This window comes from Vibrio gigantis (genome assembly GCF_024347515.1).
GTDB classification, from domain to species: Bacteria; Pseudomonadota; Gammaproteobacteria; order Enterobacterales; family Vibrionaceae; genus Vibrio; species Vibrio gigantis.
The window spans coordinates 980,411-1,211,096 of the sequence record NZ_AP025493.1 but is presented as its reverse complement, the minus strand read 5'-3'; the positions used below and the strand labels follow the sequence as shown (position 1 = coordinate 1,211,096).

General features: G+C 44.8%; 193 protein-coding genes (2 of these 193 cut by a window edge). 106 read left to right on the top strand and 87 right to left on the bottom strand.

Translation table 11 applies throughout. The features are described 5' to 3' along the window. The 4 genes from uhpB to OCV56_RS21460 all read left to right on the top strand — a co-directional run. A protein-coding gene (uhpB, locus tag OCV56_RS21475; protein WP_228761164.1) for a signal transduction histidine-protein kinase/phosphatase UhpB crosses the window boundary here: on the top strand, nt 1–450 show its final stretch. It extends 1,008 nt beyond the left edge of the window; 450 of the gene's 1,458 nt are visible here — the last part of the coding sequence; its start codon lies beyond the left edge, outside the window; its stop codon occupies nt 448–450. A gap of 8 nt (nt 451–458) precedes the next feature. Continuing rightward, nucleotides 459–1,799 (top strand): MFS transporter, encoded by a 1,341-nt coding sequence (gene uhpC, locus OCV56_RS21470; RefSeq protein WP_086714559.1) that lies wholly within the window; start codon nt 459–461, stop codon nt 1,797–1,799. Nucleotides 1,800–2,094: 295 nt separating this feature from the next. Further along, a complete protein-coding gene (gene manA, locus OCV56_RS21465; RefSeq protein ID WP_086714558.1) occupies nt 2,095–3,300 on the top strand; it encodes a mannose-6-phosphate isomerase, class I in 1,206 nt (401 codons plus the stop codon). Nucleotides 3,301–3,503: 203 nt separating this feature from the next. Further along, on the top strand, nt 3,504–6,419 hold the full coding sequence (locus OCV56_RS21460) for an alkaline phosphatase family protein (protein WP_086714557.1): 2,916 nt from the start codon (nt 3,504–3,506) through the stop codon (nt 6,417–6,419). Between the two features lie 27 nt (nt 6,420–6,446). Here OCV56_RS21460 and OCV56_RS21455 read toward each other — a convergent pair whose 3' ends face one another. The 7 genes from OCV56_RS21455 to OCV56_RS21425 all read right to left on the bottom strand — a co-directional run bounded on the left by OCV56_RS21455 (nt 6,447) and on the right by OCV56_RS21425 (nt 13,867). Continuing rightward, a complete protein-coding gene (locus tag OCV56_RS21455; protein ID WP_086714556.1) occupies nt 6,447–6,917 on the bottom strand; it encodes a GNAT family N-acetyltransferase in 471 nt (156 codons plus the stop codon). 140 nt (nt 6,918–7,057) lie between these two features. Continuing rightward, nucleotides 7,058–7,315 (bottom strand): YdcH family protein, encoded by a 258-nt coding sequence (locus tag OCV56_RS21450; protein WP_009846137.1) that lies wholly within the window; start codon nt 7,313–7,315, stop codon nt 7,058–7,060. 173 nt (nt 7,316–7,488) lie between these two features. Continuing rightward, on the bottom strand, nt 7,489–8,478 hold the full coding sequence (gene trhO / locus OCV56_RS21445; RefSeq protein ID WP_086714555.1) for an oxygen-dependent tRNA uridine(34) hydroxylase TrhO: 990 nt from the start codon (nt 8,476–8,478) through the stop codon (nt 7,489–7,491). 741 nt (nt 8,479–9,219) lie between these two features. Next, nucleotides 9,220–11,094, bottom strand: coding sequence for an alkyl sulfatase dimerization domain-containing protein (locus tag OCV56_RS21440; RefSeq protein ID WP_086714554.1), 1,875 nt, complete (start codon nt 11,092–11,094; stop codon nt 9,220–9,222). Between the two features lie 105 nt (nt 11,095–11,199). Then, complete coding sequence (locus OCV56_RS21435) at nt 11,200–12,111, bottom strand: LysR family transcriptional regulator (RefSeq protein ID WP_086714553.1); 912 nt, start codon at nt 12,109–12,111, stop codon at nt 11,200–11,202. Nucleotides 12,112–12,275: 164 nt separating this feature from the next. Then, entirely contained in the window at nt 12,276–12,611 is a 336-nt protein-coding gene (locus OCV56_RS21430; protein WP_086714552.1) for a 5-carboxymethyl-2-hydroxymuconate Delta-isomerase, read from the bottom strand. A gap of 107 nt (nt 12,612–12,718) precedes the next feature. Further along, nucleotides 12,719–13,867, bottom strand: coding sequence for an aminotransferase-like domain-containing protein (locus OCV56_RS21425; RefSeq protein ID WP_086714551.1), 1,149 nt, complete (start codon nt 13,865–13,867; stop codon nt 12,719–12,721). Nucleotides 13,868–13,982: 115 nt separating this feature from the next. On the opposite strand from OCV56_RS21425, the gene OCV56_RS21420 reads away from it, so the two are divergent. Together OCV56_RS21420 and OCV56_RS21415 are read left to right on the top strand one after the other, a co-directional pair. Further along, entirely contained in the window at nt 13,983–14,852 is an 870-nt protein-coding gene (locus tag OCV56_RS21420) for an AraC family transcriptional regulator (RefSeq protein ID WP_086714550.1), read from the top strand. A 24-nt stretch (nt 14,853–14,876) separates the two neighbouring features. Then, nucleotides 14,877–15,119 carry a hypothetical protein gene (locus OCV56_RS21415; RefSeq protein WP_086714549.1) on the top strand — a complete coding sequence of 81 codons (243 nt, stop codon included), beginning with the start codon at nt 14,877–14,879 and terminating at the stop codon, nt 15,117–15,119. Between the two features lie 149 nt (nt 15,120–15,268). Here the strand turns inward: OCV56_RS21415 and OCV56_RS21410 are convergent, their stop codons facing one another. The 3 genes from OCV56_RS21410 to OCV56_RS21400 form a co-directional block, all read right to left on the bottom strand. After that, on the bottom strand, nt 15,269–18,124 hold the full coding sequence (locus tag OCV56_RS21410; protein WP_086714548.1) for an FAD-binding and (Fe-S)-binding domain-containing protein: 2,856 nt from the start codon (nt 18,122–18,124) through the stop codon (nt 15,269–15,271). A gap of 455 nt (nt 18,125–18,579) precedes the next feature. Beyond that, on the bottom strand, nt 18,580–19,719 hold the full coding sequence (lldD, locus tag OCV56_RS21405; protein WP_050620158.1) for an FMN-dependent L-lactate dehydrogenase LldD: 1,140 nt from the start codon (nt 19,717–19,719) through the stop codon (nt 18,580–18,582). 249 nt (nt 19,720–19,968) lie between these two features. After that, nucleotides 19,969–21,663, bottom strand: coding sequence for an L-lactate permease (locus OCV56_RS21400; protein WP_086714547.1), 1,695 nt, complete (start codon nt 21,661–21,663; stop codon nt 19,969–19,971). Nucleotides 21,664–21,896: 233 nt separating this feature from the next. Here OCV56_RS21400 and OCV56_RS21395 point away from each other — a divergent pair, with 233 nt between their 5' ends. The 10 genes from OCV56_RS21395 to OCV56_RS21350 all read left to right on the top strand — a co-directional run bounded on the left by OCV56_RS21395 (nt 21,897) and on the right by OCV56_RS21350 (nt 36,346). After that, entirely contained in the window at nt 21,897–22,814 is a 918-nt protein-coding gene (locus tag OCV56_RS21395; protein ID WP_086714546.1) for a LysR family transcriptional regulator, read from the top strand. 11 nt (nt 22,815–22,825) lie between these two features. Next, nucleotides 22,826–24,880 carry a prolyl oligopeptidase family serine peptidase gene (locus tag OCV56_RS21390; protein ID WP_086714545.1) on the top strand — a complete coding sequence of 685 codons (2,055 nt, stop codon included), beginning with the start codon at nt 22,826–22,828 and terminating at the stop codon, nt 24,878–24,880. A 361-nt stretch (nt 24,881–25,241) separates the two neighbouring features. After that, nucleotides 25,242–26,564 carry a carbohydrate porin gene (locus OCV56_RS21385; protein ID WP_086714544.1) on the top strand — a complete coding sequence of 441 codons (1,323 nt, stop codon included), beginning with the start codon at nt 25,242–25,244 and terminating at the stop codon, nt 26,562–26,564. A 575-nt stretch (nt 26,565–27,139) separates the two neighbouring features. Then, nucleotides 27,140–28,147 (top strand): LacI family DNA-binding transcriptional regulator, encoded by a 1,008-nt coding sequence (locus OCV56_RS21380; RefSeq protein WP_086714543.1) that lies wholly within the window; start codon nt 27,140–27,142, stop codon nt 28,145–28,147. A gap of 20 nt (nt 28,148–28,167) precedes the next feature. Further along, nucleotides 28,168–29,415 (top strand): ABC transporter substrate-binding protein, encoded by a 1,248-nt coding sequence (locus tag OCV56_RS21375; protein WP_086714542.1) that lies wholly within the window; start codon nt 28,168–28,170, stop codon nt 29,413–29,415. A 68-nt stretch (nt 29,416–29,483) separates the two neighbouring features. Continuing rightward, a complete protein-coding gene (locus OCV56_RS21370; protein ID WP_086714541.1) occupies nt 29,484–30,470 on the top strand; it encodes a carbohydrate ABC transporter permease in 987 nt (328 codons plus the stop codon). 46 nt (nt 30,471–30,516) lie between these two features. Then, on the top strand, nt 30,517–31,365 hold the full coding sequence (locus OCV56_RS21365; protein WP_190960446.1) for a carbohydrate ABC transporter permease: 849 nt from the start codon (nt 30,517–30,519) through the stop codon (nt 31,363–31,365). 17 nt (nt 31,366–31,382) lie between these two features. Continuing rightward, entirely contained in the window at nt 31,383–32,732 is a 1,350-nt protein-coding gene (locus OCV56_RS21360; RefSeq protein ID WP_086714539.1) for a GH1 family beta-glucosidase, read from the top strand. Next, nucleotides 32,732–33,823 carry an ABC transporter ATP-binding protein gene (locus tag OCV56_RS21355; RefSeq protein WP_086714538.1) on the top strand — a complete coding sequence of 364 codons (1,092 nt, stop codon included), beginning with the start codon at nt 32,732–32,734 and terminating at the stop codon, nt 33,821–33,823. Before OCV56_RS21360 ends, OCV56_RS21355 begins: the two co-directional genes overlap by 1 nt. Before the next feature lie 108 nt (nt 33,824–33,931). Then, nucleotides 33,932–36,346: a GH36-type glycosyl hydrolase domain-containing protein gene (locus OCV56_RS21350; RefSeq protein ID WP_086714537.1), complete on the top strand. Its 2,415-nt coding sequence runs from the start codon at nt 33,932–33,934 to the stop codon at nt 36,344–36,346. Between the two features lie 128 nt (nt 36,347–36,474). On the opposite strand, the gene OCV56_RS21345 is transcribed toward OCV56_RS21350, so the two are convergent. Continuing rightward, nucleotides 36,475–37,422 carry an aldose 1-epimerase gene (locus OCV56_RS21345; protein WP_086714896.1) on the bottom strand — a complete coding sequence of 316 codons (948 nt, stop codon included), beginning with the start codon at nt 37,420–37,422 and terminating at the stop codon, nt 36,475–36,477. Between the two features lie 64 nt (nt 37,423–37,486). On the opposite strand from OCV56_RS21345, the gene OCV56_RS21340 reads away from it, so the two are divergent. Continuing rightward, nucleotides 37,487–40,561: a GH116 family glycosyl hydrolase gene (locus OCV56_RS21340; RefSeq protein WP_086714536.1), complete on the top strand. Its 3,075-nt coding sequence runs from the start codon at nt 37,487–37,489 to the stop codon at nt 40,559–40,561. 94 nt (nt 40,562–40,655) lie between these two features. Next, on the top strand, nt 40,656–41,669 hold the full coding sequence (locus OCV56_RS21335) for a LacI family DNA-binding transcriptional regulator (RefSeq protein ID WP_086714535.1): 1,014 nt from the start codon (nt 40,656–40,658) through the stop codon (nt 41,667–41,669). A 315-nt stretch (nt 41,670–41,984) separates the two neighbouring features. Here OCV56_RS21335 and OCV56_RS21330 read toward each other — a convergent pair whose 3' ends face one another. Next, nucleotides 41,985–43,613: an ABC transporter ATP-binding protein gene (locus OCV56_RS21330; RefSeq protein ID WP_086714534.1), complete on the bottom strand. Its 1,629-nt coding sequence runs from the start codon at nt 43,611–43,613 to the stop codon at nt 41,985–41,987. Between the two features lie 12 nt (nt 43,614–43,625). Continuing rightward, nucleotides 43,626–44,120, bottom strand: a complete 495-nt coding sequence (locus tag OCV56_RS21325) for a hypothetical protein (RefSeq protein WP_029235272.1) — start codon at nt 44,118–44,120, stop codon at nt 43,626–43,628. Nucleotides 44,121–44,360: 240 nt separating this feature from the next. On the opposite strand from OCV56_RS21325, the gene OCV56_RS21320 reads away from it, so the two are divergent. After that, a complete protein-coding gene (locus tag OCV56_RS21320; RefSeq protein WP_086714533.1) occupies nt 44,361–46,721 on the top strand; it encodes a Lon protease family protein in 2,361 nt (786 codons plus the stop codon). A gap of 174 nt (nt 46,722–46,895) precedes the next feature. Here OCV56_RS21320 and OCV56_RS21315 read toward each other — a convergent pair whose 3' ends face one another. Continuing rightward, complete coding sequence (locus tag OCV56_RS21315; protein WP_086714532.1) at nt 46,896–47,642, bottom strand: flagellar brake protein; 747 nt, start codon at nt 47,640–47,642, stop codon at nt 46,896–46,898. A 273-nt stretch (nt 47,643–47,915) separates the two neighbouring features. Between OCV56_RS21315 and OCV56_RS21310 the strand changes: the two genes are divergently transcribed. The 3 genes from OCV56_RS21310 to OCV56_RS21300 are packed head-to-tail and all read left to right on the top strand — an operon-like array spanning nt 47,916 to nt 50,516. Further along, nucleotides 47,916–48,200 (top strand): GNAT family N-acetyltransferase, encoded by a 285-nt coding sequence (locus OCV56_RS21310; protein ID WP_086714531.1) that lies wholly within the window; start codon nt 47,916–47,918, stop codon nt 48,198–48,200. Nucleotides 48,201–48,211: 11 nt separating this feature from the next. Continuing rightward, nucleotides 48,212–49,345, top strand: coding sequence for a phosphotransferase (locus tag OCV56_RS21305; RefSeq protein WP_086714529.1), 1,134 nt, complete (start codon nt 48,212–48,214; stop codon nt 49,343–49,345). Continuing rightward, a complete protein-coding gene (locus OCV56_RS21300; protein ID WP_086714527.1) occupies nt 49,335–50,516 on the top strand; it encodes an MFS transporter in 1,182 nt (393 codons plus the stop codon). Before OCV56_RS21305 ends, OCV56_RS21300 begins: the two co-directional genes overlap by 11 nt. 98 nt (nt 50,517–50,614) lie before the next feature. On the opposite strand, the gene OCV56_RS21295 is transcribed toward OCV56_RS21300, so the two are convergent. The 3 genes from OCV56_RS21295 to OCV56_RS21285 all read right to left on the bottom strand — a co-directional run bounded on the left by OCV56_RS21295 (nt 50,615) and on the right by OCV56_RS21285 (nt 54,084). Beyond that, a complete protein-coding gene (locus tag OCV56_RS21295; RefSeq protein WP_086714526.1) occupies nt 50,615–51,961 on the bottom strand; it encodes an MATE family efflux transporter in 1,347 nt (448 codons plus the stop codon). Nucleotides 51,962–52,061: 100 nt separating this feature from the next. After that, nucleotides 52,062–52,904, bottom strand: coding sequence for a helix-turn-helix domain-containing protein (locus tag OCV56_RS21290; protein WP_086714524.1), 843 nt, complete (start codon nt 52,902–52,904; stop codon nt 52,062–52,064). A gap of 262 nt (nt 52,905–53,166) precedes the next feature. Continuing rightward, on the bottom strand, nt 53,167–54,084 hold the full coding sequence (locus OCV56_RS21285; protein ID WP_086714523.1) for a DMT family transporter: 918 nt from the start codon (nt 54,082–54,084) through the stop codon (nt 53,167–53,169). A 469-nt stretch (nt 54,085–54,553) separates the two neighbouring features. On the opposite strand from OCV56_RS21285, the gene OCV56_RS21280 reads away from it, so the two are divergent. Next, nucleotides 54,554–55,465, top strand: a complete 912-nt coding sequence (locus OCV56_RS21280; RefSeq protein WP_086714521.1) for a LysR family transcriptional regulator — start codon at nt 54,554–54,556, stop codon at nt 55,463–55,465. Between the two features lie 98 nt (nt 55,466–55,563). On the opposite strand, the gene OCV56_RS21275 is transcribed toward OCV56_RS21280, so the two are convergent. The 5 genes from OCV56_RS21275 to OCV56_RS21255 form a co-directional block, all read right to left on the bottom strand. Then, nucleotides 55,564–57,084 carry a DUF1254 domain-containing protein gene (locus tag OCV56_RS21275; protein WP_086714520.1) on the bottom strand — a complete coding sequence of 507 codons (1,521 nt, stop codon included), beginning with the start codon at nt 57,082–57,084 and terminating at the stop codon, nt 55,564–55,566. Between the two features lie 209 nt (nt 57,085–57,293). Next, nucleotides 57,294–57,947, bottom strand: coding sequence for a hypothetical protein (locus OCV56_RS21270; protein ID WP_086714518.1), 654 nt, complete (start codon nt 57,945–57,947; stop codon nt 57,294–57,296). A 72-nt stretch (nt 57,948–58,019) separates the two neighbouring features. Further along, entirely contained in the window at nt 58,020–59,138 is a 1,119-nt protein-coding gene (locus tag OCV56_RS21265; protein ID WP_086714516.1) for a hypothetical protein, read from the bottom strand. 171 nt (nt 59,139–59,309) lie between these two features. Then, nucleotides 59,310–60,233, bottom strand: coding sequence for a LysR family transcriptional regulator (locus tag OCV56_RS21260; protein ID WP_086714515.1), 924 nt, complete (start codon nt 60,231–60,233; stop codon nt 59,310–59,312). 135 nt (nt 60,234–60,368) lie between these two features. Further along, nucleotides 60,369–61,262, bottom strand: coding sequence for a DMT family transporter (locus OCV56_RS21255; RefSeq protein ID WP_086714513.1), 894 nt, complete (start codon nt 61,260–61,262; stop codon nt 60,369–60,371). A gap of 123 nt (nt 61,263–61,385) precedes the next feature. Between OCV56_RS21255 and OCV56_RS21250 the strand changes: the two genes are divergently transcribed. Both OCV56_RS21250 and OCV56_RS21245 read left to right on the top strand, forming a co-directional pair. After that, complete coding sequence (locus OCV56_RS21250) at nt 61,386–61,868, top strand: MarR family winged helix-turn-helix transcriptional regulator (protein WP_017054932.1); 483 nt, start codon at nt 61,386–61,388, stop codon at nt 61,866–61,868. A 261-nt stretch (nt 61,869–62,129) separates the two neighbouring features. Next, nucleotides 62,130–62,432: a hypothetical protein gene (locus tag OCV56_RS21245; RefSeq protein ID WP_086714512.1), complete on the top strand. Its 303-nt coding sequence runs from the start codon at nt 62,130–62,132 to the stop codon at nt 62,430–62,432. 29 nt (nt 62,433–62,461) lie between these two features. Here OCV56_RS21245 and OCV56_RS21240 read toward each other — a convergent pair whose 3' ends face one another. Beyond that, nucleotides 62,462–63,367 (bottom strand): LysR family transcriptional regulator, encoded by a 906-nt coding sequence (locus tag OCV56_RS21240; RefSeq protein ID WP_086714510.1) that lies wholly within the window; start codon nt 63,365–63,367, stop codon nt 62,462–62,464. Nucleotides 63,368–63,572: 205 nt separating this feature from the next. Here OCV56_RS21240 and OCV56_RS21235 point away from each other — a divergent pair, with 205 nt between their 5' ends. Then, nucleotides 63,573–64,010, top strand: a complete 438-nt coding sequence (locus tag OCV56_RS21235; RefSeq protein WP_086714508.1) for a DoxX family protein — start codon at nt 63,573–63,575, stop codon at nt 64,008–64,010. Nucleotides 64,011–64,133: 123 nt separating this feature from the next. On the opposite strand, the gene OCV56_RS21230 is transcribed toward OCV56_RS21235, so the two are convergent. Beyond that, a complete protein-coding gene (locus OCV56_RS21230; RefSeq protein ID WP_060980973.1) occupies nt 64,134–64,574 on the bottom strand; it encodes a GlcG/HbpS family heme-binding protein in 441 nt (146 codons plus the stop codon). A gap of 103 nt (nt 64,575–64,677) precedes the next feature. Beyond that, on the bottom strand, nt 64,678–66,303 hold the full coding sequence (gene aceB, locus OCV56_RS21225; protein WP_086714507.1) for a malate synthase A: 1,626 nt from the start codon (nt 66,301–66,303) through the stop codon (nt 64,678–64,680). A 313-nt stretch (nt 66,304–66,616) separates the two neighbouring features. On the opposite strand from aceB, the gene gcl reads away from it, so the two are divergent. From gcl to OCV56_RS21200, 5 genes are all read left to right on the top strand, one after another. Further along, nucleotides 66,617–68,389 (top strand): glyoxylate carboligase, encoded by a 1,773-nt coding sequence (gene gcl / locus OCV56_RS21220; protein ID WP_086714505.1) that lies wholly within the window; start codon nt 66,617–66,619, stop codon nt 68,387–68,389. A 171-nt stretch (nt 68,390–68,560) separates the two neighbouring features. Continuing rightward, nucleotides 68,561–69,337: a hydroxypyruvate isomerase gene (gene hyi / locus OCV56_RS21215; protein ID WP_086714503.1), complete on the top strand. Its 777-nt coding sequence runs from the start codon at nt 68,561–68,563 to the stop codon at nt 69,335–69,337. 37 nt (nt 69,338–69,374) lie between these two features. Continuing rightward, on the top strand, nt 69,375–70,271 hold the full coding sequence (locus OCV56_RS21210; protein WP_086714501.1) for a 2-hydroxy-3-oxopropionate reductase: 897 nt from the start codon (nt 69,375–69,377) through the stop codon (nt 70,269–70,271). Nucleotides 70,272–70,612: 341 nt separating this feature from the next. Further along, nucleotides 70,613–71,923, top strand: a complete 1,311-nt coding sequence (locus OCV56_RS21205) for a glycerate kinase type-2 family protein (protein ID WP_086714499.1) — start codon at nt 70,613–70,615, stop codon at nt 71,921–71,923. A gap of 208 nt (nt 71,924–72,131) precedes the next feature. Continuing rightward, complete coding sequence (locus OCV56_RS21200) at nt 72,132–72,746, top strand: TetR/AcrR family transcriptional regulator (protein ID WP_086714498.1); 615 nt, start codon at nt 72,132–72,134, stop codon at nt 72,744–72,746. Nucleotides 72,747–72,810: 64 nt separating this feature from the next. On the opposite strand, the gene OCV56_RS21195 is transcribed toward OCV56_RS21200, so the two are convergent. Further along, a complete protein-coding gene (locus OCV56_RS21195) occupies nt 72,811–74,061 on the bottom strand; it encodes a sensor histidine kinase (RefSeq protein WP_086714895.1) in 1,251 nt (416 codons plus the stop codon). A gap of 50 nt (nt 74,062–74,111) precedes the next feature. After that, on the bottom strand, nt 74,112–74,816 hold the full coding sequence (locus tag OCV56_RS21190; protein WP_086714496.1) for a response regulator transcription factor: 705 nt from the start codon (nt 74,814–74,816) through the stop codon (nt 74,112–74,114). Nucleotides 74,817–75,013: 197 nt separating this feature from the next. Between OCV56_RS21190 and OCV56_RS21185 the strand changes: the two genes are divergently transcribed. The 3 genes from OCV56_RS21185 to OCV56_RS21175 all read left to right on the top strand — a co-directional run bounded on the left by OCV56_RS21185 (nt 75,014) and on the right by OCV56_RS21175 (nt 80,576). After that, nucleotides 75,014–75,847: an efflux RND transporter periplasmic adaptor subunit gene (locus OCV56_RS21185; RefSeq protein ID WP_086714494.1), complete on the top strand. Its 834-nt coding sequence runs from the start codon at nt 75,014–75,016 to the stop codon at nt 75,845–75,847. Nucleotides 75,848–75,849: 2 nt separating this feature from the next. Further along, nucleotides 75,850–78,894: an efflux RND transporter permease subunit gene (locus OCV56_RS21180; RefSeq protein WP_086714492.1), complete on the top strand. Its 3,045-nt coding sequence runs from the start codon at nt 75,850–75,852 to the stop codon at nt 78,892–78,894. A gap of 245 nt (nt 78,895–79,139) precedes the next feature. Beyond that, entirely contained in the window at nt 79,140–80,576 is a 1,437-nt protein-coding gene (locus tag OCV56_RS21175; RefSeq protein ID WP_086714490.1) for an amidohydrolase, read from the top strand. Between the two features lie 91 nt (nt 80,577–80,667). Here the strand turns inward: OCV56_RS21175 and OCV56_RS21170 are convergent, their stop codons facing one another. The 4 genes from OCV56_RS21170 to uraH all read right to left on the bottom strand — a co-directional run bounded on the left by OCV56_RS21170 (nt 80,668) and on the right by uraH (nt 85,841). Further along, nucleotides 80,668–82,029: an 8-oxoguanine deaminase gene (locus OCV56_RS21170; protein WP_086714488.1), complete on the bottom strand. Its 1,362-nt coding sequence runs from the start codon at nt 82,027–82,029 to the stop codon at nt 80,668–80,670. Nucleotides 82,030–82,209: 180 nt separating this feature from the next. Beyond that, nucleotides 82,210–83,661, bottom strand: a complete 1,452-nt coding sequence (locus OCV56_RS21165; protein ID WP_086714486.1) for a nucleobase:cation symporter-2 family protein — start codon at nt 83,659–83,661, stop codon at nt 82,210–82,212. Nucleotides 83,662–83,883: 222 nt separating this feature from the next. Continuing rightward, on the bottom strand, nt 83,884–85,227 hold the full coding sequence (locus tag OCV56_RS21160; RefSeq protein ID WP_086714484.1) for an NCS2 family permease: 1,344 nt from the start codon (nt 85,225–85,227) through the stop codon (nt 83,884–83,886). A 260-nt stretch (nt 85,228–85,487) separates the two neighbouring features. Next, nucleotides 85,488–85,841, bottom strand: a complete 354-nt coding sequence (gene uraH / locus OCV56_RS21155) for a hydroxyisourate hydrolase (protein ID WP_055319165.1) — start codon at nt 85,839–85,841, stop codon at nt 85,488–85,490. 411 nt (nt 85,842–86,252) lie between these two features. On the opposite strand from uraH, the gene puuE reads away from it, so the two are divergent. The 10 genes from puuE (at nt 86,253) to OCV56_RS21105 (ending at nt 95,327) form a co-directional block, all read left to right on the top strand. Then, complete coding sequence (puuE, locus tag OCV56_RS21150) at nt 86,253–87,188, top strand: allantoinase PuuE (RefSeq protein WP_086714482.1); 936 nt, start codon at nt 86,253–86,255, stop codon at nt 87,186–87,188. A gap of 26 nt (nt 87,189–87,214) precedes the next feature. Further along, nucleotides 87,215–87,730: a 2-oxo-4-hydroxy-4-carboxy-5-ureidoimidazoline decarboxylase gene (gene uraD, locus OCV56_RS21145; protein ID WP_061015669.1), complete on the top strand. Its 516-nt coding sequence runs from the start codon at nt 87,215–87,217 to the stop codon at nt 87,728–87,730. Between the two features lie 123 nt (nt 87,731–87,853). Then, on the top strand, nt 87,854–88,840 hold the full coding sequence (alc, locus tag OCV56_RS21140) for an allantoicase (RefSeq protein ID WP_086714480.1): 987 nt from the start codon (nt 87,854–87,856) through the stop codon (nt 88,838–88,840). Nucleotides 88,841–88,854: 14 nt separating this feature from the next. Continuing rightward, entirely contained in the window at nt 88,855–89,415 is a 561-nt protein-coding gene (locus OCV56_RS21135; protein ID WP_061015664.1) for an ureidoglycolate lyase, read from the top strand. Between the two features lie 14 nt (nt 89,416–89,429). Beyond that, the gene (locus tag OCV56_RS21130) at nt 89,430–90,749 is read left to right on the top strand and encodes a urate hydroxylase PuuD (protein WP_086714478.1); all 1,320 of its coding nucleotides are present in this window, start codon (nt 89,430–89,432) and stop codon (nt 90,747–90,749) included. Nucleotides 90,750–91,277: 528 nt separating this feature from the next. After that, entirely contained in the window at nt 91,278–93,095 is a 1,818-nt protein-coding gene (locus OCV56_RS21125) for a hypothetical protein (RefSeq protein WP_086714476.1), read from the top strand. 166 nt (nt 93,096–93,261) lie between these two features. Next, the gene (locus tag OCV56_RS21120) at nt 93,262–93,513 is read left to right on the top strand and encodes a hypothetical protein (RefSeq protein ID WP_086714474.1); all 252 of its coding nucleotides are present in this window, start codon (nt 93,262–93,264) and stop codon (nt 93,511–93,513) included. An 18-nt stretch (nt 93,514–93,531) separates the two neighbouring features. Then, nucleotides 93,532–94,005, top strand: coding sequence for a GrpB family protein (locus tag OCV56_RS21115; RefSeq protein ID WP_086714472.1), 474 nt, complete (start codon nt 93,532–93,534; stop codon nt 94,003–94,005). Nucleotides 94,006–94,087: 82 nt separating this feature from the next. Further along, entirely contained in the window at nt 94,088–94,558 is a 471-nt protein-coding gene (locus OCV56_RS21110) for a GNAT family N-acetyltransferase (protein ID WP_086714471.1), read from the top strand. A gap of 247 nt (nt 94,559–94,805) precedes the next feature. Then, complete coding sequence (locus OCV56_RS21105; protein ID WP_086714470.1) at nt 94,806–95,327, top strand: hypothetical protein; 522 nt, start codon at nt 94,806–94,808, stop codon at nt 95,325–95,327. Between the two features lie 68 nt (nt 95,328–95,395). Here the strand turns inward: OCV56_RS21105 and OCV56_RS21100 are convergent, their stop codons facing one another. Further along, nucleotides 95,396–96,379, bottom strand: coding sequence for a zinc-binding dehydrogenase (locus tag OCV56_RS21100; protein ID WP_086714468.1), 984 nt, complete (start codon nt 96,377–96,379; stop codon nt 95,396–95,398). 119 nt (nt 96,380–96,498) lie between these two features. Between OCV56_RS21100 and OCV56_RS21095 the strand changes: the two genes are divergently transcribed. The 5 genes from OCV56_RS21095 to OCV56_RS21075 all read left to right on the top strand — a co-directional run bounded on the left by OCV56_RS21095 (nt 96,499) and on the right by OCV56_RS21075 (nt 99,566). Beyond that, the gene (locus OCV56_RS21095) at nt 96,499–97,365 is read left to right on the top strand and encodes a LysR family transcriptional regulator (RefSeq protein WP_086714467.1); all 867 of its coding nucleotides are present in this window, start codon (nt 96,499–96,501) and stop codon (nt 97,363–97,365) included. 130 nt (nt 97,366–97,495) lie between these two features. Next, the gene (locus OCV56_RS21090) at nt 97,496–97,891 is read left to right on the top strand and encodes a RidA family protein (RefSeq protein WP_086714465.1); all 396 of its coding nucleotides are present in this window, start codon (nt 97,496–97,498) and stop codon (nt 97,889–97,891) included. Nucleotides 97,892–97,995: 104 nt separating this feature from the next. After that, nucleotides 97,996–98,538: an MAPEG family protein gene (locus OCV56_RS21085; protein ID WP_228761165.1), complete on the top strand. Its 543-nt coding sequence runs from the start codon at nt 97,996–97,998 to the stop codon at nt 98,536–98,538. A gap of 123 nt (nt 98,539–98,661) precedes the next feature. Further along, nucleotides 98,662–98,970 (top strand): hypothetical protein, encoded by a 309-nt coding sequence (locus OCV56_RS21080; protein WP_086714462.1) that lies wholly within the window; start codon nt 98,662–98,664, stop codon nt 98,968–98,970. A gap of 176 nt (nt 98,971–99,146) precedes the next feature. Further along, nucleotides 99,147–99,566, top strand: coding sequence for a nuclear transport factor 2 family protein (locus OCV56_RS21075; RefSeq protein WP_086714460.1), 420 nt, complete (start codon nt 99,147–99,149; stop codon nt 99,564–99,566). A gap of 17 nt (nt 99,567–99,583) precedes the next feature. Here the strand turns inward: OCV56_RS21075 and OCV56_RS21070 are convergent, their stop codons facing one another. The 10 genes from OCV56_RS21070 to OCV56_RS21025 all read right to left on the bottom strand — a co-directional run bounded on the left by OCV56_RS21070 (nt 99,584) and on the right by OCV56_RS21025 (nt 111,083). Next, nucleotides 99,584–100,465, bottom strand: a complete 882-nt coding sequence (locus OCV56_RS21070) for an AEC family transporter (protein WP_086714458.1) — start codon at nt 100,463–100,465, stop codon at nt 99,584–99,586. 287 nt (nt 100,466–100,752) lie between these two features. Next, nucleotides 100,753–102,087, bottom strand: a complete 1,335-nt coding sequence (gene guaD / locus OCV56_RS21065; protein ID WP_086714456.1) for a guanine deaminase — start codon at nt 102,085–102,087, stop codon at nt 100,753–100,755. A 59-nt stretch (nt 102,088–102,146) separates the two neighbouring features. Then, complete coding sequence (gene xdhC / locus OCV56_RS21060; protein ID WP_017630713.1) at nt 102,147–103,028, bottom strand: xanthine dehydrogenase accessory protein XdhC; 882 nt, start codon at nt 103,026–103,028, stop codon at nt 102,147–102,149. 65 nt (nt 103,029–103,093) lie between these two features. Continuing rightward, nucleotides 103,094–105,484 carry a xanthine dehydrogenase molybdopterin binding subunit gene (gene xdhB / locus OCV56_RS21055; protein ID WP_086714455.1) on the bottom strand — a complete coding sequence of 797 codons (2,391 nt, stop codon included), beginning with the start codon at nt 105,482–105,484 and terminating at the stop codon, nt 103,094–103,096. Beyond that, a complete protein-coding gene (gene xdhA / locus OCV56_RS21050) occupies nt 105,477–106,865 on the bottom strand; it encodes a xanthine dehydrogenase small subunit (protein WP_017630711.1) in 1,389 nt (462 codons plus the stop codon). Before xdhA ends, xdhB begins: the two co-directional genes overlap by 8 nt. 502 nt (nt 106,866–107,367) lie before the next feature. Then, on the bottom strand, nt 107,368–108,102 hold the full coding sequence (locus OCV56_RS21045; RefSeq protein WP_086714451.1) for a GntR family transcriptional regulator: 735 nt from the start codon (nt 108,100–108,102) through the stop codon (nt 107,368–107,370). Nucleotides 108,103–108,296: 194 nt separating this feature from the next. Then, nucleotides 108,297–108,983, bottom strand: coding sequence for a DNA-3-methyladenine glycosylase I (locus OCV56_RS21040; protein ID WP_086714450.1), 687 nt, complete (start codon nt 108,981–108,983; stop codon nt 108,297–108,299). A gap of 80 nt (nt 108,984–109,063) precedes the next feature. Further along, complete coding sequence (locus OCV56_RS21035; RefSeq protein ID WP_086714448.1) at nt 109,064–109,561, bottom strand: GNAT family N-acetyltransferase; 498 nt, start codon at nt 109,559–109,561, stop codon at nt 109,064–109,066. 39 nt (nt 109,562–109,600) lie between these two features. Beyond that, entirely contained in the window at nt 109,601–110,227 is a 627-nt protein-coding gene (locus tag OCV56_RS21030) for an HD domain-containing protein (protein WP_086714447.1), read from the bottom strand. A 196-nt stretch (nt 110,228–110,423) separates the two neighbouring features. Continuing rightward, complete coding sequence (locus OCV56_RS21025) at nt 110,424–111,083, bottom strand: HAD family hydrolase (protein WP_086714445.1); 660 nt, start codon at nt 111,081–111,083, stop codon at nt 110,424–110,426. A gap of 411 nt (nt 111,084–111,494) precedes the next feature. On the opposite strand from OCV56_RS21025, the gene OCV56_RS21020 reads away from it, so the two are divergent. After that, nucleotides 111,495–112,823, top strand: a complete 1,329-nt coding sequence (locus OCV56_RS21020) for an anaerobic C4-dicarboxylate transporter (protein WP_086714443.1) — start codon at nt 111,495–111,497, stop codon at nt 112,821–112,823. Between the two features lie 135 nt (nt 112,824–112,958). Here the strand turns inward: OCV56_RS21020 and OCV56_RS21015 are convergent, their stop codons facing one another. After that, on the bottom strand, nt 112,959–113,864 hold the full coding sequence (locus OCV56_RS21015) for a LysR family transcriptional regulator (RefSeq protein WP_086714441.1): 906 nt from the start codon (nt 113,862–113,864) through the stop codon (nt 112,959–112,961). 102 nt (nt 113,865–113,966) lie between these two features. Between OCV56_RS21015 and OCV56_RS21010 the strand changes: the two genes are divergently transcribed. The 3 genes from OCV56_RS21010 (at nt 113,967) to OCV56_RS21000 (ending at nt 118,264) form a co-directional block, all read left to right on the top strand. Beyond that, nucleotides 113,967–115,457 carry an aldehyde dehydrogenase gene (locus OCV56_RS21010; protein WP_086714439.1) on the top strand — a complete coding sequence of 497 codons (1,491 nt, stop codon included), beginning with the start codon at nt 113,967–113,969 and terminating at the stop codon, nt 115,455–115,457. Between the two features lie 91 nt (nt 115,458–115,548). After that, nucleotides 115,549–116,688 carry an epoxide hydrolase family protein gene (locus OCV56_RS21005; protein ID WP_086714438.1) on the top strand — a complete coding sequence of 380 codons (1,140 nt, stop codon included), beginning with the start codon at nt 115,549–115,551 and terminating at the stop codon, nt 116,686–116,688. A 178-nt stretch (nt 116,689–116,866) separates the two neighbouring features. Next, nucleotides 116,867–118,264, top strand: a complete 1,398-nt coding sequence (locus OCV56_RS21000; RefSeq protein WP_086714436.1) for a sodium/glutamate symporter — start codon at nt 116,867–116,869, stop codon at nt 118,262–118,264. 109 nt (nt 118,265–118,373) lie between these two features. On the opposite strand, the gene OCV56_RS20995 is transcribed toward OCV56_RS21000, so the two are convergent. Further along, nucleotides 118,374–118,697: a DUF4144 domain-containing protein gene (locus OCV56_RS20995; RefSeq protein ID WP_086714435.1), complete on the bottom strand. Its 324-nt coding sequence runs from the start codon at nt 118,695–118,697 to the stop codon at nt 118,374–118,376. 90 nt (nt 118,698–118,787) lie between these two features. Next, entirely contained in the window at nt 118,788–119,579 is a 792-nt protein-coding gene (locus tag OCV56_RS20990) for a CLCA_X family protein (protein ID WP_086714433.1), read from the bottom strand. A gap of 369 nt (nt 119,580–119,948) precedes the next feature. On the opposite strand from OCV56_RS20990, the gene OCV56_RS20985 reads away from it, so the two are divergent. Beyond that, nucleotides 119,949–120,356 (top strand): hypothetical protein, encoded by a 408-nt coding sequence (locus tag OCV56_RS20985; protein ID WP_076651018.1) that lies wholly within the window; start codon nt 119,949–119,951, stop codon nt 120,354–120,356. Between the two features lie 69 nt (nt 120,357–120,425). Here OCV56_RS20985 and OCV56_RS20980 read toward each other — a convergent pair whose 3' ends face one another. Further along, a complete protein-coding gene (locus tag OCV56_RS20980; RefSeq protein WP_086714431.1) occupies nt 120,426–121,868 on the bottom strand; it encodes an AGE family epimerase/isomerase in 1,443 nt (480 codons plus the stop codon). Between the two features lie 287 nt (nt 121,869–122,155). Here OCV56_RS20980 and OCV56_RS20975 point away from each other — a divergent pair, with 287 nt between their 5' ends. The 5 genes from OCV56_RS20975 (at nt 122,156) to OCV56_RS20955 (ending at nt 127,185) form a co-directional block, all read left to right on the top strand. Further along, nucleotides 122,156–123,634 carry a DUF1214 domain-containing protein gene (locus tag OCV56_RS20975; protein ID WP_086714894.1) on the top strand — a complete coding sequence of 493 codons (1,479 nt, stop codon included), beginning with the start codon at nt 122,156–122,158 and terminating at the stop codon, nt 123,632–123,634. Nucleotides 123,635–123,750: 116 nt separating this feature from the next. After that, a complete protein-coding gene (locus tag OCV56_RS20970) occupies nt 123,751–125,247 on the top strand; it encodes a DUF1254 domain-containing protein (protein WP_228761166.1) in 1,497 nt (498 codons plus the stop codon). Between the two features lie 119 nt (nt 125,248–125,366). Continuing rightward, nucleotides 125,367–126,305, top strand: a complete 939-nt coding sequence (locus tag OCV56_RS20965) for a LysR family transcriptional regulator (RefSeq protein ID WP_086714429.1) — start codon at nt 125,367–125,369, stop codon at nt 126,303–126,305. 87 nt (nt 126,306–126,392) lie between these two features. Next, on the top strand, nt 126,393–126,941 hold the full coding sequence (locus tag OCV56_RS20960; RefSeq protein ID WP_086714427.1) for a DUF2975 domain-containing protein: 549 nt from the start codon (nt 126,393–126,395) through the stop codon (nt 126,939–126,941). A gap of 10 nt (nt 126,942–126,951) precedes the next feature. Next, on the top strand, nt 126,952–127,185 hold the full coding sequence (locus tag OCV56_RS20955; protein WP_086714425.1) for a helix-turn-helix domain-containing protein: 234 nt from the start codon (nt 126,952–126,954) through the stop codon (nt 127,183–127,185). Between the two features lie 71 nt (nt 127,186–127,256). On the opposite strand, the gene OCV56_RS20950 is transcribed toward OCV56_RS20955, so the two are convergent. Further along, nucleotides 127,257–127,904: a glutathione S-transferase family protein gene (locus OCV56_RS20950; protein WP_086714423.1), complete on the bottom strand. Its 648-nt coding sequence runs from the start codon at nt 127,902–127,904 to the stop codon at nt 127,257–127,259. 98 nt (nt 127,905–128,002) lie between these two features. On the opposite strand from OCV56_RS20950, the gene OCV56_RS20945 reads away from it, so the two are divergent. Continuing rightward, nucleotides 128,003–128,854: a LysR family transcriptional regulator gene (locus tag OCV56_RS20945; protein ID WP_086714421.1), complete on the top strand. Its 852-nt coding sequence runs from the start codon at nt 128,003–128,005 to the stop codon at nt 128,852–128,854. Nucleotides 128,855–128,956: 102 nt separating this feature from the next. On the opposite strand, the gene OCV56_RS20940 is transcribed toward OCV56_RS20945, so the two are convergent. Together OCV56_RS20940 and OCV56_RS20935 are read right to left on the bottom strand one after the other, a co-directional pair. Beyond that, on the bottom strand, nt 128,957–131,071 hold the full coding sequence (locus OCV56_RS20940; RefSeq protein WP_086714420.1) for a methyl-accepting chemotaxis protein: 2,115 nt from the start codon (nt 131,069–131,071) through the stop codon (nt 128,957–128,959). Between the two features lie 403 nt (nt 131,072–131,474). Next, nucleotides 131,475–133,265, bottom strand: coding sequence for a sigma-54-dependent Fis family transcriptional regulator (locus OCV56_RS20935; RefSeq protein ID WP_086714418.1), 1,791 nt, complete (start codon nt 133,263–133,265; stop codon nt 131,475–131,477). A gap of 339 nt (nt 133,266–133,604) precedes the next feature. Here OCV56_RS20935 and exaC point away from each other — a divergent pair, with 339 nt between their 5' ends. Then, complete coding sequence (exaC, locus tag OCV56_RS20930) at nt 133,605–135,125, top strand: acetaldehyde dehydrogenase ExaC (protein WP_086714416.1); 1,521 nt, start codon at nt 133,605–133,607, stop codon at nt 135,123–135,125. Nucleotides 135,126–135,199: 74 nt separating this feature from the next. Here exaC and OCV56_RS20925 read toward each other — a convergent pair whose 3' ends face one another. After that, the gene (locus OCV56_RS20925) at nt 135,200–136,111 is read right to left on the bottom strand and encodes a LysR family transcriptional regulator (RefSeq protein WP_086714414.1); all 912 of its coding nucleotides are present in this window, start codon (nt 136,109–136,111) and stop codon (nt 135,200–135,202) included. A gap of 117 nt (nt 136,112–136,228) precedes the next feature. Here OCV56_RS20925 and rhtB point away from each other — a divergent pair, with 117 nt between their 5' ends. Further along, nucleotides 136,229–136,852, top strand: coding sequence for a homoserine/homoserine lactone efflux protein (rhtB, locus tag OCV56_RS20920; protein WP_086714413.1), 624 nt, complete (start codon nt 136,229–136,231; stop codon nt 136,850–136,852). A gap of 143 nt (nt 136,853–136,995) precedes the next feature. On the opposite strand, the gene OCV56_RS20915 is transcribed toward rhtB, so the two are convergent. Beyond that, complete coding sequence (locus OCV56_RS20915; RefSeq protein WP_086714411.1) at nt 136,996–137,742, bottom strand: FadR/GntR family transcriptional regulator; 747 nt, start codon at nt 137,740–137,742, stop codon at nt 136,996–136,998. 237 nt (nt 137,743–137,979) lie between these two features. Here OCV56_RS20915 and OCV56_RS20910 point away from each other — a divergent pair, with 237 nt between their 5' ends. The 3 genes from OCV56_RS20910 (at nt 137,980) to OCV56_RS20900 (ending at nt 141,468) form a co-directional block, all read left to right on the top strand. Beyond that, nucleotides 137,980–139,233 carry a M20 family metallo-hydrolase gene (locus OCV56_RS20910; RefSeq protein ID WP_086714409.1) on the top strand — a complete coding sequence of 418 codons (1,254 nt, stop codon included), beginning with the start codon at nt 137,980–137,982 and terminating at the stop codon, nt 139,231–139,233. Nucleotides 139,234–139,353: 120 nt separating this feature from the next. Continuing rightward, entirely contained in the window at nt 139,354–140,745 is a 1,392-nt protein-coding gene (locus tag OCV56_RS20905) for a YfcC family protein (protein ID WP_086714408.1), read from the top strand. Between the two features lie 21 nt (nt 140,746–140,766). Then, nucleotides 140,767–141,468, top strand: a complete 702-nt coding sequence (locus OCV56_RS20900; RefSeq protein WP_086714407.1) for a DUF1028 domain-containing protein — start codon at nt 140,767–140,769, stop codon at nt 141,466–141,468. A gap of 85 nt (nt 141,469–141,553) precedes the next feature. Here the strand turns inward: OCV56_RS20900 and OCV56_RS20895 are convergent, their stop codons facing one another. From OCV56_RS20895 to OCV56_RS20875, 5 genes are all read right to left on the bottom strand, one after another. Next, on the bottom strand, nt 141,554–142,291 hold the full coding sequence (locus tag OCV56_RS20895) for an NUDIX hydrolase (protein WP_086714406.1): 738 nt from the start codon (nt 142,289–142,291) through the stop codon (nt 141,554–141,556). A 222-nt stretch (nt 142,292–142,513) separates the two neighbouring features. Beyond that, nucleotides 142,514–142,915, bottom strand: a complete 402-nt coding sequence (locus OCV56_RS20890; RefSeq protein WP_086714404.1) for a hypothetical protein — start codon at nt 142,913–142,915, stop codon at nt 142,514–142,516. A 186-nt stretch (nt 142,916–143,101) separates the two neighbouring features. Continuing rightward, nucleotides 143,102–143,434 (bottom strand): DMT family transporter, encoded by a 333-nt coding sequence (locus tag OCV56_RS20885; RefSeq protein WP_086714402.1) that lies wholly within the window; start codon nt 143,432–143,434, stop codon nt 143,102–143,104. Between the two features lie 149 nt (nt 143,435–143,583). Then, nucleotides 143,584–144,423: an S-formylglutathione hydrolase gene (fghA, locus tag OCV56_RS20880; protein ID WP_086714400.1), complete on the bottom strand. Its 840-nt coding sequence runs from the start codon at nt 144,421–144,423 to the stop codon at nt 143,584–143,586. Between the two features lie 181 nt (nt 144,424–144,604). Further along, the gene (locus OCV56_RS20875; protein ID WP_086714399.1) at nt 144,605–145,753 is read right to left on the bottom strand and encodes an S-(hydroxymethyl)glutathione dehydrogenase/class III alcohol dehydrogenase; all 1,149 of its coding nucleotides are present in this window, start codon (nt 145,751–145,753) and stop codon (nt 144,605–144,607) included. Nucleotides 145,754–146,122: 369 nt separating this feature from the next. Here OCV56_RS20875 and OCV56_RS20870 point away from each other — a divergent pair, with 369 nt between their 5' ends. Continuing rightward, complete coding sequence (locus tag OCV56_RS20870) at nt 146,123–146,686, top strand: outer membrane beta-barrel protein (RefSeq protein ID WP_086714398.1); 564 nt, start codon at nt 146,123–146,125, stop codon at nt 146,684–146,686. An 86-nt stretch (nt 146,687–146,772) separates the two neighbouring features. On the opposite strand, the gene OCV56_RS20865 is transcribed toward OCV56_RS20870, so the two are convergent. Together OCV56_RS20865 and OCV56_RS20860 are read right to left on the bottom strand one after the other, a co-directional pair. Then, entirely contained in the window at nt 146,773–147,795 is a 1,023-nt protein-coding gene (locus tag OCV56_RS20865; RefSeq protein ID WP_061015592.1) for a GGDEF domain-containing protein, read from the bottom strand. 143 nt (nt 147,796–147,938) lie between these two features. After that, the gene (locus OCV56_RS20860; protein WP_086714397.1) at nt 147,939–148,553 is read right to left on the bottom strand and encodes a hypothetical protein; all 615 of its coding nucleotides are present in this window, start codon (nt 148,551–148,553) and stop codon (nt 147,939–147,941) included. Nucleotides 148,554–148,948: 395 nt separating this feature from the next. On the opposite strand from OCV56_RS20860, the gene OCV56_RS20855 reads away from it, so the two are divergent. The 4 genes from OCV56_RS20855 (at nt 148,949) to OCV56_RS20840 (ending at nt 152,766) form a co-directional block, all read left to right on the top strand. Beyond that, nucleotides 148,949–149,656, top strand: a complete 708-nt coding sequence (locus OCV56_RS20855) for a response regulator transcription factor (RefSeq protein WP_086714395.1) — start codon at nt 148,949–148,951, stop codon at nt 149,654–149,656. Beyond that, nucleotides 149,649–150,998: an ATP-binding protein gene (locus OCV56_RS20850; RefSeq protein WP_086714393.1), complete on the top strand. Its 1,350-nt coding sequence runs from the start codon at nt 149,649–149,651 to the stop codon at nt 150,996–150,998. Before OCV56_RS20855 ends, OCV56_RS20850 begins: the two co-directional genes overlap by 8 nt. Nucleotides 150,999–151,140: 142 nt before the next feature. Continuing rightward, entirely contained in the window at nt 151,141–151,485 is a 345-nt protein-coding gene (locus tag OCV56_RS20845) for a DMT family transporter (protein WP_086714392.1), read from the top strand. A 192-nt stretch (nt 151,486–151,677) separates the two neighbouring features. Beyond that, nucleotides 151,678–152,766 carry a DUF4238 domain-containing protein gene (locus tag OCV56_RS20840; RefSeq protein WP_086714390.1) on the top strand — a complete coding sequence of 363 codons (1,089 nt, stop codon included), beginning with the start codon at nt 151,678–151,680 and terminating at the stop codon, nt 152,764–152,766. Between the two features lie 84 nt (nt 152,767–152,850). Here the strand turns inward: OCV56_RS20840 and mpaA are convergent, their stop codons facing one another. After that, a complete protein-coding gene (mpaA, locus tag OCV56_RS20835; RefSeq protein WP_150330727.1) occupies nt 152,851–153,555 on the bottom strand; it encodes a murein tripeptide amidase MpaA in 705 nt (234 codons plus the stop codon). A 143-nt stretch (nt 153,556–153,698) separates the two neighbouring features. Here mpaA and OCV56_RS20830 point away from each other — a divergent pair, with 143 nt between their 5' ends. The 8 genes from OCV56_RS20830 (at nt 153,699) to OCV56_RS20795 (ending at nt 163,098) form a co-directional block, all read left to right on the top strand. Beyond that, the gene (locus OCV56_RS20830; protein ID WP_086714387.1) at nt 153,699–155,324 is read left to right on the top strand and encodes an ABC transporter substrate-binding protein; all 1,626 of its coding nucleotides are present in this window, start codon (nt 153,699–153,701) and stop codon (nt 155,322–155,324) included. Nucleotides 155,325–155,484: 160 nt separating this feature from the next. Further along, on the top strand, nt 155,485–156,387 hold the full coding sequence (locus tag OCV56_RS20825) for a LysR substrate-binding domain-containing protein (RefSeq protein ID WP_086714386.1): 903 nt from the start codon (nt 155,485–155,487) through the stop codon (nt 156,385–156,387). A gap of 84 nt (nt 156,388–156,471) precedes the next feature. Beyond that, nucleotides 156,472–157,356 carry a carbohydrate ABC transporter permease gene (locus OCV56_RS20820; protein ID WP_063521772.1) on the top strand — a complete coding sequence of 295 codons (885 nt, stop codon included), beginning with the start codon at nt 156,472–156,474 and terminating at the stop codon, nt 157,354–157,356. 23 nt (nt 157,357–157,379) lie between these two features. Continuing rightward, nucleotides 157,380–158,327 (top strand): carbohydrate ABC transporter permease, encoded by a 948-nt coding sequence (locus OCV56_RS20815; RefSeq protein ID WP_086714384.1) that lies wholly within the window; start codon nt 157,380–157,382, stop codon nt 158,325–158,327. Between the two features lie 6 nt (nt 158,328–158,333). Next, complete coding sequence (locus OCV56_RS20810; RefSeq protein ID WP_086714382.1) at nt 158,334–159,614, top strand: extracellular solute-binding protein; 1,281 nt, start codon at nt 158,334–158,336, stop codon at nt 159,612–159,614. Between the two features lie 103 nt (nt 159,615–159,717). Further along, a complete protein-coding gene (locus OCV56_RS20805; RefSeq protein WP_086714380.1) occupies nt 159,718–161,187 on the top strand; it encodes a CehA/McbA family metallohydrolase in 1,470 nt (489 codons plus the stop codon). Continuing rightward, nucleotides 161,177–161,911 (top strand): HAD family hydrolase, encoded by a 735-nt coding sequence (locus tag OCV56_RS20800; RefSeq protein WP_086714378.1) that lies wholly within the window; start codon nt 161,177–161,179, stop codon nt 161,909–161,911. The genes OCV56_RS20805 and OCV56_RS20800 overlap by 11 nt, the downstream gene beginning before the upstream one ends. Before the next feature lie 56 nt (nt 161,912–161,967). Further along, a complete protein-coding gene (locus tag OCV56_RS20795; RefSeq protein WP_086714376.1) occupies nt 161,968–163,098 on the top strand; it encodes an ABC transporter ATP-binding protein in 1,131 nt (376 codons plus the stop codon). Between the two features lie 145 nt (nt 163,099–163,243). Here the strand turns inward: OCV56_RS20795 and OCV56_RS20790 are convergent, their stop codons facing one another. After that, entirely contained in the window at nt 163,244–163,984 is a 741-nt protein-coding gene (locus OCV56_RS20790; protein WP_086714892.1) for an amino acid ABC transporter permease, read from the bottom strand. Nucleotides 163,985–164,108: 124 nt separating this feature from the next. Here OCV56_RS20790 and OCV56_RS20785 point away from each other — a divergent pair, with 124 nt between their 5' ends. Beyond that, nucleotides 164,109–164,885, top strand: a complete 777-nt coding sequence (locus OCV56_RS20785; RefSeq protein ID WP_050651339.1) for a transporter substrate-binding domain-containing protein — start codon at nt 164,109–164,111, stop codon at nt 164,883–164,885. Nucleotides 164,886–164,960: 75 nt separating this feature from the next. Here OCV56_RS20785 and OCV56_RS20780 read toward each other — a convergent pair whose 3' ends face one another. From OCV56_RS20780 to OCV56_RS20765, 4 genes are all read right to left on the bottom strand, one after another. Continuing rightward, nucleotides 164,961–166,388, bottom strand: coding sequence for a fructose-specific PTS transporter subunit EIIC (locus OCV56_RS20780; RefSeq protein ID WP_086714374.1), 1,428 nt, complete (start codon nt 166,386–166,388; stop codon nt 164,961–164,963). 13 nt (nt 166,389–166,401) lie between these two features. After that, complete coding sequence (locus OCV56_RS20775; RefSeq protein WP_086714373.1) at nt 166,402–166,842, bottom strand: PTS sugar transporter subunit IIA; 441 nt, start codon at nt 166,840–166,842, stop codon at nt 166,402–166,404. 299 nt (nt 166,843–167,141) lie between these two features. Next, nucleotides 167,142–168,359: a mannose-6-phosphate isomerase, class I gene (gene manA, locus OCV56_RS20770; RefSeq protein ID WP_086714371.1), complete on the bottom strand. Its 1,218-nt coding sequence runs from the start codon at nt 168,357–168,359 to the stop codon at nt 167,142–167,144. Nucleotides 168,360–168,453: 94 nt separating this feature from the next. Continuing rightward, the gene (locus OCV56_RS20765) at nt 168,454–170,358 is read right to left on the bottom strand and encodes a PTS fructose transporter subunit IIABC (protein WP_086714369.1); all 1,905 of its coding nucleotides are present in this window, start codon (nt 170,356–170,358) and stop codon (nt 168,454–168,456) included. Between the two features lie 379 nt (nt 170,359–170,737). On the opposite strand from OCV56_RS20765, the gene OCV56_RS20760 reads away from it, so the two are divergent. Next, nucleotides 170,738–171,577, top strand: a complete 840-nt coding sequence (locus tag OCV56_RS20760; protein ID WP_008216642.1) for a helix-turn-helix transcriptional regulator — start codon at nt 170,738–170,740, stop codon at nt 171,575–171,577. 17 nt (nt 171,578–171,594) lie between these two features. Here the strand turns inward: OCV56_RS20760 and OCV56_RS20755 are convergent, their stop codons facing one another. Beyond that, nucleotides 171,595–172,368 (bottom strand): PTS sugar transporter subunit IIA, encoded by a 774-nt coding sequence (locus OCV56_RS20755; protein WP_086714368.1) that lies wholly within the window; start codon nt 172,366–172,368, stop codon nt 171,595–171,597. 7 nt (nt 172,369–172,375) lie between these two features. Continuing rightward, nucleotides 172,376–172,678, bottom strand: a complete 303-nt coding sequence (locus tag OCV56_RS20750) for a PTS fructose transporter subunit IIB (RefSeq protein WP_086714366.1) — start codon at nt 172,676–172,678, stop codon at nt 172,376–172,378. A 305-nt stretch (nt 172,679–172,983) separates the two neighbouring features. On the opposite strand from OCV56_RS20750, the gene OCV56_RS20745 reads away from it, so the two are divergent. Continuing rightward, nucleotides 172,984–174,849, top strand: coding sequence for a fructose-specific PTS transporter subunit EIIC (locus OCV56_RS20745; RefSeq protein ID WP_086714365.1), 1,866 nt, complete (start codon nt 172,984–172,986; stop codon nt 174,847–174,849). 115 nt (nt 174,850–174,964) lie between these two features. Here OCV56_RS20745 and OCV56_RS20740 read toward each other — a convergent pair whose 3' ends face one another. Both OCV56_RS20740 and OCV56_RS20735 read right to left on the bottom strand, forming a co-directional pair. Further along, on the bottom strand, nt 174,965–175,549 hold the full coding sequence (locus OCV56_RS20740) for a TetR/AcrR family transcriptional regulator (protein WP_086714363.1): 585 nt from the start codon (nt 175,547–175,549) through the stop codon (nt 174,965–174,967). A 168-nt stretch (nt 175,550–175,717) separates the two neighbouring features. Then, nucleotides 175,718–176,263: a TetR/AcrR family transcriptional regulator gene (locus OCV56_RS20735; protein WP_086714362.1), complete on the bottom strand. Its 546-nt coding sequence runs from the start codon at nt 176,261–176,263 to the stop codon at nt 175,718–175,720. A 202-nt stretch (nt 176,264–176,465) separates the two neighbouring features. On the opposite strand from OCV56_RS20735, the gene OCV56_RS20730 reads away from it, so the two are divergent. Next, nucleotides 176,466–177,065 carry a hypothetical protein gene (locus tag OCV56_RS20730; RefSeq protein ID WP_086714360.1) on the top strand — a complete coding sequence of 200 codons (600 nt, stop codon included), beginning with the start codon at nt 176,466–176,468 and terminating at the stop codon, nt 177,063–177,065. Between the two features lie 72 nt (nt 177,066–177,137). Here the strand turns inward: OCV56_RS20730 and OCV56_RS20725 are convergent, their stop codons facing one another. Beyond that, nucleotides 177,138–177,311 (bottom strand): hypothetical protein, encoded by a 174-nt coding sequence (locus OCV56_RS20725; RefSeq protein WP_086714358.1) that lies wholly within the window; start codon nt 177,309–177,311, stop codon nt 177,138–177,140. Nucleotides 177,312–177,706: 395 nt separating this feature from the next. Here OCV56_RS20725 and OCV56_RS20720 point away from each other — a divergent pair, with 395 nt between their 5' ends. Beyond that, the gene (locus OCV56_RS20720; protein WP_086714355.1) at nt 177,707–179,686 is read left to right on the top strand and encodes a methyl-accepting chemotaxis protein; all 1,980 of its coding nucleotides are present in this window, start codon (nt 177,707–177,709) and stop codon (nt 179,684–179,686) included. Nucleotides 179,687–179,777: 91 nt separating this feature from the next. Here the strand turns inward: OCV56_RS20720 and OCV56_RS20715 are convergent, their stop codons facing one another. The 7 genes from OCV56_RS20715 to OCV56_RS20685 all read right to left on the bottom strand — a co-directional run bounded on the left by OCV56_RS20715 (nt 179,778) and on the right by OCV56_RS20685 (nt 188,101). Then, complete coding sequence (locus OCV56_RS20715; protein WP_086714354.1) at nt 179,778–180,521, bottom strand: GntR family transcriptional regulator; 744 nt, start codon at nt 180,519–180,521, stop codon at nt 179,778–179,780. A 120-nt stretch (nt 180,522–180,641) separates the two neighbouring features. Next, a complete protein-coding gene (locus OCV56_RS20710) occupies nt 180,642–181,928 on the bottom strand; it encodes an L-lactate MFS transporter (protein WP_228761167.1) in 1,287 nt (428 codons plus the stop codon). A 91-nt stretch (nt 181,929–182,019) separates the two neighbouring features. Beyond that, nucleotides 182,020–182,973 (bottom strand): PfkB family carbohydrate kinase, encoded by a 954-nt coding sequence (locus tag OCV56_RS20705; protein WP_086714351.1) that lies wholly within the window; start codon nt 182,971–182,973, stop codon nt 182,020–182,022. Then, a complete protein-coding gene (locus OCV56_RS20700; RefSeq protein WP_086714349.1) occupies nt 182,963–183,985 on the bottom strand; it encodes an ADP-ribosylglycohydrolase family protein in 1,023 nt (340 codons plus the stop codon). Before OCV56_RS20700 ends, OCV56_RS20705 begins: the two co-directional genes overlap by 11 nt. A gap of 75 nt (nt 183,986–184,060) precedes the next feature. Next, nucleotides 184,061–185,359 carry a nucleoside permease gene (locus OCV56_RS20695; RefSeq protein ID WP_086714348.1) on the bottom strand — a complete coding sequence of 433 codons (1,299 nt, stop codon included), beginning with the start codon at nt 185,357–185,359 and terminating at the stop codon, nt 184,061–184,063. A gap of 343 nt (nt 185,360–185,702) precedes the next feature. Then, nucleotides 185,703–186,866, bottom strand: coding sequence for an amino acid permease (locus tag OCV56_RS20690; protein ID WP_086714347.1), 1,164 nt, complete (start codon nt 186,864–186,866; stop codon nt 185,703–185,705). 296 nt (nt 186,867–187,162) lie between these two features. After that, nucleotides 187,163–188,101 (bottom strand): LysR substrate-binding domain-containing protein, encoded by a 939-nt coding sequence (locus tag OCV56_RS20685; RefSeq protein WP_167373187.1) that lies wholly within the window; start codon nt 188,099–188,101, stop codon nt 187,163–187,165. A 153-nt stretch (nt 188,102–188,254) separates the two neighbouring features. Here OCV56_RS20685 and OCV56_RS20680 point away from each other — a divergent pair, with 153 nt between their 5' ends. The 8 genes from OCV56_RS20680 (at nt 188,255) to OCV56_RS20645 (ending at nt 197,112) form a co-directional block, all read left to right on the top strand. Further along, a complete protein-coding gene (locus OCV56_RS20680; RefSeq protein ID WP_086714343.1) occupies nt 188,255–189,691 on the top strand; it encodes a Mur ligase family protein in 1,437 nt (478 codons plus the stop codon). Nucleotides 189,692–189,753: 62 nt separating this feature from the next. Continuing rightward, nucleotides 189,754–190,959: a D-alanyl-D-alanine carboxypeptidase family protein gene (locus OCV56_RS20675; RefSeq protein ID WP_086714891.1), complete on the top strand. Its 1,206-nt coding sequence runs from the start codon at nt 189,754–189,756 to the stop codon at nt 190,957–190,959. After that, nucleotides 190,956–192,179 carry an MFS transporter gene (locus OCV56_RS20670; protein WP_086714341.1) on the top strand — a complete coding sequence of 408 codons (1,224 nt, stop codon included), beginning with the start codon at nt 190,956–190,958 and terminating at the stop codon, nt 192,177–192,179. The genes OCV56_RS20675 and OCV56_RS20670 overlap by 4 nt, the downstream gene beginning before the upstream one ends. 84 nt (nt 192,180–192,263) lie before the next feature. Further along, entirely contained in the window at nt 192,264–193,475 is a 1,212-nt protein-coding gene (locus tag OCV56_RS20665) for an MFS transporter (RefSeq protein ID WP_086714339.1), read from the top strand. Beyond that, nucleotides 193,450–194,436: an HTH-type transcriptional regulator YidZ gene (yidZ, locus tag OCV56_RS20660; RefSeq protein ID WP_086714337.1), complete on the top strand. Its 987-nt coding sequence runs from the start codon at nt 193,450–193,452 to the stop codon at nt 194,434–194,436. Before OCV56_RS20665 ends, yidZ begins: the two co-directional genes overlap by 26 nt. Before the next feature lie 64 nt (nt 194,437–194,500). Next, nucleotides 194,501–195,721: a MerR family transcriptional regulator gene (locus tag OCV56_RS20655; RefSeq protein ID WP_086714336.1), complete on the top strand. Its 1,221-nt coding sequence runs from the start codon at nt 194,501–194,503 to the stop codon at nt 195,719–195,721. Then, nucleotides 195,722–196,285, top strand: a complete 564-nt coding sequence (locus OCV56_RS20650) for a GNAT family N-acetyltransferase (RefSeq protein WP_086714335.1) — start codon at nt 195,722–195,724, stop codon at nt 196,283–196,285. A gap of 278 nt (nt 196,286–196,563) precedes the next feature. Then, the gene (locus OCV56_RS20645) at nt 196,564–197,112 is read left to right on the top strand and encodes a carboxymuconolactone decarboxylase family protein (RefSeq protein WP_086714333.1); all 549 of its coding nucleotides are present in this window, start codon (nt 196,564–196,566) and stop codon (nt 197,110–197,112) included. Between the two features lie 87 nt (nt 197,113–197,199). Here the strand turns inward: OCV56_RS20645 and OCV56_RS20640 are convergent, their stop codons facing one another. From OCV56_RS20640 to OCV56_RS20625, 4 genes are all read right to left on the bottom strand, one after another. After that, the gene (locus tag OCV56_RS20640; protein ID WP_150330728.1) at nt 197,200–198,375 is read right to left on the bottom strand and encodes a MalY/PatB family protein; all 1,176 of its coding nucleotides are present in this window, start codon (nt 198,373–198,375) and stop codon (nt 197,200–197,202) included. Nucleotides 198,376–198,387: 12 nt separating this feature from the next. Further along, nucleotides 198,388–199,851, bottom strand: coding sequence for a Na+/H+ antiporter NhaC (gene nhaC / locus OCV56_RS20635; RefSeq protein ID WP_086714330.1), 1,464 nt, complete (start codon nt 199,849–199,851; stop codon nt 198,388–198,390). 145 nt (nt 199,852–199,996) lie between these two features. Continuing rightward, on the bottom strand, nt 199,997–201,001 hold the full coding sequence (locus tag OCV56_RS20630) for a LacI family DNA-binding transcriptional regulator (RefSeq protein ID WP_086714890.1): 1,005 nt from the start codon (nt 200,999–201,001) through the stop codon (nt 199,997–199,999). 114 nt (nt 201,002–201,115) lie between these two features. Then, nucleotides 201,116–202,543 (bottom strand): aminotransferase-like domain-containing protein, encoded by a 1,428-nt coding sequence (locus OCV56_RS20625; RefSeq protein WP_086714328.1) that lies wholly within the window; start codon nt 202,541–202,543, stop codon nt 201,116–201,118. Between the two features lie 124 nt (nt 202,544–202,667). Here OCV56_RS20625 and OCV56_RS20620 point away from each other — a divergent pair, with 124 nt between their 5' ends. Next, a complete protein-coding gene (locus OCV56_RS20620) occupies nt 202,668–203,567 on the top strand; it encodes a DMT family transporter (protein WP_086714327.1) in 900 nt (299 codons plus the stop codon). Nucleotides 203,568–203,673: 106 nt separating this feature from the next. Here the strand turns inward: OCV56_RS20620 and OCV56_RS20615 are convergent, their stop codons facing one another. Both OCV56_RS20615 and OCV56_RS20610 read right to left on the bottom strand, forming a co-directional pair. Further along, complete coding sequence (locus tag OCV56_RS20615) at nt 203,674–205,449, bottom strand: EAL domain-containing protein (RefSeq protein ID WP_086714325.1); 1,776 nt, start codon at nt 205,447–205,449, stop codon at nt 203,674–203,676. 17 nt (nt 205,450–205,466) lie between these two features. Continuing rightward, complete coding sequence (locus OCV56_RS20610) at nt 205,467–209,027, bottom strand: ATP-binding protein (protein WP_086714324.1); 3,561 nt, start codon at nt 209,025–209,027, stop codon at nt 205,467–205,469. A gap of 314 nt (nt 209,028–209,341) precedes the next feature. Between OCV56_RS20610 and OCV56_RS20605 the strand changes: the two genes are divergently transcribed. Together OCV56_RS20605 and OCV56_RS20600 are read left to right on the top strand one after the other, a co-directional pair. Beyond that, entirely contained in the window at nt 209,342–212,182 is a 2,841-nt protein-coding gene (locus tag OCV56_RS20605; protein WP_086714322.1) for an Ig-like domain-containing protein, read from the top strand. A gap of 325 nt (nt 212,183–212,507) precedes the next feature. Next, a complete protein-coding gene (locus OCV56_RS20600) occupies nt 212,508–214,130 on the top strand; it encodes a methyl-accepting chemotaxis protein (RefSeq protein WP_086714321.1) in 1,623 nt (540 codons plus the stop codon). A gap of 104 nt (nt 214,131–214,234) precedes the next feature. Here the strand turns inward: OCV56_RS20600 and OCV56_RS20595 are convergent, their stop codons facing one another. Beyond that, nucleotides 214,235–214,660: a DUF3010 family protein gene (locus tag OCV56_RS20595; protein WP_086714320.1), complete on the bottom strand. Its 426-nt coding sequence runs from the start codon at nt 214,658–214,660 to the stop codon at nt 214,235–214,237. 260 nt (nt 214,661–214,920) lie between these two features. Here OCV56_RS20595 and OCV56_RS20590 point away from each other — a divergent pair, with 260 nt between their 5' ends. Next, the gene (locus OCV56_RS20590; protein ID WP_086714889.1) at nt 214,921–216,558 is read left to right on the top strand and encodes a methyl-accepting chemotaxis protein; all 1,638 of its coding nucleotides are present in this window, start codon (nt 214,921–214,923) and stop codon (nt 216,556–216,558) included. A 140-nt stretch (nt 216,559–216,698) separates the two neighbouring features. Here OCV56_RS20590 and OCV56_RS20585 read toward each other — a convergent pair whose 3' ends face one another. Continuing rightward, nucleotides 216,699–217,046, bottom strand: coding sequence for a DUF3316 domain-containing protein (locus OCV56_RS20585; RefSeq protein WP_048613063.1), 348 nt, complete (start codon nt 217,044–217,046; stop codon nt 216,699–216,701). Nucleotides 217,047–217,308: 262 nt separating this feature from the next. Between OCV56_RS20585 and OCV56_RS20580 the strand changes: the two genes are divergently transcribed. Then, the gene (locus tag OCV56_RS20580; RefSeq protein WP_086714319.1) at nt 217,309–218,178 is read left to right on the top strand and encodes a LysR family transcriptional regulator; all 870 of its coding nucleotides are present in this window, start codon (nt 217,309–217,311) and stop codon (nt 218,176–218,178) included. A 4-nt stretch (nt 218,179–218,182) separates the two neighbouring features. Then, nucleotides 218,183–218,854 carry an endonuclease III domain-containing protein gene (locus tag OCV56_RS20575; protein WP_086714318.1) on the top strand — a complete coding sequence of 224 codons (672 nt, stop codon included), beginning with the start codon at nt 218,183–218,185 and terminating at the stop codon, nt 218,852–218,854. Nucleotides 218,855–218,986: 132 nt separating this feature from the next. Here the strand turns inward: OCV56_RS20575 and OCV56_RS20570 are convergent, their stop codons facing one another. Continuing rightward, nucleotides 218,987–220,648 (bottom strand): methyl-accepting chemotaxis protein, encoded by a 1,662-nt coding sequence (locus OCV56_RS20570; RefSeq protein ID WP_086714317.1) that lies wholly within the window; start codon nt 220,646–220,648, stop codon nt 218,987–218,989. Nucleotides 220,649–220,923: 275 nt separating this feature from the next. Here OCV56_RS20570 and OCV56_RS20565 point away from each other — a divergent pair, with 275 nt between their 5' ends. Beyond that, nucleotides 220,924–221,436, top strand: a complete 513-nt coding sequence (locus tag OCV56_RS20565) for an RNA methyltransferase (protein ID WP_086714316.1) — start codon at nt 220,924–220,926, stop codon at nt 221,434–221,436. Nucleotides 221,437–221,522: 86 nt separating this feature from the next. Then, complete coding sequence (locus OCV56_RS20560; RefSeq protein ID WP_086714315.1) at nt 221,523–222,362, top strand: SGNH/GDSL hydrolase family protein; 840 nt, start codon at nt 221,523–221,525, stop codon at nt 222,360–222,362. 80 nt (nt 222,363–222,442) lie between these two features. Here OCV56_RS20560 and OCV56_RS20555 read toward each other — a convergent pair whose 3' ends face one another. Together OCV56_RS20555 and OCV56_RS20550 are read right to left on the bottom strand one after the other, a co-directional pair. Then, complete coding sequence (locus OCV56_RS20555) at nt 222,443–223,207, bottom strand: DeoR/GlpR family DNA-binding transcription regulator (protein ID WP_086714314.1); 765 nt, start codon at nt 223,205–223,207, stop codon at nt 222,443–222,445. Nucleotides 223,208–223,221: 14 nt separating this feature from the next. Next, nucleotides 223,222–224,109: a sugar kinase gene (locus OCV56_RS20550; protein ID WP_086714313.1), complete on the bottom strand. Its 888-nt coding sequence runs from the start codon at nt 224,107–224,109 to the stop codon at nt 223,222–223,224. 207 nt (nt 224,110–224,316) lie between these two features. On the opposite strand from OCV56_RS20550, the gene yihU reads away from it, so the two are divergent. The 7 genes from yihU to OCV56_RS20515 all read left to right on the top strand — a co-directional run. Beyond that, nucleotides 224,317–225,213 (top strand): sulfolactaldehyde 3-reductase, encoded by an 897-nt coding sequence (gene yihU, locus OCV56_RS20545; RefSeq protein WP_060981074.1) that lies wholly within the window; start codon nt 224,317–224,319, stop codon nt 225,211–225,213. A gap of 19 nt (nt 225,214–225,232) precedes the next feature. Further along, nucleotides 225,233–226,291: an aldose epimerase family protein gene (locus tag OCV56_RS20540; RefSeq protein WP_086714312.1), complete on the top strand. Its 1,059-nt coding sequence runs from the start codon at nt 225,233–225,235 to the stop codon at nt 226,289–226,291. 57 nt (nt 226,292–226,348) lie between these two features. Then, the gene (locus OCV56_RS20535; RefSeq protein ID WP_086714311.1) at nt 226,349–227,089 is read left to right on the top strand and encodes a sulfite exporter TauE/SafE family protein; all 741 of its coding nucleotides are present in this window, start codon (nt 226,349–226,351) and stop codon (nt 227,087–227,089) included. 95 nt (nt 227,090–227,184) lie between these two features. After that, entirely contained in the window at nt 227,185–228,435 is a 1,251-nt protein-coding gene (locus OCV56_RS20530; RefSeq protein WP_086714310.1) for an AGE family epimerase/isomerase, read from the top strand. A gap of 255 nt (nt 228,436–228,690) precedes the next feature. Continuing rightward, nucleotides 228,691–229,551: a class II fructose-bisphosphate aldolase gene (locus tag OCV56_RS20525; protein WP_060981078.1), complete on the top strand. Its 861-nt coding sequence runs from the start codon at nt 228,691–228,693 to the stop codon at nt 229,549–229,551. 158 nt (nt 229,552–229,709) lie between these two features. Continuing rightward, on the top strand, nt 229,710–230,321 hold the full coding sequence (locus OCV56_RS20520) for a TRAP transporter small permease (RefSeq protein ID WP_060981079.1): 612 nt from the start codon (nt 229,710–229,712) through the stop codon (nt 230,319–230,321). Between the two features lie 10 nt (nt 230,322–230,331). Then, on the top strand, nt 230,332–230,686 hold the 5' end (the start) of the coding sequence (locus OCV56_RS20515) for a TRAP transporter large permease (RefSeq protein WP_060981080.1). It continues 935 nt past the right edge of the window; only the first 355 of its 1,290 coding nucleotides appear in the window; the start codon lies at nt 230,332–230,334; its stop codon lies beyond the right edge, outside the window.

Here is a 230,686-nt window from a genome sequence, read left to right as displayed (position 1 = left end):
TTGAATGTTTATGACACCACCAAACGCCTACTCACAAAACTCAGGCCTAAAATGTTGGACGACCTTGACCTAAAGGACTCTGTTGAGCAACTCATACGGGAAATGGAGTTTTCAGATCACGGCGTTGATATTCAGCTAAATTGGCAAGGTGATTACTCATGTTTGAGTGACACGCTCAAGGTCACTCTCTTCCGGCTGTGCCAAGAGTCATTAAACAACGCTCATAAATATGCCCAAGCAAGCGAAATTAGAATAGAACTGATTTTAGACGATCAAGCTTACCTTCGGATCACAGACAATGGAGTTGGTTTTACAGCGCAGGATCTTCTCAAAGGAATGGGTGTTCGTGGTATGCAAGAGCGTGTTCAGGCGCTCGGCGGCAAGATGACAATCAACGCTAATGGATCATCTTCGGGTTCGGATATCAGCGTTACATTACCTAAAGTGTGAGAACGAATATGTTTGGATTTCTGCGCTCAACAACGTCAAAAAGTCATACTCTAAGCGATGATGAGGTCAATCAGAGTTATCGCTACTGGCGTCTTCACATCATGATAGGAATGTATGTCGGCTATGCTGGTTTTTACTTTACTCGTAAAACCTTTAATTATGCCGCCCCCGCAATGATCACCGACCTTGGCTTGGACAAAGGCGACATCGGTCTAATTGGCACACTCTTCTATCTTTCTTATGGTTTATCGAAATTTATCTCAGGCACAATCTCGGACCGTTCAAATCCGCGTTATTTTATGGGACTTGGCCTAATCGCGACAGGCTTGATCAATATTGCGTTTGGGTTTTCTAGTTCGTTAGTCGCTTTTATTTCGCTTTGGGTACTGAATGCGTGGTTCCAAGGTTGGGGCTGGCCGTCATGCTCTAAGTTATTGACGACTTGGTATTCTCGCTCCGAAAGAGGCTTTCGCTGGGCAATCTGGAATACAGCACATAACGTTGGTGGGGCGCTTATTCCTATTCTTGTGGGCTATCTAACGCTGCAATTCAGTTGGCGAGCTGGGTTTATCTGGCCGGGTGTGATTGGTGTTTTTATTGGTCTTATCGTCTGTTGGCGTTTACGTGACAAGCCTACCACCATGGGGCTGCCGACGGTAGGGAAGTGGCGCAATGACCATTTAGAATTGGCGCAGGAGAGCCATGGACAAGGGTTGAGCTATCGAGAAATCTTGAAAACCTACGTATTTAGCAATAAGTACATTTGGCTGCTCGCCTTTAGTTATGTGTTGGTTTACATCGTAAGAACGGCGGTTAACGACTGGGGGAATTTATATCTAACGGAAGAGCACCATTACAGCTTAATAAATGCGAACGCAGCTTTATCTCTGTTCGAAATTGGTGGTTTTGTTGGTTCACTTGTTGCTGGATGGGGATCCGATAGATTGTTTGGTGGCAACCGTGGCCCAATGAATATTCTGTTCGCGATAGGTATATTCCTCTCGGTATCGGCTTTATGGCTTATGCCTTTAACCAACTTTGTGTTTCAAGCTGCTGGCCTATTTTGTGTTGGTTTTTTTGTCTTCGGCCCTCAAATGCTTATTGGCATGGCAGCCGCGGAATGCTCGCATAAAGACTCTGCCGGGGCCGCGACAGGCTTTGTTGGACTGTTTGCTTACATGGGTGCGGCGCTTTCTGGTTACCCATTAGCGCTCGTTTTAGAAACTTACGGTTGGAGTGGCTTTTTCATTACCATCTCTACGTGCGCTGCTGTTATTGGGTTACTGCTACTGCCTTTCTTACAAGCTCAATCACCTCAGAAAAGTGCAGAGGCGCGCTCTGGCTTTTAACGAGCCTTCTAGATAACAAGATAGTCGCTAGTGTTTGTGTTGCAGATGCTTGTATCGCTGCTGTAACCAGCGTGATGCAAGCAGCTATCTGATCCAGTGCTTCTGCTCGTGACATTCAAATGTGACTCTTTTCACGCTTTTCATCTGTCTCACCCGTTTCTAAGAATTTTTCCTATTGCGTCTAAGACCTCATCTCATGTGGGTTTTAGGCGCGCTCTGTAGTCTTTCTAATTATTTACGTTATTAGAAATCAGCTCTCTGAATTGTGTTCAAAGGGCTCACTACGGAAAAAGTCATGTCACTCAGCCACTTCTCAGAACACTCATTTTTCCCTATGGAAAACACCATCCAAAATTATGCATGGGGAAGTATTTCTTCGATACGTGAACTGTTTGGCTTTAAGAATGAGTCACAAGAGCCACAAGCGGAAGTTTGGATGGGAGCACACCCGAAAGGTTGCTCAATGGTTAATCTGGGCCAACATTTAGTGCCCCTATCTGACCTGATTAACAAGAATAAACCAGCCTATCTATCAAGCGAGATTGCGCAGGAGTTTGGTGAATTGCCATTCTTGTTTAAGATCTTAGCGGCAGAAAAGGCGCTATCTGTTCAAGTTCACCCAAACAAGCATCAAGCTGAAATTGGTTTTGCGAGAGAGGAACAAGCAGGGATTCCTCTAACTGCAGGGCACCGCAATTACAAAGACTCTAACCACAAACCTGAATTGGTTTACGCGATCACTGAATATCAAGCGATGAATGGCTTTCGAGAATTCGATAAAATATTAGTTTTGTTCAGACAACTGGGCTCTATCGAACTTGCTGATTTGGTCGATGAGTTTGGTAACAATCTTGACTCTCTAGGTTTAGAAACGTTTTTCCGTGACCTTTTAACTCTAGATGACCAACGTAAACGCCAAGCATTAGAGCAACTTCTGACTTACGCAGCCGCTCACCAAGATCAAGCTGAGTTTGCTTTGGTTGTTGAGCTTAGCCATCAGTACCCGAACGACATCGGTCTGTTTTGTGTTCTGCTTCTTAATTTGATCACATTGAAGCCGGGTGAAGCGATGTATTTGAATGCGAATACTCCGCACGCTTACATTAAGGGGACTGGGCTCGAGATTATGGCGAATTCAGACAACGTGTTACGTGCTGGTTTAACGCCAAAGCACATTGATGTCTCCGAGTTGGTTGCCTGCACAGAGTTCAAACCGATCCCGTTTGAACGCTTGTTATTAGCGCCCTCAACATTAGGTCAATGTGATAGCTATGATATCCCGGTCAGTGATTTTGATTTCAATATCTTTCATCGCCCTCAGCAAGAAGAAGTGATCACAAGCGGTGCTGAGATTTTAATGGCAATAGATGATGATTTAACGCTAGTGAGCCAAAGAGGTGAGCACTTAACCCTTACGAAAGGGCAATCGGTATTTATCCCAGCTTACATTGGTCATTACGAATTGAGCAGTAATGGCCGTGTTGCAAGAGCGTTTAATTGAAGAAGTCGCTTGTCGTATAACTTTAGAAAGTTCTCGGGCGTTGGATATGGGGTAAAGCCGTGGAGATATTAGTGATACTAAATATTTAATAACAATAAGAGTTCATTGAACTTAAAAACAAGCGTTCTCATAGGTTGACTAATCAATGCAAGCTGAAACAATAAGCTTAATTTATAGAAGTGTGTTGATCTAAAGGAAATTTGATGAGCTCTTATTCTCACGTCCGCAGTTACGCAAGTTTATTTAGTGCCCTATCGTTGGCGGTTGCTTCTGCCCCGAGTGCCGCTGATATATCAACGACACCTGTCATTGGTGGCGTGTTTAGTTCCAGTGAAGTGCTGAAAAACCAGGTGCTTTCAAGCCTGAGCTACTCGGCCAAACTCACTCGTGATGCGGCACTTTTTACGATTGGTGGTGTTACATTAGATGCCTATATTCTCGCGTTACCACTTGATGCTAAAACGAAAGCTAGGGTGATTGCGCAATTATCAAATCCTACTTACTCAATTCCTTTGGGCTATTTTCTCTATAGTTATTACGACCGCTATTCAGGTCTGGGAAGTGAAGATGTATTCAAAGCGTATCTGTCTACAGTCTATGATGAGAAGGCTCTAAAAGGCTTTGAACATAGCCTCTATTACGTCGGTGATGAGCCAATCTTAGCGCATCACGAGCCAGATACGTCAACCGAAGCAACGGGCCATCATGAAGGTATTCGTATTGATGAGCAATTCATTGCCAATATGGTTGTTATCTACGACGCGCTATTTGAAATCGGTGTTTGGCAAGATATGGATACGCTGCCGGAGAGCTATACCTACTTAACCAATAGCTCTGAAGATTTAGCGATCATCAATCAGATTCAACCGATCATTGTCGAGTTGATAGGTAAAGCAGCATCCGGGATGGACGAAGGCGACATGAAATCAGCAATGCTTGCGATTGCTGAGGATGATAAACCCGAAAATGCCAGTAAGCCAAACAACAAAGCACAAGCGCTTACGATTACGCTTATTGATTTTGTGCGCTTGAATTTACTTAAAGCCTATCGTCAATTTGTTTATAAAGAAGAACGCGCAGAAGCGCTCGATGATTGGATGCAACAGGTATTTTCTGAACAGCCTGATACGCTCATTCAGTTTCTAGAATCCCAACAGAACAAGCGTTTTGCGGTTCAAGTGACCGTCGATGGTTTACAGCAAGGCTTGATTGAGGGCTTGGTCAATGAAGATGCGCCTTTCATTTCGGTTGCTTACCAGAACCATAAAGACCGAGCACAATATAAACCTCAGATAGAAAAGGTGATCGAACCTGAGCATCAGCAACAAGTAAGGTTCATGGAAGTCCTGTCTGAACAAACCTATCGTGACCCACATTACCTGCCTTTCTTTAAAAAGCTATATCAAGAGCATAGAGACAACATAAGCCGAGTCGGTATCTCTTCTACTCCTACAATTAGTGTTCGTAATCTGCCTATCATTAAAACGGGCGCTAAAGTTTCTGGCGAAGGCGGTACAGGAGTGCCTAACTTCCACTTTGTTGACCGAGATATCGACAGAGCTTATTACTTCTTTGGAAATGATGCTCTGCAGCTGGATGTACTAATGGCAGACAACAAGGTACAGACGATGTTTGATCGTCTCGGTTATCTTAAGACTCTGAATTGTAACGCTCAATACGATTGGAATGCCCATACAACTTACGATGGTCTTGTAAACTTAGGTTTGGGGGAGTCGTTACGTGATTATGGTGAGAAGCGCTGTGTTAAGGAGCTTCAAGAGCGTTCTGAAGTAGAAGTGGTTTTGCGAGAAAAGCGTCAAGCTTTGATTGAAGACATTGAAGCGTATCAGTCTATCTCGGGTTTTGATTTGTTCACTAAGTTTTCTAAGAAGGCCCAGGTTAAACAATCAATCACTCAGTTTGCTGAGTTAGATGGAAAAGGGATGCCAGACTACACCTTGGTTTATAACCCATGGCCGGATCACTTTGCGCACTTTACGGGGCCTTTTAGTGACGAAATTCTGATGCCGACTGGAGAGCTTAACCGACTGGACTATTGGATACGTCAAATTGAAGCGACCTACCGTAGTGCTGGCGTTTACGATAAAACGCTATGGGGGATGGCTGGGGATCATGGTTTAACGCCGGTGTTCTATGCTCTTAATCCCGAAAAGCAGGTATTTGAAGGTTTGCAAGCAGAGCTAGAGTATCCCATTGTGGTTAAAAAGATATCTTCAGACGAGGGTGAAGGGCCTAAAATTACCAATGCGTTGAACTATCCAAGCTCTAAGCATGTTGATGTAGTGGTTGCTTCAACCGCAGGTGGTAATTTTATGATGGATTTCTTTAATTCAAAGCAGGGCTGGCAGATACAGCCTGTTTATCAAGATTTGATACAGTGGACACCCATTGCCGCGCCCGAAGATGACAGCATTAATGTTATTGATGAGATAGCAAAACGTTTACCTGAGAGTCTCGATTATATGGTCGTCAGAGAAAGCACGTGTGATGAACAAGGTTGTGCTGTTCGTGTTATTGGTAACCGGGATTTAGAACGGGTCGATGAATTGATCACACGCGAAGGTGACAAGCTTTTCTATGAGTCGCTAGAGGGCAACCGAGCGCCGATTTTACTTAATACCCAAAGGCTCAATCCATATCTTGCATCGCCAAGCGAAGTTGATTTTGCGCGGTATTCTCGATTGGTCGAGAAGTGTATTAACCGAGCGATTAAGGCGGATGTGACAACATGGTGCAGCAGTGCAGAATGGACCGCATTAACGCAGCCAACGCCTCGACCAGACTCTGTGAACCAGCTGGCCAATATCTACCTTGAGGATAGAGCCGGTACCATTAATTTGTTCCCTAAGGCTGGTATTGGGTACAACACCAAGGTACCGGGGCGTCATGCTGGTGAAGACTATTTAGAGAAAGATGCATTCATCGGATTCTGGGGCTCTCCAATTGGTGAGAACTCATTACCATTAAAGATTGAAGCCAATGGATCGTTAGCACCGACTCTCTACGAGTACTTGACCGGAGAACCTGTGGTTGCAGGCGAGAATGGTTGGGGCTTCCCTTCATTGCTGGATAAATTGGATATTTCTTCGGGTCACTAATGTTTTACTCTCTCCCTAATTAACCGTTTATAAATGGTTATTTAGGGAGAGAGCCATTCCGACAAAATCCGTATCACGATCATCAACAACCTGATAGCCAAGCGCCTCATAAAACCTAATGGCATGAGTGTTACATCTAAAGCTCGATAGAGTGATCTGGCTTCGTTGCTCTTCTATGGCTCTCTTATGTATGAGAGTCATCGCTTCCTTACCAAGCGAATGACCTTGGTGTTGAGGGAAAATGATTAGCAGATGAATATGGTATGCGTTGTCATAAAGCTTAAAACAAACTAGCCCTGCTCTTTCACTTTCACGATATATCCAATGAAACCAAGAGGGATGGTAATCGTTTAACAATCGTTGGCGTTGGAAGTCGTCATCCCAGCCGAAAACACTATTTACGTGTATGAAAATACCTTGTTTAACACACGCAAATAGTTCTTCAAATTCAGAATTTGAAACAAGCTGGAGTTGTATGTTTTCTTCTTTCATTGCCACTTTGCTTCCTTATCAATTACCTTAGAATAAGCAAACGGTAACATAATTAATGAAGCCGAATCGGCTTAGATTTACGATGTTTTGAAACCAAAAAGCCATGCGTAGTACATGGCTTAAAATAGAGTTTTGGACTGATTTTTCTAGACGATCTTAAGTGCGTGGTGGCGAGTGAGCTGCTTGTGTAGCGAGTCTTTTAGCTCCATGCGTTCTACTTTGAGATTGTGCATGCTGTCGTCATCGATAGGGCTGCCAGAGATTTCTAGCTGGCGGATGTCGTAGTCAAGTTGGTGGTATTTCTGCATGTCTGCTTTGAATTTTTCGTCGTCGTGGTTGAGCTGAACAATGTCTAATTTAAGATCTGGGAAATCTAAGATAAAGGCATGGTTTTCATTGAGCATTGGCACTTCCTCGTTCATCAAATTAACTTCAGTATAGAAGTAATTTTTCGAAAGAAATGTGGTTCAAAACACAAAGCCGTAAAGCGATCAAAAAAGGGCACAAACTCGTAGGATAGTCCTCGAACTTGCGCCCTTTATAATGTTCATAGCGATATATTTATACAGCAGTTAGCTTACTTTGCTTTCTTGCCTGAGCGCTGCTGCTCTTTGTGGGCAAGCTTCTCTTTTTTGCGTTGCTCGATAAGGTGAGCAGCTTCGCCACCTACGTGTGTTTCGCCACGCGCATTTGATAGCTGAACTTGCTTTTCACGTTCACGGAAACGCGCTTTTTGCTCGTCGCTGTGCTTATCAACACACTTAGGGCAGCTTACGCCTTTCTCGAAGTGCTCAGAAGCTTTGTCTTCGTCAGTGATTGGCAAGCGACAAGCGTTACACACATCGTAGCCGCTCTTTTCTAGCTGGTGGTTAACAGCAACACGACCGTCAAATACGTAGCAATCGCCTTCCCACATGCTTTCTTCTTCTGGTACTTCTTCTAAGTACTTAAGAATGCCGCCTTCAAGGTGGTAAACCTCATCAAAGCCTTGTTCTTTCATGTAGGCTGTTGATTTTTCGCAACGAATACCGCCAGTACAGAACATTGCAACTTTCTTGTGCTTCTTAGGATCAAGGTTGTCTTCAACGTATTGAGGGAATTCACGGAAGGTTTCCGTATTTGGGTTTACGGCATTTTTGAATGTGCCGATGTCCACTTCGTAGTCGTTACGAGTATCAACTAGAATCACATCAGGATCAGAAATTAATGCGTTCCACTCGTTTGGCTTAATGTAAGTACCCACAACATGGCGTGGGTCGATGCCTTCAACACCCATGGTTACGATCTCTTTCTTAAGCTTAACCTTGGTGCGGTTGAATGGTTGTTCTTCGTTGAACGATTCTTTGTAAACAACATCAGCTAAGCGAGAGTCTTGTTTGAACCATTGAAGAAGAGCGTCGATAGATTCACGCTTACCCGCAACGGTGCCGTTGATGCCTTCACTCGCAAGTAGCAAAGTACCGCGAATTTTGTGGGCTTCTAGAAGCTCTGTCAGTGGTTGGCGAATTTCTTGGTAATCATCAAGTGCTACGAATTTATACAGAGCACATACAACATATTGAGACATGGTTTTTCCTTTCTGCGAGCTGGAACGTAAATCCAGAGCGGTTGCCTGTTTTGATCAAAACTTAGTATTTAACTCAGTTTTATCTTGCTGGCTTATTAAAATCAGGCGCAGTATAACCAAGGCAGTGCGGGACAAAAACCAACCAAACGTAGGGCTATTTATCACTTCAATGAGTATGGTTTAGGTTTCAAGAACGTCGATTTTATCTTTGGATTTGAATATCAATGTAGAGATTACAAATGAGTCGACAGGGTTAATTCTTGATGTTTTGTTGCGTTCGGCTGAGCTTTGTTCAACCGCATGGGTGTAACAGGCATACCATAGAAGTCGAACTTGCTTCCGACAATTTCGCCCACCCCGTATTCTCCCGAGCGTGCCAACCACCACTTTTGGTCGATGTTGGTAGATAGAGGAATGTGGTGCTGCGGGATATTTTACTCATCTGTAAAGGTATCTTGGAGCTGTGAATCAATCTCTGTGGGATACAAGGGCGTGCACTCTTCGACCTGTATTCTGGCATTATTGTGAGTCGCGTTTTTACGAAAGGCACTCAGTCTCAGTGCTCGCAACCCATTAATTATGTTTTTCGTATCTTCTGAGTTCATCAAGTTCAACAGTTGAGCCAACTCATTATTGGCAGTGTTTTCATGTTTCTTTTCTCGTGAAGGTTTATTTAGCGCTAAAAAAAGCGGCTCCCACAGGAGCCGCTTTGTCTATCGATTAATAATGTTAATGTGGCAGTTAATTAGGTAAAACTAGGTTGATGTCATTCGCTTTGTTATGGTCAAACAAGCTGAAGAACGTATCTACAGATTTACTGTCGCCTTTGATGGTTGCGTTACTTACGTCACCTGAATTGAAGTAACCCAGCACTTCTAATTTTTTACCGCTCAACGTTGCATCTGCGTTCGGATCTTGCTGTAGAGAGAAGACGGCAATTTCGTTACGTACCGTGTAGTTAGCTACTTCTCCGGTATCAGATACGTTGATGTTGATAGATAATTCTTTTCCTTTTGCACGTTCTGCATTGAGGTTTACACGTTCTGTTTCTAGGACTTTGGTTGTTGGTAGAACCTTAACGATGGCTGGATTAGCAAAGTCCCAAGCGACAGAGCGATCTAATGTGCCGTCGAGTTCTGCTGCGTTAGAAATTGCATAACCTCTCCAGTAGATGTTGGTTTGAGCATATCCCCATTCACGAAGTGCTTGTGCTTTTAAGTCACGAGCTTCCATGTTGTCAGGATCGGCATTATTTACATGAGTAAGCACTTCAGCTGCCCAGCCGTAGTTTTTCTCCGCATAGGCATCGCGAGCAATCTCCACAACCTTATCTTCACCACCCATAGCATCAATATAGTCTTGAGCCATTTCCTTTACGCCGGGGCGAGCGAGTTTCGTTGCATCGCCATCCCACCAACCGAGGTAGCCGTTGTAAATGTTGCGAACTGAATGCGCAACGGTTCCATAATATTCGCCTAACCATGGGTCGTTGGCGAGATTCTCTGGCAGTATCACTTTTTCTGCGAGTTCATCACGCTTAATACCGCGATTGATATTGTAGATTGCTTGGTCGTGAACAAATTGAATCGCATCGCGATAGTTGGTTATGCGTTGGTTGATAAAGTCGTGGCCAACCCACGCTCTCATGTGAGACCCACTGTAGGTGTTCGATTTTTCTGCGTATTCTGATAACTTGTCGATACCTTGATACCATTGCTGAACGTCACGATATTTGGTACCACGAAGCGTGTACAAGTTCGGGAATGTTTCACCTTGAATCGTTTCGCTGCCGTGTACGTGTTTATATTGCGGGAAGTAGATATCGATTTCGTCATCTCCAGCATCGCCGTAAGCACCAAAAATTTCCATATCGATACCCGACACGTTGATTTTCAATGGTTCGTCATTGCTGACTAATACATTTGGCATGAAGAAAGATACGGGGCCAGCTGTGAACGTTGGACCTAATCCGAAATGAGCTGGGCGACCTTTTTCTCCTCCTGGTAGGTAAACACTCGCGTAAGCCGTTCGTTGAGTCAGGATTTTTCCTGTCACACCAACATCGTTTACTAAGTTAGGGATAAAGTTATCGGATGCGATGATTTTTACTTCGCCTGATTTAACTTGCTCTTCTGTTACGCCCCAACCAGCGGCACCAAAGGCATGGTCTGGGTGGCGGTGGGTATAAATTACGGCTTTTACCGGAAGTTTTGAGAACTGGCTGAATGCATCCATTGACTCTTTAGCAGCAGTATCATTTTCGCCTGGGTCTACAATAATAAGACCATCATCTCCCACAGCAACAAGCGTAGAGGCCAGTTGAAAACCTGAAATCGAGTACAGTTTCCCTGGAGAAATTTCTTGAATCTTTGGCGCCATCTGCTTTGCAAACTCAGTCATAGCGACTGGCATGTATTCGGAACTTTCGGTAAACGCTTTGTTGTGTTCAGCGTCTTCCCACACCACTTTTGCTAAGTGGCTTTGTACAGAGTCATTAGTAAAGAACGTTGGGTCTGAACTGCGGACTAAATTTTGGTCCATCGCGAACGCTGAACTAGCCGTGGTTGTGAGGAGGGCAATGCATATAGATTGGGTTAAAAAACTAGAAGCTTTCATGTCTGAATCTCTCTAAATTTGCGGACTCGACCATTCGGCCCGTCGATGAGAGAGATATTAAGAGTTGGCAGTTAATCAATCGATAGGGTAAAACTTAAACATCAATTAACTTTTGCTTAATTGACGGCGCTCGATGGAAGCTTGTAGTGCATCTCTTAGCCATTTATGGCCTGTGTCATTGTTCTGAGAGTGGTGCCAAGTCATGTAAATAGGGACGGACTCAGCCTGAAAGGGCAAGTTAAAAATCTGATATTTACCGGTCTTGGTTACTTTGTCTGCTAACGAACGAGCATTAACGCACAGCCAGTCAGTACTTTGAGCAAGTATTAAACCTGTTAGTCCAGAGCCCGTTTTGTAGGCCACTTTTCTTGGTGGAAGTCGCTCACAAGCAACGGAGTTGAGCGTGTAGTTATCCATTCTTTGCGTTTCCCACAAAATATGATGCTCAAAGAAAAATTGTTCAACGGAGATACTGCCTTGTATACGTGGGTGATCGATGCTCAGTGCGACGATAAGTTCTTCTTCAAACAGCTTCAGGTTGTGATAGCCATGCTCTTCCAGAGGAACAGTTGATAAGATCACGTCTACCTTTCTTTGCCTTAAATCAGCTTGTCGAGCTTGTTCGTCGATATGTTCAATATCGGCTTGTATGGTTGTGTTTGGGGCGTGCTGCTCTCGGTATTTGGTTAGGCAAGGGAACACTAAGATATCAATGTCTTTGTGGCTGGAGATTCTGAAAGTACGTCGACTTGTTTGAGCATTAAAATGCTGTCGTGATTTAGCGCCGTTAATTAACAGGCTTAAAGGCTCTTGAACTTCCGCATGGAGTTCGACTGCAAAGTTGGTTGGGGAGATGCCTCTACCTTCTCGTACGAACAAGGGATCTTTGTACTGATCTCTTAATCGGTTGAGTGACTGACTAACGGCTGGTGCTGAAATTCCCAATGCTTCTGCTGCAATATTGACGCTACGGGCTTTCATCACAGCATCGAATGTTTTTAATAGGTTTAGATCCATGTCTTTCGATCTCTAAAAGCTAACTGTTAAGTAACACTTAGCAGTTTAATTAATAAATCGAAAGTAAATCTTATCAAAAGTAATGATGGGATATTTGATATGCGGCTGCCATGACTTTGAGCAACGCGCGAATAGAGGCACCTAAATTATTCGAACAATAATACTCAAACTAATACTTTTGAATAGCTCGCTCGATCGATATCAATGATCTCGACGGTGAGTGAAGCACTCGATAATGACAGGGTAAGTAATTGATTTAAAATGGACTCTGACAGCCTAACTTTATCACTCTCCTGACGACCTGATAAAATACGTACTGAGACATGAACGAAGTCCTCTTTTTCCTCGCCTGTTTGATAGTGTTGGTAAGCAAGGCTGCGCACCTTGATGTCTTCTCCCGTTGGCGAAAATAATTGAGACTCCATCGCACCAAGAAAAACGCTTTGATTGAGGTGTTGGGCATCAATAGTTTGTGAGTGCTCGATAATACAATGAGGCAAAGTGGCTTCCTTGTGAGAATGTTGGAGGCGGTTTGTAATAAAGGCCAGAGCTGAGTAACAACACTGGCCTTAAGATAACAATTATAAGTAAGCGGCGCTTACTGTGATTAACGTTCGTTAAGCACAGTCGCTAAGCGTTTCACCGCTTCGGTTAGTTCTTCTGGATTGGCGTTGGTGAAGTTTAAGCGTAGGGCGGCTTTGGCTTCGTCGGCCTTTGGATAGAAAACTGGGCTTGGTACAACCGCTACACCATTCGAAAGTAGAGTTTTAGCCAGTTCGAAGGTGTCGCACTCTGGAATTTCAACCCAAATGAACATCCCGCCATCTACGGATTTTAATACACAGTCAGTAGGCAGTTGTTTTTCTAGTTCTGAAAACAGCACTTCATAACGAGACTTGTACAGTGTGCGAATGTTTTCCATATGCAGGTTGAAATCTTCATGTTTTAGAAGACCGACAAGCAGCGCTTGCATTGGTACACTTGAGTGTAAATCCGCGCCTTGCTTCACTTTGATCAGTGGCTCAAGGTAGCTGCGTTTACCTGTTACCGCGCCAATACGTAGACCTGGCGATGCAATCTTAGAGAATGAACGAAGAACGATAGAGTTATCAGGGCAGAACGAAGAAACCAACGGCAGTTCAGTACCAGTGAAACGTAGCTCACGGTAAGGCGCATCTTCAATGAAGGCCACGTTGTATTTGATACACAGCTCAGCCACTTTTTGACGAGTTTCTGTTGCCCAGCATACACCTGTTGGGTTGTGGAAATCTGGCACGGCATAGAACATTTTTGGCGCTTGTTCTGCAAAGCACGTTTCCAGTTCATCTAGGTTCGGGCCAAATTCTGTTTGAGACACGGTTGCAATGTTTGCTTGAACTAAGCCAAACACCTGCATCGCACCTAGATAGCTTGGCGCTTCCATCACAACTACATCACCCGGGTCAACATAGGCACGAGCAATCAAATCCAAACCTTGCTGAGAACCTGTACAGATCATGGCCGTGTGAGATTCTGGCAATTGATAGCTTTGTGTTAGGTGATCAAGCAACGGGCCATAACCTGCGGTCGAACCGTATTGGAAAACTTCAGGCATGTTCGCTAGGTTTTCTAGCGTAGGCTTCATTAAATCGATAGGGAATGTTTTCGCATCGGGTAAACCACCGGCCAACGAAATAACATTTGGATCGCTTGCGGCTGCGAGGATCTCTCGAATGTATGAAGATTGAATCTGTTGTAATGACTGTGCGATTTCCATGTGTTGTGTCTCGTCGTTTATCGTTTTTATTCTATTGCTTGATATTACACGGCAATTGTAAAAACTGGCGTGTCCGTTTATGCTCTTAAACATGTCCATTTATGCTATTTAAACGATGTCGCGTCAACATATATCCCGAATCAATGATGTTTTGTTCCATATTCACCAAGACATCAGCCAGCCTTTGTCGGCAAAAGCGCTCTCTGAGATCGCTGCGTATTCTGAGCAACACTTTCATCGCACTTTTAAGAGTGTGGTTGGGGAGTCATTGCATCAGTACATTCGACGCACTCGAATGGAGTATGCAGCTAATCAATTGATGTTCGATACCAGCTCGTCGGTGGTAGAGATTGCCAGTAAGTGTGGTTTTAGTTCTGTGTCTTCGTTTAGCCGAGCGTTCAAGGCAACCTTTAACATGTCACCCGGAGAGTGGCGCAAGCATGATTTACAGGTTGCAGAAAAACCTTACCTGAAAGATCCCGAAGTGGCGGCGGGCTATCAAAATGTCGCGCAGCGGGAATTGCCGGAACCTAAGATTGTTGAAGTGTCAGATCGAATGGCAGCCTATGTTCGACATACTGGCTATAACCGATCTATTCGTAATGCGTGGTTGATATTGAAAGCGTGGGCGAACTCTGAACAGCGTGATTTTTCGAGTCAATTTGGCTTGCATCACTCCAATCCCGCTTGGGTCGAAATGGATCAGTGTCGCTATGTAGCGTGCATCGCGATTGATGAACCGATTAAGTATCGAAGTGTCGTCAATCAGATGGTGATTCCCGGCGGTTTGCATGCTGTGTTTCGACTTAATGGCCGCTACGGTGAGTTGCTACCACAGATCAGTATGGTATTAGAAAAATGGTTACCGGCCTCTGGTTTCAAACAGCGCTCGACTCCCGCGTATGTGCATTATCATCGGAACCATTTTCTCAATAGTGATGAAGTGTTTGAGCTTGATTTCTATCTGCCAGTGAGTTTTTATTAGTAACCCCATTTTTGAGGAAAAATTATGTATCTCGTTTTGTATTGTCACAATATCGGCATGACCGATTTCTCTTTTTTTGAAACAGAAGATTTTGACAAAGAAGATGGCTATATCGTGAGAGGTAAGTGGCCGAACGAGAAAGCGTTTCGTGATTACTTAGTTAAAGAGTTCGGTGATATGAGTGAGTTTCAAGTGATCGACTTAATCGTCAAAGGCGCAGAAGCAGAGCACTACTCGGCAGAAGAGTTGATGCGCTTAGCTGTCTAGCCGTTAGCTCTGTAATCACTAGCTTCGTAATATCTAGCTCAGTAACATCCGTCAAATAACCGAATAAAGAAATGGCAGCCTGATTGGGCTGCCATTTTTCGTTTTAGGTTTAAGCTATTTGCTCGACCCCTTAAGTAGTGAAATTGGGGCTATTGCGCCACTTCGTCAACCAAGTACAAGATTGACTGATATGGAATGCCGCTGTGGTGCGATAAACCGATCTCACAGGTTCGGCTGTTGCTGAATCCGCGAGTACAGTTGCTCGGAACTTGTTCCTTGAGTGGATGCACTGCCGCCTCATTCAGCTCTGGCGTGGTAAAGCCTTTATCACCCGCCCAGCCACAACATTGAATATGCTCTGGAACTATAACTTCTTCGGTACACGCTTTAGCAAGGCTCAACATCGCGCCCTCTAAGCCCATACGACGAGAACTACAGGTGACATGCAACATCACGGTTTCTTGCAGTGGCTTAAGTTTCAGGTGTTCAAGCAAATATTGATTCACAAACCCTGTTGGCTCTAGCACTTCTAATGGCTTGGTAAATTGTTCAATGCTGCGCTTGGCGCACGGGCTGGTGTCCATCAGTACCGGGTATTCACCCTGACGACTGGCTTGCCATAAGACTTCTTCGAGTTGTTGTGCTTTCGATTGAGCTAGGTCGGTCATTCCTTTGCTGTCGTAAGGCATGCCACAGCATTGGTCATCTAGCTTCTTCGGCAGGATTACCTCGAATCCAGCTTTGTTGAGCAAAGACATGGTCACTTCGGTCAGTGGGCGTTGGTCGCCCGCATCACTTTGTTGTCCCATGGTTCGGCTAGCACACGAAGGCAGGTAAACCACCTTTTTATGATTGCTTGAATTTTCTGCGGTCATTGGGGAGGAGGTCAGTGCATGACTGTTGGATTGCGGCATCTCTGGTATCCAAACGGGTGTCGCGCCTTTGGTCATTGAGCGTAAGCCATTGGTAAGCTTACCGACCGTGTTTGCGCCTAGTACTTTGCTCGCGATTTGGTTGGTTTTGAGGCCTGCTTTGGTCAGCTTAGTAGTCGTCGAGAAATGATCCGCTGTCCACTTAGCGATTGGTGTGAATTTCTGATACTTAGCGATACGAAGCTTCTTCACCAAGTCGCCAGTATTAATGCCAACCGGGCAACGCTCAGCACACAAGCCCGTTGCTGCACAGGTATCAATGCCTTGGTATTCGAAGGTTTTCTCTAGTTCACTGGCTTCGATCTCTTCACCCGCAGCGCGGCGGCGTTGTAGCTCGCGGTACAGCACAATACGCTGGCGTGGCGAAAGGGTTAATGTACGAGATGGGCAGACAGGCTCACAGAACCCACATTCAATACAGCGGTCGACAAGGTCGTCGGCAGCGGGCATTGGCTTTAAGTCTGTGATGTGAGAGTTTGGATTGTCGTTGATGATAACGCCAGGGTTGAGCAGCTTTTCTGGATCGAACAGCGCTTTGATCTGTTGCATCAAGGTGTAGCCATCTTTGCCCCATTCCAACTCTACGTAAGGTGCCATGTTGCGGCCAGTGCCGTGTTCCGCTTTCAGAGAGCCTTGATATTTCACGGCGACAAGCTCGGCAACGTCATCCATGAAACCACCGTAACGGTCGATCTCTTCTTGGCTATCAAAGCCTTGGGTAAACACAAAGTGTAGGTTGCCTTCTAGGGCGTGACCAAAAATGATCGCTTCACTGTAGTCGTATTTATCGAACAGCTCTTGCAGCTCTCGAATGCCATTTGCAAGGTTCTCTACTGGGAAAGCAACATCTTCAATGATGACGGTAGTACCGACTTCACGCACTGCTCCAACGGCAGGGAACATGCCTTTTCGGATACCCCATAGCGTCGCGACGGTCTTTGGATCGGACGTGAAAGGAACCGATTCTACAATCGTGTAATCAGCCAAGGCATCCAAAATTGATTTACATTGTAAATCTAAGTCCTGCTGGGAGCTGGCGTGTGATTCAACCAAAATAGCTGCAGCTTCTAGATCTAGGCTCGGCATAAATGCAGGCATGCCCGGCTTATCCGCGACAGAACGCAGCGCTCTGCCGTCCATCAACTCAACGGCTGCAACCGGAGTTTTGGACAGCGTAGTCACGGCTTTACTAGCTTGCTCGATGTCGGCAAACACCAGCAGAGCAGAAGCTTTATTCGGGTGTTCAATCACAGTGTTGTAAGTGATCTCGGCGATGAAGCCTAGCGTGCCCTCAGAACCAATCATTAGGTGTTTGATGATTTCAATTGGGTCGTGGTAATCGACCAGTGCATTGAGTGCGTAGCCAGTGGTGTTTTTTAGGCGGTACTTGTGGCGTATTCTGTCTGCGAGTTCTTGGTTTGAAGCTGTCTGTTGATGTAATTCGACAATGCCTTCAAACAGTTCTTTGTGTGATTGCTTGAAAGCTTCAACACTTGCGTTGTCAGCCGTATCAAGTAGGGAACCATCGCTCAATACGATTTTCATGCTCTCGACGGTGCGATACGAGTTTTGCGCAGTACCGCAACACATGCCACTGGCGTTATTGGCTGCGATACCACCGATTTTACAGGTATTGATAGAGGCTGGGTCTGGGCCGATTTTACGTTGGAAAGGAGCGAGGTATTTGTTTGCATCAGCGCCAATTACACCCGGTTGAAGGATGATTTGATTACCGTTGTCTACGATCTCGTGGCCACGCCAGTCATCGGTGAGTGTGATGAGTACCGAGTCTGAAACGGCTTGTCCTGAAAGGCTGGTGCCAGCGGCGCGAAAGGTAAAATGAATGCCGAGTTCGCGACAGCTTTGAATGGTGAATATCACTTCGTCTAAGTTCTTGAGCCTTAGAACCATTTTCGGCACCAAGCGATAAAAACTCGCATCGGTGCCGTAAGCCAAGCGCTTTGCCTCTTGAGTGACAATGCGTTCTGTTTCTATTTTTTGAACCAGTATTGATTCAAGCTGCTGATAAGCTTGTGCGTCTACTACTCGCTCATGGGATGTGGTTGTCTCCATTTTTGCTTCCTTGTGCTTTTTATTTGGCACTGATTAGGGCGTGTTGACCTTTCGTGGTTAAATTTTGTTCGAATGGGGACGCCTAGTCAAAAGCATTTTAATCGCGGCGAGGGGGAAGTAGCCTAGTCACTCTAAGCAAGTCCCCCTCAACAAAGAGTAAAACGCTTTTTGCGGGGGCGCCCAGCTCGAACCCTTCGGGCAGCGTTTGCTGGCCATTTCTACTACGTTATCGGCTTCTCATGTAGGCTAGCTACACATCGACGCCTCTGCCTTGTATAAATACCCAGCAACTCACTGCAAAAATCAGCTCGAAAGATCAACACGCCCTAGTTTTTATATTATTTTCCAGTGCTTAAACGGTGTCACAACGGCTGTGGAATTGCTGTGACACCGATTGAACTTCAGTCTAAGTAGACCAAAGCATTAGTCTGAATCTATAGCTAAAACGGTGAGGCTTAATCTAGCCCCACCAAAGATTCACGAGTTAAGTCTTTGATTGTCTTAGCGCCAGTGAGCGTCATGGCAACGCGCATCTCTTTGTCGTAAAGATCAAGTAGGTTTTCAACGCCTGCTTGCCCTTGTGCCGCTAACGCGTAGACGAATGAGCGACCAAGCAAAGTACAGTCCGCACCCATCGCCATCATGCGTACTACATCTAAGCCAGTACGAATACCAGAATCGACCAGAATCTTGGTGTCGCCTTTTACTGCGTCTGCGATCGCAGGCAAGGCTTTAGCACTCGATAGAACACCATCGAGCTGACGACCGCCGTGGTTTGAAACCACGATACCGTCAGCACCAAATCTCACCGCGTCTTTTGCATCTTCTTCGTCAAGAATGCCTTTGATGACCATAGGGCCGTCCCAGAAATCACGGATCCACTCTAGGTCTTTCCATGAGATCGATGGGTCGAAGTTGTCGCCCAACCAACCGATGTAGTCTTCCAGTTTGGTTGGAGAACCTCGGTAAGTAGAGATGTTGCCCAGATCGTGCGGTTTACCCAGCAAGCCAACATCAACAGCCCAGCTAGGATGACGCATCGATTGGAATACACGGCGCATTGCTGCGTTTGGACCACTCATTCCGGAATGCATATCACGGTAACGTGCTCCGGGTACTGGCATATCAACGGTGAAGACCAGTGTTGTCACACCTGCGGCTTTTGCGCGCTCAAGAACGTTCTTCATGAAGCCGCGATCTTTTAACACATAAAGCTGGAACCACATTGGGCGTTCAATCTTAGGCGCGACTTCTTCAATCGGGCATACCGATACAGTCGACATCGTAAAAGGAATGCCTTTGTTGTCCGCTGCTTTTGCGGCTTGTACTTCGCCACGTCGTGCGTACATGCCCGTTAAACCAACCGGAGCCAATGCAATCGGCATCGCAAGCTTTTCGCCGAATAACTCGGTTTCTAAATTTAGGTCCGACATGTCATTGAGTACACGCTGCTTGAGCGCGATCTCTGCAAGATCGGCGGTGTTGCGGCGAAGGGTATGTTCTCCGTAAGAACCACCATCAATGTAGTGGAAAAGAAACGGTGGCAATTTCGATTTTGCTGCCGCGCGGTAATCAGTCGATGCGGATATGATCATAATTTCAGTCCTAAATTCTTGGGATGTTGCCCTTCTATGAGAGCTTGGTTTGGGCTGCTTTAATTCTTGAAAAGTAAGTGTTTGTTCTTTCTTAAACGGTGAAACAGAGAAGCAATAAAATGGCGTTAATACCCGAGGGTGTTGATGTGTTTTAGTATCCATTCCGAAACTCATCAACGGTCTTATTAGACGGTGTTGCAGTCGGGGAATTGGGTATTAACGCCAAGTGCTTTTGTAACGACTTATGGTTTACATAAGTGCGTCTGTCATTTTGAATCCGTAGATAACCACTAGGCCGATGATGCCTGTCATCACCAAGTAGTAGAACGTTGGGATAATCGTTTTACGTAGCGTTGCCCCTTCGCGTCCTAGTAAACCTACCGTTGCCGATGCAGCTACCACGTTGTGAATCGCAATCATGTTACCTGCTGCTGCACCTACAGCTTGTAGAGCAACGACTACCGCACTAGAGATAGTCAGAGTTTGTGCAACTTCGAATTGGAATTGGCTGAACATCATGTTTGATACTGTGTTCGAACCTGCAATGAAAGCACCTAATGCACCAACCGTTGCGCTCAACGCTGGGAATGCGCTGCCCACTAGGTCAGCGGCAAAGTTTGCTGTTGTTACTGGCATACTTGCTAAATCAGCGGCGTTAACACCAGAGTTAATGAAGATACGTACCATAGGGATGGTGAACACCAGTACGAAACCTGCACCAATCAGTGTTTTACTTGATTCACCAAAAGCTTTAGCCAGTGGCGCTGCGCTGCGAGATTGCATTAGAACCGCAACTAGCGCGACGAAGACTAAGATGCCACCAGGTAGATACAAAGGTTGAATCGCAGTGCTCACACCGGTTTCACCAAGGATGTTGCTGAACGATAAGCTAACGCTTTTCAATAGACCTTTGAACTCAGGGCTTACTCGGCTCGCAACCAAAGTCACAGCTAGCAGCACGTAAGGTGCCCATGCCATCGCCATGCTCATTTTCTTTTGGCTATGGTTGTTGTCGTCAAGGTCGATCTTCAGAGAACCTAGCCATTCTGCAGGCCACTTGTCTTCAGATTCAAAGTCCCATTTTGATTTTGGAACTAGGAAGCCACGTTTCGCTGCAGTTACCACAATCGCTAGGCCAACTAAACCACCGATCAGTGATGGAAACTCAGGGCCTAGGAAAACACCGGTTAATGCATAAGGGATAGTGAATGCAGCACCTGCGAATAGCGCGAAAGGTAGGATATCTAAACCTTCAGTCCAGCTTTTGTTCTTACCGAAGAAGCGAGTCAGCATCATCGCCATTAGTACCGGCATCATCACACCAACAGAAGCATGAATCAGTGCCACACTTGAGGTGATTTGTTGCAGGTAAGCGTCCCAAGTCGAACCGTGAGCAATCAGGCTTTCACCGATATTGTGCGTGTCCAAACCTTTGTTCACACCGACGATGATAGGCGTACCAACCGCGCCGAATGATACCGGCGTAGATTGGATCATCATGCCCATCAGTACCGCAGCAAGCGCAGGGAAGCCGATTGCAACCAGTAGCGGTGCTGCAATAGCTGCAGGTGTGCCGAAGCCAGATGCGCCCTCAATGAATGAACCGAAACACCAGGCGATAATGATCGCCTGAACACGACGGTCCGCGGATATATCTGTGAAGCCGTTGCGGATGGTGGTGATAGCTCCGGTGTGCTTCAAAGTGTTTAATAAGAAGATAGCGCCGAACACAATCCAGAGAACCGACACGGTAATCCCGAAACCTTGGAATACAGAGGCCAACACGCGAGTGCCAGACATATCCCAAGCAAATAGGGCAATTGCAACGGTTAATGCAAATGCCACTGGCATCGCTTTTTTCGCAGGCCAGTTCAGGCCGACCAGCAGAATCGCTGCAACAACTATTGGTGAAAAGGCCAATAGAGCTAGTAGAGTTTCACTCATGGGTACTTCCTCGTACTGTTTTCAAACGTTCATGTTTGAAGTAAAGATCACGTTATGGTTTGTCATTATTTGAATCGCTTTGGCCTCTAAACGGGAACCTTCTTTGCGCGACTCTTGTAATTGGAATGACTCTTTTGTAATTGTTTTGTTAATTTGGCGTGAATTTACCCCTTTATTTTTTATTGATATAGGGAAATAATGAAAATAATTAATTCCAAAATTGGCATAATCGGATGCGAGCAGATGATTTGATCCTGTTTTCACAGGTAGTAGAACTAGGAAGTTTTAGTAAGGTGGCAGAGCAAAATAACCTTACAAATTCGGTAGTTAGCAAAAGAATTGCGCGCCTAGAGGAAGAGATTGGCGTGCAGCTATTATATCGAACGACGCGTAAATTGACCCTGACCGAGGCGGGCAAGGCAATCTTGCACGGAGCCAAAAATGTGAAGCAGGCGGCTCAAGAGGCTATGGACGCAGTTTCAGGCTTTGGTGAAAATGTTAGTGGTCATATCAAAATGTCGGTGCCTACTATCTCCGGAGATCTGATTCTCGCAGACGCTGTTGCCGAGTTTTGTAATATGCACCCAGGTTTAACGGTCGATATGTCTCTTAACAATCGATTTGTTGATTTGGTTGAAGATGGTTTGGACTTGGTGATTCGTACCGGTTACTTAGAAGATTCCAGCTTGATTGCGCGACACATATTGGATTCTCAATGGGTGGTGTGTGCCTCGCCCTCGTATATCGCCAAGAATGGCAAACCACTGCAGCCCAAAGACTTAGTTGAGCACAACTGCTTGCAATACGCTTATCAAACCACAGGCGCTAGTGAGTGGCAGTTTCTGCATAGCAAAGACGGTTGTACCGACAACGACAAATACATCGTGCGTGTTTCGGGCTCTTTTTCGACTGACAACGCGACTGCGCTAAGAAAGGCCGCATTAGGCGGGCATGGTGTGGCGTATGTGCCGCGTTGTCTGGTTTATCACGATATTCGCAACGGTCAGCTGGTGGATATATTCCCTGACTTAGTGGGCAAGAAGCTGGGTATTTATGCGGTGTACCCTTTTACTCGTCAGCCGCCCAACAAGATTAAGTTATTGATTGAACACATCAGAACGCGTTACCTGACGATTTCACACTATTTTTAATAAGGATCACGATGAGCTATTTAAAAGAGTATCAATATCCAGTCACCAACAAACAGATCGTCAGCGATGACTACTTCGGTCAGATAATCGAAGACCCTTATCGCTGGCTAGAAGACGACAGAAGTGACGAAACCGCGCAGTGGGTAGCGAGCCAAAATGCAGTCACGTTTGATTACCTCGCTCAAATTCCCTACCGCGCAGAACTGCGAGAGCGTTTAGCAAATGCGCAAGACTACAAAAAGAGCTCTCAGCCGTTTGTTCGAGGCGATTACACCTACTTCTACAAGAATGATGGCTTGCAGAACCACAGTATTCTCTATCGTCAGAAAGAGGGGCAGTCGGTTGAAGTATTCCTAGACCCGAATACCTTCTCGGAAGATGGCACCACATCATTGGGCTCTGTTTCGTTCTCAAAAGACTACAGCTTGGTGGCGTACAGCATTTCTGAAGGCGGTAGCGACTGGCGCAAGATCTTCGTGATTGATACCGAGACCAAACAACAGCTCGAAACGGAAATCACCGACGCCAAATTTACGGGCATCTCTTGGTTAGGCAATCGCGGCTTCTATTATTCCAGCTACGACAAACCAGATGGCAGTGAGCTTTCTGCTCGCACTGAGCAACACAAGCTGTACTTCCATGAATTAGGTACAGAGCAAGCCAGCGACAAGGTGATCTTTGGCGAAAATAACGATGAGCAGCACCGCTATGTGTCCGGCTACACCACTGAAGACGATCGATACTTGATAATCCTCGGCAAAGAATCGACATCAGGTAACCGACTGTTCTATATCGACTTAAAATCATCAGAGCAGTCCTTGAACACACTGATTGATCATGTAGATAGCGACACGTATCTCATCGATAACCAAGATGAGATCTTTATTCTATACACCAATCTTGATGCGCCGAACGGCAAGGTTGTGAGCTTTGATAGCGGCACTGAGCAGTGGCGAGATATCATCTCAGAAAAGCCACAGCCATTAGACATCAGTACTGGCGGCGGATACTTGTTTGCCCACTACATGGTGGATGTGGTGTCTAAAATTGATCAGCTTGATTACCAAGGTAACTTAGTTCGAGAGCTCCACATGCCTGGGCTGGGAACGGTCAGTGGCTTGGGTGGTAAAAAAGAGCAAACTCAGCTTTATTACACCTTTACCAACTATGTTACGCCGCCAACAATTTTCTCTTTTGATGTTGAATCTGGCCGCTCGGAAATCTATCAGCGCTCTGAGTCTCCGTTTGAATCGGATAAGTTTGAATCTAAACAGGTCTTCTATACCTCGAAAGATGGTACTCAGGTTCCGATGCTTATCTCTTATAAGAAGGGATTAAAACTGGACGCTAATAACCCAACCATGTTGTACGCCTATGGTGGTTTCAACGTCAGCCTAACACCCTCTTACTCGGGTACGGTGGGAAGTTGGCTGGAACTGGGGGGCGTGTATGCTGTGCCAAACCTGCGAGGTGGTGGTGAGTACGGTAAGGCGTGGCACAAAGCCGGTACTCAGCAGCAAAAGCAGAATGTGTTTGATGATTTCATCGCCGCTGCAGAGTTCTTAATCGCAGAAAACTACACCAGCAGCGACAAGTTGGCGATTCGTGGTGGTTCTAATGGTGGGCTGCTGGTGGGTGCCTGTATGACTCAAAGGCCAGAGCTATTCCAAGTGGCCCTGCCTGCGGTTGGGGTGCTAGACATGCTGCGTTATCACACCTTCACGTCTGGCGAAGGCTGGGCGTACGACTACGGCACCTCCGCGCAAAGCAAAGAGATGTTCGAATATCTGCTTGGTTATTCTCCTGTTCATAATGTGGTTCGTGGTGTCGACTATCCAGCAACGTTGGTCACGACGGCTGACCATGATGACCGTGTGGTACCTGCCCACTCTTATAAGTTCATCGCTGAGCTGCAAGACAAGCATGAAGGTGGTGTGCCTGTGATGATTCGTATTGATGTTAATGCTGGGCATGGCGCCGGAATGCCACTCAGCAAAGCGATCGATTTAACTGCCGATATCTATGCCTTTACCTTGTTTAATATGGGCATTGAAACGTTGAGCTAATTTTCCCAAGTTTAGACATTATCCTTCCAATAAAACCTCAAAATCTAGCGCAGATTTTGAGGTTTTTCATATATATGAAAACACATCAAAACCGTCCATGAACTGTCGTGTTTTTCAGGTCTGGTTTCCGTGATAGACCCCAACAATACCCATGAAATGAAAGCGATTTCAAGCGTGATTTTTGTACGGAATTTATTCTATCTATCTGAATGCTAAGGATTGATTTTTGTGGTTTTGATTCTAAAAGTTTCATGGCTATAGCGCTCATTTATCGGTGTGAACAGCAACTAATTTTTCAACGCTTTCATTGCTTAATATTTCCCTGTTCGATGAAAACTCAAAAAAATAATAGGGAATTACAATGCAAAAATTTAAGCTTTTGCCAATAACGGTCGCAGTGGCGGCTTCGCTTGCTTCACTCTCTTCTTTTGCTGCCGAAACGGATATTGAAGCTCTGGAAAAACGAATCCAAGAACTCGAGTCTAAGGTTGTTGATATCGATTATGTGGATGATCAGCAACAAGCGGTACTAACGCCAGAAACACCTGTTACTGATGGAATTATCTTCTCTGGTTATGCTCGTTACGGCGCTCACTACTCAAGCGGCGACAACCGTTACGTTGAGGTAGGTAGTTCTGGTCGTTCTCTAGGTCGTTTAGGTAACGAGAATAACGGTGGTGAAGTTCAGTTAGCTAAAATTTTCCAAGCTGATAGTGGTGCTAAGTGGGACTTGGTATTCATGGTTGATGATTGGAACTACGATCAATGGGGTTCTGCTGGTGGTGTAAACCTGAAAAAAATGTACGCGGGTGTGACCAATATTTTTGAAAGCCAGCCTGATCTTTATATTTGGGGTGGCCGTGATTTCCATCAACGTCCGCAACAAGGTTTGAACGATTACTTCTGGATGTCTCATGATGGCCAAGGCGCTGGTTTTAATAATCTCAACCTAGGTGATACTGCAATGTTCGATATGGCATTCGTTGGCCAAGTTGATACTGACGATGGTGCGTTAGGTAATGATAATGGCCGCTACGCGATTACATCGAAACTTCACACAATTAATGCTGGTATTGGCCAACTAGACCTATACGCAAACTACGGTTTTGCCTCCGATGAAGCTGACAAAGACAACGCAATCGGTGACCCAAGTGTGAGTGATGAAACTGCATGGCAAGTCGGTGCAACGTTAGGCTTGGGTGAGTCTAATAAGTTGGTAATGAAGTACGCAGATGGTGCTGATGACTCGGTATTTGACCTTGCCGGTGATAAGAACGTGTTTTATGCGAGTATCGAAGGTAACTACGAGGTGACCTCTCAGTTCATTATTGATTATTTAGTTTCGTACAAAGATCTCTCTGGTGATGATGTGGTCGATACGGACACTGGCCGCAATTTAGACCGCAGCGAATACGCAGGTATTGTTCGTCCTCAATACCAATGGGATGACGTGCACTCTACGTGGTTAGAAGCAGGTTACGCGACGGAAGATTACGATGATGGTGGCGAGAAAAATGGTTGGAAAGTCACGCTTTCTCAAAACGTATCTTTAGGTGGAATGCCGGGTAGTCGTCCTATGGTTCGTTTCTACTCAACAGTGGGTGATGTCGAAACGAAGAACATGACTGAACGCACTAAAGCAGACACGGTTACCGTCGGCGCAATGTTTGAAGCGTGGTGGTAATCAAACGAGCGATAACTTAGTAGGAACTGCTGTCCATTTTATGTCCTAAAGGCAGATTTATAGGACAATATTCAAAACTCTTAACTCTTTTGGGGCACATTCAATGTGCCCTTTTTTTCGTTTGAATTTCCCTATCGTTGAATGATTGAGTCTGTCGTTATTCGGCTCATTTCGCTGGTTTTCACTTCTCCGTTATCAGGTTGCGTCATCAAGCCTTAACGCGTTGTCACTATTCTTTCTTCACCTGACTTTTCAGTGTGATTTTCACAGTTCTAATGTTGATGAGTAATACCTTTCAGCGACTCATTTTCAGTGCGGATGCTATGTCAAATGCTGATTTATATGGATTCAAACCTTACCCAGCTAAACGGTGTTAACAAAAACGTCGAGAGTACGTGATGCGATTCCATGAAACGGTTTCATGGCTATATGACTTTTTGTAAGCGCTTTCAAGATTTGCCGATCCTCCCTTTTCTATTCCAGATGTAGTGTGATGACACTCACTTCTACTGATGCTCATTTCTTGAATAATCGTTTTGTAAGCGGTTACAAACCAATGAAGTATCGAGGTTCGAGTGGCAACAATTAAACACGTATCAGAGCATGCAGGTGTGTCTCAAGCGACAGTGTCTAGAGTGATTAATGGCACCAGTAGGGTCAGTCATGACAAGAAGTTGAAGGTAGAAAAAGCGATCAAAGAATTGGGTTATCGCCCGAACTCTATCGCTCAGGCTTTGGCGTCAAGTCGCACTGGCAGTGTGGGTGTTGTTGTTCCTGAACTGGGTGGTTCATTTTATTCAGGCATTTTGCATTGTATAGAAGAGAACCTGCGCCGCTTTGGTTATCACGCTGTTGTCACGGCGGGCTCGAACACTGAGCAAGGACAACGTGAGTCGGTGGAGTTTCTATTGGGGCGTCGAGTTGATGCTTTGATTCTTCATACACAGCAGCTAAGTGATGACTATTTAATTGAATTGGAAGAACAGGGGACCCCTGTGGTTTTAATTAACCGCTTCATCCCAGAAATGGCGATGAGTTGCATTGATATTGATAACGAAGTCGGGGGGCTACTCGCTACTCAATATTTATTGCAAAAGGGACACACAGAGATCGCGTGTATTACCGGCCCATTAGATAAAGCAGATGCACGGGGGCGTTTGCAGGGGTATCGAAAGGCGCTGGAACAAGCAGGTGTGCCATACGATGAAGCACTCGTTTCGGAAGCCGGATTCACTGAAGAGACTGGAATCAGCGCAATGAAGAAGCTGATTAACCGTCAGTGTCGATTTACGGCGGTCTTTGCTTCGAACGATCACATGGCATTTGGTGCATTCGAAGTGCTGCATAAGGAAGGTTTATCTGTACCGAAAGACGTTTCTCTTGTGGGCTTTGATAACACTATTTTCGCGCGGTATCTGACCCCTAGTTTGACCACCATTAATTTCCCAATTGAAGAGATGAGCATTGAAGCAGTGCAGCTCACTCTGCAAAAGCTAAACAAGATTAAACATGACGTGAATTTTAAATTGTTGCCGACTCTGGTCACTAGAAACTCGGTATCGGATTTACTAGTTACCCTATAAAAAATAATTAAGGATAGAACATGAAATTTAAGACCTTGGCGCTCTCTGGCGCGGTTGCTTTAGGACTAGGAGCAACAGCTGTTAATGCTGCTGACAAAGAAATTCGTTTTGACGGTTTCCCTGACTTTGATAGCAGCTTAAAGGTATTGCTACCTGATTTCGAAAAGGAAACAGGCATCAAAGTGGATTACCTAATGAATAACCATGGCGACCACCACACGAAGCTAACAACAAACCTTGCTACAGGCTCTGGTGCGGGTGACGTGATTGTTGTTGATGTGGAAAAAATTGGCCCGTTTGTTGGTTCTGGCGGCTTAGTTAACCTATCTGAAAATTATGGCGCAGACCAATATCAAGAGTTGTTCGCACCTTATGCTTGGGCGCAAGGCCAAGGTGCAGATGGTGACGTTTATGGTATTCCAGTCGATCTAGGTCCAGGTCTTATGTACTACCGAACCGACGTATTCGAAAAAGCAGGCATTGATGTTAATGACGCAATCAAAGATTGGGATTCATACATTGCCGCTGGTGAAGAGTTGAAGAAGCAAAACGTGCAGTTGATAGCGTCCGCAGCCGATGTAGCACAAGCGATCATCTTTACAACCGTTCCTGAGGGTGAAGGCCTTTATTTTGATGCAGACGGCAACCCAGTTGTCACGTCTGAGCGTTTTGTTCATGCCTTTACCGTCGCAAAAGAGATTCGTGATAGAGGGTTAGATTCTCGCAATCTGGCTTGGTCAAACGAATGGTATGAAGGCTTCCGTAATGGCACGTTCGCGACTCAACTTTCAGGCGCATGGCTACTTGGCCACTTGAGCAACTGGATTGCACCTGAAACTAGCGGTAAATGGGCGGTAGCTAACCTTCCAGATGGTATTTACGGCAGCTGGGGTGGTTCTTTCCTTTCTATCCCAACGCAATCTGACAATCCGGATGAGGCGTGGGAACTGATTAAATACATGACAACGAAACGTGATGTACAACTTAAGCACTTTGAAACAATCGCGGCCTTTCCTGCGAACGTGACCACTTACGATGACGCTCTTTTTGAAGAAGAGATGGAGTTCTTAGGTGGTCAGCAAGCGCGACTTATCTTTGCTGATGTAGCGAAAAACATTAAGCCTGTTTCACCCGCTCAAGGAGACCACGTTGCACGTTCGATCATCTTAGAGAATGCTCTGATGGAAGTGCTTGATGAAGGTAAAGATATCGAGACTGCGCTGAAAGAAGCGGAACGTCTAATTAAGCGTCGTACGCGTAATCTTTAATCTGTTATTACATTAAGTAAGTGAGGAAGCGTGGTTAGCGCGCTTCCTTTTACTAAGAGGTCGTTACTATGAATCATACAGCGAGCACAACGATAGAACCTTCGGAGCAAAGCTTTTTTTCTCGTCTAAATTTGAAAGCGCTTACACCGTATGGATTTCTTCTGCCGTTTCTGATCATTTTTTCTGTATTTGGGGTCTTCCCGCTGTTGTTCTCTGTTTACCTGTCGTTTCATGAGTGGAACCCGGTAAAGGGTATGGATGCAATGGAGTTCGTTGGTTTTGAGAACTATTACATTGCGTTGACCGACCCGTGGCTATGGCGTTCATTGAAGAACACGCTTTGGTTAGCAATCACCTCGGGTGTGGCGCAGCATTTAGTGGCCATTCCTGTCGCTTATATGCTGGTTTCAATGGGTGATCGTATGCGTCACTGGCTTACATCGGCGTACTTTTTACCGTTCATCACATCAACGGTCGCAGCGTCACTGATTTTCTTCAACATGTACTCTCCTAACTCAGGAATCATTAACCAAACGCTGATGGCTCTGGCTGATAGCACGCTGTTTGGTTGGGCATTTGCTTGGGTTAACGATTTCCAACCTATCCGTTGGTTAGACGATGCCACTATGGTTAAGCCGTCAATCGCGATCATGGTTTTCTGGAAATACACAGGTTTTAACATCGTTCTTTACACCACAGGTTTAATGACGATTCCTAAAGATATTTTAGAAGCGGCTCGCATGGATGGTGCAAATGCCTTCCACCGTTTCTGGAACATTTCACTACCAATGATTCGTCCGTTCATTTTCTTTGCTATCACGATGACCATCATCGGTAATCTGCAAATGTTTGAAGAACCGTTTGTTCTAACGCGTGGCACAGGTGGTACGGGTCAATCAGGTCTAACTATCTCCATGTACCTCTACAAAGTAGGTTGGGAATGGTTAGAAATGGGCACTGCATCAGCAATTTCATGGCTACTGTTTGCACTCATCGCAACTTGTACTTTGGTTCAATTTGTATTCTTCGGTAAGAAAGGCTTAGGGGAACATTAAGATGTCGACATCAATCAAGACAAATACCTCACCACTAAGTGGCCTAATGCCAAGCGAACGCAGCATGTACATTCTGACTAAGATCTTGATGGTCATGTTAGGCATTTTACTGGTTGTTTCAGCGCTAATTACAGTATTTCCATTTGTATGGTCTGCACTGTTATCGACTCGTGATCGTTCGGAGATTTTTGGCTCTGGTATCAGCTTCGCTATTGGCGATAGCTTGGCCATTAACTACGCAAAACTGCTAGAAATCATGCCGTTTTGGAAAGCGATGTTTAACTCGATATACGTGGCTTTCTTAGGCACCACCATCTCGCTGCTGTTTTGTAGCATGGGTGGTTACGCATTTTCTGTGTTTAAGTTCCGCGGTAAGAACGTGCTGTTTGGCATGTTGGTTGGCTCAATGGCGATTCCGCCAGTGCTTAGCTTGATCCCTTACTTCATGATCGTGAAATTCTTAGGCTTGCTGGATAACCACATGGCGGTATGGCTACCGTTCACAACCACGCCATTTGGTATCTTCTTGATGCGTCAGCACGTGATCGCATCGATTCCGAAAGAGCTATTAGAAGCTGCGAAATTAGATGGCGCAGGTGAGTTCAGAACGTACTGGAGTGTGGTACTGCCACTGATGAAACCGGCACTAGCAACACTCGCTATCGTGCAGTTCGTCTTCTTCTGGAACATGTTTATGCAGCCTCTTGTGGTGCTGAACAACCCTGACAACTACGTCATCACACAAGCACTGCGAAGTGTTCAAGGTATTCCGAATACGCCATGGGGCGCGGTAATGCTAGGTACCACCATTTCTATTTTACCACTCGTGATTACATACCTGTTCGCATCGAAACAGATGATCAGTGGTTTAACGTCCGGCGCAGTTAAAGGTTAGGTTTAAGGGTTATAACAATGAATAAATTTCAACTTCCAAGTGATTCAAAGTTACGCAGTAAGGAATTTGTATTCGGTGTCGCGACATCTTCATACCAAATTGAAGGCGGCGTTGAAGAGGGCGGTCGTACACCGTCTATCTGGGACACGTTTTGTAAGACGCCAGGTAAGGTAGATAACGGCGACAGTGGTGATGTGGCGTGTGACCACTACCACTTGTGGCAACAAGATATTGAGATGATTCAAGGCTTAGGTGTAGATGCTTACCGTCTGTCAATTGCATGGCCACGTATCTTGCCGCAAGACGGTGTGGTGAACCAGCAAGGTCTAGAGTTTTACGAGCAGATCATCGATGAATGTCATGCTCGAGGAATGAAGGTGTTCGTGACACTTTATCACTGGGATCTACCGCAATACCTAGAAGACAAAGGCGGCTGGTTAAACCGTGAAACGTCTTACAAGTTTGCAGAATATGCCGAAGTCGTGAGTAACTACTTTGGCGACAAGATTGATGTTTACACCACATTGAACGAGCCGTTTGTATCTGCGTTCCTAGGCTACCGTTGGGGCGAGCATGCTCCGGGTATCAAGGGCGAGAAAGAAGGTTTCTTGGCTTCTCACCATTTAATGCTAGGTCATGGTTTGGCGATGCCGATTCTTCGTAAGAACGCGCCTCATGCTAAGCATGGCGTGGTATTTAACGCGACTCCGGCTTACCCACTGACACCGCAAGACCAAGGCGCTGCAGACTACTGTGAAGCAGAGAACTACCACTGGTTCATCGACCCTGTACTGAAAGGTGAATACCCACAGCCGGTAGTCGACCGTCAAGCGATGAACATGCCGATGATTTTAGAAGGCGATCTAGACATCATCAGTGCACCGGTGGATTACATCGGTATCAACTACTACACGCGCAATGTCGCTCGCTTCAATGAGAATGGCGACATTGAATCAGTAAAACAGACTGACGCAGAACACACTTACATCGGTTGGGAAATCAACCCACAAGGTTTAACCGATTTATTAGTAAGACTGGATGCTCGCTACGAAAACATGCCGCCTATCTACATCACAGAGAATGGTGCAGCAGGTAACGACGAGCGTGTTAACGGACAAGTGATGGATGACCAACGTGTTCGTTACTTCCAAGGCCACATCGAAGCGGTGCACAACGCAGTTGAAGCCGGTGTGAAAGTTGATGGCTACTTTGCGTGGAGTCTAATGGATAACTTTGAGTGGGCATTCGGCTACTGCCAACGCTTTGGCATCGTCCATGTTGATTACACCACCCAAGAAAGAACATTGAAACAGAGCGCAATTGCGTACCGAAACATGCTTCAAGAGCGCGCTGAGGAGAACAGATAATGGCTAAAGTAGAATTCAAAAACATCAAGAAATCATTCGGTGATGTTGAAGTGGTTAAAGAGTTTGATTTTACGGTTGAAGACGGTGAGTTCGTGGTTTTCCTTGGCCCATCTGGCTGTGGTAAGTCGACAACACTACGCATGCTTGCAGGCCTAGAGAGCATTAGCTCTGGTGACATCGTCGTTGGTGGCAAAGTGATGAACAAGGTTGACGCCAAAGACCGTGACCTAGCAATGGTATTCCAAAGTTACGCACTGTACCCACACATGACGGTTTACGAGAACATCGCTTTCGCTCTAAAGCTGAAGGGGATGCCAAAGGCTGAGATTGACGTAGAAGTGCGCAAAGCTGCAAAAATGCTAGAGCTTGATCCACTACTAAACCGTAAGCCAAAAGAGCTTTCCGGTGGTCAGCGTCAGCGTGTAGCCATGGGCCGCGCGATGGTTCGTACTCCGAAAGTGTTCTTGTTTGATGAGCCGCTATCTAACCTAGATGCAAAACTTCGTGGCGTGATGCGCGAAGAGATTAAGCACCTACACCGCGAGCTGAAAACAACCACGATCTACGTTACACACGACCAGATCGAAGCAATGACGCTAGCAGACCGCATCGTGATTCTGAAAGACGGTTATGTTGCTCAAGTGGGTACACCAACTGAGGTGTTCCAGCGTCCAGCTAACAAGTTTGTCGCGCAATTCATTGGTAACCCGTCAATGAATATGTTGGAAGCTAAGCTGATTGAAAAAGAGGGTGAATACTTCGTTGAACTTGGTGATGTTCATATCCCACTGCCGGATCGCTTTAAGTCTTTGGCGTCTAAAAATCTAGCGCTTCACTTTGGTGTTCGTCCAACAGATATCCACCTACGTGCTGAGCAAGTTGACCATGACCGTGTGCTGCCATTCCCTGTGAAAATCAAAGACAAGGAACTACTAGGCGCGAGCATTCTTCTGAAAACAGAAATTGGCGGCCAACCGCTGATGGTTGAGACCCAAGCTGCTGAAGTGGATGTGAAAGAGCAGACGCTTTACTTGGATTTGGATGCTTTCCACCTGTTTGACGCACTGAGCGAGAATTCGCTAGCGAGCTAGTCAATTACGAGCTAGCCAGTCAACTTAAGTCAGCCATTGAGCTGATACCAATCTACTTACGACAAATTGTTTTGGCTCCTCCTAATTTGGGAGGGGCTAGGGATAGTGATGATGAAATTCGGATATTTTGACGATAAAAACAAAGAATACGTAGCAACCACACCATGCACACCGATCAAATGGTGTAACTATGTGGGCACATTAGATTTTGGCGGCATTGTCGATAGCAACGGCGGCGTTCTGTTGTGTAAAGGCGACCCGGCACTCAACCGTATCACCAAGTACATTGCACAACTGCCTAACTCAGATTTCAAAGGCTCAACCATGTACCTCAAGGTGCGTGATGAAGCGGATAACGTAGAGGTGTTCTCACCTTTCTACACGCCGACCCTGAAGCCGCTTGATAAGTTTGAAAACCACACAGGTCTGTCTTACACCACCATCATTGCAGAAGCGTTTGGTGTGCGTTGTGAAGCGACGTTCTTCGTACCAAAAGCTGACCAAGTATTGCTGCAAGACATCAAAGTCACCAACATTTCAGACAAAGCGCTGCACGTTGATGTAGTGCCTGTCTACGAATTTACACACTTCGATGCACTTAAGCAGCTACTGAATGCCGATTGGGTTCCACAAACCATGACGCTTAAAGCGCACCAACAAGAATCGGGTCATACCGTGCTTGAGCAGTACGCCTTTATGAAGCGCGATTATGCGGTGAACTTGATGACCGCGGATCGCCCTGCGACGTCGTTTGATGGTGACCGCCAATCATTCCTAGGTCAGTTTGGTTATGGAACTTGGGCTGCGCCGCAAGCGTTAGAAAACGACGAGCTTGGCAACACCGAGTGTCTGCGTGGCGATAACATTGGTGCACTTAACCTGCGTCTGGGTTGGCTATCTCCAGAGCAGACAGAGCGTACGGTTGTACAAATTGCACAAGAACAGAGTCTAGAAGCTGCACTTCCTCTGCTGGCTAAATATCGTGACCATCAAGTGGTCGATTCTGCTTTCGCTGAACTGGCTGAGCACTGGGACTCTTACCTACAAGCAGTTCAGGTTGAAACGCCAGACCCTGCTATGAACTCGATGCTTAACGTACACAACCCACGCCAATGCCACACCACTAAAAACTGGTCTCGTTACCTGTCTCTTTATCAGCTTGGCTATGGCGCTCGTGGTATTGGTTTCCGTGACTCTTCTCAAGATACATTGGGCGTTATTACTCATATGCCAGAAGAGGCTCGTGAGTTTATTGAGCGTCTACTATCGGTACAAAATACCAATGGTTCTGCGATGCACCAGTTCTTCCCATCGACCATGGAAGCGAACGCGGGTGACTCGCGTGAAGAAGAAGATCGCCCTGACTATTACGGCGATGATCACCTGTGGATCATCTACGCGGTCACTCAATATGTGAAAGAAACGGGCAATGCAGACTTCTTGAATAAAGAGATCCCGTTCTATCAAAAAGACAAAGCGGGCAACCCAGTTGAAACGGGAACGGTTTGGAACCACCTGTGCCGCGCGATTGAGTTCACTTACACCAATACGGGGGAGCACGGCCTTCCGTTATTAGGTTTCGCTGACTGGAATGACACGGTGAACCTGCCAACGGGTGCTGAGTCGATGATGGTGGCGAACATGTACGGCAAAGCACTGCTTGATATGCTGGACTTGTGTGAGCTGCGTGGTGAAGCGCAACTGACAGCTAAGTTTAAAGATCAGTATCAACAGATGCAGAGCACAGTCAATGAATGCGGCTGGGATGGCGAATGGTTTGTTCGTTACTTTGATGAGCAAGGCTTGCCTATCGGTTCTCATAAAAATGAGCAAGGGCAGATCTACACAAATGGTCAAAGCTGGCCTGTGATCTCTGGTTTCGCGACACAGGAACGTGCTACTCAGGCGCTAGATTCGGTTTACAACAAGCTGAACACAACCAATGGCATCAAGCTTTCAACTCCGGGTTACAACGGTTTTGATCCACAGCTAGGTGGTGTTTCGACGTACCCACCGGGTGCGAAAGAGAACGGCGGTATCTTCCTACATTCAAACCCATGGGTGATGATCGCAGAAGCGAAAATGGGCAATGGCGAGCGTGCTTACGAGTACTACCGTCAAATTAACCCGGCTTCGAAGAACGACGACATTGATACCTTCGAATCTGAGCCATACTGCTACCCGCAAAACATCTTGGGCGACGAACATAAACAGTTCGGCCTAGGTCGTAATGCATGGTTGTCTGGTACTTCATCTTGGACATACGTTGCAGGTACGCAGTGGATTCTGGGTGTTCGACCTGAAATTGATGGTTTGCTGGTGGATCCTTGTATTCCGGCCGAGTGGCCTGAGTTCAAAGTCCGTCGTCAGTTCCGTGGTGCGACTTATCATATTCATGTCACTAACCCGAATAATGTGTGTAAAGGTGTGGTTGAGATGAAGGTCAATGGTGACCTTATTTCAGGCAACAAAGCACCGGTGTTTACCTCTGGCGAGCACACGGTAGAAGTGGTTTTAGGCTAACAAAGAGAAGGGCGCTTTATGCGCCCTTTATTGCTCTTTCGATTAGCTTCTTTCGTTTGTTTTTCGTTAGCAATGCGTTCTCTGGGGGGCTGGTTTTACGTTCAGCAGTTGCTTTAGGTTCGTTCGCTTTATTGTGGTTGATAGGTGGCTTGGCATTGCCAAGTGAAGGTTTGAGACTGGTTCGGGCTAAGCGTCAATAAGCCAATTTGGTTATTGAAAGCATCGGCAGGGCAAGTCATTGGTTCTATTGCAATACTTTGCTCACTTGTTGGGGTGTACAGCTGAACAAATGGGTAGCTTGCGTCTTGTTGATAGTGAATTGCGGCTGATGAATCTGAGCGTGTCAAAGTCAGTTGGTTGGTCGCAGTCGCTTCAAATTCAAAGCAGTGATTTAGGCTTTGATTAATCAGGTCTTCACTTAGAGACGAACGGTCAAAAGCGCGCTTTTCACCATTGGGTAGGTCGTTCTCGTGTACGACCTCAGCGCAAGGTGACATGGTCAGTTCACACTGTTCTAGGTCATTGCCGAGCGAGAAGTAAGGGTGCCAAGCATCACCGAATGGGAACGCATAATCACCACAATTAGAGACGGTTGTTGAGCAAGAGAGCTTACCCGTTGTGTCGATTGTGAATGTGGTTTCAAGGTTAAAAGCAAACGGAAAACCTGGATGTAAAGACGACGTTTGATACTGAAGCGTCACACTGGCTGACTGATCATTGGCCACGCTGTTTGTGATTGAAAAAGGTTGGTTGTAGAGCAGGCCATGTACGGCGTGATCAGACCAAGGAAAGTTAGCTGGGAGTTGATGGTTTTGGTTGTCGAAACTGTAGCGACCTAAGTTTAAACGGTTTGGAAAAGGAAATAATTTAGCACTGCGGGAAAAGAACGGATGTTGGTTGATCAGTTCATCATAATTCTGATAGCCACAAATAAAAGAGAATGGACTGCTATTTACAATGTATTTATTTATAACAGCACCAAACCCATTGATTATTTTAAGTTCTATACCATGCTGCTGATTTATTAATGTGACAGAGTCAATATTTCCAAATTTTTCATTTATAATTTTAAACATGTTGATGTCTCCATTTTTGAAAGATATTAACAAGAAGAAAAAAATATTCAATGGCGGTTTTAACATGAATAATAAAATTCCATATTCAAGCTATTCAGGAAATTCAGAACACTTGTGTAAAAAGGGCGATGCAGTTGAATTTATTCAACCTTGGTACACGCCAATTTCTACGACACCAGAAAATACAGGTATGGCGATCGGTGGTATCGGTAATACCTTTACACTGACGCCAAATGGTAACACGCCAAACTTCAGTTTTATTCCAGGAATATTTGTCGATTGTTCAGAGCAAGTTGTTAATTTTAATGATTTTTATGCGTCAGTGATGGATGTGCCGACCATTGAAACGCTTCAGGTTCTTAACGAGCAAGAGCTTAGCGTTCATCTGAATTTTTACCCAGCGCTATTCGATGGAAAGAAGATAGATAAAGAAAATATTTCGAATGCGATTAACCTCATTCGTGCCGCATTAGGAAATGGTAATTTCTATAAAGAAAATAAAGATAACTTTATAAAGTGGAATGTAGAGTTTTCTAATAAGACTCAATTATTAATTGAATCCGATTCATCGTCGATTGATTGTCAATTATATGTAGCCTTAGATTTCTTTAATGGTTTATTAATAAATGATACAACGAGACAGCTATCACTAACTGCGGGAAATAATAGTGATATAGAAAGTGTTAATGGTAGCGATATAGAATATAAGGCTTTATATCCATTAGCTGAATATAAATATAATAGTTTTGATGGTATTAATATAAAGCGAAAGGTAGTCTCGCCGATCGTTAAAGAGGATAAACGCCTCTGTTCTTTGCCGATGCACTGGAACCACTTCCAGATTACTAATGAATCACAGCAAACACGCGTGATTACGCTTGCTCAACCTCTACAAAACCTGATTGGCTCAACCTACCGAAAAGGTCGTGATGGGATTCAAGATTCGGCGTGTACCTTGTCTCAAAACCCAATCGCCCAGCAGCATCAAGCGGTTAACGTAAACGGCGAAAGCGACAGTTTTATCGGTGTCCAGCTCACTAGCCAATCCCCTTATCAAAGTGACATTGAAGGTGAGGTGGTGTTTGGAGTACAAGCAGAAAACCATTTGACGGAATCTGGCAAGGTGTCGGTGTCTGTTAAGCCAACGCTTTATACTTCGAAAGTTACCCAGCAAACAGAGTTCGCATTGAAAACTGGCCGTACTAACGCTGAATTCCAAACGGGGATCTACACTGGGCGCGAAGCATTGAGCGCATTAGTTGTGGTTCAGGTTGAGTTGGAGCCGGGCGAATCTGTTGACCTTCGTTTTGCACAGGTGATGGCACACAGTAAAGTTATGCTTAATGGCTGGCACTCGGACAAGGCTTACACTCAATTCTACCCTCAAGCGAAACCTGCCTTACCGATGTTAGAAGATGTCTTGCCAAAACTAGAGGTGATTGAGCAGAAGATCGTTGAGCAACAGACCGCTTTCCTAGAGCAAGCTCAAAGCAAGATATCACAGCCTGAATCAGCACTGCGCTATGCGACAATGGCGATGAACTCACTATCATTCCTCGCTGAATCAACAGTATGGGATAAAGAAGACAAGTTCCTGGTGAAAGAGTGTGTCGATTACCCATTCTTTAATTCACTGGATGTGTATTTCTACGGTTCATTTTCATTGCTCTATTTGCTGCCTGAACTTGATGGCTGCGTGATGAAAGAGTTCTCAAAAGCGATTTTGGCTGAAGACTTTACTCAGCGCCGCTACTGGGAATATGAAGCGACACCAAATGCTGAATTGATTGATGAAAAGTACCAAGGTGTGCGCGCAATTCGAGGTGCTGTAATCCACGATTTGGGTAGCCCGTTCGACATTCAGCCTGACGCGTATAGCTGGCATAATGTTAAGGAATGGAAGGACTTAGCGCCGAAATACATTCTGATGGTGTACCGTCACTACCAAAACACACAAGATACGTCAGTGGTTAAAGAGTGCTGGCAAGCCGTAACAGAGAGTATCGATTTCTTGTCGAACTTGATTGCAGACGGCGATGATTTACCACTCACTCGAGGTACTGACGACACCTTTGATAACCTTGCGTCTCACGGTATCTCTATTTACTGTGCGAGCCTCTGGGTTGCAGGCCTTCAAGCCGCAAGTGAGCTTGCAAAATTGATGGGCGAACACGATCTAGGCGCGGGTTTCCTTACACGTTCGAAAAAAGCGTTTGCCACAGTTGAGCAGAGCTTGTGGGATGAGAAAGAGGGTTATTACCACTTCTTCGTGACGCCAGTCCAAGCTAAGCACCTTACCGGTGAAGGTTACCAAGCTTTGGAAAATCTGGGGTTGGTCTTAACGGGTGATGCGATTGTCGATAAGAATATGCTTAACGATTATCTAAACCAAACCGATACTTCAATAAATATCGGTAAGGTAGCTCAACGTGTTTCCAAGAAACGTTTGTTGAGTGAAACGGCACCTCAAGCTTTCACACAAGAATATCTAGATTTGGTACCCGATTCAGACAATAGCTTTGGTGATGCATTGCTTGCCGATAGCTATCTCAAACTGATTGGCCTAGAGGGTATTTTCCCGCAACAGCGCATTCAGCGTGCATTGGACTATGTTTATAAACATAACTTCGAGATTAACAGCCCTAAACTTGGGGTGGCGAATATGACGCTCGCCGATGGCTCGCCGCATGAAGCATTCCAAGCGCAAGACGTGTGGATTGGTGTGCAGTTTAGCGTTGCGACTGCGCTGAGTTTAGCGGGTAAATCTCAGCAAGCGGAAAGATTGATGGATACCGTGTATACCGCGCTTTATGACTATTCAAAAATTCCATTTGCAGCGCCAGAAGGATTCAATTGCTCCGTCTCATTTGATGAGGAAGATCTTTCAGAATCTTTTAAATTGTCACAAAGTGATGCGAAAAAGTGGCTTACTGCGCTTAAATTACAAAAGTGTGTGCTATCTGACGGGCGAGTTAGCCCTCGTTTGACCAAAGACAGTGATAAATTTGTTAATATGGTTAAAGGTGAAATTTCAGCGGAGCAAGCTACGGTTCTTCATAAGTGGCTTCTGAGCACAGGTTTGAAATATACCGCAGGTCGCTATTTCCGACCGGGGATGATTTTCGCCTACTTATATTAATTAAATAGTATGAGTTTCAACTTGAGCAATGTTGAGTTGAAACTGATGGGGAGCTTTAGGGCTCCCCTAAATGTCACTGGGTTAGGGTATCGAGATGCGCACTAAAACTAAAAAAACCACCGTATACGATGTAGCGAGGCTCGCCGGCGTTTCGCCAAGCACGGTTTCTCGTTTTCTTAATCGAACAACCTATGTGTCGGATGATAAAAGCCAGAATATCGAACAGGCGATCAAAGACACCGGCTACAAACCGAATTTTCAAATGCAGGAGAACATCAATCGCCGTTCACTGACGATCGGTGTGTTGGTGCAACACCCTGACAGCCCTTATACCAGTCGTATCCTCAACGACATGGAGAAAACTCTGATAGCTCAAGGCTATTCGTTAGTGATAGCAACTGGGCACTGGCAAAAAAAGCTCGAAATACATGCTTTGGAGTATCTGGCTAAAAGCAATGTCGATGGCATGATTATCGTGACGGGTAGCATCACCAAAGAAGACATCGCCAAATACACACAAGACATTCCGGTTGTCGCGGTGGGTTATGACATGGTTGGAGACAATGTTCGCTCAATCAATATCGACAATGTATTGGGCGGCTACATGGCGACCCTTCACTTGCTTCAACAGGGGCATGTTAATATCGCTCATATCAAAGGGCTTTCAAGCCAGCCTGACGCAGGTAATCGTTTTGAAGGCTATAAAAAAGCGCTTCAAGAGGCGGGTATCAAGGCGATGCCAAAGCTCGTCAAGCAAGGCGATTTTAGTAGTGAATCGGGCTATGAGAAAACCGTTGAATTAATCGAGTCGAAGATTCACTTTTCTGCTCTGTTCGCAGCCAATGATCAAACGGCTTATGGCGCGATTAAGGCGCTACATGACCACGGTTATAAAGTACCAGAAGATGTGTCGGTGATTGGTTTTGATGATTTACCAACGTCGAAGTATTTCACGCCAGCGTTAACGACTTTGAGACAACCAATTGAAGAGATTGGTGAGGTGTGTGCTCAATCTATTTTGAACTTGTTGTCCGGCGAGAGGCATGAGGCTCGATTACCACCGATTGATTTACTTGTCAGAGAATCGACCAAGTCTCTCTATCGTTAGTTTGTAATGAAGTGATTTAATTGCAGGGAATAAGATTTAGAGAGAAATTATTTCCCTTCAGAAACGAAAAATGTCGCATCCATGCGACATTTCTCTTTTGGCGGCCAAACCAGTTTTGCTATATCCATTCTAGAGTGCAATCCATTCATTTGGAGCCGCAGCGTTGTAACTGCCTAAGTTCCCCCTAATCACATAGAGCCCCTATGCTCATAGGGCTGAACTTATTTGTTGCCTAGCTGCAACTCCAACTATTTTGAGTAGCGATACATATTCAGAATGTACTTATAAGACGCTGTTAATCTTAATTAGTTCCTTCTATGCGGCATTTTTTTTCGATTTATTTTCTAAGTCGAATGACGCCTCAATCAGTTTCTTGGTGTAGTCGTTTTTCGGCGCATTAAAAATCTCTTCTGCTGAACCTTCTTCCATCACTTCGCCCTTCTGCATCACCAACACTCGGTCTGAAAGCGCTTTTACTACTGAAAGGTCGTGGCTGATGAACAGGAAGCCGATGTTGTGTTTGGCTTGAATGTCTTTTAGCAGATCTATCACGGTAAGTTGTACCGAGCGGTCGAGTGCTGAAGTTGGTTCATCTAACAAAATGAAAGAGGGCTCAAGAATCAGTGCACGAGCAATCGCGATACGCTGTCTTTGCCCGCCAGAGAACTCATGCGGATAACGGTTAATTGAATTCGGCTCTAAGCGAACCTCAATCAACGCTTTGCGAGCTCTTTCTAATCTCTCTTTTTTGGATAGATGAGGTTGATGCACCGTTAAGCCTTCGGTGATGATTTCCCCAACCGTCATACGTGGTGATAAAGAACCATAAGGGTCTTGGAACACCATCTGTACATCCTTCTTGAGAGTGTGACGTTGTTTGTCGTTCAACAAGCTAATGTCTTGGCCTTTGTAAACGATACGTCCGCTACTTGGCAGTAAGCCGATTAATGCACGTCCAAGGGTTGATTTACCTGAACCTGATTCACCCACGATGCCTAAGGTTTCGCCTTGTTTAAGGTTCAACGAAATGCCTTTTACTGCTTCGAAGTACTGGTTCTTACTTTGGATAAAGTGAGATTTGATCAAGAACTTCACGCGAATATCTTCTGCACAAAGCAGTTCTGGCGCGGATGCTTCAACAGGAGCCTTAGCACCTTTTGGAATGGAGTTAATCAGCATGCGTGTGTAGTCGTGTCTTGGATTTTCGAATAAGGTTTGAGTCTGCCCTTCTTCGACTAATTCCCCTTTACACATTACCAGTACACGGTCGGCAAAGTGTTTCACTACGCCTAGGTCATGGGTGATGAACAAAATCGCCATGCCCATTTTTCCTTGAATCTCTTTGATAAGAGACAGTACTTCCGCTTGAACGGTCACATCGAGTGCTGTGGTGGGTTCATCGGCAATCAGAATGTCTGGTTCATTGATCAGTGCCATTGCGATCATGATACGCTGTAACTGACCCCCCGAAAACTCATGCGGGTATTTGGTGTAAGCCTGCTCAGGCATTGGTAAATGCACAAGGTTAAATAACTCTAACACGCGCTGTTTCGCTTGGGCTTTCGATACCTTGCGATGACACATAATGGCTTCTGCCACTTGAATGCCAACACGCAGATATGGGTTCAAAGAGGTCATTGGCTCTTGAAAGATCATGCCGATTCTATCGCCACGAATCGACTGCATTTCTCGCTCGGTTTTTCCTAGAATCGATTGTCCCTCAAACTCGATTTCTGTTTGTTGATCGATAATCGCGTTATCAGGAAGCAAACGCATAAGCGCGTTGGAAGATACTGATTTACCTGAGCCTGATTCACCAACAATGGCCAAGGTTTCGCTTGAATTCAGGGTAAAGTTAACCTTTTTTACCGCGTCAACGATTCCATCGTTGGTTGTGAAGCTCACGGAGAGGTTATTGACTTTAAGTATGGCCTGGTCCGACATGATATATCCTTATCAATTTAAGACATTAGGTGAAGATTGAACTTCTGACGTTGTTTTAAGTTGCCCAAAATGGTGATGAGCACGTTGTATTTGTTCTAGTTCGAGCATCCAATGCGAACTGCGCTGAGCGCTGCAAAAAGCGATTAGGTGATTGAGTAAATCTTCGCTCTGCTTCTCCAGTAACCCAAAAGTACGTTGAATCAGCTCAGTGTTCTCAAGAGAGATAAATTGCATCAGCGCGTAAGATTGATTCAAGGTATCGAAGGCTTGTTGATGCTGACCTAAACGGTTGAGTATCTCGGATTGAGCGACACTTGCGTCCCTCAACCCAGCAAGCAGGCATGCAAATTGGCAGGGTTTGATGTCGCTTTGGTATGCAGCATCTTGGATGTGATGAGGAAGAGAGGTTAGAACATCACCATAGAGGCGCTGTGCTTCGGGCCAGTGGCCTTGTTCCATTAACTGTTCAGCTTTTAGGTAGTGCATCCAGCATCGTTCAATTTCCATATCCACATCCTCAATTTATAATATCTGAAAATGTTAATGATATTTATTATCAATTGCAAATTAAAATCATTCACATGTTAAGTTGGTGAATTAAATGACGGGCTATTCCTAAATATGGCTTAAATTGTGTGTTATTTGTTCGGTTGAACAGCTGTGTAGCGTAAGTCACTAAATTTGTGGGAAATTACATCTACACTGATTTTATCTACACCCAAGTAATGAAGGACTAAGGAGGCGGCGATGGCGATGCAAAGGCTCAATACAGAACAACTGTATCAGGTAGCGGAATTAGACAAGCTACCATGTAAGTCGACCAAAGAACTGGCTCCAATTGACGAAATCGTCGGACAGGAACGGGCACAAAAAGCCGTTGAGTTCGCGATGTCAATTAAGGAAAAGGGTTACAACATTTATGCGATAGGGCGAAATGGTCTGGGTAAACGCACCATGATCTTGCGCTATCTAAACCGTCATCCTCAAGAAGTGCAGGAGCTTTTTGATTGGTGTTATATCGCGAACTTCGAAGATATTCGTACACCTAAGGTACTGAAATTACCTCGTGGCGTAGGCAGCAGCTTAAAGCAAGATATTGAAAAATTGATGCGTAAGTTGCTAAAAGGTATGCCTCTAGCGTTCGATAATGAGATGTACTTTAGCCGTGCAGACAGGCTTAAAAACCAATTAGCGGCTAAGCAACAAGCCGCGTTAGAAAGTATTAGCCAAGAAGCGAAAGATAAAGGCATTAATCTGACGATCACCACTCAGGGTGATTACCAGTTCGTGGCAATGAATGGTGATGAGCTTCATACCGAAGAGAGCTTCGATCTACTTTCGCCGGAAGAGCAAGATCAATTTGATAAAACCATTGATGGATTGGAAGTCGGACTGCGAACCATTTCCCGTGAATTGACTGAGCTTGAAGAGACGTACACAGAGAAAATTCAAAAGCTGAATGATGATACAGCAAGGGATGTAATTACCCACTTTATCAAGCAGTTGAAGCAAGATTACAACCAATATCCAGAGATCAAAAAGTACCTCACGGCACTGCGTAAGGATATTGTTGATAACGCCGATATTTTCCTAGAAGAGAGCACAGAGCAAGCCGAAGTTGCAACTGCCTCTTTGGATAAGAAAATGCCGCGTCGCTACAAAGTCAATGTGATTGTGAGCCAGAAGGAGGAAGCGATGCCGATCGTGGTAGAGGAGAATCCGAATTACCACTCTCTGTTTGGTCATGTAGAAACCGCGACCTTTAAAGGCACCGTATTTACTGATTTTTCATTGATTCGCGCAGGTAGCTTGCACAGAGCAAACGGCGGCGTGTTGTTGATGGATGCGGTGAAGGTACTTGAGCAGCCGTATGTTTGGGAAGGCTTGAAGCGAGCGTTACGTTCACGTCAATTGAGCTTCACCTCACTAGAGAAGGAAGTGACCTTAACGGGGGCAGTATCGCTTGATCCGGAGCCTATCCCATTGGACGTTAAGATCATTCTGTTTGGTGATTACCGCACATACCAGCTTCTGCAACACTACGATGCGGAGTTTGGTGAACTGTTCCGTGTGACAGCCGATTTTGAAGATGAGATGAAGCGTACTCCCGACTCTGAAATGCATTACGCGCGCTTCATTTCGAGTATCGTGCATGACAACAACATGCTGCATTGTGACCGTAAAGCGATTGCTCGTATTATTGAGCACAGCTCTCGTCAGGCGGGTGACCAAGGCAAGCTTTCCCTGCACTCAGCACACATTGCTAACCTGCTTCGTGAGTCAAACTACGTGGCTAGAGGATCAAAATCGAACCTGATTCGTGCAACACACGTCGACCAAGCGCTATCGAACCAACAGATGCGTGTCGGACGACTGCAAGACAGTGTGATGGAAACCTTCACTAATGGTACAACGCTAATCCACGTGGATGGTGAAGCGGTTGGACAAGTCAATGCTCTGTCTGTGTTAAGTACAACTGACCATATGTTTGGCGCACCGAACCGAATCACGGCTACCACGGCTTACGGTGACGGCGAAGTGATAGATATCGAAAGAAACGTCGATCTAGGTGGCAGTATTCACTCGAAAGGGGTGATGATCTTGTCGGCTTATCTTTCTTCTGTGTTTGGTAAGACAGCGAAAGTACCGCTCACTACTAACATCACTTTCGAGCAATCGTATGGTGGCGTTGATGGTGACAGTGCGAGTATGGCCGAGTTCTGTGCGGTAGTATCGGCGTTTTCTAAGCAGCCAAACCGTCAAGACATCGCGATTACTGGCTCGATGAACCAGTTTGGTGAGTCTCAGCCAATTGGTGGTGTGAACGAGAAGATTGAAGGCTTCTTTGATGTGTGTGAAATCAAAGGACGTTCAAACGAACAAGGGGTGATCATCCCACGTTCGAATGTTCATAACTTAATGCTGCGCAGCGACATCGTCAAAGCGGTTGAAAAGGGTGAGTTTAATATCTGGGCGATTGACCATGTAACGGAAGCGATTGAGCTGTTCACAGGCAAACCGGCAGGTGAAGCGAGCGATGAGGGGAGCTATCCAATTGATACTATCTTTGGTATTGCTCAAGCTAAATTGAACGCACTGCGTAAATAACCGTATAGCTAATTAGTTTAATGCCTAGATAAACAGCTAAACAAATAGCTAAAACACAAAAGCCATCGATTTTATCGTCGATGGCTTTTTTATTTGGTTGCGATTTGGTTCGTTAGTCAGCTATGTATTTTTGGCCTGCTTACCGTATTCATGAACGTCGCATGTTAAATGGTGTTACCCGTTTCGTAAGCAGAGCTTGGTACCATCGAACTTCAATTTTGCTAATAAGTGTTTGGCGTTAGCTCGGCCAATATCATCAAATTCCACACCGTATCGAGCGTAGTGTGTCGATTTTTGCAGATTACAGACGATGCCTCTCAATGGCGGAATCAGCGGGCCATTGTAGTTTTCAGGTGTTATTTCAATAGACACGCGATCGGCAATCTGAATAGTACGAGAGGTTGGTGAGGTGACGAAACGACAACCACTTTTCGATAAATCTCTTATCTCACAGTCTGCTCGTTGGTCGTTGAAGATGATTCTTGAAGCCAGGTTCACTTCATAGCGTGTTTCTTTACGCAGCTGTGTCACTTGCATTGTGCTTGGTGTAGAAAGCACAAGAATAGGGAAGGGTTCACCAATCTTATGGTGAATTTGACTTCTAAAGTGGATAAGTGCACCTTCACCTCGAAGAGAATACGCGCGAGCGGTCATCCAAAAACCTTCTTGAAAGAAAAAGTTAAGATCTTCATTGGATACCTCGGGAACCTCAACCACAATGCAGTTATCACTGTGAGTACCAATAAATTTGGTCGTGGCAAGGAACTTAGTGCCAACTGGAGTCGAGACATTTAATGTTAGCTCACTGCCGTGCTCAATCATGGCCAGCGCATCAGTGCTATTGATGGTGGAAACGGTGCGATTACGAGGGTCTTGAAGTGCCTGATTATGCTCCAAAGGCTTCTTCAGAGGTGCGTTCATTATATGTTCTCCATGCGCCAACATGCGTCTGTTAGTTATATTGGTAACTTGCTAACAAGGGGTTATTACGTGCTAGATTTAGTAGATGTACTCACATGAGTTTATAGAGTGCCTTTTATCATTTCTGATTTTATATTAAGCGATAGCACTGAATTATTTACTGTGTTTGCAAGTACTTAGTTTTATTTATATGCACTTGCGTTAGTCTATTACAAGGAACTCATACTTCAAACTTTTATTGTTTGTCGTATTAATTATTTGCAGGAGTTGAGAATGCAGGCAGTAAAATGGGAACAAGAAGTGAACCAGATCACGGTTGAGCTAGAACCGAACCAGTTCGCGGTCGTTAAGTATCAAAAGGACGGAGATGTACTGCATATCACGTCGACACGCATTCCTGACGAACTGCAAGGTAAGGGCTTTGGTAAGGTGATGATGGAGTCTGTATTACCTGAAATTGAACAGGCTGGCTTTAAAGTTGTTCCAGTGTGTAGCTACGTGGTGCACTACATGAACAGGCAAAAACAGTGGTCACATCTTCTATCTGATAAAGCATAGTAACGAGTTATATGTCTCAACCAATATCCTCAAACAGCCTTGCTCAACAACAAGCGAGTTCAAGTCAAAATCAACCTGAGCTTTATCAAAAAATAGCGACCTCACTGGGTTTTGACCATGGGTTTGATGTCCAAGTCATTCAACGCTTGTGGGGCGGATACGGCGAGTTAGTTCGCTTAGTCTTTGCTAAAGAGAGTAGCGCTTCGATGAACAGCGTTATTGTTAAACATGTCGCGTTGCCAGATAAAGCAGAACACCCCAAAGGTTGGAATACTAAATTATCTCACCAACGAAAAGTGCACTCTTACCAAGTTGAGACCGCATGGTATCAATCCTTCACCCAACAATGGGATGAGCGCTGCCCTGTGCCTGTTGGGTTAGAATGTGAATTAGCAGAGAACGAATGGCTTATCGTGATGCAAGACTTAGCAGATATCGGCTTCCCACTAACCTCTCAATTCGATGTGCTCACCGTTTCTGATGAATCAGCTGGCGGCGAGCAGTATAATGCTTATACCTCTGTTGACGTTAAACAGCGCAATGCTTGCTTAAAATGGTTGGCTAACTTTCACGCAAAGCACATCAATATCAATCAACAACAGTCGTCATCATTGTGGCCCGTCGGTACTTATTGGCATCTAGACACACGTCCAGATGAACTCAATGCCTTAGCTGACTTACCTTTGAAATATCAAGCGCAACGCATCGATCGTTTATTGAGAGAGTGCCCGTATCCAACCTTAGTACACGGCGATGCCAAGCTCGCAAATTTTTGTTTTGATTCAGAAAGCGACCGCGCCGCAGCCGTCGACTTCCAATATGTCGGTCATGGTTGTGCGATGAAAGACGTGGCCTTGTTCATGAGCAGCGCAGTTAGGCCGCAAGATTGTGCCGAGCTTGAACCCCAGATATTAGAGAATTACTTCCAATACTTGAAACAGGCACTCGCGCATTATCAGCCACAACTTTCTTTCGACGATGTCGAAGCCGCATGGCGACCAATGTTTTACGTGGCATGGGCTGATTTCCAACGATTCGTAAAAGGCTGGAGCCCAAAACACTGGAAGATTAACCCGTATACTGAGCGGTTGACCTTACAAGTGATCACTCAATTAGACGAACAGGAGTCCGTCAATGTTCGATAGAACCGCGAGCTGGAAAACGCCGCATAACTTCTTATTACTGATTTCGATTGTTGTACCTATCGCGTTTTCGAGCTGGATGGCTCTGCTTAATAACTTCGTGATTGAGAAAGCGAACTTTGATGGTGCGGATATTGGCTTATTACAAAGTGTTCGTGAGATCCCAGGCTTTCTGGCGTTTACAGTGGTGTTTGTGTTGGCTTTCATTCGTGAGCAACGCTTCATGTTGATATCGCTAGCGATGCTGACCGTGGGCACGGCGATTACCGGCTTATTCCCTTCACTGACAGGCCTGTTGCTCACCACTATTTTGATGTCGACGGGTTTCCATTATTTTGAAACGCTGAAGCAATCTTTGTCACTGCAATGGCTAAGTAAAGAAGAAGCGCCAGAGATGCTAGGCAAAATGATCTCGGTGGGTGCGCTTGCGTCTCTACTCACCTATGGCTCTATTTGGGTGATGCTAGAACAGCTAAAATTCGATTTCGCTTGGGTATACGGAATTACCGGAGGCATCGGTTTCATTTTAGTATTGGTGATGACCTTTGGTTTCCCTGAGTTTCAAACCAAGACCCAACAGAATAAGAAGTTAGTGCTAAGAAAGCGTTACTGGCTGTACTACGCACTGACGTTTATGAGTGGCGCGAGAAGACAGATCTTCACCGTGTTTGCGGGCTTCTTGATGGTAGAAAAGTTCGGTTACTCCGCTGCCGATGTCACACTACTGTTCTTAGTGAACTACCTGTTTAACTTCTTGTTTGCAAAGCGCATTGGACGATTTATCGGTGTGGTTGGTGAGCGCAAAGCGCTTATCTTCGAGTATGTGGGTTTGATTGGTGTGTTTGTTGGTTATGGCTTGGTGCAAAGTGCAGAATGGGCGGCGGCACTCTACGTTGTCGATCACCTGTTTTTTGCATTGGCATTGGCTATCAAAACCTACTTCCAGAAAATCGCAGACCCTGCTGACATGGCTTCCACCGCAGGTGTCTCTTTCACCATAAACCATATTGCAGCGGTCGTTATTCCAGTTGTGTTCGGTGTGATTTGGTTGTCGTCCCCTGCCACGGTGTTCTACATTGGTGCAGCAATGGCAGCGGTTTCTTTAGCGCTCTCTTTAAACATTCCTAAGACACCTGAAGAAGGTAATGAAGTGCGAATGTTTAGCTGGCGTTAACTCTAGGTTGAGGCAAATAAAAAGCTCCAATAGCGACATTGGAGCTTTTTTGTATGTGTGATTTGAGGTCAAGCAGCGACCCTAAACGGATTGTTATCCTATGCCACTTGCTTTTCTAAAGCGCCTGTAAAGCGCTTCTTGTAGCTGCGTAACATGCTGAGACTGACTATCGCGGTTAGGGTCTCGGCGAACAGAATACTTGCCCAAATACCTTGTTCTGGGAATAGTTTAGGTAAAATGACGATACCCAATGCGACGAAGACGAAGCCACGACCAAGAGATATCAGTGTTGCTTGCTTAGGTTTCGCCGTTGCTTGAAACAGGTTGGCGATCACCAAGTTGACTCCCATCAGTGGTACTGCAAAGAAGAAGAACGTTAATGCCGTGGCGGAAAGTCCAATCAAATCACTTGAAGCACCTAGATAAAGGGCGGCGATTTGAGGCGCAAACAGATACACAATACCCATAAACACCAAGCCGCTACCAATTGCACTTTTTAAACCTAAGAGAAAAATCGCTTCGATGCGGTTTGGTTGGTTGGCTCCATGATTAAAGCTGATGATTGGCTGGCAGGCTTGAGCGATTCCGACCATCACAAACAGGGCGAATACCCCGACGTTTGCCGTTAAGCCATAGGCGATAATATGATTCTCACCAAACTGATGCAGCAACACGTAGTTGAACAATAAGATTGTCATCGCTGCAGTTACTTCAATGAAGAATGTCGGCGTACCTATTTTTAGGATGCTTGGCAGTTTGCTCAAACCAATCCCTTTTAAGCTCATTTCCAAGGTGCCTTGTCTACGTACAAAGTGGCTTAATAGAATACAAGCGATAACACCTTGGGCAATGGCTGTGCCGTAAGCAGCCCCTTTCATTCCCCAGCCCCACTCTAGTACGAAGAAATAATCCAACACGAGATTGACTATGGCACCTATCGACATCGCGTAAGTCGCCAGTTTTGGGTTGGTATCGTTACGAACAAAGCACGACATGACCCAAGCTAATGAGTACAACACAAAGAATGGCAGCATCACAGACAGGTAATCGTGAGTCAGTTCAGCCATGTAACCAGAAGCGCCCATTAACGCAATCATGTCGTCTAGAAAATACAGAGCAATGCTGACTGAAATGGTGCTAAGCACAGCGGTACTGAGCATGGATTGGCTAAACAGGGTTTGACCTGACGTTGTGTTCCCTTTGCCGACTTCGATAGACATAAGAGCCGCACCACCAATGCCCACCATCATCGCGATGGCGGTGAATATTGAAAAAGCAGGGATGGTTAAAGCAATGGCACCAAGTCCATCAGGGCCAACTCCGCGCCCGACGAACCATGCATCTCCCATGATGAAAAGGGATTTGATCACCATGCCAGTGAGCGCTGGCCAAAGATATTGATAAAAGGATTTGGATATAGGATCGGTTTTAAGGTTGATGGCCATTTGAACAAGCTCCCAACAAATTGGATGTACCAAATTGGATGAAATAAAGAGGGAGCATTATCGGAACTTAGTTAGATTCTAAAAAGGGATGATCTGCGTGTTATGTTGCACTATCTGCACATCGAGTTCGAAACTGTGCTGGTGACTCTTTCATTTGTCCGCGATAAAAACGGCTGAAATAGGCCGGGTCTTCGAAGCCGAGTTCAAAAGCGATGGTCTTGATGGTCTTGGTTGAGAAGATCAGCTCGCGATTCGCTTCTAAAATGATCCGATCGTGGATCAATTGAGTGACGGTTTTACCTTTCTCAGCCTTTACGATTTCGTTGATACGTTTGTTGGTTATCGACAGAGCTTGCGCATAAAAATCGCAATGTTTATGGGTGGTGTAGTGCTGCTCAATCAAATCAACCACCTTGTTTACTCGACTGTCGCGTACTTCGCCTTTCAATGAGGATTGGCTGGCAAAGCGTAATATGTAACGCAAGAAGCTATTCATGAGCGATTCTACTAGGTCCCAGTCGCTCTCTTCTCGCGCGCACTCTTCTTTCAGCATGTTGAAAATAGGCAGCAGGTAGCGATTGCCTTCCTCACTGCAATCCAAATAGGGAGGACGGCTTTGGTGCATGGCAAAAACTGTGTCGACCAGCTGAGTGTTGCGGTGATTGGTTTTTACAAAGCCAGGGGTAAATACCAGTAAACGAGCATTTTCTCCGACTAGCTCCGATCGGTGTACTTGGCCCGGAGCAATGGTGAAAATACGACCGACCTTGTTGTCGTAGTCAACGAAATCAATGCTCTGACTGCCATGGTTATCCACGCACCATACTAACTCCCAGTATTCATGCCTGTGCGGTTCTAAGAACGCATCGTCACTGTTAGTCAGTTCTGTCACGCGACAAGGTTGACCTTTGACAAGGCGTATGTGTTTGATGGGATTACTCATGACATTCCTTTGTGGAGAGATAACTAAGGGTACTAACCAGAGCTGGAAATAATGGCTGAGTCTAATGTAGTTGATCGGGACGTTTAAGTCATTCGCTTGGTGAGCGATTCAATACGAGAAGGGGCTGATTGTAAAGGAATCGTAGATGGTGAAGGAGTGCTTGGGCTAAACAAAACCCCAGAAGCGGATTGTGAGCTTCTGGGGTAGTTTGAATACGGCTTATCTTAGTTCTTAATGTTTAGCTGTTTAGCTGTTTAGCTGCTTAGTTACTGCTTGCCGTTTTAAGCGTTGAACGCAGCTTGAAGATGCTCTTTGGTGCTTTAGTTAGCAAGATGCCACAAAGCAGAGGGATCATCATAAGCAGAGACTGTTCTGATAGAACTTCACCATTGATGTAGCAAGAGATCAGCAGCGCAACCACTGGGAAGATAAGGAAACAAATGGATGCTTGGAACGGCGTCGAAACCTGACCTAGTTTGAAGTAAGCCACAATACCTCCGACACTCGCTACAAAACCTAGGTACACGACCGCTGAGATAGAATCCCAAGTGAAAGATTCTACGTTCACGTTCTCACCAACTGCCGATACAGCAAACAAGAAAATCGCAGCAATGAAACTTGGTACAGCGTTGTAAGTCAGTACCTCGATGCCTTTACAGTGCTTTTGAACCAATACGTACATTACCGCGTGAATCGCAACCGCAAGACCCAGGCAAACCGTACCGATAAAGTAGTCATCACCGCCCATTTGCATTTCGTTACCAAGAATTAAGCACAGGCTTATAACCGCAGTAACTAGGCCGAATATTTGATGCTTCGCTAAGCGTAGACCAAGGAATAAACCTGACATCAGCATCACAGCAACAGGCATGTTAGCGAAGATGATCGAAGCCAAACCAGAAGAGATGTATTGCTCACCATAGATCATCAAAGTGAACGGAATCGCAAAATACATCAGTGCCACAATAAGCAGCCATTGACGCTTGCCCTTAGGGAACAGCAAAGGTTGATTGAAGGCTTTTGCTAATACTGCAAGCAGAGGGGCTGCAAGTAAAAAGCGCAGTCCAGTAGCAAAAATTGGTGGGATAGAATGCAATGCCACTTCCATAGCGAACCAAGTGGTTCCCCAAATTAAGCAAACAGAGACAAAAAGCAAGATAGTTAGCGACTTCGAATTCATGGTGACTACTCATTAATAATTATTTTAAATCATAGGCTTGTAGCGCCTTAATGACGTGGCACAGTATAAGGATGTCGTCGGAGAAAAAATTTGTCTTTTTGTCTCTAATTTAAATGAAATGTAGAAAGTAAATCTCCAATGTGGATATTGAAAAGCAAATATTTTCACTAATTGATATTTTTATAAAGTCATTATTCTTTGTGAGGTTTAATTTTAGTTTAAAAAACGACCAGTTAAGTGAAGAAGGGTGATTTGGCTGAAATCAATCCAGCCGTTTGCAACTGCTCACGGGATCCTCAGTTTGGGTCAAGTGGGGCTGACGAGTACGCTTATTTGCTCTGCTCCCGAATGTCCTCTTTTAGATAAAACCGTTATTAGCAGCAAAGTTATCGTATTAAGTGTTTAAAGTTTATTTGGTTCACGTTCATACTGAATAAAGACGGCATAGCATGGAAATGAGGTAGGGCATTTGAAAAACACAATCGACTTAAATCTATATCGATTTTTGGACCTGCTTTATGAGCAACAATCTCAGGCGAAGGTATGCCATATTCTGGATATCAGCCGCGCAACGTTTAATCGTCATCTTTCTGATTGTCGAGACTTGTTTGCTAATGAGTTATTCATTGCGACCAAAGGTGTTTATACGCCGACCTTGTTCACCACTCAATTGATGCTAATGGTGAAAGAACCGCTGGAAAAGCTAGAGCAAGCGCAGCAAATATCGCAGTCGTTTATCGGTAACGATTCGAACATCGAATATGTTTTTCACGCAGCTAACCCACTGAGCACACTGTTTACGGTTCCTCTGTTGCAGGGGCTTACTAATGAGGAATCTAAGCCCAAAATCTCAATGATGGACTGGTCTTTGGATGGCGTTGAATTCCCCAAAGCAGGGACCTTAGCGATTGGTGTGTCGGGTTATCCTAATGAACTCAACGACCGCATTGTTGAGCGCAAAGTGGGTTCGTTGGAATTGTTTGCTTATGTGGCAGATGCACATCCTTTAGCCCCAAATGAAACCATCGACCTCACACAACTAGAAACCTATGATACGGTTCGTGTGTCTATGGGGTCATTGGACGGTAATTCATATTACGAGCGTTTGAAAAAACGCACAGGCTTGGTATTGGAGCAGAAACTGACTGTTGCATCGGTATCCTCCGCATTGGAATGTGTTCAAGTCAGCCAGTATGTCTACGTTGGCTTTGATATGGATTTGGCTTCAATCCCAAGTGGACTGAGCAAACGACCTGTTTTATTCAACGGAGAAGCGGTGACTTTTGATGTAGGTATTCAGTATCACCGTGCTTGTTATCAGCATCCTATAGTGAAGCGTATTGAACAGATCTTAAGTGAGAGCCTAGAAAACGGTCGATGAGCTGAAGGATGATGCAAAGAATGATAGAAACAAAAAACGCGCCGATGAAGGCGCGTTTTAGTTACTGTCTGCAGGTGCCTAATTGAACCTACAGAGTGTTACAGGTTAACTTCTTCAATGTCACTTGGCTTCCATGTTTGGTCATACCATGCTTCTTGTGGGCCATAGAGTCTTAGCACGGTAAACCAACCTTTGCCCGGAACGGTTTCTATCCAGTTAGCTTCTTTTCCTTTTGGAGCGGTAGGGCCAAAGTACAAATCCACTGAGCCATCTTCATTTTCAATAAAATCATCACGCTGGTTATTCTTACTTGGCAGCGGTTGACTGGTTTGCAGCTCTGAACGTGTTTGCGTGTCGTAAGCCACAACTGACCAGAAGTTTTTTGCTGGTACATTCGCTGGAATATTCAACTTATAGTGCTTACCACCATCGAAGTATTCACCGCCTTTCTCTTGGTCGATCAGCGCATATTGAGAGCCTTTTTCGATAAGCTTGAGGGCCATTGCTGGCGTATTCACCGTTGCAACATAGAAGAAATAAGAGCGTGCATCTAGGTTGCGTCCGCCTTCACCTTTATCCACTAGCCATTGGTAATCATTACCGATAAACGCTGTCTTCCATAGGCGATCTTCATAAATGTAAGCCTTCTTGTCTCTTGGTTGGAAGTACAGTGATCTTGCTGTTGCGTTACCGATTGCGACACCATCTTTCATTAGCTTTTGCATGCGCTCATCGGGTGCAAAAGGTTTGTTTTTTTGAATACCAATACTCGACATTAATCCGCGAAGTTCTGGGTCGATAAACGAGATTGGCTCTTTATCCAATACGGTTTTGATCTCTTTGTAGAAATGCTCGTCGTTCGCATGAATGGTATTGAACGGTTTGCCACTACCGGAGATGAACTCCATTTTCGGCTGATCATCTTTCTTCGCTAGTGGGTAGATCTTAAGCTTCTCTTTATATGCTTTCACTGCAGCATCGGTTTTACCATCTTTCAGGAATCCGCGAGCGATGAACCAGTTGGTGTAGCTGGTGGATTGCGAAACGAAGTAGCCTTCGGGCACTTCACCTTTATAGCCTGGAGGTAGAATCAGGTACTTACCCCCTTTACCTTTGTCAGGTCCGACAATGCCTAAGTCGGTTACAAAGCGAAAGAATGCATCATTGACAGTTGTCGGCCCCATACCTTCAGGCACTTCAATGACGGTTGGGCCATCTTTCTCAAGGTCTAGGAAAACCGAAGCATAAACGGTATCGGTGTTGCCCGTTAAAAACAGAGGATTCGAATCCATCAGGTTATCGAAAACCACCACTTGGTTTGATGATGTTGAACCAATCTCAGTATGTCCAATACGAAGTGCTTCAATTGAAGCCATTGGAATTGCATTGAGGAAAACTTCTGTTGAACGAAGCGTGTCTAGGTTGTCATACAGCTTTTGGGCGGTTTCAGGAGTTGGTGCACCATCTTTAAAGTTCAATTCACCGATGCTCGTTTGCACCGTATCTGGAGTCATGATGCTTAGTGGAATATCGGTATTGTAGTTTTCAGTCGCCAGTACTTGGTGTGAGATAAATATACTGCTCGCTAACGCTATTGCTTTCAGCTTCGACTTAATCATGATGTCACCTTTCAGTTTTGTTTCGATGTGCTTACTTTATGTTAGTCGAAAAAACATATCTGATACGCGGTAGGCTCAAAAATGAGAGTGTGTAGTTATTTATTGTGAAACCGTGGAGAGGAAAATCGATGGATGGTTATCCAGAGCAAAAAGCCCCTTTACTCAAACAGATCGTAAAGGGGAGAGAGCTACCACACGAAACGGTAAACTTAAAAACGCAGATTGAAACCTAGTTCGACACTGCCATCTGAACGAAATACATCTCCCGGACTAACGCGCTTTTGACCGAAGGTATATTTCACATAAGGCTCAACCCACTTAGGCTTCAGGGTAAACGTGACGTCTTGGCTGTTGTAATAACCTTTTGAACCCGTTAGTTGACGATCATGGCTGAATGAATAGGAAAAGTTCATAAATTCTGTGGGGGAGTAACTGGTACCAATCGTGTTTTTCCATTCGCGATTGGCATTATGAAGGTCAGTAAGTGAGAATTTTCGCCATTCATGTGATGTGTTCGCAAACACCATAATATTGTTCGTGATGGCGGTGCCGCCAAATAAACCGATGTCGTAGATATCGATTAAATCTGCTCGGCCATAACTTACGAAAGCTTCGGTGTAAAAGCTACCTAACATCAAACCATAACCAGTCCCTATTTCTAGGTAACCTTCAGAGTCAACTTCAGCACTGATGTTGATTTCCTCAGTTGCTTGAATAACTCCAGATACTGTTCCTATCCAGTTGTCTCCTGCCTTCGCAGTTTGAAAGCTTAAGCTGGGTTCGTGATAACTTAATGCTTGTAATTGATGGTCGTTTGCACATACAGCAAAGGGCATCAATAAAGTGATTAATATTCGTTTCATCGTGCTCTCAATTCTCAAATAAAAAGGAGCCGCTAATAAGCGGCTCCTTTGCTTTTATATTTATTATTTTTATTAGCTACGGCTAGCGCGGTCTTTTACAGCTTGCTTAATTTGCTGACGTTGTTCTTGAGATAAGCTTTGAACTTTTTCACGAAGTTCACGTGGATCCTTGTCTAAACCAAAGCCTGGGTCAACATTTTCGAAACCAGGGTCTATAATGCCTAGTGCGCCTTTAACATTGTCTTTTAAGTCTTGATTTGCTGAGCCCCAGATGATCTTTCCATCTTTATCAGTAACTAGGACTAGTTCACCACCATTGAATCCCTCAATAGTAATAACCACGCTATTTTTCATTTCTTCACGGTGTACATTTTTAACCAGTGAGCCATTGTCAAAACCTGGGTCCGTGTAAATTGGATTCTCTGGATCAGCTTCTACAGGGTGATCGATTTCCGGTTGAATTGGGTGCCCAATGCTAGGGGAATCCCAATTGATACGTTCAATTACGCCATCTGTAATTGTGACATCAACAGATTTACTGCCGTCAATAGAAGTGATTTGTACGTAGCCACCGTAGTTGATAACGTCAACCATAATAAGTTGGTCATTAACTCTGATTTGATATAAACCGCTACCGTCAGCATTCACATCGACAGGACGAGCTTCAGCTACTTCTTCGCCATTGAACTTGATGGTTCCATCTTCACTTACAAACCAAACATCCTTTGGGGTCACACCGTAATCTGGGTCAATTTCAATCGGGTGCTCTGGAAGCATAGGAATTCCGAAGCCTGGATCGATTGGCGTTTTGATTTCGGATGCAATCAGACGGCCATTTTCAACAGTGAGTACGACTTCGCCGCCGTGGTTACCGTGAAAGACGATCGTGTCACCTTCTTTCTGAATGTGACCAACAGTGTCACCATTTGCATTTTTAACTTCGTCGCCATCGGTGACGAAGATCATATCGTCAATAACAATAAGCGTGTTGCCATTGACCCCTTGAATCAATCTAGCTTGATGATTGCCCTCATCACCTTCAACCAATGCGATGTTGAAGTGCTCTCCTTGAATATGTTGAACATCCGCAATGCCGTCTTGGGCTGCTGGTGGATTGTCACTTGAACCAGAAGAAGAACAACCAGCTAGGAAAGAGGCTGCGATAAGTGTGCTTAATAGTTTTAGTTTCATGGTTTACTCTCAAATAATTGTTTAGGAACTTAAGTTGCTTCTTGCAGTGTTGTGTGGCGTTCCTAGCCGATGAGAGAAGTATATGGATTGAACAAAAAAGCCTCTAATCCCTTGATGGAATAGAGGCCTTTACTTTTGGTTATTAATGACACTGGATAAACAGTCCGATAACTACAGGTTATTATTGAGGATAGAGTCGAGAACTTTTTTAAGCCATAGGGTTGTAGGGCTATTACGGTTTTTATGGTGAAAATAGGCACACACTGTTGGCTGAATATCCGCGCTATCAAAGCGAATTTGAATTGCTCTGAGTGTGGTTTTTTGTTCAATTTCAAGAAACTTAGAAGCGGGAAACATCATATCGGAGTTCTTTACAACATCAATAACAGCTGATGGTAACTCTGAACGAAAGCCTATGTTTGCTTCTAGCCCTTTAATTTTTAGTATCTTTTCAGCAAGTGTGCGGTGGGAGTTCCAATCGATAGCAATTATAGTGGCTAGTTCGAAGTTTACGCCATCTTTCACTTCAATAAAATCACCGCTGTAAGGGTGGTCGTGTCTGACATAACCTTTAAAGCTGTCTTGCGTAATAGGTTGTTGAAGTAGCTCTTTCGGGGCGTGGGATATTTCGTAATTAAACCCTATGTGGACTTCATCATTGATAATTTCTGTCATGGTCGTTTTAGACCAGTTTAATAAATGAACCTCAACATTTGGCGCTTGGGTCCGGATCGCTTGGAACAATTTGCTGGAAATTGAGCTGAGAAGAAATGGCGATAGCGCAAGCTTGATTGGGCCTTGAAGCTGTTTTGGATCGAACTCATTACTGTTATTGAGTGCTGACGAGAGCTCATTCAAGATAGGTGAAATACTTTCGGCTAGCATGTTGGCATGTTCTGTTGCGCGCAACCCGTGGTGCGTTTTGACAAATAGTTCGTCGTCGAAATGGTCACGCAATCGTTGGAGGGCTTTACTTATCGCTGGTTGAGATACGAATAGGCGCTCGGAAGCTTTCCGCATATTTCGTTCTTGATGCAGGATAATAAAAGTTCGTAGTAGATTTAAATCCAAACTAGAAAATAGGTCTTTTGCCATATTGAGAACCCAAGTTTTATCGTTATTTAATAATAAGATGGTGTTCGGTCTAGAACAAATAGATATTTCGCATAGGTGTGACGCCAATAAAACAAAGCCCGCACTTGGCGGGCATATGAGTCGTAATCTAGATTTTTACTGCGTAACCGGATTGACTGTCTTGGACTGTCGGATTGCAAGAATCAGTTGTGGTAGCAGTGACATCACGATCATACCTGTCATTAGTGAATACTGCACAGGAGTAAACGATTCGCCCATCAACACCATACCTGTAACGATACCTGCCACTGGGTTCGCGATGCCACCGAAAGTGAAATCAACCACAGACATACGTTGTAATAACCACACATACATGCCGTAACCTAGAGCAGTGTTTAGCCCAATCACCCACATTAGCCCGATCGCATTACGAGTATCGAAATGAGTCACGGCATTAACATAAGGCTGCGGGTCGATAAAGGCATGAACGCCAGAAGCGACAGACAAAATCGTACCACCCAGAATTAGCTGCCATGTTAATACCTTCCACCAGTGCATGCGATTACCCAATGATTTGGTAATGCTACTGCCGATAACGATACACATGATAGCGGCGAACATTGCGCCCAACCCGATTGGGTTCAAAGCGATTTGGCTTGGGTTGAACAAGATCCACGCTAAGGTGATCAAGCCGATACCAGACAGGGCTTGAATCAAATGTGGGCGCTGTTTCTTCACTACCCAATGGAAGATCATTGCGAACACAGGTACAGAGATCATACCCACGCCCGAAATCGCTGAAGGCAGTGTCAGTGCCATCACGAAGATCAAACCAAAGAAAGTCGCGATGTTGATCAGGCCTAAAGTGAAAATGATTTGCCACTCGCCTTTTTTCGGCAGTGTTGGTTTTACCGCTAGCAATAACAAACCAGCAGGTAATGCACGCAAAGCACCTAGTAATAGTGGTGGCCACTCCTGTAGCGTAAATTGCGTCACTGCATAGGTTGTTCCCCAAAAGAATGCGGGGATCATTGCTAATAATATGTTCATCTGAAATATCTTTACGTTAAGATAACTATTGTGTGAACTGTATACTGAGAACTAGTGGTTGTAAAGTATCTTTATGTTAAACTAGTTTAAAGTAATCAGACTAATAACGGAGCTAGATTGCAAATGGATGCTATCGACCGCGTAGTAGAGCAATGGGCAAAGGAAAAGCCCGAATTAGAAACTGAGCCTATGGCAATGATGGGCCGGATTATGCGTATTGCCAAGTATATGGAGACACAAGTTGCCGAGCTTCATAAAAAATACGACATGAAACTAGGCGAATTTGATGTGCTAGCCACCTTGCGACGTTCTGGAAAGCCTTATCGTCTTACGCCCTCAGAGTTGATAGGTTCGATGATGCTGACATCAGGTGCGATGACCAATCGCCTTGATAAGCTAGAAGCCAAAGGGCTGATCAGTCGTGAGCACAGTAAAGAAGACAGACGTAGCGTGAGCGTTCAGCTAACCAAAGATGGTCTGATTCTGATTGACCAGATGATGACTGAGCATGTCGAAATGCAGAAAAAGCTGGTTAAATCTCTGTCTGCGAGCCAGAAGAAGAACACCAACCAACTACTAAAAACATGGTTGAGTGCTTACGAGTAATCTGCTTGCTGAACTTAGTGAATTGAACGAGCTTAATTTGGTTTGAAAACCGAAGTGATTGTGCTTCGGTTTTTTGTGTCTTCAATTTGGTGCCGTGCTATTTAGTATCGGTTAATTTGGGAACGGCACTGAGCCAGAAACCGAATAAGTTCCATCAATGTAATTCCATATTTTAGGACATCCTATTTAATACTTCCCGTTATCAATAGATGCCACCCATCAGTATATTTTTCGTATTCCCACAATACAGAGATTACTGAAATGAAACTTAAAATAGCCCTTAGCGCAGCACTACTAGTGACGTCATTTGCATCTCATGCAGAATTGAAAATGTCGATCAACGAACAAACCAATGGCGTCGTCGTCACGGTTTATCAAGATGGAGAACGCGTTCCTAATGCTCAGGTCACCACCAATATTCGCGGGCAACAAGTGACAGAAACATCAGACAGAGGACAAGCATTTTTCTACAAGGGAAATATCCCGAGGGTGTACCGATTTGAAGCAACCACACCTCAAGGAGAGAGTGTCCAACAAAGTCGATTTATCGGACGAGATAAATAGACTTCTCGGAGTGCCTAGCTAGGAGCAAGCTAGTGAGTTTGAGCCGATGCTCTCCAGCACTTCTCTAATTTTTTCAAAGCGAGTGTTTTTGCTTTCCCCATATTGCCTATTTGCCACGCGAGCACGATATCAACGGTTCTTGCGTGGCCAATTTCCACTAAACTTCCTGCTTCTAACTCGGCGGTTATAAGCTGTTTAGGCAGAGTTCCGATACCAAGGTTACGTTGAATTGCCGTTAACTTACTACTCATTGAGCTGACCGTACTGGTTTTTTGGTTTAGTAAGATGTTTTTGGTGATTTTAGGCGCTGACTTAGCGGTATCGGCAACCGCGATGATTGTGTGTTCACGTCGTGTGGATTCACTGAGTGGATTTGGCTCGTTTAAGATGGAGGCACTTTTCGCAGCCACCCAGATCATTTCTACACTGCCGATGGTTTTACTGTTTACGGTATTCGGTAGCTCGATATTGGGCATCGATGAGATGAGGATATCCGCTTTTCCTGAGATTAATGCCTCCCAACCGCCCGACAATATATCCTCTTGGACGTACAGTTGCGTGCTGCACTCCGTTGCCATATCAGCGATTAATGACAACGCAATGTCTTGTCCGATAATGCCGTCATAAGAAACAAACAGTTCGCTTTCCCAACCACTGGAGAAACGTTGTACTTGGTTTATGAGTTCATCTGATCCCGCTAGCAGCTGTCGGCCATTTTCCACCAACATTTGTCCTACCTGGGTAAACACGGCTCTGTGTCCTGATCGATCTAAGATCAAGATGCCGAGTTCGTCTTCCAACTTTTGAATTTGATAGCTCAATGCAGAAACGGATCGATTGAGGTGCGCAGAGGCTGACGAGTAAGTCCCTTCACGTTGTAGAACATCCAATATTTGTAAGGTGTCGAGCGGCAGTGTCTTCTTCAGAGTCTTCATAAAATCAATAAAATGGGGCAAGTGTTTCAATGAATTTAAGCTAATGGTAACAGCATTGAGGTTGTTGAATCTTCGGATTTAGTCAGTAATTTGTATGCGAGTATGTCTATTAAAATTTCAAACAAGTTGTTCTATTTTTCTCGTTATCATCTTAATGCTAAGTCGAATAACCTATCGGCAATGAAACTTATCAAGGCTTAGAACTATGAACACCAGATGGAACGATACACTGACTTTTTTCGCTCGTATTTTATTGGCTTACTTGTTTATTCAAGCGGGTTGGGGAAAGCTATTTAGCTATGAAGGAACGGCGGGATACATGGCTTCTCAAGGAGTCAGCGCTCACTTGTTGCCTTTGGTTATTTTGCTTGAACTCGGTGGTGGACTTGCGATTTTAGCTGGGTTTATGACTCGCTTTACTGCGCTGTCGATTGCGTTTTTCTCTTTAGTCTCTGGTGTTATGTTTCACTTCGACCCAAGTTCGTCGGGTCAAATGATTCATTTCTACAAAAACGTCTCTGTTGCTGGTGGGTACCTGGCTTTAGCGGTACTTGGTGCAGGATCGTTTAGTGTTGATTACTGGCTGTCTAACAAGTTGAAGCAAGACACGAAATGGGCGCGATTAGTGGCTTTTGTTCGTTAATGTCATTGATGCAGATTGATTCCCTACTAATAATAAAAACCGAAGCTCACAGGCTTCGGTTTTTGTCGTTTAAGAACTTAAGAACTTAAGAACTTAAGAACTTAAGAACGGCTAACTGGTGAATTAAGCTTGCAGCATTTCATCACTGAACAGTTCCGCGCACCCAATACCATTGATGGCGCAGCTTTCGTCTATATCTGAAATGTCACCGCTTACCCCAATAGCACCGAGTACCGTTTTATCCTTGTCTCGAATCAATAAGCCCCCTGGTACTGGCACCATATTACCGTGTGCGAGTACGTTTACGGCGGAGATAAATGCTGGTCTGGTGTCAGCATCTTGGGCGAGTTTTCTTGAGGAACAACCCAGTGCGAGTGCTCCCCATGCTTTAGCGATAGCGATGTCTGGTCGCATCATGCTAGAGCCGTCTTGACGTTGCAAAGAAATCAACTTGCCACCACTGTCTAAGACGGCGACCGTCAAAGGCTCGGTGTGGATCTTGTTTCCTGCTTTTAAGGTTCCATCTATGATGGTTAACGCTTGTTGTAGAGTCAAACTTCCCATGTTATCTCCTAGTTTTTCAAGGGGCATATGTACCAAGATCAGTCAGCCAATTGCTACTCATGTTCATGAATACCATTGACGGATTCAACTTGGTACAAGAGTCCTAACTGGACTCTTGTAGTAGCCCATAGCTGGGTAAAGTTAGGAAGGCAGCGAACTCATCGGCTGTAGAAAGTTGATAGAAAAGATCGGCTGTCTCTTCAAATCGACCAGCTGCATAACGCGAGTCTCCGACTTCATGTTTTATCGTGTCTAGCTCTTGGTAAAGCCAAGAGTGGAACAGTTGTTTGGTAAAAGTTTGGCCGTCATCAAGTGTGACTCCGTGGTGGATCCATTGCCAGATGTTGGCTCTTGAGATCTCAGCGGTTGCGGCATCTTCCATCAAACCGTAGATAGGCACACAACCGTAGCCTTGGATCCAAGCCTCAATGTAATAAAGCGCGATGCGTATGTTTTTGCGCACGCCCGCTTCGTCACGGCTTCCTTCACAAGGTTTCAATAGCGTATCTGCGTTGATCACATGCTCAGGGCTTTGGAAATCCATTTGGTTTACTTTGCCATCAAGGTGTTTATCAAAGATCGACATTGCTAAATCAACCAATGCTGGATGCGCTACCCACGTGCCATCGTGACCATTTTGAGATTCTCTTTGCTTGTCTTCGATAACCTTGGCGGTGACACGCGCCATCTCTTGAGGATCTTTTGCTGGAATGAAGGCTGACATACCACCCATTGCCAGTGCACCGCGTGCGTGACAAGTGCGAACCAACAGTTGGCTATACGCGTTAAGGAACTCTTGATCCATCCCGATCCCATGACGGTCAGGCAGGATGCGGTCTTTATGGTTCTTCAGCGTTTTGATGTAGCTGAAGATGTAGTCCCAGCGGCCGCAGTTCATCGCTACGATATGATCACGCATGGCATACAAAATCTCTTCCATCTGGAATACAGCAGGAAGCGTTTCAATCAAAACGGTCGCGCGAATGGTGCCTTTTGGTACGTGGAAATAGTTTTCGGTGAAGCTAAAAATATCGTCCCACCATTGTGCTTCTTCCATGTTTTCAAGTTTTGGAATGTAGTAATAAACTCCTAAACCTTGTTGTGCGCGTGATTGATAGTTATGGAAAAAGTACAAAGCGAAGTCCATCAAGCAACCACCGATAGGCTGATTGTTAAATTGGATGGACTGCTCTGGTAAATGAATGCCACGTGGACGAGCAATTAGTAGCGCTGGATCGTTATTTAACTGGTAATTCTTTTGCTTCTTTTCATCGAAGTAGCTAATGGTACCGAGGTTGGCGTCTCTAAGGTTGATTTGCCCTTCGACCATATTGGCCCAAGTTGGGGAAGACGCATCCTCAAAGCAACACATGAAGACCTTCGCGCCTGAGTTTAATGCGTTGATCACCATCTTTCTTTCGATTGGGCCGGTGATCTCTACGCGGCGATCCAGTAGCTCCGGTGGTGGTGGTGCTACTTTCCATTCTTTGTTTTGGCGAATGGAGATAGTGTCTTTTCTGAAATTGGGTAACTCACCCTCGTCGTATTGAGCCTGTTTTGTGTCGCGGTCACTTAGCAGGGCATGACGGCGATCTCCAAACTTATTCACGAGAGCTTCTAAGAATTTTAATGCATCTTTAGACAAGATCTCTTTGTACTCGGAGTTGTCCATATTCCCGAGTACCTGCATACACTGTACTTCTTCTCTCTCTTTTACGTCATTCATCATTGCTGTCTCCTTTAAACAATACGATGCTATTTTGTATACAAAATGCTCTTTTTAAGGATATTTATATTGCATAAATTGTAAACAAGCAAAGGGTATTTAACATTTATTTATCATTTGATCTTTTTGTAATTTATTTTTACGTAAAGATATTTTATGTAAAGCAATGAATTGTAAGCTTTTCAGGCTTATTTGCTGTTCAAGAGGATAGGTTGATGTAACAAAAATGTTTCAATCTGGGGTTGATAAATGCTGAGGATGATTCATAGTGTACAAAAGTTAGTTTAATTGTATACAATCTGAACTGGAGGTTCGAATGGCAATTATGAAAGCGATTGAAGCAGCGGTAGAAGTGCTTAAACGTGAAGGCGTAGACATCGCATTTGGTGTTCCCGGCGCAGCAATAAACCCTATGTATGCGGCTATGAAAAAGCTCGGAGGAATCGACCACGTCTTAGCTCGTCACGTAGAGGGTGCATCCCATATGGCTGAAGGGTACACGCGTACCAATCAAGGTAATATTGGTGTGTGTATTGGTACCTCTGGTCCTGCGGGCACGGATATGATCACGGGTCTGTATTCTGCATCTGCAGATTCGATTCCAATTCTATGTATCACAGGCCAAGCGCCACGTGCTCGTCTTCATAAAGAAGATTTTCAAGCGGTCGACATTGAATCTATCGCTAAGCCAGTAACAAAGTGGGCAACAACGGTGCTGGAACCTGCACAAGTGCCACGCGCATTCCAAAAAGCGTTTCATTTAATGCGTTCGGGTCGTCCTGGTCCAATCCTGATTGACCTGCCTATCGATGTTCAGCTGGCTGAAATTGAGTTTGATATCGATACCTATGAACCGCTAGAACCATATAAGCCACAAGCAACACGTGCGCAGGTTGAGAAAGCACTAACCATGATGTCTCAATCTGAGAAGCCGCTGATTGTATCTGGTGGTGGCGTAATTAACGCTGGCGCATCTGAGTTGCTGCAGCAGTTTGCAGAAATCACGGGTGTACCAGTTATCCCAACTTTGATGGGCTGGGGTTCTATCCCTGATGATCATGAATTGATGGCCGGCATGGTGGGGCTACAAACCTCTCACCGTTACGGTAACGAAACCATGCTCAACTCTGATTTTGTATTTGGTGTAGGTAACCGCTGGGCAAACCGTCATACCGGCTCTGTCGATGTTTACACCGAAGGACGCAAGTTTGTGCACGTTGATATTGAACCGACCCAAATCGGTCGAGTGTTCTGTCCCGACTTAGGTATTGTTTCTGATGCGAAAGCAGCACTTGAACTAATGGTTGAAGTTGCTCAAGAGTGGCGTGATGCAGGCAAGCTACCAAACCGAAATGCTTGGGCAAGTGAGTGTCAGGAACGCAAGTCGACCATGCTGCGTAAAACCAATTTCGATGAAGCTCCAATGAAACCAATGCGTGTTTATGAAGAGATGAACAAGGCATTTGGTCGTGACACTTGCTATGTGAGCACCATTGGTTTGTCGCAAATTGCTGCTGCTCAATTCCTGCATGTTTATAAGCCACGTAACTGGATCAACTGTGGTCAGGCTGGCCCTCTAGGTTGGACAACACCTGCGGCATTGGGTGTACGTGCGGCTGATCCGGATCGCGATATTGTCGCTATCTCTGGTGATTATGATTTCCAGTTCATGATCGAAGAACTGGCGGTAGGTGCTCAATTCAACCTGCCATACATTCATGTGTTGGTGAACAACTCATACCTAGGTTTGATTCGTCAAGCACAGCGCCAATTTGATATCGATTATTGTGTACAACTGGCGTTTGATAACCAGAATGCGCCTGAGCTTGAAGGCTACGGAGTTGACCATGTCGCGGTTGTGGAAGGCTTAGGTTGTAAAGCGATTCGAGTTCGTGAGCCTGAGCAAATTGCCGCTGCGTTTGAGCAAGCAAAAGAGCTGATGAATAAGCATAAAGTCCCGGTTGTTGTTGAGCTAATTCTTGAGCGAGTAACCAACATAGCAATGGGTGTCGAGATCAATGCCATCAATGAATTCGAACCGCTTGCCGAAAGCCGCGGCGATGCCCCTACAGCGCTTGCATACAAGTAGCTTTGTTGTACGTGTACCCGTTGAGCCAAAGCTTGGCTCAACGGAGAAGCTCCAAGAAATCGGAGCTTCATTAAGCAACCGTAGCCTCACTAAGCAGTCATAGTTTCAATATATAACGGTTTCTTTACCTAATAACCAGAGCTTCACCAAATAAAGAGTAAGGACAGAGTCATGGCAAAATTTGCAGCAAACTTGTCAATGTTATTCACGGAAGTTGATTTTATGGATCGCTTTGAAGCCGCAGCAGAAGCGGGCTTTCAGGGCGTGGAGTACCTTTTCCCGTATGCCTTTGAGGCAGACAAAATTAAAGAAAAGCTTGTCGCTAATAATTTAGAACAAGTGTTATTTAACCTACCAGCAGGGGATTGGGACGCCGGTGACCGTGGTATCGCGGTCGACCCAGCACGAGTCGAAGAGTTTCAAGCGGGTGTAGCTAAGGCGATTGCTTACGCTAAAGCGCTCGGTTGTACTCAAGTGAATTGTTTGGCAGGGATAGTTCCGCAAGGTGTGACCCAACAAGACGCGCAATCGGCGTTTGTGATTAACCTGCATTACGCAGCAAACGCGCTAGCTGCAGAAGGGATCAGCCTAGTGATTGAAGCGATCAACACGCGTGATATTCCGGGCTTCTTCTTAAATACCACTGAGCAAGCCAAAGCGATCATTAAAGAGGTAGGGAGCGATAACCTTTCTATCCAATACGATATTTATCACATGCAAATTATGGAAGGCGACTTAACGCCGACCATGCAACAAAACATTGGCCAAATCGCGCACGTTCAACTGGCTGATAATCCAGGTCGACACGAACCGGGGACGGGAGAAATCAATTACCCATTCGTGCTCAATTATCTTGATGAGCTTGGCTATCAAGGCTGGGTTGGCTGCGAGTATAAGCCAAAAACAACGACTACAGAAGGCCTTGGTTGGCTACACCAGTACCGTTAATTCCGTCTGGTAATCCTCAAACGTTAAGGAGAACAACATGTCTAAAATTGCATTTATCGGTACTGGCATCATGGGTAAACCTATGGCGAGTAATCTACAAAAAGCGGGCCACGATATCTTTCTATCAGACCACTTCAATGAAGCTCCTGCTGATCTGGTCGCAGCGGGCGCAACAGTCTGTCACTCACCCGCGGAAGCGGCAGAGGCAGCGGATGTCATTATCCTAATGGTGCCAAACACACCTCAAGTTGAAGATGTACTGTTTGGTAACAACGGAGTAGAGCAAGGCCTAGCAGCGGGCGGTGCGACTGGAAAACTGGTTATCGATATGAGTTCAATCTCGCCTATCGCGACTAAAGCCATTGCAGCGCGTATCAACGAAGGTGGCGCTTCTTACCTAGATGCACCGGTATCGGGTGGTGAAGTCGGTGCTATTAATGCCGCACTGACCATTATGGTGGGTGGCGAGCAAGACGCCTTTGACAAAGCTCGTCCGCTATTCGAAATCATGGGTAAGAACATCACGCTGGTGGGTGATAACGGTGCTGGCCAAACGTGTAAGGTTGCTAACCAGATCATCGTTGCACTGAATATTGAAGCGGTATCCGAAGCCTTGGTATTTGCCTCAAAAGCGGGTGCTGATCCAGCTCGTGTACGTCAGGCACTACTGGGTGGTTTTGCTAACTCTAAGATCCTGGAAGTTCATGGCGAACGTATGGTTGAAGGCACATTTGACCCAGGTTTTAGAATCTCGCTTCACCAGAAAGACCTGAACCTTGCGCTAACGGGCGCACAAGAGTTAGGTGTCGCACTACCGAATACGGCTAACGCTCAAGAGTTGTTTGGAGAGTGTGCCGAAATGGGCGGTGAAGGTTGGGATCACTCTGCGCTGATTCAAGCGATAGAGAAGCGTTCTGACCACTCAATTCGCTAATATCCGTAACGATTAATCCGTCTCAATTCATTGGCTTTTGTCGCTGTAGTAGCTTTGTTGCAAAGCTTTGTCGCTTCAGTAGGGGCTAAGGCCAATGAATCTGGGCTGCCATTACATGTAATGTCGAATTGTGAATCTACTTTGCGCCTTGACAGAGCTGCGATGTGCGAGCCCACAAGTTTCAAACAGTTTGTTTATAAATCGCGTAGTTTCGTCTCCTTTTATACGCGTTCCTGATACGAGGCAGAGGTTGAAGTTGTTCCTTTCCAACTTAATCTTAGCAGGCACCCTTTCGCCTTGTATCGGGGTTCTTTTTTTCTCCGTCAACTAAGGAGTGGCTGATGGACATTGATGCTAAGCAGTTTCTGCAAACCCTTTTCTCAAGTGCTGTAAATGAGGCACTACCAAAAAATCACATCGAACCTTTTCTACCTCAAGATATTTTTTATCGTTCTGCTAATCAAGCTGGGCGCACTGTCGTGATCGGAGCGGGAAAAGCTGCAGCGTCAATGGCGGCGGAGCTTGAAGCCGTATGGCAAACAAAGAAGCAACAAGATCTTGCACTGCGTGACCTTGAAGGTTTGGTCGTGACTCGCTATGAGCACACGGCCCCTTGCGAACACATTGAGGTGATTGAAGCGGCGCACCCAGTTCCAGACGCGATGGGTTTAGAAGTGAGTCAACGTATGTTGCAACTCGTCAATGATCTTAGCTCCGATGACACGGTGATCTGCTTGTTGTCGGGTGGAGGCTCTGCGCTATTGAGTCTACCGGGTGGCGATATCAGTTTGGCAGAGAAGCAACAAATCAATAAAGCGCTGCTTAAGTCGGGTGCAGCCATTGATGAGATGAATTGCGTTCGTAAGCATTTATCTTCAATCAAAGGTGGTCGACTTGCCAAAGCCGCCTACCCAGCAAGAGTTGTGTCTTTGGCAATATCTGATGTGCCGGGAGACGATATTAGTGTGATTGCCTCTGGCCCAACCGTACCTGACACCACCACTCGTTTTGATGCAATGGCAATCTTAGAACGCTACCAAATTGAAACACCACACTCGGCATTTGAATGGCTCAATAACCCTGAGTCAGAGACCGTTAAGCCGGATGATGTGTGTTGGAAGAATGCAGAGCATCATATTATCGCTACTCCAATGTCAGCATTAGAATCTGCCGCTGCAGAAGCTGAAGGTTTGGGGATCCCCGCTTACGTATTGAGTGACTGTATTGAAGGAGAAGCGCGAGAAGTGGCGAAGGTTCATGCTGCTTTGGCCAAACAAGTTGCTAATAATAAACATCCATTCGAGACGCCTTGCGTGCTGCTTTCAGGTGGTGAGACCACGGTGACGGTTAAAGGAAATGGTTGTGGCGGGCGAAATTGTGAATTCCTTTTAAGCTTGTATAACGAACTTAAAGGCCAAGACAATATATTTGCTCTGGCTGCCGATACTGATGGTATAGATGGTGTCGAAGACAATGCAGGGGCGTGGATAACACCTCAAACATGGCAGCAAGGTTCGAGCCAGTCTCTTAAAGCGCAAGACTACCTTGACGCGAACAACAGCTACGACTTCTTCAAACAAGTTGATGTGCTTCTTACGACAGGCCCAACGCTAACCAATGTCAATGATTTCAGGGCTATATTGATTTTGTAGTCTGAAAACTCGTTTGTTGTGAGTTGATCTCAGAGTGTTCAAATGGTCGCCGGTGTGCTGACATCAAGGCGGCCATTTTGATTTTATCGACGCTGTCAGTGTTTCGTCAGATGAGATAAGCGCTGGGGTTGAGTTATGGCATTATCTTCTGGACTAATGAAGCACGTTGATTACTATGGCTTAAGTAATGAGTTGTAAAGGATGCAATATGTCTAGGATCAGACAAAAGAATCAAGATTTAATCATCGAAGTCGCGTGCGAACAATTTGCGACCCATGGTTATGCTGCGACAAAAATGGCAGATATCGCTAAAGCTGCTGACATTCCCAAACCAAACGTATTCTATTACTTCAGTTCCAAAGATAAGCTCTACAATGCCGTGCTTGAAACTGTCACTCAGCCATTATTGGAAGCGTCTCGCCCAATTGAAGATCTCTGCGATCCTGTTGAAGCTTTATCTCAGTATATTCAGACTAAGCTCATCATTTCTCGCGACCATCCACACGCCTCTAAGGTATTTGCCAATGAAGTGATGTCGGGCGCTAAGGTGTTGCCAAAAGAGATCGGTGATGAGCTGTATAAGCAATCGCAGATGATCCTTGATAAATTCTCGACCTGGTCTGCACAAGGCTTGATGGATGAAGTTCCCGCACACCACCTCATGTTTACCATCTGGGCTGCAACCCAAACCTACGCTGACTTTGGCTGGCAGATTTGCAGCGTGATGCAGAAAGAGCAGCTTGATGACAAAGACTACGAAGAAGCCGCTGAGTTCATCACCCAGTTAGTGATTAAAGGTTGCGGTGTGAAAGGAAAGTCTTAGTTTTTTGCTTTTAGTTTATTGGGAAAGGACATCATTCGATGTCCTTTTTTGTATCTGGTGGTTATTAATGCGCTTGCTTTGCAAAGATTGCAGTGCAGCCCGCGGGATGTAGGCTCGTGTCCGACTGGGCGTTATCTATCAGTGTGGATGTCCAGCCGTAACTGTCTCCGATGCGTTTTACAATGATTAGGCCAAGGCCGTGTTCCGTTTTTGTATCATCATTCAGCCCTGAGCCAGTATCTGAAACCGAAATCGTGTTGGAGTTGATGGTCACTACAATCTTACCTTGTGTGGTAAATCGAATCGCATTTTCAATGTAGTTCTTTAATACCATATTCACCAAAGGGAGCGGCATGTTGAGCGTGGTGTTTGGCTCAACATTCAGAACTAACTCCACGCCTGCAGCTAGCATGCCGCGGTATTTCGATACATCGATAGATTCTTGGTTAATCGCTGTAAGTGTTTTATCTGTTGAAGAGTTCTCTTGCTTAACAATATTTAGTAGCACTTCAACAGTAGTACTCATGCCATTGGCGGCTCCAAGAATACGTTCTCGTTGCTTAGCTTGAAATACAGGATCATCGGGTTTCATGGCTTGCAATTCTGCTGCGCCAATAACAATTGAGATCGGTGTTTTCAATTCATGGCTAGCGTATTTCGCAAACATCATCTCTTGCTTGGCAAGTCTGTCTTTCATTGTCGAGTAACTGTTGAGGTGCGAGGTGAGCATCTGCAGCTCATCAACCGTGTGGTCAGGTACTTTGAAGTTGTCAGATTCATGTTTAGTGAGTTGAGTACTGAGGTCTGAAATGGGCACCATCAGTTGGTCAAATACTCGTTTTAACGTAAACCGCAATACAATGATCAGGCCGATCATCAACAGCGTAGAGATTGCCATCAATACGCCCCAACTGTCGTCCCACAGGTCCATATCAAAAGAGCTGATGGTGATGTAAGTCGGGATGGTTTCTCCTTGGTCTTCAAAAGCAAAGTGGTAGACGATAACCCCGGGAATAATAATATCTTCTTCGGAAAGCCTGATCTCAAAATGCTGTCGATCGACCGTTTCCAATGCCATTGGTGGAAGCCTTTTTAATTGGTCAGTAAAATCGGCTTCACCATAGTAGGCCGTTACGTTTTCCGACAGCTTGAGGCTGCCTTCTGGAGAAAGAAGGTGGTAAAACTGCTGTGCCACCCCCTTATATGATTTTAGGTGATTCTCGATTTGCGCCTCTTCTTGCCACACTAAACGTAGCGAGAAAACGAAAAAGACAATGCATGAAGAGACAAGTGCGATGACCGAAAACGTTCGCATAGTGCGGATTCTGACATCCTCAATTGAGTTGCCTAGCTTTGTGCGAATTTTCATGCGGATTGAGGCTCATTGTTAGACACGATTAATTGAAAACCGTGTTTAGGAATGGTCTTGAGCATAGGAAAATCGAAGGGTTTATCAAGCGCGTTTCGTAATAGGTAGATATGGCTGCGGAGCACATCTTTGTCTGGAATGTCATCCCCCCACAGCATATAGATCAAACTATCGCGAGTGACGACTCCACCTTGAGCTTTGACTAGCTCTCTCAAAATTTGAAACATGATAGGGGTTAGGTTGAGTGATTGACCACTTCTTGATGCGGTATGTGTTTTTTCATCGATGATCACTTCACCAAAGCTCAACGACTTTTTGGCGACCAAGCCTTTATTGCGTTTTATCAGTGCTGACAGGCGAGCTTCTAATTCAGGAAACTTGAACGGTTTGGTTACGAAGTCGTCGGCACCTGAATCAAAGCTACTTAATAGGTCTTCTTGGCCATTCAATGCTGTTAGCATCAATATTGGGGTGGTTACACCATTTTGACGTAACTTAGACGCCACTTGCATCCCGTCAAGTTTGGGCAGCATTACATCGAGAACGATAGCGTCGAAGTCGTTTTCCTTCGCAAGTTTGAAGCCTTGCTCACCATCAGAAGCGAAGTCTGCAACGGCCTCTTTTACTTCTAAGAAGTCGGCAATAATGCCTTGTAGTTCGATATTGTCTTCAACAACCAAAATACGACTGCGTTCAAGCATTGCTCTGCTCCCACCTCAAATATACGGTCAGTAAAAATGTAGCCTATCCAAAATTATGTCGAATTTATGTCTAATTGATAGTGTTGCGCACAAAAATACAACGCCGTCAGATTATTTTTCATTGTCGAACCGACTTCGACTTTAATTCGACAAAGCGAATTCAACAATAGTTCACATCAATAGGTGAGGGTTGAATTATGAACACTAAAATTATCGCGCTTGCAGTTCTTCTGGGAGTCTCCACAACTCAAATATCAATAACTCAAGCAACGGAGTTAATCGGACATGTTCAAGGTTTAAATAAACACAGTGTCGTGGCAGAGGTGCCCGGTGTGGTTGAGATGAATAACCTTGAAGTGGGTGATGCGGTAAACCAACAACAGATACTGGCTCAGATAAAAGCCGATGATTTTAAGTTTAGCGTGAACAAAGCCAAAGCAAACCTAGCTCTGGCTGAGGCGGATCTCGCATTGCGCAAAGCGACCTACAACCGTTATCAAGCACTCATCAAGAAGAACAGCCTCTCATTAGGAGAGTTAGACACTGCGCGCGCAGAGTTTCTTAGCGCCAAAGCCGCGGTTTCCGTCGCTAAAATTGAATACCAACAATCGCAAGTGGATCTTGAAAACACTCAGATTGAATCCTTAATTTCGGGTTACATCTCCAATAAACCTGCGCAATCAGGCGCTTGGGTTAGCGAGGGGGATTTACTTTATGAAGTGGTCAATATCGATAAGGTGACTCTGTCATTCATGGCGAGTGAGTATGACTTAAAGCATTTTACCGTTGGTCAGGAAGTGGTGGTGTGGTCTGAAACTAACCCTGAAATCAAGATGGAAGCGAACGTGCAGCGCATTGGCGTCGAGATGCAAAACTCAACCTATCCGGTACTCGTAGAAATCACCAACCAAGGCCATCAGTTCAAACCGGGCATGTCGGTTTATGCCTCGACCGACCTTTCTATGCAAAGCATGATAACCGCTCAAACAAAATCGAATCAAATTGCATCAAATGAAGGAAAAGGGCTGTAACAATGAACTTTCTAGCATACTTCGCCAAACGTCAGTTCTTGGCTCGTATCATCACGGTTATGGTGCTGTTAACCGGTGCTATGTCGTTAATGCAGCTCAATTTACAAGAGTACCCAGATGTTGCGATGGACACCGCAGAAATTGAAACAATCTATCCCGGTGCAACGGCTCAAGACATCGAATTAAACATTACTAACCCAATAGAGAAAGAGCTTCGCTCAGTGGATGGTATTGCGTATTTTTCGTCTGAATCTTCAGAAGGGCGGTCTTTCATTGAGGTTGAATATCTGCCCGGTGAAGATGCCGCAGTGATCTTACGAGACATTCAACAAGCGGTCGATCGAGTGGGTAATCTGCCGAAAGATATTGATTCGCCGCCAGTAGTGACTCAACAGAAAACCTCTTCTTTGGATGTGTACCATTTTGGTGTCAGCCTAGCGGGTAACAATATAGATTCGGCGTCTTTGCAGCACTACGCCTATCAGTTAGAAAAGAAAATCAACAACCTTGGCGGTGTTGGTTCTATCACTATGTCTGGCTTTAATGAGCGAGAGTTTTGGGTTGAGGTCGATCCTGAAAAAGCGCGTCGTTATCAAGTTGCTTTCGACGATATCAGCACCGCGATAGAGCAGCACAACCTGTCGCAATCGGGCGGCTTTGTTGAGTCGTGGAGTCAAGAACAGAAGATCGTCACCATGACCAAAGTGGAGTCGACGGATGATGTGTCTAACATCGTGATTAAGGCATTGGATTCTGGTCAAGTTGTGCGAGTTTCTGATGTCGCGACAGTGATTGATACCTTTGCTCGAGCAACGCAAGATCCAGTCATGAGCGGCAAGCCTGCAGTCATTTTCTCTATCACCAATAGCGGCAGTGCCGATGTGATCGCAACTATCGATAGCATCAAGGCGTTGTTGGACAAAGAGAGCGAGCGCATTGGTGACCAATTCATTTTCCAGACAAGCCTAGATCTTGGTAAAGACATGGGCGAGAAGTTCTCTATCGTGGCAACCAACGGTGCAATAGGGTTAGTGTTAGTTCTACTGATCTTGAGCATGATCTTGCAGCGTCGCGTGGCTTTCTGGGTATCAGTCTCTATCCCATTTTGTGTGTTTGGCGTGATGATGGTTCTGCCAATCATGGGGCTGAATTTAGACAGCATTACATTGGCTGCGTTGTTGTTGGTGATCGGTATTATCGTCGACGACTCAGTGATCATTGCTGAGAGTATTTTCCAAGAGAAAGAAGCCGGTAAAAAAGGCGTCGATGCTGCGGTGTCGGGGACTTTAAAAGTGATTAAGCCATTGATGGCAAGTTTAGTGACGACCGCCTTGGTGTTTATTCCTATGATGTTCATTCCAGGAACCATGGGCAAAGCTGTCGCAGTGATTCCAATTACGGTTATTGCAGCATTAGTGTTCTCATTTATCGAATGTACGTTAACTCTACCTGCTCACTTATCTTCTGCAAAAGAGAACAGCAAAAAAGTCGAAGAAAAAGATCGTTTTGAATGGGTTTCTAACCAATATCGTTCATTGCTGAATGTGGCACTCAACTACAAAAAATCGGTTATCGCATTGGCCATCGTTGGTTTCGTCGCTTCAGGTTATTTAGTCTCTTCGTTAAAAGTGGATATCTTCCCGACAGAAGCAGGTAAATACATTGATGTGTATACCGAAGTAAAGGCCGGAACTCCGCTATCCCAAGTGCGAGAGGCTCATCAAGTTATTGAACAAGCGATTGAATCTCTGCCTGAAACCGAGCTAGTCAGCTATGAACTGACTTACTCGTCGCCAGTATCACAAGGTATCATCAATCTAACGAACTTTGACCAACGTAGCCGTTCTGCTGAACAGATTATTGCTTCACTGAATGAAGAGTTGGCGTCGTTGTCTGATGAGATGTTTATTAAGTTCTCAATTGATGCTGGTGGTCCGCCTCCGGGTGACCCAGTTGAAGTCCGCGTGCTTGGCGGAACGGAGAGCGAGCGCAACCAAACGGTTGATTTGGTGATGGCTTGGTTAGAAGACTACCAAGGGGTAACCAACATTAATCACAGTGAAGCTCTGAAAGATCCCCAGCTTAATATTGTTCCTCAGTATCACTGGTTGGCGAAATACAACCTAACGGTGACTGATCTATCGAATGCTCTGCGTGTCGGGTTTGATGGTAACAGCGTGACATCCACCTGGCTTGGTGACCAAGAAGTCGATATTCGAGTGGTATTGGACGAGCAGTTCCGCGATATAGAGAAACTGAAAACCACTAAAATTTACACGACAGACGGACAACAAGTGCCACTGAGCCGCTTGGCCATGGTTGAGCAGATTGAAATCCCACGTCTTATCAAACACTACAATGGTGAGCGCGAGGTGACAGTTTCTGCGGGGTTGTCTGACGAGAATATCAGCTCTGTCGCGCTAGCCGATGAGTTAGTTACTGAACTCGCGGGACAATACCCAGCAAGTGTGACCATTAATGTTGGTGGCGAGGCGGAAAGCACCAATGAAACCATGAGCGGTTTTATGGTGGTGTTCCCTGCGGCGATGGTGGCGATCTACTTTGTATTGGCGGTGATGTTCAACTCACTACTGCAACCATTACTTATTATGGCAGTTATCCCGTTTGCGATCATGGCTTCACTGATGGCGTTAGTCGTACACATGCAGCCGATGTCTCTGTTTGGACTGATTGGCGTACTTGGAATGACTGGAGTTGTGGTCAATAACTCTTTGGTTCTGATTAACAGGATCAACGAGCTAAGAATCGAAGGATTGAACGCGATAGACGCCGTGACGCAAGCTGCCGTCAGCCGCCTACGTCCAATTGTCATGACCTCTCTGACCACAGTAGCTGGCTTGCTACCGCTCGCTTATGGGCTAGGCGGAACGGATGTGTTTATGGGGCCAATGTCGCTCACATTAGGCTATGGTTTGTTGTTCTCGTTGCCAGTTGTACTCTTGGTGATTCCTGCGATGTATGCGTTATTCTTTGCAAAAGGAACGCCTTCGCCAGTTAAGGATAATGTGCACGCAGAAGCCACCTAGTACGCTAACATCAACGAGTCTTGAAGCTCGGATTTGTGACCTGTTGTGCAATTACATATTTATCTTGAATCTGGCTCGATTAGGTATGCCATTTCATTTAAATAACAGGTTATAGTGTCGCGAAAATTAGCGGCACTTATTCTTCTGAAAAGCGAAAAGCGAAAAGCGAAAAGCGAAAAGCGAAAAGCTGAAAACTTAAAGTGAAGCTCCTAACAATATTACACGCACAACATATAGGTTTAGCAATGACGCTTAAAAGCTTGGCATGCACCATTAGCGCAGTTTTACTGGCTGGCTGTGGTTCGACAGTGGCAACTCAAACATACAACGCCGATCTGATTATCACTAATGGACAAGTCCTGACTATCAACTCTGAAATGGATGTGATTGAAGATGGTGTTGTCGTCGTTAAAAACGACCAGATCATCGCAGTAGGTAATGAGGGTTTGATTACTCAATATCGCGCTGAAAAGGTGATTGATGCTCAAGACGGTATTGTTATGCCAGGCATGGTCAATGCTCACAACCACCTTCCTATGATTGCGTTTCGCGGTTTAGGCGAAGAGGGTATTTCCAACCGATTGTTCGCTTACTTTTTCCCGCTTGAAGCCGAAAAGCTAAGCCGTGAACTGATTTATAACGCGACTAAGCTTGGTTCTATCGAGCTGGCACAAAGCGGTGTCACGACTTATGCCGATATGTATTACCACATGGATGAAATGGCAAAAGCGACCAAAGAAGTTGGCCTGCGTGCCGTGTTGGGTGAAACCGTGATTAAGTTCCCAGTGGTTGATGCGAAAGAACCTTATGGTGGCATCGATTATGCCAAAGGCTTCATTGAGCAGTACCAAAATGATGAGCTGATTACGCCTGCTTATGCACCACATGCTGTGTACACGGTGAGCAAAGACAAGCTGCAAGAGATCAACAAGCTGTCTGCTCAATACGATGTGCCAGTGTTAATTCACGTTGCTGAGTTTCCGAACGAAGAGAAGCGCATCAAAGATGAAACTAAAGCAACATCCCCAGTCGAATACATGGATGAAATTGGTGTGCTGGACGAGCGCGTAGTCATTGCTCACGGTATCCACCTTTCAGAGAACGATCAAAAGCTTCTAAAACAAGCTGACGCAGGGATCTCATACAACCCAATGGCGAACGCTAAAGGCGCAACCGGAATCGCACCGGCATGGGATATGTACCGTGCTGACATGCGAGTAGGCTTGGGAACAGATGGCCCAATGAGCTCAAACCAAGTCGATATCATGCGCACCCTAAGCTATGCAGCGAACATGCAACGCTTGAAGCACTCTGATCGCACTATCATGATCCCTGAACAGGTTATTGAGATGGCAACCTTAGGTGGCGCTAAAGCTCTACACATGGAAGACCAAATTGGCTCTCTGGAAGTAGGTAAAAAAGCGGACATCGTGATTGTCGAAACACAATCAGCGAACATGATGCCAAGCTATGACCCATACGCGACCTTGGTTTATCAAGCGAACCCGAGCAACATCGACACGACGATTGTTAACGGCCAAATCGTAATGGAAAACCGCGTAATGCAAACTGTTCAACTGGATGACATTCGCCAGAGTGTCGTTGAGTTTGAAGCCGACATTACCGAGTTTGCGAAAGAGCTTTCTAAGAAGGCGATTAAGTCTAAAAGTTTGATGGATTAGGACGCAAACCTGATTCTAAAAATCGAATAAAAATAACAAGGCCGACATTACGTCGGCCTTTTTGTTTTCGTGTTACTTAGATAACACATACCTAGTTATTCATCGCTAGCTTACCTAACTTCATGGCTGCCGCATGGTGGCGGTGCATGAGTTGCTCCATGTCTACGCCAATCACAGCGCCATCCTTAACTCGCCACTTACCTGCAACCATCACTTTATCTGCTTGTTGAGCACCACAAAGCAATAGTGCGGCGAGTGGGTCGTGGCTGCCAGAGAAGCGAATGTCATCAAGCTTGAACATCGCGATGTCGGCTTGTTTACCGACCTCTAGCGTACCAATATCAGTTCGTCCCATAGCGGCAGCAGAGCCTGAGGTTGCCCAGCGTAGGGCATCGAAATGGGAGACGTTAGCCGAACCATATTGCAGGCGTTGTAGATACATCGCCATGCGCACTTCGGCAATCATATTGGAGCCATCGTTTGAGGCGGAACCGTCCACACCAAGCCCCACTTTTACGCCAGCGGCTTCAAGGTCGTTGTTCTTACAAATACCGGAAGCCAACATCATATTGGAGGTAGGGCAGTGGCTAATACCGATTCCCGCTTTACCTAAACGTTTGATCTCTTCTGGATTGAAGTGAATGCCATGAGCAAGCCAAGTGCGTTCGTTTAACCAACCCACATCCTCTAGGTAATCCACAGGGCGCAGGCCAAACTTCTCAATACAGAAGTCCTCTTCATCCAGTGTTTCACATAAGTGCGTGTGCATCATTACGTTCTCACGCTCACTGATCTTGGCGGTTTCTTTCATCAGATCTGTGGTGACTGAGAACGGCGAACAAGGCGCGAGTGCGATTTGAATCATCGCCCCGTCATCACGCTGGTGGTAATCGCGAATCAAGCGTTGGCTGTCATCAATGATGGTTTGTTCGGTTTGAATGGTGTGTCGTGGAGGTAGTCCACCTTCATCTTCCCCAAGGCTCATGGATCCGCGAGTAAATATCGCTCTTACACCCAGCTTCTCGGCCGCCTCGACTTGTAAATCAATAGCGTGCTCAAGCCCGTTTGGTAATAAGTAATGGTGATCGGATGCGGTGGTGCAGCCCGACATCATCAGCTCAACCAGAGCCAGTTCTGTGGCTAGGCTCATCATTTCAGAATCGAGGTTTGCCCAAACTGGGTAGAGGCTTTGCAGCCAGTGGAAGAGCTCTTTATTCAGTGCGCCGGGGTAGGCACGCGTCAGAGTTTGATAGAAGTGGTGGTGTGCATTGATAAGCCCAGGAGTTACAACATGACGAGAGGCATCGACGCTGTAATCTACGGGTAAGGTTGGTTCTTTGTGTTTACCAACCAGTTCAATGATTTTATTACCTTTTATGACAATACCGCCTTCTGCATCAGCGTGTGAGCCAGTGTAGATTGCGAGAGGATTCTTAATCCAGATGGTTTCCATTCATAGTAGTCCTTAGCCATCTCAGCCTTTTCAGGGAAGAGGGTCTTTATTTGGTATTTGTTGTTGAAAGATAAATTCGAATCAGGAACGTTAAAATTTTCAATGTTCTAATTTGCCCCTGATTCTGTGGAAATCGGTTTTACTTTAGTCAGTGAATTAGCTAGCTCGAGACTTAGCTAGTTAGTTCGCTTTCGGTTCAGGGTTTTCTGATGCCGCTTGAACATCAATCTCAGTACTGGCTTGTTGAATCTCTAATTGCTCGTCTGACACTAGTGCTTCTTCAGCTTGCTCTTTCATTTCTAGTTCTACTTGTGCCTGGCTTTCGGCTAGTGCTTCTTGTTCTTCTGCTCGTGAAGATTTCGGTAACACAAGGTTCAGTAGCACGGTCATGATAGTACCGGTCGTGATGCCAGAGTGAAGAAAGTTCGCTAGATCATGCGGTAAATGTTGAAGTAATCTCGGTTCGAAGGTAACAGCTAAACCAGACGCCAACCCCACACAGATTACCAAGGCATTTCGCTTGGTGTCTGCGGCTTTGATCAACATGCGAATACCTGCGTAGGCAATCATTCCGAACATCACAAAACCCACACCACCCAAAACAGGTTTAGGAATGGTGACGGCAATAGCGGCTAATTTCGGGAATAAACCGCCTAAAATTAGCAAACCACCTGTTGCTGCTACGACATAGCGACTTGCAACACCTGTGATACCGACAATACCAACGTTTTGGCTGAATGATGCCAATGGCATCGCCGTTAGAATTGAAGAGAGCGTACTACCAAGGCCATCACCTAGTAATCCACGTTTTAGATCTTTACCACTAACTTTGGTTTGGCAGTTGTTGCCCAGTGCCATGAAGTCGCCCGTTGCTTCAGCGATAACCACTATGTATACCAAGCTCATGCTGATGATGGCGCTGGCAGAAAAGGTAAAGCCATATTTGAATGGTTCTGGGCCACCAACCCAAGCGGCAGAGCTGATTTGTTCAAGGTCTACCATGCCGAGCGATAGCGCCACAATGTAGCCTCCCGCTAAACCAATCACGATAGCAGAGGCAGCAACCGCGCCTTTACAGTAAACCGATACACCAACCACAATGCCCAGTGAGACAAGGGCTAGGAACAGTTTAGGTAGCGTGGCGAATTGTTCTGAATTGGCAGGAGAGTCTCCGACCCAGTTCATGGCAACCGGTAAAATGGTTAAGCCGATTAGGGTAACCACCACACCACTTACCACGGTTGGGAACAGCTTTCGAACCTTGTCCATATAGAAGCTGGCAGCAATGACCACGAACGAGCCGATCAGCGCCGATCCCATGATAGCGGCGACACCACCTTCGTTACCGATTGAGATCGCCACACCTAAAAAGGCGAAGCTCGAACCCATAACCACGGGCAGTCGAATGCCGACAGGGCCAAAGCCAAGACATTGAGCAACGGTCACAATACCGGATGCCAACAGTGCCGCATTGATCAGTGAAACGATCTCTGTGTTAGGTAGGCCGATAGAAGCGCCGACAATGAGGGGAACAGCGACGATGCCACCTATCGAGGCGAGCATATGCTGTAAAGCGAGTAAAAAGGTTAAGCCGTGAGGCGGTCTTTCATTTAGGGTGTACAGAAGTTTCATTTGATATTCCTCTGCCTGCGTTTCCATTTACAGGCGACTGGCGGTCAAATAATGACTTCTACAAACTGCGTAGGGTCATAAAAAAGGTGCATTAAAGGGACGGAATGTATCTGCGTTCCGCGTATTAATACAATTAGCTTTCTTAGCAATTTTGTCGGTAGATTGTGTGTTAGTAGCTTGGCTCATGAATGAGCCAAGCAATAAATCATGTTGCTGTATTGATTATCCGATGAACACCAGCTTGGCAACGAAGATAGCCGCTAGGAAGTACATCGAAATTGATACGTCTTTTGTTTTACCTGTCGCCAGCTTAAGTACTGTGTAGGTAATGAAGCCCAGTGCGATACCATTCGCGATAGAGAACGTCAGTGGCATCATCAAAGCGGTAATCGCTGCGGGTGCACCGTTGGTGAAATCTTTCCAATCAACGTGCTGCATGCTGCTCATCATCACAAACGCTACGTAAATTAACGCGCCAGAGGTGGCGTAAGCCGGGATCATGCCAGCAAGCGGTGATAGGAAAATCGCCGCTAAGAACAAAGCGCCAACTACAATAGCAGATAGGCCTGTTCGAGCACCGGCTGCAACACCTGCAGCACTTTCTACGTAACTGGTGACAGGTGGACAACCCACACACGCACCTGCAACACTTGAGATACTATCGGCTTTCAGTGCTTTGCTCAGACCTTCAATTTTGCCCGTTTCAGGGTTAGTTAGGTTTGCACGCTCAGCCACGCCCATCAAAGTACCCGCGGTATCGAACATGTTTACAAAAAGGAAAGCCAAGATAACGCTGATCATCGAAACATCAAGCGCACCCATAATATCCATCTTTAGGAACGTAGGAGCTAAACTTGGTGGGGCTGCGAAGAAACCGTTGTAGTGAACGAGGCCAAGCATCATGCCGACCAGAGTTACACTCAAAATACCGATTAACACTGCGCCAAATACCTTGCGTTCACTCAGAACTGCGATGATAAGGAATGCGATAGCTGCAAGTAGAGCTTCAGGTTTGGTGAAGTCACCTAATGAAACCAAAGTTGCTGGGTTTTCAACGACGATACCTGCTGTTTTCAGGCCAATCAGGCCCAGAAATAAACCAACACCCGCTGTCATGGAATAACGCAGACTCACTGGGATACTTTCAATTATCCATTGGCGGACTTTGTAGAAGCTCATTCCGACGAACAAGATACCGGAGATGAACACTGCACCCAGTGCCACTTCCCAGCTGTAGCCCATTTCGCTTACTACAGTGAACGAGAAGAAGGCATTCAGACCCATACCCGGCGCAAGGCCGACAGGCCAGTTCGCAAATAACCCCATTAGCAAACAACCGATCGCAGCACCAATACAGGTAGCGACGAATACGGCCCCCGCGTCCATACCTGATGCGGCCATAATTTGTGGGTTAACGAAGATAATGTATGCCATGGTGGCGAAGGTCGTGACACCCCCGACCAACTCATTTTTCACACTGCTCCCGTGTGCCTTAATTTTAAAGAGTTTCTCTAAAATTCCGTTATTCGCATCTTGGTTGAGTATTTCTGTTTTACTCTCACTCATGTCAGCAAGTCCTTTTATGTTGTGATCCATTTATTGAATACAGCGAGATTTCAATATTAAGTTTTAAGGTTTTTTCCTAGCCGCTATTTCTTTAGTTATCAGTTTCTAACTATCTGTTTTATAGCTATTAACCTCTAACTATTAACGTTGTTAGTATTTTTATATGAGCGTGTTTAATGAGCGCGCATTATTTTGGATGCACGCACTAATCTGTTTAATATTTGTCGGTTGAGCCTAGTTCGAAGTTCTAGGTCACGGGACTAACTGCCCCGATAGGTTGAGAAACTGTAAGGCGAGACGAGAAGAGGGACATGATAATGCGCTTCTGGGTCATCTAAGCCGAAACGAATCACCACATCATCTAAGAAGGGCACACCATCCAATTCTACACCTTTGCTTTTGTAGTAATCCGCAACGTAGAACACCAATTGATATTTCCCTGGTCGGAAATCATTCCCTGCCAGAATCGGCGCATCGGTTCGGCCATCGGAGTTGGTGAGTACCGTCGCCAGCTTTTCTGTTGAGTCTTCATTGACCTTATAAAGCTCTACCTTGATCTCTGCACCTGGTAAGCCGTGAGTAGTGTCTAATACGTGTGTTGTTAGTCTTCCCATAGTCCCTTAATAGCGCTTTTAGCGCTCCTCTGTTCCGTGGTTTATCTGTCTGTTTCGACCTTGCAAAGAATGCAACTGGTCACTTTGTTATCACTAACTATGTACGAACTGTACACAATTAGTAAAGCTAATTGTTGGAAAAATGTTAACCATTGTGTCGTTTTTTCTGACTTTATAGATCTTAATTATCGTTTTTTAGTGAGTTTGCACTTTGTTAAGTTTTTGTTTTTAAATGATTAAAGAGCTTAAATTTAACTTGAATAACAAAATCTTTACATTAAGATAAATAATTGTATACAATAAATGTACAGGGGTAAGGTTGCTCTGTTTATCGAGAATCCATTTGATTGAAACATTTGGTGACTCACTTAAAGAGCGGCTAAGCCAACCACTTATGTTAGGAGTACTTGGATGAATAAGGATTATTCAAGAAATTTGATCGGTTACGGAACTAACCCTCCAAACCCTCAATGGCCAGGTAATGCGCGCGTCGCGGTTTCTTTTGTATTGAACTATGAAGAGGGCGGTGAGCGTTGTTTGTTACATGGAGACGACGAGTCTGAAGCCTTTCTTTCAGAGATCCCGTCAGCGCAACCGATCAAAGGCGAACGTCACATCAGTATGGAATCCATCTATGAATATGGCAGCCGTGCGGGTGTATGGCGTGTTCTTCGCTTGTTCGATGAATATGAAATCCCACTGACCGTATTTGCCGTTGCGATGGCGATCGAGCGTCACCCAGATGTTGCCAAAGCCATGGTCGAAGCGGGACACGAAATCTGTAGCCACGGCTACCGCTGGATAGACTATCAATACATTGATGAGTCTGAAGAGCGTGATCACATGACCAAAGCGATTGAGATCATCCAGGAAGTGACGGGCCAACGCCCACAAGGCTGGTACACAGGTCGAACGGGCCCAAATACTCGTCGCTTGGTTGCGGAAGAAGGTGGCTTTCTTTATGACTCAGATGCCTACGATGATGACCTGCCTTATTGGCATACCGAAACGGGTCACCCTCAATTGGTGATCCCTTACACACTCGATGTGAACGACATGCGTTTTTCTACCGCGCAAGGTTTCAACTCAGGTGAACAGTTCTTCCAGTATCTAAAAGACACTTTTGACACCCTTTATATGGAAGGCGAAACCGCACCGAAAATGATGTCGGTTGGGTTGCACTGTCGGCTGATTGGTCGCCCCGGTCGTATTGCTGCGTTAAGACGTTTCCTAGATTACGTCAAACAGCACGATAGTGTGTGGCTATGTCGTCGAATCGATATTGCCAATCACTGGCACCAACATCATCCATACCAACAACAAGCTAATCATCAACAGAAAAAATAACGAAGCGAGAAGCAAGGAGGCTATACGTGACTGAATTTCGATCATGCCAACCAACAACCATGGAACGCGATACCTTTGTCGCTCATTTCGCTGATGTTTACGAACATAGCCCATGGGTTGCAGAAGTGGTGTATGACCAAGGTTTGAATGCCGAAGATGACCATATCGAGAATCTTCATCTGAAAATGGCAACAACCTTGTTAAATGCAGACCAAGGCAAACAGTTGGCTTTGATCAACGCTCACCCGGATTTAGCCGGCCGAGCAGCAGTAAACGGCGAACTCACAGAGTCGTCGACTAAAGAACAAGCGGGGGCGGGCATTGACCAGTGCAGCGCCGAAGAATTTGAAAAATTCACTTCTTATAACAACAGCTACAAAAGTCGCTTCAATTTCCCTTTTATCATGGCGGTGAAGGGAGCCAATCGTTACCAAATTCTTGAGTCGTTCGAGATGCGATTAGGAAATGATAGTGAAACTGAGTTTGCTACGGCGATTCAAGAGATCAACAAGATCGCGATGTTTCGTCTCTGGGATATGTAAGTTAACGGAGTTAACAGCTATCTCAGCCCAGTCTTAGTGCGCTAAGAGCCCGCTTTATAAGCGAATAAGCCACTAAGTTCTCATTTTATTATTACTTGATTAATTGGATAGGATTACACGGACATGACCCAAACATTTGAACAATACATAAACCTTGCAGACGAAAAACTCGGTGCAGAAGCTATCTTCGCAACAGACGATTTTTTCGCGGATAAAAGTCGTCTACTCAGCCACGCAGCGCCAGAGTGGAAAGACGACTTATACGACGATAACGGCAAGTGGATGGACGGTTGGGAAAGCAGACGTAAACGTGGCGAAGGTTATGACCACTGTGTCGTTCGCCTTGGTCTAGCTGGCACCATTGCTGGCGTTGATATTGATACCTCTTTCTTCACAGGTAACTTCCCACCTTCGGCATCAATTGACGCGTGCTATTCACCACAAGGTGAACCGACGGACTCAACAGAGTGGCAAGAAATTCTGCCTTCAATGGCACTACAGGGTGATCACCATCATCTTGAAGAGATCGAAAGCGACCAAGTATTTACTCACCTACGTTTGAATATTTACCCAGACGGCGGTGTTGCACGTCTACGTGTTTACGGTCGACCAAGCGTGGATTGGGACGCAATAGATTCTCAGCAACAAGTTGACTTAGCAGCCGTTGAACACGGCGGTCGAGCACTCGCATGTAGCGATGAGCACTATGGCAACAAAGCCAATATCTTAGGCCCAGGCCGCGGTGAAAACATGGGTGACGGTTGGGAAACAGCACGTCGTCGTACACCGGGTAACGACTGGGTTATCGTGGCACTAGGCCATCCAGGTAACATTGAACGTATCGTTGTGGATACTGCCCACTTCAAAGGTAACTACCCAGACAGCTGTTCGATTCAAGCGGCTTACGTGAAAGGCGGTACCGACGACCAAGTTGCAACACAAAGCCTATTCTGGCGTGAACTATTGCCTGCTCAAAAGCTGCAAGCACATGAGATTCACGAATTCATTTCTGAGGTTAATGACCTTGGTGCGATTACCCACGTACGTGCAAACATATTCCCAGATGGTGGTATCAGCCGTTTGCGTCTATTTGGTACGAAAGCGAAATAGGTAAGGAAATGAGTATGAGTAATGGAATACGTCGTTTATCAATCGAACCGTTAACCAAGCAGGCTTTTGCAGAGTTTGGCGATGTTATCGAGTCCGATAATAGTGATTTCTTCATGATCAACAGTGGATCAACACGTCGCTACCACAAGTTAGCGACAACGGATGTGCAAGACCAAGGCGGAGAAGCCATCATCAGCATCTTCCAAGCCACACCGTTGAGCTACCCACTGACCATCAAAATGTTAGAGCGTCATCCACTTGGCTCTCAGGCATTCATTCCATTACTTGGTCAACCCTATTTAATTGTTGTTGCGCCAAAAGGCGATGATCCAACATTGGCCAATAGCCGAGCTTTCTTGAGCAACGGCCGTCAAGGAGTGAACTATCACAAAGGGGTGTGGCACCACCCAGTTCTCGCCCTCACCGATCAAGACCAGTTCTTGATCGTCGATAGAGGCGGCGAAGGACACAACTGTGATGAAGTTTATTTCGACAACGACCTAGTGGCATTGCATTTGGACGATCTGCCAACGGACGACAATAAGGAAGAACAACGTTTAGCTAAAGCGTTGTGATACAGGAGTTTATTATGGATCCGCATATTACAGAGTGGTTGAACTTAGCAATACGCTGGGCTCACATGATTGTTGGTGTTGCGTGGATAGGCGCATCATTTTACTTTGTTTGGTTAGAGAACAACCTTAATCGAGTAAACCCTAAAACGGGCCTTTCAGGCGACTTATGGGCAATTCACGGTGGTGGTATTTATCACCTAGAAAAATACAAATTGGCACCACCAGAGATGCCAGAGCACCTGCACTGGTTCAAATGGGAAGCTTACTTCACGTGGATCACCGGTGTGTGTCTACTAGGTGTGGTTTACTACCTTAACGCTGAGATTTACCTGATTGCACCGGGCTCTGGTCTTGATTCAACCACCGCAATCGCGATTGGTATTGGTTCATTCGTTGCCGGTTGGTTTATCTACGACCTACTGTGTGACTCACCATTAGGTAAAACTCCAGTGTTGCTTGGCGTTGTGCTGTTTGTGCTGCTCGTCGCTGCGACATATGGCCTAACTCAAGTGTTCAGTGGCCGTGGTGCTTACATTCATGTGGGTGCAATCATTGGTACCATCATGGTGGGTAACGTATTCCGAGTTATCATGCCTGCACAACGTAATTTAGTGAAAGCGATTGAAGAGAAGCGCGAACCGGATCCGGCATTGCCAGCGAAAGGTCTACTGCGTTCTCGTCACAATAACTATATGACACTGCCAGTGCTGTTCATCATGATCAGTAACCACTTCCCAAGCACTTATGGCTCAGAATACAACTGGCTGATTCTTGCTGGCCTAGCGATCTTCAGTATCTTGGTGCGTCACTATTTCAACACCCGTCACGGTAGTCAGAAATTTGCATGGACAGTACCAGTCGCGGCATTGGGTATGATCACTCTTGCGTTTGTGACTTCACCTTACGCGAAAAAACAGATGACCCCAGTTGTACAGGCGCCAGTCGTTCAAGAAGTGCAAGTAAGCGCGACTGAATCGACGGTAGAAGAGGCTGCTTCAAGCGATACTGCTTCAACTACAGCTGATGCTCCAGCTTTACCAGCAGACCATACCGCTCAAACCGCTAGCGCAGGAGTCAGCTTTGAAACCATCAACAAGGTCATTCAAGAGCGCTGTTCTGTCTGTCATTCATCAACCCCTAGTCACGCCGCTTTTGCTGCTGCGCCAGCGGGTGTCATGCTTGATACGCCAGAAGAGATTAAAGCCAACGTACCAAGGATTGTTGCTCAAACCGTAACAACCCAAGTTATGCCGCTTGGTAACATGACTCAAATGACCGACGAAGAGCGAGCACTCATCGGCACTTGGGTAGAGCAAGGCGCTACGCTTCAATAATGATGTGAAATCCTTTACCTAAGAGCATGAGTCTTAGGGAGAGTTTGGTTTACGGGCACGCACCAAACTCCTCCCACCCTGTTTCCCCGGTTCCTATAACCGGGGCTTTTTGTTTTGTATATTTCTATTACACCTTATCTTTAGTGTTAAATTTGACACTAATTAAGCGATTTTCTGTGTTGATACTCACCAATATGAATAATTTTCCACTTATCTCACTAATACCATGCAATAAATAAGGTGTTTATAAATTATAGTTTACAGTCAATCATTTATTTTGATTATGTTAATTGCTGGGGGGAGGTTCTTGGTATTCGGTTGGGCATCTCTATAGAAAGTTGCGATGAACAAAATTGATATCGTATTCACACCCTCCCTTCAAATTGACTCGCGTTACTTTTTTCTAACGAATAATGTCACTCTATCTAACACGAATTTGAGTTTTATTGACTCCCACCCCAAATATGGTTTTAGGTGTCATTGAAAGGAGTGTCCAAAAGTTTATTTATCTTACTGTCGGGAGGCAAGATGGAAACTCATACTATAGGGCTCGAAAAGCATAATGTGGCTCCTTATCTGTCTATCTTATTAGGTGCAAAGTCCATAAAAGAAGAGGTGTGCTCTGTTCATGAGACCATCGGTAAATTGCTAATTGAAGATTCTTCTGATGAACTGAAACTGGGCTCTACAATTGTAGATGAAATTGGGGAGTTGGGAACGGTAAAAATCACACCGTATACGATAACTAAATCCCCAAGTTGGGCCAAAGATCTAGACTTAAAAGATCTAGAGCACCATGTTTATATAAGCTTTAATGTAAGGGATCATCTAGCTTTTTATTTCTCAGAAAAGGGCAAAAAAGACTCTATCAGGGAGTACTTTGGTAAAAAAAGGTTACCTAACCTTCTTGCTATCCCAATTAGTAAATTAAATGGAAACTTCATAAATGAAGATGAAATTAAAATGCTTTGGCTATCCGGGATACATGGCAGAGATAATTTTAAAGCTGACTCTAAAGTTCTGGGAGGGAAAAGTGTAGCGGATACTCTAGACCCGTTAATAGACCAATCCTATATGATGTCTGCTGTGCGTACAGAAGTATGGGATACACAATCAAAGACTTCTGTCGGGATAAACCCTTTTAAATCGTCGATCTGGCGTGGACCTTGTAAAGACTGGCAAACTTTTGAAAATAGAGTTGTAGCTATTCTTGACCGTTTATCTATTAATAGCTGTGAGTCAGAGAGCCCTATTGGAATACTTTCTTATCCGATATCGAAACTAGATGATTTAAAGGTTCCGTTTGACTTTTCACTTGTCGACTATGATTTTCTTCCTGAAGAGGATGGTCAAAACAGAAAAGACTTATTAAAAAAGCTTCAATATGATTATCACGCAGAGTTAACTCAGAGTTTTATTGAAAGTGATATTTCTCTTGATGTTTATTTTTCGAATAAAATTGTGGGGCATATTTGCGTAGAAGTTGTCGTTGATGACTACAAAGTTAACTTCAAAATAAAAAACGAAACTGCAGTTGTTAAAAAGTATTTTGACCAATATAAACGTGTATTCAAATATCCTGACTTGATTAAATGCTGGTTTGAATCCGGCCATGCGGTTGTAAATGGAATGGTGTTCAGAGCTGGGTACCAAGATGTTGAATATGGAAAGTTCGTGTGGGCTGACTTTGAGAAATTCGATATCACAAAAGAGAAGCCAGGAAGTAACCCTCAGAAGCCAGTCTTAAAAGATATCGGAAAGGAGAAGTCGCTATTTTGTTGGGTTCAAAAATGTTGGAGCGGTAACTGGTTTAATTCTAGTGACTTCAATACAACAGAGAAACCTACTGGTTGGCTGTACTGTGACGATGGAGCCGGAGAGAAAGCGGACTTTATTCACTATGTCAAACATGGTTCGTTGCATCTGATATCATTAATACATGTAAAAGCTTCCAAATCTAGTGAATCAACGCGCAGAATATCTGTTGGTGCGCATGACGTTGTACTAAATCAAGCAGTTAAAAATCTACGTTATACCTCTAGAAAAACTTTAGTTGAAGACTTAAAAACTCGGCATGATACAGCAACTCATAAAAGTTGTTGGAATAATGGTCAGCCAGCGAAACCAGAAGATTTTTTCAATGAATTATTAGCTTTGAAAGATAATAAATATGTTAAGACGCGTGTTGTTGTAGTTCAACCTCATACTCAGAAAAGCGTTTATGAAGTCAATTCTGGGAATAAAATCAAAACTCAACTTGATGTTCTTTTGGTTAGCGCAGAAAATGCCATTCGTTCGTCCGGAGCTGATTTCCATATCATTGGCTTTGACGATAATAAGGTATGACGGTAATAGCACCAAGGTTTTAATTTTGGTGCTATTTTCAAGTTTCAACATATTGTGAATTTCGAGTTAACCTGAATTTATAAACTAGAAACCTAGATAAGAAACTTGATATGAATTTCTACCCGTGGCATTTTCTGTTCCAAATTGACTTTAATTAGGGCACAGAATGGAAGAGGTGATAGTCACGTATTTTAGGGCATTAAGTGCATTCTTCAGATATATGTTTCAGTCGCTAGTGATCGAATTTATTGGTTACGGTTCTGGTTGGATAGTCTGTAAGGTATTCACATTAGGACGCTTCCCTTCATTAACTCCAACTGAAAAAGATCGAACCAGAATCTCTTATATCGGGGCGATTAGCATTGCGCTATTTCTGTTAGCTATCGGTATGTTTAATAGCTTTAATGCTCAGAGCTAACCATAGAAGCGAGTCAGTATGAAATTCTACCTAGCTGAACAATACCAAGCTGCTTGCCATAAGATGTTTGCTCGATATGAGCGTGACATCAATAAGCTGAAACCTAATGCGAGAGTCGAACATGTAGGCGCATCTTCGATTCCATCTGCAATATCTAAAGGTGACTTAGATATATACGTTGGTATTGAATCGAGTGAATTTGAGTGTACCGTTGAGCAACTCACCACACTTGGCTTCAATGAGAAACTCGATACCTTAAGAACGCCTGAATTGTGTATGTTGGAGTCTACATCTGAGGACGATGTGGCGTTGCAAGTTGTCGCTAATGGTTCTGAGTTTGAATGCTTTCTAACGTTTCGTGACAAGCTACGTGCGGCCCCTGCCTTAGTCGAGCAATACAATGCCCTTAAAATGTCTTGTGAAGGTTGGTCGCAGGAAGAGTACCGTGAAAAGAAGTCTGACTTTATCGAGCATGTATTGGAGCTGAAATAGCCAGTCGCTTTGTGATAAATTGAGTGAGGTTAGTGCCACAGCTATGGCTTTCCATTTTCCAACAATTCCTAGAGGTAGGCTTATGATTACCATTAGAAAAGCGGTTGAGTCTGACGCTCAGGATATTTTCGATATTCGAAGCCGTGCCATTGTCGAAAAGTGTTCCGCTTATTACTCGGAAGAACAGCTTTCAATATGGACGCAGGGTGGGATGTCTGATGGATTCATCAGTGATGTAGTTGAAACCTTTCATGTTTCAGAAGTCGATGACCGAGTGATTGGCAGCGGTAAAATCAACATCGAAACCGGTATGATTGATGCTATTTTTGTGGACCCAGATTTTTCCGGAAAAGGCGCAGCGAAGCAGATGTTGCAGTTCCTAGAAGAACTAGCGATTAAACACAACTTGCCGTTAATGAAGCTAGAATCGACCCTGAATGCTGCGGAATTTTATCGTTCGTGTGGCTTTATCGGTGATGAACTTTCCACTTATCACTCGCCTAGAGGTATTAGCCTCGACTGTATCCCGATGGAAAAGCCGCTAATTGCTTAAATAAACAGCGCTAACTCCAATTGTTGGTGCTGTTTTACTTTCCCCTTACACTCTTTTCTAATATCGCTCTTAGTATCAAATCACTCCTTGTTTTAACGGCAAGTAACTCATTATGAAGAACTTCTTTGATAGCGAACTCATGCTCTCTAGCTCCTTGAATTTCGTTTTGCTATCGCTTGGCCTAACGCTCCTTTTACACCTTCCCATTTGGTGTGGGTTCAACTTGAGCCGACGTAAATGGAAATTGATGGACTATTTGTGGCCACTATTAGCAGGGATCGGGATGCTCGGTGCAGTCTCTGAGATTCGTGCGAAAGTGGCGGGTGATTGGGTTGAAACAGAACAAACCAGAGCGGTGGTGATTCTAGAATCGGTTCAGCAGTTTTCTTTGGATAAGCTGAGAAGTGATATCTGCACAGGTCAACCATCTTTAGATAACCAGGCTCAGCATCATGAAGCGTGTTTGTGGTATTTGAACACCGCAATGACGTTCAAAGATGTTGATTTCACCTTGTTACCCAACGCATCGGATTTTACGGTTCCTGCGCCTAGTGTATCGCTGGTTGAAAGTGATGCGGTGTGGGTGGATGGTATGCTGAGTCAGTATGAGAAGCAGAAAAACCAATACATAAAAACCAGAGAAGCGCAGGTGAAGCAACCGTTAGAAAGCATCTTTTGGTATGTGAGTCCTTACTTAGTCTGCTTTGCAATAGCGCTGCGCCTTACTAAAGTGACGGCAGAGCTTAAACTGGATAAGTGCGTAAAGTGAGGTAAGGATATTGGTCACTACATCGATATGCAGTGACCATGTTGTTGGTTTATGGGTATCGATAGGCATTAATCCATTTCAACAACGAGTTTACCGTTAGCTTGGTTGGCGTCCATTAGCGAGTGAGCCTTTTTGGTATCTTCATATTTAAATACCTGAGAAATAATTGATGGCATTTTTCCGTCGAGTATTTGGTCCGCAACCCAGTCAAGCGGTGACTCTTCTAGTGGTAGTTCGTTACCTAGCATTCCACTTTGGAAAAAGCTTAGTTTTACTGAGCTTGGTAAGTCTGACATTAAACCAAAGTTCTCAATCACAGGTGCGCCGCCAAGAAGGCCGACTACAGTGACTTCACCCCATGGTCTAATCGCTTTCATTGTATCAACAACGGTTGATGCACCAACAACTTCCAGCGCTTTATCGACACCTTCAGGAAGAATAGCTCGTACTTTGTCGCCTACATGACCATCATCGATAAGAACGTTATCTGCCCCCATGGACTTCAATAACTCAACCTTATCTTCACTGCGTGTTGTTGCGAAGATGGTTAAGCCTTTTGCTTTAGCATAAGTGACGGCTGCTAAGCCAACTGCTGACGTAGCCCCTCTAACTAATAACGTTTCACCTGATTGAATGTTTAGCGTTTTGTCCAATGCACCCCATACCGTTGAGTAAAGTTCTGGTAATGAAGCGAGAGTGGTAAAATCAATATCACTATTGATTTTTTTCACGTTGGTTTTGTTTACAGCGATGATTTCTGCATAACCACCGTGGCGAGCAAACATCATTCCGCCCATTGCTGTGACAACCTTGTCCCCTTTCTGATACGTACCTGATGGGTCGAAGATAACTTCGCCAGCAGCTTCAATACCCAGTGCCAATTCAGGGTTTAGTTGGCCAAAGTGGCCTGCTCGGTAATAAGTTTCTGCTTTATTTAGGCCAAATGCTTTTACTTTAATTTTGACTTCATTTTCTTGTGTTTCTGGTTCATTAGTATCAATCAAAGTAAGAACTTCTGGAGAACCTGCTTGTGCTGCGATAATAGCTTTCATAATTTTATTCCTATGTTTTTTCGTTAAATCTCGTGTTGAGAACTGCAGTATCAAGCAAACCAAAAAGAACAACAATATGGTAAAATCACAATAGACTATCCCATATTTGGAATTATTGTATGAAAGATCTAAGTCTTAATGGAGCGCGGATTTTCGTTGCGGTTGTGGACAAAGGCTCTTTTACCGCGGCAGCTAAAGAGCTCAATGTTCCACTCACTACAGTAAGTAGAAAAGTCTCAGAGTTGGAAGAAGAACTAGGCATTCGTTTATTGGAAAGGACAACGAGAAAACAGAGAACAACAGAAGCTGGCGACATCTTATATAACTCTTTTGTTCGTGCATTCAATGAGATTAATAACGGCCTTGAGACTTTATCTGATAATGAACAAGCCATAAGAGGGCGGATTAAAATATCCATTCCTCCCTCTTTTCATATTGTGTGGCCATTGTTACAAGCTTTCAAAGAGGCTTATCCAAACATTGAAATTGATACGGTAGTGACGACAGAAAAGTTAGATTTAATCTCAAATGGGATTGATGTTGCCTTTCGTGTTGGGAGCATTAATAACTTATCGCATGTAGTTCGTCGTTTAACTTCTTATCGTCATAAGCTGGTTTCTTCTCCTGAGATGGATCCAATCGCTAAGCCATCGGAGCTTTATCATCAACCTTGTATTGCATGGGGCTATCCGGGAGAGAGTATTCTCTGGAGCTTAGGAGATGAGAAAATAAAAATTGAGCCGAAAGAGGTGTGTAATGACTATTCTCAACTTAAGTATAGTGTTTTAAATGGTCAGTACGTTACGGAACTGCCGCCATTCTTATGTGAAGGCGAGATTAAAAGAGGGGAGTTAATCGAGGTTTTACCTGACTTTCCGATGCCTTTATTCGAAATCAGTTTGCTTTACCCTTCCAGAAAGCAGCTTCCGCGTTTAACTCGGTTGTTCATTGATCATAGTGTTCAGTATTTTAACGAAAAAGCCTGACTATAGAGAATTCAATTGAGAGGTGATGGCGTTAACATCAGAGCATTGGCACCTGCCATAAGCTAGAGAGCCCTGTGGCTAGTAGACATGCTCAGAAGTTACAACTACGGTTTTAACTAAGAGGTGATTTATGACAAGACAATTGATTGCAAGCACAAGTCCTTACGCTCCGGTTATCGGTTTTTCTCGGGCAGTGAGAGTGGGTAACCATATTTCAGTTGGTGGCACTGCGCCTATCGATGAGCACGGGATGACGGTAGGTGTTGGAGACCCCGCAGCACAAACTCAACAGTGTATTGAGACCATTAAAGCGGCGCTTGAAAGTGCAGGTAGCGGCTTAGGTGATGTGGTAAGAACTCGGATAATGTTGACCAACATTAACGATTGGTCAGAGGTGGCGAAAGTGAGAGGCCGTTATTTCAGAGATATCTTGCCTGTTGATACCGTGGTTGAAGTCAGCCGCTTCATCAACCCTGAATGGCTTCTTGAAATCGAAGCTGAGGCGATTGTGAGTCAAGACAAGTAACTAGAGGATTCAATAACGGTTCTTTGTATGGAATACACCTAGAGGTCACAGCTTAAACGCCCTAGTTACCGTATTTTTAAATGGTGTGAATTTGGTTTGAGGGAATGATGAAATTATCGAATAAACAAAGTGGTGTTTTAAAAGGAATGGTCTCAGCAATGCTGACTTCAATCGTTGTCATCGCAGTTGCGGTTGTATTCGACCCCTTCAATTACTCAGAAATTAGTCAAGTATCAGAACGACTTACTGTTTTAGCACTGTCCTTACTATTTCCGGTTCTATTTTTGATTGCATCAATTGGTCGGCTCGCCAAGTTCCGTTTTTTTAGCCCGGAAGACATTGATGGCAGTGGTTTAACGTCTGGCACAAACGAAGCGATGATTTTACAGAGCTTACTCCAAAACACATTAGAACAATTTGTGATTGCGCTTGGTGTGTATACGGCTTGGAGTTTATTAATGCCAGCTTCATGGTTATCGGTCGTACCGTTATGCTCGATGTTGTTTGCCATTGGGCGAATTTTCTTTTTTAAGGGGTACAAACAAGGTGCTCCAGCCAGAGCGTTCGGTTTTGCTCTGACATTTTATTCCACCGTATTAATGTTCTTAGTGCTCATCGCCTATCAACTTCTAGCGCTCATAAGTTAGTTTTCAGGCTTGGTCGTTATCATGCAAGATAGGCGATGTTATGCCGTTTAATTAAAAACACTGTTCAATAGTTCAAGTGTTAGATATCATTCTGCTCAATTTTATAAACAGTAGGGTGTGAGTATGATAAAGCTAGGGGTACCTTTACTCGTTTTGTTCTCAGGCGGTGTATTTGGCGCGAATGAATCTGTGTTTTTAGGGCACGGAAAACAACATGAGATACCGACACCGAGTTTTTCTGAAAGGCAATGTGGAAGTATCATTTGTAAAGAGAGAGCTGCGATACAAACCGTACCGTCAATCGGTGACATACCTGAAAGAGAGCCGAATGATACTTTGGATACGATTGGTAGTGCTATCTACTTTATTGGTGAGCTTGGGTTTGCAGAGAACCTCAACGAACCTAACTATCGCGTTTACCCTTCAAACTAAGTTTAAAACACCTTCTCTCTAGTGGCGGTTAAGTCCGTCATTTTTGTTTTCCCTTCCGGCTCTCTTCGTGAAAACTCCTCTTTTTTGATGATATTACAGTGTAAGTAACAGCCTTGATTTGGATCGAATCGTTTTAAAGCGTTGGTCTACACTTCATGGTAACCAAGGAGTGCACCATGAAAGATCTCGATGACATTATGGCTACGTTAAATAATTACGCAGACGCGTATTGTGCAAAAGATATTGAAGCACTGATGCGTGTATTTGATGTGAATGGCCACATTTCAGTGATAGGGACGGGTGAAGATGAGTTGTGTTCAGGTGCAGAATCAGTAAAGCAGCTATTTCTAAGAAATTTTGCTGAAGCCACAGCGATGAGGTTTGAATGGGGTTGGTCAGATACTGTGATATCGGGTGATCATGCTGTGGTTTCACAGTGTTTAACGATCCATTTGAATGCGGGTGGATCGTTTTTGTCTATCCCTGTTCGTTGGAGCGTGATACTCAAGAAAACGGACCGTTGGGTGTGGCTGCACAGGCACGCTTCATCGGCCGCGACTTCTCAGGGGGAAGGGCAGGCTTATCCGACTCGATAGTAAAAGGTTTACGGCCTTCAGGTCGACAAAGACAACGCAAATGATAGCAATATCGGCAGCGTTACCACGCTCAGGAAGTTGCCGAATAACACCATAGACGCGACCTTGGGTGGCTCTACATTGAAGCGTTCTGCGAACAGGTAGTTCATTACGGCGGGTGGCAGCATGGTGAACAGCACCATCATTTGTAGGTGCAGCGTAGGTAGCGGGATAAATAAATAGATGATGGTAAAGGCGATGGCGCCAGTAAACAGGGATTGAACGGTGCACAACAAGCCGACTTTTAATCCGCTCAGCCTTAAGTTGACCATTTGCGAACCCAGCGATAGCAGCATGATAGGCACGGCAGCTTGCCCAAGCAGCGATGTGGCTTCGTAGATTGGATTCCACACTGCAATGCCAGATAGGTTCAACGTCATCGCTAATGCGGCGGCTAAGAATATCGGCATCTTGAGGATCTGTTTGATCGGATTACCTTCGCTTAGTAGCGCTAAACCAACACTAATGTGCACACACGCCGACACCACAAACAGTAATACCGCAGGGGCTAATACACTCTCGCCAAAAGTATAAGTGAACAAGGGAATGGCGAGGTTACCACTGTTACGAAACATGTGTGGTGGAGCCCAGGCTTTGAAATTGAGCTTAAAGATTTTACAGATCGGAATCATCAATAAAGCTGGCACTAGCACCGCCACCAAAGACGCAGAGATCAGTGGCAGTTGCTCGGTGTCGAGGGACATGGTGGTCAGCGATGCAAACACCAAAGCAGGAATACAAACATCCATGTTGATGCGATTGATCGGCTTGAAATCGGGCTTGAGCCAGCGACCGACCGCAAAGCCAGCACTGGCTAAAGCAAAAACGGGAAACAGAATACTGACGACCTGTTCGAACATAGAATTCCTTTCTAGATTGAGTGCTTCCATTTAGCTGAGAAACGAATGTTTTAGAGAGACGCTAAAGTGAAGTATGAAGTCGATATGTATAAACATTAACCTATCAATATAATGACTTGGCGTCACCGAAGATCGTTGTTTGTGAACGGTTAATTTATATTTCTTTGAATGAAGCACAAAAAAGACCAGTGGCATCAGCAACTGGTCTTTCGAGGCTAGATAAATCTGGACGGATTTTTAATTAACGACGGCTGTCGCTGTCTAGCGATTGTTACTCGGTTTTCAGTCTAGCTAACGAGCTTCTTGTAGTCTTTGAAATTCACATCGTAGGCTTTCTCACCGTATATGTAAGTCTCGCTGACGGTTCTGTCGTCACCTAAGCTCATCAGTACAAATAGTTTTTCTTCAAGCTTGGTTGCTTGTTCCATTCTAAAGCGCATCAATTGTGTGGCGTGCAAGTCGAGCACCACGAAATCTGCTTCTTTTCCTACTTCCAAGTTACCGATCTTGTCTTCTAAATGCAGAGAACGTGCGCCGCCTAATGTTGCCAAGAACAGGGATTTCGCTGGGTGCAGCTTCTTATGTTGAAGCTGCATGATCTTGTAGGCTTCACTCATGGTCTGCAGGATTGAGAAGCTAGTGCCTGCACCGACATCAGTACCCATACCAACACGAATGCCGTGTTCTTCCATTTCGGGTAATCGGAATAAACCGGAGCCTAAGAACAGGTTAGAGGTCGGACAGAAAGCGATGGCGGATTCGGTGTCCGCTAGGCGCTTACATTCGCAGTCAGACAGGTGAATACCATGGGCGAATACCGAACGTTTGTGCAGCAAACCATAGTAGTCATAAACATCTAAATAGCTGTCGCGGTCTGGGAATAGTGCTTTTACCCATTCAATCTCTTTCTCGTTTTCAGAAAGGTGCGTGTGCATGTACACATCTGGGTATTCTTCAAGAAGTTTACCAACGGTAGCCAATTGCTCTGGTGTGCTGGTTGGCGCAAAACGAGGTGTCACCGCGTAAAGCAAGCGGCTGCGATTGTGCCATTTCTCGATGAGTTCTTTGGAGTCAGCGTAGCCAGATTCTGGCGTGTCGGTGAGGTAGTCTGGCGCGTTGCGATCCATTAGCACCTTACCTGCAATCATACGTAGATTACGTTTCTCTGCTTCTTCAAAGAATACGTTAACCGACTCTTTGTGTACCGTGCCAAAAACCAGTGCAGTAGTAGTACCGTTGCTTGCTAATTCGTCTAGGAATAGCTTTGCTACTTTGTGTGCGTAAACTGGGTTTTTGAAGCGTTTCTCTTCTGGGAAGGTATAGTTCTCTAACCAATCGAGTAGCTGCTCACCGTAAGACGCGATCATGCCTGTTTGAGGGTAGTGGATGTGCGTATCAATAAAGCCAGAGGTGATCAGCTTGTCTTTGTATTCTTTTACTTCGAGTGTTTTAGGCTGGCGAGCCAATACTTCATCGGCATTGCCTAAGTCGACGATGTGGCCGTTCTCAACCACTAAAACACCGTCTTCAAAATAGTCGTAAGACTCATCGATACCGACGTCTTTTGGGTCGGCTACGCTGTGTAAAATACTGGCGCGATAAGCTTTGCGTTGCGTTGTCATGTTTACTTCCTTTTAATGACTTCAGCGACGTTATGGCCACTGAAGCTTTGCGACTTGTATTAGGCGATCTTCTCTTCCAATGGTGGTTCGCCTACATCGCTTGGTTGACTGTGTTGATCGGTCAAATCCTGATTTCGATATTGTTTGGTTGGGCGCTTTTGTTCAAGCGCTTGGCCTTGATAGTGTGCGATCAGTTCACCCGCAACCGATACCGCAATTTCAGCCGGATGTTTGCCATTCACGGCGCTAATGCCAATCGGGCAAATCATGGTTTCGATTTGTTCTTGGCTGTAGCCACGTTGCTCTAAGCGGAAGTCGAACTTCTTACGCTTAGTAAGCGAGCCGATCATGCCGAAGTAACGGCTGTCTTCACGGTCGATAATGGCTTTCGTTAAATCGAAATCGAGCTGGTGGTTGTGCGTCATCACAAGGTAATAGCTGTTCGGCGGCATGTGTTTCACTTCTCCGACAGGGTCGTCTGAGACAAGTTTTTTCACACCGTGTGGCAGCGTTTCAGGAAATACTTCTTCACGTTCATCAATCCAGGTCACACGGAAGGGCAGAGTTGCGACAATGTGCAGTAGCGCTTTGGCAACATGGCCAGCGCCGAACAACACAAGGTGATTCTGCTGAGTGCCAATCGGTTCAAAGCTTAACGTTGCCATTCCGCCACAACATTGGCCTAAACGAGCACCGAGGTTGAAGCGCTCGACTTTGAGCGATTTTTCGCTGGCAATCAGCATCTCGCGAGCCATTTTAGTGGCCACATGTTCAAGGTGACCACCACCAATCGTAGCGATGATTCGGTCACGAGTGACAAGCATCTTGGTACCCGCATCACGCGGCACTGAGCCTCTGTCTTCAAGCACTGTCACCATCACACATGGCTCGTAGTTCTCTTCCAGTTTTGCCAGTTCGTGAATCCAATTATCCTTAAACATATGTCCTCCTAAATCCCTTCTTTGCTTCCCTAGCTGCCTATTGGTGTCTTAGATACCTATCAGCCCTAAGCCGTTTCTGATTGAGCATCGACCGAAGTCGGAGCCGTTTCAGTGACTTCCTGTATCGCCATCAGAATGCGTTCTGGCGTTGCAGGTGTGTTGAGCTTAGGAATCGCACCATCGACAGCGACATAGCTAATCGCATCTTTCAGTGCACTCCATACCGACATACCCAACATGAAAGGTGGTTCACCCACGGCTTTCGAGTTGAAGACTGTGTCTTCTGGGTTGCTGCGGTTTTCCAAAAGGTGCGTTCTGAAATCAATCGGCATATCAGCAATCGCAGGGATCTTGTAACTCGCCGGGCCGTTGGTCATTAATCGGCCTTGCTGGTTCCAAACCAACTCTTCCGTTGTTAACCAACCGACACCTTGCACAAAGCCGCCTTCGACTTGTCCTATATCAATCGCTGGGTTCAATGAAGCGCCCACGTCATGCAGGATATCGACTCGCAGAATCTTGTTCTCGCCGGTTAGGGTATCGATGATGACTTCTGAACAAGAGGCACCATACGCGTAGTAGTAGAACGGGCGACCGCGCGCTTTCTCGTGATCGTAATAGATCTTTGGAGTGCGGTAGAAGCCAGTGCTCGATAGCGAAATTTGATTAAACCAAGCCAGTTCAACAAATGAGTTGAAGGTCATGATCTCATCGCGGATCTGCACCATGCCGTTCTTGAACACCACCTCTTCAGGCCACACTTTGAAGTGCGAAGAAGCGAAGTCGATCAGGCGCTGCTTAATGGTTATTGCGGCGTTTTGCGCGGCCTTACCGTTGAGGTCGGCGCCCGATGAGGCTGCGGTTGGTGATGTGTTCGGAACTTTGTCTGTGTTTGTAGCGGTGATCTGGATACGTTCGACATCGACTTGGAACTCCTGTGCAACGATTTGTGCCACTTTGATGTTCAAGCCTTGCCCCATTTCAGTACCACCGTGATTCAAATGAATACTGCCATCGGTGTAGATATGGATGAGCGCACCTGCTTGGTTCAAGAAAGTCGCAGTAAACGAGATGCCGAATTTCACGGGTGTGATCGCTAAGCCTTTCTTCAAGATAGGGCTTTGCTTGTTGAACTCAGCAATTTCTTTACGACGTGCGTGATAGTCACTGCTGCGTTCAAGCTGTTCGGTTATCTCAGGTAAAAAGTTGTCTTCAACGGTTTGGTAGTAATGGGTTACGTTACGGCCTTCTTCGCCGTAGTAGTTCGCCTTACGTACTTCCAAAGGATCTTTTTTCAGGTAACGAGCAATCTCATCCATGATGTGTTCGATAGTCATCATGCCTTGTGGGCCACCAAAGCCACGATACGCAGTGTTCGATGCTGTGTTGGTTTTGCATCGATGACCAACCACAGTTGCATCGCCTAAGTAGTAAGCGTTGTCTGAGTGGAACATTGCACGGTCGACGATAGAGCTTGATAAGTCTGGCGAGTAACCACAGTTACCTGCAACGGTAATATCAGCACCTTGAATCACACCATTGTCGTCGAAGCCGACGGTGTATTGGTTGTAAAACGGGTGTCGCTTACCGGTTTGTTGCATGTCTTCATTACGCAGCAGGCGCATTTTGGTAGGTCGGCCTGTTAGGTGGGCAATCACAGCTGCCATACACGCTGGAGAGGCTGCTTGGGTCTCTTTACCACCGAAACCACCACCCATACGACGCATATCAATCACGACTTTGTGCATCGGTACGCCAATCACTTCCGCAACCAGTTTTTGAACTTCGGTCGGGTTTTGTGTTGAGGTGTAGACGATCATGCCGCCGTCTTCGGTTGGCATCACGCTACTGATTTGGGTTTCTAGGTAGAAGTGCTCTTGGCCGCCGATCTCTAGATCGCCAGAGATCACGTGCTTCGCTTTTGCCAATGCAGCTTTCGAATCACCACGCTGTTGAGTGTGGCTTTCTGTTACGAAGTGCTCTTTTGCCAACGCTTCTTTTACATCAAGAATGGCAGGTAGCTCTTCGTATTCAACAATGGCTGCGTGCGCGGCTTTGCGTGCGGTTTCTAGATCGTTAGCTGCTACCGCAATTACCGGTTGGCCGTAGTATTCAACCTTGCCGTCAGCAAGCAGTGGGTCACCTGGAAGTATCGCACCGATATCCAGTTCACCCGGAACGTCTTTGGCTTGAATGGCAATCGCCACGCCTTCAAATTCGTAACACGGTGATAAATCTATATTGGTGATGTTCGCGTGTGCCTGAGTGCTCAGGCGTGCGTATACGTGCAGCTGATTTGGGAACTCTAGGCGGTCGTCAATGTACACCGCTTCGCCCGTGACTTGCTTGGCTGCACTGTCGTGTTTAACGCTTTTACCTACGCCAGTTTTTAGGTCTTGTTTTGCAATGGTAACCATCTCTTCGTGGGTCATCGCATGCTTGTTCGAATTAGACATAAGACGTTACCCTTGTTTCGATTTGGTTGTTTTTGTTCTGCTGTTCAATGAAGTAGCGACGCAACATATTGGCTGCCGACAATGAACGGTATTCTTGGCTTGCACGGAAATCGGATAGCGGCTCAAAGTCGTTATACAGTTCCTGCATCGCTAACTTAATATTAGTGTCTGTCCACGGTTTGCCTAATAACGTGTTTTCACAACGCGCCGCGCGCTTAGGCGTTGCAGCCATACCACCAAAGGCAATACGAGCGTAAGAAACCTTGCCATCTTCAATTTGAATATCGAACGCACCACACACCGCAGAGATGTCATCGTCTAAACGTTTAGATAGTTTGTAAGCTCGGAAGCTGTCGTTAGTTGGTTTAGGAATGATGATCTGTTCAATGAATTCACTCTCTTTTTGCGCTGTCACTTTGTAGCTGATGAAGTAATCTTCGATCGGCATGGTGCGTGACTCGTCACCGCAACGAAGTTTGATCTTCGCGTTAAGGGCAATTAGTAGAGGAGGGGTGTCACCGATAGGTGAAGCATTGGCAACATTACCGCCAATGGTGCCTTGGTTACGTACTTGCAGGGAAGCAAAGCGGTGCAGTAGCTCACCAAAATCTGGGTAGTGTTTTTTCAGTAGTGCGTAAGAGTCACTGATTGGAAGGTTGGCACCAATGATTAAGTCAGTGTCGGTCTCTTCGCACACCTTCATGTCTTCAACAAGGTTTACGCTGATAAGTGTTTCTATCTCGCGATGGAACTGCGTCACTTCCAATGCTAAATCCGTGCCGCCAGCAACCAGCTTAGCGTTCGGATGCGCTTGAAAAAGCTTGGCCAGCTCATCGGTGCTTTTCGGGGAAAAAGCGGTGAGGTGACCAAGGCGTAAGTTGGCTTCGGTGTCTTGAATATCTTCTAGCTTCTTGATGGTGTTGCGTTCAAGCTCAGCGAATTGGTCGATCAAAGGTTGATCTGTTGAAAGCGACATCGCAGCATCAACAATTGGGCGGTAGCCCGTACAACGACACAGGTTACCCGCCAATGATTCCATAACATCTTCTTTGCTCGCATCGGGTTTGTTTTTGCCTAGCGCAAACATCGACATGATGAAGCCCGGCGTGCAGTAACCACATTGTGAACCGTGAAAATCAACCACCGCTTTCTGTACAGGGTGCAATGACTTATCTCGGTTTTGTAGATCTTCTACTGTGATTAGCTGTTTTCCGTGCAGCGCTGAAACGAACGTAAGGCAAGAGTTCACCGAGCGGTATTGCAGCTGTCCATCCACCACTTCACCTAAAACGACGGTACATGCGCCACAGTCACCAGACCCACAACCTTCTTTGGTACCGGTTTTATTAACCTTGGTACGAAGGTAATTGAGCACTGTCATATTCGGCGACAGATTGTCTTCACGTCTTATTTCCTGATTGAGCAAAAAAGTAATCAAGAGACCTCCTTGTAAATCGACATTTTTCCATGTGTATTCTTTTTGACTTCTAGGTCAATAATTATCCATCCTGACCCTGTGGTCAACTATTTATTTACAAAAATGCAACAACATTGTGATTTGGTGGATTGTATACAATTTAATTTTATCTTTAGTTGCTTGTTTTATTGGGATTTAAATTGGAAGTGCTGAGTTTTGTGTTGTGAATGAATTAATGACTATGTATACAAAATAAAGACAAGAATTTTGGCATTTAGGAGCAAATGCTATAGAGGATAAGAGCACTATTCTGCTCAGAATTAAGAGTGTTTTGAGGTGAAATGCGCCGATCTTCGCGTCTATCATTATAGGGAGGGCATAAAAAAGAGAAGTAAACGCAAAGGCTTACTTCTCTCCCGTCTTGTTAACAAAAAGTTGTTAGAGCTGAATTGGAATGGTCAACTCGTTATGACTTGTTCTTAAGCAGATCTGAGAACACAACATGCAGGTCGCTCGATGCGGTGCTGCTGTCTAAATTGAGCTTTGAACGGATGTGGCTTAAGTGTTCTTGCATCAACTCTACCGCTTGCTCTTCATTGCCTGATTCAATCGCATCAAGTAACCCAGAGTGCTCATCTAAAGAACAGTTTGAATGATTACCTGTTTCGTATTGAGCGATCAGCAGTGAAGTTTGTGACACTAAACTGCGTTGGAAGGCGAGAAGTGGTGCGTTTTCTGCCATTTCAGCCAGTTTGATGTGGAACTCACCAGACAGTCGTAAGCCAGAGCCGTAATCACCTTGGTCAAAGGCGCAATTCTCTTTCGCTACTAATTTTCTACATTCTTCGATTTGAGCTTTGGTCGCATTTTTCACTGCAAGTTCGGTGATAGCGATTTCCATCACTTCACGCGCTTTAAATATCTGTTTGGCTTCGTCTACCGTTGGCGCAGCAATCATTGCCCCTCGGTTTGGACGGATCACCACAACTTGTTCTAAAGATAGACGTAGCAAGGCACGACGGATGATTGTACGGCTAACACCAAAGATTTCTGCTAGGGCTTCTTCACTTAATTTAGTGGCTGGTGGTAGCCTTTGTTCTAGTATTGCGTCGAAGATATGGCAGTAAACAACATCGTCTTGAGTCTGGCCTGATACTTTTGTATTTACACCTTTGGAGACAGAGTTTTTGAGAGCTGTCATAGAGATAAGGACCCTTGTTTAGTCGAGTTGGTCTGGTCGAGAGTAATTCATGAGTATTACTCTATATTGTATACATTTATCTATACAATGCCACCGCATGAAAGTGTAATACACGCTTATTTGTTAATGACTTATAACATTTAGTTTGCAGGATACTGTGTGCAATATTGAGCTTTAAGCAATTCTAGCGATAACTAGACTCGATTATCGCCGCAGCTGTATGCAACGATCTGGCTGATTTCGCTTAGGCTACGCCCAGATTGTTGCTGCCACTCATTAAAGGCTTTACCTGCCGCCAGTTGTGCTCGCTTGGTGTTACGACCGCTATCGATAACATCTGTACTACGCAGGTGCGCTTCCACATCAGAAGACAAGATAAAGGTGTCTTTGCCCATTTGACGTAAGGTGTAGGCGCCCGTGTTACCGCCTAAACGCTTACCGTGTTTTTTCAGGTAATCCCAAAGTTCAGTAATGCGTTCTGATGGCCAATCTGCAACCATTTGTGAGAATGAATCAGCTTCACGCTTGGAATTGTGGATCATGGTGGCGTTAGCAGGAATGGTCATCACCTTAGTGAGGTGGCGAATAATACGCGGGTCTTGTGCTTTCTGTTCCCACATCTCATTCGGCAGCATCAGCATTTTTTCGATATTGAATTCAAAGAACACTTCTTCAAATTGCGGCCATTTCTTTCTCACTACATTCCATGAAATACCACATTGGAATACTTTTTCAGTAAAGGCTGCCAACCAGCGGTCGTCTGTGATTTGTGATAGCTCAGCTTTTGAAAGAGGCGCGCGAACAATCTTTTCGAGTTCGGCTACGCCGCCTTTACGGTGAGCTGCTCGTTGGTAAATGGTGTCGAATTTTTCTTGGGTCATTGAAGGTTCCAAACTAATGCCAGTTTCTAAGATATGGGGTCAAATCTGGTAATTAAAACCAGCCTGACAGTTAAAACGAACTAGCCGAGCTGTAATTCCATTTGATACAAGGGCCACGTTTTACCATTGAACTCTTTAATGCTTGGTTCTTTGTCGACAACCTGAAACCCCGCTTTGTCGTAGCAGCGCTTTGCCCCTTGGTTTTGCTTGAATACGGCCAAGGTGATGGTGGTGACATCCGGTATTTCTTTCGCCGCTTCGAGGGCCGTTTCTAGCATCGATTGTCCTAACCCTTTGCCTCGGAGATTTGGGTGTATGGCGACACGGCAAAAGCGAAGCTCACTGTCTGACATGCGTTGAAATTCCATAAAGCCAAGCAATTCACCGGTGCTAGAGCCTGTGCTAGGTTGAGAAAATGTATACAGCTTAACATGTGGTTCTTGAGATCGTTCAATGATAGAAGTCGCTTTTAACGGCCAACCAAAGGTGCGCCCGCCCCATAGCACGTACTCTTCGAGTGATGTGAACCAAGTGACGATCTCGTCGGCGTCGGATTCTTTAAAGCGATTAATTTCCATATCCTTTTCTCCTTGTCGAGTGTCTCTTTTTCTAAGCCACTAAACTTCCGCGCCTAACTGTTCAAGAAAGCCGCGCATGTAGTCAGTGCGCTTGTTAGCTTCTAACTTGGCGGATTCTGTATTCATGGTTTCAGCGAGCTTAAATAGCTTCACGTAGAAGTGATCGACGCTGTAATGCTTATCATCTAAGTCTCGACGTTCAGCGAACGGGTCTTGATGGTTATAGAGCTCAGCGTTGAAGCTCTGACCCACGTACAGGCAGCGAGCAATACCAATTGCACCGAGAGAATCAAGGCGATCCGCATCTTGCACGATTTGTGCTTCTAAGGTTTCTGGTGTGATGTTGGCGCTGTAGCTGTGCGTGACAATGGCATGATGGATCTCATCAAGATAGGACACGGGGTAGTCGATAGTTTTGAGGAAAGAGATCGCCTTGTCTGCTGCCATTCTTGAGCTTTGGGCTCTGTCTGGATGGTTCTTAGGAAAGGTGAAGCAATCATGAAGATAAGCAGCGGGAAGAACGACTTCAAGTATAGCCTGTTCTTGAGTACACAAAGCTTTGGCAGTTTTGACGACACGCTTAATGTGGCTGATGTCGTGCGCTGCATCTTGTGTCATTTCTCGCTGTGCAAAATCAAGCAGTTGGCCTTCAAATTTCTCAATCACGTGTCTCTTTCTCCACCTTTAGGCGTTAGCAATCTTGTTCATCATTTGGCATATGTTTCACATCGACTTTAACAGTTTCAAGCGCGAGTTTTTATCTTTTATAAAAGCTATACCGACAAAAAAACCGACTCTGTGAGTCGGCTTAATAGAGAGGCTTGTCTATGTTGATAAAAGCATTATCAACGGCAGTTAGAGCTTAAGCTGCAGCTTGTTGAAGCTGTGCTAATACATCATGCAGAGAAGGGCTGATGGTGTGACCAAGCGCTTTTACTTCGTCACATGGCTCTACTAAATCAGGGATTTGAAAGCTGATCATGTTGGCTGCCATAGAAGCGCGAATGCCGTTGTTTGAATCTTCAAACGCGAGACAAGTTTCAGGTGCAACCCCTAGGCGTTCAGCTGCAAGTAAGTAAATCTCTGGGTGAGGCTTACCATTAGTCACTTCGCAACCTGTGCTTAATGAGGTGAAATAAGAATCTAAGCCAGCCAGTTCCAGCTTTTTCTTCGCGATATCAAGCTGCGTCGATGTTGCCACCGCGATAGGAATATTGTTCGACTTTAGCCACTCTAAAAGCTCAATCACGCCGTCTTTTACTGGAATAGCTTGGTTCTTCACTATCGCGCTATAGCGGGTGCGCCATTCGTTATTTAGAGCCGGATAATCGAGATCTTCACCATAACCATTTCGAAAGATCTGTTCGATGGTTTTTGCGTTGCAGCCAATGATGCCTAGGTAAACGTCCTTTAAAAATGGGACACCCTGCGCGTGACATGCTTCTTCAAAAATCTGCATACAAAGTCGCTCGGTGTCGAGCAGCAGTCCATCCATATCAAAAATAGCAGCTTGAAAATTCATATCAGTGGTTCTTTATGTGTTGTCGTCGTGAGGGCAGGTATTTTGACATAGTGTCTAGGGATAGGCGAGCCAGTGTTGTGTGGGAATACGTCTAATTGGTTCGGAAATATGCTTATGAGTGACTTTGATTGTGATTGGTTGTAGCTGAAATAATACCGTTAAGTTATGAGACTAGTGTTTTATAGGCTATACGGGTCTAATAGACACAATAATGGTTATCATAGATAACAAATCTAGGTCGAGAATCTAGTTTACTATTACAATTCATAAACTTACAGACTTGGTAGCGTGACCACAATCTTATAAAAAACAATTTGCGGAAGCCTGCAATGAGAGTGTGACCAAGCAACAAGTAAATGGCTGAATTTGCGGACAAAATATAATTAGTCCACATTTTTAGCAGGGTTGCTTATGTTGTATTTTGAGTTTCTATTTTTACTTGTCGTTCTCTATATCGGTTCTCGGTATGGCGGTATTGGTTTAGGGGTTGTTTCTGGTATTGGTTTGGTTATCGAGGTGTTTGTCTTCAAGATGCCACCAACGTCTCCACCTGTCACCGTAATGCTGATTATCCTCGCCGTTGTTACCTGTGCCTCGATCCTCGAAGCCGCAGGTGGCTTGAAATACATGCTGCAAGTTGCGGAAAGGGTGCTCAGAAAGAACCCGAAACGTGTCACCTTGATAGCCCCGTTCGTGACTTATTCGATGACGTTCCTATTGGGTACTGGCCACGCGGTTTACTCAATCATGCCAATCATCGGTGATGTAGCATTGAAAAATGGCATTCGTCCTGAACGCCCGATGGCGGCAGCTTCAGTCGCGTCTCAACTTGCGATCACAGCATCGCCAATCTCGGCAGCCGTAGTTTATTACTTAGCGCAGTTGTCTGATATTCAACACTCTATCACTTTGCTTTCAATTCTATTAGTGACGGTGCCTGCAACGCTATTCGGTACGTTGTTACTTTCTCTGTATAGCTTGAAGCGCGGCAAAGAATTGAACGACGATCCTGATTATCAAGCTCGTTTAAAAGATCCTGAGTGGAAAAAGCGTATTGAAAACACCACTGCGACGTCTTTGGATGAAGTGCTTCCAAGCTCGGCACGTAATGCAGTATTGATTTTCCTACTGTCGATAGTTGTGATTGTTATTGTGGCGATGGTGCCAGAAATCAGAACCATCGTAGACGGTGACAAGCCAATCAAGATGTCGGTCATCATCCAAATGATGATGCTCTGCTTCGGCGGTATCATCTTGCTGGCAACTAAAACTGACCCACGTGATGTGCCAAATGGCGTGGTATTTAAATCGGGCATGGTGGCGGCAATTGCTATCTTCGGTATCGCCTGGATGTCGGATACTTACTTCCAATACGCAATGCCTCAGTTCAAATCGGGCATCGTTGAAATGGTAACCAATTACCCATGGACGTTTGCACTAGCGCTCTTCATCGTATCGGTTGTGGTGAACTCACAAGCCGCAACTGCACGTATGATGCTACCTGTAGGTCTTGGCCTAGGGTTAGATCCAGCACTGCTTATCGGCTTGATGCCAGCGGTTTACGGCTACTTCTTTATTCCTAACTACCCATCTGATATCGCAACAGTAAACTTCGATGTCTCTGGCACCACCAAGATTGGTAAGTGGTACTTCAACCACTCATTCATGTCGGTGGGTTTAATTGGTGTAGTAGGCGCGTGTTGTTTGGGTTATGCACTCGCTCAGATTTTTATCGCTTAATGTAATTAGCTAAGTAAGAAACGAAAAACAGCGCCTGAATTGGCGCTGTTTTGTATTGGAAACCCTTGTAGTTCGCTCCGCTGTTAATTAACTTTGGCTAACTGAAAGTGTACAACTAAACAATAGTAGCTGATGCTAATTCTTTAGGCTTTTGCTATACGCTTTAGCAAAGTCGAAGAAGATCTTTTTGATCGGACTCTGAGCTGGGTTAAATGTAATCAACTCTGTGCTGATGGTGTCGAGATGATCGTTGATATCGATGATCTTGACGCCTTTTCTATAGTAATTCTTGACCGTTCCTGCATGCAGACTAATGCCAAAACCTGAGCTCACTAAGCCGAGAATAGCCTCTGTATCATAAGCTTCTTCCACTATGTTTGGCATGAAGCCAGCATTTCGACAAACCCTCTGAATAATTTTAAAAAAATGAGTCCAGTGATTGGCATTCCCAAGAATGAAAGACTCATGTCTTAGGTCTGTCAGATCTATAGATTGTTTATGCGAGAGTGGATGAGAGTCGGGGACAATAGCCACTAATGGATCTTGCTGAAAAGGAAATGAGGTCATACCTTTATAGATTAATGGTCCAGTAATAAAGCCAAAATCTAAACGTTCTTTTTCTAGAGACTCTATTTGATCCGCCGAAAACTGATGAATAAGTTCTAGCCGAATCAAAGGGTAAGAATCTTTAAATGCCTTCAGAAGTTGAGGTAATTGACCTGTAATTGCAAAATTCGTATAGCCAATTCTCAATGATCCTTCTTCCCCTATCTTCACGCGCATCGCACTCTTTTCTGCGTCGATTAACGATAGAAACGCTTGGTGTGCTCCCACATGAAATGCCTTCCCCGCGTCGGTCAATTCTACGAGGCGAGTGGTTCGAATAAAAAGAATTACTCCCAGGTCAGATTCGAGTTTCTGTAATGATCTCGACAACGCTGGCTGAGCAATGTTGAGCTTCTCTGCAGCTCTTCGAAAATTCAATTCCTCCGCCAATGCAAAGAAGTGTTTTAGATGACGGATTTCATAATTCAAACTCATACTCATTCCTAAAAGGTATCAAGATATATCTTTCTGATGCTTTACGGGAATCTATCAAATTATTAACATTCTGGAAACATTAGATTAAAAAGAGAATGATTAATGAACAATGTACTAGTCGCAGCAGATATTTTTTCTTTGGCCGAACAGGGTGAATTATGGGCAGGTCATTTGATTCCTGACCACTCTGTAAATCGTGAGTTGTCTTTTCCTACTATTGCTCCACATAACAAGTCTGTGATTGGTGCAATTGAATCTGGTAGTCCAGAAATCGTTAATCTAGCTGTGAATGCAGCTCGTGAAGGATTCAATAACGGCGAGTGGTCTAAATTGAACCCAGCGGAACGTAAGGACGTGATGTACAAGTGGGTTGCGCTGCTTGAAAAGCATGCCGAAGAGTTAGCAGCACTCGATTGTGTTGAAGCAGGTAAACCTATCGCTGAGTGTCTTGAAACTGATATTCCAGAAACTATTTCACTTATTAAGTGGTACGCAGAAGCGGTAGATAAGCAGTTCGGTAAGGTTTCACCAACTAATGGTGATGCGATGGGACTCATCGTCAAAGAGCCGATTGGTGTTGTAGGGGCGGTACTACCTTGGAACTTCCCCGCGTTAATGTTCGCATTCAAAGCTGGCCCAGCATTAGCTACGGGTAACTCTGTGATTGTAAAACCTGCAGAACAAACCTCATTGAGCACGTATCGCATGGTTGAATTAGCGCACCAAGCAGGTATCCCCGAATCGGCGCTTCTTATGGTCACTGGTCATGGTGAAGACACAGGCCAACCGTTAGGTTTGCACCATGATATCGACATGATTTCATTTACTGGGTCAACTGAAGTTGGTCGCAAGTTCTTAGAATATTCAGCACAAAGTAATCTAAAAGAGATCGTTTTGGAGTGCGGTGGTAAGTCTCCTCAAATCGTTTTCTCAGACATCCATGATATGGATGCTTTCATCGATGACATGCTAAACGCTGCATTTTGGAACATGGGTGAAAACTGCAGCTGTGGTTCTCGCTTGATTGTTGAACGCTCAATTCGTGATCAGATCATCGAGAAAATGATCACGAAAATGCGTGATTGGAAGATGGGCGACCCAACTCAGGCTGACACAGTTGTTGGCCCAATGATTGAGCAAAAACATTTCGATAAAGTGAAAAGCTATCTAGATAAGGCTAAAAGTGAAGGCGCGCAATTGGTTTACGGAGGTACAGCTTCTGATGACGTAGGTCTGTTTGTTCAGCCAACGATATTTAGCGAGGTTACTTCGGATATGAGCATCTTTAAGGAAGAAATCTTCGGTCCGATTCTAGCGGTAACGACCTTTGATACCGAAGAAGAAGCACTCAAGCTTGCCAATGATACTGATTACGGTTTAGCTGCCTCGATTTACACCTCTGACATCTACCGTGCTCAACGTGCAGCGGCGGCTGTGAATGCTGGCACTATCTCGATTAATGGTTTTTCTGAAGGGGATATCAGCACACCTTTCGGTGGTTTTAAGCAGTCTGGGTTTGGCGGTAAAGACAATGGCGTTGAAGCATTTGACCAATACCAACAGACGAAAACTATCTGGTATGTAAATAAATAGCCGTTAATAAAAAGTATAGCAACTGATGCATATGTCGTTATATCGAGGATGATAGCGACATATCGCAGCCATAAATGAAAGGGACGATTTTATGATTAAACCATTTGAGGTTAACTTGAGTGATGATATTTTGTTCAACATTAGAAAAAATGTTGCCGAATACCAATGGGGTTATATGCCTGACGACGGTGGTTGGGATTACGGTACGAATATCAAATACCTTAAGGAGCTGTGTGACTACTGGGTGAACGAGTTTGATTGGCGTGAGCAAGAACGAAAAATGAATAAGTTCTCGCAATTTACAGCTTCAGTTGACGGGATGAATATTCACTATATCCATATTCGCGGCAGCTCTGTAGAGCCTCGCCCTCTACTTATTAGCCACGGCTGGCCCGGTTCTGTTGCTGAGTTTCTTGATTTGCTTGAACCTCTTGCTTTCCCTGAGTTGTTTGGCGGAAAAGCAGAAGATGCGTTTGATCTTATTGTTCCTTCGCTGCCCGGTTTTGGTTTCTCTGACCGACCAGAAAGACCAATGGGACCTAGAGCGATGGCTAAGGTACTCAACAGCTTAATGACTGATGTACTTGGTTACGATGATTATCTGGCACAAGGTGGGGACTGGGGAAGCGCGATTTGTAGTTGGCTCGGTCATGATTATGCCGATCATTGTAAAGCGATCCATATCAACTTCCCGACGATGCGCCATATTGATGGCCCTCAAGATGAAGAAGAGCAAGCATGGTCAGATCGTGTTGATAGAGAATCAGTAATGGAAGACGGCTATCGAACTTTGCAAGCAACACGGCCACAGACACTGAGTTACGCTATGCAAGATAACCCAGTTGCAATTGCAGCTTGGATAGTTGAGAAGTTTTACTCATGGTCCGATCTAGACGATGGGGACATTGAAAGCGTTCACAGTAAAGATGAGATGTTAACCAACATCATGATCTATGTGGCGACAGGGACTTTCAACTCTTCCACTTGGATCTACTACGGACGCCGTGAAGAAGGCGGTCGTATATTAGGTGAAAACGGTAGTCGTGTAGAGGTACCGACAGGAGCTGCACTGTTTCCGAAAGAGACATTGGCGTGGCCACCGAGGAAATACTCAGAACGTATGTATAACATCAAGAGCTGGACGGTTATGGAACGCGGCGGTCATTTCGCTGCAATGGAGCAACCTAAAGCGTTGATGGCAGATATTCAGCAATTCTTCCGTGGCATGTAACACCAGTTGACTTGCAAACTTTGAGTTGTCTGTAAATTTTGGACTGTATTTGGGCGGTGAACTTTCCACTTTTAGCTGAACGATATTGTGGAGAGTTCTCGCTTTGAAACTGATAGGAACACGTATTTGCGTGAGTGAGTAGTAGTAAAAACGTGTTAGATCAATAAAGGATTATTTTATGTCATCATTATTTTTTCCATACGTAGGAGCCTTTTTTTGGGTCGGTGTATTGCTGTCTTTTGCAGCTTTCCTACGCTCAAGAGTTACCTTCTTTCAAAAGAATCTGATTCCTTCAGCTCTGATTGGTGGTGTGATTGGCTTTGTTCTTATGAACTTCGGTTTAATAGGTATGCCAACTCAAGAAGGCTGGAAAGAGATACCAACGAGCGCGTTTGGTGTGTTGGTTTCTCATTTGTTCGTGTTTGGTTTTATCGGTATTGGTTTAATCCAACAAGATGAACCTGAAGCTGACAAAGCTAACTCTAGCTGGGTAAGAAGTGGGGCACTTTGGCTTGCTCTGATTTACTGCCTTATCTACGCGATACAAGGGATCACTGGGCGTACTGTTTTTGAACTTTATTCGTACCTTACCTCGGGCGAAATCTTTACTGGTTACGGCTACCTAGTAAGCGTTGGGTTTTCACAAAACCCTGGGGCAGCTCAAGCTATTGGAGGTATTTGGGAAAATGAATACGGGGTACAAAGCGCAAGTACAGTTGGGTTAGCCTTTGGTGCCGCGGGTTTTCTGTTTGCTGTACTCATCGGTATTCCATTTGCCAATCAAGCGATTAAGAAAGGCTGGTTATCTGAAAAGCATTTATCCAGTATGCCGAAGCCGTTATTAACCGGCATCATGGGTAAAGGTAACTCTGAGCCTTGTGCACAATCTACGACTCATAGCGCGAATATCGACACTTTTGCTTTCCATTTTGCTGTGATGTTTGTGCTGTACGGTGCGGGTTATGTTTTCGCTTTGGCATGGGCGACATTCAGTTGGCCTGAATCAATTGAGAAGGTTAGAGGCCTTGGTTTCGGTATGCTTTATGTTTGGGGCATGTTAGCTGGCGTTATCACGCGAAAAACATTAAGAAAGGTCAAATCGTGTCATGTGTTAGATAACTCTACGACGCGCCGCATAACGGGTACAACCGTTGATTTCATGATTTGTGCAGTGTTCTTAGCGATTGGTATCAACGATATCCAGCAGATCATTGTCCCATTCTTAACGACGACGATTTGTGCTTCAGTGGTCAGTTTCTTCGTAATTGTGTGGTTTGCTCGTCGTATGCCTAAATACGGGTTCGAACGTGGCTTAGCGGCATTTGGTTGTTATACCGGTACAGTTGCTTCAGGTTTATTACTGCTGCGTATTGTTGATCCTGAGTTCAAATCACCTGCAGCGTTTGAGTTGGCAATCATGAACATATTTATTTTGCCAATTGTGCAGATTATTTACATTAACCTGCCATTTGTTCCATCAAGTAACTCGATCATGTTGCCTGTATTGACGGTCTATGTAGTGACGATGATTGCGTCTTTGTTCCTACTTGGTTTTGTTAAAAAGCGAGCTTGGTAGAATCAACGATTTAAGTTCATTCGGACATAAACTAATAATAAAACAGCGCTCATTCGCGCTGTTTTTGTATCCACTGTTTAACGAGCCTGAACTGTATCAGCAACCAATCTTAACGTGGCTCAAAAGCCAAAGACTGAATCGCTTCTGCAATAGTTGGGAAGTGAATTTTCATTAGGCACACTTCGGCTTTCTGGAACTCATGATTGCGAATCAGTTTAGTTACGCTTTCAAGCGAATATTGCTCAGGTCGTTTCGCTAGGTTCAGTTGGTCTGAGCTGGATTGAAGTGAATAGCTGTTACCTTCAGAATCAATGAGGTAATCATCTTTGCCCAAGATCATGTCTGAGCATTCTGCCTGAAAGTCACTGTCTGATGCGACGTAAATCAGTTCATCATCGCCGTCGAGTTTTACTAAAGATGGCCAACTGATCATTACTACCTCTATATCATGGGTGTTGAAGTTTGTGTCGACTATAAACAGTTTTCAAGATTGGGTCATCTATTGTCCTAGCTGCTTAAAACGCTACTTACTTAAAGATCGCCCCAACGGTGCAAAATAGCCTTGTATCGCGTTGTAGATTTCCTTTCTATGCGCGAGGTCTGGATAGAGAGGGAACATATCAGGTTTTGTTGTGCCATCGACTAGGTACGAGTTTTCGATATCTGAGCAGGATTCAATCGCAGACTCAAAAGCGCGCGCCATCATCTCTGTTGGTAACGAGAAGTAACGAGCAGACGTCGCTTTGTCGGCTATGACACTTCGGGCAACGTAATCGTGTTTATCCAAGTTATTCTCGCTGAGTAGCGTGGCATCGAACAGCGACATCAGACTCTCGTTTAATGGATGAGGTCGCACCTTTCTATCGTGTAGCCAACAATCGCTGGCAAACAAGATGTGTTTACGAGGCCCTGAGGTATCGCCAATCTCAAACGCCTTTTCAGCGATGTAGTGGTCAAATGCATGCCAAAACTCGTGGGCGAGCGCACCGGCACCTGCGTTTTTAGCTAGAGCTAATTCACGCTGGTTGGGCGCGTAATGCGCTTGCACGCCTTTTCTTCCGCCACTGCCAAATGCCAGCCCAAGTGTGCCACGCAAGCCTATCGCTTCAGGTGGCAGAGCCAAAATATAAGCCAGGTCTGCTAATGAATCGAATATCAAGTTCGCAGCTAAGTCCTTCTCTTCTTTGGTTACCCAAGCGCCCACACGAATGCTGCCCATACCGAAGGTCTGTTTAATGTCCATGAAAGACGCCTGATCGCCGTGTCGGTAGTCTGGGCCTTTGCGGGTTTTGTATTTAAAGTGAGTTAACTTCAAAGGGTTCCTCGGTAACGGACGTTAGGTAAAGTGGTGGACTCTTATCGGGCGCATTGTTTTGATTAGTCGCTTGCTGAGCCTCATCTTGTTTATGGAAAGAAAGTTAGCACTTTTGTGAGTAAATTACCGAACAAAATGAGTTAGGTTGAGTTCGAAAGTCTCTATGACGTTGGGTTACCTTTACGAATTATGAAAAGTGAAGGCTTATTATGTCTGGTTAACTCATGGTAAGAGTGGGCAAATACAGAGCCTGAAAAGTACTGGTGATTGAGTTGTAGTCTATAGATCCAAAGTTACTCAATTTGTTATTGCAGCCGTTTGCTATTGAGCGATACCATATAGGGCTATTTCTTTGGAAAAGATTTGATTATGTCAGATGAAAAACTCGCACTAGAGTGGATGCGCCAACAGGCACATAAAGTAGACCCATACGTTATCAATCCATCGTTTGATGAGTGCGTTGAGCTGCTTGATCCTGCTTTTAAGAAGGGCAAGAGTGTTGCGCAGTTAAAGTATCTGTTATCAGAAGCGGATCGTAGAGCTGGTGCCGCCGAGCGTAAACATGCTGCTTTAAAGTATGCCAAAGAGAAAAGCCCAAATGCTGGTCAAATTTTGCGTCTGCAAAGCAAGCTTCAACAAGTTCAGTTGGCTCTCAAACTTGCTACTGGCGACAACAACATGACCATATCTCAGTTCTGTTCTGAGTATGATGTGACTAAACGCGACGGTAACACGGCATGGAATGAAAAGTTGGTAGAACAGGGTAAAAGAAAGTAGTCATTAAAAAGCCTGAAAATTGCTTTTCAGGCTTTGTCGTTAATTCGTTTATCCAGAGCTAACCCCAGGCTAAGGTCGAATATTATTGAAGCTGACCTTCTGCATTCCGCCCTCAAGCTTCTCCAACTTAACCAAATCTCCTTGATAGTAATACGGTGCCATTGGCATTGTGCTGTTGGTTGGCCTTGCGTAGTGCAATACCGCGGGTTGCCCTTCAACTTGCTGCGCGTACAAATAACCAATCAACGCGTGCTCAAACTGATGGTAGCCGTTTCCCCAATGGAAAGCCTTGGTGCGTTTGGGTTCAAGCCCTACGCCGCCGTACTTGTGGTCGACCCACACATCATGAAACGTCGGCAGCGTGTATTGCAGGACTTCTTTCATTGAACCATCGACTAGCGATACCGTCATTGCAGCTTGGTCGAGCTCAGCCCACTCCCATGAGGAAGCCCAATTTGTGTTTGGTCTGCTTTGCCAGCCAGTAATCTCTCGTCCTTGCCATGCCTTCTGAAGTTTGCCGCCAAAGTATTGGGATACATCGGTGAAGTCTTTCTGGTACTGCGCTTGGGCTAAAGTGTGCTTCATCCCTTTCATACCGAACTCTTTCCATTCGGAGTTATCCAGTGTTTGTCCGGTAAGGTAAGTCATCCAATACGCTTTGATCGTGTGCCCAAAATCATTGTGATTGGCGTTTGGCATCATGGCTGCTTTGCTGTGAATGGCACCGTAGAAGCGTTGTTCATCTTGAGAGTGATAGTGGTCAATCATGGCTTGCGTCAGCCAATCCAAATCATCAAGCCATTTTGATTTTGTCGGCTCTGACAGGAGTGGCGCAATCAACAACATATAGCCGTTAATTTGATCAAGTTGCGCGACCAGCTCACGTTGCTTGGCACTGCCATCTTCACCATCAGCAAGAACCCAAGCAAGGCCGCTGTTATCGCTAAGTCGATATTTGTCGAAGATAAAAGCTTGTTGGGCAATGAGCGCTTGCTCAACTTTTTTGTCTTGGGTCAGGTAGTAGTACATCGCCAATCCAACTAATGCATAAGCTTGATCTTGAGAAGTTCGTTGTTGCCACTCAAGTCCCGCTTTACCGTCTTTGGTGAAGCTTATGAAGCCACCATTTTGCTCATCTTTTAAGTGTTCAACGAGGTAGTACGCTCCTTTCTTGGTAAGCGCTAATGCCTGTTTGTCTCCGGTTAGGTGGTAGAGCACGCCATAGGCATAGGTTTGGCGTGACTTCATTCGTGTGAACTCTTTGCCAAAGTGCGGCGTGATCCAGCCTCGGTCTAACTCAGGACAAACATTGGTCACATCAAGTAATGTCCCATCATCACAGCGAAAAGTCGGGAAGTTGCCTATCGGCTCTCCTTGAGCACTCGGCATCAACCAGTAAGGTGCTAATCCTTCGCTAGCATGATTAATCCAGTCTTCTCCAGTAGGAAGGGCAATATTGGCCGATACAGCGAAGCTCGTGACACTGAGTAATGCGATAGAGGCTCGTAACATGATGTTTATCTTAATAATTTGAGTTTGCTTGAATATAAACAATCAGCTCTGCACATTGTGGTTAGGTGATCACAATCAACCACATTATCAACGATGCTGAGTAAGTTTTTCAAAGTTCTGAGCCTTACTGGGTCAGCAAATTACTATTGAGTATTATCCTAAAAATGAATAATTAATAATGATTGTAAGTCATTGGATGAATTTTGGTCTCATTCGTATACTTGGTTCAAACAAAGGATGTTTTTTAAACAATTGATGTTTCAACTTTACGAAGAGATATGCTCAACATGAAAAAACTTCTACTCGCTTCGCTACTCACTATCAGTACATTGCCGGTCTACTCTCAATCATTTGATGATACTGATGACATCCTTAACCGCGCATCGCAGATCGAAAACCTCGAATACAAAATGATGGTACAACGTGCCACGCAAACCGCTATTCATTACATGCCAGCAGTCACCCAGATTGATTTTTTGAAAGCGACTCGTCGTGACTTGAATGGTGATTTCAATGACGTGGTTTACGTTAACGAACCTTTTGGCTCAGAAAAAGGCTTCCTCACGGCTAACGACACCACGGCTTATGCTTGGGCAACCACAACCTCTAAAAATGGCCCTGTTGTTATTGAAGTTCCGGCTGCAACAGACAAGGTGAATTACTTTGGCTCGATTGTGAACCAATGGGAGGTGCCGATTACAGATGTGGGGTACAAAGGTGCTGATGAAGGTAAGGGAGGAAAGTATCTATTCTTACCACCAGGTTACGAGAATGAACTTGGTACTAAGCAAGCGTTAGAAAGCCAAGGTTATTTGGTGTTTGAAACCGACACGTATTTGTATGGCTTTTCGTTCAGACCGTCGTTGACCAATGGAGCAACAGATTTAGATGCGGGTAATTACGCGAAGAAAATCAAAATCTACAATCTTGCTGAGGCCAAAAATCCACCAAAGACAGACTACTTAGACGCAACGGATGTCGCGTATGACAGCCTTCCGTATTACAACGAGACGTTCTTCCAAGATATTAATGATGTCATTCAAGAGAATCCTGTTAGAACACAAGATAAGGCGATGGTTTCGTTACTCAAAGATCTTGGTATCGAGAAAGGCAAAAAATTCGACCCGTCAGAAGAGCAGAAAAAAGCGATTCGTGAGGGAGTACTGATGGCGTATGCGCACATGCAGTCGAAATTCGTAGAGCCTGATCAAACGGTTAGCGCGCTATGGAAAGATGAAAATGGCAAACCACTTTCACAATGGTCCTTCTGGAACTTTGGCCCTCAGGCTCAGCTTGGCTTCCCATTTGTGGATGAAAATGAGGTGTTAGTCGATAAGCGTGCAGCGTCGTACTTTTATGTGACTTATTTACCGAAACAACTGGGTGGTTCAACCTTCTACCTAACGGGGCTGCGTGATTCAAAAGGTGAAATGTTAGATGGAAAAGCGACGTATAAGCTCAACGTGCCAGCCGATACGCCAGTTGAAGATTTCTGGTCTGCCATTGTTTACAACATGGAAACCAAGAACTTTGTTAAAGGTGTCGACCGAGTAGGACTATCTTCTCGAAACGCTGACACGATGAAAAAGAACCCAGACGGCTCTTACGACCTGTACTTCGGCCCAGAAGCACCAAAAGGGCAAGAGAATAACTGGGTGCCTACGGGCGGAGAAGATTACTTCTTGTTATTCCGACTTTACCGACCAACCTCGAAAACGTTCTTTAAGAACTGGATGCTAGAAGACATGGAGAAAATCAGTGACTAGCCAGCAATAGAGACTCAACCGTCTCTGGAAATAAATAGCCTATGGCGTGGATAGCCAAATGAAGATTACAAACTAGACAGCCTAGGCTACGTGAATCACATTAGATAAGAGAAATTATGATGAAAAAATCCATTATTGCTACGTTACTGATTACTTTAGGTTGTTCATCTTTTGCACTCGCTGAGCCTAAATATAGTGCCCAAGTACCAGAGAGTATTATCACCCCAAATAAGGTTGAGTCAGCCTATCTAGGAGAGCTGAACTATACCGATGGCGCACCTACTGAAGAAACGCACACTAAGGTGCAAGACTTTGTTCAAGTCTCCAATGCGGTTCGTGTGTTTCTGTCCGGTATTCCTGTTGCTTCGATACAAGGACTGCTACTGGGGCACGAAAGTATTGGCATGAAGCCGAACCAAACCATTGCGATTTCTGAAGACAACTTAGACGCCAATAGCTTGTGGTTAACCGCGAATACAACCACACCGTATATCACTTCTGAAATTGATGTGAAAAATGGCCCGGTTGTTCTGGAAATCCCCACTCCAGTACTTGGTTTACTCGACAATGCCGCGTTTAAATATGTAGACCGAATTGGTGTTACCCACCCAGACAATATCGCAAAGTCAGGCAAGTACTTTATCCGCCATTCCTCATGGGAAGGTGAAGTGCCAGAGGGATACATTGAAATCGTCAGTGAAGGTTATCAGCACTGGTTGTTATTGCGTCTTGTAAGCTCGCCAGATGAAATGCAAGAGAGTATTGCGACGCTGAAAAAGACCACTAAGCTTTACCCGTATGGAGCGAAAGACAACACAGAGTTCATGAATATTTCAGGTGTCGACTACAACACTATTCATGCAATGGATGCGACATTTTACGATGAGGTGAATGCACTCATTCAATACGAACCTACGGCTATTTTTGATGCTGAATGGTTGTCGTTAACCAAAGATATCGGAATCGAAAAAGGGCAGGAATTTGCTCCCAATAAGCGCATGCAGCAAATCCTGTCGGAAGCGGCAAAAATAGCAACGGCTGAAGCGCGCTCTACTTATTTTCATCCTAAGGAAGAGATGTTTCGCTACGAAGATAGACAATGGTTTACTCCGTTAGTCTCAGGGCATGAATTTAAAGACGCAAATGGGGTTATTGACTCTGATATGCGAGCAACATTTCACTTCATGGCAACGGGAATTACCCCTGATATGGTGACGAAAACCGTCGGCAAAGGTTCGGATTACTTATTGGCAACGCGTGATGCCAATCAGGAAGTGCTAGATGGTAGCCAGCACTACACGGTAACACTGCCGCCGAATGCGCCTGTAGAGAAGTTCTGGTCATTTATGATCTACGATAACCAGACGCGTTCCATGTTAGAAACCGACCAAAAATCTGCGGGTATAGATGGTTTGAGTGAAGACATTAGGAAAAACAGTGATGGTTCTATCACCATACACTTTGCACCTGATGCGCCAAAAGGAATGGAAAACAACTGGGTGCAAACGACGGAAGGGAAAGGTTTTAATATCATCTTCCGTATGTATTCACCGACAGAAAAATGGTTTGATAATTCATGGAAGCCAGGTGACTTTATTAAAGTAAACGAGTAATTCTATCAAAGTAAAGTAGCAGGCTAATCAAGATTGGATACACCTTTAAGTGGGTGTATCTTTTCGTGTTATGGTTAGTTCGTCTAAACAATGTCGTTGTTCAATATCGCAGAGGGATTATGCAAAAAGATATTTCATATCAATTGAATCGAGTCGACCTGAATTTGCTGGTGGCCTTTGACACATTACTTAGAGAACGCAATGTAACCAATGCTGCAAAGGTGTTATTTGTCTCGCAGTCGGCGATGAGTCGCAGCTTAAAACGGTTGAGAGAAACCTTCGATGATCCCCTTTTTATCCGAACCTCTACTGGCCTGACACCGACATCAAAGTCGCTAGAGTTAGGTCAAGAGCTGCAACACATTCTTCCGCAGTTGGGTGCGTTGTTTCAACGTAGTCAATTTGATCCTCGAGAATGTAATGATACGTTTTCGATCTCTTTGCCTACCTTTCTAGGAAGTACCATTCTTCCCAATCTAGCCTTAGGGTTATTTGAAGAAGCTCCTGACGTCAACTTGATAGAAATGGCCGCGAAAAGTAACCCTTACGACTTACTCGACAAAGGGAAGTTAGACTTTGCTATTCATTATTCAAGCTCGCTAGATCAAAAATACCAAGCGACAAAAATAGGAACAATCTATCCCAAACTGTTTGTTCGTAAAGACCACCCGCTGGTTGGAAAAGACACTACGTTAGACGAAATCATGCGATACCCTATAGTCGCTATGAACGTAGAAGAAGACCACAAGCAAGCATTCAACACGCCTCTTCAACAAGTTCTATTACAGTTGGAAAGTGACAAACGCCCAAAACTTCGAAGCACCCAAACTCATGTGTTGATGGAGATCGCGTCTCGTTCAGATGCGGTGATCTTTGGTATGAATGCGTTGAATGCACTGCCGGGTTTCGATAGCCAGTTTGTCGATATTTACGATTTTGTAGCCAGTAAGCAATATCACGTCGACCTATATTTACTGCAACATCAGCGTACATTTACATCAGCTTCGCATCAGTGGATAGCGTCGAAGTTCAGTGAGTTATTGAAGAGCATACTTTAAAAAGTTATCGTTTATCGATAATTTTTTATTGATCATCGTTTGTTTTGATCTTAGTATCCTCCTGTCAACTCAACAGGAACAATAACTATGTCTAACATTCAAAAACAAAGCCGACGTGTTCGCATGCTACTGCAATGTCTTTTTGCACTTGTACCAATCATGGTGTGTTACTTTTGGCTAGCCGTTCAAACTCCCTATGACTTCCTTACTAATATGGGTATTGTTCAGTTTTCTTACGAAATTGAATCTCTTACGACATTGCCATTAACTTTGACCACAAGAGTCATTGCGATGTTCACAAGTTTGGCCGTGTGGAGCATTGTTTTGTATGCGTTAATGGTTCTGATACGTTTATTCCGGAATTATGAACGCGGAGAAATCTTCTCACTAGAAAATGCAATGTCTTATCAGAAGCTTGGTTACTGCTTGTTTTACTGGGTATTTGGGTCGGTGATCTACGGTGCAGCGATGTCTGTAGTATTGTCGTTCAATAATCCTCCTGGCGAACGAATATTGGCAATTAGTTTTGTCGGCATGGATTTTTTAACCCTGATATTGGGTATGATTATCTTGATCATCTCATGGGTGATGAAAGAGGGTTATATTTTGGCCGACGAACACAGCCACACGATTTAAAGGACTTGTCATGACTATCTGCATTAATTTAGACATTATGATGGCCAAGCGGAAAATGCGATTGAAGACATTGGCAAAAGAAGTAGGGATTACAGAAGCCAACTTGTCGGTGTTAAAGAATGGCAAGGCCAAAGCGGTAAGGCTATCTACACTAGACAAGTTGTGTGAAGTGTTAGAGTGCCAACCGGGTGACATATTGGAATTTGAAGCGAACGTTCACCAAGAGAGCGCTACTGCTGAATAGCGAGTCAGTAGATCGTATTCCCTTATGAAAACAATGAGTCTCGAACTTATTCGAGACTCATTCGCTCCAGACTAAACAGGTTCTCCCGCCTCGTCTTCTTCAACGATATCCTTTTCTAAACTCGCCTCCGCCAACCATTTTTTTATCGACGGGCTATTCAACACACGTTGTTGATACTGTTGGGCCTTGTCCGAAAGCTTGATGCCATAGGTTTCGGCTCGCAGCGCTACAGGTGCAAACATCGCATCAGCAATCGACCACTCACCAAATAGCCAGCCTTCTGGATACTGTTCCATTTGCGCTGACCATATTGCATCGATACGAGCGATATCTTTCTGGGCACCCTCACTCAAAACCAGTTTTCTTTTGGCTCGGCAGTTCATTGGTAATTCATTTCTGATGTTGAAAAAACCAGAATGCATTTCTGCCGAGATAGCTCGGGCCAAGGCGCGTTCAGCGACGGAAGAAGGCCACGCAACACCGTCTAAATAGGCATCGTTTACGTATTCGAGAATAGCCAGTGAATCCCACACTGCAACGTCACCATCAACCAGAGTCGGCACTTTTGCAGTGGGTGTAACTTTCGCTAACGTGTCATAGAAATCTGGGGTGAACAGCTTAAGTTTAATGACGTCTGCGTTGAGGTTGTAGTGATCGAATATTAGCCATGCGCGCAGTGACCAAGTGGAGTAGTTCTGATTAGCGATATAAAGCTGCATAAATGCTTCCTTGCGTGTGGTGGGTATGCATTTGAGCTTAAGGGATTGTATTACGGCGCACTAACGGATAATTTTGATGCAATACATTAATAAAAACGATGGGTGGTGATTTCAATATGGATATTGATGCGTTGCGAGGCTTTCTCGCGTTTGTGGAAACCAGTAGCTTCACGCGTGCTGCGAAACAGATCAATCGCACCCAATCGGCATTTAGCGCGCAGATGCGTAAGTTGGAAGAGGAACTCAACGTCACCCTGTTTCAAAAAGAGGGGCGTAACTTAGTTTTAACTGAGGCGGGCTTAGCACTGCGTTCTCATGCGGAGCAGCTCGTCGCGCTCCACAATACGGCATTAAAACAAGTAAAGCGTTATGAGGATAAACAGCCTTTGCGATTAGGTTGCCCTGAAGACTATAACGACAGCATCTTGCCGAAAGTGATTAAGCTGTTGCGGAACGCAGAACCCACCTGTTCCATTCAAGTATTTAGTTTGCCGAGCATTACGCTTCGAGAGTGGCTTGATGATGGTAGGCTTGATGCTGCGATTGTCACTCGTGCTCCCGATAGCGAAGAGGGATATTGGCTAACCAATGATGTGGGCGTTTGGATAAGCAGCCCTGATTTTTTGTTTGATGATTCTAAACCTGTCCCGCTCGCCCTGTTCCAGACGGATTGTAAATACCATGCTGCGGCAGTGAATGGTTTAACCAAACAAGACACGCCTTATCAGCTTTTGGCGTGTAGTAATACGGCTTCAGCGCAGCGTGCAATCGTCAAAGCTGGGTTGGCAATTGGTGCGATGGGCAAGCTCAGTGTCACACCTGATTTGAAGATTCTCGATGATATGCCGCCGTTACCAGCGGTAGACATCGTACTGTTGCTCGCGAGTAAGCATCATCCGGTGTTGGATAAAGAGGTGCTCAATCTGCTGATTGAGTTAGATTCCAATTAGATTTGTGGCTTGGTGAGAGGCATTGATGCTGAGAGCAGTCCATAAAAACAAGGCCGAGAACATTGCGTTTCTCGGCCTTGTTTTTATGGAAGAGAGCGCGAATTAAGAGAGCTTAAATTTACTCAACTCCCCGTGTAAATCTCCGGCTTTTACTGTCAGCTCATTACTGATTTCTACCGACGATGTCATGGTGTCCATCACTTCCACTGCGGTGTCGTTAATGATGACCACATTACGGTTAATCTCTTCAGATACTGAACTTTGCTCTTCAGCCGCGGAAGCGATTTGATTGTTCATGTCGTTGATGACTTCAATAGCTTGGTTAATCTCAGACAGCGCTAAATGAGCTGCTTGAGTTTCGCCTTTGGTATCATTCGCTTGCTGTTGGCTTTGCTCCATCAACACCACGATAGATTGGGTCTCTTGCTCTAAGCGCGCCAGCATTGAGCGGATCTCTTCGGTCGAACCTTGAGTACGGTTTGCTAGGTTACGTACTTCATCGGCCACCACGGCAAAGCCTCGTCCTGCTTCGCCTGCGCGGGCTGCTTCAATGGCAGCATTCAGTGCAAGCAAGTTAGTTTGTTCTGCAATACCACCAATCTCGCTTAAAATGCCTTGAATAGCAGTGCTCGAATCGACCAAGTTTTGCGTTTGTTGCTGCGCATCATTTACTTGAACCGCTAAGCTATCAACCGCGCTGGCAGCATTGTCCATGCGTGTCATACCGTTAAGGCTATTACTTTGGACTTGGCTCGCTGCGGCAGCGGCTTGCACGGCTGAGTTCGCTACTTCTTGCGCAGTTGCACTCATCTCATTGATTGCAGTGGCCAGTGAATTCACTTCGTTTACTTGAGCGTTCAACTGGTCACGGGAAACTTCTGCACGCGCTTGACCTTCAGTCGCGTTCTTATCGACTTGGTCTGCTGTCGCCATTACAGTAAGTAGCATCTCTTGTATACGAGATAGGAAGGTATTGAACCAGTGAGCCAGTTGCGCGGTCTCATCTTTTCCTTTTACTTCTATGCGGTAGGTTAAATCGCCTTCGCCTTGTGCGGCATCTTTGAATCGCTCGACCAAGTTATTGAGAACTTTGCCCAGTGAGTTGGCGATCAATGCCATAGATATTATGCCTAGAAGAACGGCGACGATCCCCGCCCACACACCTTTCTCAAGCGCTTTCGAATTCTGCTCATCACTCCACTGGGTGTATTCGTCGACACTTTTTGCAAGGTGACTACTGGGAACCGACACCATGACTACCCACGGTGCGTCGCTAGTCTCGATAGCAGTAATGGCGTACTCATCTCCGCCAAATGTAACCAACCCAGCCCCAGACTGTTTAGCGATAGACTGAACACGCGACCACTCTTTTTCTAGCTCTGGTGAGACTTTCTTACCAACCATGTTTCCAGCACTGCTGTTGGCCAGTGTAATGCCTTTCCAGGAAGTGATGAGGATCTTGCCTTTGCCATCAAACAGGTCACGCGCAAACAATTCACTCTGGCTTTGAAGCTCGAACAAAGACAAATCAAAGCCAATTGAGCCAATGATTTTCCCGTCTTGTTTGATTGGTTGGCTGATGGTGGTGATGAGCTCTTGCTTACCTCGAACCGGGTAGAAATACGGTTCCATTACGAACGTTTTGCCGGTTTGGTAAGGCATTAAGTGCCAGTCGTCTTTGCGTTCACCATTGCTGTTGAGTTCAGTATTGCTGAAGCTCTCCATCGCGACTGCATCAAAGCTGTTTTGGTCATTGGGAGAGAAGAAAGGGGCAAGGTAGCCCTGACTGTTGAAACCTAATTCGCTGTTCAAGCTAATCTCGCCATTCAGATCGGTTTGTTGTGGCCATGTTTTGTTTTCCCACACCATGTAGCCAGCAAATACGGCTTTATTTTGTGCTTCTAGCGCGGCAGTAAACTGTTTAACGATAAGGTTTGCGCTAGCGTCCGTTTCTGAACTCAACTCTATGATTGAACGTGCTTGTGTTAAGTTGGCTAGCACCGGGTTAAGTTGGTTGGAAATGTTCAACCCTTGCTGAAGTGCCGTATTTTGTAAATCGCTTGTCGTAGCGTCGGTTAACTGTAGTTTTACTTTCTCTGTGACTTGTTTGTTCACATCAGTAAAAGCGCTAGTGGTCATGCCCATTGCGATCAACAGGGTGAAAGCCATCGCCCCGCCTGCACTCACCGCAATTCGCGTTCGTATACTGTTAAACATATGATCTCTCTAGCTAAATAGTGGTAGTTTTGGAGAGATTTTAAACAAGATAAATGAATGAAAAATTCAAGATAATGAACAGATAAAGAATGGGAAGATCAAATTTATAAACAGGATTGTGTTGGGCTTATCTTTATATTTGATGCATGGGTTCTGAAAGAGAAATAAATGTTTGTTTAAGGTTAAGTAACCAATTGTATTTATTGATCTTTAAACCTTATTGATAAAGTGGTCTTTTATTGGGCGAGAGTAGTGTTGTTTTCGCTTGTTACTGAATGTGGATTATTCATTATATGACAATGGTCACACTTAATTTTACTTAAAATCATTCATTCCTCCTATTTATGCGAGTTTCTATGTTTGTTTTATAAATCCATGCAAGACAAAGCTTGGTTCATTCTCTTCATTGAAGAATCCCCAAACTCTTTAGCTTTCGATAAATTGTATTACGACTGATCCCAAGGATCCGCGATGTCTTACTGATGTTCCCTTGGTTAGCCTGATAGGTTTGTAGCAAGGTTTCTTCAACGGTACTTCTTAAATCTGCATTTGGCTTACCTTCGATGATACGAGAAGCAGTAATCTGGTGATGACTATCTTGAGCTAAAGAGGTGAGGTGCTGAGCAAGGTGGCTAGGCACATGCTCGAGTGTGAGTTGTGGTTCGTCACTCGCCAGTAAAGTGGCGACTTTGATTAGGTTGTCTAACTCGCGGATATTACCCGGCCATGAATAGGCGCATAGCAACCCCATCAAATGTGGGCAGATTGTCTGCTCACCTTCGGCGTATTTACTGTGAATGTGCTCGATTAAAGCATGCTTATCTTGTCGGTGTTGCAAGCTTGGCAAGGTAAAGGCTAAGCCATTGAGTCTGTAATACAGGTCTTGCCTAAACTCTCCTGCTGCGACTAACTGTTCTAGGTTTTTATGTGTGGCAGCGATGATCTGGCAATCGACTTGGTAGCTTTGATTGGAACCAACTGGCACCACGGATTTGTCTTGCAGAACATGCAGTAGTCGGCACTGAGCTTCTAAAGGCATATCGGCTATCTCATCGAGAAATAGAATTCCTTTATCTGCTTGGCGGATCTTGCCTTGGAAGCCCTTGTGGCTTGCTCCCGTAAAGGCGCCCGGCGCGTAACCAAACAATTCAGATTCGATAAGATCTTTAGGCAACGCGCCACAATTGACTGCTACTAAGGGTGATGATTTACGCTGGCTTTGCTTGTGTAACGCTTTAACAAACTCGCCCTTACCGACACCTGTTTCACCTAGAATTAATAGGCTAATGCCTTTGTCGATAACCTTATTGGCCTGCTGCCAAGCGTGTTCTATCTGTTGTTCACCATGGTGCAAATCACACGATGCTGAAATAGAGCGTGTGCGCTTGGTTACTGGTCGTTTGAGGTGCTGTTTTTCAAACACAAAGGGCGCATCTATTGAAGTTCGGTTGAAGAGGGTATCGATACTCTCACCGACGATCGAGATTTGATCTAAAAGTTGAGAGGCGACCTGATTGTGCGCGACCACCTCTCCAGCTTCATTGGCTATTACAATCCCTTGCCAACCACTGTGAAGTAGCGATTTATCGCACGCGAGATCAATACGAGTCGTGCCTTGTGGGATATGGCTCAATAGCTGATTCTCAATAAGCTGAACCATATTTTGAACGAGTAGCTGCACCGAACTGTCGTGTTGTTGCTGCTCACTGGTAATGTCCAATACGCCAACCATCTGGCCTTGATGATCAAACACAGGGCTTGCTGAACAACTTATAAACCGATGCTGGTGGATGAAGTGCTGTTCACCAATGATAGTCACTGGTTTGGCTTCCACAATGGCGGTGCCAATCGCGTTGGTACCCTTGAGTTGTTCCTGCCAACAGGCACCAGAGCTGAGTGCAATCGAAGTCAGTTTTTCTTTAAATCTCTCTTGTCCCCAACTAGCCAGAATCACCCCTTCAATGTCGGTCAAGATCAAACGACTGTCGGTACGTGCAAACATCTGGTTGAACAGAGGCAGTGCATTGCGCTCGACGATTTGAATCAAGCTCGATGATTGATGACGTCGCTGCTTAAGAATCGATTGTGGCAGACGAATATCTTCGGGAAGTCGTCTTTGTTTTAGCCCCGCTTCTGTGCTGCGGTGCCAAGAGGACGAAAGCCAATCTGAGTTTTGTGTGTGTTGAAGTTGCATGACTGTTCCATGTCGTAACAGTGAGGGTGTACCAAATTGGAACAGTTGAACACTGGAGTGGTTTCCACACGTCCGTTCAATGCCAACTCACTTTGGGTTGTAAACGTTTGGTAATCATAGTTTTACAATTTATTAACAACAAGTTTTGAAGTTCTGGCGTGTGATTTGCGTTGTTACTATGGTGAAGAAAACACGAAGTATCAGTGTTTTAAACAGAAAGAATAAACATGGCGGGTTTTGTTTACGTGTTCTTTTCTTTCGGGAAGACGCCATGCTAGCTCGACAACATAAGCTCAACAACGAATGAGCAACGACTAAAAATCAAAGAAGGATCTAACTATGATTTACGCACAGCCGGGTAGTGATAACGCAGTGGTGAACTTTAAAGCTCAATACGATAATTTTATCGGTGGTGAGTGGGTGAAGCCTGTCAGCGGCGAGTATTTTGATAACACTTCCCCAGTGAATGGTCAGGTGTATTGCCAAGTGGCACGTTCAACCGAAGCAGATATTAGCTTAGCACTCGATGCAGCGCATGCAGCTCGTGCGAGTTGGGCAGCAACCAGTGTAACTGAGCGCTCTAATATCCTACTTAAAATTGCTGACCGTATTGAAGCAAATCTAGAAGAGATCGCGGTTGCTGAGACGTGGGAAAACGGCAAACCTGTGCGTGAAACTCTGGCGGCAGATATTCCGTTGGTTGTCGATCACTTCCGCTACTTTGCGGGGTGTATTCGAGCGCAAGAAGGCAGCGCAGCTGAGCTAGATTCAAACACCGCTAGCTACCACTTCCCAGAACCAATTGGTGTGGTTGGGCAGATCATTCCTTGGAACTTCCCGATTCTAATGGCGGCTTGGAAACTGGCTCCTGCTTTAGCAGCAGGCTGTTGTGTCGTGATGAAGCCTGCCGAGCAAACTCCGACTTCTATTTTGGTTATGATGGAGAAAATTGCAGATCTCCTGCCTGCTGGCGTGGTCAACATCGTCAATGGTTTTGGTAGTGAAGCGGGTCAGGCTCTCGCGACCAGTAATCGCATTGCTAAGTTAGCATTTACGGGTTCAACTGAAGTTGGTCATCATATTCTGAAGTGTGCTGCTGAAAGCTTGATTCCATCAACGGTAGAGCTTGGCGGTAAGTCTCCAAACATCTACTTCCCAGATATCTTTAACCATGAAGATGAATACCTAGATAAGTGTGTCGAAGGTATGTTGCTGGCGTTCTTTAACCAAGGTGAGGTGTGTACCTGTCCTTCGCGTGTGTTGATCCATGAATCGGTATACGACAAGTTCATTGCGAAAGTGGTCGAGCGTGCCCAAACTATCAAACAAGGTAACCCATTAGATACCGAAACTCAGGTTGGCGCACAAGCCTCTCAAGAGCAGTTCGATAAGATTCTTAGCTATCTTGAGATTGGCCGCCAAGAAGGCGCGAAAGTGCTGACAGGTGGCGAAATCGCGCAGCAACCAGATGATTTAGGTAATGGTTACTACATCCAGCCAACCATGCTCGAAGGACACAACAAAATGCGTGTTTTCCAAGAAGAGATCTTTGGCCCTGTTATCGCTGTCACTACCTTCAAAGATGAAGCGGAAGCTCTAGAGATTGCCAACGATACCGAGTATGGCTTGGGCGCAGGTGTATGGACGCGTGATGCTAACCTTGCTTATCGCATGGGTCGTAATATCGAAGCGGGTCGTATTTGGGTTAACTGTTACCATGCTTACCCAGCACATGCGGCGTTTGGAGGTTACAAGAAATCTGGCATTGGCCGTGAGACACATAAGATGATGCTCGACCACTATCAAAATACCAAGAACCTACTGATCAGCTACGATACCAATCCATTAGGTTTTTTCTAATTAAACAAAAAATGGATTCAGGGTAGTATTTGAACTCAATACAAAGCGCCGTATCAACGGCGCTTTTTCCCATTTTATTGCCCCGATCCTTGATGGTTTGACTCATTTTTTTGCAGTGTAATCGAGTCGAGTTCACCTAAGTGTTTTACAAACAACTCGAGTAGTTTGGGCTGTCTAGGGTGGTATGCACTCAGTAGTACCATCTTCCGGTTGTATTTCTTGTTGGCTATTGGTGTGATGGTGATGTGTTCATCAAAGAGCTCCAAGCCAGGCCAGACTGGAACTATTGATACTCCAACGTCTTCCATCACAAGCTGAACAATCGCCTCAAGGGAATCTAGGTCGAAAATGGTATTTTTAGTCATGCCCGTGTCGTTCATGAATCGTTCCGACATTTGCCCGCCCCAACAGGTAGGGTCATACCTAATGTAAGCGTTGTTGTCGAGTATACTTGCAATTGACCCTTGAATCGTTTTGTTATGAATTAATGCAAGAGGCTCGTTTCTCAATTCCCTACATCGCAATGTTTTCGGAATGACTGAGGGAGGGGCAACGACAATAGCTGCATCAAGGTCGCCATTGATAAGGCTCCGATTTAAGTCGATAGAATTCCCAGGAATGATATGAAATTTTGCCTGTGGCGCAACTTTGCGTATGGACTTGAGAGTCGATGGGATAAACGCGGTTAATGACGTTGAGTTAGCCCCCACTCTTAACGTTCCATCTAATCCCGACCCTTGCGCAACTTCAATAAGATCACGAGTCTCTCTGATGATCGATTTTGCTTTAGGGACAACCGCCAAACAGGCATATGTAGCCTGAACAGTACTTCCTGCTCGTCTAAACAACTTACAATTAAACTCGCCCTCTAACGCTTGAATCCTTTGACTGATCGCTGCTGGTGTTATGCCTTGCGCACGAGCTGCAGCGGCTATTGACCCTTCCTCTGCGACTGCGACAAGGCTTTCAAGAAATCGAATGTCCATAGGTTTCCTTACGAATGAATATATAAAAACTTAGTTTTTCTACTTTTATGTGATGAGTAAACTAGCTACAACTACGGCTTAAGTCTAGAGCCGATGTCACTTTAAAAGGAAGCTTAAATGAATTTTGATTTGTGGTTTGCGTTTTTGATGGCGTGCATTGTTTTAGCTGTTTCTCCTGGTGCAGGAGCCGTGAATATGATGTCAATAACAATGAAATACGGCTTTCGCCGAAGCTTGATTTCAAACCTTGGGTTACAAGTTGGAAATATGTTCAATATTGTGATGGTTGGTGTTGGACTTGGCGCTGTTCTTGCCCAATCAGAAGTTGCGTTTATCGCTATAAAGTGGGTTGGGGCATTCTACCTAATTTATTTGGGCATCAAGAAGTTTACAGAGACGGTGGATAATACACATTACAAAGGACACCAGCAGAAAGTCAGTGGCTTGAAAATGTTTTGTCAGTCGGTGATTGTCAACGTTACCAATCCTAAAAGTATTGTTTTCCTTGTAGCTCTTTTGCCCCAGTTTATTGTGTCAAGCAGTCCCCATGTAGAGCAGATACTAGTGCTAGGCAGTACTTTACTTACAGTCGATATGCTTGTGATGTGTGGTTATGCACTGTTAGCCAGTCGTTTGACCGGATTAGTGCAGAATCGCCGCCATATGATTGTGCAAAACCGTATTTTCGGTAGTGTATTTATTGGTACAGGCAGTTTATTGGCAATGGCTGGACGAAGCTAATGCGAGTTTGGTGGTTACAAGGAGTCAGGCATTGGTCGTGAGACACAAAATGGTGCTCGATCATTACCAAAACGCCAAGTTCTTATGAGCTTGGCGTTTTTAGTGTGTGCGAGATGTGCTAGGTAAGTTGAACGTGCTCGGACTTATTCTTCGGCGATAAAGCTGTTAGCGATTTGCGCTTCTTGCTTAATCATAAGCTGGTGCGCTGTCAGCATATGTTGCTGCATGATTTGCTTCGCTTTTATTGCGTCACTTTTGCTCAGCGCTTGCACAAGGTCGCGCTGGCTTTGTACGCCGGTACGCCACAGTTTGTGGTTTCCTGGTTCGTAAAGCTTGTGATAAATCGTCAGCTCAGTAAGCATTTGCGCGGAAAAACGTACTACAAACTTTAATAGTTCATTATCTGAATAGCTTGCCAGTAAGCTGTGGAACTCTAGCGATGCGATGTGGTGTTCGCGCTCTTGATAGATATCTTCCGGTGGCGTTTGATACTTGTCGATTTGGTCGCTCAGTGCCTGCAGTTGCGACTCGCTTAGTCTCCCCGCGAGGGAAGCCGCAATCTCCGGCTCAAGCGACAAACGCATTTGGTATAAATCTGATATCGAAGTGTTCTTAAAAAACAGGTAGTTACTTAAGAGTGACTGCGCTTTGTTTTCGCTCATCTCACTAACGAACACACCGCCATTCGGGCCGGTTTTGGTCGACAAAATGCCTTGCGCTTCCAAGATTCGCATACTTTCACGAACCGTTCCTTTTGAAGCGTCAAACTTCTCCATAACCTCAAGCTCGTTAGGTAAACGATCCCCAGGTTGCAGTGCTTGCTCGACGATCCAGTTCTTGATCGATTCTGCTAATTCTTGTGTTCTACGTCTCTTCGCGCTTTTTGCCACATTATCCTCGCTGGGGTGTTATCCGTACCTATTGAATTCTGACGGAATTCCTCTGAATGTCACCTGTTTTCTTGCCCTAAAAACCCCGGAAAAATCGGAGTGTTGAGTTATGAAACACTCCGATTATTGATCGAATCTTAGTCACAAAATATTTATTTATCATGATAAATAGCTTTTATTTGATATTTATCATGATAAATTGCCTGGGTGTACATGATCAGAATGGAATGATTTTAGATGGGTAAATTCGAAGAAACCGCCAGCTTAACGTGGGAATGGCTAGAGTCTATTGCTCAATGCAGCCAAACATCCGATCCCGATAACGAAGGGGTTACGCGTTTATGTGCGTCTAAAGAGCATGAAGAGGCAAACCGTAAACTGCATAACTGGATGACAATGTCTGGTATGGAAGTTCGAATGGACAACGCGGCAAACTTAATTGGTCGTTACCCAAGTGCTAACCCAGATGCCAAAACACTGATCTTTGGATCACACCAAGACACGGTGCCTAATGGGGGCAAATATGATGGGATCCTTGGCGTAATACTGCCAATCGCACTGGTTAATTACTTTCACAACAACCAGTTAGAGTTCCCGTTTCATATTGATGTGATTGCTTTTAGTGACGAAGAGGGCACGCGCTTTCAATCGACACTTTTAGGCTCAAAAGCGATTTCAGGCATATTCGACCCTGCGATGTTGACAGCAGAGGATGCAAACGGCGTAAGCATGCGAGATGCTTTGGTGTCTTTTGGTTGTAACCCAGACCTCATTAGTGAAGACGCTTATGAGAAAGAAAATGTGCTTGGTTTTGTTGAACTGCACATTGAGCAAGGCCCGCAGTTAGAGCAAGCCAACCTGCCTGTTGGGGTAGTGACGGCAATGACTGGGATTGAGCGCCATACCTTGTCGATCATTGGCAAAGCGAGCCATGCGGGCACAGTACCGATGAACCTACGCCAAGATGCGTTGGTAGGTGCAGCTCAAGTGATCCACATGTTTGATCAGCTTTGTAAGCGAGAAGAAGACCTAGTCGGTGTTGTAGGCAAAATTGCTAACTATCCGAATGGCGTCAACGTTATCCCTCAACAAACAGACATTACCATTGAACTTCGTTCGCCAAATGACGCTTCTCGTGTTAAAGCGCGAGATGAAATGTTGGCAGATATCGACAGCCTGATGACTCAATACAACTTGGCTTACCGTCATGAACAGACTTATGAGCAATCAGCTGTGACCTGTGCCGACTCTTTATCGTCAGTTTTAAGTAACGCGGTAAGTTTGTCGGGTATTACACCGAAACATCTATATAGCGGTGCAGGCCATGACGGCTTGGCAGTGAGTAAGCTCACCGACATTGCCATGCTGTTTATGCGTTGTACTGATGGCATTAGCCACCACCCAGACGAAGCCATTCTTCAGCAAGATTTGGTTGCCACAGTCGAAGTGTTAAACCACTTCTGTCTATTGATGAAAGCAGAGCAAAAATAAACGATTCGAGATTTTGGTAGCAGTCTTTAACGGTATCTGAACAAAGTTCTGGTTATCGCCTGCTACAAATACTACAGAGCGCAGCTCTCAGGCGCTCCCTATACTAAGGAGAGATTGGTTATGGATATGACAGAGAAAATGGAAACAGCAGAGAAGAAGGCGTGGTACAAAAACGTACCAGACCCGATGGTTCTTATCTTTTTTATACTGGTTGCCACTTACCTTCTTACTTTTATAGTGCCAGCCGGTGAGTTTGAACGCGTTGTCGTTGATGGCAGAACAACGGTTGTTGCTGATTCCTTTACTTATATTGAAGGCATTCCGTCAGTACATTTCTTCGATATTTTTGTGTCTATTCCTAAAGGTTTGATTAGCGCGGCACCTTACCTGTTTATTGTGTTTATCGCGGGCGGTCTATTCCATATTTTGCAACGCACTGGTGCATTAGAAAATGCCATCGGTGTTGCGGTAAATAAGGCTGGAATTAAAAACCGTAATCTAATCATTACGATAGGTACGTTCATCTATGGTTTCTTTGGTGTAGCGGTCGGCTTCGAAAACAACATCGCCTTAGTGCCAGTTGCGGTACTGATCTCTGCTGCGGTTGGATATTCGAGCTTAGTTGGCACGGTGATGGCGGTAGGTGGTATCGGTGTGGGTTTCGCTCTGTCACCGATTAACCCGTACACGGTTGGTGTTGCACAAGGCATTGCGGAGCTTCCAATCTTCTCTGGTGCTTGGTTGCGTACCGTTATGGTGCTTTCTTCTTTGGCATTTCTGTCTTACTACATTTGTTCTCGTGTCACTAAAATGGAGTTCAAAGAGCCAGAGACTGCTGGCGGCCTGAGTAAAGATCTTTCTGAATACCAACTCAATAAGAAAGACAAAATGACCTTGGGCGTTTTTCTTATTGGTTTAGGTATCATGCTTTACGGTGTGTTCGCTAATGGCTGGTACATCAATGAGATCGCGGGTCTTTTCTTATTGATGGCGATTGCTATTGGTATCGTGAACGGCTTGGGTGCAAACGCCATTGTTAAGCAGATGATGGAAGGTGCGTCGGGCGTTACCTCTGGTGCCTTGGTGATCGGTGTTGCTGCCTCTATTCAAGTGATCCTTAACCAAGCGTCAATTATCGATACCATTGTTAATGCACTGAGTTCATTGATTCAAGATATGCCAATCGCGTTAGCTGCTATTGTGGCGAGTGTGGTTCAAGGCATCATCAACTTATTCATTCCTGGTGGTTCTGGTCAGGCAATGGTGACCATGCCGATCATGATCCCAGTTGCTGACTTAGCAGGTATGAGTCGTCAGCTGATGGTTACTGCATTCCAAGTAGGTGATGGCCTAACAAACCTTATTGTACCAACCTCTGGCGGCACGCTAGCGATGCTTGCGCTGGGTCGAGTCTCTTACGAGCAGTGGTTGAAAGCGATTGTGCCATTTATGTTGGTGGTTTATGCCCTATGTTGGGTGGCGCTGTTCATTGGACAAATGATTGGTTATTAGTTTTTTTGGTGTTGAACATCTATGACAATTTCACTTATTCACGTTAACCCAAATACCGGTTTGTCGGCTTCTATCTCTGCGACAGGAGGTGTGTCAGTCGGAGGCTATGTAAACCATAGCTGGCGAGGTGTCGGGGCGTGTGCAACTCAAGGGTTATTTACTAACCCTTGGTATGCAGACAAAGCGCGTGAGTTATTTATTCTCGGTAAGACGGCTGATCAGGTTGTCGAGTCTTTAAAAGTAGGCGATGCCGAATATTCAAAACGCCAATGTATGGTGATGGATAAAAATGGCGATAGCGCTTTCATTCATGGGGATGACAACATCCCTTATGTTGGCGCGATTGCTTATCCTACGATTGCCGTTGCTGGGAACATGCTAGAGAGTGACAAGGTTTTACAGGCCTTTTCAGACAGCTTTATCGCTCAAACGACGCAGAATCCGAGCTCAATCTTAGAAGATGGCTCGCCTGTTTATAGAGATAACTATGAAGCAGAGCTACCAGAAATATTGATAACAGCCTTGGAAGCCGCGTTGCAAGCGGGAGGAGACAAGAGAGGAACCTTTTCCGCATCACTCCGAGTAGAAAGCCTGACTAAAGCGCCGATTGATATTCGTGTTGATTGGGCTGATGGGTGCTTAATTAGTGAATTGCGAAAAGTGCTGGGGCGTGTCCGCGAGGCGGGTTTTCAAGATTTTCTAAACAACCTACCAAACCGGTAGTAATGAAGGTTTAATCGAAATAAAAGCCAAGTGAGTTTCAAATCACTTGGCTTTTTTGTTTTGCAATCTTTGAGACGACTGTGCGTTAGTGCTTCGAAAAGAAGATTTCTGGCTTATGAGTTGGACCTGAATTGCCTTCGAGTTGAGTCAGTTCCAAACCTTGTTTGCCGACCAAAGAAGCGACCATCTGACGGTTGAACGGGTAGTTTTCAGTGTTGTTGATGAACTCTTCTACATCTACCCATTTGGCTTCTGCAATTTCATCCGTGTCTTGAATCGCAATCTCTTGAGTTTGAGCGATAAGGTGACAAACGAAGTAGAGGTTTGATTTGCCAAATTGATATGGATGGCGCGTTGCCATACCAACCACTGAAACGAAATTGGCTTCGATGCCTGTCTCTTCAAAGGTCTCCCTAACCACAGACTCTTCTATACCCTCGCCAAGTTCAATGTGGCCACCTGGTAGTTTGTAGCCCTTCATACCGTGCTCTTTGATCATCAGTACTTGGTTATGCTCATTGGTGATCAATGCACCAGCACCCAGAGTATGGGTTGGGATGAAAGGTACAAACTCGACGATTTCGGATTTGTGGATCAGCGTTATCTCGTCTTCTAGACAATTGTGGAACACAAAGCCGAGTTTAGTTGCTACTGGGATAAGACGTGACAGTGAAATAGGCAAACTGATCCAGATAATGCCTTTGCTGTTTTGCTTTGAAAACTCGGTGATTTCACAAAGTTCGGCATGAAATGCATCAGTATCTTGAGGTGCTGTCACTGGGTCGATGATGATGCCGTTAAATTTGTCGAGCGTAAATTCCACGGGTGATCCTTTATTATTTTTGATTTATTGGGCGTGAGCATTGGATGAGCTTATCGTATCTAAAGAGCTTATAACACATTGAGAGCAGGGTAGCAGTGAATCAAAAGTAGGCAATGCAGTTTATGTCGACTGGGTAGGGATAAGTGGAGAGCGTTGTTAGAAACAAAAACAGCGCTTGGAAGCCAAGCGCTGTCTAATAATAGATTCTATTGTATACCGACTTTAACGAACGTAGTTGGCATTAATACTTACATACCAGTGCTGCAGTTTGCCATCGGCTTTCTTGATCCACAAATCGTTGGTGTAGCTCTCAATCTTGCCGTTAACCGTAAGGTTGAATGTATTCTCGTCGAATTCGCCAAGCTTCACAAACTGGTCTGTCGTAATTAGAAACGGGTCCATGTCGTCCACGCCAACCACATCTGAAATCACATAGTAGTGATAAGTCAGCGGCTTGCTCGCATCGTTCGGATTACTGCGATACGCCACCAGCTTGAATGGTTCCGTTAATGGAACATCGAGTGTTTGTTTGTCTATGGTCGCAGGAATCGGGATAAACAGCCAAGCGGTAAACAGACCACTCAATAAAACCATCAGGAAGAAAAGAGTTTTAATTGCTTTCATAGCAACCTTCAAAATAGGTAATGTTGAAGGCGCTATGGTAACAGGTTTGATTTGCTGATTGTAAGAGTATGAATAAGTGAAGGCATCACCTGTCTGTTAGGAAATTTGAACGAATTGACTCACTGTTCATAACTTATTGCTTGTAAATCTGAATTGGTAAGCCCCTTACGATAATTTATTGTTCAATTAATGAGCGTGCCCTTGTGATAGGTTGATCAACATGACGCCTGCGGCAACAAGCCCCATGCCAATCCAAACTTTAGTGCCCAGATGTTGGCTGTAAACGAAGGTAGAAATCAGGCTCACTGTCACGATAGCTAAACCTGCCCATAAAGAGTGCACCACACCAACTGGCATCCCTTTCATGGCTTGGCTCAAAAATAGAAATGCCGCTAAGTGTCCTGAAATAACCAGCAAAGCAGGAACAGGTTTAGACAAACTAAAACCATCGGTTGCCTTAAGTGCAACGTGAGAAAGTGCTTCAGCCATTACGCCCATCATCAAGAAAAACCAGCTCATATTCGTACCTTTATCGTTGTATTGTTTGTGTTGGTATAGCAAGAGTGTTTGAAAGTGGTATTCGATGCTAATCGCGGATTAGCTCATATTGCAGGCACAAAAAAGCCCACACCTCACGCTTTTGCAAGGTGTGGGCTAAATAGATGTGACTATTTGTTTAGGTAAGCAGCGTGGAACTCAATATGCTCATCAATAAAGCTAGAGATAAAGTAGTAGCTGTGGTCGTAACCTGGCTGCATACGTAGCTCTAAATCGGCATTCGTTACCTTAGCGGCTTCAACTAATTGTTCAGGCTTTAGCTGCTCAATTAGGAAGTTATCAGCTTCGCCTTGGTCTACCAAAATTGGCAGCTTAGTGCCTTTGGTTTTTAGAAGCTCAGAAGCATCGTAGTGTTTCCACTCTTCAATATCTAAGCCTAGATATTGGTTGAATGCTTTCTGTCCCCAAGGGCATTGCATTGGGTTTGTTATTGGGCTGAATGCAGAGATAGAACGGTAGTTGTCTTCGTTCTTGATGCCAATTGTTAGTGCACCATGTCCGCCCATGCTATGACCAGAAATTGATTTTACTGATGTTACAGGGAAGAACGATTCAATCAGTGCTGGGAGCTCTGTTACTACATAATCGTACATGTGGTAATGGCTGTCCCACGGTGCTTGAGTTGCATTCACGTAGAATCCTGCACCTTGGCCTAGATCGTAGCTTTCATTGTCGGCAACGCCTTCGCCACGTGGGCTTGTATCTGGTGCAACAATAGCGATGCCTTGCTCTGCCGCGGCTTTGAAAGCACCGGCTTTTTGCATGAAGTTTTCATCGGTACAGGTTAAGCCTGATAACCAATACAAAACAGGAACTGGGTTTTCTTTGCTTGCATTTGGTGGCAAGAAAATCGCAAAACGCATGTTGCAGTCAAGCGTTGCTGAAAAGTGGGTGTATTGTTTGTGCCAACCACCAGCAACCTTTGCTTGGCTAATGTTTTCGATTGTCATTTATTGTGCTCCGTTAGGTTGATGGTTTCGGAATTAATGTGTTTGGGTTGTTTAATACTAAAGCCAAAGTTATAGCTAAAGGTTTCACCACCCACCGGGCAGGAGGTGGTGAAGACAGTTTCGCTCTGATGTTTAAGTCAGAACTTTGGTCTCGACACCGAAGTATCGAGACCAAGGAGAATTACTTATCCATGTGTAGAACAGTACGGATAGATTCACCTTTGTGCATTAGGTCGAATGCTTCGTTTACATCTTGCAGACCCATAGTGTGAGTAATGAACTCTTGTAGACCAAACTCACCCGCCATGTAACGGTTTACGATTTCTGGAAGCTCAGAGCGGCCTTTAACACCACCGAAAGCAGAACCACGCCATACACGACCTGTTACTAGTTGGAACGGACGAGTTGAGATCTCTTGACCTGCGCCTGCAACACCGATGATTACAGATTCGCCCCAACCTTTGTGGCAGCACTCAAGTGCTTGACGCATAACGTTAACGTTACCGATACACTCGAAAGAGTATTCAACGCCACCGTCTGTCATCTCAACGATAACGTCTTGGATTGGTTTGTCGTAGTTCATTGGGTTGATGCAGTCAGTCGCGCCAAGTTGTTTCGCTAGCTCGAATTTGCTCTCGTTGATATCAACACCGATGATGCGGTCAGCACCAGCCATGCGAGCACCAATGATTGCAGATAGACCGATGCCGCCTAGGCCGAATACAGCAACGTTGTCGCCTTTTTCTACTTTAGCTGTGTTCAGTACTGCGCCCATACCTGTTGTAACGCCACAACCTAGAAGACAAACTTCTTCAAGTGGTGCTTCTTTAGCTACTTTCGCTAGTGAGATTTCTGGAAGTACTGTGTACTCAGAGAATGTAGAACAACCCATGTAATGGAAAATAGTTTCGCCATTTACAGAGAAGCGGCTTGTGCCATCTGGCATTAGGCCTTTACCTTGCGTTTCACGAACGGCTTGGCATAGGTTAGTTTTACCAGACTTACAGAATTTACATTCGCCACATTCAGCTGTGTAAAGTGGGATAACGTGGTCGCCAACTTCAACGCTTGTTACGCCTTCGCCGATCATTTCAACGATACCGCCACCTTCGTGACCAAGAATTGAAGGGAAGATACCTTCTGGATCGTCACCTGAAAGAGTGAATGCATCAGTGTGACAAACGCCAGTAGCAACGATACGAACTAGAACCTCACCAGCTTTAGGAAGTTGTACATCAACTTCTTCCATTTTTAGCGGTTCACCAGCTGCCCATGCAACCATTGCTTTTGATTTAATATGAGTTTGACCAGGTTTAATTTCGATTGTCATTGGATATTTCCTATATATGTCAGTACAGCGGATAACTGTTCAATTAACGTTAACTCGTTAAGAGTAGTCGAGCTTAATTGTTTCCGCTCTCTCGTTTTGTTGTGGCTAGTATAGGTGTGAGTGTAGGTTTTGATAATCCCCCTAAATGGAAAATGATTATTACATATGTGTAATAGTTAGGTGCTGGGGGGAAGTGTACAAAGAAGTGCGAATAGGTGGGGGAGCTATTTGTAAATGTCTCCTGTTACGTTCGTTACACGGCCTTACCGATGGCGGTTTAGAAAATTGGTAACCTACTTCAAGTTTCAATGCCCTTTAAATTTTTGTGTGAATCGGGCATTCCAATTGATGTTTTAACTTGAGGTTCATATGAAGAAAACGCTTTTAACTCTAATGCTTGTATCTGTTTCTAGTTCAACATTTGCGAATGGTTTTTATGTTGGTACTGCTTATTCACAGCTAGGGCACGGTAAGGTGGCCTATTCAGAAGAAGTAAGTAGTGATGATGGCTTTACTGTTAGTGCTGGATACGATTTTGAGTTAGGGAGTGTTTTCACTTTGGCAGCTGAAGTCGAGTATAAAGATTTGGGTGGTGTTGTAGAAAGAGAGTACGTTGGTCAGGGGAGTTACGCTCAAGTTGACCTGTCAGCAACTTCCATTGGTATCAATGCTATCCCTAAATTTTACGTTAGCGACAATTTCTATCTTCTTGGCAAGGTTGGTCTGCATAATGTTAGCTATACAGCTAAGATAACGACAAACGTGACTAATCAGTTCAACAGCACAATTGAAGAGTCTGCGGTTGAGCTAGGTTATGGCGGCGGTCTAGGCTACCACTTTGGCCCATTGACGGCTCAAACGACCTATGAAGTTGTGAGCGTTAAAAATTCAGATATTAGCTCAATCAATATCGGTGCAAAATACAACTTCTAGTCTGTGGAGGTTGGACTCAATGATTAGTGAGATGCGAATGTCAGGTTCGTATCTCACTATGTTCTTACCTGAAAGAGTGCCGCAAGCTAGTTAACGAGACTAGTACGATTCTTAAAAATGCTTGATGAACCATGGCTTCGAGCTAGCACTAGGTTACCCTCAGCTTCATACCATACATGCTCTATCGTATTGAACTTACTGAGCTCTGCGATTCCTGAACTGAGTGTCACTGCAATTTTCTGCTCGTTGACGGCGAAAGGGGTAGCGGAGACAGTTTGTTGAATATCGTTGACCAAACTGAATTCATTCACTGCACTTTCTCTAAATCTATCGCTTTTGATTAGTACAACGAATCGTCCTTCACCCAAGTAATATAAGTAATCCCGATTAATGATGGTATAGGTTCTTTGAACGACTTCTTTAATCAACTTATCCGAATATGCGTAACCAAACTTGCTACTGATTTTTTTTAGGTTGTCGATATCGAACATAATGAATGAATTGTAATCATTGAAATCATTATTGAGTGTTTGCAGTAAAGAGTTACGGCTCAGTGCTCCTGTCAGTAAGTCATGACTGCCAAGGTATCGAGCGTAGAGCTTAGAGCCTTCACGCTCCTTCTCATATTTACGACTCACAGCTGTTATTACCAAGTAAACACACAAAAAATTGACGACTGAGAGTATGTATTCGTGCTTATTGTAGAGGGCTATTTCATGCAACAAGATCGAGAGTTGGATAAACAACAGCCCCATCGAATATGTGAATGAGTTACGACTTCCTAACAGTAAATAAAAGAGAAGAGGCACACTGCAAGACCAAATGTAGATGCCTTCTTCGATGGGCTTAGCGTATTCAGCGAAACAAATTGCCGCAGCAATAAAGAAGACGTGAAGGTGAGAGTGCAGTGTGACGTTTTGGTTATCTCTAATTTGATAGAGAGTGTATCCACCCAATAGGATATAAAATACTTCTATTATTGATAACGCATAAGATTTGTTAGGAAATACAAAGCTATTACCAATGGACATGGGAATAGCCATAACCATCAGTGTTATGCAGAGAGCACTTAAAACTTGTTTACGCATGGTTTCATTGGAATCAATCATTAGATCTCTCTGGATAAAGGGATAAGATTTTAAATATTCCAATTGTAGCTTAGACAAAATAGTGGATCTTAACCTGTTTTGTAATCGTATGTATGCGATATGGAAGTATTGGCTCTACTCATGCGTCAAATTCTATAGTCGGTTTACATCGTGAATTGAACACCTAAATTAAAGGCTTTCTCGGAGTATCGGCGTTTAGATGTTTCGATGCCGGCTACTAACCCAAAGACGCGTCCAAATTGAAACACGTTGTTCATTTTGAACGTGTCTTTATCTACGTCTAAAAAGTCGTGTTGATAGGAGAGATCGATCAGCCAATGTTTTGCTGCTTGAACGCGAGCTCCGGTTTTACAGTAGGCAGCTTGTTCGCTGTATGAATTACTGTAGTCACTGTCTGCTCGATAGTTGACTGCACCACATGAGGTAGGTATCGAAAAGTGGTCGTTGATCGACGCATTAAACCCCGCCCCAAGTTTCCAAGTATCGATTTCTGAGCTTACGCGAGTAACAAAGTCAGCATCGCCTTCAATAAATAGTGACTCGGTAATATTTACACCAAGGTTAAGGTACAAACCACCGAGTGCTTTGTCTTCATTATTGGAGTATTGGTTATCCAAATAATCTGCAAATGCCCCTTTCTCAAGAGTTGCATGTTTATATCCAAAGCCTATGTAAGTGAGTTCGTGAACGATGTTACTGCTAGCTAAGACAGGAGATACCGTCAATAAGGTGGCTAGCGCAGTGAGCATTACTTTCATACATTAAATCCAAAAATGAGACAGTAACGTTATATTAAATCTGTTTTATAACTCGGTCGAATAAAGAGATGTAAGTTTTGTAAGGGGCGTGAGTGTTATGAAAGGAGTGAAATTTTGGTGATTATATTTTTGCCTTTATACAGTGAAATTCCATGGTTACTTATTAGGCTATTAAACAGCAATTTTCCGAATTGAATTGCTTTAGGGTGATACAGCTGAAAATAATAGAAAATAAGTCAAATTATTACAGGATATGGCATCAACTATTGGGATGATGAGATCTTGAGGTATGACTTTTGTAAGTTATGTATCCATTTTACTTTTTTACTGAAGCTTTAATTTACAATCACTGGGTATATATTTAGTAAGCAATCTTGATTTATTTAGGTGAGATTTTGAGTAAAGGTAAAATTCTAATCGTTGAAGATGACTTAGAGATTCGTCGTCTTGTACAGATGTATCTAGAGGCCGATGATTATGAGGTCCATGCGATTGATGATGGTGCTGATGCAATACAAATAATTCAAGATGTACACCCCGATTTGGTTTTACTGGACTTGATGCTTCCTGGGATGAACGGAGCCGATATTTGCGTGAAGGCAAAGCAATTTTATCAAGGGATGATATTAGTGCTCACTGCATCTGAAGAGGAAATGAGCGAAGTCAGTTTACTCCGGTTTGGCGCTGATGATTACATGACGAAACCGGTTCGTGGGCATGTTCTTTTAGCCCGGATAGAAGCACTGCTAAGGCGTAAGGAAGGAAGGTTATTGAGAAGTGCTAAACCTGAATTTTCGTTGCCGAATAAGTTCCCTTATGCTTTTCAAATCGATGAAATTAAAAAAATAGTGGCTTGCCAAGGTCAAGACCTTCAATTAACAGCGGCACAATTCGAGATTTTACAAATATTAATAGATAACAAGGGGGACATTGTAAGCAGGGAGCAGTGTTGCCAGTTGTTGCGAGGTATGGAGCATGGCTTTAATGACCGTTCAGTCGATATGAGAATATCAGGCCTGAGGAAAAAATTAGCGAGTGCTAAGTGCTCTGGAACCATGATTCGAACTATTCGAAATAAAGGGTATATGCTTGTCGATGATTAACAAATGTTCGAGTATGTTTTGTCGGCTCTATATCGGAATTGTCGTTTCGATTGTATTGATTATTACCTTTACTTTTGGGGTAGGAGAAAGCTATTTATATAAGAGTAACGTAGAGTCGTTTCTCAGAGACAGCCATCTCTTTTTAGAGAAATATATAGCGAGTGAACAGAAAAGTGTTGGGTTGTATGCCGATTTACAACTACAGGATAAAATTCACTCCTATACAATGGAACTCGAGCTTATTAGACAATGGGATGGTTCTCCACCTTGTCCGTCGTGTCAGGAACTAACTCAAATCGATGGTTCTGTTATTTACGATCGTGAACAGTACTATACATCGGTAATGGCTATCCCAAACAGCTCTGATTACCTCGTTTTTTCCAAAGATAAAGATTACTTCACCTATACAACCCCTTGGTTTAAAACTACTTCTATTCTGTTTTTGTTTTCCTTGATATGTGGTGTTATTCCGATTTTTATTTTTGCCATTTACCTTCCTACAAGACAATTACAATATCAGGCGCAGGAATTTCAGAGCACTCAAGCTCAATTTGGTGATGGAAACTTTTCGAAGAGAGCCGATCCGAGTGTGCCTGACCCTGTTGGTAATGTGGCTAAAAACTTCAACCGTATGGCTGATGAAATTGAGAGCCGCCTTGTTCAAAGTCAGGTGTTTGCTCAGGCTATTCCTCACGAAGTTCGCACTCCATTGAGCCGTATTCAATTGGTCAGTGATCTTATTCGCGTAAAAAATCCCTCTATCGATCCTAAATTACTTGATGATATTGACCTATATATCGAGGATATTAATACGTTGACCGAAGATATTATTAAGCTGTCGCGGTTAACTTCTAAAGAGTCGTCATTTTACGAAGCTCGTAAAATGGATTTAGAGTTTGTGGGGTTTGTTCGATCTCGTGTTGAGGCATTACCTCATGGAGAGGTGAGTGTAGAGTGCAACTTTGTCGATGAAGTGATGATTTTATGCGACCACACTATGGCTCGCTTGGTCGTAGATAATTTAATAAAAAATGCCATTAAGTACGCAAGTAAAAAAGTTTTACTGACCATAGAAGTTAAACTTAATGAAGTTTGCATGGTTGTTGAGGATGATGGGGAAGGCATTCCAAAAGACAAACGAGAAGAAGTTTTTGTCCCTTTCTCGAGATTAGATAAGAGTCGAACTTCAAAGACGGGAGGTTTTGGGTTGGGTCTTGCAATTACTCACGCAGCAGTGAAACGTTCAGGCTGGTGTATAGAAGTGGAAGAGAGTCGTTTTTCTGGTGCAAAGTTTAATTTTTGTATTCCATATCAAGGGCCATCAGAGTTACCAGAATCATAAGATATAGGTTTTTGCCCTGAGTGATTCGGCTAAGTCATTATTAAAGCTATAGGGAGCAGTAACATTGGCTGATGACTGGTTACATTAAGCCGACACAAACAGGGCGCAAACTGCCGTTCACTTTATCTTTGTGGACCCAAACATGCTTTTATCTCTCCCACCGCCAGTGATGCTATCACTCGCTATCGTGCTTGAAGTTGTCGCCACTTCTTTATTACCTAAAACACAGCAATTTACTTCTCTACCTGCCACTGCCGCAGTATTGGCTGGCTACGGCTGTGCTTTCTACCTGTTGTCTCTAACAGTGCAAACCATGTCTTTGGGTGTGGCGTATGCGATTTGGTGCGGGGCAGGGATAATGTTGGTCGCAGCATTGTCTTGGTTGGTCTACGGACAAAAACTGGATATCTACGCGATCATCGGCATCGCTTTAATTTTGGCTGGTGTGGTGATTATTAATCTGTTTTCGAGTTCGGTGAGTCATTAGGGGGCTAACTCGTTTTTGCCCCATTATGAGTTATGTATCCAAGCTTATGTATCGATGATTTGGCTCAAATAGTAATGAATAGCAAATGGAAAGACCAGGCCCCGCTAGTAAGCTAAATTCCAACTGGCTACATGGTATACACTTGGTATAATCGATATAATCTACATCGTTGATATATCGGACTAAATTTAGATGGCTTCAAATAAAAACCAACATTATGTTCCACAATGTTATCTTCGAAGATTCTCCTCCGATGATAATCGCGCATCTATCAACTTAATGAATATTGATAGGGCAAAGTTTGTACCTAACGCTCCCATAAAAGGTCAATGCTCTAAAAATTACTTCTATGGAAAAGACTTACGTTTAGAAAAAGCTCTTCAGCCTATTGAAAACAATTTAGCAAGAGTGTTGGACTCAGTGGCTAGCAAGGGGTATGAGCTTACCAAGGAAGATTCTCAATTTCTGCTTCACTATTGGATTTTGCAACAACAGCGTACCGAGGCGACATCAAAGCGGTATGTTGAAATGACTGGAGAAATAGCAGATGCAGCTAAAGTTCCTGCTCAAGAATTTAAAATTGAAATGGAACAGGCTGTGCAAGATTCCATCGCTATGTTTTTAGAAGTTAGAGGGTATCTTGATGACTTGAAGATCTGTCTTGTGAAGAATGAGACTGATATTGAATTTATTACTTCAGATGACCCTGCGGTACAAGCAAGCAGACTGAATATGCTAACTTTAAGGCAAACTGGTAGAGGCTTTGGATTGGGTAGTTCAGGTCTATTTGTTGCCCTTCCTCTAACTCCGAAAATCCAATTTATTGCTTATGACTCTGACATTTACCAAATACCATCGAGTAAAGGTTGGGTCAGAGCAAGGCAAGTGCAAGATATTAAGTTTTTCAACCAATTACAAATATTGAACTGTCGTGCAAATCTGTTCGTATCTTGCTCTTCTCAACAGGTTCACTTAAGTAATCTACTAAAAAGCTCTCTCAAGAATAGACCTCAATCTAAGTTTAAAATCAATTACCTAGTCCTTGATGAATCAGACGTAGGGCAAGAGGTATATAGAGTAGTCGATAGGCAAGAGTTTCAAAACCACTCGAAGGGAATGATTCATCAAGAGTTGCATTACCCATCCCCTTCTATATGGGCAAGTTTTCTAAGATTAAAAGCCAGAAAACTAGCATATTCAAATGGCTCCGCAATGGGGCTAATTCGCGCTATGCACGCTAGAATGCACCCTGATTCAGATTTCAAAAAAGCAAAGCTGTAACTCAGTAACTCTCCATTTCAAGCGGCTTGGTTCTCTGTCCGAATTATGCAACAAAGCTAAAACTATCGACAAACATTTGTTCAGTCATATCCCCCCCCCCAACACCGCCACAAACGCATCTAAATACTGCTCTATCGTCAGGTCCGCAGAAACCGGAGGTAGCTCTACGGTAATGCACGGCAGGTTTCTTTCTTGGCACCAGGTGCCGAATGAGCCTGGGGTTTCGTAGTCCACGTCTTCAACGAGCGGTAGGTTGAACTGTTTGCTTAGCCAAGTGGCGAGTTCCGATTGGTTTGGGTCATCGACCATGGCGAGTGGTTCGTGGAAAGAGATGACGAATTTAGGCTCACGGGCTTCGATAAGGTTGATGAGTGACTGCACTTCCGGTTCAAGTTGGTCGGCTTGCCCAGTTTTTACTTTTACATCTCTGACTGATGTGTGAGAGCTCCAGCGATAGACGGTGCCGTCTTCTGTCCAGTTTTGCGTCGGGAATGCGCGGTTCAAATCGACTTGGTTAGCGTTGGCGCGTGTGCCTAGCTGGTTACCATCTGGGTTCATCGACAAGATCACATCGTGTCTCAAGTTAGCGGCTGGCAGGCTTCTTAGTGCACAAGACAAACCTGCTATAGACGCGGTTTCATCACCGTGTGTGCCTGCTATGATTAGCCCGCGAGATTCGCTTTCTACTTGCGCGGGGAAATAGAGCAAGGGTGCGCCCAATACCGACTTTCCATATGGTAGCGGCTTTATTGAAAATGCAGCTCTTTCCGTTCTTGGAATTAAACTCACCTTTATCTCCTGATTGATCAAGTACTATCAAGTATTAACGATTACAAAAACTACTTAGATAAACGAAAGCATTAAAACTCGTCAACAGTCGCATTGTTAATTTTATTACTTGCTTCAAAGATAGGCTAGGAGAGCAAAAACATATGGATTTTAAGAAACACTCAACGGCGTTACTCATTTCATCTCTATTGACCCCTTTTATCTCAGTGACTGCCGTTGCTGACACATTGCCTGCGGGAACTTCTCTGGCGAAAGAACAACACTTGGTGCGCGCGAATGATGCAGAAGCGGCGACACTTGACCCGGCAAAGGCTGAGGGCCTACCGGAAATGCACATTCTACGTGACCTGTTTGAAGGTTTAGTGATTCAAGACCGCGATGGCAACATTACTCCAGGTGTGGCGGAATCTTGGGAAACCGAAGACAACAAGACGTTTGTATTCCACCTGCGTAAAGACGCGCAATGGTCGAATGGCGATCCGGTGACGGCCGATGATTTCGTGTATGCGATACGACGCGCGGTAGACCCAAAAACGGCATCGCCAAATGTGTGGTACCTGAAGCTCACCAAAATCAACAATATTGCTGATGTGGCAGAAGGTAAGAAGCCGATTGAAGAACTCGGCGTATCGGCTGTTGATAAACATACAGTGCGCTTTGAACTCGACAGCCAAGTGCCATACTTTGTGGCGATGACGGGGCACACATCCATGATGCCAGTGCATAAAGCAGCCCTAGAAAGTAGCGACAAGCCGTGGAGCGATCCTAAGCAATTTGTTGGTAATGGTGCATTTGTGCTAGACGAGTGGGTGGTGAACGAGCGTATTGAACTGAAGAAGAACCCAAAATATTGGGACAGTTCAGATACTCACTTAACCGAAGTGACTTATATTCCGTTTGAGAATCAGAATGCCTCTATTAACCGTTATGCCGTGGGTGAGGTCGATATTACTTCGGACGTACCTACACACATGGCGCAGCAGCTTAAAAGCAAATACCAAGATGCGTTTACCACAGTACCTCTGTTGTGTACTTACTACTACGCATTCAATACTACGCGACCACCTTTTGATGATGCGCGAGTACGTAAAGCCGTCTCTTATTCTATGATGCGTGACGTTATCACCAATGGTGTGACTCAGGTGGGTAACCTACCTGCTTATACTTTTGCCCATGAGTACACGGCAGGTTTTGATGCGACTCAGCCTGAATACAGTGAATGGACTCAAAAGGAACGCGATCAAAAAGCAAAAGAGTTACTGAAAGAAGCGGGCTACGATGCGTCTAACCCGTTGGATTTCAAACTGCTTTACAACACCAGTGAATCGAACAAGTCGATTGCAGTGGCGATTGCGTCAATGCTGAAGGGTAATCTAGGTGCTCAAGTCGAACTCGAAAACCAAGAGTGGAAGTCTTACTTGGTATCACGTCGCCAAGGTGATTTCGATGTGATGCGCGCCTCTTGGTGTGGTGACTACAACGAAGCATCAACCTTCTTGAGCCTGTTGCGTTCAGGTTCTTCGGGTAACTTTGCTCGCTACAGCAATGACAAGTACGACGCTGCAATGGACAGCGCACTAGCCGCAACCAGTGAACAAGATCGCCAAGGTTTCTATGACCAAGCGGAGCAATTGCTGGCAGAAGACATGCCGATCGCACCAATCTACTACTACATGCAGGCCCGTCTAGTGCGACCAAGTGTCGGTGGTTTTGCGAAGAACAATGTAGAAGGGCGTATCTACTCTAAGGATCTCTACATCACAGAGTAATTGAGCTTCTGGCACATCATTAAAAGTTTGAAATAAAGAAAAGGGACGTTGATCATAAATCTCTGATCAACGTCCCTTCGTCATTAATCTGTAACCGTAAGCGCAAAAAACTGAAACCTGGCTGAAGTATTTTTCACTTTTATTTCAATCAGGTGAAGCCATGTTACCCCCTCTACGTGCCCTTGTTGCGTTTGAAGCTGTTGCCCGCCTCGGTTCTATTGGCGCTGCTGCGCGAGAGCTGTGCGTTACCCAAGCTGCGGTGAGTCAACAGCTTAAAAGTTTAGAAACCTTTCTCGATACCACACTGTTTGAACGCAGCTCCAAAGGCGTACAGCTGACATCGGCTGCCCAACATTATCAACCGATTGTTGCGGGCTCATTGGCCCATCTGAAACTACAGACTCAAATCTTGTTCGGGGAAAAAGAAACCGATGTCTTGAGCCTTCGCGTTAATCACACCTTTTGCCATAACTGGCTGTTACCTCGCCTGCCATCTTTTTATCAAAAATACCCTTTTATCAGGCTCGATATTCAGCTGGTGGACTGGCCATCTACCAACCCTTGTCAGAATGTCGATATCGAACTGACCAACGGTAAGGTCGAAAGCGAAGACACTCATTGCGAGCGACTGTTTCAAGAGCATTGGCAGTTAGTGTGCAGCCCAGAATTTAAAAACCAATATCAAGATTCGTTGGCTGAACATGACTTTTCTGCTCTGCCGACCGTGCAAGTAAAAGGCTACCGAGAGAACTGGCTGCAATGGCTGAGTCACAACCAATTCGAGATGACTTTACCGAAGGTGCTACTTGAAGTGAGTAACTCTCTGCACGCTTTAGAGGCGGTCAAACATGGTATTGGCGTGTTGTTAGTGCGTTCGCTTGCGGTGTCTGAGCTGTTGGAGAAAAACGAACTTGTTTTGGCAACAGAGTCCTCAATGCCTGCTGAATCAGCCCACTATTTGATTACTAAACACAGGCGCAGTGCCAAGGTGAATTTCTTTTGTGATTGGCTTTATCACCAGATGGAAGATGGCGAGCTGGAAGAAAGATTTTCTAATGGGTAGCCATAAAAAAAATGAAGGGCGCTCTTACTAACCTGTCACACAAACCCCTTAATTTAACCGCATACAAATAAGGACGAGGTCACCATGAGTGCTTTCTCAGAACCAATGAAAAACCGCTTAAAGGTACTGCTATTTACTGCACCGTTGTTGGTGCCACTGTTTACTTTTTGGCTCGTACCATTTGGTTATTCGATTTACATCAGCTTCACTGATTGGGATTACATCTCGCCAGATTATTCGTTCATCGGTTTAGAAAATTACGAGTACATGGTTGAGGACTACGAGTTCATCCAAGCGATGCTCAACACGTTTTGGTTCTCAGTCGGTGTGGTGATTCCCACCATCCTTCTTGGTCTTGTGTTTGCCATGTTGCTGCACAAAAACTTCAAGGGCAGCCAGTTTTATCGAGCGGTTATTTTCTCACCGTGGATTACACCAACGGTAGCAGTTTCGATTGTGTGGTCTTGGGTATTCGAGACCAAATCGGGTTTGGCAAACCACTTATTGGAGTCGGCAGGGTTTAGTGCGATTCCATGGTTAGAGAACGGAGACACAGCCTTGGTTGCGGTGATTATCGTGACGGTATGGCAGGCGATTGGTTGGACGATGCTGTTCTACATTAGTGCACTCAACAAGATTCCAGAATCACTGTATGAGGCGTCTTTGATTGATGGTTGCAGCAGCTTAACGCGCTTTTTGAAGATAACGCTGCCACTGATTTCACCAACCACATTCTTCTTGGTAGTGGTCAACATTATCACGGCGATGCAGGCGTTCGATCAGTTCCAGATCTTAACGCAGGGCGGGCCGGGTGGTGAGACACGTACCTTGTTGTACTTGTTCTACCAACAAGCGTTCGAACGTTACGAAATGGGACCTGCGGCCGCGACATCGTTAGTGATATTCCTGATTACTGGATTGCTGGCACTTATTAATACCTACATCGGCAAGCGCTGGGTGTACTACTAGTCGATTTTTGAAAGGACAGAATTATGACCACGCAAGTATTGGATGCCAATCAAGTCTTAAATCAGAGCGCAGCGAAAACCAAAGTTAGAGCTCAAGTCAAAGCGACGAAGTCAGAAGTTGCGTCAAAGAAAGCCTCAGCGGATCGCCGTTCGTTCCTCGCACTGGCTAAGCACCTGTTTTTGGCAACCTGTGGAACCATCATGGTGTTTCCGTTCTTATGGATGTTGTCTGGTTCACTGAAAAGCAACGATGAGATTTTTGCTAACCCGCTGGACTTGATTCCAGAGCAGTTTCGCTGGGAAACCTTTGTCGAAACCTTCCACAGCGCGCCGTTTGGCTTGTACATCTTCAACAGCTTTAGTGTGGCTTTGTTCACTACCTTGTTGGTGATTGTGAATTCGGCGATGTTTGCATACGCGCTAACTCAGCTGAAATTTCGTTCGAAGACAGTGCTCTATTTCATCGTGATGGGTTGTTACATGCTGCCGGGCGCAGTGACTTACATTCCGTCTTACATCACCTTGGCAAAACTGGGTTTGTTGGATTCACACATGGGCTTGGTGGCGTCGAACGCGGCGTCGGTGTTCGGTGTGTTCTATCTACGCCAAGTGTTTATCAAGGTGCATCCGTCGCTGATTGAAGCGGCACGAATTGATGGTGCAGGTGAGCTCAAGATCTTATGGGCAATCATCTTACCGCAATGCCGAGCAGCAGTCGCAACACTGTTCCTCATCACTTTTATTACCAATTACAACAGCTACATGTGGCCAAGTCTGGTGATTACGACTCAGGATTTAAACCTGATCGCTACTGGTATTCGTCACTACTTTATTGCCGAAGGTAACTATGGGTTGAACTGGTCGCAAATCATGGCGGCGAGCACCATTGCAGTATTGCCTTTGTTAATTCTATTCGTCATTTGTCAAAAGACGATTCTTTCAGGTATCGCCGATAACGGCGTAAAAGAGTAAACGGAAATGAAACTAAAAACTCTCGCACTAGTGTGTGCTGGCGCAGCAAGCGCGTCTATGTTCTCTAGCAGTGTTCTTGCGGCAACCGAAGTTAACTTTTGGTATTCCGGTGGTACTAAGCCACAGCAAATGATGACTAAGCTCATCGAAGAGTTCAACGCGAGCCAAGATGAGTATGTGGTGAAGCCTGCATTGCAAGGTAACTACACGGAAACCTACCAGAAGCTGCAAGCTGGTTTAGCGTCGAAAACGGCACCTGAACTTGTGCTGCTAGATTCAGGTCGTGCGGAAGCGATGCACGGGCGTGGTTTGAGCCGTGACCTAACGCCGTTCATGGATGAAGAGTTCAACTTCTCTGATTTCATTGGCGCGTTCAAAGATCAAGTGACGGCAGACGACGGCACCATCATCGGTCTACCTGCTTACGGTACAACTCAAGTGTTCTACTACAACAAGCAGGTGTTGGCAGATAACGGCTTTACTGAGCAAGATCTAAACACATGGCAAGGCGTGGCTAAGGTCGCAGAGAAAGTCACACAACGTGATGATAAAGGTAATGTGACCTTCTACGGCTGGGAGCCGATGTGGGGTCAAGACAACATGATTGACGCGGCATTCTCTAATGGCGCCAAGATCATCAGTGATGACGGTAAGAAAGTGCTGATTGACTCTCCTGAGTGGGTTGAGGTGTGGGACAGCTTCCGTAAGTGGATCCACGATGATCAAATCATGCGTATTCACTACGGTGGTCAAGGTTGGGAATACTGGTACAAAACCATTGATGATGTGATGAAAGACAACGCACTAGGCTACACCGGTTCATCGGGTGACCAAGGTGACTTGGACTTCACTAAGCTTTCAGCAACCACGCAACCAGGTTGGGGCTCAAACCCTTCTGCACCACAAGCAGGTGCGCTGGTTTACGTAATGCCAAAAGGCACAGATGACGCAGCGGCGAAAGGTGCATTTGAGTTTGTTGAGTTCTACACCAACGCGAAAAACACTGCAGCTTGGTCAATGTTCACAGGTTACATCCCAGTGCGCAACAGTGTTTCTGAAGTTCCAGAATACCAAGCGTTCACCAAAGATAACCCGCAAGCCCTGATTCCGTTGAAGCAAGCAAACACGGCGACCAAAGATTTCCTCGACCCTACCAACGGTAAGATCATGGATGCGCTGAAGGTAGCTGCGGACCAGATTCAAATCCAAAACGTGCCTGCTGATAAAGCGCTAAAACAAGCGGCTAAGAAAGCACAACGTGCACTAGACCGAGCGAATCGTTCTTAATCCGTAAAGATAACAAAACTATCTTTGCACGCATTAAGGCCCATCTATTCGGGTGGGCCTATTTTGACCCAGTCCTTCAATTAGGACGAACTTGGTGAAGACAATGACCCAATTTCAAGGTGAGCTGCCGTTTGGCAGAGTACGTATCCCCTTTGATGTGCCAGCAGGTTCTCACAGCGTAACCATTACCGGCACAACGGTGAAAAAAGGATTCTTGTACGCAGCGGCGTATGATGCCAACCAAGCATTTCGTGGCAAAGTGCTATTTGAAAAGGCGCACAAGTCACTCACTATCCAACCGAAAAACTCTGGTTTAGGCGCGATTGATGGGGCGATTCCATCGGGCGAATGGTTCTTAGAGCTTTACAACCTTGAAGGTGAGTTTCGTACCGAGCGTGCGATGCAGTATCAAGTCGATGTACTTTGCTCTGAAGAGTTAGCGAATAAAGATGTTGAGCTAGAACTAAACCCAACGGTGACAAGTTTTCACGATATCGAGTTTGATTACAGTCACATGCTGAGTTCTGATTCTCGTTGGTATCGTGGCGATTTACACGCTCACACTCAGCTTTCTGATGGTCACAATACCTTGGCTGCGGCTAAAGGCATTGTGGAATCACAAGGGCTCGATTTTTTCTTCTTTACAGAGCACAACATCTGCCAGCCTAAACTGCCAGTATCAAAGCAGTGCTTGTTCTTACCTGCGTTAGAAGTCACGACCGATCTCGGGCACTTCAATGTGCATGGTCCGGTTAAGTCTTTGGACCTTAGAGACGTTGAACACAGCAGCCAAGCGACCATGGAAGCAGGATTGAATTTGGCAAAAAGTGGACACAGCTCCCTTGGCATTAACCATCCGATGATGAAGCCGTGGCATTGGCATTACGATCAAGTCGATCTCAGCCAAGTGTCTACGTTTGAAGTGTGTTGTGACCCAACTTGGTCGACTTCACCGAAAGCGACCGAAGAAGCGTTATTGGTTCTCAATGAAATGTGGAATTGTGGCCAGCGCATAACCGCGATTGGCGGCAGCGATTCACACCTTGAGCCGCATGAACGTAATCCTAAATCGGATGAGCCTTCTATCTACGGTGACCCATCAACATTCGTTTACAGCCATGGTTTGAGTGGTGAAGGCATCTTGTCTGGAATGCGTAATGGACAAGTTTACCTAGAGCGCCGTTGCGGCTTGAAGTTTGATATCAACTTAGGTGATTTGTTACCGGGCAGTGACTCTCAAGGTCAGCCACTAACATATCGAATTGCCGTCTCTGACTCAGAAAACCCTTACTACGCGGAGTGCGTGGTAGATGGCGAGATTGTCGATCGAATCGCTTTGAGTGATGAGCTGCAAAGTATCCATATTGATGAAGGCTACCGTTGGTGCCGTGTCGATATTCGTCGTGGGGATCTTTCTTCAGCATTAACCAACAGCACTCAATCTGAATCTGACGAGCATGATTTTGAAGGCTGCATCAACGCCGTATTCGATGGCAAACAACCAGAATTTAATCAACCCCTAGTGCGTACTTGGGGAGAACTAATGGAGCGAATGAGCCGTGATGAAGTTTAAGGCGATGTTATTTGATAAAGACGGCACATTGTTAGAGTTCCACAAGATGTGGCTTAACGTTTCTCGTGGTGCTTGTGAGCGTGTGAAATCTTACAGTGACCAGTATCAGGGTAATCAAACTGTCACACCTGCTGAGTTACTCTTGGCCATCGGTGTTGAAGGTGATGTAGTTGATAACTATGGACTATTAGCCTCAAACCCAGTGGAAGATACCGCGACAGCGTGGTTCAACATGCTGCAACCTAATGTCTCACTCGCTGAGTTCACTAAGGTGACCAAAGCCGCTTTCAATGACGAAGTGGAAGAGAACCCAAGCTGGATTGAAGCACTACCGGGTGTGGCTGAAAAGCTGGGTGTGTTTAAACAACAGGGCATGATTTTAGGCATCGCGACTGCAGACACCAAAGACTCAACGATCTACACACTAGAGCAATCGGGTTTGAGTGAGATGTTCGATTATGTTGGTTATTCCGATGGTGATATCGAACCTAAACCAGCGCCAGCACTGCTTAATGCCTTCTGTGAGCAATGCGGTATTGAGCCACATGAAGTGATCATGTTTGGTGACACGGTTTCGGATATGGAGTTTGGCCGCAATGCAGGTGCAAGCAATGTCGGCGTGCTGACGGGAACTGCACAACACAGTGAGCTAGAGCCAGTAGCGGATCTGGTTATCGCATCAGTCGCCCATTTTGAGCTCAACCAACTGCAAGAACGTGGCTAAAACGTCCACGACAGATTGCAAAGATAGTATTTAACCAATTGATTTAAGGACAGGTTATGGCTGAAGTCACACTGAGAGGGGTAGAAAAAACCTACCCAAATGGTTTTAAGGCCGTGCACGGTGTCGATCTGAATATTCGCGAAGGTGAGTTCATGGTGTTTGTTGGGCCGTCTGGCTGCGCAAAATCTACGACACTTCGTATGATCGCAGGCCTTGAAGATATCTCAGAAGGCGATGTCTACATTGGCGATAAGCGTGTAAACGAATTGCCACCTAAAGATCGCGGCATCTCGATGGTGTTTCAGAACTACGCGCTTTATCCGCACATGTCGGTATACGACAATATGGCTTTTGGTCTGAAGCAACAGAAGCTGCCAAAGCATGAAATCAATGAGCGAATTGAAGATGCAGCCAAGACTCTGGATATCGAACACCTGCTAAATAATAAGCCGGGTGAAATGTCTGGTGGTCAAAGGCAGCGTGTCGCGCTTGGTCGTGCGATGGTTCGTAAACCAGATGTGTTCTTGTTTGATGAGCCTTTGTCTAACTTGGATGCGAAGCTGCGAGTTTCAACGCGAGTCAGCATTGCGCAGCTGCATAACAATCTGAAGCAAGAAGGGCAGAACGCCACCATGATCTACGTGACACACGATCAGGTGGAAGCCATGACTCTTGGCGACCGCATTTGTGTGTTGAACCAAGGCGAGATCATGCAGGTCGATACGCCAATGAATCTTTATCAATACCCAGCAAACAAGTTTGTTGCGGGCTTTATTGGTTCGCCAGCGATGAATCTTCTCAAGGTGAGATTGGATGAGATTGACGGTGTGATGAACGTGGTCTCTGAAAGTGGTACTCGTTGGACGCTGCCACAAGACAAGCAGATTATCGCTCGTGAAAAGATGGGTGAGTGGGTGTGGTTCGGTGTTCGCCCTGAGCACATTCAACTGGCTAATCATGATGCGCCGTTGTCTGAGGTAAATACTCAAACGCACAGGCTTGATGTGGTCGAATCTATGGGTAACGAGCTATATCTCTACTTCAAATTGGGTGCCGATAAGCTGGTGGCTCGCGTGCCTTTCGATGCTGATCGCACGGCAGATAATGGCGAAGAGACAGTGCTTCACTTCAACACTTCACAGTGTCACCTGTTTGATTTAGAGACAGAAGAAGCACTGACTGAATAAGTCGATGTGTCGAAGAGTCAAAATAAAGAAATCCCCGCTCAGATGAGTGGGGATTTTTCTTAGGAGGAGTATCAACAGGAGCTCGGGACTGTACTCGAGGCTTTTTTGTTGGAGATAGCTAAACACTCTTGAGGGTTAGAACCATTTAATGGCTCGGTATCGCAATTCTTTTTTCTAGCCAACGAACCGCTTGTGATACGACCAAAATAAGAACAAGGTACTCCAAAACCAGAAACGTATAGATCTCTAAAGGTAAATATTCGTTCACCACCAGCTCATTTGCTCGTCTTGTTAAATCACTCAAACCAATCACACTCACTAGCGAACTCATCTTGAGGATATAAACAAACTGATTGCCCAAGGGCGGCAGTATCTGACGGAATGCCTGCGGTAGGATAACGAATCGCATTTTTTGCCAATAGGTTAATCCTAAGGATTCGGCCGCTTCATGTTGGCCACGATTAATCGCTTGAATCCCCCCACGAAACACTTCTGCCATAAAGGCGCTCTCGGCAACGGTCAATGCGATTACCCCTGCCCAGAAGTGGTTCAAAGAGACATCGAGTAATGTCGGCATTCCGTAATACACCCACAATAGCAATACCAATACAGGGATAGAACGCATCACCTCTACGTAAAGTCGATTAATCCCCCTGAGTATTGGAGAACTAGAAAGCGCTGGAAAGGCGACCAATAGACCCAGAGCCATAGCAAAAAACATGCTTAGCAACGAAACCTGAATAGTCTCGCTAAAACCAGCCATCAAAAACTGAATGTTAGTTCGCCCCTGCTCCGTCGACGGGTCGAGTACATACCATCCCCATTGGTAGTCTGAACATCCTGTCAGAAACAGCAGAGAAACTAGCGATAAGTGACGATAGTTCACATTTACTCCCAAAAACTCCATTTGTTATTGCTATGTTAACAACCAAATCTGTTTAATGGTTAATAATTAAGAAGAATATCTACATTCATCACTTAGAAATCAGCATTCTTTGAAGGAATAAAAAATGAAGAAAAGCTTAATTGCATTAGGAATGTGCTTACTTGCTTTTACACAAATTGCACATGCACAAAGTCGTTTGCAGGAGATACTCGATGCCGGAGTTCTTCGCGTTGGTACAACGGGGGATTGGAACCCAATGACGATGAAGGATCCAGCGACCAATAGCTACCGCGGCTTTGATATCGATGTCACGACTGAGTTGGCTAAGGACCTAGGCGTTAAAGTGGAATACGTCGCAACAGACTGGAAAACCTTGGTGAATGGCATCACAGCCAACAAATACGACGTGACTGGCAGCGCATCGCTCAACATGTCTCGAGCAAAAGTCGCGGGGTACAGCCAACCCTATTTCTATCTGGCTTTCGTCCCTGTTGTGCAAAAGAAAGACATAGAGAAGTTCTCTGATTGGAGTGACTTTGACAAAGCAGAAATCAAAGTTGCTGCCACGCTCGGCACAGTACAAGAAAAAATGGTGAAGGACTTCTTCCCATCGGCACAACACATCGTGATTGAAGCGCCAGCACGGGATTTCCAAGAGCTTTTAGCTCGCCGCGCCGATGTCTCCGTGACTTCAAACGTAGAGGCTGCAACCTTAGTCGAGAAGTTTAAACAACTCGCGATAGTTCCGGTGAAAGAGCCACGCAAACCAACTCCAATTGCGATGCTACTACCACAAGATGATCAGGTTTGGATTAACTACATTAACCACTGGGTTGAATTGAAAAAGACGCAAGGTTTCTTCAAGCAAACCGCTGAGAAGTGGGGACTGAAGAGCATGTAACGAGCTCATAGAGAAGAGAAAAATAGAGCCCTTAGGGGGTAGGGCTCTAGAGTTAGGAGCTAACTTGACGTTGGGTTATGCGACGACCAGTGTTGCAGCTTTCTTCATCGCTTCCTTAGTAGAACACTCAATCACGTTCGCATTGGCAAAGCGGTGAGCGTCTTTCACTTGAATATCGTGAGCCAAGATAACCAGTTTCGCATTTGCTACATCTAGGTCGGTGATGCGGTTTTGAATACCATTTTGACCTTGTGTTTCTACCTTAATCTTCAGACCTGCAGCCGCACCAGCCTTCTCTAGTGCTTTGGCAGCCATAAAGGTGTGTGCAACACCAGAAGGGCAACATGTTACTGCTACGATGTCGTACTCGCCTTCGCCTGCTACAGGTGCTGTTTGAGCCTGAACTGGCGCAGCTTCAACTGTGTCCTCTTCTGTTTCAACGACTACTGGTTTCCAGAAGCCAACGATAACCGCTGTGGTTAGAGAGCCTAGTGCGATACCGACCACGTACATAGGGATGTTGCTTGATACAGGTGCAGTGATTAGACCGCCCCATGGTGCGTGAAGTAGGATGTCTGTCATGAAGCCAAACACACAGCCAACGATACCACCGGCAACGATTGAAGGAAGCACACGCATTGGGTCGTTCGCTGCGAATGGGATTGCACCTTCAGAGATACCGATAGAGCCCATGATTGCCGCCGCTTTACCTGCTTCTTGTTCTTGTTTAGAGAACTTGTTTTTGAATAGGAAAGTTGCCAATGCCATACCTAGTGGCGGTGTACAAATTGCGATGCCTACGCCACCCATCAACCATGGTTGTGTGTCTACTTGAGTTTGAGCGAATAGGGTTGCCACTTTGTTGATTGGACCGCCCATATCAAATGCCGTCATACCACCAAGGATTGTACCCAGAACCATCTTAGATGCACCGGCCATTGACGCTAGGAACTCGTTCATTGATGCCATGAACAGTTTGATTGGCTCACCGATGCCCCACAGTACGATACCTGCAGAGATTAGCGTACCAACAAGCGGGTAGATGAAGTAAGCACCTAGTGCGGTCATGTTGGTAGATAGTGGGATCTTCTTAAGTTGAAGCACCACGCCACCTGCGATGAAGCCAGCAACGATACAGCCGAGGAAGCCGCCGCCCATGTCTGCCATGATGCCAGAAGAGATCATTGCTGGTGCTAGTGCTGGTTTATCCGCAATTGAGTAACCAATAAAGCCGCCAAGAATGATTGGGAAAAGAACAAGGCCCTTGATACCGATGTTGGAGATGTCTGCCAGCAAGCCATCTGCTGGAACGGCACCTTTACCCGATGCCATTACCGCCAACGCCAACAGAACACCACCGGCTACAATGAAAGGCAGCATATGTGATGTACCAAAAAGCAGGTGGCCTTTCATGGTACTAAGGAGCTTTTTATAGTCGCTACTACTATTTCTGTTATTAGAATTGCTACTGGTATTCGTAGCTTGGTTTGCTAGGGTGCTCATAATTGTCTACGCCTTATGAATTAATTAAAATATTAAGGATTTGATGTTCATCTTTTGCGTTATGGATATTTTGGATAAATTCATCACTGAATTTTCCAAATAGTTCTTGTAGTACATAAATATGATGATCAGCACCGTTGTCTGGTGAAGCAATCATAAAAAACACGGTTGGATTAATGCCGTCTTCATCGCCATACTCAATGCCTTCTCGTTTTACACCCACAGCAATCGCTGGCTCCGTTACTGCCTTGCTTTTTGAGTGTGGGTAAGCGATGCCGTCCATTGAGGTGATGCTTTGAGATTCACGAATTTCAATGTCTGCCAAAAAGGCTTCCTTACTGCTGATTCGGTTATTCTCAAATAACATGCCTGCCAATTCTTCAAACAGTTCTTTTTTATTATTCGTTTGAAGGTTGTTATTAATTAAGTTGACGTTAGTTAGCTGTGTGATCATTTATTAACTCATTCACTATTGAAGTTCTTGAATTAAAATTAATGGATTAACCTGATTCGCGAAATAGCAAATAAAAGCCCTTCACTGTACATTTGTACCAAGCAAAATTAAGTGTGATTTGCATCATTCATCCAGTGTGAGATGGGTCATATTTGATGGTGTATTTCGGCGTTGAAATAACTTTCTGTAGGAATAAAAGAGCTGTAGGGACAAAAAAGATCTAGGAACACAAAAGCAGTAGAAACAAAAATGCCCCGCAAAAGCAGGGCATGAAGAGTGTGTTGTGAGTTGTTAGAAAGCTAGCTGTAAGCGCGCGCTACTCGGCCAACGCAGTCCAGTTTGTAACTCTCAGCATAAGCAGGAATGAACACCGATTGGCCTTTCTCTATCACACAGGTTTCGCCGCATTGGTGAGTGAGCACCATGGACTCGTCGAGTGGTAGTAGGATCTCTGCGCTTTCGGTAGTGATCTTGCGTTGATGCGAGTTTTGCACGATAGAGAACTTAAAATCCTCGACGGGAATTTCGTATTCCATCACATCACCTTGTTCAATCGGGTTGAGCAGTAATCTATCCGCGGGCTTTTCATTAAATCGAGTACAAGAAACCAGTTCATTTACGTCCATGTATTTAGGCGTCAGCCCTGCACGCAACACATTGTCTGAGTTCGCCATGATTTCTAAGCCTGTGCCTTTGATGTAAGCGTGAGGCGTTTCGGCATCCAGATACATGGCTTGCCCTGGCTTTAGGGTTATCACGTTCAATAGTAGCGGAGCGAACAAGCCGACATCACCAGGGTATTGCGCTTCAAGATCTGAAATCAATTGGAATACGGGTGCATCAGAGAGTTTGGCCTTCATCAGAAGCATAGTTAACGCCATGCCTTTTTGTTCACCTTCCAAAGACAGTAAGCTCGAAAAAAAGCAGGCTAAGCCATTGGGTGTTTGATCGCCCGCGAGGTCGTTAACCATCGAGTGCAGCTCAGGAATATCGAGGTAGTGGAAGTGCTCAAGGATCTCGCTGATCGATCTAAAGCCATTCATCGCCGTGTAGTCGGTTAGGGCATACACCAATTCTGGCTTGTGGTTGGGATCTTTGTAGTTACGGTTGCCCGCTGTCATCGGAATGCCTTGTTGCTCTTCTAGTGCATATCCCGATTCCGCTTGTTGCTTGTTTGGGTGAACTTGAACAGAGAGTGCTTTCTCAGCAGCTAATACTTTGAAAAGATAAGGGAGTTCACCAAAGCGACTCGCCACTTTCTCGCTTAAAAACAGGTTTAGGTTCTTAGAGATCAAGCTCGACAGTGTGGTCTGTTGCCCGTTGTCGTTCACCATTGAACAACCATTTGGGTGAGCGCCCATCCAGATCTCTGCTTGTGGCTCGCCAGACTGGTTATCAATTCCAAACAGTTGGTTGAACGAAGAAGGGCTACCCCATGCGTAGTTTTGAATCACGTTGGTCATAGGGTAGAAAAAGCGTTGTACGAACGAATCGTTCGCTAAAGAAAAATCAGACATCGAAATCACCATGAAAGGAAACATGGCTTGAGCTCTACTCGGCCTAATGAAATCTGAGAGTAGAGTGGGCTCAAGCCATTGGAGTTGAAATGGCTTAGGCCGCTGCTGTTGCTAGCTTGGCTTTGCGTAGATTTTTAAGCGCGATACAAGTAACCGCAGTTACGCCCGCACCAGATGCCATGCACACAAGTGCTAGCAGTGGGTAGTTCATTGCGCCAAGTAGAGCAACCACAGGGCCACCGTGAGCAACGCTGTTGGTGATGCCAAATGAGAACGCCATAACCGCAGCCGTCATTGAGCCAAGCACGTTGGCAGGGATAACTGACATCGGGTCTTGTGCGGCGAAAGGAATCGCACCTTCAGAGATACCCACCAAGCCCATCGCACCGGCTGCTTTACCCGCTTCAATTTCAGAAGATTCGAACAGGTCGAACTTACGGCCGATTCTGGTTGCGATAGCCATACCTAGCGGAGCAACAGGGATTGCACACGCCATTGCACCCATGAATTGAGTTTGACCGCTGGCAATCATGCCAACCGAGAATAGGAACGCCACCTTGTTGAATGGGCCACCCATATCAAAGCCAGCCATGCCACCCAGTACGATGCCAAGCAGAACCACGTTACCTGTGCTCATGCTAGTTAGCAGTGCAGTAAGCGCATCCATCAATCCAGCAATTGGAGCACCTATTACAAAGATGAACAGACCTGCAATGAATAGAGAACCAGTGATTGGAGCGATCATGATAGGCACAAGCGGCTGAACGAATTTGTGGTAGTTAAACGAGGTAATCCATTTAACGAAGTAGCCCACTAACAGACCTGCGATGATTGCACCAATGAAGCCTGTACCTGCGTCAGCGCCATAGAAAGAGCCATTATTGGCAATCCAGCCGCCAATCAAGCCAGGGGTTAGAGCAGGGCGGTCAGCGATCGCGTAAGCGATGTAACCTGCCAGAATCGGGATCATCAGGGTGAAGGCAACTACGCCCACTTCCAGAATTTGGTTCCACATGCTGCCAGCAGGGATCGCCATGCCAGATTCACTTGGCTCGCCACCAATCGCTAAGGCTAGGGCAATCAAAAGGCCACCTGTCACTACGAATGGGATCATGTGTGATACGCCATTCATCAAGTAACGGTAAAGGTCTGAACGCGCTTGTGAGGCTTTTTCGGCAACGGATTGATTGGTCGGCGCTTGTTCTGCTTGGTAGCTTGGCGCGTTGAGTGCTTGTTTAATCAAGCCTTGCGCGTCTTTGATTGGTGCTTTTACGTTGGTGCAGATAACGCGTTTGCCGGCAAAACGAGCCATGTCGACCTGCTTGTCACAAGCCACGACAATCGCGTCTGCACGTTCAATCTCTTCTTGAGTTGGGCTGTTTTTAACGCCAATAGAGCCGTTGGTTTCGACCTTAACATCGTAGCCAAGTGCCGCTGCGCCTTTCTCTAGCGCTTCAGCTGCCAAGTAGGTGTGTGCTACGCCAGCTGGGCAACCTGTTACACCAATGATGAAGCCTTGGGTTTCTGTCGTTTCTTCGGTTTGAGCTGGCTCTGGTTTCGTCAGAAGTAGTTCCAACGCGGTTTGCTCGGAATCGGCATTCATGAAGTTTTCGATGAAACCCTCTTCAATCAGTTTTGAAGAGAGCTCTGCCAATACTTCGATATGGTGATTGTCGCCGCCATCGGGAGAGGCAATCATAAAGAACAGTTTTGAAGGTTGACCATCATCGGCGCCGTAGTCGATGCCTTCTTTGTGCACGCCGATAACAACCGCAGGTTTGATTACCGCGCTACTTTTCGCGTGTGGTAGGGCGATGCCTTCTTCAAAGCCGGTATTACCTTGTTCTTCTCGCGCTTTAATGTCGGCAAGAAACTGAGCCTTGTCTGAAATTCGGCCTTGTGCGTATAGCACATCTATCAGTTCCTTAAATACGTCTTCTTTGGAATTAGCGCTAAGCGAAAGCTTAATCAAATCTTGATTGATCAGTGTTGTGATCATAATGAACCCCTACTCTGTTTTTATTTTGTTAGGGATATTCTGAAATTGATTACTTGCCTTCTGTAGTGAAGAAAAAACGCATTTACTGGATGATTGTTGCCTTCTAAATAGAGTGTGATTTTGATCGTTTAGGAGCGCCGTTTTGGGGGAGTGTTGACAACTTTGGTGAGCTTGTAAGGCTTTTGTTGATAAGGTTTTAGGTCGATTTTTTTATCATGACAACGGTGTTCTAAATCTGGCCTTAGACTGGATATTTATTTCCACTACTGGATTTTTGTAACCTAGATCTCAAATTGTGATTTTGCTCAATAGCGCTATGTTTCACTAAGGAGTATATCTATTGCCGTAGCGTTATTGCTGCTTTTAAGAGTTCGAATAAATGATATTTCATGACCTAATCTCGTCGGTATTAAATGAGCGAGAACCATTTCATAACATCTGGTTTGCGGGCGATTTTCACACGCCTTCAGCATTCAGTTATCAGGTGAACTTTCCGCGTCTAGAGCTGGTGCTCGACGGTGAGTATATTAATGAAATGGAGAGTCATGATCGTAAGATCACTAACGTTGTCGCGAAAGCTGGGGATGCGATTTTCATCCCGCCTAACTGTTGGAACAAGCCGAACTGGGATACTGATTGCTCAGTGCTGAGTATGTTGTTTGGCCGTCGTCAGCTTGGTTTAAGCTTGGTGAGTAAGCGCAAAGGCGAAGAGAGCTTTTATGATATTCAAAAGCACAGTATTCAGACTCGCTCTGGCTTTGCCATTGACAATATCCTTGAGGCGCTCAGTTCATTAGCACGCGAGAGTAACAAGCAGCCGATGGATGAGTTATTGCTGCAAGCACTGCTTCAATATAGCAAGACGATGTTAGATGCGCCTGTCGAGAAATCTCACAGCCGAGTTCAGGATGTGTATCAGGGCATTTGTATCTATATTCAAGAGAACTTCCACCGTCAGATCACCCGAGATAGCATTGCCTCGCGTTTTAGTATTTCCTCTAACCATTTGTCACGAATGTTCCGCCAACAAGGCCATATGACGTTGGCAGAGTACATCACTCGTGTGCGAGTTGACCGTGCTAAGTTCATGCTCAAGAAGTATAACTTTAAGCTCAATGAAGTCTCTGTACGTTGTGGTTTTAAAGATGTGAACTATTTCTGCCGAGTTTTTAAAAACCGCACAGGACGAACGCCGACAGAGTATCGAGGATCAATCTAGATCTGACGTTCTAGTCATTAAATAAGACGTGAAGAGATGTACATCAACAGGGCTTGTAGGTCGACGCTGCTTCGGGTCTTTTGCAAACGCTCATTGACCTGATCGTGTAGTAGATTTCGTGTCAGGTTGGTGGCGGCAACAATGTGTTCTCGCTGCGGTTTAGTTGGTAATACCAAAGCTATAGCCACGTGGACTTGGCCAATTGGAGAGGCCCAATCGATGGGGTCATCACTGACGATAACGGCAATAGAGAGGTCTTGGGTCGATTCAAACATCACATGGGGTAAGGCGATCCCCGGTGACACACACGTAGACGAGCGTTCTTCTCGTTTAATGAAGGCAAGAATCAGCTCATCCGGATCTGCTGGATGCACTAATTGAGCGAGCCCTTTTAAGCACTCAAACTTGGTCAGTTGAGTTTGTGCTTTAGCATGGTGCCACCTGATGTCGCAAGGTGGGCATATCTGAGGCATGCGTTGGATAAGATCGTTAGAGAACTCATGATTCACTTGTGAGCCAACCATGGTGTAGTGTTCGGCAATCACGTCTTTTATGACAAAACAGGCCAGCTCGGCATCAATACCTACCGCGGTAATCTGGCATAAATCCCCTCGGAGTAAACCCACCTGTAACATCGCGACAGATTTGGAGAGATCGGCGGTTCGATTTTGAGTGATGTTGATAATGCGGATGGTACTTTTGAACTTTTTCGCTAAGCGAGCAAGCGGCTGCGCGACATGTGAGTTCGCCGTTGGGTCGTCAACAAAGAAGGTGATCTGATATTCGTTCATGAAAGGCTCAAGCCCGACAATGCTTGATGAAAACCTTATCGACACTCAACAACACTTCTTCCATAGGAATGAATACGGTTTTTACTGGGTCGAATCGGCTTGGTTGTTCGATGTCGATATCAGAGACGATCAACACTTTGTCTGCGAGAGTAATGTCCTGTGCAGACAGTAAGTTTTCAATACCCATAGCGCCTTGTGTTTCAACCTTGATTGAAACGTTGAATTTAGGGGCTGTTTTATTTAATGCATCAGCTGCCATATAGGTGTGCGCAATGCCTGTAGGGCACGCAGTTACCGCTACAATTCTCATTATTATTCTCGGCTTAATCTCGCCACTTTACTCTCTGGTATGGGAAAACCCAGTATAGACCGGGAGCATACCGTAGGGGCGATACGTTTATGGGTTCTGTGGATTTTATGGATTGCCGTTTTTTATTCTAAGGTGGACGTCACACTCTGAGTTCTTGGTTACAATAATCCAGTTAATGCACCTTTCGTCCTATATGATGATCGCCGACACACCGCTAATCTTTTCATCCTATTAACATCGAATTTTAATTTAGGTCGGAAGAACCTAATTACTTCAGTCTGAAATCAGGCGAGGCAGAGTAAACCATGGATATCACTAATATTATCGAGCCCGAGATTATCTGCTTAGATTTGCAAGCAGACTCAAAACAGGCAGTTTTTGAAGAGCTTGTCGAGTTACTCGATCGCGCTGGTAAGCTCTCGAATAAAAGTGAATTCCTTGATGATATCTGGAAGCGTGAGGGGATTGGTAATACGGGATTTGATGATGGTATTGCGATTCCACATGCGAAAAGTACTGCCGTTGCTAAACCTGCCGTTGCTGTAGGTATCAGCCGAACGGGGATTGATTATGGTGCCGATGGCGGTGAACTGTCCGATGTGTTCTTTATGCTCGCTTCACCAGACAACAATGACGACCATCATATCGAGGTGCTGGCACAGATTTCGACCAAACTGATTGAAGATGACTTTGTTACAAAATTAAAGGCGGTCGAGTCGGTCGAAGAGGCTCAAGAGCTGTTTCTCGAAGCCAATTCCGACTCTTTCGATAGCTATGCCTCTAGCCATCATGAAGTGTACGTTGAGCCGCTCAGCCCTTGGGCGCAGTCTCTTAATCGCATGAAAGAGCATTTGCTGTATGGCACTTCGCACATGATTCCGTTCGTGGTCGCGGGTGGGGTGTTGTTGTCTTTGTCAGTGATGATTTCAGGCCATGGTGCTGTGCCTGAAAGTGGCGTGCTGGCAGACATTGCACAGATGGGTATCGCAGGCTTAACTCTGTTTACTGCCGTTCTAGGCGGCTACATCGCGTATTCAATGGCTGATAAACCGGGGTTAGCACCTGGCATGATTGGCTCTTGGGTCGCGGTAGATCAATACAACACGGGCTTCCTTGGGGCGATCGTGGTCGGTTTCTTCGCAGGTTTTGTGGTAAATCTCCTTAAGAAGATCAAACTGCCAGACAGCATGATCTCGCTGAGCTCTATTTTCATCTACCCGTTAGTCGGTACCTTTGTAACCTGTGGTGCAGTGATGTGGGTGATTGGTTCCCCGATAGCTCAAGTGATGTTAGAGATGAACCAAATGCTCACGGGGATGGCAGGCTCAGGAAAAATGGTGCTCGGTAGTATTCTTGGTGCAATGACAGCCTTTGATATGGGCGGCCCGATCAACAAGGTCGCTACGCTGTTTGCTCAGACTCAGGTTAATACCCAACCTTGGTTGATGGGAGGTGTCGGCATTGCGATTTGTACGCCGCCACTTGGCATGGCTTTGGCGACTTTCCTGTCACCTAAGAAGTTCAAGCGAGACGAACGCGAAGCAGGTAAAGCCGCAGGCATCATGGGGATGATTGGCATTAGTGAAGGGGCAATTCCTTTTGCCGCTGCTGACCCTGCGCGAGTGCTACCTGCTGTGGTTGCTGGTGGTATTGTCGGTAACGTGGTTGGCTTTATGTTCCATGTGGTAAACCATGCACCATGGGGCGGATGGATTGTTCTGCCTGTAGTTGATGGCAAAATTGGCTACATTATCGGCACACTTGCGGGGGCGCTAACCACAGCATTCATCGTGATACTGCTTAAGAAGAATGTGGTAGAGGGCGACGAACTTTCTTATCAGTCAGCAGGTGGCTCGGTGACGGAAGAAGGGCAAGCGGATGTACTCGCGATTACTTCATGTCCTTCAGGTGTTGCTCATACTTTCTTGGCGGCTAAGTCTTTAGAAAAGGCGGCTCATCACCTTGGAGTTCGTATAAAGGTCGAGACCCAAGGTGCAAATGGAATAGGTAATCGCATTACACAGAAAGATATTGAAAGGGCGAGGTTGGTGATCTTCGCTCATGATGTGGCGATTAAAGAAGTCGAGCGCTTTGCGAATGTGAAGATCTTAGATGTCAGCACCAAAGAAGCGATGCTTAATGCGCAGGCGCTGATCATGAGAAAGGTGTAACCCTTAAACTAAGAGTTAATTGGCTACAAAGTTAACGAGATCAAAACTAAAAAGACTCCGCTTTAGCCCTTAGCTAACAGTGGAGTCTTTTTGTTGATATGTCTGAGTTCAGCATTTAAAAAGGATGATACTTAAATACGTCTTCAACCATTGAGTTAAGTAAATCGATGTCGTCACAGGTTTTCGCGTAGGTACGCAGGCCTGCGATTTGAACCTGAACGTGTCGAGCAAGCTGAACTGGTTCACGCTCTTTGCTTATTTCACCAAGCTCTTGTGCTTCTGCAATTAGCTTGGCGAATTCGCCTTCCATGATTTTTAGAGACCTCTTCGCCTCTTCTAACAACTCGGCGTGCTCGTCAGTCAGCTCTGCCACCGTCTTAGCCAACATACACATGCCGTTTGGCGCACTTTGTTTAGATTCAACAACAGCACGTTTTACGAAGCTTTCAAGCGCTTTGATTGGTGAATCTGTTTCGCTACGAAAGCGGTTCAGGTTGAGAATGCCAAGCTCGGTATAACGAGCAAGCGTCTCTTTAAACAGACCTTCTTTGCTGCCAAAGGTCGCGTAGATGCTACCCGGACGCATATCAATCACATCTTGCAGGTTACGCATGGAAGTCGCGTGAAAGCCCTTTTCCCAATACAGGTTCGTTGCTTTATCTACAACATCTTGTCTATCGAACTTCGCAGTCTTGGCCATAACATCTACTTCATTAATCTGAACATATGTTCAATATTTTATGCTGAACGTTCGTTCCAGTAAAGGTGTGTTTGGCTTAGCTTGATTCCAATCGACCTAACTTGAGCGTCTTAAAGCAACTAAGCCTTTGATACTGTTTGGCTACACTCTTACTTTTCAAAAGACTGGCTAGTTTAAGTATTTACTTGCCACGGAACGCACATACTCAGGTTCAAGCTTTCCACCACACAGGGTTTGGTGGGTCAGTAGGCCGATGAGGATGCTATACAGCTCGACCGCATTCTCGGCATCGATGTATTGGGCGAGCAGCTGTTGATACTTATTGTTGGCGATCTCGATGCTGGCATCTTCAGCTACGGCTTCTTGACCAATTACATCAATGTAATCAAAGACCAACTTCATCTCTTGGAAGTAGCGTGACTGTATCGCTTGAAAGATATGGACGAAGTTTTCAACCTTTTGCTCGGTTGTAGCATCCACAGCTAGAGGCAAGTCGGCGAGGTTACCGCCATCGTGTCGAACAATGGCTTCGGTCGCAGCCCTAAAAAGTTCGTCCTTACTTTTGTAGTAGTGATAAACCGCGCTTTTACTCATGTTGAGGTGTGAGCACAGTTGTCTCATTCCCAGTTCTTTATAACCAAACTCTAAAAACACACCTGCGGCTTTAAGTGCGATCTCTTCGCGTCTTTTGTCATGATCGACGATCTTTGGCATGAGCCTTCCTCGGAATTAAATGTTTGAATGTTCAGTTGATTTAGGCAACTGAAGCAACAGCTTAATACATCTGATAAGTGCCATCTTAGTTTAAATTAGTCCAAGTGGTCAAAATAATTCTTTACAGCAACCAAACTTCGATCTAATTTAAAAAGACCAAGTGTTCTAAATAAAAATCAAACGACGATTATTCGAGGTAACTATGAGAATTGATTGGAATCTACCCCCATTCAGAGCGGGCTTCTTGGGCGGACTAGATAAATTTATTGGTCCGGGTGCGACATCAGCAGAGAAGAACCTGCAACTGTACATTCCCTTCATAGCGGGTGTGCTTATTGCCGCGTATGCCAACCATGCAGAGTTGGGTTGGTCTTGGGGGCAATACGTAGCGGCAGTTCTGTTAACCATCGACATGTTGGGTGGCGTGATCACCAACGCGACATCAAGTGCCAAGCGCTGGTTCCACAGAGAAGGGGAAGGCTTTAAACAACACATGACCTTTATCGCTATTCACTTCATTCAACTAACAGTATTCAGTTGGCTGTTCTTGGATTTGAATCTGATGTGGGTAGCAGTGACCGGTGGCTATATGATGTTGGCGTGTGCCTTGGTATTGAAAACTGCACTCTATCTACAACGTCCGGTTGCTTTGATCCTATACACACTGAGCTTAATTTTATCGCTTTATGTCCTGGAATCACCGGTCGGCTTAGAGTGGTTTTTACCTGTGTTCTATTTGAAGTTACTAATCAGCCATATTCTACGAGAAGAACCTTACCGCCCGGAAAATGAAGAGGTTTAATCTATCTGGAAGAGAGTAACAATATGTGCTTACGCTAGTTCGTATGGCTTGAATTCAAACTAGCGTTGGCGTTCAACTATCTACAACTTCGACGGTTTTGTGCTGCGCACCGTAATAGGTGCCTTCATCGATAGTGTACATCAGCGTTTCTTCGCACTCTGGACAATCGAATTCTTCATTGGGTTCGATTGCTTCTTCTTCGACCCATTCCCATACAATGTGTTCTTCGCAAGCAGGACAGTCCATAAAAACCTCTAATTATGCTTCTACGTTAATTTAATTCGTAACTTTTTGAGCCCGGCATTATACATAGTTGGCGTTGAATATATAGTGACAAAGGAAGAGATAAAAGGTGTTTTTATACCTCTTTAGGGTTAATAAAAACTGTCATTTTTCAGTCACTTGCGCCGGAAAAATGTTGTTGCACGGTTTTTATGTTTTCTTAAGTTGCATAGCTAACAGTTTTATAAATAAGTCAATGAATTATGTAAGGTTAAATGCTAGCGTTATCGATTGTCGTCCAATATGGCACGGTAATTGATAAAACTAAATATTATTATGATCTCAGTAAAGGTACACCGTTTTAGAAGTGTGTCTAATTACACGATAAATAAAGATTCGTTAGCCGCTAGGAAATAAAAATGAAATTAACCGATATGTCTTTTAAGCAAAAAATCATCGCTTTGCTTATTTTACCGATCTTAGGGTTTCTCTGGCTCAGTGTTTCTGCGATATCCAAAAGCGTAGAAACAAAGACTGAAATGTCCTCATTGAATCAACTGACACGCCTTTCGGTTGTGTACAGTGAGTTAGTGCATGAGTTACAAAAAGAGCGAGGCATGACAGCTGGCTTTATTGGCTCTCAAGGTACTAAGTTTGTCAGTGAATTAGCCGCGCAGAGAACCAATGCCGATAACCGACGCAATCAAAGAAACGATTACTGGCAGTCTGCCAATATCAATCTGCCACAGATTAAACGCCTGAACACAGAGATCAGCCAAAGCCTTAATCAGATCACGACGATTCGAAATCGAGTGGATTCTCAATCGATTCCGCTTTCTGAGGCATTGGGTTACTACACCAAACTTAATGCAAAGCTGCTTAGCGTTTCGGCGTTAATTGCGGAGTTAAGCTCTGATGCCACCATTACTACAGAAACCATCGCTTACTACAACTTTTTACAAGGTAAAGAGCGAGCTGGTATCGAGCGTGCTGTCCTAAATAACACCTTTTCAAAAAATGAATTTGGCCCGGGTATGCTGGTGAAATTCATCTCTTTGGTGACAGAGCAAAATACCTATTTCTCGAACTTTGAAGTGTTGAGCAACCCTGCTAACGTTCGTTTCTTTGAGCAACAGTTAAATGACCGCTCTGTGGCAGAAGTAGAAAAGCTTCGTAGTTTGGCTGAATCTAAGATGAGCGGCTTTGATGTCGACCCTGTGTACTGGTTCGCCCAAGCTACAGGCCGTATAGTTCAGTTGAAGAAAACAGAGAATCAGTTGGCTGACTCATTGATGGCTTTGACTGAGAGTAAGGCGAATGAAGCTCGATCTGAATTGTTCTTCAGTATTGCGATTTTTGTTGCGATCACACTATTTGCTGCGTTTGTGAGCTTCAAGGTGATTACAGACTTAACTGCTCGAGTGAAGAACCTGACTTCAGTACTTTCTGTTGTTCGTGATGACAATGACTTAACAGTAAGAGCCAAGTACCTTGGCAACAGTGAACTGGGGCTTATCTCATCATCTCTAAATGAAACACTGGAGAAATTTTCGAACGTCATCGACAATCTGTCTCAATCTAGCCTGACCTTAGCTTCAGCTGCTGAAGAAACTTCGCAAACTTGTCACTACAACTCGAATACCCTGGTTCAACAACAAGACCAAATTGGCTTGGTTGCGACGGCAACAGAAGAGTTATCAGCAACGGTAAATGAGGTGGCGGCTAAAACTCAGCAGACAGCAAGCTCTGCTAAACTGGTCGATGAGCAGTCTCAAGAAGGTTTGAGTACGGTTCAAAACTCTTATCACTCTATCGAAAAGCTGGCATCTGAAATTAATGACCTAGCGGAAAAGATCACGCACCTACACGAGAGCAGCAATAACATTAACAGCGTGATTGATGTGATTAAGTCGGTAGCAGAGCAAACTAATCTACTGGCATTGAACGCGGCAATTGAAGCAGCCCGAGCGGGTGAGCAAGGTCGTGGATTTGCGGTGGTTGCCGATGAAGTTCGTACACTGGCGCAACGTACTCAGCAATCGACAGCGGAAATTGAAGGTTTTATCAGCTCGCTACAGTCTGATGTGCAAACAGCCTTCAACGTGATTGATAACAGCAAGAAGATGTCATCAAAAGCAGTCGAAGATTCAAAAGAGGTCGAGCAGACCTTACAAAGCATCTCTGCATCAATAAGCGAGATCTTTAGCATGACAGAGCAGATCGCCACAGCAACAGAAGAGCAAGCGGTCGTAACTCAAGACATCGCACAAAACGTGATGGCGGTTGAACAGAAGTCGACAGAGTCGACCACAGGTGCAACGCAAATTGCAGCAACCGCTAAAGAGCAAGCTGAACTCGCGGCTTCATTGAAAGAGATTGCGAGTACGTTTAAGAGCTAGTTCGAAGACGCTCAAATGAAGCTGATTAAATAAAACTAAAAAGCCCGTGAATCTTAGAATTCACGGGCTTTCTTATGGAAGGCGCTTTGGTTTAGTCTTCACTCACAAACACGTACATATCACCACGACAATGGTTGATACTGTACTCTATCGGTAGGCCTTTCTTGTCGTAAGCGGTTTGTTCAATTAACAGAACCGGTACGGTTTCGTCGATGTTGAGCTTTTCTAGAAACTCTTCTGTTGGCATCTTTGCAGACACTCGGCTCTGCGTTTTTGTCGGTGAGATATCTTGGCTGCGGAAGTAATCGTAAAGCGACAGCTGAATTTCATCTGGGTCATGGATCAAATGAGCAGGAACGTAAGATTCTTCAATGGATACGGCTTGCTCGTCGATGTAACGAACGCGCTTCAACAGAAAGACTTGATCGTTTTCGGCAATTTTGAGCATCTTGGCGATTTCAGAAGAGCAAGCAACCACGTCTTTCTTAATCCACAGTGTATCGGGTTTTTTGCCTTTCAGAACCACTTGTTGAGAGAAGCCTGTCGCCTCTTTACTTGAATATTCGACAGTTTCGCTGATCATCGTTCCCAAGCCACGAGAACGAACAATCACACCTTCTTTATCTAATATATCCAACGCTTTACGAACGGTAATACGAGATACCCCAAGCTTGTCACTGAACTCGCGCTCAGTCGGAATGAAGTCCCCGCCCTTGAGCATTTGTTGCTCAGTCGCTAGCTTCACTGAATCGGCAATCTTCAGATACAGAGGTGATTTATCTTTCTGGTCGATTCGTTCCTGAATCAGGGTAAGCAGTGGTTGATAAGCGCTCATAAAGGTCTGTTTTAGCTTTTTTATTTAACCGAAGTATACCCGAAGTCTAAGCCCACACTTAATAGAAATGTGAAATCTGAGGGCGAAACAAAGATTCCACCACTCAGAGGTTTCATTGAGCTAGCTTGAACGTTCCAACTGACAACTTGGAGCCGATTCTTTGTCGCTACATGGTTCTGTTGTGATTGGTTTTACTCGGAAGGTGAGTACAGTAGCGATGCTCACCAAGACCGCACATATCAAGTAAGCGATTGAGTAACTGCCATACCAGTCCATCGATATCGCAGCAAGGATAGGGCCGATAAAGCCGCCAATGCCCCAAGCGGTGTATAGTACGCCGTAGTTGGCGCCGAAGTTCTTCAGGCCGTATAAGTCCGCCATGATTGAGGGGAACACGGCTAATAAGGTGCCATATCCAACTCCTGCCAACGCCGCGCCAACCATCAGAGTAGGGCTAGAGACAAACTGACTGAACAACAACATATTGATGGTTTGCAGCCCTAGTGCGATAGCCAATGTTTTTAATGCGCCAATCTTGTCGCTCAGTAACCCTGATACCAGTCGGCCTGCCGAGTTAAATATCGATAAGGTCACAATCAAATAAGCACCCTCTAAGATATTGGCTTGTTCAGCCGCAATTGAAGTGATGTTGGCGATGATCATCAAACCAGCGGCCGCACCAAAAGCGTATGTAAACCACAGCAAGTAGAACTGTTTGGTTGCGAGCATCTCTTTCCATATGTAGTTGCGGATTGGCTTTGACACAGGCTTGGAGGAATTCGATTCTGATGAACGAGCTTTGGGTTCATAACCAACGGGTGGATTTTTAATAGAACAAGCTAATGGGAAAGCGACGAGTACTAGCCCCATACCTAAAGCACGTAAGCTTTGCTCTAACCCAATAACAGATATTAGGTAGCTAGTAAGCGGGGCCAAGTAGATAGCAGCAAGGCCAAACGCCGTGGCGAGTAACCCATTGACCATGCCTTTCTGAGAAGAATGAAACCACTTCATTGCAGTTGGGTTCAAGCATGCGTAAGCGAAGCCAATTCCCGCACCAGTGATCAAACCAAAGCTGACATTAAGGTTCCAAGGGGTTAAGGAGAGGCTTGCTAAGATCATTCCTGCGCCCGCCATCAAAGAACCCACCATCAATACCTTTTGTGGGCCAATCTTATCTTGAATACGACCAGCAATGAGCAGTGCCAATGAAAGGGTTATGATGGTGATGGTGTAGGGCATTGAAGCTTGAGTGTTGTTCCAACCAAGGCTCAAAAGAGAATTTTTAAACACGCTCCAGGTATAGAGAACACCGATGCAGAGGTTGATTCCACAGCTAGCAAGCAGAATCCTTGTTGCTTTGTTATTTGCATTAGAAAAACGGTTCATAACAGAAGAATGATTCATAATAGAGAGGCCAAAAAGCTAGGTAAAAATGACAGGCGTAACAAAAAGGCCCAGTCATACTGAGCCTAGTGTCTACATGAGTTAACAAGGATTAGTATTGATTAAGGTAACGAGTAATCTCGTCCACGCTCGGGGCACAGTCGCCACCTACATGGCTCACCACGTAAGATGCCACGGCATTGCCTAACAAGATTGCATCGGGTAGTTCCCAGCCAGAAGCTAAGCCTGCTAATACGCCGCCTGCATGGGTGTCACCAGCGCCTATTGTGTCAACCACCGTCGCTTTAAATGGTGCAACATTTCCATGACCATCTTGGTTGGCGAATAGTGCGCCATCGCTGTCGATGCGCAAGATTAGTGGGCAGCCATAACGGTTATGCCATTGCTCAACAAAGGTGTTGATGTCTTGCATACCTAGCACTTCGGCTTCTTGACGGTTCAAAGACACCGTTGGCTTCAGTTTGATTAGGCGCTCAAATAGCGATTTTGGAATATCACCAATACGAGGGCCAAAATCGATGAACAGCTCAATGCTGTTGGGCAATGTTTCTAGCCAGCTAACGATCTCTTCACCACAACCCGAAGACAACTGATAACCAGAAAGGTAGATGATTGCATCGTCTTGAAGATCCAACTGCTCAAGTGCTTGTTGATTCCAATTGTTCTCAACGCCGCTAACAGATAGGAAGGTGCGTTCGCCATCTGGCTCTACTAGCGCTAAACACCAACCATTGTCGCCACTTGGATCTCGTAGGTTACTTGTTAGGCCTTTCTCAGCCATTGCTGCAGTAATGGTATCAGCCCATTTACCTTGGCCAATTGGCAGAGCATTAATGGAGTCAACACCGAGCTTTTTCAATGCAATGGCGATGTTGAGAGCACACCCGCCAACATGAATGCCTTTCTCGGTTAGCTCTACATCTGTGCCGCGTTTTGGTAACGCAGGTGTCTCTGTCACGATATCGACCACAGCAGCGCCGATTAGGCACAACTGTCGTTTGTTCTGTAGAGTTGGAATCAGTGTAATCAAAGCACTATGAGGCATACCCTTGCTCCTTAATCTCTCTTAAGCGTAGGAAGGTTTCAGCGTAACCGGCAAAGTCGAGTTGGTTTTCGTCATCGAGCTGTTTTTTCAGTTCGATATCGATAGCTTGAATACCATTAAGTGCGCCACAGATAGCTGTTGCCATCGCACCTATGGTATCGGTATCACCGCCTAAGTTTGCACATAAGATGGCACAACGATTTGGATCGGTTTGTGCTAATTCAACCATCGCGATTGCCGCAGGCACCGATTCAATCGTACTTACACCAGCACCAACTAGGTTGTAGATCTTCTCCATACGCTCTTCAATACCGCTATTTTCAGAAGCAACCATTAGAGCAAGTTCGATACGAGCGCCCATCGATGCACTGAAAGTGGTGATGTTTTTGGTTTGAGCTGCATTGGCAATAGCAGGTAGCTGATCTTTGATTGCGCTCCAGTTATGTCCTTCAATCGCTTTTGATACCGACCAAGCAATCGCAACCGCACCTGCAATCGCAACATCAGATTTGTGCGTAGGGCTTGAGGCCAGTGCAATTTGGTCAATGAATGTATCTAGGCTAGTGGTTGGAACCAGGCAGCCCATAGGCGATACACGCATCGCAGCGCCATTAGTCACACCGTTGTTTTCAAGTTCGTCAATTGAAGTACCTTCTTTAATGGCACGCATTGCGGCTTTCGAGCTTGGACCGAAAATGTTTTTATTGAAAGCATCGAAGCCTTCAGCCCAGTTTAATACGTTGCGAGCAATGATTTCTGGTGAGATCTCACCGTCGCATTCGATGATGGCGTCAGCAAGAGCCAGCGCCATTGACGTGTCATCCGTGAATTGGCAAGCATCGAAATAACAAGCGGCGTTGTTTTCAGCAGGTCCAGGTAGGAAAGAATCAATCCAACCAAAGTGATCTTTTACTCGGCTTCTTGGCCAAAGCTCTGAGGGCATTCCCATTGAATCACCCAGTGCTTGACCATAAAAAGTGCCTAAAATTCTGTCTTGTTTTGAAATGTTCATCTTACTTCACCAAAAATAGGTTATTTAAAAACTGCTCAGTCAGAAACTAGGGGGAGAGACTGAGCAGGTACAAAATTACGCTTGAGCTTTTTCTACTTGAGTCTGCTCTGATGGGGTTCCATCGGGTTTGTTGTCGATATTAATTTCTTTAATCTCGCCGTTTGGTTCACGGAAGAAATACATAAAGATAACGAGAATGATGGCGATCATGATGGCGCCGAAGCCCCACATACCTGCCCAATCAAATGTCAGACCATTCTGCGGTTCGTCGTAAGCAAACATCTTTTCCATTAACACGCCACCTAAGCGGTAACCCAGCAAGCTACCAATACCTTGGCAACCTAATGTGATAAGGCCTTGAGCGGCGGTTCGCATGTGAGCCGGTGCTTTTTTGTCGACATAGATGTAGGCCGTTACGAAGTAGAAGTCATAGCTCACACCGTGTAATAGGATGCCTGCGAATAGCAGCGAGTAGAGGTACCAAGTGTCTGCGCTTCCGTAGACGAAGAAACCGTAACGAACAGCCGCAGTAAAGAGACCAAGTAGTAATACCTTCTTAATACCAAAGCGTTTGGTGAAGAAAGGTAATGCCAGCATAAAGAAGATTTCAGAGAACTGACCAAGCGTCATCCAACCTGTCGCATTGCTCATGCCTACTTCAGTTAGGTAGCCGTTAGCGAAGATGTAATAGAACGCCAGAGGCATGCTGAACATGAAAGAACAAACGAAGAATGCTAAGAAGTTTTTGTCTTTCAGTAACACGATTGCGTCTAGGCCAAGCATTACTTTAAGGCTTAATTTACCGGTACTTTTTGGCGGAGTATCTGGCAGAGTCAGAGCGAAGATACCGAGTGCAGCCGAAGCAAGAGCCGTAAGAATAAGTGGGATATTACTTGATGAGATATCACCGTAACCTAGCCACCCAGGTAAGAAACCAATCGCGATACCAGAAGCAATCCAACCAATAGTACCCATAACACGGATACGCGGGAAGTCACGCTCTACGTCTTCTACGTTAGAGAAAGCAATGCTGTTGGTCAGTGCAATCGTCGGCATGTAAGTTAACGAGTAAAGCAAAAGTAGTGGGAAGAAGGTGGCGAACTCGGTTTGCTGAGCCGCTAAGTACATCAAACCTGCACCCGCTATCAACATCACAGAAAGTACTTTCTGAGCAGCGAAGAATCGGTCGGTGATTGATCCAACCAAGATCGGTGAAATGATCGCAGCGATCGCGGTACATGCGTAAGACCATGCGATCTCTGTTGGCGTAAAGCCATTGGTATTGAGTATTTGCCACAAGGGAACAAACCATGCTCCCCAGATAAACCATTCAATGAACATCATTGAAGACAGTTTGAAGTTATTCGATTTCATTTATTATGTCCTTTAGTACTGTAGGGTACGCGAATGATGGTATTTCAAAAGATAATACCAATACAATACCATTGAGGTTGTTTTGTGATCTAATTATCAGATGTATCAGCAACGCAGTTACTTTATATGATCATAGAACATGGTGTTTTGAGCTGGTGCTGAGATCTAAATATGACGAGTTGTTTATCTAAATTATTGTTTCTAAATACGTTGTTTGAAGGTCTCTGACGATGTGTGTCGATAAGGAGGAAGGAATAACGTGGGTAGGGAAATTAGGCATAAAAAAAGAGCAGCCAACGCTGCTCTTTCTGGTCTTAGTTTGGGTCTATTACTCAGTGAATAGTTAACCCATAAACCAAGAGATAAAAATTAATGCACCAAAGCCGAATGTTGCGATAAGTGCTGTATCGCCTCCAGCTGCCGTATAGCTGCCTTCGGTTTGTAGGTGAGGGAAATCCGGTCTGCGAACCTTAACCACCATTGCGAGTGGGCCCCAAATAGCTAAGAACACCAGCACCATGCCTGCATAGTCCAGCATGCTTACAAATTGGCTGGCGAATAGCTCTGCTAATACCAAAGGCAAAATGAAGGTCAACGCATAAGCCAACGCTTTGTTGTTGGTAACGGCATCTTTATTTTGGTCGTAAAGTGCCATGGACACACCAAGGAAAGAGGTCACCAAGGCTAATGCTGAGAACAGCGCAATCACGACTTTCAACCAAGCAGACTGTCCGCTAAACGCCGAGATCAGCTCTGAAATGTTATGGAACTGACTGATAGCGTCTGTTCCAAGGTTACCGATAATCGCAAATAACCAAGTTAGGTAGCAGACCAATGGGATTACGGAGCCTAAAAGAATCATATTGCGGATCTGCTTTTGTGTTGCTTCTCGGTTGTAGATAACCAGTGACGGGATCACCACCATAGAGGCAAAGCTGGTAAAGATAACCGCACTGTATTGAACGACATCGTTGGCTGTGTAGTTGCTAGTTTGAGTTAGGTAATCCAAACGAATGTTGCTAAATAGAGAAGCAATCACAATAAACAGCATGACCACCATCAAGATGAACAGTCCGCGATTCAGTTTGTCGATGTAGGATTTACCCGACACTACAATTACACCCATTAATAGGCTGAAGATCGTATAGGCAACAGATGCAGATACGTCTACGCCAACATCGAGTAGTAGTTTGTGAATGATGTCACCAACGCCCAAGATATAAGCGATGAGCATGCATACCAACAGCAGGTAGAAGAGTGCATTGATAAAATGTTTACCTTTGCTGCCCAAAGTCAGGTAAGCAACACTGCTCATGCCACTGTTGTCTTTGGTTTTGGTGCAGGCTTCTGCGAGTAGCAGTGCTGAGTATGTGGTGCCAACAAAAATCAGCAGCATCAGCACAGAGCTGATCAAAAAGCCGAACTGAGCTAAAACCATTGGGATGGCCAACATGCCAGCCCCTAGTGCAGTTCCTGAAAGGATTAGGGAACTACCGAATAATTTCATATTCAAAAAAACAACCTCTAGCGATCCAAATAATTTTTCTTTGGATTGTAAATAATTGTTTCCAAGACTAACAAAATACTCATTAGAGTTAGGGATTAAATTCTAATAATTTTTGAAATTTTCTAAAAAAATTGCAAAGGCATTTGTCGAGGTTATGATTTGTTGGTTGTTTTATCTATCTTGTGATTGCATTTATCGGTCGATTAACGTTTATAAATTGCTTGGCAATTCAAGTTCGAGCGGATTCCACCATAAAATAGAGCATGAATATTTGTAGAATTGGCCTCGATTTGTGCTTATCTGATTAATCTTAGCTCTCTCACTTTATCTTGAATGAGGTTTTGGACGAGTTGCGTCAGAAACTGAATTCGAGGGTGGTTCGCGTCGCGTTTTAAAGTCACCATGTCGATATCAAAGTCAGGGATATCAATCGGCGGGTCGCATAACACCAAGTCATCGTCAATTAACTCAGAACGACCGACCATCTCGGCCATTACAGCCAACAGATTTCTTCCTGAAAGCATCCTGCGAATCGTTAGAAAACGGGTCGTCCCAAGTACTACATTTCGTTTTACTCCCATTTTTTCCAATGTGCCGTCGACTTGGCTGGTTAACTCTTGATTCGCCGTAATGATCATTTGCGGTGTGTTTAAGTAGGTGTCTAGCGGAATTGGAAGTTTGGTATTCAATACCTTGTTATCAAAGGTACACAGGTGCTTTTCTCGGTAAAGAAAGGTGGTGTTGAGGTGGTTCGGTAGCTCCTGAAATACGCCAATGCATAAGTCAGTATCTTGATCTTCGAGTAACGTTACGCAATTTGCACTGTCGACAGGCTTGAGCAGAACCTTACTTTGAGGAGCAAGTTTCTGAAGTGTGTCGAAAATGTCTGGGCCAAAGATCTGCTCTGCATAGTCACTGACGCCAATGATGAACTGACCTGTGTAGTTTTGTGGCTCAAATTGCTCAGCAGGTAAAATATCTTGCGTGAAAATCGACAAAATTTGCTGAACTTTGGGGGCGACTTCATGTGCTCTCACGGTCGGCTGCATTTTATTGCCTTGCCTTTCAAACAGAGGGTCACCCAATAACTCACGGAGCCGCTTGAGGTTATAACTGGTGGCAGGCTGCCCCAAGTGCAGTTCTTTTGAGGCTGCGGAAACACTCTTTAAACGAAAAAGTGCATCAAAAGTCAGCAGTAGGTTGAGGTCGATTCCACGCCAATTAAGATCTTTCACAGTAATACTCGCATCTGGTAGAGGTAACACAAAAGAATCTAGGTTATCAAGGTGACTAATAATTTGGATTGATTTGTTCAATTTTATCGATGTTGGTCAGCAAAATATACTCAACTTAATCAAGAAATCCTAGCCAACTTAAGGGACAAGTGGATGTTGAGTGACAAATTGAAAGGTTTTTTAAAACAACTGGGCGCATTGTCGATTAGGCGCTTCTCAACAAACAGTGAGCATATTGAGTCTCAGGATGTGTTTGTTTGCCGCGAAGGGGCTGCTCATGACAGCCATCGTTATATTGAAAGTGCGATTGCGAATGGGGCGGTTGCCATTATTGCAACAAAACCTGTTTCAGCATCGGTGCCTGTGTTGGTGACTGGAAGTCATTACCAAAGCTTGTTGCTTATTAAGGCTTTTTATCGATACCCACATAAGAAGATTAATCACATCGGTATTACCGGAACAAATGGAAAAACGACGGTTGCTCATGGTTTGAATCAGATCCTCAAGCACAAGCAACGGAGCGCCTACATTGGAACGCTCGGTGTGGAGTTCGCGGGTAAGAAACAAGATCTGAGTAATACCACACCAGATGGTGTCACTCTGTTGAATTTATTTAAGGATATGGCTGAAGCACAGGTCACGGATAACGTTATGGAGTTAAGCAGTCATGCATTGGTGCAAGACAGAGCTGGATTTGTACCGTTGTCTGTTGGGGTGATCACCAATATTGGCCGTGACCACCTTGATTATCACAGAACGGTTGATGGCTATGTTCAGGCGAAACTTCAGATTTTAGATCGTATTCAACCCAATGGTTTTGCGGTGATCAACCTAGATGATGCGCACGCCAATGTTGCGATAGAGCGAGCAAGCAGCCGAGTTAATGTTGTGACATTCTCAATGCACAATCCAGAGGCGGATATTTATGTTGAACAACTGAAGGTTGAGCAATTTGGCGCTACTTTTATACTCAATAATCAAGGTAGAAAGGAGCCTGTTTTTAGCCAACTTCCCTTTCAGTTTAATGTCGAGAATGCCTTAGCGATGGCAGCAACCCTGTTGACATTGAAGTGGTCGTTATCGGACATCGCAAACGCGCTGAATGGTGTTGTTGCACCTGACGGGCGTTCAAAGTATCTATCGCTAGACAATGGTGCTTTAGCTTTAGTGGATTATGCACATAACTTTGATGGCCTTTCGGCTCTTTACCAAGGCATTCACTCTCAGTTAGCTAAGCGAGTGATAACGGTCGTCGGTGTGACGGGTGACCGAATTCGGGATGCAGCTGACATTGGGAAGTTATGCGCTACCCATTCTGATGTTGTTATTTTCACCTCAGACAACCCACTTGGCGAAATGCAGGAGGATATTTTCCGTGCATTAACTTCGCAAGTGAGTAGTACGCTTTGCTACGAAATCAGTGACCGCCATGAGGCGATTCAGGTTGCCAAGCAATTGAGTCGCAGTGGTGACCTTATCTTAGTGTGTGGCAAAGGCTCGGAAACTCATCAATACATCACGACTAATCAAGTGGGTCGACAATGTTATATCGGCGATGTTGCGGCACTGACTTTGGAGGATATGTTATGAGTCCGGTCTCGGTATTGAAGTTCAGGGTCACCTCATATTTTGCTGTGAAAGCAAAGACTAAAATGAAGGTTAGAGCGAAGCTTCGATGGCGACTAGCCTTGGCTTGCTTAACGTTAGCGGGGATCAGTGCACCAAGCTTGGCGGTGGTCACGCCCAATCCTCCTGAGTTGCCCGCCAAAGGGTATGTTTTGATGGACTTTCAGTCAGGCACCATCATTGTAGAGCAAAACTCACGCGCGATTTTAGCGCCCGCCAGTTTGACGAAGTTGATGACGGCTTATGTGATTGGACAAGAGATTAAGTCCGGTAGATTGACGTGGCAGGATAAAGTCTCGGTCAGTGAAAATGCGTGGTCGGCAAAATTTTCAGAGTCATCCAAGATGTTTATTCAGCCTGGAGACGAGATTTCGGTCTCGAACCTTATGAAAGGGTTAATCATTCAGTCGGGTAATGATGCTTCTGTCGCTTTGGCCGAACACATCGCGGGGAGTGAGCAAGCTTTTGTTAGCCTAATGAACGGTTGGGCGAAATCGCTTGGGCTGCAAGATACTAACTTTGTGAATGCACATGGCTTAGATGGCGAAGGAATCCAAACTTCTCCGCTTGATATGGCGATTTTGATGCGGTCGATCATTAAGGATGTACCAGACGTTTATGCGTTATACCAAGAGCGTCTGTTCAAGTGGAATGAGATCACTCAATACAATCGAAACAAGCTGCTTTGGGATAAGTCCATTAACGTCGATGGTGGCAAAACGGGTTACACCGAAAATGCGGGCTACAGCTTAGTCAGCTCTGCTACGGAAGGTAAGATGCGGTTGATATCGGTCGTGATGGGTACCAATAGCCCGCAAGCACGAACCACGGCTTCAAAGAACCTACTGAGTTATGGATTTCGTTTCTACGATACCAAACAAGTGATGCAGCACAATCAAGTCGAATCTCAGGTGCGAGTGTGGAAGGGGGATATCGAACAAGTTAGTGCCAAGATAGCCGAAGATGCGTACCTGACTATGCCTAGAGGGTTAGTCGATTCGCTGCAAAAATCTGTGGTAATGATTGATCCGCTTATTGCGCCTGTTGAGCAGGGAGCTGAGGTGGGCAAAGTCGTCTGGAAGAGCAACGGTAGTACGGTGGCAAGTTACGCTTTAGTCGCAGATCAAACTGTAGAACAAGGCTCTTGGATGGTGCGACTTTGGGACAGCGTCAAACTTTGGTTCGGTGGGCTATTCTCTGACTTGATGGGTCGGATTGAGGTGAACGAATGATCACTGAAATGAGCACGACGCCAATGTGGCGCAACCGAGACTATATACGCCTGCTGTCTGCGCAGATTATCTCTTTGGTCGGCACGGGCATGAGTTCTATCTGCTTAGCGTTGCTCGCTTATGAACTATCAGGTGATGACGCAGGTATGGTGCTGAGTATCGCTTTCGCTTTGAAGATGTTGGCGTACATTGGATTAGCTCCGGTATTTGGTGCTATCGCACATAAGTTACCGAAAAGACGGACTTTGGTCGCGCTCGATTTGATTAGGGCGTTGCTATTTGTATGTTTGCCGTTTGTCACTGAAGTGTGGGAAGTCTATGTGTTGATGTTTCTCATCAATGCATGTTCTGCGGGGTTTACGCCGTTGTTTCAATCCACGTTGCCGTTGGTGTTGGTGGATAAAACACAGTATGCGAAAGCCCTGTCGTTCAGCCGAATGGCTTACGATCTTGAACAGATCTTTAGCCCAATGCTGACGGCCTTATTGCTGAGCTTAATTGGCTTTAGGCAGCTGTTCATGCTTGATGCCGCTACCTTTTTGCTGTCTGGGTTTTTGATCTTACTGTGCACACTTCCGAATTTGAAAGGAGTAACAGAATCAGCTTATAAAACTCAGAAACTTAGTGTGATGCAAGGGCTGCGTAATTATTTGAATAAACCTAAATTGAGAGCTTTATGGTTTGCGTATCTGGCAGCGGCCAGTGCTTCTGCGATGGTGCTGGTGAATACGGTTATCTATGTGCATGAAGTGCTGCATGGTGACGAAACGCAAACCGCATTAGCGATGATGGTTGTTGGCTTGGGCTCTATGTTGATGGCGCTTCGGTTACCAAAGTGGCTAGAAAATCATTCTCCTCAACATTTCCACTGGATAGGTTTACTGACAATTTGTGGCTCTTTTGTGGTGGGTAGTTTCACGCCTGGTTGGGTCGGCTTTGGAGTAATGTGTTTAGCCATGGGGGGAGGGATGTCTTGTATTCAAACTTCCGCAGGCCTATTGATCACCCAAGCGTGCGAGGGAGAAGACACCGCCCCATATTTTGCAGCGCACTTCTCTTTAACGCATTTCTGGTGGTTGTTCACTTATTTGATCGCGGGGATGAGCGTGAAATTCTTTGGTGTGAGTGCGGGTTATCTCATCATGGGTGGGGTATGTGTCGTGAGTTGTTTGATGTATGCCTCCATCAAAGATGCAGCACTTAGAAATGGTATGTCGTAAATGGAAAGACCTACTGTCGCAGATGCCACTCGCTAGTTTGTCGTTTGGCTCATACTATCCCCACATCAATTATGTGGGGGTGTTATGTATCGTTTTCTGTTTTGTAGTTTTGCGCTTGTTCTTTTATACCCAACAGCGATTGATCTGTATCTTGTTGGGTTACCTCAAATCGCTTCGGATCTGAATGCTTCTGAAGCGCAATTGCATGTCGCGTTTTCAATTTATTTAGCTGGTATGGCAACCACTATGCTGTTTGCTGGTAAGTTCGCCGATACGGTGGGGCGAAAGCCTGTCGCGATTTTCGGCGCTATCGTGTTTACCGCTTCTTCGATGCTGGGGGCGAGTGTCACCAGTGCTGAACCATTTCTCGCAGTACGCTTTTTTCAAGGTGTAGGCGCGGGCTCTTGTTACGTTGTTGCGTTTGCTATTTTGCGAGATGTATTGGACGACCAAAAGCGAGCCAAGGTTTTGTCGATGATGAATGGCATTACCTGTATTGTTCCCGTGTTGGCTCCGGTGATTGGTCACTTAATCATGATGGTATACCCATGGCCGAGCCTGTTTACGACCATGGCGAGTATGGGTGTCGTGGTGGGCGTGTTGTCGGTGTTTGTACTAAAAGAGACTAAACCTAACGTTACAGAGTCAATGGTAATGAAAGTCTCTGTATCTGAGGCATCTCAAGCGACGTCAATCGAAACATTTAAAGAACCGTTGTTCATTAGCCGAGTGATCATGACCAGTTTGGGTGTGACGGCGATTCTGACTTACGTGAATGTCTCTCCAATGTTGATCATGACAGAACTTGGCTTCGACCGTGGTCAGTATTCCTACACCATGGCTCTCACAGCATTTGTGAGTATGTTGGTGTCGTTCTCGGCTCCGTTTGCATTGAACGTGTTTAAGCAGAAAAGCCTGATGCTGACATCTCAAATGTGCTTTGTTATTGCGGCTGTCTTGCTGCTCGCATCGATCGATGGCGGCTTAGGGCATTACGTGACGCTTATTGGTTTTGCCTTCGTATGCGGCGGCTTCTCGTTAGGTTTTGGTGTCGCGATGAGCCAAGCATTGAGTTGTTATTCACAGCGAGCAGGCATGGCCAGTTCAATACTGGGTGTTTCTCAGGTGTGTACTTCGGCACTGTTCATTTGGTTGATGGGTGTTGTTGGGCTAAGTGCATTGAATATGTTGGTATTTATACTGGCTGCTGGTGGAGTTATCAGTATTGCTCTAATACTATGTGTAGGTCCTTCCCAAGTTAAAAGTGATTATGAAGAAGCCACTAGCCCGTCTTGATTTGAATCTGCTGTTCACTCTGCAATTGTTATTACAAGAGCAGAGTGTGTCAAAAGCAGCGAAGAAGCTGAATGTTACCCCTTCAACGGTGAGTAAATCTCTGACGAAGCTACGTGATTGGTTTGATGATCCGCTGTTTGTGAAAACGCCAAGTGGCTTAACAGCAACGCCTCTCGCGTTAACCATGGAAAAAGATTTACAAGATTGGTTGCAGATAGGCAGTCAGATATTGACGACTCGGGGCGACGATACGCCAAAAGACATACGCTTGAATCTCGAGGCTGAATCTCCTTTGTCGCTGATCATGCTTAATGAGTTAACACAAAGTGTGTATCAACGTTACCCAGATGCGAAGATTAAAATGCGTAACTGGGATTACGATTCAATCGACTCCATCGTCCGTGGAGAGTCTGATATCGGATTCTCAGGACGAGAAAGTCACCCTCGCTCAAAAGAGTCTTTAAACGCGTTGCCGTATTTCATTGACTATGAAATTCTGTTTCATGATCTTCCCGTGGTCTACCTAAGAAAAGACCATCCTGCTTTACAAGAAGAGTGGAATCTAGAGGCCTTTCTTAAATACCCTCATATCAATATTGTTTGGGAGAAAAGTGAGAGATGGGCGCTGGATGAGGTGCTCACCGATTTGCAACTAGACCGAAACATTGCCCTTACGCTTGCAGGCTTTGAGCAGTCTCTGTTTATGGCGGCTCAATCCAATCACACTATGACGACAGTTGCGCCCAATTACTGCCGACGCCATGCAGAGCAACTTCACCCCAACCTTACGTGCTTACCTATTCCGTTAGACGAAGAACATGCCAATAAGCTACTGATCCCATTTACTATGATTTGGCACAAACGCAATGCTTATAATCCGCTCGTTTTATGGTTAAAAGAGACACTCAGAGCGCTTTATCAGTTTGAAGGTAAGCAGGTAAAAGACGAGAAAAGTGTCTAAAATTCTGTTGACCTGACTACAGCTTCATAGTTTATCTTTGCTACCGAAATGAGAGGGGAAGTGCATGTATCGTATCTCTGAACTGGCCGAATTAGTTGGGCTGAGTCGTTCTACATTGTTGTACTACGGCAAGCTAGGTTTGATTGAAGCTCAACGTCAGAGCAATGGTTATCGCCTTTATTCTGAAAAGGACCTGCAACGTGTTCGTTTGTTACAGCAATTACAGGCGGGTGGGTTGACGCTTAAAGAGTGCCAAGCCTGTTTAGATGCAAAAATCGAACGTAGTTTGTTGGAAAATAGACTCAAGCAGTTGGATGAAGAGCTACTGCAAAAACAGCGTTCACGAGATCTATTAGCAGCAATGCTAGGCGAAAGCGGATTAGAAGAGTGGCATGAGTCGATGGATAAGCTTGCGCCAGATGCACACCTCGATTGGTTAATTAAGCAGGGCTTTGATGAGAAACAGGCTCTGCGATTGAAGTGGTTATCGAAAGACATGAATGAACATGAACAATATATGGCAGATTTCGGCGCGATCTTTGAGGGACTAGAACGTTTAGGTCCCGGAACGAATGAGGATACGCTTACTGCGCTTTCCCACGTTCCGGAAGCCCCGAAGCGCGTCCTTGAAATTGGTTGCGGTAAAGGTATCGCAACCTCCGTATTAACGAATGCGATGAAAAAACATCAGGCTGAAGTGCAGGTCACTGCGGTAGATAATGATCAACCGTGTTTGGATATTCTAAACCAGCAAGCACGAGAACTTGGTCTCGAAAGCAATATTAAAACCGTGTGTGCAAGCATGATGGATTTACCGTTTGAAGCGAAGTCATTCGACTTAATCTGGTCAGAGGGTAGTGCTTACATCATGGGTGTCCAGAAGGCGCTTAAACAGTGGCGAAAGTTACTTGCCGATGATGGCATATTAGTCGTGAATGATTTGGTCTGGAACACCGAGAGCCCTAACGAATCAGCCCAAGTGTTCTGGCAGAAAGAGTACCCAGATATGACGACGGTTTCTGAGCGCATGAAACAGGCAAAAGCAGCGGGCTATCAAGTCCTGAATGACTTTGCGATGAGTGATGCCGGTTGGCTTGCCTATTATCAGCCTTTGCAAAAGCAAGTTGAAGCGCTGAAAGCGACGATGCCAAACTCAAAAGCGCTCGTAGATTGCGACAATGAAATTAAACAATTCTTCAATAACAGCGAACTAGTGGAAGGATCTCAAGGCTCAGCGAAGCGTGATTTTGATTATCACTTTTTTGTGTTGAAGAAAGTACAGTAAGTGAAGAACACGATGAAATTTAGACAATACGATTCAAGCGAGATCGAAACGATCACTCAGCTTTTTACTCAAACCTTTACCGATTCAGAAGGCGAAAATGAAGGTAAAACCGTGGGTAAGCTCGCTAATGACCTTTTAACTACCACAGATCCAACTGAACTACTTTGCTTTGTCGCAGAAGATGATTTTATTGAATCTGACAGCAAGATTGTGGGTGCGATTATCTTTACTCCATTCACCTTTGATGATGAAACTAAGGCGTATTTGCTTTCTCCAGTAGCGGTCAGTACTCAGGTTCAAAAGCGTGGTATCGGCCAACAACTGATTAACTTTGGCTTACAGATTCTAAAAGAACAGGGTGCCGAGCTTGCTGTGACATACGGTGATCCTAGTTACTATTCAAGAGTGGGCTTTGAGCAAATCACTGTTGAACAGATCCCGGCACCATTCAATTTGAGCTACCCCCACGGTTGGATAGCTCAATCGCTGATTGGCGGTGAGATTAAAGTGGCGAGTGAACAGTCGAGTTGTGTTGAAGCTTTGGCTCACGCTCAATACTGGTAGTCGCTTAAAATAAAATCTTAGATGAACTAAAAGCCCATCAGGTTTCACTTGATGGGCTTTTAGTTTTTAATCAATCAGACAAGCCCATAATTACTCAAGTTTTAACCGCCCGAGCTCCTTTTGAATATCTCACTTTTCATTGTTCTGAACGACTGTTCAAATAAGCGCTTGAACGATCGTTCCATTTTGATCTATATTGTTTCCACGCCAACGGAGAATAGCCACACATTACTTCGTGAAGGAATAAATCTAGAATCAGAATCGATAGGAATAGAACGATGAGCAATTTTAAAATTCACTCAGTAGAATCCGCACCCGTGCAAAGCCAACCTATTCTTGAAGGTGCAAAAAAGCAGATGGGTCGAGTTCCGGGGTTATTTGGTGTGTTAGCCGAATCTCCAAATACTCTGAAAGCCTACAGAGAGCTTCATCAGCTGTTTAACGATTCGTCTTTTAATGCAGAAGAGCTGACAGTGGTGTGGCAAACCATTAACGTTGAACACGAATGTCACTACTGTGTACCTGCACATACAGGCATTGCACACTCAATGAAGGTTGATCCTGCAATCACCGAAGCGCTGCGTAATCGCACAGCAATGCCTACTGAGAAACTGCAAGCTTTGCATGATTTTACGCTAAGCATGGTTCGCAACCGCGGCAATGTGTCTGAAAGTGAAATGGCAGCATTCTTTGAGGCGGGTTATGGTCAACAACAAGTGTTAGAAGTGATTCTTGGCTTGTCTCAGAAAGTGATCAGTAACTATGTAAACCGTGTTGCTGAAACGCCAGTAGACAAGGTGTTCGAACAGTTTGCATGGCAAGGTTAATCTAGTTAGCTGGTTTGTTGCCAAAAATAAAAGCCCTGCATAGTTGCAGGGCTTTGCAGCATGAGCTGAATAGCGTTAGCTTGTCACTTACTTCGAGTTACTTAATGCTGCTTTAAGTCTTACCAAAGCGTCTGCTAATACTTCTGCAGGACATCCTAGATTTAGACGAATAAACCCTGAACCTTCTTCGCCAAACGCACATCCCATACTCGGCACAATACCGGCTTCAATAAGCTTTTGTTCCAACGCTTGATCACTGATTTGTAAGGCTCTGCAATCTACCCAGGCTAAGTAGGTCGCTTGCGGTTTCACAAATCGAATATGAGGCAGTTCTGTTTTTAAGAATCCATCAAGACTATGGATGTTGTCTTGTAAGTAGTGTTTTAAGTCGGCTAACCAAGAATCACACTCTTGATACGCTGTGGTCGCTGCTGACATTGATAGGCTGTTGAAGCAATCCATGCCATGAGCATCTAAACGGCGAACAAATTTTTCCTTTAACTCCAAATTTGGAATGATGAAGTTCGAGGTTCTCAGTGAAGATAAACCAAAGGTTTTACTTGCTGCCGTCGCGACGATGAGCTTATCGGTCAAAGCCGTCGGTAACCTTAATGACGAGTAGAATACATTGGGAGCAAGCGTTAGATCGCTCCAAATCTCATCACTGATTAGCCAAACATTGTATTTTTGGCAGAGTTCGGCAACCTGTGTGATTTCTTGCTCTGTCCACGCTCTGCCTGTCGGGTTGTGAGGGTTGCAGAAAATTAAGGCTTTTGCACCACTGGCGAAACAATCTTCCAAGTGAGCAAAATCAAGCGTGTATTGCCCTTCTGATTCGATCAGTGGATTGTTTAGTACTTTGCGGTCGTTAAGTTCGATGATCTTGCGAAACGAGCCGTATCCCGGGCTTTGGATGACGATTTGATCATTCTTTTCCGTCAACATTTGCAGTGCGATCGCGATACCGGGTAACACGCCGTGTATTGTCGCCATCCACTCTTTTTTAATGTTGGTATCGTGTTGTTCTTTAAACCAATTGATCGCAGCGTGGTAATAGTCATCCTGACGCTCTGAGTAACCAAAAATACCATGGCTAACGTCTTTAGTTAGACGGTCTAGAACATTCTTAGGCGCTTGGAAGTCGTAGTCTGATACCCACATCGGCAGTAGATCTGAGCCTTCTAGCCCAAGCTTCTGCTCCATAAAATCCCATTTTACCGAGCCAGTATTTCGGCGGTTAATTGTGTTGTCGAAAGCGTTCATTAGATGTGAGCCTTACTTAGTGCTGTGAGCTAGAGAAGATTCTGCTGAGTCTTCTAACTGTTCTGGTTTTGCAGGTGCGATACCAAATCCAGTGAAGCCATAAATCAGAGCGAAAATGATACCGGTGTAACATTGGATAGCCCAAGGGAGGTAATCTAACGTTGCCACACCTAGTGTGCTTGCCATGTAAATACCCGCAGCGGTCCAAGGAACCAGTGGCTCGATAATCGTGCCTGCATCTTCGATGGTTCTTGATAGGTTCTTCGTATCTAGCCCCATTTTGCGGTAAGCGTTTTGGAACAACTCACCAGGGATAAGAAGTGCGAGTTTGCCGTCAGAGGTCGTGAATACTACCGTGATGGTTGCAACAACTGTTGCCGCAATCAACTGTCCTGTTGAGTGAATTAGGTGTAGGAATCGACCGAGTACCACATTCAAAGCACCCGTTAGGCTTAAAATTCCAGCAAAAGAGAACGCACAGAAAACCAGTAGGATAGTGCTCATCATTGAGAACAAACCGCCACGGTTTAGCAGCTTAGATACATCAGGAATCAATCCATCAATCGCCGTACCTTTTGCTTCAAATAGAGCAACATTGAAGCCGTCTACATAAGCTTGGAAACCTTGTTGTAGAGAGAAGCCTTGTAAAACCATACCCAATACAATCGCAAGTGCAGATGCACCTAACATTAGTGGCAGTACAGGTTTTTTGGTTAATGCACCCCAAAGAATCATCACAGGTGGGATAATCAAAAGAATGTTGAAGTTATAAAGGCTGTCTAATCCAGCAAGAATTTGAGTCACTTTTTCTGGCTCGCCAACGGTTGTAATGTCAGCGCTTTGACCAGCAAAGAAGAACACAACGGATGCAATTACAAAGCCAGGTAACGTTGTGTAAAGCATGTGCTGAATGTGTTCGTAGAGCGTGGTGCCTGAAACGACAGGAGCAAAGTTAGTAGAGTCTGAAAGAGGGGAGATCTTGTCGCCAAAATATGCGCCAGAAACAACAGCACCCGCGGCAGCTGCCAGTGATACATCTAGACCGGCCGCAACACCCATCAGCGCGACACCAACGGTACCCGCAGAGCCCCAAGAAGTACCAGTACATACAGAGACAACAGCGGTAACAAAAAAGGCGGCGATGAGTATGTATTCGGCACTGATGACTTTAAGCCCCCAGTAAACCATGTAAGGGATAGTACCGCTGATCATCCAACTGGCAATCAGGCCACCGACAGATACCAAAATCAAAATGACAGGCATCGCTTTTGCGAGTTTCTCAACGATCGCGTTGATGATGTCATCCCAGTTGTAGCCCATCTTCCAAGCTATACATGCTGTGAAAGTCGCAGAAATGAGTAGCAGAACTTCAATTCGAAGTCCTAATACACCGTATCCAATAGCAAGTAGTGCAAACATAACGGCGATGGGCGCTAGTGCTAATCCGAACGATGGTAGAGGCTTTGAGTTATTCATATTTGTTGTCCTCAGGTGAATGTAGGGTTTGTTCGGAGTGGATAATAAGCGTGCTCTGAAGTCGAAAGTGCGACTTCAACACTGTTTTCATGTAAGCGGTTACATGAGGTGTGTACATGAGATTTTGGTCACGTTTTGTTTGATTTTAGCGCTTGATTGGCTTTACGGTCTGTCTTTCAACCAAGGTTGCTTCGAATTTATGCTGCTTCGGTGGCGCGTAACCTGTGGACTTCAATTTAATCGCCAGGTTAGCCGCATAAGTCGACATCTCATCAATCGGGTTGTGCATAGTGGTTAATCTAGGGTAGAGGTAGCGAGCCAGTAGAACGTCATCAAAGCCGATGATAGAGATATCGTTGGGAACCGAGATACCTTGATCTTGTAAGCTGGTCATTAAGCCTGCGGCCATCACATCATTAAAGGTAACGGCGGCTGTCACCTCTGGACATCGGCTGGCTATGATGTCGCCTGCTGCCTCCCCTCCAGATTCACTGAAGCTCTGGCTGATGATCCAGTTAGGCTTGATTTCGATATTGGCGGCTTCCATTGCATCTCGGTAGCCCTGTAGTCGGTCGGTTCTATCTTCAATGGGCAGATCACTTGATACGTAGGCAATCTGTTTGTGTCCGAGTTGAATTAGGTGCTGAACAGAGACTTGGGCACCAAGTCGGTTGTCTACCCATACTGAACGGTTTGATATCTGTGCGATGGTTCGGTTGAGTAACACCATAGCGGGTAGTTGAGCAGCGTAACGAAGTAAGGTTTCGTCATCGAGCATTTTTGAGTGGATAACCATGGCTTCACAGCCTTGACTGATAAGAAAATCGAGCCCTTCTTTTTCACGCTGAGCATTGTGACCACCACTGACCACCACCAGCTGGTATCCATTGGTTCTGGCGACCTCTTCAACGCTTTTAGCGACAAGTGCAAAGAACGGGTCGGCTAAGTTCCCTGTTAGCAAGCCGAGTGTATTATTGCTGCGGCTTGCTAAGGCAGTAGCGCGCGCATCTCGGTGGTAGTTAAGCTCTTTCACCGCTCGTTCGACACGTTCCAAGGTGATGGGCTCAACATAACAGGTACGGTTTAATACACGTGAAACCGTTGCTGTTGAAACTCCTGCAAGTGCTGCGACATCTTTTATGGTTGCCACGTTTTGCTCCACTAGGCATTGAAAGGCTGCGAGTGTAGCGAATCTTTGCTGTTGAAAATGTTAATAAGGTCAAACCTTGTTAACGCTAATCAAGTGAGTTTAGCTTGGTAATATCTAGCGCGTGTGCTTAGCGATTATATGAGCTAGCGTGACCACGCCTTCTTTCCACTCTTTTGTCTCTTCGATATTGGCAACAGTGAAGCGTAAGCAGTGCTTATATTGGTCATTGGTACCAAACACTGTCCCAGGTAAGATCCCCAGTTTATGCTTTAAGCAATCTTGATAGACAGCGTAGCTATCGACGGATTCCGGCAAGGTTATCCAGTTTAAAAATGACCCTTCTGGCTTTGATAGGTGGTAGCACCCGACAAGATGCGGGTAACTATCTAAAGCTTGTATTAACAGGCTTTGAAATTGCTTTTGATTGGTTTGATAGAGGCGCTTCATTTTGGATAAGTGACTACGATATTTACCCGTTGTGAGGAACTGTCCCACTGCCGATTGCATTAGGTTGGAGCTCCCCATGTTGTCGCACAATAGGTACTTTTCGATCAAAGGCTGGTAACGACCGGATAGTAGCCAACCGACTCGCAAGCGTGAGTCTAAGGTTTTTGATAGGGAGTTGACGTAGATGACTCTGTCTTGGTTATCGAGCTCTTTCAAGCTCGCAATCGGTGCATCAAACGCCAAACTACCGAACACATCGTCTTCGATAATCGGCAAAGAGCCGGTTATCTCCAACAGTGCTTTCCGGTTAGCTAATGGCATCCTTGAGCCAGTGGGATTAGTGAAATTAGGCGTTAGCAGAATAGTGGTGACATCCCATTTATCAAGCGCACTTTGTAACGATGGAATGTCGATTCCGTGGCTAACACTGCTTGGTATCTCAAGAGCCTGTAAACCAAGCGATTCGAGCAGCAGTAAGTTACCGAAGTAACAGGGTGATTCAACTGCCACGATGTCCCCCGGCTTGGTTAGCGCACGCAGCGCCAAACTGATCGCTTGTTGTGCGCCATGAGTGATCGCTATCTCTTTCGATCCCGCGGGAACGCCGAGATCATGGGTGATCTTTAACAATTGTTTTACTAATTGTTCATCGCCGGGCGGTAACTGGTAATAACCGGGCAGTTGAGTTTGCAAACGACTGTGGCGACCAATTTCGGCATACAAGCTACGGATCGCGGGGTTGTTGATATTGGGGTGTGCAGAGCCTGCTAAGAGTTTTAATCGCCCTTTTGGCCGTGTGAGCACCGACTTAGTCACCGATAACAGATCAACTTTTTGAGGTTGGCTTGGTGCATCCCAACTTGTTGTGTTGGGTGTCTTCACCCGATAACCTGATTTGGGCACTGAATATACCCAACCTGTTGCTTCCAGCTCTTGGTAGGCTCGAATCACGGTGTTTTTACTCACACCAAGCTGCTCACTTAATTGGCGAATGGAGGGAAGGCGATCATCTGGGTGATAGAGCCCTTTATCAATCTGAGCCTTAATGTGTTGTTCGGTGGCGAAATATTTATTGCCGCTAAGTTCTACTTCCACGCTGTTTCCCCTCGATGCTCACACTCAATCTGTAACCGTTTAAAGTGTTATATCTGTATCTTTATTAGTTATCTGTACCCAACTAAGGTAACAGCATTGATGAAGAGTTGACCAGAGGTTTGTGATGCTAATTAAAATGATACCGTTCGTGTTTGTAATATTGTGGTCGTCGGGTTTTGTTGGTGCCCGTCTGGGTGTTGAGTACGCGGAACCTGCCACATTACTTTCACTTAGGATGGTGGCGAACGTCGCGTTGTTCTTAGTTTTAATTGCCATCCTTAAACGACAGATTCCAAGAGGACGTGCATTTTTCCATGCTTGTGTGGTCGGTATCTTGATCCATGGTTTCTACCTAGGGGGCACATACTTAGCGATAGATTGGGGTATGCCTGCGGGATTGAGTTCTCTACTGGTTGGCCTGCAACCGATTCTCACAGCGTTGATTATGGTCAGTTGTACATCCCAGCGTTTTAACTTCGCGCAGTGGTTGGGGTTAGCGCTTGGTTTTGCCGGAATTAGTTTGGTATTGATGGGCAACATTGAGTGGCAATCTGACGATCAAAAAGGCATGGCGACCTTACTGTGCTTAGTCTCGCTAGTCGGTATTACATGCGGCACTTTGTACCAGAAGCGCTTTTGTCAGGGGACAGATATGGTGGGTGGCGCTATGGTGCAATACTTGGCTTCGGCAGCGCTGTTTTTGCCGTTCGCAATGCGCTACGAAACTATGCAGGTTAATTGGACTGTGGAATTTACGTTAACGCTAATCTGGCTGGTGGTTGTGTTGTCTTGTATCGCAATACTGTTACTGCTGTACATGGTAGAACATGGCGCATCTTCAAGCGTTGCATCGGTGTTCTATCTCGTTCCACCGACAACAGCAATTCAAGCTTGGCTTATCTTCGGTGAGTCGTTCGACATCTACGGGGCAATGGGCTTCGCGTTGTCTGCCGCCGCGGTTTATCTGGTGGTGAAAAAGCCCAATATTTTGAGAACCCATCGTTTAAGTGCAAGTTCGACCTAAGCTGTGAATTTTAGGAAGGGACAAATAATAAAACGCCCGACATGAGAATGCAGGGCGTTTTAGTGTTGTGCTAGAAGTTTTATAGATTAGAAGTGACCTACATTTATTAAGTTTGTAAGGATTTACTGTACTTCGATAAATTAATCAAAGACTTAGCATTTAGCTTTTGAAGCAAGCGGCTTTTATAGGTGCTTACCGTTTTTTGACTTATATTGAGGTGATTCGCGATGGCTTTGTTACCCACGCCATCTAGTAGTTGTCTTAGCACTTCACGTTCCCTTACGGAGAGCGAGTCCAATGGTGTGGGTGTCGTGTTGATTAAAGGTGTTTCATCCGTATCTTGCCCTCCGTAATAGATGATTTTTTCTATCATCTCGTTGAGTTCGAGACTTTTGGTTATGTATGTAGCACCTAGCCCTTGGCATAAGGAGTCATACAGTGGATTGTCCTCCCCTGAGATGAAGATAACTCTTCCTATAAACTCGGTTTGGCGAATCTTTTCGACTAGATGAAAGCCACTTTCGTCGGTTAAGTTCACATCGACAATCAGCAGGTTGTAAACATTGTCCCGCATATAATCTAACGCTAATTGAGGAGTGGTAACACAATGCGCATTTTCGACACTTTGTTGCTCAAGTAATGCATTTTTAAGTGCAACGCCAATTATGGGTTGATCATCTATTACAAGAACATTGAGTTTTTTAATTTCTGTTGCGGTTTTTTGTTCAACAAGCGATTGCTGAAGATCGTGAATCGACATAGGTCGACCCGTAAAATAACCTTGGCATTCATCCGCACCCATGTTCTTGATATATTGCCAAGTATCAGCATCTTCTATCCCTTCGACAACCACATTTAAATGCAACGCTTTTGCCGTGCCGATGCAGAGCTTGACGATAGATGCATTTTGGTAATCTTGAATCACATTGCGAACAAAGCTGCGATCTATTTTCAGAATATCAAAAGGTATCTGCGTGATTTTCTCCAGTGATGAATAGCCTGTGCCAAAGTCATCGATGGCGAGCTTAACTCCAAGCAATTTAAGTCGAGCTAAATTGATGAGGGAATTAGCATCCGAAGAATAGATATGACTTTCTGTAAGCTCTAGAACAAGGTTGTTGTAGTTGAACCCTTCACGTTCACAAGCCTCAATAATTTCATTACAGATATCACTACACTCAAGGTCTCGTTGAGTGAAGTTGATCGATAGCTTGATCGGCATTGTTAAGTTTAAGCTTTGAATTGCTCGGATAGACTTGTTGAGTACAGTACAAAACAACAAATTGTAGTGTTCAGACTTGGTGATGTATGACAAAAAGTGGTTTGGCGTTAACACCCCCAGCTCTGGATGGTCCCACCTTACAAGCGCTTCTACACCGACAATTTTGTCAGATTGAAAGTCCACTTGCGGCTGGTAATAATAGAAGATTTCATCATTTTCTATCGCAGATACCACTTCAGACTCAGTAAAGGTGAAGTGTGGTTTGTTGTGCTCTAGATGTTGTGTGGTTTGCGGCGTGCTCGAAGAAACAATTTTTGAGATGCAGTCGTGTGTAAAGGGTTTTTTTAAACTGTGTACACTTTTGAATCTTAGGGTTTTACAGGCTAGGTAAGTCAGCTTAATCACACTCGTTTCACTCGAGCTTAATATAGTGATAGTGGCTGAGCGTTGGTATTTAGATATTTCACGAAGTAGTAAGATCCCATCAGAGTCGGGCAACTGTATATCACAAAAGATATGGCTATACTTCTCATTGGTGCAGAAATCAAGAGCACTCTGACTCGTATGAGCTATCGTGATTTGCGCAATACCTAGGTCATTCAAGAGCAACTTTAATGAGATGGCTTGAATACGATCATCTTCGATTATTAGAATTTTCATAGGGCGTATCACTTAAACTAAGGGATTGCTTCGTCTGCAATCTTTATTATTTTTATTAACTCATTACAGAGTCGTTCGTTGTAAATAGGGTTGTGATATTCAAAGCTTTCCATTTCTTCCGTCAACTCTACGATATGTTGGATCTTTAGAAGTTGAGCTGCTCCTTTCACTTTATGGGCAATTTTTTTATAGTGGCTAGGGTTGTTAGACAAATCTTCAATATCTGATGAGAATGACTCGCGGATCACCTGTAATAATTCTTTTTGGTTTGATTTTTTTATGTGGTTAATCCACTCAAAATGTTCTGAGCCTGATTCGTTTATCGTTGTGGGCTTTTGTTCCTCTTGATTCAACGGCAGGTGATGTCGCAATACATCAATCAGATCTTTCAACTCATAAGGTTTGTAAAGTACGTCACTCATACCAACATTTAAGCATTCAGCATGTGTCGTTTTAGGATCATCAGCAGTACAGCCAATGATAGATATGTCTGCATTTTTCTGACTATTGCGCACCTGTTGTGTGAGTTCAAAACCATCCATAAATGGCATGTGATTGTCTGTGATCATCAGATCATATTTCGTTGGATCTTGCTCAAAGAGAGCAATGGCTTCTTGCCCATCAGATGCAATCGAGCAGTCGATCCCAATCTCTTCAAGCTGTTGCTTAATCATTAGTTGGTTAATTTTATTGTCTTCTGCAACCAAAATATGAGCAGAAAATTGTACTAGGTTGGGCTCAACATCAAGAGTGGATTGGGCAAAAGAAAGTAGATAGGTGTATATCTCGCTAGGAAATTTTTCATAGGTCTCATCGAGAAGCGGGGCATTAAATGGTTGGCTTCCTTCGTTGTATATCCCCCACTCAGCTAACCATGAATTGATAAGAGATGAGGTTGAATCAAACTGTATTAATGGTACGTCTGGTTTTGAACCAACATCGTGCAATGGTATTGATACCGTGATGCTAGTACCGAAGTTGATTTCAGATGTGATATCTATGCTGCCTTTAAATTGTTTGATTATGGTATCTACAATTGTCATACCGAGCCCGGTACCTCCGAACCGACGTGATGTGCTGTTGTCTGCCTGCACAAAAGGTTCAAATATGGTGTCCACTTGCTCTGAGGTCATTCCAATTCCAGTGTCTTGTACTTGGAAGTGGAGATCGCTCTGTTTTATAGAAATGGTAATAGTGACCGCGCCATATTCGGTAAATTTTATTGCATTAGAGAGTAAGTTCGATATGACTTGTTGGATCTTATCCATGTCAGTCGACACCAAGATAAGAGGGGTTGGTTCCCAATACACTTTGAAATCGATGCCTTTTCCAAATGCATGGGATTGGTGAGATTTTAATATTGTGTCTATCCCAACCAAAATGTTGGTTTGCTCTATTACTATGTTGCTTTCTCCTGCTTCCATCTTAGAGAAATCAAGAATATCGCTCACATGATTATTTAGGATATACGCCGACTTACGTATGCTATCGATGAACATGTTCTGTTCTTTGTTGTTATTTTTTCGTTCTAGCAGCTCTAGAAGCCCAACGATGCCGTTGATTGGGGTGCGTAACTCATGAGTGATGACAGCCAAGAATCGCGCTCGGGTATCGATGGCTCTGTTTGCAATCTTATTTGCCTTCACTAACTCTTTCTTGTGGTTGTGGGCTTTGGTTGTGTCATCTAACACTAAAATCTGGAACTTCTTACCTGTTCTTGGGTTTTCTACGTGGTGCAAGTATCGTTTAAAGTAACTTTCGTTGTTCACGCAGTAAGTTTCATCAAATTCATCATTGTTTAAAAGAGGGTCGGCTAGCGCGCACAAGTTGTGCTCATTCCTGCACTTAGTGCAATTATGGAAATATTTACGATATGCCTTATTGGTGAACACTTGGTTATACCTGTCGTCTACTACTGAGACTAAAACAGGAAGATCATCAAGCAGAGTTGCAAACCAAAGAGCTTCTTCAGACGCCTTTTTCTTCTCATTGTATTGTGCTTGTAAGCTCTTTTGTAGGCGGTTTCGACGTAGAACATGGAATAGGAAAAGCCCTAAGATAATGAGTAGTGACGTGCCACTAATTATCATTAAGGTTCTCTTGTTATAACCGTAGTTGATTACCCCGAGGTTATATCGGTTCTTAAACTGCTCGATATGGAGATTTGTCATTGGATATAGCATTCGATTGATGAGATCCATGGCTGCGATGTGTTGTCCTCTCAGCACCATGCCTACTGGAACACTGTAGAAATTCTCAGTTTCTGCTAGTGCAATTTTTCCACTATAGCGAGCGAGAAAATCGTAGCCAATGACATCTTTGTTTAAGAAAGCACGACCAATATCACCATCAATCAATTCCTTAAATAGTTCATTTGGTTGGGTGTAAAATGTTAACGAAAATTCGTCACCAAATTTGCTATCGATGTAAGTATTGAAAGCTTCTGCTCGTGATAAAACACCAACATGCGGGCTGTCATTCTTCCCCGTTAATACTAGGAACTGCGCATTGGTATAAGGTTTAGATTGAATGATGCTATCATCGAATAGCTTCGGGTCATCAAGATTTGCGTAGGCTATTAAGTCAATTTTATTTTCTTTGAATAGGTCCAGAGCTTCTTCACCATGACTTTCAACATATTGAAAGTTAAGGCTAGTCCTCAATGAAATCTGTCTCAGTATGTCGATAACATAGCCGCTTGGCTTTTTCGTTTCTTTATCAATAAAAAGAGCAGGGAATATATCCCGCGTAATCGTATACCTAAGAGTGTTGCTACCCGAGTGTTCAGATATCTGTCTGATATTAGCTTGTGTTGCATGAAAATACTTATTATTGGAGTTTATTCCGCCATTGTTGTTTATATATGTAATAGCTTTATTAATAACGCTCTCTAAAACAGGTTCTTTATTTGAAATTATTATTCTGTTCTCTTCAATGTAATTATCATCAAATAGTTTTATTTGACCTGTTTCGTAGGTATTGAAGCTATAGTTGATCAGAGATGCATAGTTACTGGCAATGCCGTCGACAATACCTTCTCGAACCAATTCAATACTGGCCAAAAAGTCGAGAGCGGGCACAATCGTGTCGTATCGTTCTTGTAAATAATCGCAGTACGAGGAACCCTGAACACACGTCCAAGTCATATCACCAGGTTTTTCTTCAATGTTCTCAGGGACATCAACCCAGTAGGCCATAACTTCTTTGTAGATGATCTTAGAGAAAATAATGTTCTGAGAGCGATAACGACTATCACTATAACCTATTGATATATCTGAATCTCCAGAGCTGATGTCGTCGATCACTCCGGATATGTGTGGGAAGATTTTGGTTTCTATGGGTATGTTCAAGATATCACTGATTTGGTTGGTGATATCTTGGTGTATTCCTTTTATAACGCCGCCTTCGAATTGTGAGTAGGGCGGATAGTACATATCGAAACTAGCGACCACTAAATGACTTTTACTTTTTAAATACTGTTTTTCTTGTTCAGTTAACCTTAAAGACTCAATAGCTTTAACTTGTAATGATAATAACGACAAAAATAGAAAAATAAAAAAATTATTCAAGTTCTTCATATGAGCCTTGTCCCTTTAGATAAGGGATGCTTCACTTAAAATTAAATAGTAACGTTGTATTTATTATCAATGTAAATGTTATCTTCATTTTAATGATAATTAAAAACGTAACTTTACCAATTTTATCATCTTAATCGCTATCAAGAAAAATAGCATGTAAGAATTGTCCTACATGATCCATCTTGTTGACCTAATTAGAATTATATTTAAATGCTGAAATTTACTGTTTAGCATTACATTATCTAAATTTATATATAAGTAGATATGTATAAGGTACCACTAGTTATCTAGCTATTTGAAAGGTCATTAAAATTATGAAAAGAACAATTGGAGCAGCAATGCTGATTATGGCGGGTTTCAGTTTGAACCCAGTTACTGCAGCGCTTACCAACGATGTTAATATTGATGTATCCGCCTCAGAATCCCAATGGTGGAGTACTTACCAAGTTGAAGTTAAGAACACATCTTCTCAGGCGATAGACATGAGAAGCTCTGTTCTCGAGCTTGTCCTACCCCATGCGACAACTGATATTCAGTTTTCTTCTCAAGGTTTATCTTACCCAAGCCAAAATATTGAACATGAGACAACAAAGGATGGTGTTCTGCATAAGGTCACATTTTCGTTCGATAATGGCGCTTGGGTAAAGGACGAGCTACTTTCTGATACTGCGTTTTTCCTTTCGTTTGGGATCAATGGTCAGTTGCCCGATCTCGTTTCTTTTGAAAACTCCATTAAGTTTAATGGGGAGGGGGGGGAGACACCTCCAGTCCCTGAAGTGCAGCTTTCTATTCTTTCTCCTTTTGAAGGTCAGCGTTTGGTCACAAACCAAATCACTGAAATTCAAGGCTCAGTTGAGGGTGAAGCGGCATCCAAACTTGAGTTTTGGGTAAATAATTTGAAGATTGCAGATCAACCTGTTGATCAAGATGTTACGAATTATTCACAAACATGGACACCTAATGAATTAGGGGAGTCAGCGATTCATGTGTTGGTTTTTGATAGTAGCGATCAGCAGATCGAGCAGAAAACTTTGAAGGTGAATATTGAGTCTGACCAAGATTTTTCAGCACCAGAAGTGAGTTTTATTAGCCCGGAAGACGGGGCAACGTTTAAGAAAACAGAGACCGTTTCTATTTCTGTCGATGCTTTTGACGCAGAAGATGATTTATCTACGGTTGTGATTAAATCTGATAATGCATCAGTGTGTGAATTTGATGCAACTAAAGTCGACCAATTTAGTTGCGATTGGCAACCTGATAAAGCGGGAACCGTCGTATTAGACGCTGTGGCGATGGATGAACAAAATCTTTCAGCAACAGCCAGCGTTCAGATTACGATCACGGAATCGAGCAACAGTTGTGGTGACGTACCTCAGTATCAAGATGGCGTAAACTATCAAGTTGGTGACCTTGTTTCGAATGCAGGCGAAATGTTCTCGTGTACTGTTTTTGGTTGGTGTGGTAATCCAGTTTGGACTCCAGGAACAGGTCACCCGAACTATCCTGATGCTTGGAAAGACGCATGGGAAACTGAAGGTCAGTGCGATCCAAATGTAGCCCCAGAGATTGAACTAATAAGCCCAGAAAATGGCGACCGTTTACAGCCTAATCAGTCGTTTGATGTGATTGTTGATGCATTCGATGAAGACGGCGAAATTGTTAAGGTTGAAGCGTTGCTCAAAAGTACTGTCATGGCTACGTCAACGGAACTGACTCCTGACGGCAACTACTTACTGGAAATTCCAGGTCAAGTTGAAGGTTCTTATGAGCTAGTGACAACGGCTTACGATGACAAAGGTGCGTCGACTGCAACCAAACCAATCACGCTCGCAATCACCGATCGTGATCTGGCGGTCGGCCTGACTTCTCCTATTGATGGTTCGAGCTTTACCCAAGGTCGTAGTATTAAACTTGTCGCAGAAGCTCAAAGCTTTGTCGGTGATATCAAGTCAGTGACCTTCTTAGTCAATGATGTAGAACTCACGACAATTACACAGGCACCATACGAATTCGAATGGTTAGGTGCGCAATTAGGAACACATACGATTGAAGCTATAGCACTTAATACTGTTGGTGACACCCAAACGACACCAACATCGACGATTGAAGTTAAAGAACCAACATTCGATACTGGCTTGCGAGATAATCCAGATCGGTCGATTTCTTATCTTACATCTTGGGGATTGACTGATATTGAAGAGTTAAATAACTCTAACGGTGATGCGTACTTCTTATCGTTTGGTAACTGGGATGCGAACGGTAATATCAAAGTTAGTGATGATATGATCACGCCGAAATATGACCCTAGCTGGATGGCTCCTGGCTATCAATCCTGGACAGAGCTAAAACACAGCCATGATAACAAGACTATGATGGTAGCGTTTGGTGGTGCAAGTGATGAGCGAATTTGGAGCCTGATGGGGTCAGAGCAAAGTCGTGAAGCCATTGCTAACGGGCTTGTTGAAATGATGTCTCAGCCATACCCGGTTTATAAGAAAAACCTGAGCCCAGATGAGATTGTTGGTGAGTGTTTAGCAACGGATTGGCAAGGGAATTGTGATTATACTAAGTACCAGTTAGCAGGCTACGTGAGCATTGATGGTGTTGACTTCGACTATGAGACGGCAGCGCGTTTAACTGAAAAACAAAACCGCGAACTTGAAGATATAATTAATAGAATCCGTGACAAGATTGGCCTAAGCAAGATCCTTTCATTAACCACTTACCATGTAGGTGCTGACCCTGTTGAGTGTGCGAATCCAAACGTATACGAAAACTGTTCATTCATTGAGTCAGATCGTTCTGCTCACCACGGAGAAGTTATATCACTGCTTCAGAATACTCGAGATACGATCGACTTCTACAATGTGATGGCATATGACGCAGGTGAAAACTTTAAGTATGACGTTGCAATGGCGAACTATGCTTATCACGTGCAAGATCCAACGAAGATCGTTCTAGGTGCAACTATTAACAGTCAGTGGGGACCTAATGGCCGTTTTGTAGAAACTTACGAAAATAACATTGAGCGTGCTCGTTGGCAGAAAGCAAATGGATACGGTGGTTTTTTCATTTGGACTCTAGGTTCAAACAATCAAAGTTTGACGCTTCAAGAGCAAGTAGACTACTTCAATGACATGATTGAACAAAACTAAGCATGGAAGAAAGAGTCTAGTGTTCTAATCAAATGGGTTACTTGGCTGACTTTGCTGATTCTTGTTAATTCCTCTTTGATAGAGAACGACTCATCCTAAAAGAGGCTCAATTGAGCCTCTTTTTTATTATGTATATATGCCATCTATCCCTTATGTGGCAAGGTTCTGAGTACTATGTGTGTCGGAAAAATCCTACAAGAAAAATTGTGAGTAAATGGTTAATTTGGCGTGACATTATGCCGCACAGGATTGCCAATACTGATTGGAAGCATGTTGGCCATGGTTAGTGTCACTAATATTCGATTTTTACTTTAGGGAAGTATTCATGCAAAAGTTGTTCAACAATCTCACCATTAAGCAGCTCATCTTGTTACTCACGATATGTTCGCTTGCTACAGTGTCTTTGTCTATCGGTTACTCTGCTAGCAAGTTAAGTGATGTTAGCAAGTCATCAACAGTGGAAGTCAAGAGTGCTGTTAATGTCGTTTTGAATGTTGTTAATGAGCAAACAATTCCGTTTTGGCAATTGAGACTCGATTTAACTCGTTCTATATATTCACATGATGAGCGAAAAGCTTATGGAGACAAAATCGAACGGTGGTATCGCGATTATCAAAATCTGTTTGACCGTGTTGGTCGATCTGAATTTGATCGAGATTTCATTCGGAATGTAGATAATTATTATGAACATAATAAGAGAGCTAAAGAAGTTTTTGATGCATACGAAAATGGCCTAGTATCACAACTCGAACGAGATGAATACATAGCAAAAGGGCGTGAGATAAGTGTTTCAATTCGAAATGAACTGGCAAATAGAGTTCAAAATTATGCATCTCATGTTGTTTCGGAAATCGAAGAAGCTGAAACTGAAATACACGAAGCCATTTATATGTTGGTTGGTATCTTGTTAATCGTAGTTTTCGCCTCTTTCATTGCAGGCTTCTTATTATCGAATTCAATTTCTCAGAAGATTCACCGTGTATGTAGCGCGCTAGAAGACTTATCTAATCAAAAGCTCACGACAAGATTGCCTGATATCGAAGGTAATAATGAAGCAAACATACTCGCCAAGTACTACAACCGTTCGGCTGATAATCTTGGCGAAGTTATCAATGACCTGACCAATATCGCAGAGAGTGTAGCGGCATCTTCTGTGGAATTGAGTGCTGTGATGACCCAATCCTCAGCCAATGCGCAAGAAGAGAGTCATCAAGTTACTCAGATTGCGACAGCAATTAATCAGATGTCTATGACGGCGAAAGAGGTAAGTCAGAATGCTAGCCATGCCGAGCAGCAGGCGGGTAATGCGACTGATTCTGTAACTAACGGGCACGTGGCAGTGAGCGCTTTGGAAGACATTTCTAGTCAGATTTCTGAATCTGTGAATAGTACAGCTGAGGCGCTTGAAGAGTTGAAGTCATACTCGCTTGATATCAACTCTGTCATTGACGTGATTAGTAGCGTGTCAGAGCAAACGAATTTATTGGCGTTGAACGCTGCAATTGAGGCAGCACGTGCTGGCGAGCAAGGTCGAGGCTTTGCAGTTGTCGCCGATGAAGTTAGAAACCTAGCAGGCAAAACTCAGCAATCGACTGAGAGTATTCGTACCTTGATCGAAAGACTTCAAGAGAAGTCAGAAGCAACCAACATTGAGATGTCGAGCAACATTGAGCTAGTCACGCAATCTAGAGATGCTGTCGAGTCGGTAGCGAAAGCATTTTCTTCTATCATCGAATCGGTTAACTCAATCTCTGAAGTTAATATTCTTGTCGCAACAGCTTCAGAGGAACAGTCGGCCGTGAGTAGCGACATATCCAAGAACGTAGAAGTAGTGTCGGATGTGGTTAGCCAGAATGTTGCGGGCATTGCACAAAGCTCGGTCGCGACCGAGGAGCTTGCGAGGTTAGCGGAAGAGCAACAGCGTAGGCTCAAAGAGTTTACTGTTTAGTCTGTGGCGTGAGTGGTGTTATAACTCGTAAATCCGAGTGTCAAATGCAAAAAAGAGCCTGTTCAACAGGCTCTTTCTTTACAAATTACTTTGGCGACTTTTGATTAGCGCTTCATCAAGCAAGCGTAAGCCGTGGTAAACGGTGCTTCTTGGTATTGCTTAAGGCCTGTCTCTTTGAATTTCATCATAAGAGGGTTACGTTTAAGGCTCTCTTTGATGTCAGCTGGAGAAACCACTTCAACGTTTAGGCCATCGATGAGCTGAATTGCCGCTTCTAGTTTGAAGCCGAAACCACCGCCAGCAAATTTGCCTTTCGTTTGGCGTTGGCGAATCACAACTTTATCTACTTGGTAATCTTCCATTAACTTTGCAAAAGAGAATTGAAAGTCTTTCATATTCTGTGTGTCGTTAGCGTCGCTGATCGCAACTTTAGATACTCGGCAATCAGGAATGTTAAATACACCGTCAGATAGAGAAAGAAGACAGATGACTGCGTCGTTACCTTTGATTTCAACACCACAAATTTTCATGTTATTACCTACTTATTTTAGAGCCCTATATTATGGTGTTATTTGTGGCACTTCTCCAGTGTTAGCATGCGTTAGCTGCAAATAAGTCGAATATTGTCAGTAGTTCGCTCCGGTATACGTTGACCATTGGCTAAATAAACAACACACACCTGAACGATAACGTTTGCTATGAGATGAGGTTCACAAACTCTTAGCAGTGTTGAATATTGATACGGTATATTATGCCCGCATCCCTATTTACTGTGTGGTTATTAGCCTTTATGAGTATCAACAACCTTTCTATTAGGAGCAAAATCGCGATTCCATTAATGGTCATCGTGATTGTGTTCTCAACTGTAACTGTACTTAATGTTATTAAATCTAACGCGCAAGCGGCGATTAATAATGAACTCAACAATGTTGTTCAGCCTGTGTTAGACAACCTAGAAGATGGTTACCGTGACATCTACCAAATCATTGCATCAGCTCAAGGTCTTTTACTTGCTAAAGACCAAGCGGCGATTGATTACCAAAAATTTGAATTTAGAGATAATGCTTACAAAGCGGTCCCTCGTTTTGAAAGCGTGCAAACTCTATATACAGCAGGTGTGTTGGATCCTTCTTCTCGCGGTGAGCTGTCGAAGCTTGTGAACGCGATGAGCAAGTGGGTGTCGCTGCACGAGCCTATGTTTGCTGATCCTGCCAATGCTCATCAATACAATATTGATTACTCGCATCAGCTTGACGCTGAGTTTGCCATTATTCGTAAGCAACTGCGTTCAATCCGAACTTTGATTGAAGTGAAACAAGCCGAGTTACGTAAGCAAGCTGACGACTCGATTGAAGCAAGTAAGGTGATCATTGAAGTAGGTATGGCCGTTGCTGTTTTCGCGGCGTGCTTTGCGATGTGGTTGTCGAATCGTTTTATCGTTCGACCTATCCAAGGTGTAGAAAAGGCGATGAGTGAAATTGCTTCTGGTGATGGTGACTTGTCGCAGCGTATGGCTGTGAACGGAAGTGATGAAATTGCGCGCTTGAGTTCTGCATTTAACCAATTTGTAGGCAAGATCCACGTTACGGTGGAGCAGGTGATCTTAGCGTCTAACGCAGTACGTTCTGAGATGGAAAACATTAAGTCTCTGACACAAAGCGTTGCTCAATTCTCTGCCAATCAGCAGCAAGAAAGCGAAGTGGTAGCAGCGGCTGTTCATGAGATGCAAGCTACGAGCGAAGCGGTAAGTGGAAATGCTCTTGATGCTGCTTCTGCGAGTAATACAGCCAATCGAGAAGTTGAGTCGGCTGATAAAACATTAGGCTTAACTGTGAGTTCAATTGAACGTCTGGCTCATGACATTGATAATGCAAGTGGTGTTGTTCATGAACTTGATAGTGATGTGAAGAACATTGCTTCTATTCTTGGTGTTATTCGAGGCATTGCAGAGCAAACTAACCTATTGGCGTTGAATGCGGCTATTGAAGCAGCTCGTGCTGGTGAGCAAGGCCGTGGGTTTGCAGTTGTGGCTGATGAGGTGAGAGCCTTGGCAAGTAAAACGCAAGATAGCACGGGTGAAATTCAGTCGATGATTGAGCGTTTAGAGCAAGGCGCACAACAAGCGGTTGGCGTGATGAATGAAAGTAAGATCAGCGGTGAGAAGACGATTATTCAAGCTGGAACTGCTGCATCCTCACTGAGTGAGATTCGTAACTCTATCGGTATGATGAACGAGATGAACACGCAAATTGCAACAGCGGCTTCTCAACAATCTCAAGTATCGGAAGAAGTGAATCAGAACGTACAACGCATCGCTGAAAGCACCATGCAGATGGTTGAAATGGCAAGCAGTGCTGAGAATGCATGCATGGCACTGGCGGAGCAATGTGAAATGCTGGACGGTCTTGTTTCTCAGTTTGAAGTTTAGGTTTTGAATATGAGCCAGCAGTAGGGCTCATTTTTAGTCCCCATGAATTCGTGATGAACCATAAAAAAGCCCGTACTCAATGAGTGCGGGCTTTCTTTTTAGATACGAGCTTGGTTTCGGGCTCTGCAAATAATGCGGTGTTAGCTGCTACGGCCGTCTTTATATGTGTAGCGGTAGTCAACTTTTACGTTCGCTTGGTAATGGATGTCACCGTTCATGTTAGTGATTTTTTTCACTTCCATATTCGCGTCATCAATTTTAAACGAATCGTATTTTGTTGTTTGTTGGAACTGTGGCAGTTCTCTTGAAAGCTCAAAAGGTGTCTTTGCGCTTAACTCATCCATAAGGTTAGTTCCTGCATCGTATGCTTCCGCTTCAGTAACAAATGTATCAGATTTTAGCGTTGTTTCTTGAATCGTTGTTTTAGTTGCTGCAAACGCTGTTGTGCTGAGTACAAGAGTTGATGCAAGTATGATTAATTTTTTCATAGGAGTACCTTACTTTGTTGAAGTACCTGTGTTCCGGTACAGAACCAACATACCAACGAAGTGGTAAGATGAGTGTCAGAGGAGAAGACGATTTTGTTAGTGTTCAGTGAGGAATATTTAGAAATGTCAGGGATTGGTTGGAATGATTTCGAGTGATTGTAGCTAGAGCAGATTTATGCGCAGAGCCTATCAAGCTAGGTGACACTTATTTGTAACTTCAATACACTGTATGGGTAATCATCGTTCATCATAAGGTAAAAGTATGGCCAATTGGGAAGGGGTAAGTGAGTTTGTAGCCGTAGCTGAGCGTGAAAGCTTTACGGGAGCTGCGCAGAAGCTTGCTACGTCAGTTGCTCAAATCAGCCGACGAGTGGCTAACCTCGAAGAGCGCCTAGCGGTTAAACTCCTGAACAGAACAACCCGTAAAGTCTCTTTAACTGAAGCGGGTCAACTCTATTATCAACAATGTAAGTTGTTGGTTGAAGGGTTAGAAATTGCTGAGCTTGCTGTGACTCAAATGCAATCTACGCCAAAAGGGCTTTTGAAAGTTACTGCGCCAGTCACTTATGGCGAACGTCAATTGGCGCCTATTCTGCATAAGTTTTTAAAGCTCTATCCGCAAGTTGAATTAGAGCTGATGCTAACTAACCAAAAGCTTGATCTTATCGATTCAGGTGTAGATGTGGCGATTCGCTTAGGCAGATTAGAAGATTCAAGCCTCGTGGCAAAAAAGCTGTCACAACGACAACTTTATGTGTGTGCTAGCCCTGAGTACATTGAACGCTATGGTGAGCCTCATACGCTTTCTGAGCTGAGTAACCACCAATGTTTAGTGGGTGGCTTTGAACACTGGCGTTTTAAAGAGAACAAGCGCCCTCGCGCGGTGCGAGTGAATGGCCGAATTAAGTGTAATAGTGGCTTGGCTCTATTAGATGCAGCAAAGCAAAGTATCGGCTTGGTGCAGCTACCTGAGTATTACGTAAGTGAAGATCTTGAATCGGGTGAGTTGGTTGAGGTTTTGACCGATTTTCGTGACGATAAAGAGGGGATTTGGGCGCTTTACCCTCAGAACCGTAACTTGTCCTCAAAGGTTCGTTTGCTGGTGGATTTCCTTTCTGAGCAATTAGATTAGTTCTATGACGGCAAGCCATTATAATGAAATTAGCCCAAACGACCTGATACTCGGTGTGTTCGATACACTAGAGCAACATTATGGCTATTTTGATTGGTGGCAACGGGACGACCCTTACAAGATAATCCTAGGCGCTATTCTGGTTCAGAACACCAATTGGAAAAATGCAGAAAAGGCATTGACGAATTTAGGTGATAAGTGCGAGCCAAGATCGGTTGCAGATATGGATCTCGATGATCTTGCCCAGAAAATACGATCCAGTGGTTATTACAATCAGAAAGCCATTAAGTTGAAGGCTGTGACAGAGTGGTTTTCGAAGTACCAATACGATATGTCTGCTGTTCGTGAACAGGATAAGAATCAGTTGCGAAAAGAACTACTGGAAGTGAAAGGGATTGGTGGAGAAACGGCTGATGCTATTCTGGTGTATGCGATAGGTAAAGCGTCTTTTGTGATTGACGCGTACGCGAGAAGAATCTTTACTCGCAATGGGCTGGATGTGCCTAAATCGTATGAAAAATTCCGCTGTTTGATGGAGAGCGTGATTCCCTTAGATACCAAAAGGTATGGCTATTATCATGGCTTGTTAGTCGAACATGGGCAGCAGTTTTGTAATCCTAAGCCAAAGTGCGAACATTGCCCTTTAAATCAAGATTGCGTTAAAGCTGGAGTTTAGCCCTACTAGGCGTTATTTCTGTTATCCAATCATCCTTAGATAAAATTCGGGCTTCAGAATAGAGATTCTGAAGCCCGATGCGTTTTAGATGTTAAGTAGCATTTGGTTACTGCTTACTAGACTGAAAATGTATTAGACAGTGAAGCGATCCACCAAGTGATACAGCTCATTTGCTCGACTGTTGAGGTTTTGGCTACCTGTACGGTTTTGGTTTGCTAGTGCAGCCGATTGCGAGCTTTGATCTGAAATTACCACAATACGTTGAGAGATCTCTTGGCCCACAATATTTTGCTGTTCAGTTGCTGTAGCAATAAGCGAGTTCATGTCCATGATGGTATCGATTGACTCTTGGATTTTCGCAAGCGCCGCGGCAGCAGCGTTTGCTTCTTCCACCGTTTGAGCACTACGGTTTTGGCTTGAATCCATTGCTTTTACCGCGGCGTCTGAAGCGGCTTTTAGCTGTTCAATCATCTTGTGAATGTCGCCCGTGCTCTCTTGAGTTCGGCTTGCCAGCTTACGAACCTCATCCGCAACAACTGCGAAGCCACGGCCTTGTTCGCCTGCTCGAGCCGCTTCAATTGCGGCATTCAATGCGAGTAAGTTAGTTTGTTCTGCAATATCTTGGATAACCGCCAATGAAGAAGAGATGTTCTGAACATCGCCTTCTAAACGCGATACCACTGTGTTGGCTTCCGATACTTCGCTCGCTAGGCCTGCAACCGAATCTGCAGCTGCGTTCACTATTTGCTGCGCTTCTTTTGCGTTGCCCTCTGCTAGTTTCGCTGAATCGGCCGCTTGGCTTGCGTTGCTTGAGATCTCTTGCGCGGTTGTGGTCATCTCAGTCATCGCCGTTGCAACTTGCTCAGTCTCTTCACGTTGGCCTGTGGCAATTTCGTCGACCTGAGCTGCGCGAGAAGACATGCTAGACGTTTCTGCTACCACTTGCTGACCCACATCGCTTACGCTTCGAATAATGGTTTGCAGGCTGGCTACAAAGGCATTGAAGTTCTCGCTGAGCTTAGTGAATTCTGGCGCTTTGAATGTTTCCATTCGAGCGGTTAAATCAGCTTCGCCACTCGCGAATGCACTGATTGAACGGTCAAACTGCTCAAGTGGCTTCATAATTGTTCGGTTAACTGCTACTGCAAACACGGCAACCACAAGGGCGATTAATCCACAGAAAATAGCGATGGCAGTCAGTGAGCTTTGTAGTGCTGCGTTCGAGCTCTCTTTCATCTCTGCGATGACCGCATCGATGTCGTCAGTATAGAAACCGGTACCAAGCATTAAGTCCCACTGCGGAATGAATATTGAGTAGCTGAGTTTTGGTAAAGCTTCAGATTGACCTAGTTTTGGGAAATAGTAAGTGGTGAATTCACCCAATTTTGAGTTCTTGATTAGGTCACGGATTAAGTAATTACCTTTCTTGTCTTGTAGGTCGTAATAGTTTTTACCAATACCATCGTTATTTTGCCCGACAACGACTCGAACGCCTTTAGAGTCATAACCAAAAATATAACCAGATTCACCATATTCGAGAGTTCTTAACGTAGGTAAGGCCTCTTCTAGTGTCGCACCTCTGTCCAAGAACGGGCTGACCGAAGAGTAGGCCATTTGCAGATACGCTTTGAGTTCCTTTTCTTTCATCGCCATCATATTGCTACGCGTCGATTCTACTTGTTGTGCGGTTAGCTCGGTGCTCTTCATATACGTCACGCTCATCATCCCGATTGCCATCAGTAGTAGTGGAATGAAAGAGAGAATATAAAGGCGGTTTTTGATGGTTAGGGTCATATCACGTTTCCTGTGCGATTATTCATGCCGTTATCAACACACTATTAATGTGGTTTCAAAATGTAAATGCGCTTTTGGTCTAATTGTTATCCGGAAGTGATTTTGTTTTGTAAACTTGATGGTGGTTGGATTTTAGCTCCTCTTGACTTATGTAACTAGGCGCTCAGTCCTTGATAGGCTTGGTTGTTTCTCTGCTTTTGAATTAGACGCTGCTTTGTTAGAATGCGACGCTTTGTAGCACCCTGCTATGTCTATTCGTTAAGTGAGAAAGATTCATGAATAAAAGCCATGTGACTATTGGTTTAACTAACCCAAAGAGCCCGACAAACGTTGGTGCTGTTATGCGTGCGGCTGGTTGCTACCAAGTCAACGAAGTTAAATACACAGGGCGACGCTACGAAAAAGCAGCTAAATTTCACACCGATACTAAGAGTGCTGCGCGTACTATCCCTCTGACGGGGGTTGAGTCGTTTTTGGATAATCTTGATCCAGAAACCAAGATCGTTTGTGTGGAACTAGCGGAAGGTGCGATCCCACTGCCACGTTTTAAACACCCAGAAAATGCCATCTATATTTTTGGTCCGGAAGACGGCTCTATTTCTCAAGATGTCGCTGACCGAGCCGATCATGTTGTTTATGTGCCGACGGTCGGTTGCATGAACCTGGCTGCGACCGTGAATGTTCTTCTTTATGACCGCCTTGCAAAATCTGACGAGATGGATGAGAGCAATGAGTTGATTAAGAAAAGCCGCGATAACCGCAACCATTTAGTGATCAAAGAAAAGTAACTGCTGCTGTCTAGTGTTATCTATCCTGCAGTTTATCGGATATTATCTTGATACATCATCAGATAATGGAAGGGTTAGATAACACCATGGAAGACAAGCAATTACTTGCCGCACTACAACAAGAACCTATCCTCGATTTATATCAGTTATTTCAAAACGTCGGCAAAGATCGCTCTCTCTATGATTTATTGGAGAGGTTATCTTCCCTCAAAGAACAACATCAATTGAGCACCCAACTTAGCCCTTTGAAGCCTCATATTGAAGGGGTACTGGCTCAATTCGACGGTACCACGCCTGATAGTGACATTCTTAAGGCGGTTGCAATTCAATCTGAGATTCAGCAACGAGGTCACAGCATGAGTCGTTACATCATGACATCGGACAATCATCGCCACTTTTCACCTCAAGCGGATTTAGTGATGTTTGGAGACTCGATCACCGAGTGGGCGCCGTGGGCTGATATTTTTCGTGATATTTCTATGGTTAACCGCGGCTTGGCTGGTGATACCACATCAGGCATGTTGCGACGTATTGACACCACGTTAAACGTGAATCCCCAGTTAGTCTGTTTCATGGCGGGAATCAACGACTTGGCTCAAGGCTACGGCGTTGAACATGTGTATGATAACTACGTAAAAATGGTCAACATATGGCGAGATAATGGTATCCAAGTGTTGGTGCAGTCGACACTTTATGTTGGAACTAAGCTGCAAAGCTTAAACCCAAGTGTTGAGTCTTTAAATAGAAAGCTAAAAGATTACTGTGCGCAGCATGGCATCGAGTTTTTAGATGTGAATGCGGTATTAGCGCCAAATCAACACTTGTCGAATGAATACACGTGTGATGATTTACATTTGAATGGCAGGGCTTATCAGGCTTGGGCTGAGATTCTGATGCCGATGCTAGATAAGTGCCTTCATGAATAGCTAGATAGCAGTGCGTACATATCGTTAATACTAAAAAGCTCCCTTAATTTGGGAGCTTTTTGCTAGATAGGATAACCAAGCTATTCTGGCTTACACACTTCAATGAGAATGTTTTCGTGTTGAAGGTTTTTGGCTAGAGTGTTTGGTAATGCTTTGTCGGTAAATAACGTTGTTGCTTCACGAATATGGCAAAGCGCTATTGAACCTTTAGGTACAAACTTGGTTGAGTCGAGTCCAACGTACATGTGTCTTGCTGACTTCATGACAGTTTGTACTAACTCGGTTTCGTTGAGATCATATTCAAGGAGAGTGCCGTCGGTATCAAGAGAGCCAGCACTCGTTAATAGGTAATCAAAACGGAACTTTGAGATAAAATCGATAGCTTCTGTGCCGACAATACCCCCATTTGATGCTTTTACTTTACCGCTAGGTATCAACACATCAAATGATGGATTTGAGTGTAGGATGTTTGCAACGCGTAAACTGTTAGTAATCACCTGTAAGTTGCTCTTTTTTAATAGGTGATTAGCGATAGTTTCAGCCGTTGTGCCAATAGTGATGAAGATAGTCGAATTATCAGGGACTAATTCAGCAATGCATTTCGCAATTGCATTTTTCTCGTCAGTTTCAGCGCTTCGGCGTAGCTCGTAATCCAAGTTCGTTTTACTTGCTGGCGAACTTGCGCCACCGTGATGACGAATCAACAGCTTATCATCACTGAGCTTTTTGATGTCTCGGCGAATGGTTTGGGTAGAGACATTTAGGCTTTCCGCTAAGTCTTCAACGGTATAGTAGCCTTCATCAATAACTAACTTTAGTAATTTATCTTGTCTAGGATTAGTCATACTAAACCTTCTTATTATTCATTTATGTGTTTATTCACTGCTGAGCGAGTTGGTATACCTTCTCGGCCACCCAATTTAGTACATTTGATTGCAGCGACAATATTTGAGAATTTGACTGCAGCACGGGTATCCATCCCTTCAGCTACAGCCACAACCAAAGCTCCGTGGAATGTATCGCCCGCTCCGGTTGTGTCGACAACATCAATCACTGGGGCTGCTTCATGTTGCAGCTCGTTGTTTTCTAACCAATAACAGCCGTGTTTTCCTACAGTGACGTATACTTTGCCAGAAGTTTCTTGTTTTGCTAAGCGTAATCCTGCTTCAACCTCTGAATTTTGTACAAAAGTTGACAATCCTTCCTCTGAAAATGCGACATGATCGGCCAATTTGACCAATTCATCGATTGGATCCGGTGATAAATCAGCATCTAGAACTGACGGTATTCCATACTCTTTTGCCTTTTCTAATAGGTACTTAGCGCCTTCAGGCCAGCGTACGTCACACAGCACTGCATCAAATTGACTAAAATCAACATCCATCAACATGCGAATGTCACGGCTTAGCATAGGGTCTTGGTGGTTGATGATCATACGTTCACCTTCATCATCAACAAGAACACTAGAGAAAGATGAAGATGCATTGTTTATATGAACAATATGATTTGTTTTAACACCGTAATTGTTGAGCTCTTCGATCATGGTATTAGCTACGCTATCACTCCCTACACGACCGACAAACTCTACTTCATGCCCTAACTTAGAAACGGCGACAGCCGCCGTTGCCGCTGGGCCTCCGCCAATTTCAAAGTAATCTTTTGATACATACTTCCCCCCTGTTGTTGGCAGTTTTTCAACAAGCTGAACACGGTCAAGAACGGTAATACCCAGGCAAGCAATTTTCATCTTTCTTCCTTTTAGCCAATACAGCTATCTAAATATAAGTACAGAGTAAATTATATTTCCTGTGTCACCTAATACTTCGATAATGCTCACAAACTTACATTAAACAACAAAAATAGACAAAGTGTGACATGGTCAACAGTTCAATTTGTTCATTTGTTTATAGTTAACCCACTCAAAGTGTGTTGGTATTTATAAAAGGAAAGGATTATGAGTCGCGTTGGTTTTATTGGTCTTGGTCAAATGGGAAGCCCAATGGCTTCAAACATTCTAAAAGGTGACCATGAGGTAAAGGTTTTTGACTTAAATGCAGATGCAGTAAACGGACTGGTTGAGTTGGGAGCAACGGCTGCGGAATCAGCGCTAGACGCTGCAAAAGATGTCGACTTTATTATCACTATGCTACCGAATGGTGACTTAGTGCGTCATGTATTGTTTGGTGAGCAGGGGATTGCACAAGTAATGACGCCTGAAACGTTGTTGATTGATATGTCTACTATTCACCCATTCCAAACGGATAAGTTGGTTTCTGATATGGATCAACGAGGTCTACAGATGATGGAAGCTCCGGTAGGGCGCACTTCAGACCACGCGGTTAAAGGCGAGTTACTGATTCTTGCTGGTGGTAGCAAAGCCCAAATAGAGAGAGCACAGCCTCTTTTTGATTGCATGGGTTCCGAGACTGTAGATTGTGGCGGTGCGGGTAAAGGTATTCGCGTAAAAATTATCAATAATTACATGAGTATCGCGCTTAATGCGTTGTCGGCAGAAGCCGCTACTTTATCTGAAGCAATTGGTCTTGAATTCGAAACGGCATTGCAAGTGATGAGTGGTACACCGGCTGGCAAAGGACACTTTACGACAACCTGGCCGGGTAAAGTGCTAGCAGGCGATTTGACTCCGGCATTCATGGTGGATTTAGCGCATAAAGATCTGGGTATCGCTTTGGACTTAGCTAACCAAGTGAATGTACCAATGCCGTGTGGTGCTGCATCTCGTGAGCTTTACAGTATTGCTCGAGCTGCAGGGCGTGGTCGTCAAGACTGGACATCTGTCTTTGAACAACTTCGTGTTACGTCAGGTTTAGAAGCAAAAATAAAACAATAATTAGAATAGAGACAATAACGTGAAACTAGATGTCGAAAACTGGGGGCAAGTAGATGGTCAAGCGATGCCCGTTAAGCTATTTACCCTAGAAAACAGTCAAGGTATGAAGGTACAGCTGACTAATTTCGGTTGTATTGTTACATCGATAGAAACTCCGGATAGAGAAGGCAATAAGGCTGACGTGGTATTGGGTTATGAAACCCTAGATAAATACCTTGCCGGGCATCCTTTTTTTGGTGCGGTGGCGGGGCGTTTTGCCAATCGTATTAAAGACGGGCGTTACGAGCTTGATGGTGAGGTCTTCCAACTTGATACCAATGAGCAGTCGCGTACACACCTGCATGGTGGCATCCGGGGGTTCGACAAATATGTATGGAATTATGCAGTCGAACAGCAACCCGAAGCGGTTTATATACATCTAAGCCGAACCTCACCGGATGGTGAAGCTGGTTATGGTGGCACTATGGATGTCACGCATACCATTGGTTTAGATGAATTGAATCAGATTCACTATAACTTCAAAGCAACCACTGACAAGCCTACGGTAGTCAACCTAGTCAATCATGGTTACTACAATCTTGGTGGTCACGATTCGGGCTCAGTCGATAACCATCACCTCACGTTATTCTCTCAATTTTATACACCGGCAACTGAAGATATGATCCCGACAGGGGAAGTGCTGAGTGTTAAAGATACGGGTTTAGATTTTACGTCTTCGATGGTCATCGGTGACAACAAAAAGAAAGTGCTCGATGGAGCCTATGACCATAACTTTATTCTCGACCAGTCTAATAATGAAGGTGAGTACCATTATGCTGCGGAGCTTTACGACCCAAAAAGCGGCCGAGTAATGACAGTGTTAACTACGCAACCTGCGGTTCAGTTCTACAACGCTTCGAAGTTATCCAATAATACTTGGCTAGGTCGAAATGGTCATCAATATCAATCATTTGAAGGGATGTGTTTAGAAACACAACATTTCCCAGATAGCCCAAATCAACCTCACTTTCCAAGTGTTCGGCTAAACCCTGGTGATGTGTTTGAAGAGAAAACACTCCATCGCTTCTCAGTGAAGTAATACCTCCTTTCAATAACCATATTAGGGTGAACCATCGCCCTTCATTAGGACGCTACTATGGATATGACTGTCATATTAGTCTCCCTGATCATCGCATTAGGGGGCTTTACGCAAGGCTTGACCGGGTTTGGCCTTGCTCTTGTTTCTGTGCCGTTACTCTCGCTCGTTGTCGACGCAAAGATGGCGGTGCCGATCGCGGGAATTTTCGGTTGGTTAGTAACATTCCCGATTGTGTGGAAAATGCGTCACTCGATTCAGTATAAAGCTGGTCTGATTCTCGTAGCGGGTTCGTTACCTGCGTCATTTGTGGGTGCTAAGTTGTTGGCTAGCCTGCCATCTCAATACATTTTAATAACGATGGGTATTGTGCTGATTTTATCGAGTATTCACTCCATGCGTAGCACGAAACCTGCGTTCTCCAAAACTTCAGTGCCTGTCACTATGGGAACAGGGTTTGCTTCTGGCGTGCTTGGGGCAAGCGTTGGTGAAGCGGGGCCCCCGGTTATTGCGTATACCTCAATGCAGCCTTGGACTGCAGATCAGGCTAAATCGACACTAGTGTTCTTCTTCATGCTACAGATGATAGGTGCGATAGCCAGTTTTTGGACTGAAGGGCTTATTACATCAGAGGTCAGCAGTCTCGTTGGATCGGCAATGCCGGCATTTTTAGTCGGAATGACAAGTGGCATGGTCGGATACCACTTCTTACAGAAATACAAAATTAACTATCACCACATCGTACATGGATTGCTTCTGGTCATTGGTTGTGTGCTGGTGATCAAGAATGTCCAATTTTGATTGGTTTTGTAATAAGTAGAACTTAGCTAACAGAATTCAAATCCGCTGCCTGATAGTTTCAGCAGCAATAAAAAATAATAACGAGGAAAGATCGTATGAAATGGATCAATACCAAATCTCATAACTCTTGGTTGGAAACTGAAACAGATCGTATTTTTGAATTTGGAAGAAAATCTGTCGTATCTAACGGATTTGGTTGGGTAGGCAATAACGGTAATATCCGCGATGAGATGGGAACCCGCCTTTGGATTACCGCGCGCATGCTGCACTGTTATTCGTTAGCTGCTTTGATGGGGAGACCTGGTGCCTATGACCTTGTTGAGCATGGTATTGCTGCCTTAGAAGGACCTCTAAAAGATAACAAGCACGGTGGCTGGTACGCGACTATAGATAATGAAGGTGAAGGTATCGTTGATGCGTCTAAGCAAGGGTATCAACACGCATTCGTACTGTTAGCTGCTGCGAGTGCTGCGACAACAGGTCACCCTCGTGCACAAGCGTTACTAGATGAAGCGATTAACGTGTACGAAAATCACTTTTGGAGCGAAGAAAAGCAGATGTGCTTTGAGTCTTGGGATGAAACGTTCTCAGAGACTGAAGACTACCGAGGGGGTAATGCTGCAATGCACTCGGTTGAAGCATTCCTGATTGTTTACGATGTAACGAAAGACAAAAAATGGTTAGACCGTGCGCTTAATATTACTGAATTTATGATCAATAAAACGGCAAAAGGTCTTCATTACCGCGTAAATGAACACTTTGATTCTGAGTGGAACCCGCTGCCAGATTACAACAAAGAAACGCCAGCAAGCCATTTCCGAGCTTACGGTGGTACGCCGGGTCACTGGATCGAGTGGGGGCGTTTAATCTGCCACCTTCGCGCGACTTTATTAGAGATTGGTGCGAACACCCCTGACTGGCTGCTTGAGGATGCAATAGGCTTATTCGATGCAACCGTCCGTGATGCGTGGTCTGTCGATGGTGCACCAGGTTTTGTTTATTCCGTTGATTGGGACGGAAAGCCAGTGGTTCGTGAGCGTATTCGATGGGCACCAGTAGAAGCAATCGGTACAGCTTATGCGCTGTATACAGTGACGGGTGACAAAAAATACGAAGAGTTTTACCAAACTTGGTGGGATTACTGCCGTACATACCTGATTGATTACGAGGGATGCTCATGGTGGCAAGAACTGGACACAAACAATCAAGCTGGGACCAGCAAGGTGTGGGATGGTAAGCAAGATATTTATCATTTAATGCACTGCTTAGTGATCCCTAGGCTTCCATTAACACCTGGCTTAGCACCGGCTCTCGCTGCAGGCTTACTTGACCATGGTGTTAACTAGAGAAAGGTCTAGCGTTTAGGCTAACTAGAAAACTTTTAGAAGGTGATGGCTTTTGGCTGTCACCTTTTTTTTGCTCAAAGACTTTTCACTCATTTTCATTTTACTTGATCATTTAATATGTGGCTTAGGACTCATTTTGTTTATTTTTGTCCATTTGTGTTGAAAAGTGATACATAACTAACAGAAATGAAAGCTAGTGGCTGATAATTTAACTACAACAACGAACAAACAAATGAATAAAAAAGGAACAACCTAATGCCTTACGTGTCTGGAAAAACAATGATCAAAGAAGCGTGGAACAATGGCTACGCTATCGGTGCATTCACAGCTCACAACTTAGAAACGATTAAAGCAGTATTGTTGGCAGCTCAAGAAGAACAGTCGCCAATCATGATTCAGATTGGTCAAAAAGCAATTAATGAAATGGGCATGAAACCATTGCGTGATGCAGTAGATTCACTGATTCAACATCATCAAATTTCTGTTCCAATCTGTATCCACTTAGATCACAGCCGTAAATTCGAACAATGTATGGAAGCGGCGACACGTGATTTCCAATCGCTAATGTTTGATGGTTCAGCGCTTCCATTCGAAGAGAATATCCGTATCACTAAAGCGGTTGTTGATGTTGCTAATGCCTTGGGCCTTGGGGCTGAAGGTGAGATCGGTAAGATTGGTGGAACAGAAGATGACATCACCGTTGATGAGAAAGACGCGATGATCACTACGGTCGAAGAAGCATTAGATTTCTCTGAGCGTACAGGTGTTGACTACTTAGCTGTCTCTATTGGTACTGCTCACGGTGTATATAAAACAACACCTGAGCTTAAGTTTGATCGTTTGTCAGAAATTAAAGAAGCTGTGAAAAAACCGATCGTATTGCACGGTGGTTCAGGCGTACCTGATGACCAAGTAATGGAAGCGGTTAAGCGTGGCGTAGCAAAAATAAATGTCGATACTGAATTACGCCAAGGCTTTATCCACGGTGTTCAAGCACATTGGAAAGACAATGAAAAAGACTACATTCTTGCTGACGTTATGAACACGGGTATCTCTTCAATGAAAGAAGTTGTACAACACAAAATTCGTCTGTTTGGTTCAAACGGCAAGGCATAGATTGTCACTTATGTGACATAAACCCTACAAAAACGACACATTATTTATCTGTGTGAAAAATATCACGGTTCTAAATTATTAACTGAGTTATCAATACACACCCAATAAACCGTGTGTCGTTTTATAAATAGACCAATAATAATTATTATGGTGATTCTATGTTAAGAGCCATTGAAAAAGCATTGAATACGATAACAACTCCTCTAGCTAAGTTGCTCCGTCATACGGCCGGTATCTTACTGCTTTTGATGACTGTGATCGTAGTAGCGCAAGTGCTGTTCCGTTATGTATTCAATGTTCCATTAAGTTGGACGGATGAATCTTCTCGATTCCTGATGATCTATATGACTTATCTGTGCCTGCCATTCGTGTACCTAACTGATAAAAATATTGCGATGACTTTTGTGACTGAAATTGTCGAGAAGAAGTCCCCTCGTTTCTTCGCTCTGTTATCTCTTTTAGGTCATATCGCAGCGATTCTTGTGTTCTCCGTTTGGATTAAATTCGGTTGGACGTTCTTCAATACAGGTTCGGTGATGGCAGACAGTTTGCCTATCCAAATGTACTTCGTGTACATCGCACCACCGGTCATGATGGTTGTGACTATGTTGTACGCGCTACAAAAAAGTGTTGCTTGCGTGCGCGCCATCCTGGGTGACTTTGAAGATGTATCTCAGACAAGTAAAACCGCAGAGATGCTGGAATCTTGTCAAACCGAAGATGATTCAGCTGATCAAGAAGAACAGTTTGAATTGAAATCTGCGTCATAAGGAGTAGGACATGGTTTCCCCAATTTTCTTAGTATATTTTCTTGCGTTATTGATTGTAGGTGTCCCTGTTCTGTTCACTCTGGGACTGTCACCAATCATCACACTGTTTCAAAATGATCAAATGCTGTTTGCTAACATGCTCTATCAGCGTTTGTATTCGGGGCTAGACAGCTTTTTACTTTTAGCTCTGCCGTTTTTTATGTTAGCTGGCGAATGCATGACGGCCGGTGGCATCACACCACGTATCATTGCTTTTGCTCAAACCATGGTTCAGCACCTTCGTGGCGGCTTAGGGCACGTGGTGATTCTTGCTGCAACTATTTTCGGTGCGCTAACTGGTTCTGCGGTAGCGGCAACTTCTGCGA

What these genes read in the sequence shown, in the direction of transcription:
- OCV56_RS21370 (WP_086714541.1), top strand. Translation starts at nt 29,484, where the DNA reads ATGAATCATACAGCGAGCACAACGATAGAACCTTCGGAGCAAAGCTTT.
- OCV56_RS20585 (WP_048613063.1), bottom strand. Translation starts at nt 217,046, where the DNA reads ATGAAAAAATTAATCATACTTGCATCAACTCTTGTACTCAGCACAACA.
- OCV56_RS21125 (WP_086714476.1), top strand. Translation starts at nt 91,278, where the DNA reads ATGGAAACTCATACTATAGGGCTCGAAAAGCATAATGTGGCTCCTTAT.
- aceB (WP_086714507.1), bottom strand. Translation starts at nt 66,303, where the DNA reads ATGATGAATGACGTAAAAGAGAGAGAAGAAGTACAGTGTATGCAGGTA.
- OCV56_RS20945 (WP_086714421.1), top strand. Translation starts at nt 128,003, where the DNA reads ATGGGTGGTGATTTCAATATGGATATTGATGCGTTGCGAGGCTTTCTC.
- OCV56_RS20615 (WP_086714325.1), bottom strand. Translation starts at nt 205,449, where the DNA reads ATGAAAATTCTAATAATCGAAGATGATCGTATTCAAGCCATCTCATTA.
- trhO (WP_086714555.1), bottom strand. Translation starts at nt 8,478, where the DNA reads ATGTCTCAATATGTTGTATGTGCTCTGTATAAATTCGTAGCACTTGAT.
- manA (WP_086714371.1), bottom strand. Translation starts at nt 168,359, where the DNA reads ATGTCTGATTTTTCTTTAGCGAACGATTCGTTCGTACAACGCTTTTTC.
- OCV56_RS21090 (WP_086714465.1), top strand. Translation starts at nt 97,496, where the DNA reads ATGACAAGACAATTGATTGCAAGCACAAGTCCTTACGCTCCGGTTATC.
- OCV56_RS21315 (WP_086714532.1), bottom strand. Translation starts at nt 47,642, where the DNA reads ATGAACGCACCTCTGAAGAAGCCTTTGGAGCATAATCAGGCACTTCAA.
- OCV56_RS20730 (WP_086714360.1), top strand. Translation starts at nt 176,466, where the DNA reads ATGAGAATTGATTGGAATCTACCCCCATTCAGAGCGGGCTTCTTGGGC.
- OCV56_RS21010 (WP_086714439.1), top strand. Translation starts at nt 113,967, where the DNA reads ATGAACAATGTACTAGTCGCAGCAGATATTTTTTCTTTGGCCGAACAG.
- OCV56_RS20580 (WP_086714319.1), top strand. Translation starts at nt 217,309, where the DNA reads ATGGCCAATTGGGAAGGGGTAAGTGAGTTTGTAGCCGTAGCTGAGCGT.
- OCV56_RS21460 (WP_086714557.1), top strand. Translation starts at nt 3,504, where the DNA reads ATGAGCTCTTATTCTCACGTCCGCAGTTACGCAAGTTTATTTAGTGCC.
- OCV56_RS21115 (WP_086714472.1), top strand. Translation starts at nt 93,532, where the DNA reads ATGAAATTCTACCTAGCTGAACAATACCAAGCTGCTTGCCATAAGATG.
- hyi (WP_086714503.1), top strand. Translation starts at nt 68,561, where the DNA reads ATGGCAAAATTTGCAGCAAACTTGTCAATGTTATTCACGGAAGTTGAT.
- OCV56_RS21355 (WP_086714538.1), top strand. Translation starts at nt 32,732, where the DNA reads ATGGCTAAAGTAGAATTCAAAAACATCAAGAAATCATTCGGTGATGTT.
- OCV56_RS21385 (WP_086714544.1), top strand. Translation starts at nt 25,242, where the DNA reads ATGCAAAAATTTAAGCTTTTGCCAATAACGGTCGCAGTGGCGGCTTCG.
- yihU (WP_060981074.1), top strand. Translation starts at nt 224,317, where the DNA reads ATGAGTCGCGTTGGTTTTATTGGTCTTGGTCAAATGGGAAGCCCAATG.
- OCV56_RS21085 (WP_228761165.1), top strand. Translation starts at nt 97,996, where the DNA reads ATGATGAAATTATCGAATAAACAAAGTGGTGTTTTAAAAGGAATGGTC.
- OCV56_RS20905 (WP_086714408.1), top strand. Translation starts at nt 139,354, where the DNA reads ATGGATATGACAGAGAAAATGGAAACAGCAGAGAAGAAGGCGTGGTAC.
- OCV56_RS20655 (WP_086714336.1), top strand. Translation starts at nt 194,501, where the DNA reads ATGTATCGTATCTCTGAACTGGCCGAATTAGTTGGGCTGAGTCGTTCT.
- OCV56_RS20970 (WP_228761166.1), top strand. Translation starts at nt 123,751, where the DNA reads ATGATGAAAAAATCCATTATTGCTACGTTACTGATTACTTTAGGTTGT.
- OCV56_RS21105 (WP_086714470.1), top strand. Translation starts at nt 94,806, where the DNA reads ATGGACTATTTGTGGCCACTATTAGCAGGGATCGGGATGCTCGGTGCA.
- alc (WP_086714480.1), top strand. Translation starts at nt 87,854, where the DNA reads ATGACCCAAACATTTGAACAATACATAAACCTTGCAGACGAAAAACTC.
- OCV56_RS21410 (WP_086714548.1), bottom strand. Translation starts at nt 18,124, where the DNA reads ATGGAGACAACCACATCCCATGAGCGAGTAGTAGACGCACAAGCTTAT.
- OCV56_RS21110 (WP_086714471.1), top strand. Translation starts at nt 94,088, where the DNA reads ATGATTACCATTAGAAAAGCGGTTGAGTCTGACGCTCAGGATATTTTC.
- OCV56_RS21295 (WP_086714526.1), bottom strand. Translation starts at nt 51,961, where the DNA reads ATGGCCATCAACCTTAAAACCGATCCTATATCCAAATCCTTTTATCAA.
- OCV56_RS20570 (WP_086714317.1), bottom strand. Translation starts at nt 220,648, where the DNA reads ATGACCCTAACCATCAAAAACCGCCTTTATATTCTCTCTTTCATTCCA.
- OCV56_RS20675 (WP_086714891.1), top strand. Translation starts at nt 189,754, where the DNA reads ATGAAGGTTAGAGCGAAGCTTCGATGGCGACTAGCCTTGGCTTGCTTA.
- OCV56_RS21230 (WP_060980973.1), bottom strand. Translation starts at nt 64,574, where the DNA reads ATGGGAAGTTTGACTCTACAACAAGCGTTAACCATCATAGATGGAACC.
- OCV56_RS20840 (WP_086714390.1), top strand. Translation starts at nt 151,678, where the DNA reads ATGGCTTCAAATAAAAACCAACATTATGTTCCACAATGTTATCTTCGA.
- OCV56_RS21035 (WP_086714448.1), bottom strand. Translation starts at nt 109,561, where the DNA reads ATGGAAATTAATCGCTTTAAAGAATCCGACGCCGACGAGATCGTCACT.
- OCV56_RS20830 (WP_086714387.1), top strand. Translation starts at nt 153,699, where the DNA reads ATGGATTTTAAGAAACACTCAACGGCGTTACTCATTTCATCTCTATTG.
- OCV56_RS21275 (WP_086714520.1), bottom strand. Translation starts at nt 57,084, where the DNA reads ATGATTAAGTCGAAGCTGAAAGCAATAGCGTTAGCGAGCAGTATATTT.
- OCV56_RS21160 (WP_086714484.1), bottom strand. Translation starts at nt 85,227, where the DNA reads ATGAGTGAGAGTAAAACAGAAATACTCAACCAAGATGCGAATAACGGA.
- OCV56_RS21375 (WP_086714542.1), top strand. Translation starts at nt 28,168, where the DNA reads ATGAAATTTAAGACCTTGGCGCTCTCTGGCGCGGTTGCTTTAGGACTA.
- OCV56_RS20755 (WP_086714368.1), bottom strand. Translation starts at nt 172,368, where the DNA reads ATGAACGAATATCAGATCACCTTCTTTGTTGACGACCCAACGGCGAAC.
- OCV56_RS21195 (WP_086714895.1), bottom strand. Translation starts at nt 74,061, where the DNA reads ATGCGAACGTTTTCGGTCATCGCACTTGTCTCTTCATGCATTGTCTTT.
- OCV56_RS20875 (WP_086714399.1), bottom strand. Translation starts at nt 145,753, where the DNA reads ATGACAATCGAAATTAAACCTGGTCAAACTCATATTAAATCAAAAGCA.
- puuE (WP_086714482.1), top strand. Translation starts at nt 86,253, where the DNA reads ATGAATAAGGATTATTCAAGAAATTTGATCGGTTACGGAACTAACCCT.
- yidZ (WP_086714337.1), top strand. Translation starts at nt 193,450, where the DNA reads ATGAAGAAGCCACTAGCCCGTCTTGATTTGAATCTGCTGTTCACTCTG.
- OCV56_RS21345 (WP_086714896.1), bottom strand. Translation starts at nt 37,422, where the DNA reads ATGTTTAAAATTATAAATGAAAAATTTGGAAATATTGACTCTGTCACA.
- OCV56_RS21200 (WP_086714498.1), top strand. Translation starts at nt 72,132, where the DNA reads ATGTCTAGGATCAGACAAAAGAATCAAGATTTAATCATCGAAGTCGCG.
- OCV56_RS21420 (WP_086714550.1), top strand. Translation starts at nt 13,983, where the DNA reads ATGTCGCGTCAACATATATCCCGAATCAATGATGTTTTGTTCCATATT.
- OCV56_RS20825 (WP_086714386.1), top strand. Translation starts at nt 155,485, where the DNA reads ATGTTACCCCCTCTACGTGCCCTTGTTGCGTTTGAAGCTGTTGCCCGC.
- OCV56_RS20690 (WP_086714347.1), bottom strand. Translation starts at nt 186,866, where the DNA reads ATGAAATTATTCGGTAGTTCCCTAATCCTTTCAGGAACTGCACTAGGG.
- OCV56_RS20860 (WP_086714397.1), bottom strand. Translation starts at nt 148,553, where the DNA reads ATGAAAGTAATGCTCACTGCGCTAGCCACCTTATTGACGGTATCTCCT.
- OCV56_RS20620 (WP_086714327.1), top strand. Translation starts at nt 202,668, where the DNA reads ATGCTAATTAAAATGATACCGTTCGTGTTTGTAATATTGTGGTCGTCG.
- OCV56_RS20815 (WP_086714384.1), top strand. Translation starts at nt 157,380, where the DNA reads ATGACCACGCAAGTATTGGATGCCAATCAAGTCTTAAATCAGAGCGCA.
- OCV56_RS20900 (WP_086714407.1), top strand. Translation starts at nt 140,767, where the DNA reads ATGACAATTTCACTTATTCACGTTAACCCAAATACCGGTTTGTCGGCT.
- OCV56_RS20575 (WP_086714318.1), top strand. Translation starts at nt 218,183, where the DNA reads ATGACGGCAAGCCATTATAATGAAATTAGCCCAAACGACCTGATACTC.
- OCV56_RS20940 (WP_086714420.1), bottom strand. Translation starts at nt 131,071, where the DNA reads ATGTTTAACAGTATACGAACGCGAATTGCGGTGAGTGCAGGCGGGGCG.
- xdhC (WP_017630713.1), bottom strand. Translation starts at nt 103,028, where the DNA reads ATGTTTAAGGATAATTGGATTCACGAACTGGCAAAACTGGAAGAGAAC.
- OCV56_RS20555 (WP_086714314.1), bottom strand. Translation starts at nt 223,207, where the DNA reads ATGACTAATCCTAGACAAGATAAATTACTAAAGTTAGTTATTGATGAA.
- OCV56_RS20850 (WP_086714393.1), top strand. Translation starts at nt 149,649, where the DNA reads ATGATTAACAAATGTTCGAGTATGTTTTGTCGGCTCTATATCGGAATT.
- OCV56_RS20865 (WP_061015592.1), bottom strand. Translation starts at nt 147,795, where the DNA reads ATGATTGATTCCAATGAAACCATGCGTAAACAAGTTTTAAGTGCTCTC.
- OCV56_RS21255 (WP_086714513.1), bottom strand. Translation starts at nt 61,262, where the DNA reads ATGAACATATTATTAGCAATGATCCCCGCATTCTTTTGGGGAACAACC.
- OCV56_RS20960 (WP_086714427.1), top strand. Translation starts at nt 126,393, where the DNA reads ATGTCTAACATTCAAAAACAAAGCCGACGTGTTCGCATGCTACTGCAA.
- OCV56_RS20820 (WP_063521772.1), top strand. Translation starts at nt 156,472, where the DNA reads ATGAGTGCTTTCTCAGAACCAATGAAAAACCGCTTAAAGGTACTGCTA.
- OCV56_RS20605 (WP_086714322.1), top strand. Translation starts at nt 209,342, where the DNA reads ATGAAAAGAACAATTGGAGCAGCAATGCTGATTATGGCGGGTTTCAGT.
- OCV56_RS20695 (WP_086714348.1), bottom strand. Translation starts at nt 185,359, where the DNA reads ATGAAATCGAATAACTTCAAACTGTCTTCAATGATGTTCATTGAATGG.
- fghA (WP_086714400.1), bottom strand. Translation starts at nt 144,423, where the DNA reads ATGACAATCGAAAACATTAGCCAAGCAAAGGTTGCTGGTGGTTGGCAC.
- OCV56_RS20965 (WP_086714429.1), top strand. Translation starts at nt 125,367, where the DNA reads ATGCAAAAAGATATTTCATATCAATTGAATCGAGTCGACCTGAATTTG.
- OCV56_RS21350 (WP_086714537.1), top strand. Translation starts at nt 33,932, where the DNA reads ATGATGAAATTCGGATATTTTGACGATAAAAACAAAGAATACGTAGCA.
- nhaC (WP_086714330.1), bottom strand. Translation starts at nt 199,851, where the DNA reads ATGAATAACTCAAAGCCTCTACCATCGTTCGGATTAGCACTAGCGCCC.
- OCV56_RS21170 (WP_086714488.1), bottom strand. Translation starts at nt 82,029, where the DNA reads ATGGAAACCATCTGGATTAAGAATCCTCTCGCAATCTACACTGGCTCA.
- OCV56_RS20645 (WP_086714333.1), top strand. Translation starts at nt 196,564, where the DNA reads ATGAGCAATTTTAAAATTCACTCAGTAGAATCCGCACCCGTGCAAAGC.
- OCV56_RS20530 (WP_086714310.1), top strand. Translation starts at nt 227,185, where the DNA reads ATGAAATGGATCAATACCAAATCTCATAACTCTTGGTTGGAAACTGAA.
- OCV56_RS20610 (WP_086714324.1), bottom strand. Translation starts at nt 209,027, where the DNA reads ATGAAGAACTTGAATAATTTTTTTATTTTTCTATTTTTGTCGTTATTA.
- OCV56_RS20980 (WP_086714431.1), bottom strand. Translation starts at nt 121,868, where the DNA reads ATGTTACGAGCCTCTATCGCATTACTCAGTGTCACGAGCTTCGCTGTA.
- exaC (WP_086714416.1), top strand. Translation starts at nt 133,605, where the DNA reads ATGATTTACGCACAGCCGGGTAGTGATAACGCAGTGGTGAACTTTAAA.
- OCV56_RS20745 (WP_086714365.1), top strand. Translation starts at nt 172,984, where the DNA reads ATGGATATCACTAATATTATCGAGCCCGAGATTATCTGCTTAGATTTG.
- OCV56_RS20565 (WP_086714316.1), top strand. Translation starts at nt 220,924, where the DNA reads ATGAATAAAAGCCATGTGACTATTGGTTTAACTAACCCAAAGAGCCCG.
- OCV56_RS20775 (WP_086714373.1), bottom strand. Translation starts at nt 166,842, where the DNA reads ATGATCACACAGCTAACTAACGTCAACTTAATTAATAACAACCTTCAA.
- OCV56_RS20700 (WP_086714349.1), bottom strand. Translation starts at nt 183,985, where the DNA reads ATGAACATTTCAAAACAAGACAGAATTTTAGGCACTTTTTATGGTCAA.
- OCV56_RS20595 (WP_086714320.1), bottom strand. Translation starts at nt 214,660, where the DNA reads ATGAAAATTTGTGGTGTTGAAATCAAAGGTAACGACGCAGTCATCTGT.
- OCV56_RS21175 (WP_086714490.1), top strand. Translation starts at nt 79,140, where the DNA reads ATGACGCTTAAAAGCTTGGCATGCACCATTAGCGCAGTTTTACTGGCT.
- OCV56_RS20760 (WP_008216642.1), top strand. Translation starts at nt 170,738, where the DNA reads ATGATATTTCATGACCTAATCTCGTCGGTATTAAATGAGCGAGAACCA.
- OCV56_RS21305 (WP_086714529.1), top strand. Translation starts at nt 48,212, where the DNA reads ATGTCTCAACCAATATCCTCAAACAGCCTTGCTCAACAACAAGCGAGT.
- OCV56_RS20520 (WP_060981079.1), top strand. Translation starts at nt 229,710, where the DNA reads ATGTTAAGAGCCATTGAAAAAGCATTGAATACGATAACAACTCCTCTA.
- OCV56_RS21205 (WP_086714499.1), top strand. Translation starts at nt 70,613, where the DNA reads ATGGACATTGATGCTAAGCAGTTTCTGCAAACCCTTTTCTCAAGTGCT.
- OCV56_RS20885 (WP_086714402.1), bottom strand. Translation starts at nt 143,434, where the DNA reads ATGAGCTGGTTTTTCTTGATGATGGGCGTAATGGCTGAAGCACTTTCT.
- OCV56_RS21190 (WP_086714496.1), bottom strand. Translation starts at nt 74,816, where the DNA reads ATGCTTGAACGCAGTCGTATTTTGGTTGTTGAAGACAATATCGAACTA.
- OCV56_RS20550 (WP_086714313.1), bottom strand. Translation starts at nt 224,109, where the DNA reads ATGAAAATTGCTTGCCTGGGTATTACCGTTCTTGACCGTGTTCAGCTT.
- OCV56_RS21185 (WP_086714494.1), top strand. Translation starts at nt 75,014, where the DNA reads ATGAACACTAAAATTATCGCGCTTGCAGTTCTTCTGGGAGTCTCCACA.
- xdhB (WP_086714455.1), bottom strand. Translation starts at nt 105,484, where the DNA reads ATGTCTAATTCGAACAAGCATGCGATGACCCACGAAGAGATGGTTACC.
- OCV56_RS20680 (WP_086714343.1), top strand. Translation starts at nt 188,255, where the DNA reads ATGTTGAGTGACAAATTGAAAGGTTTTTTAAAACAACTGGGCGCATTG.
- OCV56_RS20705 (WP_086714351.1), bottom strand. Translation starts at nt 182,973, where the DNA reads ATGCCTCATAGTGCTTTGATTACACTGATTCCAACTCTACAGAACAAA.
- OCV56_RS20720 (WP_086714355.1), top strand. Translation starts at nt 177,707, where the DNA reads ATGAAATTAACCGATATGTCTTTTAAGCAAAAAATCATCGCTTTGCTT.
- OCV56_RS20995 (WP_086714435.1), bottom strand. Translation starts at nt 118,697, where the DNA reads ATGATCAGTTGGCCATCTTTAGTAAAACTCGACGGCGATGATGAACTG.
- OCV56_RS20805 (WP_086714380.1), top strand. Translation starts at nt 159,718, where the DNA reads ATGACCCAATTTCAAGGTGAGCTGCCGTTTGGCAGAGTACGTATCCCC.
- OCV56_RS21005 (WP_086714438.1), top strand. Translation starts at nt 115,549, where the DNA reads ATGATTAAACCATTTGAGGTTAACTTGAGTGATGATATTTTGTTCAAC.
- OCV56_RS20750 (WP_086714366.1), bottom strand. Translation starts at nt 172,678, where the DNA reads ATGAGAATTGTAGCGGTAACTGCGTGCCCTACAGGCATTGCGCACACC.
- OCV56_RS21300 (WP_086714527.1), top strand. Translation starts at nt 49,335, where the DNA reads ATGTTCGATAGAACCGCGAGCTGGAAAACGCCGCATAACTTCTTATTA.
- OCV56_RS20590 (WP_086714889.1), top strand. Translation starts at nt 214,921, where the DNA reads ATGAGTATCAACAACCTTTCTATTAGGAGCAAAATCGCGATTCCATTA.
- OCV56_RS21400 (WP_086714547.1), bottom strand. Translation starts at nt 21,663, where the DNA reads ATGAGTGAAACTCTACTAGCTCTATTGGCCTTTTCACCAATAGTTGTT.
- OCV56_RS21180 (WP_086714492.1), top strand. Translation starts at nt 75,850, where the DNA reads ATGAACTTTCTAGCATACTTCGCCAAACGTCAGTTCTTGGCTCGTATC.
- OCV56_RS20925 (WP_086714414.1), bottom strand. Translation starts at nt 136,111, where the DNA reads ATGGACATTCGATTTCTTGAAAGCCTTGTCGCAGTCGCAGAGGAAGGG.
- lldD (WP_050620158.1), bottom strand. Translation starts at nt 19,719, where the DNA reads ATGATCATATCCGCATCGACTGATTACCGCGCGGCAGCAAAATCGAAA.
- OCV56_RS20765 (WP_086714369.1), bottom strand. Translation starts at nt 170,358, where the DNA reads ATGATCACAACACTGATCAATCAAGATTTGATTAAGCTTTCGCTTAGC.
- OCV56_RS21270 (WP_086714518.1), bottom strand. Translation starts at nt 57,947, where the DNA reads ATGAAACGAATATTAATCACTTTATTGATGCCCTTTGCTGTATGTGCA.
- OCV56_RS21415 (WP_086714549.1), top strand. Translation starts at nt 14,877, where the DNA reads ATGTATCTCGTTTTGTATTGTCACAATATCGGCATGACCGATTTCTCT.
- OCV56_RS20800 (WP_086714378.1), top strand. Translation starts at nt 161,177, where the DNA reads ATGAAGTTTAAGGCGATGTTATTTGATAAAGACGGCACATTGTTAGAG.
- OCV56_RS21100 (WP_086714468.1), bottom strand. Translation starts at nt 96,379, where the DNA reads ATGAAAGCTATTATCGCAGCACAAGCAGGTTCTCCAGAAGTTCTTACT.
- OCV56_RS20710 (WP_228761167.1), bottom strand. Translation starts at nt 181,928, where the DNA reads ATGAATCATTCTTCTGTTATGAACCGTTTTTCTAATGCAAATAACAAA.
- OCV56_RS21040 (WP_086714450.1), bottom strand. Translation starts at nt 108,983, where the DNA reads ATGACCCAAGAAAAATTCGACACCATTTACCAACGAGCAGCTCACCGT.
- OCV56_RS20780 (WP_086714374.1), bottom strand. Translation starts at nt 166,388, where the DNA reads ATGAGCACCCTAGCAAACCAAGCTACGAATACCAGTAGCAATTCTAAT.
- OCV56_RS21080 (WP_086714462.1), top strand. Translation starts at nt 98,662, where the DNA reads ATGATAAAGCTAGGGGTACCTTTACTCGTTTTGTTCTCAGGCGGTGTA.
- OCV56_RS21325 (WP_029235272.1), bottom strand. Translation starts at nt 44,120, where the DNA reads ATGGAAATTGAACGATGCTGGATGCACTACCTAAAAGCTGAACAGTTA.
- OCV56_RS21245 (WP_086714512.1), top strand. Translation starts at nt 62,130, where the DNA reads ATGAAACTTAAAATAGCCCTTAGCGCAGCACTACTAGTGACGTCATTT.
- OCV56_RS21250 (WP_017054932.1), top strand. Translation starts at nt 61,386, where the DNA reads ATGGATGCTATCGACCGCGTAGTAGAGCAATGGGCAAAGGAAAAGCCC.
- uraH (WP_055319165.1), bottom strand. Translation starts at nt 85,841, where the DNA reads ATGGGAAGACTAACAACACACGTATTAGACACTACTCACGGCTTACCA.
- OCV56_RS21235 (WP_086714508.1), top strand. Translation starts at nt 63,573, where the DNA reads ATGAACACCAGATGGAACGATACACTGACTTTTTTCGCTCGTATTTTA.
- OCV56_RS20735 (WP_086714362.1), bottom strand. Translation starts at nt 176,263, where the DNA reads ATGCCAAAGATCGTCGATCATGACAAAAGACGCGAAGAGATCGCACTT.
- OCV56_RS20955 (WP_086714425.1), top strand. Translation starts at nt 126,952, where the DNA reads ATGACTATCTGCATTAATTTAGACATTATGATGGCCAAGCGGAAAATG.
- OCV56_RS21330 (WP_086714534.1), bottom strand. Translation starts at nt 43,613, where the DNA reads ATGTCGGACCAGGCCATACTTAAAGTCAATAACCTCTCCGTGAGCTTC.
- OCV56_RS20640 (WP_150330728.1), bottom strand. Translation starts at nt 198,375, where the DNA reads ATGAACGCTTTCGACAACACAATTAACCGCCGAAATACTGGCTCGGTA.
- OCV56_RS21435 (WP_086714553.1), bottom strand. Translation starts at nt 12,111, where the DNA reads ATGGATCTAAACCTATTAAAAACATTCGATGCTGTGATGAAAGCCCGT.
- OCV56_RS21210 (WP_086714501.1), top strand. Translation starts at nt 69,375, where the DNA reads ATGTCTAAAATTGCATTTATCGGTACTGGCATCATGGGTAAACCTATG.
- OCV56_RS21310 (WP_086714531.1), top strand. Translation starts at nt 47,916, where the DNA reads ATGCAGGCAGTAAAATGGGAACAAGAAGTGAACCAGATCACGGTTGAG.
- OCV56_RS20525 (WP_060981078.1), top strand. Translation starts at nt 228,691, where the DNA reads ATGCCTTACGTGTCTGGAAAAACAATGATCAAAGAAGCGTGGAACAAT.
- OCV56_RS21020 (WP_086714443.1), top strand. Translation starts at nt 111,495, where the DNA reads ATGTTGTATTTTGAGTTTCTATTTTTACTTGTCGTTCTCTATATCGGT.
- OCV56_RS21390 (WP_086714545.1), top strand. Translation starts at nt 22,826, where the DNA reads ATGAGCTATTTAAAAGAGTATCAATATCCAGTCACCAACAAACAGATC.
- OCV56_RS20950 (WP_086714423.1), bottom strand. Translation starts at nt 127,904, where the DNA reads ATGCAGCTTTATATCGCTAATCAGAACTACTCCACTTGGTCACTGCGC.
- OCV56_RS20740 (WP_086714363.1), bottom strand. Translation starts at nt 175,549, where the DNA reads ATGGCCAAGACTGCGAAGTTCGATAGACAAGATGTTGTAGATAAAGCA.
- gcl (WP_086714505.1), top strand. Translation starts at nt 66,617, where the DNA reads ATGGCAATTATGAAAGCGATTGAAGCAGCGGTAGAAGTGCTTAAACGT.
- OCV56_RS21260 (WP_086714515.1), bottom strand. Translation starts at nt 60,233, where the DNA reads ATGGCAAAAGACCTATTTTCTAGTTTGGATTTAAATCTACTACGAACT.
- OCV56_RS21335 (WP_086714535.1), top strand. Translation starts at nt 40,656, where the DNA reads ATGCGCACTAAAACTAAAAAAACCACCGTATACGATGTAGCGAGGCTC.
- OCV56_RS20670 (WP_086714341.1), top strand. Translation starts at nt 190,956, where the DNA reads ATGATCACTGAAATGAGCACGACGCCAATGTGGCGCAACCGAGACTAT.
- OCV56_RS21320 (WP_086714533.1), top strand. Translation starts at nt 44,361, where the DNA reads ATGGCGATGCAAAGGCTCAATACAGAACAACTGTATCAGGTAGCGGAA.
- uhpC (WP_086714559.1), top strand. Translation starts at nt 459, where the DNA reads ATGTTTGGATTTCTGCGCTCAACAACGTCAAAAAGTCATACTCTAAGC.
- OCV56_RS21340 (WP_086714536.1), top strand. Translation starts at nt 37,487, where the DNA reads ATGAATAATAAAATTCCATATTCAAGCTATTCAGGAAATTCAGAACAC.
- manA (WP_086714558.1), top strand. Translation starts at nt 2,095, where the DNA reads ATGTCACTCAGCCACTTCTCAGAACACTCATTTTTCCCTATGGAAAAC.
- OCV56_RS21095 (WP_086714467.1), top strand. Translation starts at nt 96,499, where the DNA reads ATGAAAGATCTAAGTCTTAATGGAGCGCGGATTTTCGTTGCGGTTGTG.
- OCV56_RS21395 (WP_086714546.1), top strand. Translation starts at nt 21,897, where the DNA reads ATGCGAGCAGATGATTTGATCCTGTTTTCACAGGTAGTAGAACTAGGA.
- OCV56_RS20665 (WP_086714339.1), top strand. Translation starts at nt 192,264, where the DNA reads ATGTATCGTTTTCTGTTTTGTAGTTTTGCGCTTGTTCTTTTATACCCA.
- OCV56_RS20785 (WP_050651339.1), top strand. Translation starts at nt 164,109, where the DNA reads ATGAAGAAAAGCTTAATTGCATTAGGAATGTGCTTACTTGCTTTTACA.
- OCV56_RS21365 (WP_190960446.1), top strand. Translation starts at nt 30,517, where the DNA reads ATGCCAAGCGAACGCAGCATGTACATTCTGACTAAGATCTTGATGGTC.
- OCV56_RS21135 (WP_061015664.1), top strand. Translation starts at nt 88,855, where the DNA reads ATGAGTAATGGAATACGTCGTTTATCAATCGAACCGTTAACCAAGCAG.
- OCV56_RS20715 (WP_086714354.1), bottom strand. Translation starts at nt 180,521, where the DNA reads ATGAGCGCTTATCAACCACTGCTTACCCTGATTCAGGAACGAATCGAC.
- OCV56_RS21000 (WP_086714436.1), top strand. Translation starts at nt 116,867, where the DNA reads ATGTCATCATTATTTTTTCCATACGTAGGAGCCTTTTTTTGGGTCGGT.
- OCV56_RS20600 (WP_086714321.1), top strand. Translation starts at nt 212,508, where the DNA reads ATGCAAAAGTTGTTCAACAATCTCACCATTAAGCAGCTCATCTTGTTA.
- OCV56_RS20890 (WP_086714404.1), bottom strand. Translation starts at nt 142,915, where the DNA reads ATGAAAGCAATTAAAACTCTTTTCTTCCTGATGGTTTTATTGAGTGGT.
- OCV56_RS21045 (WP_086714451.1), bottom strand. Translation starts at nt 108,102, where the DNA reads ATGACAGCTCTCAAAAACTCTGTCTCCAAAGGTGTAAATACAAAAGTA.
- OCV56_RS21440 (WP_086714554.1), bottom strand. Translation starts at nt 11,094, where the DNA reads ATGAAAGCTTCTAGTTTTTTAACCCAATCTATATGCATTGCCCTCCTC.
- OCV56_RS21025 (WP_086714445.1), bottom strand. Translation starts at nt 111,083, where the DNA reads ATGAATTTTCAAGCTGCTATTTTTGATATGGATGGACTGCTGCTCGAC.
- OCV56_RS20810 (WP_086714382.1), top strand. Translation starts at nt 158,334, where the DNA reads ATGAAACTAAAAACTCTCGCACTAGTGTGTGCTGGCGCAGCAAGCGCG.
- OCV56_RS21120 (WP_086714474.1), top strand. Translation starts at nt 93,262, where the DNA reads ATGGAAGAGGTGATAGTCACGTATTTTAGGGCATTAAGTGCATTCTTC.
- OCV56_RS21360 (WP_086714539.1), top strand. Translation starts at nt 31,383, where the DNA reads ATGAATAAATTTCAACTTCCAAGTGATTCAAAGTTACGCAGTAAGGAA.
- OCV56_RS20985 (WP_076651018.1), top strand. Translation starts at nt 119,949, where the DNA reads ATGTCAGATGAAAAACTCGCACTAGAGTGGATGCGCCAACAGGCACAT.
- OCV56_RS21075 (WP_086714460.1), top strand. Translation starts at nt 99,147, where the DNA reads ATGAAAGATCTCGATGACATTATGGCTACGTTAAATAATTACGCAGAC.
- OCV56_RS20935 (WP_086714418.1), bottom strand. Translation starts at nt 133,265, where the DNA reads ATGCAACTTCAACACACACAAAACTCAGATTGGCTTTCGTCCTCTTGG.
- xdhA (WP_017630711.1), bottom strand. Translation starts at nt 106,865, where the DNA reads ATGACAGTGCTCAATTACCTTCGTACCAAGGTTAATAAAACCGGTACC.
- OCV56_RS21290 (WP_086714524.1), bottom strand. Translation starts at nt 52,904, where the DNA reads ATGAGTAATCCCATCAAACACATACGCCTTGTCAAAGGTCAACCTTGT.
- OCV56_RS21015 (WP_086714441.1), bottom strand. Translation starts at nt 113,864, where the DNA reads ATGAGTTTGAATTATGAAATCCGTCATCTAAAACACTTCTTTGCATTG.
- OCV56_RS20725 (WP_086714358.1), bottom strand. Translation starts at nt 177,311, where the DNA reads ATGGACTGTCCTGCTTGCGAAGAACACATTGTATGGGAATGGGTCGAA.
- OCV56_RS21165 (WP_086714486.1), bottom strand. Translation starts at nt 83,661, where the DNA reads ATGAAACTTCTGTACACCCTAAATGAAAGACCGCCTCACGGCTTAACC.
- OCV56_RS20975 (WP_086714894.1), top strand. Translation starts at nt 122,156, where the DNA reads ATGAAAAAACTTCTACTCGCTTCGCTACTCACTATCAGTACATTGCCG.
- OCV56_RS21130 (WP_086714478.1), top strand. Translation starts at nt 89,430, where the DNA reads ATGGATCCGCATATTACAGAGTGGTTGAACTTAGCAATACGCTGGGCT.
- guaD (WP_086714456.1), bottom strand. Translation starts at nt 102,087, where the DNA reads ATGACAACGCAACGCAAAGCTTATCGCGCCAGTATTTTACACAGCGTA.
- OCV56_RS20845 (WP_086714392.1), top strand. Translation starts at nt 151,141, where the DNA reads ATGCTTTTATCTCTCCCACCGCCAGTGATGCTATCACTCGCTATCGTG.
- OCV56_RS21070 (WP_086714458.1), bottom strand. Translation starts at nt 100,465, where the DNA reads ATGTTCGAACAGGTCGTCAGTATTCTGTTTCCCGTTTTTGCTTTAGCC.
- OCV56_RS21265 (WP_086714516.1), bottom strand. Translation starts at nt 59,138, where the DNA reads ATGAAACTAAAACTATTAAGCACACTTATCGCAGCCTCTTTCCTAGCT.
- OCV56_RS20560 (WP_086714315.1), top strand. Translation starts at nt 221,523, where the DNA reads ATGGAAGACAAGCAATTACTTGCCGCACTACAACAAGAACCTATCCTC.
- OCV56_RS20870 (WP_086714398.1), top strand. Translation starts at nt 146,123, where the DNA reads ATGAAGAAAACGCTTTTAACTCTAATGCTTGTATCTGTTTCTAGTTCA.
- OCV56_RS20535 (WP_086714311.1), top strand. Translation starts at nt 226,349, where the DNA reads ATGGATATGACTGTCATATTAGTCTCCCTGATCATCGCATTAGGGGGC.
- OCV56_RS21425 (WP_086714551.1), bottom strand. Translation starts at nt 13,867, where the DNA reads ATGGAAATCGCACAGTCATTACAACAGATTCAATCTTCATACATTCGA.
- OCV56_RS20795 (WP_086714376.1), top strand. Translation starts at nt 161,968, where the DNA reads ATGGCTGAAGTCACACTGAGAGGGGTAGAAAAAACCTACCCAAATGGT.
- rhtB (WP_086714413.1), top strand. Translation starts at nt 136,229, where the DNA reads ATGAATTTTGATTTGTGGTTTGCGTTTTTGATGGCGTGCATTGTTTTA.
- OCV56_RS20910 (WP_086714409.1), top strand. Translation starts at nt 137,980, where the DNA reads ATGGGTAAATTCGAAGAAACCGCCAGCTTAACGTGGGAATGGCTAGAG.
- OCV56_RS21240 (WP_086714510.1), bottom strand. Translation starts at nt 63,367, where the DNA reads ATGAAGACTCTGAAGAAGACACTGCCGCTCGACACCTTACAAATATTG.
- OCV56_RS21450 (WP_009846137.1), bottom strand. Translation starts at nt 7,315, where the DNA reads ATGCTCAATGAAAACCATGCCTTTATCTTAGATTTCCCAGATCTTAAA.
- OCV56_RS21285 (WP_086714523.1), bottom strand. Translation starts at nt 54,084, where the DNA reads ATGAATTCGAAGTCGCTAACTATCTTGCTTTTTGTCTCTGTTTGCTTA.